Genomic DNA, 229,003 nt, shown 5'->3' on the forward strand with positions numbered 1-229,003 from the left:
CAGGGCCGCGCAGTTGAGGCTGATGAGCGGTTTGTCGGCGCGCGGTGACGCGGCGTGGATCGCCTGCGCCACCAGCTCCTTGCCAACGCCGGTTTCGCCGGTGATCAGCACGGTCAGGTCGCTGCCACCGACCAGATTGATTTCCTCCACCAGCCGTTTGTGCGCCTTGCTCTGGCCGATCATTTCGCGCTGCTGCTGACCGCTGGCCTGTCGGTAGACCTCGGCGCGTTGGTGTTCATCTTCGGCACGCAGCGCCAGGCGTTCGATACGTTCGGCGGCGTTGACCGTGGCCGAGGCGAGGCTGGCGAAGGCTTGCAGGGTGTCGAGTTCGATCGGTTCGAAACGCTCCGGATCGAGCGCATCAAGGGTGATCAGGCCCCAGAGTTTTTCATCGACGAACAGCGGGCAGCCGAGGCAATCATGCACTTCGAGGTGATCGCCCAGACCATCGACCAAGCCGTCGTAAGGATCGGGCAAGTCGCTGTCGGCGGCGAACCGTGTCGGCCCGGCGCCGTCCAGCAGGATCTCGAAACGGGGATGTTCGCTGACCTTGAAGCGCCGGCCGAGGGTGTCGGTGCTCAAACCATCCACCGCCAGCGGCACCAGCCATTCGCCGTCCAGGCGCAGCAACGCGGCGGCGTCGCACGGCAGCAGGGCGCGCAGGGCTTCGAGCAGGCGCCGATAGCGCTCGCCTTCGGGCAGTTCGCGGGACAGGTCGGAGACCAGCGGCAGTAAAGCGGTGAGCAGGGATTTGGCGGTCATGGTATGTAGTCAAAGAGACTCGATGTGGTCGATATGACTATAAAGTGCTTCGTGTCCAAATGACTACGTAAAAATTAAGCTATTGATTTATAACGATAAAATATCTGGCATGAAAGCTGATAAGCCTAAGGCAATTCTCAAAAAAGCTCTGGAGTCACTTTTATGCTTAGCGTTCAGGATCGTGTCATTGTCAAATCTACTGTGCCTCTGCTGGAAAGCGGCGGTGAAGCGCTGATCACCCACTTCTACCGCATGATGCTCTCCGAATACCCTGAGGTGCGCCCGTTGTTCAACCAGGCGCATCAGGCCAGCGGCGACCAGCCACGTGCCTTGGCCAATGGCGTGTTGATGTACGCCCGGCACATCGATCAGCTCGACCAGTTGGGCGATCTGGTGGTGAAGATCATCAACAAGCACGTCGCCCTGCAAATCCTCCCGGAGCATTACCCGATTGTCGGCACCTGCCTGCTGCGCGCCATTTCCGAAGTGCTCGGCGACGAAATCGCTACGCCGGAAGTGATGAGCGCGTGGGGCGCGGCGTACGGGCAATTGGCCGAGATTCTGATCGGCGCCGAAGCGGCGATCTACGACCAGAAAGAACAAGCGGTCGGCGGCTGGCGCGGGGCGCGGGAGTTCATTGTGGTAGACAAGGTCGAAGAGAGTGCGGAGATCACTTCGTTCTACTTCGAGCCGGCGGACAAAGGTCCGATCCTTGCCGCAGAGCCGGGTCAGTACATCGGCATGCAGCTGATCCTCGATGGTGAAGAAATCCGCCGTAATTACTCGCTGTCGGCACTGGCCAATAAAGGTCAGTACCGCATCAGCGTCAAACGCGAACCGGGTGGTCGTGCGTCCAACCATTTGCACGATCAACTGCACGTCGGCGCGAGCATTCAACTGTTCCCGCCATCGGGCGAGTTCACCCTGACTGCCAGCGACAAACCGTTGGTGCTGATCAGCGGCGGTGTCGGCATTACCCCGACCCTGGCGATGCTTGAAGCGGCGTTGCAAACCGAGCGCCCGGTGCACTTTATCCACTGCGCGCGCAACGGCAGCGTGCATGCGTTCCGCGACTGGATCGACGGGCTGGCGGCGCGCCATCCGCAGCTCAAGCGCTTCTATTGCTACGCCGAAGACGACGGCGTGAGCCCGGCGGCGGACAAGGTCGGGATCCTCAGTCAGGAACAGCTGGGTGAGTGGCTGCCGGCGCAACGCGATGTAGACGCTTATTTCCTCGGGCCGAAGGGCTTCATGGGCGCGATCAAGCGGCATTTGAAGGCGCTGGGTGTGCCGGAGCAGCAGAGCCGTTATGAGTTCTTCGGGCCGGCGGCGGCTTTGGAGTGATCTGAAACCGGGTTGTCTTCATTCGCGAGCAGGCTCGCTCCCACAGGATTTGTGTTCAACGCAGATCCAATGTGGGAGCGAGCCTGCTCGCGAAGGCCGTTACGCGGTCTCGATTCTTAAATTCTGTTTAAAGGTTAATCGTTTCTTAACCGGTTTATCGTTTATTCCCCGATGCTGATGATAGGCGCTCGTTCGTTTAACTGATCAGGATCGCCCCATGTCGCACATCATCTTCTCCTCTCGTTCGAGCCTGGCAATGCTTGGTCTGTCGGCTGCTTTGCTGGCCAGTCCGTTTGCTTCGGCCGAATCGGCATTGATCGCGCCACAGACCCTGGTCGTCGATCAGAGCCTGCCCAAGGCTCAGCGCGACGCAATGGAATTGGCGGCGCGGCGTTACGGCAGTTTCTGGAACAGCGGGGAAGAGGCCCTGGCCACAGCAGCCTTGTCGCCGCAGTTTGTCGACAAGACCCCGCCCGAAGGTCGGGTGCAGGGCCCGAGCGGGCCGTTGCTGGCGTCGAAGTTCTTTCGCACGGCGGTGCCAGACCTGAGCTGCGAGATCGAGCAAATGATCATTGCCGGTGACCGCGTGGTGGTGCATCTGCACTTTCGCGGCCACTTCAGCGGTACGTTCAAGGCTCTCAAAGGGCAGGGCCAGCGTGTAGACTTCCGGGCAACCGATATCTATCAGATCGACAACGGTCGCATCGCGGCCAATTGGCATATCGAAGACAACATCAGTCTGATGGCGCAACTGCAAGCGCAGCCGCCAGCCAGCTGAACCATGGACATACAAGGGAAACGCGATGAGCGAGGAAACGATTCGACTGGGACGTGAGCGGCGCTTTCTGGTGCTGCTGGGCATCATCTGCCTGGCACTGATCGGTGGTGCGCTGTACATGCAGATCGTGCTGGGCGAGGCGCCATGCCCGTTGTGCATCCTGCAGCGTTATGCATTGCTGCTGATTGCGCTGTTCGCGTTTATCGGCGCGGCGATGCGCACCCGCCGCAGCATCACGGTGTTTGAGGTGCTGGTGGTGATCTGCGCGGTCGCCGGCGCCGGTGTCGCCGGGCATCATGTCTACACCCAGTTCTATCCGGCGGTGAGCTGCGGCATCGATGTGCTGCAGCCGATTGTCGATGACCTGCCGCTGGCGAAGATCTTCCCGCTGGGCTTCCAGGTCGACGGTTTCTGCTCGACGCCGTACCCGCCGATCCTCGGCCTGTCGCTGGCGCAATGGGCGCTGGTGGCGTTCGTGCTGGTGGTGATCCTGGTGCCGCTGCTGACCTCGCGTAACCGAAAAGCACTGCGCTGAATCAACTCTTCGGCAGATTGGCCGATACAGAAAACGCCCCGATTTGCGGATCAGCCGCTCGGGGCGTTTTGCATTTCAGAGAGTTTGTGAAATCACCGTGACGAACGGCAATGGAGCGTGCGACAGGTGTGCGACATGTTGTCACACACGCCGTGTCGCAGGGCGTTTCAGCAACCCGGATTGGCGTAATGTTACAAAAAAGGATTGGTCTGTTTCGGCATTTTTCTGGTTTTGCACGCAGGTGCCAGATCAGGCAGTTTTAACAGGCTCTGGCAGATGGCCAGAGGCCTTTGAATATCGGGCTTTGCGCCAATTCGGTGTCGGGAAAAAGCCTTCGGAGCTGTCTGAACTGAGGTGTATAGGCCTACATTTTTTGGTGTTTTTGTTGAGAATCGATTTCGATAACATGCGGAACTTTTGCAAAAACGGTGATGGATTGTTGCTCTGAGCGATAAAAATTATTTCGGGATAAGACATGGTGTATAGGGCGCTACCTATCTACAATCGCCCGCACTGAATTCCCGGCACTGTTCAACCTTTATTAAGGAACTGGACAGGAAGTCGGGTGTCGAGCAGGCCGAAAGGCTTTCGAGACACCCAGGTGTCGGTGCCTTCCAACTTTCCGCACCAAATGGAATTGGTCTGTAACAAGGCCTTTGACCACGAATTCGAATAAGAACTGACCGCTGTCCCAAGGTTTTGTCGAGCGTCTGACGCGCGACGGGCGGCCCTTATTCAATCCAAAGAAAATGCCAACCCTTGGCAGGGTGAAGTGTTGGCGATCAAAACCCAACTGCATTGCGCAAGCTGCTTTAGAGGTCGTGAGATGAGTAAAAACAGGTACCCCAGATTACTAGGCCTAGTGCCGCTGCTCGGCACGTTGTTGCTGGGAGGCTGCAACATGACCCTGCTCAATCCAACGGGCCAGGTCGGCCTGGAACAGCGCAACCTGATCATCACCGCCACGCTGCTGATGCTGTTGGTCGTTGTGCCGGTTATCGTCATGACCTTCCTGTTCGCCTGGAAGTACCGCGCGTCCAACAAGGATGCCGTCTACACCCCGAAATGGTCGCACTCGACCAAAATCGAAGTGGCGGTCTGGACCATCCCGGTTCTGATCATCATCGCCCTGGGTTACATCACCTACATTTCGACCCACAAACTGGACCCGTACCGTCCGATTGAATCCGACGTCAAGCCGGTGACCATCGAAGTCGTTGCGCTGGACTGGAAGTGGCTGTTCATCTACCCGGAACAAGGCATTGCCACGGTCAACAAGATCGTGTTCCCGGCGCATACCCCGGTCAACTTCCGGATCACCTCCGACGCCGTGATGAACTCGTTCTTCATCCCGGGCCTGGGCGGCCAGATCTACGCGATGGCGGGCATGACCACCAAGCTGCACCTGATCGCTGACCGCAACGCTGAAATGGACGGTATCTCCGCCAACTACAGCGGCGCTGGTTTCACCGGTATGAAATTCAAAGCGATCGCAACTTCTCAGGAAGATTTCGACGCCTGGGTAAGTGAAGTCAAAAAGGCACCTAAACAGCTTGAACAAGCTGAATACGCAGCCCTTGCCAAGCCAAGCCAGAACAATCCAGTCGAGCTCTACTCCTCGGTCACGCCGAACCTGTTCCAGACCATCGTCGACAAGTACGAAGGCATGAAACCGGGCAAGCCGCTGAAGCACGAGAAGAAAGAGAAAGAAGTGGCGGCAACGGACATGGACTCGAATTCGCATTCAGCTGCCGGGGCAGAGGAGTAAACGATGTTTGGTAAATTAAGTTGGGAAGCGATCCCTTTCCACGAGCCGATCGTGATGGTCACCATCTCGATGATCGCGCTCGGTGGTCTGGCGTTGTTCGCTGCAATCACCTACTTCAAGAAGTGGACCTACTTGTGGACCGAGTGGCTGACGTCGGTCGACCACAAGAAAATCGGCGTGATGTACATCATCGTTGCCATGGTCATGCTGCTGCGTGGCTTTGCCGATGCCATCATGATGCGTACCCAGCTGGCCATGGCCACCGAGGGTTCGCCTGGCTACCTGCCGCCTGAACACTATGACCAGATCTTCACCGCTCACGGTGTGATCATGATCATCTTCATGGCGATGCCATTTTTCACCGGCCTGATGAACCTTGCAGTGCCGCTGCAGATCGGCGCGCGTGACGTTGCCTTCCCGTTCCTGAACTCCCTGAGCTTCTGGCTGCTGGTGTCCGGCGTTGTGCTGATCAACCTGTCCCTGGGCGTCGGCGAATTCGCCAAGACCGGCTGGGTTGCCTATCCGCCGCTGTCGGGTCTGCAATACAGCCCTGGCGTGGGGATGGACTACTACATCTGGGCGCTACAGCTATCCGGGTTGGGTACGACGCTGACGGGGGTCAACTTCCTCGCCACCGTGCTGAAAATGCGTACCCCTGGCATGAAACTGATGGACATGCCGATCTTCACCTGGACCTGCACCTGGGCTAACGTCCTGATCGTGGCTTCGTTCCCGATCCTGACCGCTACCCTGGCACTGCTGACCCTCGACCGTTACATGGATTTCCACATTTTCACCAATGAACTTGGTGGCAATCCGATGATGTACGTCAACCTGTTCTGGGCCTGGGGCCACCCTGAGGTTTACATCCTGATCCTGCCGGCATTCGGCATCTTCTCGGAAGTGATCTCGGCGTTCACCGGCAAGAAACTGTTCGGCCACCACTCGATGATCTACGCTTCGGGCGCGATCTCGGTACTGGGCTTCATGGTTTGGCTGCACCACTTCTTCACCATGGGTTCGGGTGCGAGCGTCAACGCCTTCTTCGGTCTGGCGACGATGCTGATTTCCATCCCGACGGGTGTGAAACTGTTCAACTGGCTGTTCACCATCTACCAGGGCCGTCTGCGCTTCACCAGCCAGGTCATGTGGACCCTGGGCTTCATGGTGACCTTCGCCATCGGCGGCATGACCGGCGTACTGCTGGCCATTCCGGGTGCTGACTTCGTTCTGCACAACAGCCTGTTCGTGATCGCGCACTTCCACAACGTGATCATCGGCGGCGCGGTATTCGGCTACATCGCAGGTTTCGGCTTCTACTTCCCGAAAGCGTTCGGCTTCAAGCTGCACGAAGGCTGGGGTAAAGCAGCGTTCTGGTTCTGGATCTCGGGCTTCTTCGTCGCGTTCATGCCGCTCTATGCACTGGGCTTCATGGGCATGACCCGTCGTCTGAACGCCACCACCAACCCTGAGTGGGTACCGTACCTGTACGTGGCCATGTTCGGTGCGATCCTGATCGCCGTGGGCATCGCCTGCCAGCTGATCCAGCTGTACGTCAGTGTGCGTGACCGCAACAAGCCAGAGAACATGTGCGAACACGGTGACCCGTGGAATGCCCACACTCTGGAATGGTCGACCTCGTCGCCACCTCCGTTCTACAACTTCGCTGTGCTGCCTAAGGCTGACTGCATCGACCCGTTCACCGAAGCCAAGGAAAACGGTACTGCGTACCAGGCTCCGGCCAAGTACGAGCCGATCCACATGCCAAACAACACCGCCACTGGCGTGGTGATGGGCGCACTGCTGACCGTCTTCGGTTTCGCGATGATCTGGCACATCTGGTGGTTGGCGATCGCCAGCCTGGCCGGCACTGTCATCTACTTCGTGATCCACGCGGCACGTGACGACCAGGGCTACATGGTTCCGGTTGAAACGATCGAGCGCATCGAAGCCGAGCAGCACAAGCGTCTGGTCGCGGCAGGGAAAATCCCGGCCAATGCCACCCGTGTAACCTCGTTGGAACAGGCTTAAACCATGTCGAACTTAGTGACCAATGTTGGACACGCCCATGGTGACCATGGGCACGATGACCATCACCACGACTCGGGCGAGATGACCGTATACGGTTTCTGGCTCTACCTGATGACCGACTGCATTCTGTTTGCGTCGATCTTCGCGGTGTACGCAGTACTGGTAAACAACGTTGCCGGTGGCCCGTCGGGCCACGACATCTTCGAACTGCCATACGTGCTGGGCGAAACCGCTCTGCTGTTGTTCAGTTCGATCACCTACGGCTTCGCCATGCTGGCGTTGTACAAAGGCAAGAAGCAGCAGGTTCTGGGCTGGTTGTTCATGACCTTCCTGCTCGGCGCAGGCTTCATCGCCATGGAGATCAACGAGTTCCACCTGCTGATCTCCGAGGGCTTCGGTCCTAGCCGTTCCGGCTTCCTGTCGGCGTTCTTCACCCTGGTCGGTACCCACGGTCTGCACGTATCTGCGGGTCTGATCTGGATGGGCATCATGATGTACCAGGTCAACAAGCACGGCCTGACGGCGACCAACAAGACCCGTCTGAGCTGCCTGAGCCTGTTCTGGCACTTCCTGGACGTGGTGTGGATCTGCGTATTCACCGTTGTTTACCTGATGGGGACCCTGTAATGGCTAATGCACACTCCCATGACAGCCATGATGCTGGCCACGGCAGCGTAAAGTCGTACGCCATCGGCTTCATCCTGTCGGTGATCCTGACCGTCATCCCGTTCGGCCTGGTGATGTACCCGACCTTGCCGAAGTCCACGACGCTGGCAATCGTCCTGCTGTTCGCGGTAATCCAGGTGATCGTTCACCTGTACTACTTCCTGCACCTGGACCGTTCGATTGCACAACGTAACAACGTGATCGCGTTTGTCTTTACGGCCATCGTGATCCTGCTGCTGGTTGGCCTGTCGCTGTGGATCATGTTCAGCATCCACACGTACATGATGGCGAAGTGAGGTAGACCCGATGTCGCTCAAGCACTTTATCCAAATCACCAAACCGGGGATCATTTTCGGTAACGTGCTTTCTGTGGCAGGCGGGTTCTTCCTGGCCTCGAAAGGGCATGTAGATCTGGCGGTGTTCCTGGCCGCCATGATCGGCACTTCCCTGGTTGTGGCCTCCGGTTGCGTGTTCAACAACTGCATCGACCGCGACATCGACCTGAAGATGGAACGCACCAAGAACCGGGTGCTGGTGCAGGGCTTGATCTCCCTGAAACTGGCCCTGGTCTACGCGACCATCCTGGGTGTTCTCGGCGTTGCCTTGTTGTACAAGGTGGCCAACCCGTTGGCCGCCCTGTTCGCGGTAATCGGCTTCATCATCTACGTCGGCTTCTACAGCCTGTACCTCAAGCGCAAGTCGGTGCACGGCACGCTGGTGGGCAGTCTGTCGGGCGCCATGCCGCCAGTAATCGGTTACGTTGCCGTGACCAACAGCTTCGACATGGCCGCACTGACCCTGCTGGTGATGTTCAGCCTGTGGCAGATGCCGCATTCCTACGCCATCGCGATCTTCCGTTTCAACGACTACCTGGCCGCATCGATTCCGGTGCTGCCAGTCAAGCGCGGAATCGAAGTGGCCAAGAAGCACATCCTGCTCTACATCCTGGCGTTCCTCGTGGCGACCTTGATGCTGACCTTCAGCGGTTACGCCGGCATGAGCTACCTCGCCGTTGCCGCGGCCATGGGCATGTACTGGTTGTACATGGCCTGGACCGGCTACAAGGCGGTGGATGACACGGTCTGGGCACGCAAGCTGTTCGTGTTCTCGATCTTCACCATCACCGCCCTGAGCGTCATGATGTCCCTGGACTTCAAGGTGCCCGCCGAGCTGCTGCTGACGTACGCGCCGTAAGGCTGGATGGCTTCACGAAAAACCCCGCACATTGAGAGATGTGCGGGGTTTTTTGTTGGGGGAATTATGCTGAATCGAGGTGACACCATCGCGAGCAGGCTCGCTCCCACAGGGGATTTGTGAACAATGCCAATCAAATGTGGGAGCGAGCCTGCTCGCGATGGCGTGCGCCACTGATTTCGAAGGTTGCGCAGTGCTGGCAAACCACCTAGATTTGGATCCAGTCTTCAGTGATAGCGCCATGCCACTCTCTCGGCGCTCAACTGTTCCACTCCGCGATTTTTTCATGCATCAATCAAAAGGCTGGGCGAAATGACTGAGAGGATGACCTGCGACGAACGCTTCATTGCCCTGGCACAAGAGCTGAACTACGACATCTATGGCGAGAACACCGCCGGCGGCAATTACGCGCCGCTGATCCGTCATCGCGATGAGTTGTACATCAGCGGCATGGTGCCGCGGGTCAATGGCAGGATTCTGTATCCCGGTCGCGTGGGGTTGGAGTTGACGCTCAAGGATGCCCAGGCAGCCGCAAGCATCAGTGCCATGCGCTGCCTGGCACTGATCGTCGATGCGGTCGGTTCGCTGGACAAGATCCGGGCGTTGTTGCGGGTCACGGTGTATGTGAAGTCGACCCCGGACTTCGTTGACCTGAGTGAAGTGGCCAACGGTGCATCGGACGTGTTCAGCCATGTGCTTGGTGATGCCGGCCGGCACACCCGCACCACGGTCGGGGTGTATCAGTTGCCGAAGAACGCCGCGATTGAAGTCGACATGATCGCGGCGGTGCAGCCTGAAGTCTGACCGCGCCGCCCAACAAAAAAGCCCCGCCTGAATCTCAGAGCGGGGCTTTTTGTCGGCGCCGGATTTACTGTGCGGCGATGCTGTAACCATCGAACGCGGTCTGCTGTTGCAGGGCGGTGATGATGTTCTTGCGGTTGATTGCGTGTTCGGTGCCGGCGTTGTCGAGGAAGGTTTCGCCTTCCAGCTCGGCTTCTTCGCCTTCACCGACGAAGGTGAAACCGAGGAATTCCAGCGCTTCGCGGTCAACGCTCAGGCGCGAGCGCGGCGTGCGCAGCGGCAGGGTCACGCTGCTGCCGTCCTTGCTGATGGTGAAGATTTCCAGTTCTTTCTTCTTGGCAGCCTTGCCCTTGCCGCCACTCGGGTTGCTGATCGCCTGGTGGGTCTGGTTCAGCACCTTGAGGGCCAGGCCGTAGACGATTTCCTGGAACGCCGGATCGTCCTTGAAGCAGGACAGGATGCGGCCGATCGAGAACTTGCTGCTCAGGTCTTCTAGGGCGGCGAGGTCGGCGGCCTCGGCGTCTTTCAGCGCCTTGAGCTGGCCCATCAGCTCGTAGGCCTTGTCGTCATCGAAGCTGTCGTGCGCCTGACGGATCGCGGCGCGCAGTTCGCGGATCTGGTCGCTTTCGCGAGTCGACTGGAAAGCATCCAGCACCATCTCGCTGATGATTTTGGCTTGTGGAAGGTGTTGTGAAAGATTGATGGAGTTTTCGTATTCCGCTTTGGACGATTCGGTGACTACGGATTCAGCGGTGTTGAAATCGGACATTGAAATTTCACTACTTTTTTAACTTGAGTGGAAACGAGAAAGCGCGAGGTCTTTTTCAGGCCGGTTAATTTAGGGGAGCGGGGCGGCGTTGTCACGGAACAACAGTCCGGTGGTGCGGATTATTTGTCCGGCGTGTTCAGGTTCATCGAGCGCACCATCCACTGTTCAGCGGTTTGCTGATCGGTCGGCAGCGTGAAGCGGAAAGTCGCCCCGCGCCCGGCGACATCGATCAAATGAATCTCACGCCCGTGCAGTTGCAGGATGCGGTGGACGATGCGCAGACCCAGTCCACCGTCACGTCGCGCCCCACCAATATTGAACGGACGCAGGAACAGACCTTCGCGCAGCTCCGGAGCGATGCCGGGGCCGGTGTCGCTGACCGTGACTTCCACCAGTGCGCCCTGGGGTTTCAAATCCAGCTCGATTTCACCGCCCGCAGGCGTGTAGCGCAAAGCGTTATCCACCAGGTTGGTCAGCACTCGTTCGATCAACCCGAGGTCGGCGCAGACCGTTGGCAGGTTGGGCACGAAGCTGGCCTTGAGTTCGACATGGCGGGCTTCGGCGGCCAGTTCGAATTTCTGGAAGATGTCCTGCAGCAGATCGATCAGCGAAAAGCGTTCCAGTACCGGTTGCACGAAACCGTGTTCCAGACGCACCAGCTCCAGCAGCGATTGCGCCAACCCGCCGACCTTGCGGCTCTGATCCAGTGCGATGCCCAGATAGCGGCGGCGTTCTTCGGCGGTGAGCGTAGCGTCCTTGAGTGACAGGGTTTCCAGATAACCGTGCAGCGAGGCCAGTGGCGTGCGCAGGTCGTGGGAGATATTCGCCACCAGTTCGCGTCGCTCCTGATCCTGGCGGGTCAATGAGCGCCACTGCTCACCGAGGCGTTTTTGCATTTGGCGGAAGGCGCCATCAAGCACGGCGATCTCATCCGGGTCAGCGCTTTTATCCACAGCTGCTGACGGAGCGGGCAGCGGTTGCGGCGTGCCATCAATGTCGAAGCGGCTGACGGTTTCGGTCAACCGGCGCAAGGGTCGGGTAATCAGGTTGAACGCCGTGAGACCCGCGATCAGGCACAACAGCGCCACCAGCCCGATCGACAGCAACGCCGTATTGAGTGCGGCACTGGTCGCGCCCCGTTCAGCGAAGCGATCGTGTTCTTCGCTGAGCAACACCACGTACAGATAACCAGCGGGCTTGCCGTTGACCTTCAATGGCGCAGCGCTGAACACCTTGCGCCCGTCGGCACTGCGCGGGTCATCACCGAGGATCGGCAGCGGCTGGTCATTGAGCAGACTGCGGATCGGCGCCAGATCGACGGTTTCCCGGCGCAGATGGCCTTCCGGCGCCGCGTTGCCGACAATCCGCCCCTCGCTGTCGAGCAGGTACACCTCGACACTCGGGTTGACCAGCATCAGCTTGCTGAACAGTTCGCGCACGGCGCCGGGCATCAGGCCATTGCTGTCCATCAGCACCGTGTCATGGGCGATGTGCTGCGCCAGGTCCCGCGACAGGCCTTGCACCACTTCCAGTTCATGCATCTTGCTGGAGCGCACTTGCAGCCATGCCGAAGTGCCGCAGTACACCAGCAGCAAAACGGCGAACACCAGCGACAGGCGCTGCGACAGGTTGAGTCTCATGGTTGTTCCGTGCCGAATTTATAGCCGCGACCCCACACGGTGAGGATGCGGGTCGGTTGCGCCGGATCGCTTTCGATCTTCGCCCGCAGGCGATTGATGTGGGTGTTGACCGTGTGCTCGTAACCTTCATGACTGTAGCCCCACACCGCGTTCAGCAGGTCCATGCGTGAGAAGACCTTGCCCGGTTGTCGGGCGAAGAAATACAGCAGGTCGAACTCTCGCGGGGTGAGGTCCAGACGCGCGCCATTGAGGGTGACATCGCGGGTAATCGGGTCGATGTTCAGGCCATCGAGGCTGAGGCTGCCGGCGTCCATTTTCAGGTTGCGTGCCATGGCGTCGACTCGGCGCAGCAAGGCTTTGACCCGGGCCACCAGCTCCAGCATCGAGAATGGTTTGGCGAGGTAATCGTCGGCCCCCAGTTCCAGACCCAGAATGCGGTGCAGTTCGCTGGAGCGCGCGCTGGTGATGATGATCGGCGTATAGCGCGCCATCGCCCGGGCGCGGCGGCAGATTTCCAAGCCGTCGACGCCCGGCAACATCAGGTCGAGGATCAGCGCATCCCATTGCCCCTGCTGCAACAGGCGCATGCCTTCATCGCCGTTGGCGCTGTGCACGATGTCGTAATGCTCGTCGCGCAGGTGCAGGCAAATCAGGTCAGCGATGTGTTGATCATCCTCGACCACGAGGATGCGTCTGGTCGGTTCCATCAAGCTCAATCCTTCGGTGCAATGAGTGCATTGTGCGGGTTTTCCTGGGGGTGAGTTATCACGAATTCGTTAACTTCCCGTGAGGATTTGGCGATCAACCCAAGCCTAGGCTGTGTTCCATGACAGGCACCTGGAATTTTTGGAGACGGCCATGTTTTCACGGCGACAGATTCTCGTAGCGAGCGGCGGGCTGGGGCTCGCAGCCCTGGTGGCGGGTGTATTGCCAAAATTGTCCCCGGGCACCGCGCTGGTCGAGCAGGCGCAAGCCGATGAGGCGTTTGAGGTGACCCATAGCGACAGCGAATGGCACTCGCTGCTCTCGGATGAGCAATACGCCATCTTGCGCGAAGAAGGCACTGAACGGGCCTATACCAGCCCGCTCAACAACGAACATCGCAGCGGCACATTCGCCTGCGCGGGCTGTGACCTGGCGCTGTTTTCATCGGCAACCAAGTTCGACAGCCACACGGGCTGGCCGAGTTTCTGGGCACCGCTGGAACAGGCGGTGGCCACGCGTCAGGACCGTTCCTTCGGCATGGTCCGCAATGAAGTGCACTGCCGGCGCTGCGGCGGGCACTTGGGGCATGTCTTTGATGACGGCCCGAAACCCACCGGCCTGCGCTATTGCATGAATGGCCTGGCGATGACGTTCAAACCCGTGGCGGCATGAGCCATGGCACTTTTCCGACCTTCATTTTCTACAGGACGACACCATGTGGCTCTTGGTTCTCGCTTATCTGGGCGGTGTGCTGACGATCGTCAGTCCGTGCATCCTGCCTGTTCTGCCTTTTGTCTTCGCTCGCAGCGGGCAGCCGTTTATCAAGAGTGGCTTGCCGCTCTTGGCCGGGATGGCGCTGACCTTCGCCCTCGTCGCCACGCTGGCGGCGGTGGGCGGCGGTTGGGTGGTGCAAGTCAATCAGTACGGGCGCTGGCTCGCGTTGCTGTTCGTTGCACTGTTCGGGCTGACGCTGCTGCTGCCGCGCCTTGCCGAGCGCCTGACGCGGCCGCTGGTGTCGGCCGGCAGTCGGCTGTCCGAAGCCGCGGGCCAGGACAATCGTCCGCGTCCCGGCGCCTCGTTTCTGATCGGCGTTGCCACGGGGCTGCTCTGGGCGCCATGCGCCGGGCCTATTCTCGGCTTGATTCTGACCGGTGCCGCGCTGCAAGGGGCAAGCATCGCCACCACGCTGTTGTTGCTCGCCTACGCGGCGGGCGCCGCGACTTCACTGGCGGCGGCGCTGCTGCTGGGCGGTAAGGTCTTTGCGTTGATGAAGCGCTCGATTGGCACCGGTGAATGGATCCGGCGCGGGTTGGGGGCGGCGATGCTCGCGGGCGTCGCAGCGATTGCGCTGGGCCTCGATACCGGCATTCTGGCGCGGATTTCGACGGCGTCCACGGGCGGGATTGAACAGGCCTTGGTCGGCAAGTTTTCCGGCAAATCGCCGACGGGCAGCGGCACCATGATGGCGCAGATTCCTGCTGCCGGCGGGGCGATGAAAATCGCCGACAAAACCCCGGGAACATTGCCAGTCGAAGGCCAGTTGCCGACGCTCAACGGCGCCGTGCAATGGCTCAATTCGCCACCGCTGGACGCTCAGGCATTAAAGGGCAAAGTGGTGCTGGTGGATTTCTGGACCTACTCCTGCATCAACTGCCTGCGCACGCTGCCGTACGTCAAAGCGTGGGCCGAGAAGTACCGCGATCAGGGTCTGGTGGTGATCGGCGTGCATGCTCCGGAGTTCGCCTTCGAACGCGATGTGGGCAACGTCAGCAAAGCCATGAAAGAGTTGGGTATCAACTATCCGGTGGCGATCGATAACGACTACAAGATCTGGCGCGCCTTCAATAATGAGTACTGGCCGGCGCACTACTTTGCCGACGCCCAAGGGCGGATTCGTTACCACCATTTTGGCGAAGGCGACTACGCCGAATCGGAACGCGTGATCCAGCAGTTGCTGCGTGAGGCCGGGGCGAAAACTGTCGCCGACGGCTTGATCAACGCCGATGCCCAAGGCGTGCAACAGGCGCCGGACATGAATCAGGTGCTATCACCGGAAACCTATGTCGGCTACCAGCGTGCGGAACATTTCGTACCGGAAACCGGCCTGGTGCCTGACAAGGTGGCAACCTATAACCCACCGGCCAACCTGACCCTGAATGACTGGAGCCTTGGCGGCCAGTGGGCCGTCGGTGCCGAGCGAGCTACCGCCAGCGCGCCGGCCAGCCGCATCGTCTACCGCTTCCATGCCCGCGACCTGCATCTGGTGCTGGGCCCGGGCACGGATGGCAAACCGGTGCGTTTCAAAGTCTCGATTGACGGTCAGGCGCCGGGTGCCGCCCATGGTGTGGATGTCGCGGCGGATGGCAGCGGTCGCGTGACCGAACAGCGCCTGTACCAATTGGTGCGGCAAACCGATGCGGTGATGGATCGGACCTTCACCATCGAATTTCTTGACCCGGGCGTATCGGCTTACGCCTTCACCTTCGGCTGATCGGGAGTGCGCAACATGAAAGCTCAAAACAACTGGCGCCGTGCGTTGCTCGGTGTCGCCATGGCGGGTGTGATCGGCCAATGCTCGGCGTTCTCTTTCGGTGCAGAGGACGCGGTGGTCATCCCGCCGCCAGCCCTCGACGAAACCACTCAGGCGCACAGCGAAACGGCGGTATTCGCCGGTGGTTGCTTCTGGGGCGTACAAGGGGTTTTCCAGCACGTCAAAGGCGTGCAGAAAGCCGTCTCCGGTTATGCCGGCGGCGCGGCGAATACGGCGCAATATGAACGGGTCAGCGAAGGCGACACCGGTCATGCCGAGTCAGTGCAAGTCACCTTCGATCCGACGCAAGTCAGCTACGGCAGCCTGCTGCAGATCTACTTCTCGGTGGCCCACAACCCGACCGAACTCAACCGCCAAGGGCCGGACAGCGGCACGCAATATCGCTCGGCGCTGTTCCCGGTCAACGCCGACCAACAACGGGTGGCCCAGGCCTACATCGCCCAACTCGACGCGGCGCATGCCTACAACAAACCCATCGTTACGAAACTGGAAACCTACAACGGTTTCTACCCGGCGGAGGACTACCACCAGGACTTCCTGACCGAACATCCGACTTATCCGTACATCGTGATCAACGACATGCCCAAGGTCGCGCAGTTGAAGCAGTTGTTCGCGCAGCGCTATCAGGAGAAGCCGGTGTTGGTGAAAAGCGGGAGTTGATTCTCACGTGTTACTTGAGCCTTGGGCGCTCCATGGCAATCACTGATGTTTCAAACCCCAAACTGGCAAAAAACGCCTCCGCACCTTCGCGCCCGGCGCGCAGGACCCAAGTGATCTCGTAGTTGTCCCCCATGACATGCTCGACCAGTGCGCGCCCGACACCGGCGCGCCGATGCTGGCCATCAACCACGACCATCGACAGATAACCGTTGGACAAACCATCGGTGATGCCTCGGGCGAAACCGATGATCTGCTCGCCGCTCAGTGCGACGGCAGTGCGTTGCGAGTTCTCGATGAGTTGAGCGAAGTAGTCGCTGGAGCCTGTTCGGTGGCTCCAGCCATTTTGCCCAAGAAACAGCCGAACTGGCTCCACTTCGTCGGGCAACAGATCGCGTACGGTAAGGTCGTTTTTCATCGATAGCAGCATCCTTGTCGGCAATCATCGGAGCGTAGTCGATAGCAACCGGGTCAGGATTTGCCCCAGGTCTTCATCGCAAATTCGACAAACCGACGCAGCTTGGGCAAACGATAACGATCCGGCGCGTACAGCAGATGCAACGGGCGGCTCGGGGGCTGGTAATCGGGGATCACCGTCACCAGTTTGCCGTCGCGCAGGTCTTGTTCCACCAGCGCGTCCGGCAGCATGACGATGCCCATGCCGGTGCGCGCTGCCTGATGCAGGCCGGCCGAGGTGTTCATCAGCATCGGGCCGCTGACGTCGACCAGAATCTCGCCGTGCGGGCCGCTGAGGCGCCAGCGTTTTTCCACCGATTGCCAGTCGTCGCCGGCAGGGTAGGCGAACGACAGGCAGTCGTGTTGTTGCAGGTCTTGCGGGGTGATCGGCATGCCGCGCCGGGCGACATAGGCCGGCGAGGCGCAGACGGTGAGGGTGTAGTCGATCAGCGGCCGGGCGATCAGGTTCGACTGCTCGAAATGCCCCAGCCGAAATGCCACGTCGAGGCCACTTTCCAGCAGGTCCGGTCGGCTGTTGGTCAGCACCACATCCATTTTCACCTGCGGGTATTGCAGGGAAAACTCGCTGAGTGCCGGGGCCAGACGTTCGACGCCAAAGGTCAGCGGCGCGGTGATGCGCAGCAGGCCACGGGGTTCATCAAGGGCCTGTTCGGCGAGGCGTTCGGAGTCGGCCACCAGACCCAGAACGTCGAGGCAGCGCTGATAGTAAACGCTGCCGAATTCGGTCAGCCGCTGGCGGCGGGTAGTGCGCTGCAGCAGTTGCACGCCGAGCCGTTGCTCCAGGGCGCGCAGGTGATTTCCGACCATGGTCGTGGACATTTCGCACTGCAACGCAGCCGCCGTCATGCTTCCGGCTTCCACGACCTTCACGTAGACGCTCATCGCCTGCAACAGGTCCATTATCAAGCTCTGCTGTTAAATGATTGAAGTTTTGCCGAGTTTATCCAGTTCTGGTGGCTAACCATACTGCAAAGACACCGATCTTCACTGGAGTTTGAAGTCATGACCGCCGCCCTGATGAACACCTACCAACCGCTGGCCTTGAGTTTCACCAGAGGCCTGGGCACTCGCCTGTGGGATCAGGCCGGTCGTGAATACCTGGATGCCGTCGCAGGCGTCGCGGTGACCAATGTCGGGCACTCGCATCCGCGCATCGTCGCTGCCATCAGCGAACAGGCCGCAATGCTGCTGCACACCTCCAACCTGTACAGCATCGACTGGCAGCAACAACTGGCGCGCAAACTCACGCAGCTGTCGGGAATGGAGCGGGCGTTCTTCAACAACTCCGGCGCCGAGGCCAATGAAACTGCGCTGAAACTGGCGCGGTTATACGGCTGGCGCAAAGGTATCGAACAGCCGCTGGTGGTGGTCATGGCCAACGCGTTTCATGGCCGCACGTTAGGCACTTTGTCGGCCAGCGATGGCCCGGCAGTGCGGTTGGGTTTCAATGATCTGCCGGGGGATTTCGCCAAAGTGCCCTTTGGTGATCTGGCGGCGCTGGATCAGCTCCAGCAAAAGCACGGCGCGCGTATCGTGGCGATTCTGGTCGAGCCGATCCAGGGCGAAAGCGGTGTGCAACTGGCGCCGCCCGGCTACCTCAAAGCCCTGCGCGAAATGTGCAATCGGCACGCCTGGCTGCTGATGCTTGACGAGATCCAGACCGGCATCGGCCGCACCGGCCAGTGGTTTGCGTTCCAGCATGAAGGCATCGTGCCGGACGTCATGACCCTGGCCAAAGGCCTCGGCAACGGCGTGCCGATTGGCGCTTGTCTGGCACGGGGCAGAGCGGCGGACCTGTTCACCCCCGGCAGCCATGGCAGCACCTTCGGCGGCAACCCGCTGGCCTGCCGAGTCGGCTGCACGGTGCTGGACATCATCGAAGAGCAAGGCTTGCTGGAAAATGTCCGGGTGCAGGGCGAGCGCCTGTTGACCCGCCTGCGCGCTGAACTGGCAGACAACCCCAACGTGCTGGCGATTCGTGGGCAGGGCTTGATGATCGGCATCGAGTTGAAACAGCCGATCCGCGATCTGACGTTGATTGCGGCGCGGGATCATGGGCTGCTGATCAACGTGACACGGGGCAAGACGATACGGCTGCTGCCGCCGCTGACGATTGATGAGCGGGAGGTGGGGATGATTGTCAGAGGAGTTGGACGGATTGTTTCCGCGAATTAATGGATATCCGATAACCCTGTGAGAGCGAGCTTGCTCGCGAAGGCGTCGTCACAGTCGACAGTAATGTTGAATGCTCGACCGCATTCGCGAGCAAGCTCGCTCCCACACGGGAAGCCTCTAGTCCGGATAATCCCCCAACTCCGGCGCCAGCATCCGCGTCTTCACCGCCCCGTTCGAATTGTGCTGAATGATCTCGCTCGGCTGTCCCTGTGCATTGAAAAACACCTGGCCGATCCCCGCTGAATTCCACAGCCGCTCCCCCGCTTCGGCATGTTCCGGGGTATAGGGCACGATGCGCATGCGCCGGCGTTTGGTGAACCAGTTCAACGGCGAGCGCGGTGAGTATAGCCAGCGGTTGAGGCGGTCGAACCATTCGAGCAGGGTTTTCGGAAACTCGTTCTTGATCCCGCTGCTGGTGATCTGCCAGATCCGTGGCCCGGCCTTGCGGTGTCGGATAAGCACTTCGTAGACGAAGGAGTAATGCACATCGCCCGACAGCACAACGTAGTTTCCGGGTGTGCGGGTGTGTCGGAAAATGTTCAGGATCACCTGCGCCGCACCGCGATGGGCCATCCAGTTTTCCGCGTCGACCAGCAGCGGATAGCCGCACCAGCTGAAAACCTTCTGCACGGTTTCGATCAGCTTCACGCCGAAGATCGGCGCGGGGGACACGATGATTGCTGACGGATGGTCGAGCAGTTCCTGTTGCAGTTCGCTCAGCGCTTCCCAGTCCAGCAAACCGGAGGGTTGCTTGAGTGCCATCTCGCTGCGCCAGCGCCGGGTACGGGTGTCGAGCACCACCAGCGCCGGGCTGCTCGGCAGCACGAAATGCCAATGCTGAAAGCGCAGCAAGTCGTCGATCAGCGCGTCCTGCACCGGGCTGTCGAGATAACGATCATCACCGCTGGCGCTCAGGCGTCGGGTGTCATCCAGCAAATCCTTGAACGCATCCGGATTGTTACCCCAGCCCTGGCACAACATGTACGCGATCAAGGCGTTGCCGATGATGCGTTTGGAGAACGGATGGCCGTAGGCGGTTTCCTCCCATTGCGCGGAAAGATTCCAGTCATCGGTGATGTCGTGGTCATCGAAAATCATCAGGCTCGGCAGGTGCGCCAGCGCCCGGGCAACGTTGGCCAACCCGGCCTTGAAACCATCGATTCGGGTCTGCTCCAGGGTGTAGCGCTGCAAGCGTTCAGGCGTCAGCGATGGAGCAGCAGGATTGATCAGCGTCCACGCAACGGGTGACCATACCAGCAAGTACATCGCCATCACTTCGGCGAAGGTCACCAGGTGATTGTCGGCGCTGCTGCTGGTGAAAATCGGCTTACGCGCACCGCCGAAAAATCGCTCGCGCAATGTCTCGTTGCTCTCCAGCGCCGGTAACAGATCCGCACGGTGGTAGTAACTGGCCGGGTGTTGGTAGAGCTTGGCGCTGTCGCTGACCACCGCGCCTTCGAGGTGTTCGTCGAACAGGCCGAGGCGCGCGATCAATGCATGAATCGCCCGCAGCATCGGGCCGGCAACGTCGTCTGCGTAAATCTGGTCGCCGCTCATCATCAACAGGGCGGGGCGTTGTTGTGGATCGGTTTCGCCAGAAAGCAGTTGGTCAACGCACAGCAGACCGTCTGCCGCCGGATGATGCGGCTTGCGGCAGGAACCGTGCAGCAACTGATCGATCCGCGAACGCGCGACGAGGTTCGGACAACCAGCGTTGCCGTACAGCAGGTGCGGCGCCCATTCGGCGATGGGCGAGTGGCCGTCGATCAACAGGTCGTAGTCGATGCGCGTGTCGCAGGGCAGGGCGCTGTCGAGTACAACGTCGATCAGATGGACAAACGCGTGACGGCCGACGGGGATGACCGTGCATTTCCCGGCATCGAGAGGTATGTCTCCTACACCTTGCAGGCGCAGGGTCAGCGCCAGTGCGCGGGTGCCGACCAGCCACAGAACGATTCGCGTCGGTTCCAACCGGCGCAGCAGCGGGCCGGCCAAGACAGGAGGCAGCGGATTCAGGTCAGCAGGTATTGAGGACATTCGCAGGCAAAGCTCAAGGCGCACAGGCTGGCGATGATAGCGCAGCCGGCGCCTTGAACCCTTAAACGAGGCTTAAGCGTCAGCCTTCTGCAGCTTCAGCGCCAGCAGTCGCCATTCGGTGGCAGCGGGTTGCTCCTGCACCGAGCACTCGAAGCGATAAGTGACGTCATCGCCATTCATGTTGCGCGCGGTGACCTTGTTGCTGAGGGTGTAGACCTGGCCCTTGAAGCGTTGGGTGACCACGGCGGTGCTGTCAGCGAAGCGCGCCGACGCAGGGAAGCGCAAGGCACCGGTCACGTAAGGGCTGCACATGACATACGCGAGCATCGATTTGTCGCTGTCGGCATTCTGAGCAAGCTTGTCGCGCAGCGCGCTGAACGCTTTGCGGCCCTGCGCGTCGCTCTGATCCAGAACGGTTTTTTCCGCCATCGATTTCGGTGCCCGGTTGGCGTAGTTCGGCAGCAGTGCGGAGTCGGGCGGCGAAGGCTGATTGTCTGGCTCGATAGCGGCAAACCCCGGAGCATTTTCCAATGCCACGGGCGTCGAATCCGATTCGGCTTCCGGCAGCAGACTGGTGGTCACTTCGTTCTGGGTAATCACCTCATCGGTGGGCGCCCGTTTGGGCTTATGCGCCGACGGGAACAACGACAGGAAGATCGACAGCACCACCAGACCGACGATAAAACCGCCCGCCGCGCCAACGATGTTGCCGTAAAACAGATTCCAACTGCCGCGGTTTTTCACCACCCAGCGCCACATGAAACCCCACGCCGCAACAAATGCCAGAAAACTCAGAAACTCCATTCGATCCTTTCCTTAACCCTTCAATAGCCTGCCAAACAGCACTCACTGGCCGTGAATGCTGAGATTGGGCGGCAAGATATCAAAATAGAGGTATGACGCCACGAAGACATTCACATGCCGAGATTGGGCGGATTGATCTGAACAAAAAACATGATCGCCGTGATGCCGGCCACAACGCCGCAAAGGCCGGCCAGCAGCTGACGCGCTACGGGATGTTCGACTTGCGAGCGACGGGCCACCAGCATCCATACGCCACTCAGCGCCGCAGCGGTTGCGAGCATTTCCAGAATCGATCCCATGACCCCCGGGACCGGTGGCCGGCTAGAGCCGAACAGACCGACACAAAGCTGCGAAACCACCAGGCCGACAATCATGCCGCTGGTCGCGCCCAACACATTGGCGAGTAGCAGATTCCACGCACCACGCTGCCTGACGACCCAGACCCACATGCCTATCCAGGCGATAAAGAAAAACACAACATCCATCGTATCCATCCTTCGAAACCAGTCGCAGTACAAACGCTCGGCAGCTTGCCGACAGTGGACGGCAAGATAGCAAAATAGTAGCTTCGCGCCACTTTCTTCAAACACGTAACGGACTACGCATGCCGAATGTTTCTTTTATACCGCGCCTGCTCGGCGCGTTCCTTCTCGCCATCGTAATGACCCCGGCGCTTGCCGACTGGGATGAAACCCCGGAGGTCGCCTGGAAGGAGTACCTCGCCGATTGCGAGCGTTTTCAGCAAGTAGTGAACAACGTTCAAAAAGGGGTCATGACTACCAGGCAAGCGATGGACCGCGTCGACAGTCTGAATCGCACTGTTTATGTCCATCGCGATCACCTCTCCCAGGAAAGCCTTACCTCTCCCGAATATGCCCGTTGTGAAAACGTCATTGCTCAAGCGTTCGTGATCCGGAACAAGGAAGAGGAGGTACTGGTCGCGGAGCTTCAACAGCAATACTTCAAGGCTCAGGCCGAGCACGAGAAGTCCCCGGAATACAAGCGCGCCCTCGATCTAGGCTTTAGCGACGTCGGCGGAATTGGCAAGCTCAAGGAACTTGCCGAGGAATCGGAAACGGATGGCGAAGCGTATCTGAAGACGTTGATGATCACGGTCGATTGGGGCTGCGGCCGACATTTCCGCGCCGTGAGATACGTCAAACCCTATGTGATCTACACCGCCCATCCCGATGAGGGCAACTGCGCCGTCTATAAAGAGGTCGCGGTGCTTGGCGGAGAGATGGTGGAGAGGGGCGAGACCATCGATCAGGAAGCGATTTTTCAATACGTGGGATGGAAGAAGCTGGAAGGGCCAGGTGGGTTTCCCGTCGACATTCGAGTAGTAAAAGTGCGGCACTAATCCGCAGGACAGTTTCTACAGATTGCGCGTCTGATTACAGAATGTCTTTCAAATAACCCTTGAGCGCGAGGAGCGGCTGATCAAGCTGCTCCAGCGACTGCGCCTGACGGAAATCGGCTGACAGCTTGTGCAGCTCCCGCCCCAACGGTTTCTCGACCCCGCCCAACGCATCCATCGCCAAGCCCAGGCACTCGTTCATTTTGAACTGGATGGTCTCGACATCCCCGCGGCGCACCAGCAGTTCGAACACGTCTTTCTGATAGTCACCCATGACCATGTCATCCCGCAGAATCGGGCTCAGGCCCTCCTCCTCGTAAGCGAGTTTGAGGGAGAACAGGGCGACGGTTTCCAGTGACGTTTCCATGGGGGGGGCTTGGAGGTCCTTGAGCATGAGTCTTGAAGTTCGGTACGACCAACGAAAGCCGCAACGGGCGGCAGACCGCGTGCGGGCGGGCGTGATTATACTGAGCGGACGCATCAGGTGCAGTCCTTAGGCAAAACAGGTTGCACGGACAGCGCCGAGACATTCAATGACCTAAGCAACAGAACGAGTTTCTCAGGATGGGCAGCGAGTATGAGGTGCCAGACAAACTCAACGTTAATTCAGGCACATGAGCGGAGCGACGATCATGGAATACGATGAGAAGTTGATTGAAGAGGCTGTGCTTGCCCTGTTGGCCGCGTTCAGTTCCGACGACGGCAATGCATGGAAAGGCTTCGATTTTGAAGTCATGAACCGATTGCATGAGCAGGGTCTCATCAGTAATCCGGTAAACAGGAACAAATCGATCTGGTTGACGGAGGAGGGCCGGGAACGAGGTCGTCAGATAGCTGAGCGTTTGTTTGGGGGAGGTGTTCAAGCCCAGCGTGCGCCTGACCCGGATATCTGAGGTCCTGGTTTGGCTAATCACTTTATTCGGGCCGCGCCAGCGCAACGCAACTGGAGGAGTTTCTCCGTTGGAGCATTTTCTAACTGAGCCACAACTGACAATAGTGAGAGCTGCTCTTTCTGAGCCATTCAACGATTTTCCCGTCGAATATGACTATGTGGCGAATCAGGTAAGAGGCGTCACCCCTGAAACCCTTTACGAAATTCTCTATTCAGAGGTTGCGCCGGTGTGCTTTATCAATCTCGTTGCAGCTGTGCCGCCGATTTGGACTGGGTTCGACCCCGACAAGCTCAGAAAGTCGATAGAAGAAAGGCTGGCAGCCAGAGAGCGCAACTGGTTTCGTAGGCAGTTCGATAAAGTGCTGGTGCGTTGGCTGAAATACAACTACGCCTACATCTGGAAGGAAATAGCCAGTAGGCTTTGAACCCAAGCGTTCAATGGACCAGGTGACCATGACAAGGAGTAGCTGCAGATTCTCCTGCATATTGCTGTGATGAATCGCCCATCGTTTAGCCCACATTTCTCGTAGCACGGTTACGCAAAAATAATTGCCCAACTTTTCAGCAGACGAAAAAAAAGGCCTTGCTAAGCAAGACCTTTCTTAATTTTGGTGCCCCGAGGGAGACTCGAGTGTTCCATAAGAGATGTGGTCTGCAGAGCTTTTTTGAGCGAAGGGATACAAGTAGGGATACAAAATGCTTGGTTCTGCATAAGGACTTGCCCCTCGCCACCTTGCATATACTACGTGAGCTTCGCATCAGCACGGCTCGTTTCTGCTCTGCGACACTACTTTTTCACTGGGGAGCGATTCGATGACGGGCGAGGAATATGGTAAGCAGAAGCTGGAGGATGAGCCGCAACTTCCTCCAACTCACGAGTATCAGGCAGCACTGGACGCGGTGGAGAAATTGATGGCTCCTAACCGCAAGTATCAGGCAGCGCTAGATGCCTATGAGAAAGCGATGGCTCCTACACGAAAGTATCAGGCAGCACTGGACGCGATGGAGAAATTGATGGCTCCTAACCGCAAGTATCAGGCAGCGCTCGATGCCTATGAAAAAGCGATGGCTCCTACACGAAAGTATCAGGCAGCACTGGACTCGATGGAAAAGTTGATGGCTCCTAACCGCAAGTATCAGGCAGCGCTCGATGCCTATGAGAAAGCGATGGCTCCTACACGAAAGTATCAGGCAGCACTGGACGCGATGGAGAAGTTGATGGCTCCTAATCGCAAGTATCAGGCAGCGCTCGATGCCTATGAGAAAGCGATGGCTCCTACACGCAAGTACCAGGCAGCACTGGACGCGATGGAGAAGTTGATGGCTCCTAATCGCAAGTATCAGGCAGCGCTCGATGCCTATGAGAAAGCGATGGCTCCTACACGCAAGTATCAGGCAGCACTGGACGCGATGGAGAAGTTGATGGCTCCTAACCGCAAGTATCAGGCAGCGCTCGATGCCTATGAGAAAGCGATTGCTCCTACACGAAAGTATCAGGCAGCAATGACAGCTATAGAGAGAATGCTACAACCGTCGGATTCGCTAAAAGCGATGATGGCGATGGTAAATACAAACCACTCTTCTCTCTCTTCGAGGTCAATTTTAGGGAGCTTTGAGACCCTCCAGGCTTCTCCAATTTTCAATTTACTGGTAGCAACTGACCCGAAAAAAATTGAATCCCTGATTGATGAGTGTGAGGGCGAAGGTACAACCACATTCGATGGTCTCGGCCAAGCGGAATATGCCGGAGCTCTTTCAGCCTCAAAGGACGTTGAGGCTGAAATTGTTCAGTCGCTGCAGAACGAAGGTAGTAATCAAAAACTTACCGTCCAAGCAATGGCATTTTTGATTTTGTTTCTAGCTGCCCTACATACCTTCTATACCGAAATGGCAAAGTGGAATGACTTTCGCGAATCAGTTTGCGATGTGCAGGAACGGCTCCAAACCTTCGAGTCATTAGCGCAGGCGCGCAAGGTAGTGCGTAGTGCGATGTGCGATATGCCTGCAGACTTGAAGCGCAGCTTTCGTCTGACAAAGGTAAAAGGGGTAAATCTCCGCGAGGAGCCCGGCATGAAAGCCGATGTAATTTTAACCCTTCCGAAGTTTGCTGCTCTTGAGGTAATCGATTCAACTAACCGGGACTGGTTGCTCGTTACCTACAAGCATGAAGGGCTAGAGATCGAGGGGTGGGTCTCAAGGAAATTTGTCCGGCCGGCCTCCAGGTGATGTGCCGGAACGCATGGAAAAAACCACTGGGGACCCTGTGGTTATCTATCACTCACGGGGTCGGAAACCCGCGGGTCTGTGGTAGCGGGAGATGCTGGAGCTTACTGAAATTTCAACGTTGAAATTGAAAGGATCTTGAAGAAAAAAGGACATCGTTACCGTACCGGTAATGATGACCTTGGATCGATTGTTTTGTAGTGCAGATGCACAGGTGAACAGGCAGTTCACCGGGTTCACCTGTTCACTAAGCTGGGAGTTCTCCCGCTAACAAGGTCCGGCGGGTTTCCGACCCCGTGTCTCGAAGAAAACCTCAGGGGCCCCGGCACACTGCGGGAGATACACCTGATGTTCGCTGGTGGGATTGATGCTTACGGGGTGTGGGGGTATGTACCGCTCAAAAATGCGGTGTAACTCGTGTAACTGGTGTAGCGATGCTTTGTAAGTAGCTGTATTTATTGAATATTTCTGATGTTACATCGGCTTCGTACACAAACATTTAGGCGTGTAACTCTGCCATCTGGTGTAACGCTCCGATGCTTGAAAGAGGGACGGAGGAGGTCATGTCCATGCGCAGGAGACCAGGTACTTCCCCACTCCCAGTCCGCCCAATAGATGCGATTAACGGGCTGTAATCATCAGTTTGGCCGTTCTGCCAGCGATCAGTCAGCAGTCGTAACGGGCCGCTTTCGGCCAAAAGCGGACAATTGCAAGCGCTCACTAATCGCGAAAGGCAGCTGACAGCTCTCAGAGGCCGTTGGCACCAAAAGACTATACTCAACAGTCGTTTACGGAGTTTAGGACAAACCGCTCCCACTACCATTCCATCGCGGCTATGGGAGCTTTTTTGAGTTCTTACTGGCTTACCCTGATACGGAATTTTGTGTTAAAAGGCTAGTAAGTGGCCATTGGCTAGCGATCACAAATGCAATGAATACCCTAAATGGGAAAAGGAATAACCCTTGAAGATTATTACGTTGTACAACCATAAAGGTGGTGTATCTAAAACCACGACCACTTTCAATATTGCGACATACTTGGCCAACTCTGGCAAGAAAGTTCTTATGGTTGATGCTGACCCACAGTGCAACCTAACCGAAATTGCATTGGCTCGAACGATACAAAGTCTTGATGCAGCGGCAGCTAAATCCGCAAATCATAAAGTAAGCGAATTACCCGGCACCAGTATCCTTGATGCTTTAAATCAAAGGATAAAGGGTGATGCTGCATTTATTGATATTGAAAAAGTTAAGACAGTGAAGGTTCATGAGAACTTATATTTAATTAGAGGTGCGGTAGATTTAAGTTCAATTGAGGATGATTTAGCAGAAGCACATGTTCAAAGGATGAGCATGAGAACAAACCTCATGCGGACATACGTCGCCATTGGCGATTTCCTAATCCGACTAGCAGAGAAAGAAAAGCTTGACTACATTTTCATTGACGTTGGTCCAAGCTCAGGTGCTTTAACTAGGGCTTTTTTTCTTGTATGTGATGGTTTCTTTATACCCGTTGCGCCAGATCGCTTTAACGTGCAAGCGATCGGCACCCTTTCGCACGTCTTGCAACGTTGGATGAAGGAACATCAACAAGTAGTTCCGCAATATGAATCACTAAACATGCCGATTCGAACAGGAAAGCCCGCATTTCTTGGAGCTGTCGTACAGGCTTTTAAAAAGTATGCAGGTGAAGCCAAACCAGGCTTCAAGCTTTGGATGCAGCGGCTTCCAATAGAAATTGATGAAAAACTGAAACCTATTTATTTTGAGGATTCTGCCAGCGAGGACTTGTATTTGCCTACGCAAGAAGTGAAGTCTGCGGATTATTCAATCTCAGTTGAAATACCTGACTTCAACCAACTTGCTCCGCTTATGCAAGAGGTTGGAAAGGCTGTCTTTAATATAGATCAAGCCGATACTGCACTTATAACAAAAAGCCTTAAGCCTTGGAAAGGAAACAACTGGAGCGGTGCTCAGAAACGGATGGTCACCTATAAGGCTCTCTTTGGATCAATCTCAGACATTATCAACAAGTTTGACGCTAAAGCCCCATGAGTACAACTATGAAGATCCACTTCGTAGCTTTTCTTGATATTCTTGGATTTAAATCTTTGGTAGATAAGGAGGTGCGTTCAGGCTCGGGGGAGTATCTTGAAAAACTTTTGCGTTGCCATCAAAAGTGCGCGGAAATATTCAAGCCAGACCCAACTCTGAGCATCATACAGTTCTCAGACTCTATAGTTATTTCTTGCCCATATGATGCATCACGGTTTATACCGTTCATTACAAGCATTGCTGAATACCAGAGATATTTGCTAGATGAGCAGCTGCTATGCAGAGGAGGTGTAGCGGTCAATCAACACTTCACAAATGGAACATTTACATTTAGTGCAGGGCTTATCGATGCGTATCATGTAGAGAGTAAATCAGCACGTTACCCTAGAGTGGTTATAGCCCCCGATGTAATTGATCTTATATATCCCAGCACCCCGACTTCCGTTGAGGTAGTAAAAGAAGATGATGGTTTATATTTTATAGATTACATTGGTATAACCAAGAATAGACAGCCACGCTTGCTTAAAAATTCAGTCCGTGACGTTGTTAATTCATTGAAAACTAGTGATGTGCCCTCCATAAGGGAGAAGGGTATTTGGCTCGCTAACTATTCTGACGCAATTCTGAGAACTAACCACACTCCTCCAAAATTTGAAGGAGGGCGAGTCCAATAGATCCTAATTTTAAAAGCGGAAAATTACTAACCGTCGATGAATCCACATGTACTTAAAAGTGTCGATCACGATAATTTTAGACACTATCACTCGTCGACATTTGGCGGCAAGTCGATAGGGCGCGATCACCTATAATGGTTGATTACGCCCTAAGGCGACCGTACATGAGTGAATGTCGCTATAGAATGGTTATCGGCATTGGCTAGTTCCTCAACTCAATGTGGTTGTATATTTTTTTGCAAAGCTCGACTAAATTATTGGAAAGATCCCATTCAATGTCATTCATTACCTGTACAGCTTGCTGGCAAAATTTCACCTTGTCATTGATCGTTCCACTTTCATCAGCAAAAACTCTGCGCTCTTTACCTTTTCCTTTAAGTCCAAGTGTTTTATCTAGATGATAGCCAATGCCGTGAGTGGAACTGGCTAAATCTACACCAAGAATAGCTTCTAGCTTGTCAGAGTCCAAACCTTCTTTTGTTTTGGCTAGCTTTCTGCTAAATATTTTTTTCGCACTTTCCAGCACTACGACTGGTGGTAATAAGTTCTCGATTTCCTTACCAGGGAGTAGATAAAAGCGGTCTTGCAATTCTGCCGATAATGTTTGGGCTCGTTCAGACTTACCAACTATGTCGCCATCGGCGAGCAGAAATGCATCTGCGCACAATCGTGATGCATTTAAACGTTCAGTAGTGTCGTCGTCGTCGTCAAATCCCCAATGACCCAGCGTACCACCTTGATATTCAACGAATGCATAATGATAGTTTTCAAGGTAGCCTTCGAACAAGGTTTTTTTAGGGCTCTCCTCAAGAGAGTTGAGGTACTTCCTCATTATGACCTTTAAGTAGAGTCGGTCTGTTATACCTTCGACCCAAATTGTAGAATTAGCAAGATATACAGAAGATGCTCGTACTCCCAAGTCGGCCAGAATTTCCCGGTCCTTCGTGCATTCTTGTATAAAAAAACCATTGCCGTCTTGATTGTTCTTTTTGCTAACTCTATGAATTATGACTTCGCTATGGCTTTCAGCCAAATCAAGTAGATGATTGGAGTGAGTAGTCGCAACATATTGATGATTAGTATGATTCAGTAAAAAAAGCGCCAGTTTTCTAAGCAATCCTGGGTGGAGGCATGCCTCTGGTTCTTCGATAAAAAATATTGAATTTTCCTGTTCAAGAAAAGCAGCAGATGTGATTATAATTACCTGCTGAAGACCATCCCCGAGATCATATATTGAAAATTGTGCATCATTACCAATTTTTACTGCAACAGTGTCTTGGCCATATTGAGGAATAAGCGTAACTTCGGCACCGCCAAAAAATTCATTTCCTAGTATTTTTTCGTAGCTACGAACTCTTTCCCGCTCGTCTGGTTGTCCAAGTAAGAACCGTGCTAGCAAATTATAAAGATCAAACCCAGTAACCACATTAAGTTCGTCAGGAGTCGGGAAGTAATCTCGCAGTGTCCTTTCGAGAAAGAGATCTTTCCCATCACCCAGAGGCCTCATACCCCTTAATATCGGTATGTAATGTTTTTTAATGTTTAATACTTCTGAACTTAAGCGTTCGAGACGATTTAGCGCTTCCTCAAGATTTTCTCCCGGTAGGTGGCGACGCATAAGATTGAACTCATTTACAGTGCTGCCTTGAGCCCTAAAATTCTGGTTTTTTGCATAGTTCATCGTCCTTATTAGCTGTTGAAGATTACCTGCCACCGCATTAACTTCTTTGCAATCTCCTTCATAGATGCCATTAAACTCATTGCAGTCAAAATCGAGTATTTGGTCGCAATCATTAATGACATTGACAAGTTTTTCTAGACCCCTACAAGCATGCTTGACGGCGTTATCGATACTAACTATTAGCTTGTCTGGCTTGGTTGAAAATAACGCTCTTAATAAACGGCTCTTGCCACTATTATTCGGCCCTATAAGAAGGTTCAATTTTCGTAACTTTATCCACTTTTCGTCCGGTGATATACTTGAGTAGCCAACGAGATTATTGGACCATATTTTTTGGACCTGCATTAAATGCTCCCCAGTGGTTGTCTGATCTATTTTTTCTAAGGTTACCATGTGCTTTAGAGATTATGTCGCCAGCGGTGCCCTCGCAAGTCACAAGCAACCACCACTCCAATGTATTAGCGTTTGCTGGCTTCGTCCTTCATCCCCTCTCCTTTATGAGCAATATACCTTCACATCGAGCTGAAGCTGTCCTATCCCTATCAGTTGGTCGTAAATTGTCAACTTCCCCTGTTTTTGTTGGAAGTTATTTCACAAACATGAGCGGAATTCTCCGCAATTCCACATAAGTACATTAGGAAAATTTAGTCGCGAAGGGTTATGGTACTGACGAGTGATATGGACAGCAGAGCTCAGTGTGTGACGTCCGCTATTGGCCGACAGTGGTCGCTTGCCGATGTCCGCTTCTGGCCGAAAGCAGACGTCCGTGAGCGGCGGCTAGTGGGCAGACGAGGTCGTTAAGAAAAAATCGTGGAGGGCAGCCAGGAGCAGCTCGTTTCTAGCGGTTGGGAGGGCCAAGTAATAGTTCGCGGAAGGCTTCATCACCCGTGAGGAGCGCAGAGTGATGATCGAGAAGGCTGCAGCGAACTACAGCAAAGCAGTCGAGGGCGTAGGGCAAGGCACCTAGCATTAGCCCAGATGGGTTGAGCTGCGAGAGATGATCATCTCTTCGAGGATCTCGCGGAGCAGGCGGTTAATTCCCGCTTCGCCGTGGTACCTGGAGCGATCAATGTTGGCAATCGTGAATTGTCGCTGGTCGGGGCCGATCACTTCGATGGACAAGCTACGGTCGGCATTTATCGAGCAGGCGATGGTGCATTGGGGAAGGCGCCGGGACAACAGGTCGCCAATTTCACGTCTGCTCAATGTGTCCACAATGTTGACTCCTTTTGCTGACGGTAGGGATTTTAGAGGGAGAGCTCGCAGACGCGAAGAGCGTGATCAACAAAAAAAGGCCTCTGAGAGGCCTTTTATTCAAGCTGCGTTATTTGCGAACCCAGCTTTCCACTTCGTCGGAACCGTGCTTGGTTTTCCACTCTTTGAGCGTCTTGTGGTTACCGCCTTTGGTTTCAACCACTTCACCGGTATGCGGATTCTTGTAGGCCTTCAGAGCGCGAGGCTTACGCTTGCCAGGTGCCGCCGCTGGTGTTGAAGCGCGCTTCGTGCTTTGCGGATCCAGCAGGTTGATGATGTGCTTGAGGCTGAAGCCGTATTGGTTGAGCAACTCGCGCAGCTTGGTTTCGAACTCGATCTCCTTTTTCAACCCGCCATCGCTCTTCAGTGCTTCCAAAGCCTGAAGCTGTTCGGCGAGGTGCTTTTCGAGCTGGCGGTATTCGGCAAGTTTGGACATGTTTGATTCCTACATTTGTTTGATGACAGTTTGAATGTTCGTGCGGCTCACAAGTTCAGCGCTATTCTGACAGTTTAAGATACTCTCGGATGCTGATGATCTCGGCTTTTATCAATTTTACGGTGAGAATCTCGACTTTCGTTTTTATGCGGGGTTTGTCCACGAATTCCAGCATTTCCTTTAAGGAGACTATTCGTGCTTTCAGTACGTCTTTCCAGTTGGGGGTGTTTCTAAGGTCAAATTGAATGATCATTTTGTAGCCTGTGTGGGTTAAACAGCCTACCCGCGCAGGCTGTTTCGGTGGTTCAGCGCGTTACAGCGAGAGAATGTCTTGAACGTTGTAATTGCCGGATCGATCCGACAACTCACGCCAGGTCCAGTTGTAGAAGTCTTCGCCTTTGGTTGGAATCACCAGCTTCATCAACGTGAGGTGTTCCCCACCAAGCATTCCTTCGGCTGCCCACAGCTTGGCGCCCTTATCCATAAGCGCTTGTGCTTGTTCGTTCCACTGTTCTTCCAGCACTGTTCGGGCGAGCGATATCGCGGTTTTTTTGATCGAACTGTATTCCCTCTGCGCCTCGTCGATATGTCGATCCACGATAACGAGCTCCTGCTCCAGCGCGGCAATGATCAAAAGTTGCCGGCGATGGTGCTCACTCGCAGTCGCCAGATTCTTTGCAGCTTTCTGGGCATCGGCATTGGCGGTCTTCTCACCTTCGGTGTCGCCCCAGGCCACGGCTTGTGCATAGGCGGTCGCGGCATCGGTTTCGGCTTGCCGGGCCTTGGCCATGTCCTCTTCCGCCTGCTGCTGGATCTGCGCCAAGCGGGTGCTGAGACTTTCGCGTTTCTCGTTGAGCTCTTGTTCGTCGGCTTTCCAGTTATCCATCGACTCGGTGTAACCCGCCATTAGGGTTTCGTGATTAACCAGTTTCTCACGCCGTTGAATCCGAGCCTCTGCGTTACCCGCGCGTGTCTTGCAGGAGTCGTATGGAATTTTGAGGGTGTTGTACTGTTTGCGAGTTTCGTACAACCGATCTGCGTCGAGTTCTTCCTCGTTTTCCAAGAGCGCTTCCAATGGTTCTATATGAACGTAGTGCTCTGCTGCCTCCCTCAAGAGGCTATCGCGACGGATCTTCAGGTCTGCGATTTCGTCCAGCAATACCTGCTTCTTCTCGCATATGCTGATCTCTTCGCCGGTGGTTGCTACGGGCATTGAAAGCCCTGTCCCATGGCTATCTGGATCGCTGGCCAGCAATTCGTGTTGTTCGGTGGAGGCTTGGAATTCGTTCATCTGTCTTGTTCCTTCAAAAATTGAGTTTGGGTTGAATGAGCGGCTGGCGAGGCCGGGAATCAGCCGGCGCTACCTCGAATAGCGGGGATGCCCTCAAGCAGCCCGAGCCTCGCTGTCATCCGTTCCCGGAATCGCCTTCACGATGTAGCAGCGTTGCTGACCCAGGCCGGGTAACCGCACCAGACTCGACGCCTTCCCGTCGCTGCTCGGTTCCAGCACGCCACGCTGCAACAGCTCCTTGTTCACTGCGTTGATGTTCATGCCCCGGAAAATCTCGGAGCGCCACGCCTCGGGCAGCACGTAGTAGGTGTTGGTGGTATGCATGGTGTCGCCCATGCCGTGCTCCAACGTCTTGCGAAAGCCGAGACGGTCAATGGTGCGTGGGCCGTGTTCGTCGATCTTCGCCGCCGCCGATTCCCAGCGGGTGAAACGGCTTTCACCAAAACGCTCGATGACCTGGCGCAGCCGCGCCAAAATCGCATCACCTTCGAAGTTTCCGGCACCGCCGCGCTCGTGGAGCCAGGCGTTCAAGCACACCCGAGCGGCGGTGGTGGCCGTGCCGTCCGGCCAGCCGGTGATGCCCATCGCGGTAGCCAGCTCGCCGGCGGCAGCTGCAAGGCCGAAGCGCGCCGCTGCACGGTGTGCCTGTCCACTGGCAGAGGTGGGGAGTGCTTGGGCAATAAAGCCTTCCAGCGTGCGGCGCAAGATCGCTGCCCAGCCGTGGCGCTTGCCGGGTTCGCACAGTGCGGTCAGGAACGCGGTAAGCGGCGTGCCGTAGTAGTTCGCAACCCGCGCCTTCAACGCATCCGACAGCCCTGCCGCATCTTCGAAACCGTTGAGCGTGTCGAACATGCCAAGGCCTTTGCTGGCATCGGCCGGGACGGCGAGCATCCTCACCTCCATACCGGCTTTCAGTTCCTTGTTGGCCTCGGCCATGTGCTGGGCCAAGGTCTTCTCGCCGGTGGAGAGAAACAGCAAGCGCCATTCCTGCACCTGCCGGCCCGCTTGGCCACGATCATTGGCGCGGGCTTTGCCGGTGCCGTTGCCGAGCATGTACACCGTCTCGCCGATGATCCGGGCATCACACATGCCGATTTCATCGAGCACCAGAAGCCCGTCGGAGTGAGCGGCAGCGATCGACTCCAGTGCGTTGTCGGTCGAGCGCCACGAACGCACCAGACGCGGTCCGCCGTAGATCGACGCGGCAACTTGCAGGTGCGTGGTTTTACCGCCGGAGCTGTCGCCGTACAGGTGGAAGCCGCCCGATTCGTGGCCGAGCATGTGCAGCAGGGGACCGGCGAAGGCCACGCCGACGACAAACGCCAAGCGATGGTTGCCGATGCACAGCGCGCCGATCTGCTGTTGCCATTGCTCCAACGTGCCCGCTTCGCTGATCGGCGGAAGTTGCGCGCCGGCCTCATAAAAGTGCAGGTGTTCCGCGTGCATGCCGACCTGCTGCTCGGGCAACAGAAAGGCGTTGTCATGCCAACCCAGACGGGTGACCAGACGCGCCCGTTGCGCGCTGTCAAAGCCGCCCAGGTAACTCTGCAGATCGTTGCGAGCGTTGCGCCCCGAACGACTGCCGGCCAGACGCAGCCCCATGTCCACCAGCGGGCCGAGCACGTCCTTACCGAAGTCGCCGGTCATGGTGCGCGCCGGGATGTTCCAGCGTTTCTTGGTCCCGTCGGGGTCGTCGAACTCGACCAGCAAGCCCCAGTTGTGGCCCTTCTCGTCACGGGTACGCGCAAGGATTGCCAGCGGTGAACACACCGGGCGTGCCTCACCGTCGTCGCCTGCGTAGAACACTCCTTCGGGCGTCAGGCGAAAGCCTCCCGGCATCAGGTCGTTTTTCGATTTTGCCGGGCGCTTGACTGCTGCTTTGGGTTTCGCTTCCGGCTCTGGTTCCGGCGTGGGTTCTACCGGGGCAACTACCGGTTTTTCTTCGATCACGCCGAACAGCTCGCCGCTGCTTTCCAGCTTGGTAAAATGCGCAGCGGTCCAGCCTTTGCCGAGCGCATCGGCGGCATCGTCGCCGTCATCCCATTGACCACCTTTGGCGAACGCGGCGCGGTCGTTCTTCAGCGTCGGCTTTCGTTTGAACACCTCCAGCGCAATGACCCGGACCGAGGCCGCGCCGATTTCGCGCAGCTTTTCGGTAACGGTGGCCATGCAGGCTTTACCGCTGTCGTCGTTGTCCGGCCACAACAACACGTCGCGTCCCTTGAGCGGCGTCAGGTCGGCTTTGTGCCAGGATTTGGAGCCGTTCGGCCAGCAGGTGGCCACGTAGGTCGGCAACAGCTCGGCGGCGGCATCGGCCGCTTTCTCGCCTTCGCACAGAACCACTGGTGCGTCAGCACTCTGGGCCAGTTCATCAAGGCGTAGGAGCGGACGCGGATCCGGCAGACCCTGCCAGCGCCATTGTGTGGTTTGACCATCGGAGCGCTGACACCATGTCAGAGGCGCAAAGACCTTCTTCGGCTTGCCGTCTTCATCGGGGCCGAGGTCGAAGCGATACAGCGCCATGAGCGGCTGACCCTGCGCATCGCGATAGATCCAGACCTTGGACGGCACACCATGATCACGGTGCTTGGCCGGGCACTTGCTCATGGCCTCGGTCGGGATTGGCTGGATGGCGTTCCACGTCGGTGCCTTGGGCTTGCTAGGTGCCGCTTTCGTCTGAGCAGCGCCGGGCGTAACGTTCAGCCAGCCCGCTAGTTTGTGGCAGGCTTCAACGTCGGTGCCGCCGTCCAGATAGCGCACCAGATCGATCAGGTCGCCGCCTTTGTCGCCGGTGGCAAAATCCGCCCAGGTGCCCTTGCTCAAATTGACCTTGAGTGAACCGGCGCGCTTGTCACTGCGTGTTGGATTTGGAGCGGTGTATTCCTTGCCGCCATCCACGCGTTTTCCGTTGGGCAGCCAGTGCGACAAGACACGATCAATGTCCTTGAACGCGGCGGCTTTCACGTCGGCGAAGCTTGGACGTTTCGCGGTACTGTTCGGGCGTTGGCTCATGTGTCAGCCCTCGGCAGAAACAGCGCGTCGTTGATGTCGTCGATCAGCGCTTTCGCCATCTCGCCCAGGTACAGGGCGGGCCAACTGAAACGCTCGCCGTGGTCACTCATTGCAGCGTCGAAATTGAGCTGGTTTGCGTGATGCTGCAGCAGCGACACCATCTCCAGTGCGTCTTCGACGGGTACCCCGGCATTCACCCGAAACAGCTTCAGGTCGGTGGCATTAACGCGAGAAAAGGTGGCGTGGCCCGGTGTGGTGGAAATGCTCATAGCGCACCGCCTTTCTGCATCGCAGGGGCCGAAGTGTTGTCACCGTGCATGGCCAGCGTTTTGATCAAACCGAGGGTGCCGCGTACGTCCCAGAGGACGGCGGCGATGACGTGATTGGCAAGGCGTGAGGATTCGTTTTCGAAGTGATCTTCCAGCAGCGTGAGTACCGAGTCAGCGCGGTCGATTGCGCAGGTGATGGCGTCGATAGGTACGCCGGCTTCGGCGGTTGGATTCACACAGAGCAGGTCTTCGGGCAGGGAAAAACTCAGGGCGTTATTCATTGGGCACCCCCTGCGGTTTCGAGCGCGCGGGCTTTGGCCATGTGAGTGTTGTAGCGGGAGAGGCGTGTAGCGAGGCTGGAGTTGGCGTGTAAAGCGGCGAGAGCCATTGCACGGTGTGCAGCGGCGCGAATTTTGGACGGATTGAGGGCGTGCATTGGTGAAGCTCCTGTATGTGAGGAGCTGCCACTGATCGTCGCCAAACGATGTAAGGGTGGCAGCTGTGCGCGGGTTGGCGAACCGGGCATACAGGACCCCGGCAGACCCGAAGGTCTCCCACGCACAGCCGCCATAAAGCAGGAATGCGGGCACAAAAAAAGCGCCTGCAATCGGTATGGGGGCGCCTGTGCGCCTGTATGAGCTCGGGTCGCCAAACCCGGTCGCTGAATTTGCAGCGACGGCCAGAGAGTAACGTCCGTGTTTCGAAAGTGCAACTGCGCTGATAGCTTGCGGATTTTTCAGGTGCGGCATAAATTGTTCGGGCATGTAGATTGACCTCAACGCCTCCGGATCGCCCCCGGAGGCGTTTTCGTTTCAGGCAAGGGCTTCCCAGCGCAGGGAAAGAAGAGGCAGGAAGCCGCCGCTGAGCATGGAGCGGGCGTCTTCGTAAGCGTCGACCTGCTGGCCTTCGTCGACGACAACAGCCCCGGTCTTTTCGCAATGGAGGGATAGGGCGCACCAAGTGCCGTCGGCCCAGCTGAGCACGCTGACCACGCGACCTAATTTGTCCTGCTTGCTGCGATAGCGCTCGAGACGCTGCATAAGGCGAGGTGAAAAACCGATTTGACGCAGCACTGAAAACGGATGCATCAAAGCTTTCTCTGCGATTTTGCGATTCATGCGGCCACCTGATCACGCGCCTCAATGCGGCTGCGTGCCCATGCTTGGATTTCGGAAAGAACCCACGCCACTGGCGCTCCGCGTGCGGTGCTTGTGCTCAGTTTTACCGGTCGTGGAAAGCCACTCTTTGGGCACTGCATTAGCTTGTAAATAGTGGGGCGTGCCAAGCCAACGATAGCCATGACTTCGGATATTCTGATCAAGGTTGTCGCGGGGTCGCGATAAGGAATTTGGTTGATTGTTGACGTGCGGGAGTTAGACATAGTCGTGCCTGTAAGGTGAGAGACAGGCGCAGACTAAAAGACGAAAAAAAAGCAAACATGGTTTGCTTTTCGTCGGTACAGCGAAATTTTATCTAGGGAGAAATTTACCTTTTCTCAGGTATTTTCTAACGGTCGGGGCTGATGCCTTGCCCAGGTCGACTAGCGCTTTGACTAATTCAGTTTCCGTTATGTTGGGGTTGGAAGAGATTTGGCTTTTTGCCGCTTTGCTTATGTCGTCAAAAAGCTTCTTGGTGTTCTCTTGTTTGATTGTGCCTGGCTTGGCGTTAGCCTTTCCGGCCGCTTTGCCCTTTTCCGACGCTTTTGCGGCAAAAGCCTTTTCCAGCGCTCTTCGCAGAAAACCTGATGCGCTAAAGTCATTGCGCGAAATGTCAGCCCAGTCCGCTTGTTGATAAAGTGAAGCAAGCATCAAAATCTTGGAGGCCTCGCCATTGAAATCAGCAAACTCCTCTCGTGCCTCGATTTCGAAGTCGCTCTTTCGCTTTCGTTCTCTCTGAATGAGGAGGAGGTATTGTTTGGGGTCGGTCTGTCTGATCTGCTCCACCAGATCTAGATCCAGATCGTAGAGGGAGCGTTCTAGATCGAATAGCCAGTTCGCAAGGACTTCAACCGCCTGCACAGCTTGAATAAGCGCATAGGTCGCTACGAGTTGCGTGTCGCTTGCGGGATGATCAATGCCAAGGAAGCGGCGAACGACTCTGGGCAGTGAGGTTGGTTCGGAAAAGTAGAAATGCTCTTCAATAGGGTCGCGAAGTCGAAACATTGTCTTTGTCGCTGATTCAGCACAGTCAGCGTATTGGCCGTCCTCGAGCCAGAAAGATGTTGCATTGTGGATGCAGGTAAACGCATCACGGAAGTGCTCGGAGAATTGGCTGTATAGCGCCAACTCACGGACAGCGAGTTCGACCTCATCAAGATCCCAAAGCAGGCAGCCAACGTCTACCCCGGCAATCTCAAGCTCTAAAGCTTCGGTGCCAAGATTCCTGTTCATTAAGATACCCCTCGCCCCGTACTGTGCGTACTGCCCCAGCGAGGTGTATCTGGCAAAACAGCTGCCAGCAGGGGGCTTGTGGTTCGTTGACGGTTACACACGTCAGCAGCGTTACACGCGGAGTTTGTCGAGCTCGGATCCGGTGTAACTTTAAGAAAGTCTAATGTTTTCAACATGTTGGGTTGGATCGTTACACGAGTAACACCCGTTACACCTGTTTTAGAGATAGTCTGGGTAAGTGATCTCATACCGCCTTTCCAAACTGGGCTTGCACTACATTGCCAGCTGCGAGTCCATCAAGATGATCGGCATACCACTGCATCATCGTTACGCGTTGCTCAAGGTATTGGGCCTTGTTGTATACCCCTGAGATGCCTTCCTCTTTATGAGCCAGCTGCGCTTCAACATGCTCCTTCGGCCAGCCATGTTCTCGAAGCAACGTGCTTGCGGTGTGCCGAGTACCGTGTCCAACAAGGCGACCCTTGTAGCCGATGGTTGCAAATACTTTGTTGATTGTGTTTTCACTAATAGTTGGGTTCTTGGCTCCTACGCCGGGGAAAAGCCAGCGACTCCGTCCTGTTAAGCAGTGCAGATCCTTCAGAGCGGTAACAGCTTGATGGGGAAGGGGGCATACAAAATCCCGACGCATCTTCATCTTGGCAGCGGGTGTCGTCCAAATAGCTTTCTCAAGGTCGAACTCTTTCCACTCAGCCAAGCGGACCATGCCAGGGCGCGATGCTGTCCAGACACAAAGCCAAGCGGCGGTGCGGGCTGTCAGTCTGCTTGGTGTGTTTTTGAGTGCGTGGAGGAATTCAGCCAGCTCAGGTTCCAGCAGGTGTGGATGCTGCTGAGTCTTGGGGGCTTGGGCTGCAATGTCACGGAGGCGACTACCCGGATCGTTTTCGGTGAGCCCTAAGCCGATGGCTCGGCCGAAGATCTGATTGATCCAGGTGCGACACTTTTCCGCCACGTTGTGTGCGTTTCGCGCTTCGAGGGACGCCTGGAGGTCTGCGCAGTCGGTACGGGTGATTTCGTCGAGGGGCTTATCTCCCAATGCCGGGAGGATGTCCTTATCGAGGTAAGTGCGGATTTTGTTAAGAGTGGAGGGAGCGAGGCCCTTTTCTTCTTTGGCCTTAAGCCAAGCTTCCGCAGCAGCTCGGAAGGTCCTAGTCCTAGCAGCGTCAATGGCAGCTTTGGCAGAGCGTTTCTGTTCGAGAGGATCGGCCCCGCTGCTAACTACCTTGCGTAGTTCGGCAGCTTTGTCCCGCGCCAACGCACCACTCACTTCCGGGTAACCCCCTAGCCCCATCCAAGCCCAATTGCCCGCCGGACGCTTGTAGCGGAGCTGCCAGGATTTACCACCATCAGGTTTAACCCTGAAGTAGAGGCCGTTTCCGTCCAGCTCCCGGTATTCCTTTGATTCCGGCTCCAATCCCGCAAGTGTCGTGTCAGCGAGAGGGCGGCGCTTGATGTCTGCGCGCTTCATCCTTGTATCCCAAAGTTAGGTATTTTTCTCAGGATACAAGCAGGGATACAGGGATACAACGGATAAGGGGAGACAGGGGTAGTCAGGCAGGCACAAAAAAACCGGCCAAGTGGCCGGTTTCTTTGGGTCTGAGAGGCTGGTAGAGACTCTCAGATACTGCTATATGGTGCCCCGAGGGAGACTCGAACTCCCACTCCTTTCGAAAACGGATTTTGAATCCGCCGCGTCTACCAATTCCGCCATCAGGGCTCAATGGCGGCGAAGTATAGAGAGGTGATTACCGTTGGTCAATCACGTTTCATGGTCAATTTTTGATAATTCCGCTAGACTTTCCGGCCCTGCTAGACGAACCCCATCATGCGCGTTGCTGACTTTACCTTCGAGCTTCCTGATTCGCTGATTGCCCGCCACCCTCTGGCCGAGCGTCGCGGTAGTCGCCTGCTGACCCTTGATGGGCCGAGCGGCGCCCTTGCACACCGTCAATTCACTGATTTGCTTGAGCATTTGCGCCCGGGCGATTTGATGGTATTCAACAATACCCGGGTGATTCCGGCGCGGTTGTTCGGGCAGAAAGCCTCGGGCGGCAAGCTGGAAATCCTCATCGAACGCGTGCTCGATTCGCACCGCGTGCTGGCCCATGTGCGCTCCAGCAAGTCGCCGAAGCCGGGGTCGAAGATCCTTATCGATGGCGGTGGCGAAGCCGAGATGCTCGCGCGCCATGATGCGTTGTTCGAGCTGGGCTTCGCTGAAGAAGTGCTGCCGCTGCTCGATCGCGTCGGGCACATGCCGTTGCCTCCTTATATAGACCGCCCGGACGAAGGTTCGGATCGCGAGCGCTATCAGACCGTGTACGCCCAGCGCCTCGGCGCAGTGGCGGCGCCTACGGCGGGGCTGCATTTCGATCAGCCGCTGATGGAGGCGATTGCCGCCAAAGGCGTCGAGACCGCGTTCGTCACGCTGCACGTCGGTGCGGGGACGTTCCAGCCGGTACGCGTCGACAAGATCGAAGATCACCACATGCACAGCGAGTGGCTGGAAGTCGGCCAGGACGTGGTCGACGCCGTTGCCGCGTGCCGTGAGCGTGGCGGGCGGGTGATTGCCGTGGGCACCACCAGCGTGCGTTCGCTGGAAAGTGCCGCGCGCGATGGTGTGCTCAAGCCGTTCAGCGGTGACACCGACATCTTCATCTACCCGGGCCGGCCGTTCCATGTGGTCGACGCCTTGGTCACCAACTTCCATTTGCCGGAATCCACGCTGTTGATGCTGGTTTCGGCGTTCGCCGGTTATCCCGAAACCATGGCCGCCTATAAAGCCGCCGTCGACAACGGGTACCGCTTTTTCAGCTACGGTGATGCGATGTTCATCACCCGTAATCCCGCCCCGACTGCCCCTGAACACACAGGCCCAGAGGAAACAGAATGAGTCGCGAATGTCGCATGTCCTTTGAACTGCTTGCCACCGATGGCAAGGCTCGTCGTGGTCGGCTGACCTTCCCGCGTGGCACCGTCGAGACCCCGGCCTTCATGCCGGTGGGCACCTACGGCACGGTCAAGGGCATGTTGCCGCGTGACATCGTCGCCACCGGCGCGGAAATCATTCTGGGCAACACCTTCCACCTGTGGCTGCGCCCGGGCACCGAGGTGATCAAGGAGCACGGCGACCTGCACGATTTCATGCAGTGGAAAGGCCCGATCCTCACCGACTCCGGCGGTTTCCAGGTGTTCAGCCTGGGCGCGATGCGCAAGATCAAGGAGGAGGGTGTGACCTTCGCCTCCCCGGTCGACGGCTCGAAAGTGTTCATGGGCCCGGAAGAATCGATGCAGGTGCAGCGCGATCTCGGTTCCGACATCGTGATGATCTTCGACGAATGCACGCCGTACCCGGCCGACGAAGATGTCGCTCGCGTATCGATGGAGCTGTCGCTGCGTTGGGCCCAGCGCTCGAAAAATGCGCATGGCGACAACACCGCGGCGCTGTTCGGTATCGTTCAGGGCGGCATGCATCAGGATCTGCGCATGCGCTCGCTGGAAGGGCTGGACAAGATCGGCTTTGACGGCCTGGCCATCGGCGGTCTGTCGGTGGGCGAGCCCAAGCACGAGATGATCAAGGTGCTGGATTATCTGCCGGGCATGATGCCCGCTGACAAACCTCGTTACCTTATGGGCGTTGGCAAACCGGAAGATCTGGTTGAGGGTGTGCGCCGCGGTGTGGACATGTTCGATTGCGTGATGCCAACCCGTAATGCCCGCAATGGGCATCTGTTCATTGATACAGGCGTGCTGAAGATCCGTAACGCGTTCCATCGCCATGATGATTCGCCGCTGGATCCGACCTGCGATTGCTATACCTGCCAGAACTTCTCCCGCGCTTATCTGCATCACCTGGACAAGTGCGGCGAAATGCTCGGCAGCATGCTCAATACCATCCATAACTTGCGCCATTATCAGGTGCTGATGGCTGGTTTGCGCGAGGCTATTCAACAGGGTACATTGGCCGCCTTTGTCGATGCCTTCTACGCCAAACGCGGGCTCCCCGTTCCGCCTTTGGACTGAGTTTTCTGACCCCAAGATTCAACATTTGCAACTGGAGTGCTAAATGAGCTTTTTTATCTCTAATGCCATGGCTGACGCGGCTGCACCGGCTGCTGCGCCTATGGGCGGCGGCTTCGAGTGGATTTTCCTGGTCGGCTTCCTGGTCATCTTTTACCTGATGATCTGGCGTCCACAGGCCAAGCGCGCCAAAGAGCAGAAGAACCTGCTGAGCAGCCTGCAGAAGGGCGACGAAGTGGTCACCACCGGCGGCATTGCCGGCAAGATCACCAAAGTGGCCGATGACTTCGTGGTTCTGGAAGTTTCCGACACCGTGGAAATGAAGTTCCAGAAGGGCGCCATCGCCGCCACGCTGCCAAAAGGCACGCTGAAAGCGATCTAAGGTTCCAACTTCTACTCAATCGACGGGGCGCGCAAGGCGCCCCGCGTTCATAACGGGCGGCGTGATGCTGAACAAATATCCTCTGTGGAAATACATTCTGATCCTGGCGGTGCTGGCGATCGGTCTGATTTATTCCGCTCCCAATCTATACCCCGATGACCCGGCCATTCAGATCAGCGGCGCCAGCACGGCTCTGCAGGTCAATCAGGCCGATCTGGATCGCGTCAGCACCGCGCTGCGTGAATCCGGGATCAACGTCAAGGCAGCTTCGCTGGCCGCCAACGGCAAGGGCGGCCTGATCCGTCTGACCAAGGCTGAAGACCAGCTGCCGGCCAAAGACGTTGTGCGCAAGGCATTGGGTGATGACTACGTCGTCGCATTGAACCTGGCACAGACCACCCCGCAATGGCTGCGCAACCTCGGCGCGCACCCGATGAAGCTGGGTCTGGACTTGTCCGGTGGTGTGCACTTCCTGCTGGAAGTGGACATGGACAAAGCCCTCGACGCCCGCCTGAAAGTCTACGAAGGCGACGTCAAGAGCCTGCTGCGCAAAGAAAAACTGCGCTATCGCAGCCTGCCGCAACTGGGCGGCGCCATTCAGCTGGGCTTCAGCGATGCTGACTCCCGCGAACAGGCCCGTGCGCTGATCCGCAAGAACTTCAACGATTTCGACATTGTTCCGGCCGACCTCAACGGTCAACCGGTGCTGCGTCTGGCGATGACCCCGGCCAAGCTGGCGGAAATCCGTGAATACTCCATCAAGCAGAACTTGACCACGGTACGTAACCGCGTCAACGAGCTGGGTGTTGCCGAACCGATCGTTCAGCGTCAGGGCGCCAACCGCATCGTGGTTGAGCTGCCGGGCGTGCAGGACACTGCCGAAGCCAAGCGTATTCTCGGCAAGACCGCCAACCTCGAGTTCCGTCTGGCTGCAGAGCCGGGTGCTTCGAAAGCCACTTCCGAAACCTTCGAGTTCCGTGAGGGCAAGCGTCCTCCTGCGCAGATCGAGCGTGGCCTGATCATCACCGGTGACCAGGTGACTGACGCCAAGGCCGGTTTCGGCGAGCACGGCACGCCTGAAGTGAACATTCGTCTGGACGGTCACGGTGGCGAGCTGATGAGCCGCGCGACCCGTTCGAACGTCGGTCGCAGCATGGCGGTGATCTTCATCGAACAGCGTCCGGTGACCACTTACACCAAGCAGGTTGTCGACGGCGTCGAGAAAGACGTGCCAGTACAGACCTTCAAGGAAGAGAAGAAGATCATCAGCCTGGCGACCATTCAGTCGCCGCTGGGTGCGCAGTTCCGTATCACCGGCCTGAACGGCCAGGGCGAATCGTCCGAACTGGCGCTGTTGCTGCGTGCCGGTGGTCTGGCCGCTCCGATGTACTTCGCTGAAGAGCGCACAATCGGCCCGAGCCTGGGTGCTGACAACATCACCAAAGGTATTGATGCGTCGCTGTGGGGCATGCTGTTCGTCTCGCTGTTCATCATCGCCATCTACCGCTTCTTCGGCCTGATCGCCACCGTTGCGCTGGCGGTGAACATGGTGCTGCTGCTGGCGCTGATGTCGCTGCTGGGGGCAACGCTGACCCTGCCGGGTATCGCCGGTATCGTCTTGACCATGGGTATGGCGGTCGACGCCAACGTGCTGATCTTCTCGCGGATCCGTGAAGAGATCGCCGCCGGCATGACCGTGCAGCGTGCAATCAACGAAGGCTTCGGCCGGGCATTCACTGCGATTCTCGACGCCAACCTGACCACTCTGCTGGTCGGCGGCATCCTCTTCGCCATGGGCACCGGCCCGGTGAAGGGTTTCGCAGTGACCATGTCCCTCGGGATCTTTACCTCGATGTTCACGGCCATCATGGTGACCCGCGCAATGGTCAACCTGATCTTTGGCGGACGTGACTTCAAGAAGTTGTGGATTTAAGGGGCTGCCATGTTACGTACAATCAACTTCATGGGCGTTCGCAACTTCGCGTTCGGCGTCACAGTGTTTCTCACGTTGCTGGCTATTTTCAGCGTCGTCCACAAGGGCATGAACTGGGGCCTGGACTTCACCGGCGGTACGCTCATCGAGCTGACCTACGAGCGTCCGGCTGACGTCACCAAAGTGCGTGAGCAGTTGGCGACTTCGGGTTACCACGAAGCCATCGTGCAGAACTTCGGTGCGACCACCGACCTGCTGGTGCGCATGCCGGGTGAAGACCCGCAGCTGGGCCATCAGGTAGCAGACGCGTTGCAGAAAGTCGGCGGCGACAACCCGGCGACGGTCAAGCGCGTCGAGTTCGTCGGCCCGCAGGTCGGTGAAGAACTGCGCGACCAGGGCGGCCTCGGCATGCTGCTGGCGCTCGGCGGCATCCTGATCTACCTGGCTTTCCGCTTTCAGTGGAAATTCGCGGTCGGCGCCATCGTTTCGCTGATCCACGACGTGATCGTGACCATCGGTATCCTGTCGTTTTTCCAGATCACCTTCGACCTGACGGTGCTGGCGGCGGTACTGGCGATCATCGGTTACTCGCTGAACGACACCATTGTGGTATTCGACCGGGTTCGCGAGAACTTCCGTGTGCTGCGCAAGGCTTCGCTGATCGAGAACATCAACATCTCGACCACTCAGACCCTGCTGCGGACCATGGCAACGTCGATCTCCACCTTGCTGGCGATCGCTGCGCTGCTGTTCTTCGGTGGCGATAACCTGTTCGGCTTCTCCATCGCCTTGTTCATCGGTGTGCTGGCGGGTACCTACTCGTCGATCTACATCGCGAACGTGGTGCTGATCTGGCTGAACCTGAGCACCGAGGATCTGATTCCTCCGGCCAATACCGAGAAGGAAGTCGACGACCGTCCATAACGGCCATCCTTTCTCCGGCTGTCAGCCCAGAAAAGGCGCGAGTTGAACTCGCGCCTTTTTTTATGCTCCAAGGCTGGGAGAAGCGCGGGCGCGTCCCGCATGTGATGGTCAGGAGGTTCATGTGAACAAGTCGTTGCTGGTTGGTGCGGTATTGGGTGCTGTCGGTGTGACTGCCGGGGGTGCTGTTGCCACCTACAGCCTGGTTAAAAGCGGCCCTGAGTATGCGCAAGTACTGGCTGTAGAACCGGTCAAAACACAGATCAAGACTCCACGTGAAGTGTGCAAGGATGTTGCTGTAACCCGCCAGGCGCCGGTCAAGGATCAACACCAGATCCTCGGTACCGCGATTGGTGCGGTAGCGGGTGGTTTGCTGGGTAACCAGATCGGCGGCGGTACCGGCAAGAAGATTGCGACGGTTGCTGGCGCGGTCGGCGGTGGTTATGCCGGTAACAAGGTGCAGGAAGGCATGCAGAACCGTGACACCTACACCACCACCCAGACTCGCTGTAACACGGTGAATGACATCAGCGACAAGGTCGTCGGTTACGACGTGCGTTATTCGCTGGATGGCAAGGAAGGCAAAGTGCGGATGGATCGTGATCCGGGCAACCAGATTCCGGTCGACAAGGAAGGCAAGTTGATTCTGTCGCAGAATCAGCCGGGTCAGTAAGCACTACTGTTTAACAAGAAGCACCCTGCGGGGTGCTTTTTTGTGCTCGCAATTTTTGGCCGCGCCGTGCCCCTTTGTGGGAGCGAGCCTGCTCGCGAATGCATTCTGACAATCAACGTTGATGTCGGTTGAAACACCGCATTCGCGAGCAGGCTCGCTCCCACATGAAGATTTTGGTGATCTGAAGATCAAGTTACAGGCACAAAAAAAGCACCCCGAAGGGTGCTTTTTGCGTTTCGCAGGAAGCTTAGCGCTTCAGCGAAGCCGGCAGGTGCGGCTGGATCGCCGTCAGTACTGCCTTGAAGCATTTGGTGTTGCCGGCAACGATGTGGCCTTTTTCAAGGAAATCGTGACCGCCGGTGAAGTCGCTCACCAGGCCGCCGGCTTCTTGAATCAGCAGGGCGCCTGCAGCCATGTCCCACTCGGACAGGCCCGATTCCCAGAACGCATCGAAACGACCGGCAGCCACGTAGGCCAGGTCCAGGCTGGCGGAACCGGCGCGGCGGATACCGGCAGTCTGGCCAACCAAGGCACGGAACATGCCCAGGTAGTTGTCGAGGTTGTCCATCTGGTCGTCACGGAACGGGAAGCCAGTGCCCAGCAGGGCGCCTTCGAGGCTGGTGCGACCGCTGACGCGCAGACGACGACCGTTCAGTTGAGCGCCGCGACCACGGCTGGCGGTGAATTCTTCCTGGCGAACCGGATCCAGAACCACAGCGTGTTCCAGGCGACCACGGTATTTGCAGGCAATGCTGACAGCAAAGTGAGGAATGCCGCGCAGGAAGTTGGTGGTGCCGTCCAGTGGATCGATGATCCACAGGTACTCTTCGCCTTCGATGCCGTTACCGACGTGCATGCCGGTCTCTTCACCCTGGATCGAGTGATTCGGGTAAGCCTTGCGCAGAGCATCGATGATTTTCTGTTCGGCGGCGCGATCGACCTCGGATACATAATCCTTGGCGTCTTTTTCGTCGACCTTGATGGTATCCAGGCGCTCGATGGAGCGGAAGATCAGTTCACTGGCGCTGCGGGCGGCGCGCAGCGCGATATTCAGCATGGGCTGCATGGATGTGTCACCTAAGGTTGTTAAAGAAAGCCGCGCATTCTATCAGAACTTTTCTTCAGGTGAAGGTCGCTGTTCGCTTTCATAGCTTAACGGTAGGCTGTTCTGTAAGATTTGCACCCCTTTCCTGTGTCCGAGAGCGCCTCCCTTGCTGCAGAACATTCGTGTCGTCCTGGTCAATACCAGCCACCCCGGCAACATCGGCGGGGCCGCGCGCGCCATGAAAAACATGGGTCTGTCGCGGCTGGTGCTGGTCGAGCCGCGCCTGTTTCCGCATCACGAAGCCGATGCACGAGCTTCCGGTGCCGGTGACATCCTTGAAAATGCGCAGGTCGTCGCCACCTTGGAAGATGCCCTGGTCGGCTGCAATCTGGTGCTCGGCACCAGCGCCCGTGACCGGCGCATTCCCTGGCCGCTGCTCGATCCACGCGAATGCGGGAGCAAAGTGGTCGAGGAGGCCGGGCAGGGTGCGCAGATCGCGTTGGTGTTCGGTCGTGAAGACTCCGGCCTGACCAACGAGGAGCTGCAGCGATGTCACTTTCACGTACACATCCCCTCCGATCCTGAGTTCAGCTCGTTGAACCTCGGGGCGGCGGTGCAGGTGTTGAGCTACGAAGTGCGCATGGCCTGGCTGGCCGCTCAAGGGCAGCCGACCAAGATCGAGAAAGAAGAAGTGGCCTCGGTGAAAAGTGCCGAGCTCGCGACGATGGATGAGCTGGAGCGCTTTTATGAGCATCTGGAGCAGACGCTGGTTGCCATCGAGTTTCTTGATCCGGAAAAGCCGCGGCACTTGATGGCGCGCCTGCGCCGGTTGTACGGACGCAGCTCGGTCAGCCGGGCGGAAATGAATATTTTGCGTGGCATCCTCACGGAAACCCAGAAAGCGGCCCGTGGTGAGCTTCTTAAGCGGAAGGACTGAATGATGTTTGAGCGTTTGCGTGAAGATATCCAGAGCGTATTCCATCGAGACCCGGCGGCGCGTAACGCTTTTGAAGTCCTGACCTGCTACCCCGGCATGCATGCGATCTGGATTCATCGGCTGGCCGGGATGCTGTGGCGCCACGAGCTGAAATGGCTGGCGCGACTGGTGTCGAACTTCGGGCGCTGGCTGACCGGGATCGAGATTCATCCGGGGGCCAAGGTCGGTCGGCGCTTCTTTATTGATCACGGCATGGGCATCGTCATCGGTGAAACCGCCGAGATCGGCGATGACGTGACCATTTATCAGGGCGTGACCCTCGGTGGCACCAGCTGGAACAAGGGCAAGCGCCACCCGACGCTGGGTGACGGCGTTGTAGTGGGCGCCGGCGCCAAAGTGCTCGGGCCGTTCACGGTAGGGGCTGGCGCGAAAGTCGGCTCCAATGCAGTGGTCACCAAGGAAGTGCCGCCGGGCGCCACGGTGGTGGGGATTCCGGGGCGGATCATCGTCAAAACCGATGAAGAGCAGGACGCCAAGCGTAAGGCGATGGCGGAGAAGATCGGTTTTGACGCCTATGGCGTCAGCGAGGACATGCCTGACCCGGTGGCGCGTGCCATTGGTCAGTTGCTCGATCACCTGCAAGCGGTGGACGGACGACTGGAGGGCATGTGCGGCGCGCTGAAGGATCTGGGCAGTAATTACTGTGCGAAAGATCTGCCCGAGCTGCGCGAAGAAGATTTTGCCTGCGTCAAAGGCAAGGACGAATCCAAAGCGGGCTGACACGTCTATGTAGGAGCTGCCGAAGGCTGCGATCTTTTGATCTGATTAACAGCAAATCAAAAGATCGCAGCCTTCGGCAGCTCCTACACAGGCATGCGGCAACCGGTGTGCCATTAAGCCGCAGACCCTGCTATCATGCGCGCGCTCTTTTGCGGGTAAACCCGACTAAAGCACTAGGTCTTATAGTTGACTTAAATGCTCGGGAATTGCATACTCCCGCCAATTCCGAACTCCGTGGTAATTGTCCATGCGACTGACTACAAAAGGCCGATACGCCGTGACCGCCATGCTTGACCTGGCGTTGCACGCGCAGCACGGGCCGGTGTCCCTGGCCGATATCTCCGAGCGCCAAGGCATCTCCCTGTCCTATCTCGAACAGCTTTTCGCCAAGCTGCGCCGCAGTAACCTGGTTTCCAGTGTTCGCGGTCCTGGCGGTGGCTATCAGCTGTCGCGCGACATGCAGGGCATCCAGGTGGCGCAGGTGATCGATGCGGTCAACGAATCGGTTGATGCTACCAAGTGCCAGGGCCAAGGCGATTGCCATTCCGGCGACACCTGCCTGACCCATCACCTGTGGTGCGACCTGAGCCTGCAGATTCACGAATTTCTAAGTGGTATCAGCTTGGCTGATCTTGTAACTCGCCGTGAGGTGCAAGAGGTAGCCCAGCGTCAGGACCAGCGCCGTTGCAACAGCAAGGCGCCACGCCTGGACAAGATTGAAGCGTCCGCCGTCGAATGACAGCCGAAGAGCTAGCGGAACGCCAGCCCTGATTTAGGAGATAGTCCATGAAATTGCCGATTTACCTTGATTACTCTGCGACCACCCCGGTCGATCCGCGCGTTGCGCAAAAGATGAGTGAATGCCTGCTGGTCGACGGAAACTTCGGTAATCCGGCGTCCCGTTCCCACGTGTTCGGCTGGAAAGCTGAAGAGTCCGTCGAAAACGCCCGTCGTCAGGTGGCCGATCTGGTCAACGCCGACCCGCGTGAAATCGTCTGGACCTCTGGCGCTACCGAGTCCGATAACCTGGCTATCAAGGGTGCGGCACATTTCTACGCTTCCAAGGGCAAGCACCTGATCACCAGCAAGATCGAGCACAAGGCTGTTCTCGACACCATGCGCCAACTGGAGCGTGAAGGTTTCGAAGTCACCTACCTCGAGCCGACCGAAGACGGTCTGATCACTCCGGCGATGATCGAAGCGGCACTGCGCGAAGACACCATTCTGGTGTCGGTGATGCACGTGAACAACGAAATCGGCACCATCAACGACATCGCTGCCATTGGCGAACTGCTTCGTTCGAAGGGCGTCCTGTTCCACGTCGACGCGGCTCAGTCCACCGGCAAGGTCGAGATCGACCTGCAGAAGCTGAAAGTCGACATGATGTCGTTCTCCGCCCACAAAACCTACGGCCCTAAAGGCATCGGCGCGCTGTACGTCAGCCGCAAGCCGCGTGTGCGCATCGAAGCGACCATGCACGGCGGTGGTCATGAGCGTGGCATGCGTTCCGGCACCCTGGCGACCCACCAGATCGTCGGCATGGGCGAAGCGTTCCGTGTAGCCAAGGAAGACATGGCTGCCGAAAACGTGCGCATCAAAGCCCTGAGCGACCGCTTCTACAAGCAGGTCGAACATCTGGAAGAGCTGTACGTCAACGGCAGCCTGACCGCCCGCGTTCCGCACAACCTGAACCTGAGCTTCAACTACGTTGAAGGCGAGTCGCTGATCATGGCGCTCAAGGATCTGGCGGTATCGTCCGGTTCGGCCTGCACCTCGGCGTCCCTTGAGCCTTCGTACGTTCTGCGCGCCCTGGGCCGCAACGACGAACTGGCACACAGCTCGATCCGTTTCACCTTCGGCCGTTTCACCACCGAAGAAGAAATCGACTATGCCGCGCAGAAAGTCTGCGAGGCCGTTACCAAGCTGCGCGCCCTGTCGCCGCTGTGGGACATGTACAAAGACGGTGTCGACATTTCGAAAATCGAGTGGGCGGCACACTGATTTCAAGTCGCCGCGAACCGACCCTGCGGCCCAAGGTTGCAGGGTTTAAAGAGCGACTCTCTGATGAGTGAGGATTAAGCACCATGGCTTACAGTGAAAAGGTCATCGACCACTACGAAAACCCGCGCAACGTCGGCAAGATGAACGCGAAAGATCCGGATGTCGGCACCGGCATGGTCGGCGCTCCGGCGTGCGGCGACGTGATGCGTCTGCAGATCAAGGTCAACGATCAGGGCGTTATCGAAGACGCCAAGTTCAAGACCTACGGCTGCGGTTCGGCAATCGCTTCCAGCTCCCTGGCCACCGAGTGGATGAAGGGCAAGACGCTGGACGAAGCCGAGACCATCAAGAACACTCAGCTGGCCGAAGAACTGGCCCTGCCGCCAGTGAAAATCCACTGCTCGGTACTCGCTGAAGACGCTATCAAAGCGGCTGTTCGCGATTACAAGCAGAAGAAAGGCTTGATCTAAGCATTGCGCGACGAGTAAGGAGTCAACGATGGCTATCAGCATGACAGAAGCGGCTGCTCGACACGTGCGACGCTCCCTCGACGGGCGCGGCAAAGGTGAAGGGATTCGTCTGGGTGTTCGCACCACAGGCTGTTCCGGCCTTGCCTACGTGCTGGAGTTTGTCGACGAGGTGGTTGCCGAGGATCAGGTGTTCGAAAGTCACGGCGAGAAAGTGATCATCGACCCGAAAAGCCTGGCCTACCTGGACGGCACCGAGCTCGATTTCGTCAAGGAAGGGTTGAACGAAGGCTTCAAGTTCAACAATCCCAACGTACGCGGTGAATGTGGCTGCGGCGAAAGCTTCAACATCTGAGGCTTGTCGTGGGTATTCCTTGTCATTTCGCTTTATTCGAGCTGCAACCGAGCTTCCGCCTGGATCTCGAGCAGTTGGCCACGCGCTATCGTGAGTTGGCGCGCGGTGTTCATCCTGACCGCTTTGCCGACGCTTCCGAGCGCGAGCAGCGGTCGGCGCTCGAGCAGTCTGCGCGGCTCAATGATGCCTACCAGACGCTCAAGAGTCCTGCCCAGCGTGCACGTTACCTGCTGACCATCAGTGGGCATGAAGTGCCGATGGAAGTCACGGTGCATGATCCCGAGTTTCTCTTGCAGCAGATGCAGTGGCGCGAAGAGCTCGAAGACCTCCAGGACAGCGCCGACCTCGACGGTGTCGCGGTATTCAAGCGTCGCTTGAAAGTCGCTCAGGAACAGTTGAACGAAAGCTTCGCAGCCTGTTGGGATGATGCAGCGCAACGCGAACAGGCCGAACGCCTGATGCGGCGCATGCAGTTCCTCGACAAGCTCACCTACGAAGTGCGCCAGTTAGAAGAGCGCCTCGACGATTAACCCAGTGCCGCTCCGGTCGCACGCCTGATATACAGATAAGTCCTGATCACGATGGCCCTACTGCAGATCGCCGAACCCGGCCAAAGTCCTCAACCGCACCAGCGTCGTCTGGCTGTGGGGATCGACTTGGGCACTACCAATTCGCTGGTCGCTGCGTTGCGCAGTGGTCTTTCCGAACCACTGGCCGACGCTGACGGGCAGGTCATCCTGCCGTCCGCCGTGCGTTATCACGCCGACCGCGTCGAGGTTGGCGAGTCGGCCAAGCTGGCCGCATCCTCCGATCCCTTGAACACTGTGCTGTCGGTCAAGCGCCTGATGGGCCGTGGTCTGTCCGACGTCAAACAATTGGGCGAGCAACTGCCGTACCGCTTTGTCGGTGGCGAATCGCACATGCCGTTCATCGACACCGTGCAAGGCCCGAAAAGCCCGGTCGAAGTCTCCGCCGACATCCTCAAGGTGCTGCGTCAGCGTGCTGAAGCGACCCTGGGTGGCGAACTGGTCGGTGCGGTGATTACTGTTCCGGCGTATTTCGACGATGCTCAGCGTCAGGCCACCAAGGATGCGGCGAAACTCGCCGGTCTGAACGTGCTGCGCCTGCTCAACGAGCCGACCGCTGCCGCCGTGGCGTATGGTCTTGATCAGCATGCCGAAGGTCTGGTCGCAATCTACGACCTGGGCGGCGGAACCTTCGATATTTCGATTCTGCGTTTGACTGGCGGTGTATTCGAAGTGCTGGCCACCGGCGGCGACAGCGCGCTGGGCGGCGACGACTTCGATCACGCTATTGCTGGCTGGATCATCGAGAGCGCCGGCTTGTCCGCCGATCTCGACCCGGGCGCGCAACGCAATCTGCTGCAAACCGCCTGCGCGGCCAAAGAGGCCCTGACTGATGCGGCCAGCGTCGAAGTTGCCTACGGTGACTGGAAAGCGCAACTGACCCGCGAAGCCTTCGATGCGCTGATCGAGCCAATGGTTGCCCGCAGCCTGAAAGCCTGCCGCCGCGCCGTGCGTGATTCCGGTGTCGAACTGGAAGACGTGCATGCCGTGGTCATGGTCGGCGGTTCGACCCGCGTTCCACGTGTACGTGAAGCCGTTGCTGAAGCCTTCGGGCGTCAGCCATTGACCGAAATCGACCCGGATCAAGTGGTGGCCATCGGGGCTGCGATCCAGGCGGATACATTGGCTGGCAACAAGCGTGATGGTGGCGAACTGTTGCTGCTCGACGTGATTCCACTGTCCCTGGGGCTGGAAACCATGGGCGGGCTGATGGAGAAGGTGATTCCGCGCAACACCACCATTCCGGTGGCCCGCGCGCAGGACTTCACTACGTATAAAGACGGTCAGTCGGCCATGGCGATCCATGTGCTGCAGGGTGAGCGCGAGCTGATCAGCGACTGCCGCTCCCTGGCACGCTTCGAGTTGCGCGGCATTCCGGCGATGGTGGCTGGTGCGGCGAAGATTCGCGTGACCTTTCAGGTCGATGCCGATGGCCTGCTCAGCGTGTCTGCCCGCGAACTGGGTTCGGGCGTTGAGGCGAGCATTCAGGTCAAGCCGTCCTACGGTCTGACCGACGGTGAAATCGCCAAGATGCTCAAGGACTCGTTCCAGCACGCCAACGACGACAAGGTCGCCCGTGTCCTGCGCGAGCAGCAAGTCGATGCCCAGCGTCTGATCGAGGCGGTGCAGGGCGCTCTGGAGGCCGATGGCGAGCGCTTGCTCGACGCCGAAGAGCGCATGGTCATCGAGTTGCAGATGCAGGAACTGGCCGAACTGATGAAAGGCACCGATGGTTACGCCATCGAGCAACAGACCAAGCGTCTGTCGCAAGTGACCGATGCTTTTGCTGCCCGCCGCATGGATCTGACGGTGAAAGCCGCTCTGTCGGGGCGCAATCTGAATGAAATCGAGGATATCTGATGCCGCAGGTCATTTTTCTGCCCCACGAGAAGTTCTGCCCTGAAGGGATGGTCGTCGAGGCTGAGCCTGGCACTTCGATTCTCGAGCTGGCTCACGAGCACCACATCGAGATGGAAAGTGCCTGTGGCGGCGTCTGCGCCTGCACCACTTGCCACTGCATCATCCGCGAGGGTTTCGACTCGCTGGAAGAGGCCGACGAACTGGAAGAAGACTTCCTCGATCGCGCCTGGGGTCTGGAAGCGCAATCGCGCCTGGCCTGTCAGGCTATCGTTGGTGAAGAAGATCTCACCGTCGAGATCCCGAAATATTCGCTTAACCATGCGGCCGAAGCGCCGCACTGACTGGTAAGACTGTCATGAGCTACGGTTGGAATGATGTTCAACGCATTGCAGAAGAATTGGCCGAAGCCAAGCCGGGTGTAGACCCGTTCTCTGTCAATTTCGTCGATCTGCAGCAATGGATCAAAGAGCTGCCGGATTTTGACAACACCTCTGGCCGGGTCGGCGAGAAAGTGTTGGAAGCGGTTCAGACGCTCTGGGCTGAAGAATTGGACTGATCGTCCTCGCAGGTTAGGCAATACCCAAGAACCCGCGTATAATTCGCGGGTTTAATTTTTCGCAAATTACTGTTTCTGGAGTTACACCATGGCTGTTCAACGTACTTTCTCCATCATCAAGCCTGACGCCGTTGCTAAAGGCGCTGCCGGCGAAATCGTTACCCGTTTCGAAAAGGCTGGTCTGAAAGTGGTTGCTTCGAAAATGAAGCAGCTGTCCAAAGCCGAAGCTGAAGGCTTCTACGCTGAGCACAAAGAGCGCGGTTTCTTCGGTGACCTGGTTGCTTTCATGATCTCCGGTCCAGTGGTTGTCCAGGTTCTGGAAGGCGAAAACGCTATCGCTCGCAACCGTGAGCTGATGGGCGCTACCAACCCTAAAGAAGCGGCTGCCGGCACCATCCGTGCTGACTTCGCCGAGTCGATCGACGCCAACGCGGTTCACGGTTCGGACTCCGAAGCCGCTGCTGCTCGCGAAATCTCGTACTTCTTCGCAGCTACTGAAGTAACCACTCGCTAAGCATTGCTTAAAGAGTGAAGGTGAATCCATGACGACATCGACTGTGAAAACAAACCTGCTGGGTCTGACCCAGCCGGAAATGGAAAAATTCTTCGACTCAATCGGGGAGAAGCGTTTCCGTGCCGGTCAGGTAATGAAATGGATTCACCATTTTGGCGTCGATGATTTCGACGCCATGACGAACGTCAGCAAGGCCTTGCGCGAAAAGCTCAAGGCTGTTGCTGAGGTCCGTGGTCCCGAAGTGGTCAGCGAGGACATTTCCAGCGACGGCACCCGCAAGTGGGTGGTGCGCGTGGCGTCCGGCAGCTGTGTCGAGACCGTGTACATTCCCCAGGGCAAACGCGGCACTCTGTGCGTTTCGTCCCAGGCAGGCTGTGCCCTGGACTGCAGTTTCTGCTCCACCGGCAAGCAAGGCTTCAACAGCAACCTCACCGCCGCCGAAGTCATCGGTCAGGTGTGGATTGCCAACAAATCCTTCGGCAGTGTTCCGGCTACCATCGACCGCGCCATCACCAACGTGGTGATGATGGGCATGGGCGAACCGCTGCTGAACTTCGACAACGTCGTGGCCGCCATGCATCTGATGATGGATGACCTGGGCTACGGGATCTCCAAGCGCCGCGTGACCCTGTCCACTTCGGGCGTGGTGCCGATGATCGATGAGCTGGCCAAGCACATCGACGTCTCCCTGGCGTTGTCCCTGCACGCACCGAATGACGCATTGCGTAACCAATTGGTGCCGATCAACAAGAAATATCCGCTTAAGATGCTGCTCGAGTCGTGCCAGCGCTACATGTCCGCCCTGGGCGAGAAACGTGTGCTGACCATCGAGTACACCTTGCTCAAGGACGTCAATGACAAGCTTGAGCACGCGGTGGAAATGATCGAGTTGCTCAAAGACATTCCGTGCAAGATCAACCTGATTCCGTTCAACCCGTTCCCGCACTCCGGTTACGAGCGGCCGAGCAACAATGCCATTCGTCGGTTCCAGGATCAGTTGCATCAGGCCGGCTTTAACGTCACTGTCCGCACCACCCGTGGTGAAGACATCGACGCCGCATGTGGTCAATTGGTAGGGCAGGTGCTGGATCGCACCCGTCGCAGCGAACGTTACATCGCCGTGCGCGAGTTGAGCGCCGACAGCGATATGGCACAGAACGCCGCGAACACTAACTAAGAGAGGATCTCTATGTCCCTGCGCTTTGCGCTGCTGTTGCTGATGGCCAGCCTGTGTGCTGGTTGTGTCCTGTCGGGTGACTACAACCCGATGAAGACCAGCAAGGGCCGCGACGAAGCGCGTGCCGCCTACGTGCAGCTGGGACTGGGATACTTGCAGCAAGGGATGACCGAGCGCGCCAAGGTGCCGCTGAAGAAGGCGCTGGAGCTGGACGGCTCCGATCCTGATGCCAATGCTGCCCTCGGGCTGGTGTTTCAGGCCGAAATGGAGCCGAAACTGGCCGATGAGCATTTCCGCAAAGCCCTGTCCTCGCGTCCCGCCGATGCACGTATCCTCAATAACTACGGCAGTTTTCTCTACGAAGAACAGCGTTACAAGGAAGCCTACGAGCGATTTGAGCAGGCAGCCGCCGATACCCTGTATCCTGAGCGTTCGCGGGTTTTCGAGAACCTCGGCATGACCGCCTCGAAGCTCGGGCAGCGGGATCTGGCGCAGCAGCAACTGGAAAAAGCCCTGCGGCTGAACCGTCAACAACCGCGCGCTTTGCTGGAAATGGCTGAGTTGTCCTTCGAAGACAGGCATTATGTGCCCGCGCGTGACTATTACGACCGTTTCAGCCTGCTAACCGAGCAAAATGCACGTAGTCTATTGCTCGGCGTTCGGCTGGCAAAAGTGTTTGAAGATCGCGACAAGGCCGCCAGTTACGGCCTGCAATTAAAACGACTCTATCCCGGTACGCCGGAATATCAGCAATACCTGTCGGAGCAATGATGAAAGCGGCGCATCCCGAAGTTGTAGCAGCGACTCGCGTTAATCCCGGTGAGACCTTGCGCCAGGCACGCGAAAGCAATGGCTGGTCGCTGGCCGAAGTGGCCCTCAAGCTCAACCTCACCGTGACTTCCCTGAGCAATCTTGAGGCTGGCGCTTTCGACAAGCTGCCGGGGCATACTTTCGCTCGTGGCTACATTCGCGCTTATGCCAAATTGCTCGGCATGGACCAGACCGTTCTGGTCCAGCAGTTCGACCAGTCCACCGGCACTGACTCACAAGGCAGCAATGTGCATGCACTGGGTCGTATTGAAGAGCCGGTGCGGGTATCCCACACCATTTTGCGGATCGTCAGCCTGCTGTTGCTGATTGCGGTCATCGGCGGCGGTTTCGTCTGGTGGCAGGATCAGACCTCGCTGCGCACCAAGGATTTGACCAGCCTCGCCCCGGAGCACGTTGAAGTCGAAGGCGCCGACGGCACCACGCAGATTCACCCGATCGACGAGCCGGAAGACCAGGCCGTGGCCGAAGGTCAGTCCGAGGGCGCGACCGCTCTGGCGCTGCCACAGTCGGAAACCACCGCTGAATCGACCGGTGCCGAGCCTGCCGCTCCGGCCGCGGCTCCAGCAGCACCGGCCGTAACGCCAGCCGCCCCGACTCATACTCCGGCCCCGGTGGTCGCCACTCCGGCTACACCTGCACCGAACGTTCCGGCTGCTCCGGCACCGACCGTGACTGCGCCAGTGGTTGCGGCCACTCCAGCGCCAACCGCAGAAGCGGCTGCTCCGGCGGCCGGCGATGGCCAGGTACAATTGCAGTTCACCGCCGATTGCTGGGCACAGGTCACCGACGGTCGCGGCAAGGTGCTGTTCAGCGGTCTGAAACACAAAGGCGACAGCGTCTCGGTTTCCGGCAAGCCGCCACTGGCGGTACGCCTGGGTGTGGCTCGTGCCGCACAGGTCAGCTACAACGGCCAACCGGTCGATATCGCTCCGTTCACCAGTGGCGAGACTGCTCGCCTGAAGTTGGGTCAATAAGTCATGCACGGCGAATCTCCAATCAAACGTCGCGTTTCGCGCAAGATCTGGGTCGGTAACGTGCCTGTTGGCGGCGATGCGCCCATCGCTGTGCAGAGCATGACCAACAGCGACACCAATGATGTGGCGGCCACCGTTGCCCAGATCAATCGTCTGGAAGCGGCTGGCGTCGACATCGTCCGCGTTTCGGTGCCGGACATGGACGCCGCCGAGGCGTTTGGCAAGATCAAGCAACTGGTCAAGGTGCCGCTGGTTGCCGACATCCACTTCGACTACAAGATCGCGCTGCGCGTCGCCGAACTGGGTGTTGACTGCCTGCGCATCAACCCGGGCAACATCGGTCGTGAAGACCGTGTGCGCGCGGTGGTCGATGCCGCCCGTGACCGCGGGATTCCAATCCGCATCGGCGTCAACGCCGGTTCCCTGGAAAAAGACCTGCAGAAGAAATACGGCGAACCGACTCCGGCTGCACTGGTCGAGTCCGCGCTGCGTCACGTCGAGCACCTCGAACGCCTGAATTTCCAGGATTTCAAGGTCAGCGTGAAAGCCTCCGACGTGTTCATGGCCGTTGAAGCCTACCGTCTGCTGGCCAAGGAAATCGTCCAGCCGCTGCACCTGGGCATTACTGAAGCCGGTGGTTTGCGTTCGGGCACAGTGAAATCCGCCGTGGGCCTAGGTATGCTGCTCGCCGAGGGGATTGGCGATACTATCCGCATCTCGCTGGCGGCTGATCCGGTCGAGGAAGTGAAGGTCGGTTACGACATTCTCAAGTCTCTGCATCTGCGTTCCCGTGGCATCAACTTCATCGCCTGCCCGAGCTGCTCGCGGCAGAACTTCGATGTGGTCAAGACCATGAACGAGCTGGAAGGGCGCCTTGAAGACCTGCTGGTGCCGCTGGATGTCGCGGTGATCGGTTGCGTGGTCAACGGCCCCGGCGAAGCCAAGGAAGCCCATATCGGCTTGACCGGCGGCACGCCAAACCTGATTTACATCGACGGCAAGCCGTCGCAGAAACTGACGAATGACAATCTGGTGGACGAGCTGGAAAAGCTGATCCGCGAGAAAGCGGCCGAGAAGGTCGAAGCTGACGCAGCGGTCATCGCGCGCGGCTGACCTGACTGAAGTGCCGAACGAATTTAAGGATTTAAAGTGAGCAAGTCTCTGCAAGCCATTCGTGGCATGAACGACATCCTGCCCGAACAGACCCCGCTGTGGCGTTATTTCGAGGGTACAGTCGCGCGTCTGCTGGATAACTACGGTTACAAGCAGATCCGCATGCCAATCGTTGAATTCACCGAGCTGTTCAAGCGCTCGATCGGTGAAGTGACCGACATCGTCGAAAAAGAGATGTACACCTTCGAAGATCGCAACGGCGACTCCCTGACCCTGCGTCCGGAAGGCACCGCAGCGTGTGTGCGTGCGGTGCTCGAGCACGGCATCACCGGCGGTGGCCAGGTGCAGAAACTCTGGTACATCGGCCCGATGTTCCGTCACGAGCGTCCGCAGAAAGGCCGTTATCGCCAGTTCCACCAGATCGGTCTGGAAGTGTTCAACCTCGACGGCCCGGACATCGATGCCGAGCTGATCATCATGACCTGGCGCCTGTGGGGCGAGCTGGGTATCCGTGATGCGGTCAAGCTCGAACTCAACAGCCTGGGCACCAGCGAGTCCCGTGGTCGCTATCGTGAAGCGCTGGTCGAGTACCTCTCGGCGCACCACGACAAGCTCGACGAAGACAGCCAGCGTCGCCTGAAAACCAACCCGCTGCGCGTGCTCGACACCAAAAATGCCGACACTCAGGCGGTATTGGTCGATGCGCCGAAAATGGCCGACTACCTGGACGACGAGTCCCGTGCGCACTTCGAAGGTCTGAAGGCGCGTCTGGACGCGGTTGGCATCCCGTACGTGCTCAACCCGAAACTGGTGCGCGGCCTCGATTACTACAGCAAAACCGTATTCGAATGGGTCACCGACAAGCTCGGCGCCCAGGGCACTGTCTGCGCGGGCGGTCGTTACGACGGTCTGGTCGAGCAGATGGGCGGCAAGCCGACCGCTGGCGTCGGTTTTGCCATGGGCATCGAGCGTCTGGTGTTGATGCTCGAAACCCTGGAGCAGATCCCGGAAGAAATCTCCCGTCAGGTCGACGTCTACCTCTGCGCCTTTGGCGAGCAGGCCGAACTGGCCGGTCTGGCCCTGGCCGAGCGGGTGCGTGACCAGCTTCCAAACCTGCGTCTGCAAGTCAATGCCGGCGCCGGCAGCTTCAAAAGCCAGTTCAAGAAAGCCGACAAGAGCGGTGCGCTGTATGCACTGATCCTGGGTGACGACGAAATGGCCCAGCAAGTGGTAGGTTTCAAACCCCTGCGTGGCCAGGGCGAACAACAAAGCATTGCCTGGGATGCGCTTGCCGCTCACCTGGCCACCTGCGTCGTGCAGGGTTGAAGCTGTCCAAACAGCCGATTTAGCGATTAAGGAGTATTGGGGTGTCGAGTACCGAAGACGAACAGTTGGCGGATTTGAAGGACTGGTGGACACGCAACGGCAAACCTCTGGTCACCGGCGGCCTGTTGGCGCTGGTCATCGTGTTCGGCTGGCAGGCTTATCACAAGTATCAGAGCAACCAGTCGCAAGGCGCCTCGGTGCTCTATCAGCAACTGCTGGAAACCACGCTGACCCCGGATGGCAAGCCTGACGCTGCACGCGTTGCGGACCTGGCCGGCAAGCTCAACAGCGAATTCGGCGGCACCGCGTACGCGCAGTACGGCAGCCTGTTCGTGGCCAAGGTAGCGGTCGACAGCGGCAAGCTGGACGACGCCGCCACCGAGCTCAAGGCCATCGTTGCCAAACCGGCCAACCCGGCGCTGGGCGAAATCGCCCGTCAACGTCTGGCTCAGGTGCTGGGTGCGCAGAACAAGGCTGATGAAGCTCTGAAGCTGCTCGACGGCGATGCCGATAAGGCGTTCCTGGCCACTCGCGAAGAACTCAAGGGTGACTTGCTGGTTCAGTTGGGTCGTACCGACGAGGCGAACACCGCGTATCAAAAAGCCAAGGCGGCACTGTCGGATGAAGCGGCAGTCGGTGGCCTTCAAATAAAGCTCGACGACCTGGCCAAAGGGGATGCGTGACGTGATCCGTTGGAAGCATGCAGCATTGCTGGCTCTGGCCATTCTGGCCGCGGGTTGCAGCAGCAACAGCAAAAAAGAACTGCCACCGGCCGAGCTGACCGACTTCAAAGAAGAAGTGGTTCTGCAAAAGCAGTGGAGCCGTTCGATCGGTGACGGTCAGGGCGAAACCTACAACATGCTGGTTCCGGCGATCGATGGTGACACCATCTACGCGGCCGATGTGACCGGCATTGTTATGGCCATGGATCGCGGCAATGGCGACGTGAAGTGGAAAAAAGATCTTGAACTGCCTGTTTCCGGCGCCGTTGGCGTGGGTTACGGTCTGGTCACGATCGGTACCCTCAAGGGTGAAATCGTTGCCCTCGACGCCATCAACGGCGAAGAGAAGTGGCGCGCCCGGGTTTCCAGCGAAGTCCTCGCGCCGCCGGCCAACAACGGTGACGTTGTCGTGGTGCAGACTCAGGACGATCGTCTGATCGGCCTGGACGCTGCCACTGGCAACCGTCGCTGGACCTATGACAGCACTCCTGCGGTATTGACCCTGCGCGGCACCAGCGCACCCGTCGTGACCAATCGCCTCGCGGTGGCTGGCCTGTCGACCGGTAAAGTGGTTGCCCTGGACATTTCCAACGGCGTGCCGGTCTGGGAGCAGCGCGTTGCGATTCCAACCGGTCGTTCGGAACTGGAACGCGTGGTCGATATCGACGGCGGTCTGCTGCTGTCCGGTGAAACCCTTTACGTCGCCAGCTATCAGGGCCGCGTCGCGGCACTCGATCTGCAAAGTGGCCGTCAACTCTGGCAGCGCGATGCATCGAGCTACGCCGGTGTTGCCCAGGGTTTCGGCAACGTTTACGTGAGCCTGTCTTCGGGCACCGTTGAAGGCGTTGACGAGCGTTCGACCACTGCACTGTGGAGCAACGACTCGCTGGCTCGCCGCCAGCTGTCGGCTCCGGAAGTGTTCTCCAGTTACGTAGCCGTCGGTGACCTGGAAGGTTACCTGCACCTGTTGAGCCAGGTGGACGGTCGTTTTGTGGGTCGTGAGCGCATCGACAGTGACGGCCTGCGTGCCCGTCCGCTGGTGGTGGGCAACACGATCTATGTGTATGGCAACAGCGGCAAACTGGAAGCCCTGACCATCAAGTAACAACTATGCTTGGGGTTAACCCCCAAGCGGCCCCGGATTTCCGGGGCTTGCAGCGCTAACCGGCGTTGCCCCGAGCACCAGCCGCTGCCTCGCAGCGGCTTTTGTATTTTCTGAAATAACGAAGTGGAGAGCCGCATGGTTCCCGTAATCGCCCTGGTGGGCCGACCGAACGTCGGCAAATCCACCTTGTTCAACCGCCTGACCAGGACTCGCGACGCCATCGTCGGCGACTTGTCCGGTCTGACCCGTGATCGCCAGTACGGTGAGGCCAAGTGGCAAGGGCGTTCCTACATTCTGATCGACACCGGCGGTATCTCCGGTGACGAACACGGTATGGACGAAAAAATGGCCGAGCAGTCGCTGCTGGCCATTGAAGAAGCGGATGTTGTGCTGTTCCTGGTAGATGCCAAGGCCGGTTTTACCGCCGCCGACCAGATGATCGCCGAACACTTGCGCAAGCGTAACAAGCGTTCCCACGTGGTCGCCAACAAGGTCGACAACATCGACCCGGAAATGGCCCGCGCTGAATTCGCCCCGCTGGGCATGGGCCACGCGATCCCGATCGCCGGTGCTCACGGCCGTGGTATCACTCAACTGCTGGAAGCGGCACTGAGCGATTTCCCGCGTGACGAAGACGAGCCGCAGGAAGGCGAAGAAGAGATCGTCGCCGAAGGTGAGGAAGCCAAGCGCATTCCTGGCCCGAGCGAAAAAGACGGGATCAAGATCGCCATCATCGGCCGTCCGAACGTCGGCAAGTCGACTCTGGTCAACCGCATGCTCGGTGAAGACCGCGTCATCGTCTACGACCAGCCCGGCACCACCCGCGACAGTATCTACATCCCGTTCGAGCGTAACGACGAGAAGTACACGCTGATCGACACCGCCGGTGTGCGCAAGCGCGGCAAGATCCACGAAGAAGTCGAAAAATTCTCCGTGGTCAAAACCCTGCAGGCGATCAAAGACGCCAACGTGGTGATCTTCGTGATGGACGCCCGCGAAGGTGTGGTCGATCACGACCTCAACCTGCTGGGCTTTGCCCTTGAAGCCGGTCGTGCGCTGGTGATCGCGATCAACAAATGGGACGGCATGACCCCGAGCGAGCGCGACTTTGTGAAGGTCGAGCTGCAACGTCGGCTGTTCTTCGTCGACTTCGCCGACATTCACTTCATCTCGGCGCTGCACGGTACTGGCGTGGGCAACCTCTACGCCTCGGTGCAGAACTCGTTCAAGTCCGCGGTTACCCGCTGGCCGACCAGCCGCCTGACGCAGATTCTCGAAGACGCGGTCAGCGAGCACCAGCCGCCGATGGTCAACAGCCGCCGGATCAAGCTGCGTTACGCTCACCTGGGTGGTGCGAACCCGCCGATCATCGTGATCCACGGTAACCAGATCGAGAAAGTGCCGAAGTCGTATGTGCGCTATCTGGAGAATACTTACCGCCGTGTGCTGAAGCTGGTCGGTACGCCGATCCGCATCGAGTTCAAGGGCGGCGAGAACCCGTACGAAGGCAACAAGAACACGCTGACCGACCGCCAGGTCAACAAGAAGCGTCGTTTGATGTCGCACAACAAGAAAGCCAGCAAGAAACGCCGCGACAAGAAGTGATCAAGTTGATTGTTCCCACAATTGTGTGGGAATGCTCAACCGCTTGTGTAGGAGCTGGCGAAGCCTGCGATCTTTTGACTTTGCTTTGAAGGCAAGATCAAAAGATCGCAGCCTGCGGCAGCTCCTACAGGGTTCGGCGATAAGAAGGGTGCTCAGTTGAGCGCCCTTTTTTTATGGGCGCCGGATGGGCTATTCTCGGGCTCTCCCGCGCCGCCGTCAGAGCCGGGTGTAGAGCAGGGAACCCCTCGATGATCACCAGTAAGTTGCCGAACGTCGGCATCACTATTTTCACGCAGATGTCTCAGCTCGCGGCGCAGACCGGAGCGATCAACCTGTCCCAGGGTTTTCCTGATTTCGACGGCCCGCAGTCCCTGCGTGACGCGGTCGGTCGGCATATCGCCAGCGGCCACAACCAATATTCACCGATGACCGGCCTGCCGGCGCTGCGCGAGCAGATCGCGGCGAAAATCGCGCGCAGCTATGGCGTGAAAGTCGATGCCGACAGCGAAGTGACCGTCACGCCGGGTGCGACCCAAGCGATCTTCTGTGCGATTCAGGCGGTTATCCACAGCGGCGACGAAGTCATCGTGTTCGACCCGTGCTACGACAGCTATGAGCCGGCGACGCAGTTGGCGGGTGGTCGCTGCGTGCATGTGCAACTGAACCCGGTCGACTTTTCCATCGATTTTGACAAGCTCGCCGCGGCCCTCAGCCCGCGCACGAAAATGATCGTCATCAATACCCCGCATAACCCGAGCGGTGCACTGATCAGCCGTGCCGAGCTGGATCAACTGGCAGAGTTGATCCGTGGTCGGGACATCTACCTGATCAGCGATGAAGTCTACGAACACCTGATGTTCGACGGCGTGCCGCATGTCAGCGTGTTAGCCCACGAAGAGCTGTATCAGCGTGCGTTTGTGGTCAGTTCGTTCGGCAAGACCTATCACGTCACCGGCTGGAAAACCGGCTACGTGGTTGCGCCCCCGGCGCTGACCGCCGAGCTGCGCAAGGTGCACCAGTACGTCAGTTTCTGCGGCGTGACGCCGCTGCAATACGCCTTGGCCGATTACATGGCCGAGCACCCGGAACACGTTGAAGAGCTGCCGGGCTTCTATCAGGCCAAGCGCGACCTGTTTTGCGATTTGCTGGCGCCGTCGCGCTTCACCTTCACCCGCGTTACCGGCACGTATTTCCAGCTGGTCGACTACTCGCAGATTCGCCCCGATTTGAACGACGTCGACATGGCGATCTGGATGACCCGCGAACATGGCGTGGCGAGCATTCCGGTGTCGGTGTTCTACCAGAATGCACCGCAAGGCCAGCGCCTGGTGCGCCTGTGCTTTGCCAAACGCGAGGAGACGCTGCGCGAGGCAGCGGCAAAACTATGCGTGATCTGAGTGCGTTGCCCGATCTCAATCTGGCGCTGATCCAGACCAGCCTCGCCTGGCATGACCGTCAGGCCAACCTTGAGCACTTCGACGTGCTGTTGGAGCAGGCCCGAGGCGCGGATCTGATCATCCTGCCGGAGATGTTCACCACCGGTTTCTCCATGGCATCGGAGACCCTCGCCGAAGCCGAGCATGGCCCGACCCGCAAATGGATGAAGGCGCAGGCCGCGAAGCTCAATGCAGTGATCACCGGCAGCGTGATCATTCAGGCGGCGGATGGCAGCCATCGCAACCGCCTGCTGTGGGCACGCCCGGACGGCGAAGTCTGGCATTACGACAAGCGCCACCTGTTCCGTATGGCGGGTGAGCACAATCACTACACGCCCGGCGAGCGTCAGGTGCAGTTCGAGCTCAAGGGCTGGCGGATTCGGCCGCTGATTTGCTACGACCTGCGTTTCCCGGTGTGGAGTCGCGATGCGCAGGACACCGATCTGCTGCTGTACACCGCCAATTGGCCGGGCGCACGGCGTCTGCACTGGAACCGCTTGCTGCCGGCGCGGGCGATCGAAAACCTGTGCTACGTGGCGGCGGTGAACCGGATCGGCACCGACGGCAAGGGCTTTGCCTATACCGGCGACAGTCAGGTGCTGGATTTCCAGGGCGAGACCTTGCTGGCGGCGGGGGAGGCGGACGGCGTGTTCAAAGCAGTGCTGGAAGCGGCACCTCTGGCGGCGTATCGCGAGCGCTTTCCGGCGAATCTGGATGCGGATACCTTCGAGTTCACTTGATACTCGCAGCGCCTGTCAGGACGCCTTCGCGAGCAAGCTCGCTCCCACAGGGAAATGCATTCCAAATGTGGGAGCGAGCCTGCTCGCGAAGGCGCCATAAAAGTCAGTAAAAAAGCATCAGGCAAAAAAAGGCCCCGGCGTTCACACTCCGGGGCCTTTTGCATGTCAGCGAAGGCTTAAGCTGCTTTCGCCTCAGGTTGGCTCAGCGAGCGGTTCAGGGCACTGAACAGCGCCTTGAAGCTGGCGGTGGTAATGTTTTCATCAATGCCCACACCGTGCACCGCACGTTCACCGTTCACGCGCAGCTCGATGTAAGCCGCTGCCTTGGCGTTGGTGCCCGCGCCGATCGCGTGTTCGTTGTAGTCCATGATTTCCACCGGGATCGGCAGGCCGGCCACCAAGGCTTCCAGCGCACCGTTGCCCTTGCCGCGCCAGTGCAGGTTGGTTTCGCCCTGACCCTTGCTCGCCACTTCCACTTCGACGGCACTGTTGCCGTTTTCTTCCTGCAGGCGATGGCTGACCAGCGCGTACGGGGTGTTGGCTTGCAGGTATTCGCTGATCAACAGCGAGTGGATCTGCTTGGCGGTCATCTCCAGGCCGAGGCGGTCGGTTTCACGCTGCACCACCTGGCTGAACTCGATCTGCATGCGACGTGGCAGGCTGATGCCGTATTCCTGCTCCAGCAAGTAGGCGATGCCGCCCTTGCCCGACTGGCTGTTGACGCGAATCACCGCCTCGTAGCTGCGGCCGATGTCGGCCGGGTCGATCGGCAGGTACGGCACTTCCCACAGGGTGTCCGGTTTCTGCTGGGCGAAGCCCTTGCGGATCGCGTCCTGGTGCGAGCCGGAGAAGGCGGTGTGGACCAGGTCGCCGACGTACGGATGACGCGGGTGCACCTGAATCTGGTTGCACTCTTCGACGACTTTGCGCACGCCGTCGATGTCGGAGAAGTCCAGCTCAGGGTCAACGCCCTGGGTGTACATGTTCAGTGCGACAGTAACGAGGTCGACGTTACCGGTGCGCTCGCCGTTGCCGAACAGGCAGCCTTCGACGCGATCCGCGCCGGCCATCAGGCCCAGCTCGGTGGCGGCGACGCCGGTGCCACGGTCGTTGTGGGTGTGCAGGCTGATGATCACGCTGTCACGACGGTTGATGTTGCGGCCGAACCATTCGATCTGGTCGGCATAGACGTTCGGCGTCGCGCATTCAACAGTGGCTGGCAGGTTGAGGATCATCTTGTGCTCAGGCGTCGGATTCCAGACCTCGATCACTGCGTCACAGACTTCCTTGGCGAATTCCAGCTCGGTGGCGCTGAAGGTTTCCGGCGAGTATTCGAAGGTCCACTCGGTGTCCGGCTGCATGGCTGCGTATTTGACGAACAGCTTGGCGGCGTTGACCGCGATGGCCTTGATGCCGTCCTTGTCCTGGTTGAAGACGATGCGACGGAAGGACGGCGAGGTGGCGTTGTACAGGTGAACGATGGCTTTCTTCGCCCCGCGCAGGGATTCGAAGGTGCGCTCGATCAAGTCTTCACGGCCCTGGGTCAGCACCTGAATGGTGGTGTCGTCCGGGATGTGGCCTTCTTCGATCAGGGTACGCACGAAGTCGAAGTCGGTCTGCGAAGCGGCCGGGAACGAGGCCTCGATTTCCTTCACGCCGACCTGCACGAGGGTTTTCCAGAAGCGCAGCTTTTTCACCGCGTCCATTGGCTCGATCAGCGACTGGTTGCCGTCACGCAGGTCGGAGCTGCACCAGATCGGCGCGGCGTCGATGGTTTTCGACGGCCAGGTGCGATCCGGCAAGTTGATGACGGGAAACGCGCGGTATTTCGAAGACGGGTCTTTGAGCATGCTCATCGGGAAAATCCTTATTGTCTGGGCCGAAAAGAGGCGGCCTGCCGGTGGAACGAATGTTCGGGAAAACGCTTGGGACGAGGCGCAGCGATTCAGCCCGGCAGTCGTGCGCTGACGAGGCACAGACTGCGGTGCTGGCGAAGCTGAATAAGGGTGTGAGAGGTTTTCATGCCTTCAACCCTAACCGCGAGGGGAGAGGATGGCAAGCAGTCGAAAAAAATTGAGAGGAATACTCGAAAAGCGGGGTTATGCAGGATTTTATTGCGCCTAAGGCGGTGGATCTTATTGATGTTTGCGTGAGGTTAGATTGGGGCGCAATTGTTTTTTTGAAGATTCATTGAGTATGGCGGTGTTTTGTAAGCCGCCTTCGCGAGCAGGCTCGCTCCCACAGGGATCTTTGTTGTGAATAAGATCCAGTGTGGGAGCGAGCCTGCTCGCGAAGTGGCCGGTCGCCTCAACACATATTTAAGGTTGGAATGCACCAATGAAAATCGCCGGATCCACCCGCGCATCGTTCAGGCTGATGTTCCAGTGCATGTGCGGCCCGGTCGCCCGCCCGGTCGAGCCGACCTTGCCAACCACTGCACCACGGGCCAGTTGATCGCCGACCTTCACATCGATTTTCGACATGTGGCAGAACATGCTGATAAAGCCCTGCCCGTGATCGACAAACACCGTGTTGCCGTTGAAGAAGTAGTTGCCGGTGAGGATCACTTTGCCCGCCGCCGGGGTCTTGATCGGCGTGCCCGCCGGCACCGCAAAGTCGAGGCCAGCGTGCGGGTTGCGCTCTTCGCCATTGAAGAAGCGGCGCACGCCGAACTTGCTCGACAGCGGCCCGTTGACCGGTTTGTCCAGCAACAGGTTGCTCGGGGTGTTCGGGCTGAAACTGCGGTAAGCCTTGATCTGCTCGGCCAGCTCACCCTCGATGCGCTTGAGATTGGCCGGATTCGGATTGACCTGCTGAGTGTTCTTCAGGGTGATGTGCTGTTCCGGGTATTTCTTGTTGCCGACGGTGAACGGCAGATTGCGCCCGCCACTGCTGATCTGCTGGCTGCCGGGTTTGACCGTCAGCGGTACGCCGACAATCGCCAGCCAGTTGTTCTGTTCCTTGACCACCAGCACCGGTTTGCCTTGATAGGTGGCTTTCGGTGCCTGCGCGGCGTTGCCCAGATCAACCACCGCCACGCCGCCCGGCACCGGTTTGTTCAGCAGACGGGTGATGTAGCTGTCGGCGTGGGCATTGAAAGCGGTCAGGCACAGCAGCAATAACGGAGCGAAAAAACGCGGCATGGATCAGTCCAGTAAAGAGAGGGTGACAGGCGTCAGGTGATTGTCCTCGACGCGCACTTGCAGTTCGCCTTCGCCCAGTCTGGCTTTCAGACGCTGGCCGGTGTGGGTTTGCGCGGCGTTGCGAATCGCGTGGCCGCGTTCATCCAGCAGAATGCTGTAACCACGGCCCAGAGTCGCCAGCGGACTGACCACATGCAGCGTCTGCATCTGGCTGTGCAATTGCAGACGACGGCTTTTCAGGCCTTCGCGCATGGCTCGCGGCAGGCGTTCGGCGAGGCTGTCGAGGCGCTGGCGCAGCATTGCCAGTTGGCGTCCCGGGTGTTGCCCGGCGAGGCGGGTTTCCAGGCGGATCAGGCGTTCGCGGCGGGTATTGAGCTGGCGCTCGAAGGCGCGGCGCATGCGCATGTCCAGGTCATCCAGGCGTTGCGCTTGCTGACGCAGACGTTCGCCGGGATGACGCAAGCGACGGGCCATGCCTTCCAGGCGCAGACGATCGCGCATCAAACGGTCGCGCATGCGCATCACCAGACGTCGGTGCAGGCTTTCGACCTGACGGATCAGGTGACTCGAATCCGGGGCCAGCAGCTCGGCGGCAGCGGAGGGCGTTGGAGCGCGCACATCGGCCACGAAGTCACTGATCGACACGTCGGTTTCATGCCCGACGGCGCTGACAATCGGCGTCACGCAGGCATCGACCGCGCGGGCCACGGCTTCTTCGTTGAAGCACCAGAGGTCTTCCAGCGAACCGCCGCCACGGGCGAGGATCAGCGCGTCGAATCCACGGGCATCGGCCAGTTTCAGCGCGCGGACGATTTGCGCGGTGGCTTCGCGGCCCTGCACGGCAGTCGGGATCAACGTCAGTTGCACCTGCGGCGCCCGGCGGCGGAATACGCTGATGATGTCGCGAATCACCGCGCCGGTCGGCGAACTGATGATGCCGATGCGTTGCGGATGTGCCGGCAGCGGCACTTTGCGTTCAGCACTGAACAGGCCTTCGGCGCTGAGTTTTTCCTTCAGCGCATCGAAGGCCAGGCGCAGCGCGCCGTCACCAGCCGGTTCCACGGTGTCGAGAATCAGCTGATAGTCGCCACGGCCTTCGAATAGCGAGACCTTGCCGCGCACCTTCACGGCCAGGCCGTCCTTCAGCGCCTGACGCACCCGCGCCGCGTTATTGCGAAACAGCGCGCAACGCACCTGCGCACCGCTGTCCTTGAGGGTGAAGTACACGTGGCCGGACGCCGGGCGGGCGAGGTTGGAGATTTCGCCTTCGACCCAGATGTTGCTGAACACGTCTTCGAGCAACACCCGTGCGCGGCCGTTGAGCTGGCTGACGGTCAGGACTTCTCGGTCAAGGCCGAGCCTTGCAAAGGGATCTTTAATCATGGGCCGCAGTTTAAAGCTAATTTCCGACGCAATACACGAATCCCTGTAGGAGCTGCCGAAGGCTGCGATCTTTTGATCTTTTTTTGGAGGGCAAGATCGAAAGATCGCAGCCTCGTTTCACTCGTCAGCTCCTACAGGGGATTTGTGAAGGTCTGGATGAAGTGTTGAACCAGTGGCGTGGGATTCTGGCGATAGGCGAGGGCGACGGTGCTCTGGCAATCGGGATCGCTCAGCGGCAGAAATCGTACGCCAACTGGAGCAATGTCCTGCATCGATTCGGGTAGCAGAGCGATGCCGAATCCAGCCTGGATCAACTGCAACTGCGTCGTCTTGCGTGACATCACCCGCGCCGCTTTGGGAAAAAAGCCCTGACGCATGCACAGGTCGGCACATAGATAACTGAGTCCGCCACGTTGCGGATGCGGGATCGAGATAAACGGCTCGTCTTTCAGTTGCGCCAGTTCAACAGCGGGTGAGTCAGCCAATCGATGTTCATTCGGTACCGCCAATAGCAGGCGTTCGGTGAATAAAGGCACCATGTGAATGCCCTCACGCTGACGCAACACCGGCAAGCGCAACAAACCAATGTCCAGACGTCCTTCAGCGAGTTCCTCAAGCTGCGCCTCGGAGGACAGTTTGCCGATGTCCAGCGACACGCCATTCTGCTGATCGAGATAAGTGCTGATCCGACGCAATAAACGCCCGCTGATCGACACCGTGCTGGAATGACTCAGACGCAGCGTGCCCAATTGTCCGTTACCGACTTCGGTCGCCATTGCGCTGGCTTTGCTCAGCTCATTGAGCAGATTTCTCGCCCGTGGCAGAAACGCCTCGCCCGCTGCGGTGAGTCTTGGCTGACGCGCGGTGCGTTCGAACAGCGGCGTTTGCAGGCGGCTTTCCATGTCCTTGATTTGCCGGCTCAGCGCCGATTGCGCAACGAACAAGCGTTCAGCCGCTGCACTGAAGCTGCCACAGTCGGCGATTTCTACGAAGTAGCGCAGTTGACGGGTTGAAAGCACCAGGTATGCCTTTTCGAGATGGGTGAGCGACTTTGATCATATTAGTCGCAAGGCTTGGCGCTGGCTAAAGTCATCACAGGCTTATATAGGAAGCGAATGATGAGCGTGGTGGGGTTGTTGAGCGAATGGACATGGGGCGCAGACGGCTGGGTGGTGATCGGTTTGGGGATCGCGCTGGCTTATATCGTGTTCGGGATTGCCGGGTTTGGTACGGCGCTGGTCGCGGGGCCGATTCTGATTCTGTTCATGCCGTTGTCGAAAATCGTGCCGCTGCTGGTGCTGCTGGATTTTGTCGCGGCGTTCGGCAATCTGCTGCCCTCGCGCCGGGATGTGGCGAAACCCGAGTTGCTACGGCTGCTGCCGTGCATGGCGGTGGGGTGCACGTTGGGGGTGATTTTCCTGCTTAACCTCAAATCCGACCTGTTGCTGCTGTTGATGGGGCTGTTCATCAGCACTTATGCGGTTTACAGCCTGTGGGTGAAAACCCGGCCGACGCAGTTGTCTGCCGCATGGGCACTGCCGATGGGCACGGTCGGCGGATTGTTTGGGGCGTTGTTTGGCAGTGGTGGCTTTTTATATGCGATCTATCTCAACAGTCGCCTGCCGAAAGACGCGGCGCGGGCCACGCAAAGTGCGCTGATCAGCTGCAGCACCGTGGTGCGTTTGAGCCTGTTTGCCCTCGCCGGGGTGTATGCCGAGCTACCCTTGTTGATGCTGGCGGTTTGTCTGTTGCCGGCCATGGCGCTGGGCCTGTGGATCGGGCGGCGCTTGACCATGCGGTTGTCGCGTGAAGCGTTTGTACGATTGGTGACCTGGCTGGTGCTGGCCAGCGGGATTGCATTGATCGGGCGCTATTTCAGTACTTGACCGGATTTCGTCAGGGATTAAGCTGCCGGCCTTTAGGGCCTCTTCGCGGGCAAGCCCGCTCCCACATTGGAATGCATATCCCTGTGGGAGCGGGCTTGCCCGCGAAGGCGTCAGAAGCCATACCGCAGGACTTTCCATGAATTCGCAAAGCATCATCGTCCCGAAAATCTCCACCCTGCCGGTCCACGAACCTAGGGCGCGGGCGATCCTGCGTTGGCTGGTTCGCAAGAATATTGTCAAGGAAGAACTGAGTACTTGCGGCCGCACCGGCAATCGCATGGCGTACGCGATCGCCGATGGCGCGCGCGCCGTAGTACTGCACCCGCAGGCTTTGCCCTTCGGTGAACCCATCAACGGCCTGGAAATCGTTACCAAGCGCTGCATCTACACCCCAGCCAAAGGTTTTCTCGAAGAAGCCGGGTGCGCCGAGTGCCGCCGCGAAGTTGGCGAAGCGCTGTTCGAAAGCCTGGAAGACTGGTTTCCAGGCCGCACCGACAACTTCACCTGCCCGGAATGCGGGCATGAAGACGACATCAACGGTTTTCTGTACTTGCAGGAATGCGCGTTTTCCAACCTGGGGTTCATCTTCAACAACTGGCTGGAAGCGGGGTTCAAGCAGAGCTTTATCGATGAGTTCGCCGATTGGCTCGATCAACCTGTCAGCTGGGTAAAAGTCGAACTTTGAAATTGTAGGAGCTGCCGCAGGCTGCGATCTTTTGACGTTGTTTTTTATAGCCAAGATCAAAAGATCGCAGCCTGCGGCAGCTCCTACGGAAAACAGCAGGCCCCGTACATCAATTAAGCTGAGTTTTACATTGAACAGCAGGGGGTGTCTGACTATAATGGCGCGCTTCCATTTTCCCGCTCGGGAGCCCCCGCGATGCTGCGTATCAGCCAAGAAGCTCTGACATTCGACGACATTCTCCTAGTGCCTGGTTATTCCGAGGTGCTTCCTAACGAAGTCAGTCTCAAGACCCGCCTTACCCGTGGCATCGAGCTGAATATTCCTCTGGTTTCTGCCGCCATGGACACCGTCACTGAAGCCCGTCTGGCAATCGCCATGGCTCAGGAAGGTGGTATCGGTATCATCCACAAGAACATGACCATCGAGCAGCAAGCTGCCGAAGTGCGCAAGGTCAAGAAGTTCGAAGCCGGCGTCGTGAAAGATCCGATCACCATCGAGGCAGATGCCACGGTGCGTGACCTGTTCGAACTGACCCGTCTGCACAACATTTCCGGCGTTCCGGTGCTGCATGATGGCGACCTGGTCGGCATCGTCACGTCTCGTGACGTACGCTTCGAAACCCGTCTGGAAGCCACCGTACGTGAAGTGATGACGCCTAAAGAGCGTCTGGTCACCGTGCGTGAAGGCGCCGACAAGAACGAAGTCCGCGAGTTGCTGCACAAGCACCGCCTGGAAAAAGTCCTGATCGTCGACGACAAGTTTGCCCTCAAAGGCATGATGACCGTCAAAGACATCGAAAAAGCCAAGGCTTACCCGCTGGCCAGCAAGGACGATCAAGGTCGTCTGCGCGTGGGCGCTGCCGTCGGTACCGGTAAAGACACCGGTGACCGCGTTGCTGCGCTGGTCAACGCCGGTGTGGACGTGGTGGTAGTCGACACCGCGCACGGTCACTCCAAGGGCGTGATCGACCGCGTTCGCTGGGTCAAAGAGAATTTCCCTGAAGTGCAGGTGATCGGCGGCAACATCGCCACCGGCGCAGCCGCCAAGGCCCTGGCCGAAGCGGGCGCCGATGCGGTCAAGGTCGGTATCGGCCCTGGCTCGATCTGCACCACCCGTATCGTCGCCGGTGTCGGCGTACCGCAAATCAGTGCCATCGCCAACGTCGCCGCTGCCCTTGAAGGCACAGGCGTGCCGTTGATCGCCGACGGCGGCATCCGTTTCTCCGGTGACCTGTCCAAGGCCATCGTCGCTGGTGCGTCCTGCGTGATGATGGGTTCGATGTTTGCCGGTACTGAAGAAGCCCCGGGCGAGATCGAACTGTTCCAGGGTCGTTCGTACAAGGCGTATCGCGGCATGGGTTCGCTGGGCGCCATGTCCCAGGCGCAAGGTTCTTCCGACCGTTACTTCCAGGATTCCTCGGCAGGCGCCGAGAAGCTCGTTCCGGAAGGGATCGAAGGCCGCGTGCCGTACAAAGGTACTCTGACGGCGATCATCCACCAGTTGATGGGCGGTCTGCGTTCCTCGATGGGTTACACCGGCAGCGCCAACATCGAAGAAATGCGCACCAAGCCTGAGTTTGTGCGGATCACCGGTGCCGGCATGGCCGAATCCCACGTTCACGACGTGCAGATCACCAAAGAAGCGCCAAACTACCGCGTAGGTTGAGGCTTCAAGCAAATCATCAAGCAACCGGGGCTGTTTTATTCAGCCCCGAGTTGTTTCTGAATCACGACTGTTTCTGAATTACTTAAGACGAGACTGAATCATGGCCCTCGACATTCACGCTCACCGCATCCTGATCCTCGACTTCGGTTCGCAATACACCCAACTGATCGCCCGCCGCGTGCGTGAGATCGGCGTGTACTGCGAGCTGCACCCGTTCGACATGGACGAAGATGCGATCCGCGAATTCGCGCCTAAAGGCGTCATCCTCGCCGGCGGCCCCGAGTCCGTACACGAAGCCAACAGCCCGCGCTGCCCGCAGGCGGTATTTGACCTGGGCGTGCCGGTCTTCGGTATCTGCTACGGCATGCAGACCATGGCCGAGCAACTGGGCGGCAAGGTTGAAGGTTCCGAACTGCGTGAGTTCGGTTACGCCCGCGTTGACGTGGTCGGCAAGAGCCGCCTGCTCGACGGCATCGAAGACCACATCGACGCCGACGGCCTGTTCGGCCTCGACGTGTGGATGAGCCACGGTGACAAGGTCACCAAGATGCCGGAAGACTTCCACATCCTGGCCAGCACCCCGAGCTGCCCGATCGCTGGCATGTTCAACGACGAGCGCGCTTACTACGGCGTGCAGTTCCACCCGGAAGTGACCCACACCAAGCAGGGCGGCCGCATCCTGTCGCGCTTCGTACTGGACATCTGCGGCTGTGAAGCCCTGTGGACGCCGTCGAAGATCGCTGAAGACGCCATTGCCAACATCCGCGCACAGGTCGGCACCGACAACGTGCTGCTGGGTCTGTCCGGCGGCGTTGACTCCTCGGTGGTTGCGGCGCTGCTGCACAAGGCCATCGGCGATCAGCTGACCTGCGTCTTCGTCGACAACGGCCTGCTGCGTCTGCACGAAGGCGAGCAAGTGATGGCCATGTTCGCCGAGAACATGGGCGTCAAGGTGATCCGCGCCAACGCCGAAGAACAGTTCCTCAACAATCTGGCCGGCGAAGCCGATCCAGAGAAGAAGCGCAAGATCATCGGCCGTACCTTCATCGACGTGTTCGATGCCGAATCCTGCAAGCTGGACAACATCAAGTACCTGGCGCAGGGCACCATCTACCCGGACGTGATCGAGTCGGCTGGCGCGAAAAGCGGCAAGGCCCACGTGATCAAGTCGCACCACAACGTGGGCGGCCTGCCGGAAGAGATGAACCTGAAACTGGTCGAGCCCCTGCGCGAACTGTTCAAGGACGAAGTCCGTCGTCTGGGTCTGGAACTGGGCCTGCCGTACGACATGGTCTACCGTCACCCGTTCCCGGGCCCGGGGCTGGGCGTACGCATCCTCGGTGAAGTGAAGAAGGAATACGCCGACCTGCTGCGTCGTGCCGACCACATCTTCATCGAAGAACTGCGCAAGGCCGACTGGTACCACAAGGTCAGCCAGGCTTTCGTGGTGTTCCAGCCAGTGAAATCGGTTGGTGTGGTTGGCGATGGCCGTCGTTACGCCTGGGTCGTGGCCCTGCGTGCCGTGGAAACCATCGACTTCATGACCGCACGTTGGGCACACCTGCCTTACGAACTGCTGGAAACCGTCTCCGGCCGCATCATCAATGAAATCGAAGGCATTTCGCGCGTTACCTACGACGTGTCGAGCAAGCCGCCGGCGACCATTGAGTGGGAGTGATCCCGCACCAAGTCTGATGGCTTGAACGCTGGCACTTCAAAAGCCGTGTGAAATCATTTCACACGGCTTTTTTGTTTGCCGATTAAAGCGGTTTCGACCAACCCGCTAACCTCAGCCCCATATCGTTCAGTCCCTGTAACAGTTCTCTGATACTGCCGTAGCGTTTCCCGCTCACCGAGGGCCAGTTCGGGCGCTCGATATAAAAACGGTCTCCATCGGTCTCGATCAGCGTGCGGACCAGTTCTTTGCTGCGGCTGCGATGTACCAGAAAAATCATGCGCGGTTGTTGTTTTAATGAGTACATGCCGTAACGAGGCAACAGCGTTTCGAACTCTGCCATGGTCTGGGCAGACCACGGCGTTTCCATCTGCAGGCGAAAGTCTCCCCGAACCAGTGCGCTACGGCCCTTCAGGCTATCGCCGGCCAGCAGGATTTTTCCAGGGTCGATTTCGATTCCGCCAGAGGTGCCTTCGGCGACATCTTCAACGCGAATACCGATGGCTTCCTCCAGCTCGCTCACCCCGGCCACGCCTTCGAAGGTATTGGAGTGAGAATTACCCATCAGTGCCACCCATTTGTGTGCACCTCGCGCGGTCTGGTCGGTACGAATGATCGTCCTGGCAAAGTAGTTCATCATTTTTTGCCGCACGTTTTCGTCAACGAAGTGTTCTTCGCCCGCGATGGGCGTCATGCCGTTGAGCCTATAGCTCGCCATGCAATCGATCGCCTGCACATGGATTCGCTGTTTTGCTGCCGCCTTGACCACTTCAAGAAACGTATAACGTTCAAGGGGATCGGTCATTTGTCCGATATCAAGCACCTTCAGGTAGCTTTCCAGCGACTTTGGCATGAGTCCGGTCTGCAGGTAGGAATCCAGCGCGGCCTGATGGAAGTCGGTCAACAAGTGTTCCATGTAGAGCGTCTTCACGTTGTGGCTGGCCAGCACCTCCATGTTTTCGATCAGCCATTGTTTAGCGCCGATCTCACTGTGAGACTCACCGATAACCAGTCCTCGGGCATGTTCGAGAAGCTTTTCGACGATCTCTGCGGCGCTGGCATCGTGACTCAGTACGGGTGTGGGCGGGCGTCGGGGAAGCTCGAGTTCGCGATAGAAGCGCAAGGCATCTCGATAGAGGCGTTTTCTGACAGCTTTGAAGTCCCGGTAAGGATCGGACTCTCTCAGGCTGTCGTATGCATCTCGCAGTGCGTCGGTGTCAGTTCCGGCGGCGCCATTTTGCAGCGCCGATTTCAGCTGCGGCGGCATATCGTATTGCGATACCGGTAGCGGCGTCGTGACACGCTCGGTCATGCCGGTCGAGCTCGCCCCTTGGGTCGGGGGTGTTTTGCCACCGCCCTTGAGTCCGCCGCGAGGCATCGTCTCCCATTCTCCCTCGGCGTTCAGACGCACAGGGATCGAATTTGAAAAGCTCTCGGGATTCGCCGGATCGATGATCGACCAATGCCCGCCGCCGTTGATATCGGCTTCGTAACGCACGTAATACGCAGTGTCGTTGAGCATGATGGCGGCGGACGGGTTGGCGTTGAGGCGGTAGATACCCTGAAATTTTCCGGGTTCACTGCCGGGCGCATTGCCTTCCAGCAGTTCATTGGCTTGCCAGTGCTCGGGTGGAGTCGGTCGTTGAATTTCGGGACGCACTTGCGCAAGGTTCTCCAGCACCGAAGTCACGCCTTCTGCTTCGCCAGCGACTTCAGGCCAGCCCATTGGCTGCAGGCCTTTTTCGATCAATGCCTGTTTCAGTTCAGCGAGGTTATCCACCGTCATGGAATCGTGGATTGGCCCGAGCGGAGTGTCCAGATTCATCCTGCCGCCCGGAGTCATTCTGATCACGCTGTCCGCCATTTGATGGTTGGCGTTGCGATAAACCACGAGGATGCTGCTTCTGTACCGTTGAAAGGTGAACATTCCCGGTTCCGGCAACAGCGCACGAAGATCTTGTGGCGATCGGTAGGCCCACGGGGTTTGCATTTGTACACGCCAGTCGCCTTTGATGCTGTCTCGGATATGGTCGAAGCCGGTGATATCCGACCCTTCTTCCTCGACAGGCGAGTCCGGATAGTCTGCGTATTCCACCGCTAATCCGGGATCGGAGCCGATGGGCTGTGCCTGACCGGGTGGCACGTCATTGATGCGTACGCTCATGGCGTCGGTCTGTTCGCTGATACCCTGATAGCCTCTGAAACTTGTCATGTGTTCCTGATCAACCAAGGCAATCCATTTGGCCGGCCCTTTTGATTCTTCATTGAACCGGATGACTTCGCTGGCAAAAAACTTCCTCATCATCAAGCTGTCTGGATTTCGGGTAAGGATGTCTTCATTGATGTTGTAGGTCGTTGTCATGTCGATGGCTTGAACGCGGATGCGCTGGGCATTGGCAGACTTGACCAAGGCCAGCAGATTGAATTTGCCCTCGGGATCGTTACCGGCCTTGATGTCGAGTTTTCTCAGATAGTTTTCCAGCTCTTCGGGCATTTCGCCGGTTCTGGCAAAGGTGTCGAGGTCGAGCTGATTGACGTTGGCCAGCAGTTCCTGCAAGTACAGTGTCTTCACGCCACGGTGAGCCAGGGCGGACATGTTTTCGATCAGGAACTGTTTGCTGCCGATACTGCCGCGATTCTCGCCAACGATCAGTCCCGGCTTTTCCGCAAAGGCAATGTCGAGCAGGTCGGTTGTCGTATTGATCACCCGTGCAGGTGCCGCGAGGCGAGGCGTCGGTGGATTGAGCTCGTAGTAGGCTCGCGCATCGCTGATTAGTGTGTTTCGGGGCTCTTCCTGATCCAGTTCGAATTCACTCAAGGACTCCGTGAGCTCGTCGGTAGGGGACATCATCACACTGCGGTTGCCAACGGCATTTTCATCGATGCCGACGACACTGCGTACGTCGATGTCGCCGAGGGTCCATATGCGTCTGTACAGATTGCGCACATCGGGGCCGCCAAGTGCCCAAGACCTCATTTGCGGGTCTTCGAGGCCGAGCACATGAATGCCCGGTGTTCGTGCCCATTCTTCGACGGCGGGCTCACTGGTTGCGGCCGCACCGGGAGCGGACGGCAGGATCATGCCGCCCTTCAGCCCAAGTCGCGGAACGATTTCCCATTTGCCCGCAGGGCTCAATCGCACTGGAATGGAGCTGGAAAACGCATCGGGATTGGCCGGATCGATGATCGCCCAATGACCTCGGCCATTTAAATTGGCTTCGTAACGCACGTAGTACGCACTGTCGTTGAGCTTGATCGCGGATGAAGGGTTGGAAGAAAGCCGGTAGGTACCCTGAAATTTTCCCGGTTCGCGAATCAGTGTGTTTTCGCTCAGTGGCACATCGATTTTGAAGCTTTGCGGCACCTTCACCGTCGATTCGGGACTGGCCGGCGTTTCAACGCTGGCTTCGCTCTGTGTCGGCCCGGAAGCTTTGGCCCGTTGTGTCGTCTCCTTCAGATCAGACATTTCTTTCGCTTCGGCGGCATCGATTTCGGGGCCGACTTCTTCGAGCGAACCAGGGCCTTTGAGGACGAGCAAGTTGAACAGAATGTCGATACCGCTCAGTACCGCGCCGAGGATGCCCGCCTTGCGCTCTTCGGCGGTCCTGGCGTTGACGGCCTGATCAATGTTCAACCCCAGATTGGCGATGCTGGCGCCGATCACCGGCAGTGCAATGGGCCAGCCGACGACTGCCATCGGGCCAAGTACTTTCACACCGGCGCTGAGGTAACCGATCCACAGTTTTTTTCGTAGATTGCCATTGGAGGTCAGTGACAGTGCGGCCTCGGCGAACATCGCGCTTTGGGTCGAGTCTCGCAGCCAGCTGAAAACGTCGCCGCGAATGATCCGGTTTTCCTGGTTGATCAAATGATGGTCGTATTTGCCCCAGGTGCTGACCAGGCGATTCATCAGACCGGTAATGTCCTCTGCAATACGTTGTCGATCAGCAAGGCAGAAATGCGACATGAACACCTGACGCGTTGCGTCCTTGTTCATCCGCTGCAACATCCAGAAGTGCATGTCGGTGGCCGTTTCCAGCGTCTGGAAGGCATCGGTTTCGCCGGGCAGATAGACGATTTGCCGGCCTTTGGGCGCGATAAAACGAAGGACGTTGGTGGCCACGTAGCCGGCGACATCCAGTGTACGAACACAGTCAGTGCCCGGGGACTGTGTTTGCAACAATTGCAGACTGACCGGCCAGGTGATCGGGCCAATGGCCGCTTCGGTGACGAACTGGAAATCCTCATCGCTCAACTGGCGCTTGTCCCTTGCCCGAAGGGCGCTGATGAGGAAGTTGCACTTGGCCAGGGTGCGGAAGTCGGTGCCGGAATCGTCCCAGAACGTCGTCAGCCGTTCGTTGTACAGCGAGCTGAAGTCAATGCTCCAGAAGTCCCGCAACACCTCGTTACCGTGCAGGCGCACTTCGTTGCGTTCGTCGAACGTACCTGGATTGGGACCTGCGGTATAGAAACCGGCATACACGTCGAGCAGATCGGCATTGTCCTGATCGGCGACGCGAAAGCGGTGAATGACCAACTGGGTCAGCGTCATGGAGGACGTTGGCGTTGCATGGACATGCTCCCATCCCGTAAAGGCTTTCGAACTGCTTTGGGCCTCGGCGAAGCGATGAAAATACACCTGGTCCGGATCAAGGCCGGTGATGCCGTATTTTTTCAGCAAGTCAGACGCAACGTCATGAGCGGTGTCTTGCAGGCTGGGGCACGTCTGGATAAGGCGGGTGGCGATGGCTTTGAGGGCAGCCTTGTCGGCGGCATTGGGCTGCGGGCGGTGTTGGTTCGGATTCATACACTCTCACTCCTTGAGAAACGGGCAGTGAGCATGAGCCGTTCGCTCGGGGGAGGTGCACTACATAGTTATATGCATGAGCGATCCGGCGTGCGTCTCTGCGTCGCCCTTACTGTTTCGCAGTTGCAGGTGTATCGTATTCGCCTTTTCCAGGCCGCTGGCCTGTCGTTGACTTGTGAGGTAGTTGAGTTCATGTCCTTTACCCGTCGCCAAATCCTCGGTGGCCTGGCCGGTCTTGTTGTCGTTGGTGTCGGAGCGGGAGGCGCGTCGCGTTACTGGCTGGGCAAGATGGCCGACGCCGACGCGGGGCATGACTATGAACTGATCGCGGCACCGCTGGACGTCGAGCTGGTGCCGGGGCACAAGACCGAGGCGTGGGCGTTCGGCCCGTCGGCGCCGGGCACCGAGTTGCGCGTGCGTCAGGGCGAGTGGCTGCGGGTACGGTTCATCAACCACCTGCCGGTGGCGACCACCATTCACTGGCACGGCATCCGTTTGCCGCTGGAGATGGACGGTGTGCCGTACGTCTCGCAATTGCCGGTGCTGCCCGGTGAATACTTCGATTACAAATTCCGCGTGCCGGATGCCGGCAGCTACTGGTATCACCCGCATGTCAGCAGCAGCGAAGAGCTGGGGCGCGGGCTGGTCGGGCCGTTGATCGTCGAAGAGCGCGAGCCGACCGGTTTCAAGTACGAAAAGACTTTGAGCCTGAAGAACTGGCACATCGACGAGCAGGGCAATTTCGTCGAATTCAGCATCCCCCGTGAAGCGGCCCGTGGCGGTACGGCAGGGCGCTTGTCGACCATCAACGGTGTGCCAACGCCGGTGATCGAGTTGCCGGCCGGGCAGATCACCCGGGTGCGCTTGCTCAACCTCGACAACACCCTGACGTATCGCATCAACATCCCCGGCGTCGAAGCGCAGATCTATGCGCTGGACGGCAACCCGATCGAGCCGCGGCCGCTGGGCAAGGAATACTGGTTGGGGCCGGGCATGCGTATCTGCCTGGCGATCAAGGCGCCGCCGGCCGGTGAAGAGTTGTCGCTGCGCAACGGCCCGGTGCGACTGGGAACCTTGCGCTCGGTGGCCAATAACGATGCGCCGACCGCTTGGCCGAAAGCCTTGCCCGCCAACCCGGTGGCCGAGCCGGATCTGGCGAATGCCGAGAAACTCAACTTCAATTTCGAATGGGTCGGTTCGGTGTCGGTGAATGTCGACAACGGCAAGCCGCCGAGCCTGTGGCAGATCAACGGCAAGGCCTGGGACATCACGGACAAGACCTGCGCCGATCGGCCGATTGCCAGCCTGAAGCTGGGCCAGAGTTACATCTTCGAACTGAAGAACATGACCCAGTATCAGCACCCGATTCACCTGCACGGCATGAGCTTCAAGGTGATTGCGTCGAACCGGCACAAAATCACTCCGTACTTCACCGACACTTATCTGCTGGGCAAGAACGAGCGTGCGCAAGTGGCGCTGGTGGCGGATAACCCGGGGGTGTGGATGTTCCATTGCCACGTGATCGACCACATGGAAACCGGCCTGATGGCCGCCATCGAGGTGAAGTGATGCGCCAGATTCGCCCCGCCGCGATCATCGACCGCAGCCGTGACCGCGATTTCATGCGCGAAGCCCTGGCGCTGGCGGCACAAGGTGCGGCCCTCGGCGAAGTGCCGGTGGGCGCGGTGCTGGTGCAGGACGGCGAGATCATCGGGCGTGGCTACAACTGCCCGATCACCACCAACGACCCGAGTGCCCACGCGGAAATGGTCGCGATCCGCGCCGCCGCGCAAGCAGTGGATAACTATCGTCTGCCGGGCAGCACGCTGTACGTGACGCTGGAGCCGTGCAGCATGTGCGCCGGGCTGATCGTGCATTCGCGGGTTGCTCGCGTGGTGTATGGCGCACTGGAGCCCAAGGCCGGGATTGTGCAGAGTCAGGGGCAGTTCTTTACCCAAGGCTTTTTGAATCACCGGGTGCTGTATGAAGGCGGGGTGTTGGCGGAGGAGTGTGGGGCGGTGCTGACCGAATTCTTCCGGGCGCGGCGGGCAAACCGGGATTAAGATCAAAAGATCGCAGCCTTCGGCAGCTCCTACATGGATCGATGTAGGAGCTGCCGAAGGCTGCGATCTTTAGATTCTGCTTTATTTTCGAGCGACAATCACCGCCCGCATCGGCGCCGGCAGCCCTTCGATGGTCTTGCTGTGATCTTCGGGATCGAGGAAGTCGCTCAGCGACTGATACTTCATCCACTCGGTACCGCGCTGTTCTTCAACCGTCGTGGTGCTGACGTCCACGCAGCGGATGTCGGTGAAGCCTGCCCGGCGCAGCCATAACTCCAGCGCTGGCACCGACGGCAGGAACCACACGTTGCGCATCTGTGCGTAGCGGTCTTCCGGCACCAGCACCTGATGTTTGTCGCCTTCAACCACCAGCGTTTCCAGCACCAGTTCACCGCCCTTGACCAGGCAATCCTTCAGCGCCAGCAAATGCTCGATCGGCGAGCGTCGGTGGTAGAACACGCCCATCGAGAAAACCGTGTCGAAGCCTTCCAGGTTCGGCGGCAGGTCTTCGAACGGGAACGGCAAGTGCCAGGCATTCGGCTCTGACAGATAACGCTGCACCGCTTGGAACTGGCAGAAAAACAGCCAGTTCGGGTCGACGCCGATCACGCTGTCGGCACCGGCGCCGAGCATGCGCCACATGTAATAGCCGTTGCCGCAACCGACGTCGAGGATGCGTTTGCCCTTCAGGTCCAGATGCGGGGCGACCCGCGACCACTTCCAGTCCGAGCGCCACTCGGTGTCGACGTGTACGCCGAACAGGTCGAACGGCCCCTTGCGCCACGGCGACAGGCCCATCAGCGCGGTGCGCATCTGGGCGCGGGTTTCGTCGGCGCAGTCGGTGTCGAGTTTCAGGCCGTTGAGCAGATCGACTTCAGTCGGCTCCAGTTTCGGCAACGCGTCCAGCGCACTCTGCCAGCGCTCCAGATCGCCGTGACCTTTCTCCATTTTCTTGTCGAGTTGCACTTGCAGGGTGTTGGCCCAGTCGGCCAGCGGTGTGCCGGCCAGACGGCGGGCGAGAGGGGACAGATCAATCATGGCAAGGCAATCAACGAGGCAAAGTTAAGACACTGGAACCACGGCACGACTTTCGAGAACCCGGCGGCCAGCAGGCGTTCGCGGTTTTCTTCGAGGCTGTCGGGCTTCATGACGTTTTCGATGGCGCTGCGCTTCTGGGCAATTTCCAGTTCGCTGTAGCCGTTGGCGCGTTTGAACGCGACATGCAGGTCGGTCAGCAGCGCGTGCTCTTCGGCATCGTTGAAGCGCAGTTTCTCCGACAGAATCAACGCGCCGCCGGGCAGCAGCGATTGACGGATGCGCGACAGTAACGCCGTGCGCTGATCCGGGGCGATGAATTGCAAGGTGAAGTTCAGCGCCACCACCGAAGCCGGTTTGAATTCGAGGGCGAGAATGTCGCCTTCGATCACCTCGACCGGGAGCAGCTCCTGGAACATCGAATCCTGACCATTGAGGTATTCACGGCAACGCGCGACCATCGCCGCCGAGTTATCCACCGCGATCACCCGACAACCGTCGGTGCGCACGTGACGGCGCAGCGCTTGTGTGACAGCGCCGAGCGAGGCTCCCAGATCATACAGCACGCTGTTTGGTTGGGCGAATTGCGCCGCGAGCACGCCGAGGTTTTCGACGATGGTCGGGTAACCCGGCACCGAGCGCTTGATCATGTCCGGGAACACCCGCACTACGTCCTCGTTGAAGGCGAAGTCAGGCACCTGGGCCATCGGCTGGGCGAAAATGCGATCGGGTTCTTTGCTCACGGCGGTTCCGGCGGTGTCGGTGGAAAAGGCCGGCATTTTAGCCAAAGTGGCGCTGGGATGCTTGGGTTGTCCGACGTGGCGAGGGGATTTATCCCCGATGGGCTGCGAAGCAGCCCCAAAACCTGTGGCTGCGGTCTGTCTGACATAACTGAATGACAACTTTCGGGGCCGCTGCGCAGCCCATCGGGGATAAATCCCCTCACTACAAAATTAGCGGTGTTTCACGGAAAACGCCGAAGCGGCGATCCCCCACTGCCCCAGCCAGTAACTGAGGATGATCACGTACGGCGCCGCGTGGAATGGCGATACGAAACGATCAATACCAATCACACTGTCTGAAAACACGAACGCCAGCGCACCCGCCGCCGCCAGCAGCGCCGAGCGCTTGGGCACGTCGGTGCCGAGGCGGGCAAGGGCGCGCCAGAGCATGGCGCTGATCGCGGTGCCATAGACGACCACCGGCACCAGCAACGGCCCCAGGCCACTGGAAATCAGCATCCCCAGCAGCGCTGCGCCAACGCCGAGCGCCAGCACCAGCGGCAACAGCGCCAGTCGTTTGCAATCGCTGAGGTAAGCCTTGAGGTACGCCAGATGCGCCACCAGAAACGCACCGAGGCCAAACACAAACAGATCCCCCGGCCACGCCAGCAACACGTCACCGAGCACAGAGAAAATCAGCCCCAGACTGATCCAGCGCCGATAGTCGCTGGGTGGTGCATCGTGCAGCCAGCCGAGCAGCGCCAGCACCGGCAACGGTTTGACCAACAGGCACAGCAGCGCCGCATGGGTGCTGACGCCGTAGAGAAATGTCGCCGCGCCCATCAGTGCCAGAATCAGCCAGCCCACGATCAGTTCACCGAAATCGCGCAGTCGAAGGTTTCTGCCGGTTCAACTTCCGGTTCCCAAGGTTGCTGCGAGGTCAGGCGCAGGCGCCCGGTGCCGGTGGCGAAGGCCTGAAAGCGCCAGGTGGAGAATCCGCCCGCACCGACCATCCCCGAGTCTTTCGGACTGCTGTAGACCTCGGGGCTTAGCGCGCGCAGCACACCACCGGCCGAGTCTTGAATCGCCCAGCGGTAGCCGGTGGTGGGATTGCTCGGCAGCATCACAATCAGGTGTTGTCCGTTGGTGAGACGCACGGGGCAGTCGCTCTGTTTTTCCACGGTCACGTTCTGTTTCGGTTGCGTGGCGCAGGCTGCCAGCAGAGAAAGGGCGAGGGGGATAAACAGGCGAGTGGGGGACATAGGCTCAGTGGCTCCGGCGTTGACGACGAACGGCGAGCATAACTGAGAATGAGACAAAGTGTGACAGTCAGGAGTTGAGGTGTCTGGACGGACGCCTTCGCGAGCAAGCTCGCTCCCACAGTGGCCGGCAGTGTTCACAAATCCTGTGTCCACCCTAAAACCTGTGGGAGCGAGCTTGCTCGCGAAAGCGGCATATCAGGGCACTACATGATGATCAGAACAGCACCTTCGCCACATCCGCAAAGCGCTTGGCGAAGTGCACGGTAAGCCCTTCCTTCAGATAATCCGGCAATTCCTCGAAGTTGCCCCGGTTCGGCTCCGGCAGGATCAGTTCGAAGATCTTCTGCCGCCGCGCCGCGATGACCTTTTCACGCACCCCGCCAATCGGCAGTACATGACCGGTCAGGGTCAGTTCACCGGTCATCGCCACGCCTTTTTTCGGCGGCTGATTGCGGGCGAGCGAGAGCAGGGCGCTGGCCATGGTCACGCCGGCGCTCGGGCCGTCCTTTGGTGTGGCACCTTCCGGCACGTGCAGGTGGACGAAGGCTTCGTCGAAGAATTTCGGATCGCCGCCGAACGACTTCAGGTGCGAGCTGACGTAGCTGTAGGCGATTTCCGCCGACTCTTTCATTACATCGCCCAGTTGCCCGGTGAGTTTGAAACCGCGATTGAGCGTGTGAATGCGTGTGGCTTCGATCGGCAGGGTGGCGCCGCCCATGCTGGTCCAGGCCAGACCGGTGATCACACCGGTGCCGGACAGCACTTGTTCGTTGCGGAACACCGGATGACCCAGCGAGGCTTCGAGGTCTTTCGGCCCGAGCTTGATCACCGCTTTCGGGTCCTCAATCAGCTTCATCACCGCTTTGCGCACCAGTTTGCCCATCTGTTTTTCCAACTGGCGCACCCCGGCTTCACGGGCGTAACCGTCGATCAAGGCTTTGAGCGCGCTGTCGCTGATGCTCAGGCTGCCTTTGGATACACCGGCCTTTTCCAGCAGTTTCGGCCACAGGTGACGCTTGGCGATGGCGACTTTTTCTTCGGTGATGTAGCCCGACAGGCGAATCACTTCCATGCGGTCCAGCAACGGCCCGGGGATCGAATCCAGGGTGTTGGCGGTGCACACGAACAGGACTTTGGACAGGTCCATGCGCAGGTCAAGATAGTGGTCGAGGAATTCGACGTTCTGTTCCGGGTCGAGGGTTTCCAGCAGCGCCGAGGCCGGGTCGCCCTGGTAGCTCTGGCCCATCTTGTCGATCTCGTCGAGCATGATCACCGGGTTCATCACTTCGACGTCTTTCAGCGCCTGCACCAATTTGCCCGGCTGCGCGCCGATGTAGGTGCGGCGGTGGCCCTTGATCTCGGCTTCGTCACGCATGCCGCCGAGGCTGAAGCGGTAGAACGGTCGGCCAAGGGATTCGGCGATGGATTTGCCGACGCTGGTTTTACCCACGCCCGGCGGGCCGACCAGCAGCACGATCGAGCCACTGATTTCGCCCTTGTAGGCACCGACGGCGAGGAATTCGAGGATGCGGTCCTTGATGTCGTCGAGGCCGGCGTGGTGTTTGTCGAGCACCTTGCGCGCGTGTTTGAGGTCGAGTTTGTCCTCGCCGTACACGCCCCACGGCACCGAGGTCGCCCAGTCGAGATAGTTGCGGGTGACCGCGTATTCCGGCGATCCGGTTTCGAGGATCGACAGTTTGTTCATTTCTTCTTCAAGGCGCTTTTGCACCTGCGCCGGCAGGACTTTGCCCTCCAGGCGTTGTTCGAACTGTTCAAGGTCGGCGCTGCGGTCGTCCTTGGTCAGGCCGAGTTCCTGCTGGATCACCTTGAGTTGTTCTTTGAGGAAGAACTCGCGCTGGTGCTCGCCGATCTTGCGGTTAACTTCCGCCGAGATCTCTTTCTGCAGGCGCGCGACTTCGACTTCCTTGCGCAGCATCGGCAGGACTTTTTCCATGCGCTTGAGCATCGGCACGCAGTCGAGCACTTCCTGCAGCTCATTGCCTGTCGCCGACGTGAGGGCGGCGGCGAAGTCGGTCAGCGGCGACGGATCATTGGGGCTGAAGCGATTGAGGTAGTTCTTCAGCTCTTCGCTGTACAGCGGGTTGAGCGGCAGCAGTTCCTTGATCGCGTTGATCAGCGCCATGCCGTAGGCCTTGACCTCGTCAGTCGGCTCGGTCGGCTGGTGCGGGTATTCGACTTCAACGAGATACGGCGGGCGGTGGTGCTTGAGCCAGGTCTTGATGCGCACGCGGCTCAGGCCCTGGGCGACGAACTGCAGTTTGCCGTTTTCGCGGCTGGCGTGGTGCACCTTCACCAGCGTGCCGTATTCCGGCAGGGCTTTGGTGTTGAAGTGGCGCGGGTCTTCCTGGGGCGTGTCCATGAAGAACAGGGCCAGGGAGTGGTGTTCGGATTTACTGACCAGATCGAGGGTTTCGGCCCAGGGTTCTTCGTTGACGATGACCGGCAGCACTTGGGCCGGGAAGAACGGGCGGTTGTGGATCGGGATGACGTAGACCTTGTCCGGCAGGTTCTGGCCGGGCAGGGCGAGGCCTTTGCCGGTGGAATGGTGTTCGATGTGTTCGGCTTCGGTGTAGTCGTCGGGGTTGTCCGGGAATTCTTGCTGGTCGCTCATTGGGGCACCTGCGCAATGGGGTATGGGTCTTAGATGGGGCAGGCTTGGGGTGGTTTCAATGGGGGGCGGTGTTTCTGCTTGTGTGTTCAGGGTTTTGACAGGCGTCACGCTTTGGGCTTGGCGGCCTTTGGGCCGACCAGGTTCTTGGGGTTTTGGGGGTATATCCGTTTTTTTGGTAACGGCGACTTAGGGTTTCGCCCTTACGGCGACTCACTTTTTTGACAAACGCCTCAAAAAAGTAAGCAAAAAAAGGCTTGCTCCTGCGTTCGGCCCGCTCGCTGGGGCTCGGGGTCCCTTCGCTCCGGGATTGATCCGGGGGCAGCGCCTACGGTTTGCTTCGCTGCACCTCCTCTCGCTGTGTTTGGCTGCGCCAAACGGTCGCTGCGCTCCCACGCCCGGATCAATCCCTCCGCTCAGCCTTCCGACGTCGCCCGTGGATCAAGATCAAGATCAAGAGCTGCAGCCGAGCTAACGCTCATCCTGGAGTGGGCCGGCTGCGCCGCATGGGGCATGCACAAATCAAAACTGTGGGAGCTGGCTTGCCAGCGATGGCGGCCTGACAGCCGACCATGTTCTGGCTGAATGCACCCAATTTACCTGTGGGAGCGAGCCTGCTCGCGAAAGCGGTGGGTCAGGCACCTTAAATATTGAATGTGCTGGCGCCTTCGCGAGCGGGCTCGCTCCCACAGGGGATTAGTTGTGTGTTGGAGATTGCGAGATTTCGTGGTTATCCAGCACTCGGTTCACCGCCAGTTCGGCGAGCATGATGATTTGCTGAATGGCCAGAATCGTCCGGCGCTGCGGGATGTCGATGTACGCGGCGATGTCGCTGGTCATGAGGCTGGCTTGGGCCAGTGATTCGCAGGCGTGGACCAGCAGGCTTTCGTTGTCCATGTCCGGGGCGACCTGGAACAGGCTGCTGGGTTTGTGGAATCTCACCGCGGCGGCGGAGGGTTTCAGGTAGTGATCCAGCGCACGCTCGGCGGCGTCGTGGAGTTTTTTTGAATCGAGGGATTCGTAGGGGGAGGTTTCGGGGGGATTGGGTGTGGGTTTGATCATGGTGAAGCTCCGAATGAGAAGTGGGGCTGTCACTCTCAATCGCCGCGACGCGACTGAGGGTGGCAGCTGTACGCGGGTTCGCGGACCGAGCCATTCGGCAATCTCGGCATACCCGAAGGTATCCCGCGCACAGCCACCATCAAACCAAACACAGAGCACCTGAGCGCTCCCGTTTGGGCTGGCGATTATGCATCAAATCGAATGGATTGCTCGGGCCGCGACGCCCGGCCGCTGAATTTCCAGCGACCACCAGAGCCTATCCAGCCAACTTCCGAGGCACAACCGACGCGACCTGTCGGAAAACTCCGCGCAATCACCAGCATTTGTAGGACGAACACATTTCCCATAGACCAGCACATTTTCCTGTAGGAGCTGCCGAAGGCTGCGATCTTTTGATCTGGCTTTTAAAAATCAAAGTCAAAAGATCGCAGCCTTCGGCAGCTCCTACAGGGATATTGGGTGGGCACAAAAAAGGCGATGTCCCTCACGGAGCATCGCCTTTCTATTACCGCCGCTAAAACTTATTCCGGCAGTTTGTAGGCAATCACGTAGTCACCCATCTTGGTGCCCAGCGAGCCGTGACCGCCCACAACGAGCAGCACGTATTGCTTGCCGTCCTTGCCGGTGTAGGTCATCGGAGTCGCTTGGCCGCCAGCCGGCAGACGCGATTTCCACAGTTCTTTACCGGTGTTCACGTCGTAGGCGCGCAGGTACTGGTCCAGGGTGCCGCTGAGGAAGCCGACGCCGCCGGCAGTCACCATCGAGCCGCCCATGCTTGGCACGCCCAGGGTGAAACCGATCGGGATTGGCGAGCTGTCGCGGCTGGTGCCGTTTTTGCGTTTCCACACGACTTTGCCAGTGGTCAGGTCGATACCGGCAACGTAGCCCCAGGCCGGGGCCTGGCACGGTACGCCCAGTGGCGACATGAACGGGTGCATGATCACCGCGTAGGGCGCGCCGGTGTTTGGCTGCACGCCAGCGGTTTCGCTTTCGCGTTTGCTGCCGGCGGCGACTTTCTCGCGTGGCACCATTTTCGAGACGAAGGCCATGTAGTTCGGGCTGGTGAACAGCATCTGGCGAACCGGATCGACCGAGACGCCGCCCCAGTTGAACACGCCGACGTTACCCGGGTAGATCAGGCTGCCCTGTTCCGACGGAGGCGTGTATTGGCCTTCGTAGCGCAGTTCCTTGAACTGGATGCGGCACAGCATCTGGTCGAACGGGCTGGCGCCCCACATGGCTTTTTCGGTCAGTTCCGGGGCCAGCAGGTTGAGGTCCGAACGGGCCTGGGTCGGTGCGGTGTGGTCGCCTTTCACGGCGCCTTGCGGTACCGGGATTTCCTTGATCGGGATGATCGGCGTGCCGTCACGACGGTCGAGGACGTACAGGCTGCCCTGTTTGGTCGGGGCGATCAGCGCCGGTTTCACGCCGTCGGCGGTTTTCATGTCGAGCAGGGTCGGCTGGCTGCCAACGTCCATGTCCCACAGGTCGTGGTGGGTGAACTGGTAGTTCCAGCGCACTTTACCGGTGGCCAGGTCGAGGGCGACGATGCCGGCGCTGAATTTCTCGGCGCCTGGGGTGCGGTCGGCGCCCCACTGGTCTGGAGTCTGGTTGCCCAGCGGCAGGTAAACCATGCCGAGTTTTTCGTCGACGCTGGCCAGCGACCACATGTTGGCCGAGTTGCGGCTGTAGATTTCGCCCGGGGCCAATGGCTCGGTGGCGTCGGGCTTGTCGCTGTCCCAGTTCCACACCAGGTGACCGTCGCGCACGTCGAAAGCGCGGATCACGCCGGATGGCTCGTTGGTCGATTCGTTGTCGGTGACGTGACCGCCCATGATCACCAGATCACGGGTAATCGCCGCCGGCGAGGTGGAGTAGTAGCCACCGGCGGTGAACGGGCCGATGCCTTGGGTCAGATCGACCACGCCGTTGTTGCCGAAGCCTTCGCAGATCTTGCCGGTGTCGGCGTTCAGCGCGATCAGACGCGCATCGGCGGTTGGCAGGTACAGGCGACGCGGGCAGGCCTGAGCAATGGCTTTGCCGGCTTCGGAGATAACGGCCGAGGCAGCGTTCTCAGACTTGGCGTAAGCGGCTTCGTCGTAGTACGACACGCCACGGCAGGTCATGTGGGCAAAGCCCTTGAAGCCCACCGGGCTCTTGATCTGCGGGTCGAAGCGCCAGATTTCCTTGCCGGTGTCCGGGTCCAGCGCCAGCACTTTGCTGTGCGCGGTGCACGCATAGAGCATGCCGTTGGCTTTGAGCGGGGTGTTTTCGTTGGTCAGCTCGACCGGGTCATCGGCCGTCGGCAGGTCGCCGGTCTGGATGCGCCAGGCTTCTTGCAGCTTGCCGACGTTGGCCGGGGTGATCTGCTTCAGCGGCGAGTAACGGTCACCGAATTCGGTACGGCCGTAGGCCTGCCAGTCGCCGTCAGGCATCTGCGGTGCGGTGCTGGTCATGTCCGCGGTGTCGCGGCCCAGTTCACCAAAGGTTTCACCCGGGTGAGTGAACAGGCTGGCCAGGGCAGTGACACCGGCCAGAACCACGGCCACGGTCAGGCCACCGGTGCCCATCGGCGCCGGGCCATTGAGCAGCAGCGGACGACGGAACCACGGCAGCAACATCACGATGCCTAGGACGAACCACAGGGCCAGGCGCGGCACCAGTTGCCACCAGTCCAGACCGACTTCCCACAGCGCCCAGACCGTGCTGGCGAACAGCACGATGGCGTACAGGCCCAGCGCTGCACGACGGCGCAGCAGCAACAGAATGCCGGACAGGGCGATGCCGATGCCGGCCAGCAGGTAGTACAGCGAGCCGCCGAGCATGCTCAGCTTGACCCCTCCGGCCAGCATGGCCAGGCCCATCAGTAGAAGCAGAATGCCGAGCAGGCTCGGTAGCAGACGGCCCCGACTCGAAGCACTTTCGGTGCTCATAGTGTGATTCTCCGTGACGTTTATGTAGTCCCGCGCTGTAGTCACTTTAGATGACGATTGGGCGCAGGTATGGTTCAGATAAAAACTTGTCTAGCTAACGAATTTCATGTGGGAGCGAGCCTGCTCGCGAAAGCGGTGTGTCCGAAGGCTGCTGTGCTGACTGATACGACGCCTTCGCGAGCAGGCTCGCTCCCACATTGAGTATTTCGGTGTGCTTTAGAACGACGACTGGATCTTGATCCCCGCGATCAGCGCGTCATCGACGTCGTTCACGCCGCCCGGATGGCGGATGTATTGCAGGTTCGGGCGCACGGTCAGCCAGTTGGCAAGGTGCACGCCGTAATACAGTTCGGCGCTGTATTCGGTGTCCTGCGGTGGCAGGAAGGACGGGTCGTCGTAGTCATAGACCGCCTGCGCCTGATTGCTCGCTTCGGCGTTTTTGCGGAAGGCCGGGTTGACGTGCACGCGGGCCAGGGCGAAACCGATGTCATCCTTGGCGCGGGCATCGAACGGGCCTTTGTAGACGACGCCGGCCTGCACGTAGTTGTCGATCACGTTGGTTTTCTTGTCATGCATCGTCGCGTTGGCGAACACGCTCAAGCCGCGCGAATGATCGTTGGCAATGCTGGTGACTTGCTGCTGCGCGCCGAACCACACGCCGTGTTTGCTCGACGCGCTGCGGTAGGCTTCGCCGCTCAGCGCGGCAGGCTGGCCGTTCTGGTCTTTATAGACGTCAGAGGCCTTGGCGCTGCTGTAGTAGTAACCGGCGCGGTATTCGCCCGGCAGGCCATTGAGCTTCGGGGTCCACACCAGCTCCACCGGCAGCACGGCGCCCTGGGTGCCGCTGCCGCTGAGTTTGAAACCGTTGCCGCGATCGAGGTTCGACGGGTTCTGCTCGTAAGCGCCGACCTGCGCGTACAACTCTGGGGTCAGGTGATATTTGACCCGCAGCGCCCACTGGCTGACTGGCCAGTTGTACCAGATGCCGCCGACCCAGTTGCCGACCTGCGAGCCGCAGAACGCCAGGTTCTGGAAGTCGCACGGGAAGCTGTTGAAGTCTTCGCCTTCACCGAAACGGCCGACCTTGATGTCGAGCTTCTGATCGAAGAATTTCTGCTGGTACCACATCTGCGTCAGGCGTGTGGTCTGGCCACGGCCCCAGACTTCCTGGGCCGAAGTGAAGCCGCCCACGCGGGGATCGTTGATCCGGTCGTTGCTGATGTTGTTGCCGCTGCGCTTGGTGAGGGTCAACTGAAATTCGGCATCGTCCCAGCCGAGGATTTTTTGCAGGTCCAGGTGTGTGCCCAGACCGAACTGATCGCTGTAACGCGCGGTGCGATCGTGGTCGTAGCCGCCGTGCAGGTTGCTGCCCATTTCGCCGGTGTAATCGAGTTTGAAGTCGTAGCCTTTTTCCGCGAGTTCGCTACGGGTGCCGTTCCAGTCACCGAGCATCCACGGTGAGTCGCTGTCGAAGGCGGGAGCCGCCAGGGCACAGGTGGCGAAGCCGAGCGCGGTGCAGCCGCCGAGCAGGCGCAGGGCTGAGATAGCGCTGTCTCGGGAGAAGGAAAAATCAGGCATGGATCAGTCTTTTTTGGATGTTTTCTGGGGGTAAACCGAGCGCTTCAATTTGACGCAGGCAGTGAAGCGATTCAGCTGAAGGGCGGCAGGATAATGATCTGTAACAAAAAGACAAAGGGCTTTTGCAGACATGCAGCGTTTCTGATTCGGTAACAGTGCGGCAAACGGGCGCATTGTGGCGATGGCTGCAGGCTGCGATCTTCTCGGGTTGGCCTACATTTGATCCAAGGCCTTCCACCTGACCGGCCCCTCGGCTAAGGTGCGCGGCTTGTGCATTTTCACTCCGTCCAAAGGCTTGGCATGAACGACCACTCTCCTGATCCGCTGCATGGCGTCACCCTCGAACAGATCCTCAATGCGCTGGTGGCGCACTACGAGTGGTCGGGGTTGGCCGAGCGTATCGATATCCGCTGCTTCAAGAGCGATCCGAGCATCAAGTCGAGCCTGACGTTCCTGCGCAAAACGCCTTGGGCACGGGAGAAGGTCGAGCGCTTGTACGTGAAGCTGATGCGCACCAAGCGACCGCTCTGAGATGGACGCCGTTATGCGGCGACGCCTGATCACGGTCATCGCCAGCCTCGGTTGGGCCGGGCTGAGCATTCAGCTGTACCTGATTTTCCTCGCACGGCTGAGTGTCGACGCCAGTCTGCTGGGCGGGCTGGTGAGCTTCTTCAGTTACTTCACTGTATTGACCAATACCTTGGTGGCGAGCGTGCTGACCTGTGCGGTTACCCGGCGTGAATCCGCTGCGCAACGCTGGTTTCTGCAGCCGTGGGTCAGCAGCGGGATTGCCGTGAGCATCGCCGTGGTCGGTCTCGCCTACAGCATTCTGCTGCGGCATTTGTGGCATCCGCAGGGCTGGCAGTTTATCGCTGACGAACTGCTGCACGACGTGATGCCGCTGCTGTTTCTCGGCTACTGGTGGTTTTGCGTACCCAAAGGCACGTTGCGCCTGTGGCACCTGCCGCTGTGGCTGATTTACCCGTTGGTGTATTTCATTTACGCGTTGCTGCGCGGGCATCTGCTCGGTGCGTATGCGTATCCGTTCATTGATGTGGCGCTGCTGGGTTATGCACAGGTGTTCATCAATGCCGGAGGGATATTGGTGGGGTTTGTGCTGATTGGCTTGCTGGTGCTCGGCCTGGATCGCTGGCGTGAGGCTGAAAAATAGCGTGTAAACCTGTGGCGAGGGAGCTTGCTCCCGCTGGGTTGCGAAGCAACCCTGAACCCGGACAACAAGTTGCGTCAGGCACATCGCGATCACAAGTTTTGCGACTGCTTCGCAGCCGAGCGGGAGCAAGCTCCCTCGCCACAAAGGTGTTCATCTTCACAGTGAAGTGAACGTCACTCTTCTTGGGGTGTGCCCTCGGCCCGCCAGTAGCCCACGGCTTTGACGAACTGTTCATTGAGCCCATGCTCATCCAGCAGCACCCGACGGATCTGCCGCGAGACTTTGGTCTCGGTCGCCACCCACGCATACAGATTGCCCTTGGGCACCTGCAACTGTTTGACGGTGGTCAGCAGGTTGTCCTTGCCACCCTCGCGCAGCACCCAGATCACGTTGACCTGCGCCGCGCTCTCCAGCACCTGTTGCTCGGCACCGTTCTCCACTTCGATCACCACCAGCGCCTTGCGATTGGCCGCCAGACCTTCGAGGCGCCGGGCGATGGCGGGCAGGGCGGTTTCGTCGCCGATCAGCAGGTAGCTGTCGAAGATGTCCGGCACGATCATCGAGCCGCGCGGGCCGCCGATGTGCAGGAATTGCCCAGGCTGGGCCTGTTCGGCCCAAGTCGAGGCAGGGCCATCGCCGTGCAGGACGAAGTCGATGTCCAGCTCGAGTTTTTCCAGGTCATAGCGACGCGGGGTGTAGTCGCGCATCTCGGGCATCGGGCCATTGTCCTTGCCCGCGCCGAGCACCATGGTCTCCAGCGCAGCAGCCTGTTCGGCGTTCTGCGGGAACAGCAGTTTGACGTGATCGTCGGTGCCCAGGCTGATGAACCCGGCCAGCTCCGGGCCGCCGAGGGTGATGCGGCGCATGCGCGGGGTCAGGTCGACCACGCGCAGCACTTCGAGCTTGCGGCGTTTGATGTTGTGCATCACGCGGTGAATGGTTTGGGTATCGACTGCAGTCATTCGGCTTTCTCCGGGGCAGATTGAACGGCGGGGCCGTCGACGATGGCTTTGGCGGTGTCGTTGAGCAGGTCTCGCACACGCAGGATTTCTTCGGCGCTCCAGCGCCCGTGGTGCATTTGCAGGGCATGGCGCAGGTTGTGCACGGCCTCGTGGATTTCCGGCGGCCGGTCATGGCCGCGCAACGAACGTTTGCTGACGTCGATGCGCATGCGCACACCGTCCAGTGCGACGGCTTGCTCGCTTAACGACAGACGACCGGTGTCGGTCACGCTGTAGCGTTTTTTGCCGGCCTCGGCGTCGCCACTGATCAGGTCGCTTTCTTCGAGGAAAGTCAGGGTCGGGTAGATCACCCCGGGGCTTGGGCTGTAGGCGCCGTCGAACATGCCTTCGATCTGGCGGATCAGGTCGTAGCCGTGGCAGGGCTGTTCGGCGATCAGCGCCAGCAGTAACAATTTCAGGTCGCCCGGGGCGAACACCCGTGGGCCGCGTCCGCCGCGTTCACGGCCGGGGCGTTTTTCGAAGCCGTCACGGCCGTCGCCGTGTTCGCGGTGGTGATGGGGGGCATGATGGTCTCTCATTTTCCTTCTCTCTCGTCGTGTTTAGATACAACTTAAGATATATCTTATTGCTCATGCAAGGGGGCCTGACCAACGGTGCACACCTGATCGATCGAATCTGCGGCCAAAAAAAACCGGAAAATGATCAAGAAAACGCAGTATTAAATCCCCCGACAAAGGCGCAGATTAGTGCTGAGTCTCTAATGTTCTGTTTCGCCCTTTATTTCCGGCAAAGTGTCGTACATGTCTGACGGAAGTTGCTGAAAAGTTGTGGCGCGTACAGTCACTCGGGTGGCGCGCTGTAGCCTGTATCTTACAGTCGTACAGGAACTTTCCTGAATTTCGTGGTTTTTTCTTTCTCATCTAATGGCGTCCAGGCTACAAGGTCGCAGGACGTTGCCTGCTTACTTTGAAGATAAATTGGTTGAACATGCTTCGGCGTTGAAAGTTAACGGTGAATACGGACTGCTCGTGACTGTTCTGTTCGCCTTGACGGGTCGACGACTCAACTAATTTATATAAGACAGGTATTCAATGATGTTCAAGAAACTCGCCTTTGCCGCCCCTCTGACTGTATTGGCCATGAGCGCCTCGATGGCGTTTGCCGCGACCGAAGCCAAGCACTCGATCAGCATCGTGGCGCACGTTCCGGCTGACGACTTCTATGCGGTGCCGGTGGATGCCGATCTGGTCAACAAGGATCAGGACATGAGCTACAACCCGGCGACCGCTTCGATGCGCGAAGTCAACGGCCACTTCGATGTGCTGCATACCGCAGGCAAGGTTCATGCGCGTCTGGAAGGCGTGCCGAAGCTCATCGCCGGCAACCAGACCATCGATCTGAAGGTTGAACTCAACGGCAAGACACTGACCACCACTTCGCAGGAAGTGGTGGGTGATACCGAGTCCAATACCCGTTATCGCGCACCGTTCAAGATCAGCGCCACCGGTGCCAAACCGGCCGCTGGCGACTACACCGGTGTGGTCATGCTGGTCGTCGAACCTTCGGTGTAAGTAATAACGGCAATACCTGACGTTACTTGTTCAAGTGGCGTAACCGGTCGGCGATTTGCAACTTGCAAGTTGCCCGGCCGGGCTTTTACTTTCGGTAATCAGAGTATTAATTCATGTATCCGATGACGCCCATCGCGGCTGCGCTTGCGTTGCTTTTGAGCAGCAGCGTACTGGCGGCGCCGCCTCCAGTCGATAATACCCCGCGAAGTTTGCTGGCTCAGGCGAAAGGTCTACCTGCGGACTTCGAAGAGCATTTCTTTGATGTGCCTTTGGCGGTTCGTGTCGAACTTGATCAACAACCGCTGGGCGAGGCAATGATTGTGTTGTCGCGCGATGATCGCATTACCTTGCTCGACTTCACCGACACCAGTGACAGCCGTTTCAGCGCGATCGAACAGCAAACGTGGGCCAGCATTCTCAAACCCGGTGTGGCCCTCGGCAAATGCAGCGGACAGTGCCCCGAGCAATTGCTGGAGTTGCACTACAACCTGCAAAACTCGCTGCTGTCGATCGCCACTGCAAACGCCGAGCGCGATCTGCAGGTCCAGCGTTTTCATGATCAGCCGGAAGGTGGCAGCCACGGCTTGATGTTGCGCAATCAGCTGAACCTCAACGGCGGCCAGGATCAGGATCTGGGCGGACGTTTCGGTCTGGAAGCCAGTGCCAGTCTCGGCAACTGGAGCCAGTCCTTCAATATGCAACTGGCGCGCCTCGGCGGGCCGGACACCAAGACCTATCACGCGGTGCACGAGCTCTACACCCAGCGCGAACTGCAGGGCAGCTTTTTCCGTCTGGGCTATTTCACCCCCAATTCCGAAGGCCTGACCCGCCAGCCCCGTTCGTTCGGCACCAGCCCGGACACGGCGGTCGGCGTGATGTATGGCAGCTCCGACAGTCTGGCGGTCGAAAGCCCGCGGCCCAGCGTCTACCCGATTTTCGTCACGGCCAATCGCCAGGCATCGGTGGAGATCTATCGCGATGGACTGTTGATCAACACCCAGTCAGTCACTGCCGGTCTGCAGACCCTCGACACCCGGCCGCTGCCCGGTGGCATTTATGAGGTGGAAGTGCGTCTGATCGAGGATGGCCAGACCACCTCGACCACTCAGGAGCTGGTCTACAAACCGGTCAACTGGCAAAACCTCGACGAGCGCTGGCGCTACAACGTGTTCGCCGGGCAGGAAAGCAAACTGCTGAGCAATTGGGAGCAACAGCAAAGCGGCGATCTCACCGCCGGCGCCGCGCTCAACTATTTGTTGCATCCGCGAGTGATCCTCGGCCTGTCGGCGCGTCAGGTCCGCGACACGTTGCAGTACGGCAGCTCGATCGATTGGAGCCTGGCGGACAGCATCAGCCTCTACGCCAACCTTTACCAGACCGAAGATCACGGCACCGGCGCCGATGTGCAGGGCTTGTACAACTACGGCGCCGGCAGCCTGGTGGTCAGCCACAACCGCAGCTGGCTCGACACCCGCAACACCTACGACACGCTGCCCGATGGCACCCGCGTACGCCAGCGCAACGTGTTCACCGGCGAAACCAGCAACTCGTCGCTGGCACTCAACCACCGCATCAGTCGCAAGAATTCTCTGAGTGCGCGGGTCTCGCACAGCGAAGGTAACGTCGAAGGCGTGGGCATGGACCTGGGCTGGACGCAACGCACCGAACTGTTTGGCAGCGACGCCAATTGGCGCCTGTCGCTGTTCGATCGGCCGGGCAGTTACAGCAGCGGCGATGCACGCAATCGCGGGATCGACCTGAGTATCAACATGGCGCTGGGCGGGCCGAGCCAGCAATTGTCCGCCAGTATCGGCAGCCGTACCGCCCGTGATGGCAGCCGCGACAACAACGGCTCGTTCGGCTATCGCAAAGACCTGCAGGACCATGTACTGCAAAGCGTGTCGGTCACCGCGCTGACCGACACGTACGGTGTCGGCCTGGCGAGTCTGGCCAACTTTCGCACCGATCAGGTCAATGGCGACGGCTTTCTTCAGCGCTCGTCCTACAACGGCAACTTCACTGGCGGCCTCAATCTCGACAGCACGATTGTCATGGGAGGCCAGCAACTGGTCATGACCAGCCAGCATCTGGGGCGTGGCGCCGGGATGATCGTCGATGTCGAGTCAGACATCGACGACATTGCCTTGCGTGCCGACGATCTCGGCGCAGGCAGCGCGGCGTTGCGGGTGGGGCGCAATTTCATCCCGTTGACCGCCTACAAGAACAGCTCGGTGAGCTTTGACTTCGAAGGCAATCACGCCCCCGCCGCGAATATCGAACCGGCACGCACCCGCTACCACCTGAACAAGGGCGGCGTGGAGTACCGCAAGGTGCGCGTGATGAAAACCGTGACCGTGCTTGGACGCTTGCTCGATCCGCAGGGCCGGCCGCTCAAGGGCCACCACGTGATCAACCACGCCAGCCGTGGGGTGAGCGAGGTCGACGGGTTCTTTTCGATGGAAATGCATGTTGGCTCACCGACCCTGGAAGTGCGCTACGCCGACCAGTTGTTGTGCCAGTTCCGGCTCGATACCGACAAACACCGCAGTGAAAGCAACGTGCTGATGATCGGCGATCTGCGCTGCTCACCCGACACATTGGCCGACGTCTCGTTCATACGACAGGAGGCCAGTTGAATGGTCAGCTTCAAAAAATGCGCGTCGGGCTGGCTGCGCCGTGGCCAGTGGTTGTGTCTGCTGGGGTTGTTGGCGGCACCGCCCGTTGAGGCGGCGTCACTGGAAATCAGAGCGTTGTTCAAACCCGATCCGGCCAACCCGCAGAAAAACGAGTTCATCAACCAGACACCTTCAACCGGGTACTGCGAGTATTACCCGCAAATCTGCCGCGACAGCAATACCTTCAGCCTGCGGCTGATGACTCAGGTGCAGTCCAGTCAGCCCATTCAGGCCAATGCCAGCCAGCGCAACAGTGCGATGTTCAAAGTGCCGGGGGCATGGCGCACCTTGACCGTCAGCCATACCGAAACCGGCGAAACCCGCAATCTGGAAGTGCGTATCTCAGGTGTGGGGTCCAACTATGTGCTGAGTCATTCAGCGGCCAGTCTGACGGGCTCCTCAAGCGCAAGTGAGGGGCACAACCGCCTGTGGCACGGCTACGGCTGGGTCAATCCGGCGCCTCCCTGTGGCACCACCGGAGTGGGCTTTCTCGGGGCGTCAACCTACGCTTTTTTCTGGAAGGTTCCCGATGAACGTTCCTGCGTCAAAATTGCTCAGTTCAACATCCCCGGAATGACTTACGGCTACCTCGATTTTGCCTACGAATTACGGACACCCGACCCGCTGAAAATGTCGTCCGGCAATTACACCGGTACGTTGAGATACAGCATGGGACCAAGAGGCGATTTCGATTTCGGCGACGTGATGATTCCTGATGACACCGAGCTGACGCTGGATTTCAACCTGGAAGTTCAGCACACCTTGAAAGTCGACATTCCGCCGGGCGGCGAAAAAATTCGCCTGGTGCCTGCCGGTGGCTGGCAAAGCTGGTTGCAGGCCGGACGCAAACCGGTGCGACTGTTTCGCGATCAGCCTTTTCATATTTCGGCCTCATCGCGTTTCAAGATGCACCTGGAATGCGACTCCCGCGGGCTGCTCGAATGTGTGATTCAAAACCCGGCTTCGGCAGACAACTACATCGAAGTACGGGTCAGCGTCACGTTGCCCAATGGGTTGACTGACCTTTCCGGCCAACCGGTCAACCGCCGTCGTCTGCGTGTCGGCCAAGCCAGCGCGCAACAGTTCCAGCCCGGTTTTTATGTGGATAGAGGCGCCGGCGTCCTGCACTTTGAAATCCCGGAATATGTTCTGCCGATCATATTGATACCCGGGGTGGGTGGCACCTACGTCGGCAATATCACGGTGATCTGGGATTCGGACATTTGATGGGCCGTAGATCGATGAGGCGTGCCAGCGCCATGTTCAACTTCACGAGGTTCAAAGGTATGAAAGGTCTATGGGTTTTACTGGGGTTGAGCCTGTGTTGCGCAGGTGTTCAGGCCGGGCCACAAATCAATGTCGGAACGGTCTACGACTACCTCGACAGCGACAAGAGCACCTATCTCAAGCGGGTATTCAACAGCGGCGACGGCACCGCATTCGTCAAGGTCAACATTCTCGAGATCATTTACGACGCTGATGGCAGTCACCGCGAAGTCCCGGTCAGGCAGCAAGCCGATGGCAGCAGCCGTGATGGACTGATGGCCAGTCCGGCGCGGTTGATTGTGCCGGCCAATGGCATGCAGGCCACCCGTCTGGTGCTGATGGGCAAGCGCGATACCGAGCGCTATTTCCGGGTGCGCTTTGTGCCGGTGGTCCCGGAAAAGGAAGACCAGTTCGCCGTGTCCAGCGAAGAGCGCGAGGCTTACAAGGAAAACCTCTCGGCCGGCGTCAATGTCATGACCGGGTTTGGCACGGTGTTCTTTGTCCGGCCAAATAACGCTCGATTCGACACGGTCATCGATGACAGTGCCGGGGTTTATCGGCTGCGTAACAACGGCAATACGGTGGTGATCGATGAGTTTCGCAACTGCTCACAAAAGAAAGAGACCGAATGCGAACCGACAACCAAGCACCACCTTCTGGCCGGCAAGTCGTTCGAATTCGAGAAGAAACCGGGCCGGGAATACCGTTTCAACCTGGTCGAAGGTGCAGCCAGAAAAACGCTGCGCGTCGCCAGCCAGTAACCCGCGGCGGCAAAAGAGGGATTCGCCCTGCCGCTTTTTCGACGCAACAGGTAGCTGACATGATCAAGCAATCGACCATCGCTTTGTGCAGCGTTATGGCGCTGGCAAGTGCGCAAGCGTTCGCGGCCAGGGAAGCGCACACGTTCGAGGTGTCGGTGGATATACCGACTCTGGACTTCTATGTGCTTCCCGCCGAAGCCAATTGGATTCACCTGCAACAGACGCTGCCGTGGAATATTCATACCTCGACCTTGCAGGGGCTGCGCAAGAATTTCGATGTCAAACACAGCACCAGCGCAATCGAAGCGCGGCTGGACGCCGAGCCCTATCTGTTCAACGGGCGGGACGCTATCTTTTTGCAGGTCAGTTTCAATGGTCAGCCGTTGAGCCATGACCCCACCCCCCGGGAAGTGGTTTCGGCGGCTCAGGCCAGTAAAGGCGGGCGCTTTGCACTGGAGATCCAGCCGAAGGTACCCGCCGATGGCTATAAACCCGGGACGTACCATGGCACCGTACAACTGATCTTCAGTGCCACGCCTCCCTCGGGTGTCTAAGACCGCCATTGCGCTTTTTCCGGTGGCAGACTGGCTGACAGCCGTTCTGCCACCGGACTACGCTGGCCCGGTGGGCCGGCGGCGCACGCCTGCGATAGGGCCAGCGCGGTGTACCGTTACAGACCGGCGCGTCTCATGGCATCACGAGTCAAACGTCTGGCCAGACCCTTTTCCTCATCCACCAAATCGATCAGCACACGGTTATAGGTCGCTTCGCTGATCGGTGTATCAGCGAACAGCACGGTGTCGGGGATCGGCAGATCGGCAGCGAGTTCGCGCAGTCGGCTGCGCCGCTCGGCGCGCTGTTGATCCGTGTTCGAATCCAGCCATTCCTGCTGCACTTCGCGCAAGGTTTCCAGTTGTTCGAACAGCTTCATATAGCGATGCTTGTTCGAGGCCAGGCGCGCTGGAAACTGTTCTTGCAGGTAGTTCTGCCAGAAGTCCTGTTCGAGCATCTTGTCCACCAGACCATCGCCTTCACCCAGTGCCAGTACCGTGTCGTACGCCGTATCAATCATCGCGTCAGTCACGCCCGACACCGGTCGGAACAACATGGATTCGGTCTGCCAGGGCAGGCCCAGGCGTCTGGCCAGGCCGGTCTGATACGCCAGATAGACTTCGACATCGTCAGGATTGCCGCCTCGGCTGTCGACGTCCGCACGGGCAATGTCGTTCACCTGTTCCAGGCGCGCCGTGCCCTGGGCCAGGGTGACCAGTCTGTTTTCCAGTTCCCGGGGGCCGATCGCGTAGGCATAGGCCTCGGAAGCCAGCACGTTGATGCCCATGTGGTTGAACAATTGAGCGCCGGCGTCCGCGCAGTCCACCGGAGCGACCACCATGGTGAAGAGTTTTTCCCGCAGCCGACTGTCGTGGTGCACGGCATCAAGCATGCGCCACACACGCTGCATCAATTGCTGGCGCAGTTCACCGCCGGCGCGGTAGTCGGCGAATTCGCGTACACCGAGCAGCGTCGCCATGAACGGTTGCGCAGCCGGTTCCTCCACCAGCTCCGACCAAGGCGTTTCCCGGTTGATGCCCCAACCGGGCACGTCACTCCAATAATCGGCGCCAAACGCGGAAATGATCGAGAAGTTGCGTACCGGGTCGGCCGGCAGAAGCGTTTCCTCGGGCAGGCCCACCGCGCGTCGGTGAGTCTGATAGATCACCTGATTGACCTCAGACAGGCTGACCACGTCCAGGCGCGTACGTGCCACCAGCCACTGTGCCTCGGAGCCGCTGACCACCTCGGGAATTGTCGTCAGCGGATTGCCGCGCAGGTCAAGTAATAAGCCACGGGGACGAGGTCTGGCCAGAATGCCTTCAGGCCAGGCGGTCAGCCCGGTGTTCTTCAGGCCCACCACCTTGAGCCTGGGCATGCGTGACAGGTTCGGCGACAGCCCCAGCGGGTTGTCATCGAGTTTCAGCACTTCCAGGTACGTCAGGCTGCGTAAACGCTCGACGGCGGCGGCATCCAGCACAATCTTGTTATCGCTCAGACGCAAACGTTCGAGGCGGCGCAAGGACGTGCCGATGCGCTCTGGCAAACGGGGCAGGTCGCAGCCTTTGGCGCTCAGTTCGATCAGGTGCGGGAAGTCCTTGAGCAAGCCGCTGGAATCAGTGGCAAAGCGTGTGTTATCGAGTTTGAGCACGGTGACCTTGTCGAGGAATTTTTTCAGTTCCGGACGTTTGGCCCACCAGGTTTCCAGGTTCAGGGGAAGCATTTCGCGCGACAGATCCAGCGCGTAAGAGGATGGATCGCTGCGTTGTCCCAAGTGTTCGGTCTTGCGTTCAAAACAAGCCAGCAGACGGTTGTGGATGTGTAATCCGCCGCCATCGCGAAAGGCATGGCTGCCCGGTCCCCAGGTGTCCGGTTGCTGATAGCGCCAGCGATTGACCGTTTCACGCAGTTCATCCAGATCGTTCTCCATCGCCTCGATGGCTTTGAGCGGTTCGCCCTGTTCGGTCAAGGCCTGGGCGAAGGCATCGACCTCGCGCGCAGTGAAGTGCGGATGCAGATCTTCGATGCGTTCGTGCAGGCTCGCGCCGTCTCGGCTCAAACCGCCTCCGCGCACCAACAGTTGGGTGTCGAATTGAACAACGGGGCGGATCGGCGGTTCGGCCAGCACCGTGCGCCGTTCGCTTGGAGCGGTGGTTTTGGCAATGATCCATTGCTTGAGCTGCTCGGCTTCGCCGGTGCTGTAACCCAGTACGCTTCGGCCCTGATGTTCGCTCGCGTAGAGAATCGCTTCATACAGACCGCAAGCCCGGCGCAGCAGTAGATTCGAGCCATCGCGCACCTGATAAAGGTTCTCGCCAGTGCGCACCAGCACCCGGACGCGCTCGGCCGACTCGGCGCCGGCACTGCTGCGCAGGGGGCCGTCGAATGTTCCGTCACGGATGTCGATCCGCAGCGCGCCAAAGGCATCGCTGTGATGACGCAACGCGCCCAAGGCCAGGCGTTCGCTCTCGACCGTGATCAGCGCTTCGCGTTGCAGCCCTTGCGCCGCTCGAACCGACTGCACCTCAAACTCCAGCTCGCGGGCCAGGGTTTTCAGACGCAGCGGCACCTGCCGCCGCTGGGTGATCCGCTGCATTTCCAGAGGACGGGCCTGGCTAATAACACGTTCGGCCAGCACCGGCGTCAGTTGCGGACAGTCGCGCAGTACCCGGGCGGCCGGGGCAGAAAGAGCCGGCGCCGCGTCCTCCGGTGCCGGGTGGCTTGCCAGGCGCAGCAGGGTATCGGCCAGCAGAGGCGGGGGCGGCGCGTTTTCCACATGCATGCGCCGCAGGATGTTCTCGTCGGTGCCAGTCAACTGGCGAATCTGTTCCAGTTGCGCATCGCTGAATCCATCGGTGGCATGGCCGATTCGGCGCATCAACTGCGGGCCTTGCCACTGGCGCGGGTTTTCCGATTCACAGACCCATGCGCCATGGCGGTTGTGCCTGAGTGTCGGCGCATAGGCGTCGGGGCGGCGAGGATGACGAATCCGGTGTTCACCGCTCAGCGGATCCCGGATCACCTCGAACACCTGCTGATCCAGCTTCACCACGTGCTTGCTGCCCAGCGGGTGCAAGCCTTGCGCATCGGGACGGGTGGTGGCGGGCAGCATCTGGTCGGTTACGCGATACGGAGTGAGGTCGGGGTTCCAGAGGCGCGTCTGGCCGTCGCTCAGTTTTACCGGCTTCAGGCTTTCAAAAAACGGCGAGAGCCTGACCAGTGCCGCGCTGCCCAGCTTGGCACCCGCAGCGAAAATCCCCAGTTGCACGATACTTTCCAGCACACCGATGGCTTGAGCACCGGCTTGGGCCAAGTGACCTTCGGCCAGGTCGACGATACCCTCGACAATCTGATCGGTGACCTGATACGCGGTATAGGCCAGCATCAATACGCCCAGCTCGGGAACGAAGGGCACGGCCACCAGCATCGCCAGATTGAGCATGTCCGTCAGGATTTTTTCCAGGTTGTCCCACCATGCCCAGCGGGCCATACGGTCGGCGTATTCGGTGGCTATCGCAATCTCCCGGGCATCGTTGAGCATCTTGTTGAGTTTCTGCTGGTAGAGGTACTGCCACAGGTCACCGGTAAAGCGTGTTTCGCGATCCTGTTGAACCGGCGCCACGCGAAATTGCAGGTTGGGATGATCCACAGGCGTATCGCGCCAGCTGGGCAAGTTCGACCCGGAGGGCGTCGCCTGCCATGTCACATGGCTGAGGCGCTCGTTCAGTCGGGCGAAGAAATAGCCTCGCTGGCGCTGCGGGACAAACTGACTGAAAAACTGCTGGTAAGACGAGGACGGTGAGGTGTCGCGCAACTGGCGGGTCAGCTCGGCCATGAACGCCAGTGAATCGGGATATTGCTTGAGTGGGTGTTCCGGGTCGTGGGGCACATAGGCCAGAACCGGCACGGGCCGTGCGGCGGCAAGCGGGTCGGCACTGATCAGTACAATGCCTGTCAGTGGTGTGTCCATCATCGTCAGCGTGTGATAGCGCACAGCCTTGCCGTGCCACAGTACTTGTGCACGGTCTTCGAGCATGCCTTGCACCACTTCAAATGCCTGACGGTCGATGTCGCCCTTGAGCAGGGCCATGCGCGCGGCGACTCGCAGTGTCTGTTTCTGGCAGTGCGTCACCTTGAGCTGCAGGTATTGACGGGCCACCTGGTTTTTCGAAAGCACGAACTCGTGCAAGTGGGTCTGGTAGCGCGCGCCGATATCCAGCTCGCGACACAATGCCTTGAATTGCTCGATGCTGATCTTGTGCGTGAGTGCCTTGACCGAGAACTGCCCGAGCGCATCGGGACGGGTGATAAAGCAGGAGTCGGCAGTGAACGTTTCGTCGCTGGAAAAGTTATGCAATGCCGCGTCCAGCAGCGACACCGTGCGACTCTGCGTGCCGTTGGCAAAGTCATGCGCCCACCAGGACGTTTTGACTGGCATGTACAGCCGCACCCAGGTGTCCTCGACATCGTCCTCGACACCGAAGCGCGTCTTCAAGGCCTGTTGCAGCAAGGGTCTGGCGAAGGTGCGCGCATCTTGCAGCTTGCTCAGTGCGCGATCGATGTTGTTCTGCGCGGTCCATGCCTGGCGCATTTCATCCTTGAGCCGTTGATGCTCGCTGGCCGCAGCGCTGCGATGCCATGCAGGCATGGTCAAGGTGACGTTTTTCAATGATTCGACCCGTGCTGCCGAAGCCTTGTACAGCCAGTCGGGAAGGGCATCTTTAACCAGATCGTGATGGACACTTTTATGACCTTGGGCAGAAGGCGTCTGCTGCGATCGATACAGTGTCGGAGAAAGGTTGGGCATGGCCTGATCGTCCGTTGATCAAAATGGAGCGATCAGACTAAGAAATGACCCGGCGCGAAAAAAGCGCAAAAACAGGTTGGAAGCGCGGCGTGTTTACGCCGCGAAACAGCGGAAATTCAACGGCAAAAAATACTCCGTTACCACCCAGGCGCGAGCCTAACGTGCTGCGGTCATCGGGTCGGGCTGGCACAGGGTATGCGTACCCGGCTGCAGATACGGCGAAAGGATCGGTGCCATGCCCTTGAGCACCTGCACCGGCAGCGCCGAGGTGAACTTGAAGTTCTCCGCCGAACGCCCGGGGACGAACGCGGTAAGCGTGCCGAAGTGGTTGTTGCCGATGTAGAACACGAAGGTCGCGGTGCGGTTGATCGACTTGGAACTGAGGATCCGCCCGCCGGAGCCGATGGCTTCGATGCGGTTGTCGCCGGTGCCGGTCTTGCCACCCATCACCAACGGCGTGCCGTCGGCGGTCTTGAAACTGCCGGAAACGCGTTTCGCCGTGCCCGAGTCCACCACTTGCGAAAGGGCTTCGCGCATCGCCGTCGCGACCTCTGACGGCATCACCCGTTTACCGACATGCGGGTCGTTGGTCAGGCGCGTTTCATAGGGTGTACCGGCGGCAAAGTGCAGGCTGTCGATGCGCAGGGTCGGCATGCGCACGCCGTCGTTGAGGATGGTGCCGATCAGCTCGGCCAGCGCGGCAGGGCGATCGCCGGAGCTGCCAATGGCGGTGGCCAGCGACGGCACCAGATGGTCGAACGGATAGCCGACTTTCTGCCAGCGCTGGTGAATCTCGAGGAACGCTTCGATTTCGAGCATGGTGCGGATGCGGCTGTCACGGGCGCCCTTGTGCTTGCTCTTGAACAGCCAGCTGTAGACTTCCTGACGCTCGAACTGGCTGGCCTTGACGACCTGGCTGAAGGTGGCATCCGGGTTGTGCAGCAGGTAGCCCATCAACCACAGGTCCAGCGGGTGCACCTTGGCGATGAAGCCCTGATCCGGCAGATCGTAGGTGCCCGGGCCGTAGGCGTCGTACAGCCGGATCAGACGATCGTCGGTGAGTTTTTCGGTGAGCTTGGCGCCTTTGAGGTGCGCGCGCACGAAGCTGTTGAAGTCTTCCTGACTGGCATTGGGCAGCAGGTAACGATGCACGGCGGCCATGCGGATCGGCGTCGGGCGCATGCTGTCGAGGAAGGTGTCGAGGCGCGCCTGGGTGTCCTTGTTCTTGTACTTCTTCCAGAACTTGAGCAGGAACGAGGTGCCTTCGCGGTCAGCGAAACTGGCCAGGTATTCCTGCCGCCGCGGATCGCGGTCGTCCTTGAGCAATTCGGCGCTGCTGTTGGGGCCGGAGTAGGTGACGTAGCGCACCACATCGCGCATCAGGCGAATGAACGGCAGGTTGATCGATTCGCGCAGGGCGTCGCGCAAGGTCGGCAGGCGGCCGTTGTCTTCCTTGCGAAAGTTATGGAACACATGCAGGCCGCCACCGGTGAAAAACGCCTCGCCGGGGCTGGCGGAGTATTTGCGGTCGAGCGCGGCACCGAGCATTTTCGACAGGTCGTGATCCTTGTTCTGGATCAGGTAATCGATCACCCACTGGCTGAGACGATCTTGATCCGGCACCTCGACTTTCTTCAGTTCCGGCACGCTCATGGCGCCGTACTTGTCGTGCAGTTCGGAGATGATCTGCAAGTAAGTGGTGAGCACGCGCATTTTCGCCGTCGAGCCGAGCTCCAGTTTGCTGCCCTCGTTAATGTCGAACGGCTGATCGGTGCTGTCAGTCTGCACGCGTACCCGCGAGCCGTCCGGGGTCAGTTCGAACAGGGTGAAGCTGTAGCGCACCTGGGTGGTGCTGGTGGGGGTGAGCAGGCGTTCGCCAATCAGACCGATCTGCCCGGCGAACGCGGGATCGGCGAGTTTTTTCAGGTAGTCGGTGGCCTGGGTTTGCAGATCGCCCTGCAAGGTGCTGGTGGCTGACAGGTCGAGCCGATCGAGGTCGTACAGCGGGCGATTGAGCATCGTCGCCAGACGGCTGCGGGCAACGCTGATGCCCTTGTTGGTTTCGATCGGCTGGAGGGTCGGCTGGGTCTGCCAGTCGCGGTAAGTGACCTTGCTCGCCAGTGCGGCATCGGCCAGCGCGCTGTCGATCACGCCGTTCTGCCTGAGCAGGCGCAAGTGGCTGTCGGTGAGGTCGGCGAGTTCTTCACGGCCCTTGGTCAGGTAATGCGAAGGACGGCGCTGGGCGATCATCAGCGAGAGCATTTCGCGCAGGGCCAGGCCTTTGTCGGCCATGGTTTTCGGGTCGGTGGCCGGGCTGTTCAGCTGTGCATTGGCCTGGTTGAAATCGCTGCCGTACCAGACCCGCAAACCTTCGGCCATGCCATGGACTTCACCATGCCCCGGCACGGCGGAGAGGGGCACGCTGTTGAGATAATCGCGGATGATGTTCTGCCGCGCGCCGAGGGTTTGCGGCCCGGGTTGATAGGCGCGCACGCTGGCGGAAATCATCTGACGGATCTTCTCCGCACCGGACACCGTCAGGCCATCGGGCGAGTGCCGGTACTTCTCCAGTTGCGTCGCCAAAGTGCTGCCGCCCGCCGATTGCCCCGGCAGGTGCAGCAGCTTCGCCACCTGCGACCAGGCGGCCATGCCGAAGCGCGGCCAGTCCACCGCCGGGTTGGCCAGCGGTTGTTTGGGGTCGAGCAGAAAGCGGTTTTCGATGAACAGCAAACTGCTGACCACCACCGGCGGAATGGCTGCAAAACTCGAATACAGCTGCTGCGGGTACTTGTACTGATACAACGGCGCGGCGCGGCAATCGGTGATCGACAATCCGGCCTGGATCTTTTCCGAATAGGGCACGAACAGGCCTTTGTCGGTGTAGCTCAGCAGCGCCGGAGAAAACCGCGTCTGCTCGGTGATCACGTAGTCGCGCTTGAGCAGACGCGGCAAAAATTCATCGAGAGAGCTGTAACCCAGACGCAGATCGAACGGCCCATTGCCCGGATAGCGGATCGCTTCGCTGGGGCCCGGTTCCAGCTGATATTTGAGCGAGGCGGCGTACTGGCTCAGCTCCCGGGACTGAAAACGCGAGGTGCGCATCTCCTTGCTCGCGGCCAGACCCACGACGATGGCAATAATCAGCAGCAATAACCAGAACGCCTTCCAGCCATGCCGGTTGCGGCGTTTTTTGGGGGGGACAGGCGCTTCATCCACACGTTCAGTCGGAACCACGGCTTTACTCGAATCGGTTTGCCACAAAGCACCCATAGTCGATTGATCCATTCACGCAGATTGATCGGACTTGACTGAAGCTTAGACGGTGGTTGGTGATGGGGAAAAAAATGTGCGGGGAAGTCATCTGAATAAAACTGAAGTCGGTGGCTGTTTTGAGTGGAGGTTATCTGTGGTGAGGGGATAAATCCCCTCACCACATTCAAATCTCCAAACACAGATAAATCCCCTTACCTCGGATAAATCACCATGATCGGGCTTCGGTAACGGACCTAGAGCCAGCAGGCGTCCCAAAGCGGGTAATCGCCAATCCGCTCCACCAATCCTGCTCGTAGCGGATTGGCAATGATGTAACGGGCGAACGGTTTCAAGTCTTCGCCGTCACGAATCGCCCGGTCGTGGAAACCGGTTTGCCACAATCGGCCGCGACGACCGGTTTTCCTGTTAACGGTTTGGGTGCAACGCGCCTTAACCGCGCCAACAACAGCGCCCAGACTGCCGCTGCTCAACTGCATCAGCCAGTGAAAGTGATCAGGCATGATCACCCACGCAATGGATTCTATTAAGCCTTGTTCATGGGCATGGCGAAACTCTGCAACCAATAAACGGCCTGTGCGCCAGTCGGAAAATATCGGCTGGCGGTCATACACAACTGAAGTGACGAAATAGGCTCGGCCTGTTTCGGAATGTCGACCTAAACGAAGACGGTAGGTATTTGGTTTGACTGGCATGTTCGCTCCCTGCGTTCAGTAATCAAGGTCTGAAGGCTAGCGGCGGATTGCTCTTGGGAGATCTGTAAATGCCGTAGGAGTTTTCGTTTTTCAGGTGGGGGTGGGAAAATTGAAGTCACCTGTGGCGAGGGGATTTATCCCCGATGGGTCGCGAAGCGGCCCTTTCCTGGGGTGACCAGATTTTGAATAGCTTGGGCCTGCTGCGCAGGCCCTCGGGGATGAATCCCCTCACCACAAGGGCATGACGGTGCACCAACGCTGTGCAATACTCGCTGGCCTTTTTAGTGGGGAAAAATCCTACGGAGTCCAGGTAATGCCTCTCCGTAAACCGGCGGAATGCCGAGATTTCCCGCTGAATGTTGTTGCTTATAGAGTGAAAAGCCCTGTCACAAGCTTTTTATACTGCACGCCCCGCTGATCTTGCAGGTCGGGACCTGCGAGACGCGTTTGCCCACGAGGCCGGCGCGGTTTCGGGAAGTTCAGGCCTATCGGTCGACGCTTCGCCACTCGGCGGTCATATCCAATAACAAGACGAGGTTGTATCCCTATGCCAGTCGGCAATCACCTGCCCCATGGCGAGACCGCTCACGGCGGCTCGCTCAAACGCGAACTCGGTGAACGGCATATCCGCCTGATGGCGCTCGGCGCCTGTATCGGTGTCGGCCTGTTCCTGGGTTCGGCCAAAGCCATTGAAATGGCCGGTCCGGCGATCATGCTCTCCTACATTCTCGGCGGCCTGGCGATCCTGGTGATCATGCGCGCCCTCGGCGAGATGGCCGTGCACAACCCGGTGGCCGGTTCGTTCAGCCGCTATGCCCAGGACTACCTCGGCCCGCTGGCGGGCTTTCTCACCGGCTGGAACTACTGGTTCCTGTGGCTAGTGACTTGCGTCGCGGAAATCACCGCCGTCGCCGTGTACATGGGCATCTGGTTCCCCGATGTACCGCGCTGGATCTGGGCCCTGGCGGCGCTGGTCAGCATGGGCTCGATCAACCTGATCGCGGTAAAGGCCTTCGGTGAATTCGAGTTCTGGTTCGCCCTGATCAAGATCGTCACCATCATCGCCATGGTCATCGGCGGCGTCGGCATCATTGCCTTCGGGTTCGGCAACGACGGCGTGGCGCTGGGGATTTCCAACCTGTGGGTTCACGGCGGCTTCATGCCCAACGGTGTGACCGGGGTGCTGATGTCCCTGCAAATGGTCATGTTCGCCTACCTCGGTGTCGAGATGATCGGCCTGACCGCCGGTGAAGCGAAGAACCCGCAGAAGACCATTCCCGATGCGATCGGCTCGGTGTTCTGGCGCATTCTGCTGTTCTACGTGGGCGCACTGTTCGTGATCCTGTCGATCTACCCGTGGAACGAAATCGGCACTCAAGGCAGCCCGTTCGTGATGACCTTCGAACGTCTGGGCATCAAGACCGCCGCCGGGATCATCAACTTCGTGGTGATCACGGCGGCACTGTCGTCATGCAACGGCGGTATCTTCAGCACCGGGCGCATGCTCTACAGCCTGGCGCAGAACGGCCAGGCCCCCGCCGGATTCGCCAAGACCTCCAACGGCGTGCCACGCCGGGCGTTGCTGCTGTCGATTTTCGCCTTGTTGATCGGTGTGCTGCTCAACTACCTGGTGCCGGAGAAAGTCTTCGTCTGGGTGACGTCGATTGCCACCTTCGGCGCGATCTGGACCTGGGTCATGATCCTGCTGGCGCAACTGAAATTCCGCAAAGGTTTGAGCGCCAGCGAACGTGCCGGCCTGAAATACAAGATGTGGCTGTACCCGGTCAGTTCTTACTTCGCGCTGGCGTTCCTGGTGCTGGTGGTCGGCCTGATGGCGTACTTCCCGGACACCCGCGTGGCGCTGTATGTCGGGCCGGCGTTCCTGGTGTTACTGACGGTGTTGTTCTACGTGTTCAAGTTGCAACCGAGCGGTGAAACGCAGGGCGCGGTGCGTTCGGCCACTTGATGTAGTCGATAGCAAAAGCAAAAGATCGCAGCCTGCGGCAGCTCCTACAGGGTTGATACATTTCCTGTGTAGGAGCTGCCGCAGGCTGCGATCTTTTGCCGTGTTACCGCCGGTCTGAAAGAGCGATACAAAGCGGCCGATCAGGCTCAAACCTGTATCTCTTTGCAATCCCGCGCGGCAGTAACCGAGGCGCAGACATGAGGGCGAGCGCATTTCTCGAGCGAGAGCTCAGTCAGCGGCAAGTCGCGCTGTTCTTCCTGCTTGCCACTGCGTTGTACGCCCTGCCGCTGATCCTCGCCGACTTCCCCTACATTGACGACAACTGGCGCACGCTGGCCGCCGCGAATGCCTGGGCCGGGCAGGGCCGATTGTTTGCCGACTGGTTTTATCAGGCACTGACGTTCACCGGGGCGGCACCGAACATCTATCCGTTACCCCTGTTGCTCGCGGTCGTGGCGATGAGTCTGGCGCTGGCTCGGCTGACCGTTCACTACTTTGTCGAACCGACGCTGGCCTGTTGCCTGGTCGCGTTGCCGCTCTGCTACAACCCGTTTCTGCTGCAGAACCTGTCCTATCAATACGACGGCCCGATCATGGCCTTGAGCATGGTCGCGGTGATTTACGCCATCACGTTCGACGCTTCATCGCGGGTACAGCGCTGGCTGGTACCGGCGGCGTTGCTGGCGCTGGCGATCGGGCTGTATCAGATCAGCCTCAATGTGTTTCTCGGTCTGTGTGGTGTCGAGTTGATCAGGGCTGTTCAGCGGCAAACGCAGTGGCCGCAGATCCTGCGGATACTGGGCTGGAAGCTCGCACAAGCGGGCCTCGGCATCCTGATCTATAGCATCACGGCTTATCCGTTCATGGAGACGTTGCGAAGAACGGATCTGTTGAACCTGGACACCCACCCGCTGTTGCAGATCGGCATCAATTTCTCTCGGGTGCTGCAGAATGTTGCGCTGCTGTTTCACGGCGGCTACTCGTGGGTTTTCGCTGCACTGGTGTTGTGTGCATTCGCGGGCTGTCTGCGTCTGGTTCGGGGCCGCCAACGCCGTTGGCCAAGCCTGCTGCTGTGTTTGCTCACGCTGCCCGTTCTGGTCTTGCTGGTGCCCGGAATCACCCTGCTGTTTCGGGATTTCAATGAAGGCGCGCGGACCCTGATGGGGTTCGGCGTGTTACTGCTGGGGCTGTTCTATCTGGCGCACGTTGCGCTGGCGTCCGGGCACCGCCGCTTGCCCTTGCTGCTGATCATCCCGCTGCTGGCGACACTCTCGCTGTCCTTCGCCTATGGCCGGGTGCTGAGCCTGCAGAAAACCTTTGCCAACAGCGCGCTGTACAGCCTGAGCCACGACATCGCCGCCCATCGTGAACTACGTGAAGCGAAACGGATTTACCTCTCGGTCAGCTACTCCGATCGCTGGCTGGCCAGTACGGCCGGTTCATTCGAACAGCTGCCGGTGTTGCACTATCTGCTCAACGTCGACTACTTCATCCTCGCGGAAAATCTGCCGTCGGCGGGCATCACCAACGTGGTCGCCGAACGCGAAAGGCGCAACGCCACCCACGTTGGTTATCAGGGTTTTCCTGCGTTGGTGGACAGCCTGTATTACCGGATTTACCTGATTGGCGATTACGGTTTCATCGTCATGAAGGAACCGCCTCACGGCAGGTTGCTGCAGTGGTAACCCTGACCGTCCGTCGCAATCCACCCCGCACCTGTAATTTCTGACAGTAGACCACTCAAGCGCCTTGCCCTAGCTTCGAAAGTCAGCCGGACCAAGCCATGGCAAGGAACCGTAATGAAAGGATTTCCTGCGCTGACAGTGATTGGTATCGCCGATGCACTTATCCACTGGCAGATTTTTTTCGTCCTGTGCAGCGCCATCGGGTTGACCCAGGCAGCCAGTAACTTCGCCGCATTCTGCGTGGCGGCGGCGTTCTCGTTTTACGTGAACCTGCTTTACACCTTTGACAGCAAAACCTCGGTATTGGGCTATTTGCTGTTTATGGGGCTGATGGCGGGAGCGAGCTTCGGTATAGGCGCGATTGCCGATACGCATGGCTGGCATGGATTGCTGACGGTGACGGTGTTTAGCGTGCTGAACCTGACGTTGGGGTACTGCTTTTTCCGGTATGTGCTGTTTCGTGGACAACGGACATGAAACCTTGGGTAGCCGCACCTTTTTTCAAGGACGCGAATGTTTCAGTGCGGGCCGATCAGCTGGCTCTGGCGGCAGTTCTGATTATTGCGCTGTTCGTGCGGTTCTACTCCATTACAGTCCCCGTAATCTGGTATGACGAGGCCTACAGCCTGCTGCTGGCTCGAGAAACGCCGGCGCGCATCTGGGCGTTGACCGAACTGGATGTGCATCCGCCGCTGTATTACGTGTTGCTGCATTACTGGGGCATGGCCTGGGGCGATTCTGCCGGGGCGGCACGGGGCTTGAGCGTGTTGGCGGACGTTGGCAGCGTGTTACTCGGCATCCAGTTGATGCGTCTGGTGGCCACGCGGCGGGCGACCTGGATGGCGGCACTGTTGCTGGCGCTGCTGCCCGTTTCGGTGCGCTACAGCCAGGAAGTGCGGATGTACACCCTGCTCGGATTCTGGCTGATGGCCGCGACCGTGGCGCTGGTCTGCTGGGCGCGGACACCCGGGCAAAAACGCTGGCCGTGCCTGTACGTGTTGCTGATGAGCGCGGCGTTTTACACGCATTATTTCGCCGCGGGCTGCGTGCTGGTGCACTGGCTGTTCTGGTGGCGGGCGCGAGCGGATCACGCCGCGAGCCTTTCACCCCGCGCGTGGTGCCTGGCCAACGCGGCGATTGTGCTGTTGTTTGTGCCGTGGCTGCCGAATCTGCTTGAACAATTGTCCGCCGGTGTCGCGGCGTGGATCGAGCCTGTGACCGTGCAGGCTGCACTGGGGCTGCCCTGGCAATTCATGTTGATGGAGCCGCGCGTGGCACCCGCGTCGTGGTGGCGGCTGGCGCCTTTGCTGCTGATCGTGCTCTGCGCAGTGCTGATCGTGGCGCAAGGCACCGGCGAGCGGCGTTACCGGCCGTTGCTGCTCGGCTATTTTTTTGTTCCGACGATCTCGCTGTTTGTCCTGGCGCTGTTCATGCCGCTGTTTCTTACGCGCTATCTGGTGTTCGCGGCCCCCGGCATCCCCCTGCTTATCGCCGTGGCACTGGACTCGTTGGCACGCCGATACCCGCGCCCGGCCATGGCGCTGTTCGTGCTGGTGGTCGTCGGACAATGCTACGGCCTGGCGATGGTCTATCGCCAGACCGATGGCATGAATGGCACCGAGATGCGCCGGGACTACCGGTTGGATGGGCTGGCCAGCCAGATCGAACGCGAGGCCCAGCCCGGCGATGACATCGTCCTCGACTCGCTGATTTCGTACTTGCCGTTTCTCTACTACAACACCAGCGCCATTGAGCCGCGGTTTCATGTGCGCACGGCGTTCCCGGCGTTCCTCGCCTCCTCGGTTCGCGGTGGCTACGCGCTGATCCCGCTCGCCAGGCGCTGGATCTATTTCCATGACCCGGCGCTGGTGCAATGCCGCCAGCACCGAGTCTGGTGGATACCGCTGGAATCGCCCGATCACTTCCGCACCCTGTTCAGCGGCGATTGGCAAACGCGGCAGACGTTGTGGAGCGGCTCGGCGGCGGCCTACCTGTTCAGCGTCAACACCGCGTCAGTCGCGACCGGTGGCCTTAAGCCGCGGCCACCTCCTGCGGCTCGAAACTGTCAGCCCGGGCCATCTGCCACATCCGCGAGTAGAACTCGCCATTGACCTCGCCCGTGAGCAACTCACCTGGCTTGAGGAACACATGCAGCTGCGAGAACAGCTTGATCTCGGTCGCCGACATGCGCCGCACCAGGTGCTTGGCCGACAGTTGCGACGGATGTTCCAGCCCTGCAGCGGCAAGCATTTCCGCCAGTGCCTTGAGCGTGTTGCGGTGGAAGTTGTAGACCCGCTGGGCCTTGTCCGGGACGACGAGGGCGCGCTGGCGCAGGGCGTCTTGCGTAGCAACGCCGGTCGGGCATTTGTTGGTGTGGCAGCTTTGCGACTGGATGCAGCCGATGGCGAACATGAAGCCGCGCGCGGAGTTGGCCCAGTCGGCGCCGATGGCCAGCACGCTGGCGATGTCGAACGCGCTGACGATCTTGCCGCTGGCGCCGAGCTTGATCTTGTCGCGCAGGTTCAGGCCGACCAGCGTGTTATGCACAAACAGCAGGCCTTCGCGCATCGGCACGCCGATGTGGTCGGTGAACTCCACCGGTGCGGCGCCGGTGCCGCCTTCCTTGCCGTCGACCACGATGAAGTCCGGCAGGATGCCGGTTTCCAGCATGGCTTTGGCGATACCCATGAACTCCCACGGATGCCCGAGGCAGAACTTGAAACCCACCGGTTTGCCGCCGGACAGCTCACGCAGTTGCTGGATGAACTGCATCATTTCGATCGGCGTGGAAAACGCGCTGTGGCGAGACGGCGAGATGCAGTCTTCGCCCATCAGGATGCCGCGGGTGTCGGCGATTTCCTGGGTAACTTTGTGCTTGGGCAGGATCCCGCCGTGGCCGGGTTTGGCGCCCTGGCTCATCTTGATTTCGATCATTCGCACCTGCGGATTCTGCGCCTGGGCGGCAAAGCGTTCCGGGTCGAAACGGCCATCGCTGGTACGGCAGCCGAAATAACCGCTGCCCAATTCCCAGGTCAGGTCGCCGCCGTGTTCGCGGTGATACGGGCTGATGCTGCCTTCGCCGGTGTCGTGGGCGAAGTTGCCGAGTTTGGCGCCCTGGTTCAACGCGCGGATGGCGTTGGCGCTGAGCGAACCGAAGCTCATGGCCGAAATGTTGAACACCGAGGCCGAATACGGCTGCGTGCATTGCGGGCCGCCGACGGTGACGCGGAAACTGCTCGGGTCGCTCAATGGCGCCGGGCGCATCGAGTGGCCGATGAATTCGAAGCCCGATTGATAGACGTCGATCAGCGTGCCGAAGGGTTTGTCGGCGGTTTCGTTCTTCGCCCGCGAATAGACCAGCGAGCGCTGGGCGCGGGAGAAGGGCAGGGCGTCGCTGTCGGATTCAAGCAGGTACTGACGGATCTCCGGGCGGATGCCTTCGACCAGATAGCGGATGTTGCCCAGGATCGGGTAGTTGCGGCGCACCGCGTGCGGGCTCTGCAGCAGGTCGAACAGACCGAGCAGGCTCAGCACGCCGGTGACGGCGGTGATCGGCCACAGCCAGTCGTGTTCGAGAAAGGGCAGGCTGGCGAGGGTGAAGATCACGCAGACGGCAAAGAAGGCGTAGCGGCTCAGGAGTGACAGGCTCATACGGTTTCCTTGGTTCGGACTCAATGGTTTGCAAACCTGTGGCAGCAGGCGGGCCTGTTGATGAGATTTATTGTGGTGAGGGGATTTATCCCCGATGGGTGGCGAAGCCGCCCCAAAACCATTCACTGCGGTTTAACTGAAAGACCGCATGCATAGACTTGGGGCTGCTGCGCAGCCCATCGGGGATGAATCCCCTCACCACAGCAAATCAACTCCCACAGGTAAGCATTTCCACGCGTTATCAGGCGTTCTGCGCCTGGAGAAAAATCGAAAACAGCTCGGACTGGGATTTGATCCCCAGCTTGCTGTACATGTGTTTCTTATGGACTTTCACGGTTTCTACGGAGATTTCCAGCTTACGGGCGATTTCTTTACTGGAGCAACCGCTGAGCATCAGACGCCCGACATCCAGTTCCCGGGCAGTCAGTTGCGCACCCTTGAGTTGCTGCACCGACGCTTCCAGTTGCACCCGCCAGTCGGCCGGTGCAGGCGCGGCAGCGAGGGCCACGGTTTCGTTGATTTCGTACGGCAGGCGCTGGCGCAACAGACCCAGCACCCACGGCTGGATCAATGACAGCAAAGCAATCTGTTCGCCAGTGAAACGTTGTTCACTGCCCAGCGACAGGCACAAGGTGCGCTCGCCTTCGAGCTGACAATTGAACTGGATTTCGTCGGCGACCACATTCAGACGAAAGTATCGCTGGTAATACTCGGTCAGCTCGAAATGCTCCGGTGCCACCTCCGACAGGCGATACAGCCCGGTGCGTGACTGCTCGCGGCAGGCGATGTAGAACGGATCGAGCAAATACAACCCGCGCAGATAATCCTGAAACAACGGGTCAGGGCTGCCGTCCTCAGCGGGGCATTCGGCGAACACTTGCGGGTGCTGATCGGCGCTGAACAGCAACACCACCCAGCTATCGAACGCCACGTACTGGTCGAGCAGACGCACCAGTTGTGCCCAGAAATTCGGCTTGTCCAGCGCATCGATCAACTGCCCGACGGCGCGGTGCCAAGTGATGTCATCAAACGAAACGGTCATGAATCTACCCCTATCGGGTTACCCCGGCCGCGTGATTCCCTGCCGGTTGCTTGCTGCGCATACTGGCCCACAGACAGCCACCGGGCAATCTTTCAGCGCCCGGCCCTGACCACAAGGACTCGCAATGAAAGTCGAACTCGCCCAACTGGCGGGCCGTGACAATGGCACCGCATACAACCTCGAACGCGCCCTCGCGGCGATTGCCGCGTGCGGTGCCGACACGCAACTGATCGTATTCCCGGAAACCCACTTGATGGGCTTCCCGACGGCCGACACCGTGGCACAGATCGCCGAGCCGCTGGATGGCCCGACCGTCCGCGCGGTGCTGGCCGCTGCCCGCGAGCGCAACATCGCCGTGGTGATCGGCATGGCCGAGAACGACAACGGTCGCTTCTACAACACCACGCTGCTGATCACCCCCGAAGGCATCGCCCTCAAATACCGCAAGACCCACCTTTGGGCGTCGGATCGCGGCGTGTTCGAGGCCGGCGACCGCTACGCCACCTGCGAGTGGAACGGTGTGCGCGTCGGCCTGCTGATCTGCTACGACATCGAGTTCCCGGAGTCCGCCCGCGCGTTGGCGCAACTGGGCGCCGAGTTGCTGATCGTGACCAACGGCAACATGGACCCGTACGCCCCGACTCACCGCACCGCGATCATGGCCCGTGCTCAGGAAAACCAGGCGTTTGCGCTGATGGTCAATCGCGTTGAGGCCGGGGATGACGGCTTGATGTTTGCCGGCGGCAGTGCGCTGGTCGATCCGCTGGGGACGTTGCTGTTCGAGGCGGGGCGCGAGGAAGGGACGTTCAGCGTCGAGCTGGATTTCGACCGGTTGCAGGTCGCGCGCCAGGATTACCGCTATCTGGATGATCAGCGGTTGAAGCTGCCGGGGGAGGTGGTAGAGCACGCGTGCGGATTGCGTGAGTTGCTGATTCCTGCGCGCTGAAGATCAAAAGATCGCAGCCTTCGGCAGCTCCTACACCATTGCACTGCGTACTCCTGTAGGAGCTGCCGAAGGCTGCGATCTTTTATCGATTCATCTGACTCACCCAAAAAAACAAAGCCACACCCGAAACATTCGCCGAACTCGGCTCTGCCATAAATCCAATAACATTCGGAGTAAGTCGCCCATGGCTCGTTTGCAACGCACCCTGTCATTAGGGTCGGTGGTGCTGTTCGGCATCGCCTACATGACGCCGATCATTGTCCTCGGCACCTTTGGCATCCTCGCGCAATCCACCGCCGGCATGGTCCCGGCCGCGTACCTGGCAGCACTGGTGGCGATGTTCTTCACCGCCATGAGTTACGGGCGCATGGCCGCCGCGTTCCCGGTTGCCGGTTCCGCCTACAGCTACGTGCGCAAAGCGATCAGCCCCAGGCTCGGCTTCATCGCCGGTTGGGCGGTGTTGCTCGATTACCTGTTTCTGCCGATGGCGATCTGGCTGATCGGCGCGGCGTACCTTGCTTCGGCATTCCCGTCGATCCCGCAGTGGATCTGGGTACTGGCGTTCATCGGCATCACCAGCGCGATCAACATCGTTGGCCTGAAGCTGGCCAATGGCATCAACGCCTTGCTGATGCTGGTGCAATTTCTGGTGCTGATCGCCTTCGTCGCGCTGTGTGTGCACTACGTCGGCGGTGATGCGCGCACGCCGTTGTGGTCGATCAAACCGTTCTTCAACGGTGACATGCAAATGCCGCTGATCATGAGCGGCGCGGCGATTGCCTGTTATTCGTTTCTCGGCTTCGACGCGGTCAGTACGCTGACCGAAGAAACCCGCGACCCACGCCGCACCATTCCACAGGCGATCATGTTGATCACCTTGATCGGCGGGCTGATCTTCGTCGGCGTGTCGTACTTCGTGCAGATCGCCCACCCGTCATTCCAGTTCGACAGCGTCGACTCGGCGGCCTATGAAATCGCACGCAACATCGGCGGCGACCTGTTCGTCTCGATCTTCCTCATCGGCCTGATCGTCGGCCAGTTCGCTTCGGGGCTGTCGGCCCAGGCCAGCGGTTCGCGCTTGCTGTTTGCCATGGGGCGCGATGGCGTGTTGCCCAAGTCGTTTTTCGGCACCTTGCATGCGCGCTTCGGCACGCCGGTCAACAGCATCCTGCTGTGTGCGGCTGTGGCGTTGCTGGCACTGAAACTCGATGTGACCACCTCAACCTCGTTCATCAACTTCGGTGCGTTCCTGGCGTTCAGCCTGGTCAACCTGTCGGTGATTTTTCATTACTGGATCGGTGGCGAGAAAAAAGGCCCGCGTGAGCTGGTGCTGTTTCTGGTCTTCCCGTTCATCGGGCTGCTGGCGGACGTGTGGCTGATGGTCAGCCTTGATCACCTGGCGGTGTATCTGGGCTTGAGCTGGCTGGCGATTGGCGTGGTGTATCTGGCGGTGCTCACTGGCGGCTTTCGGCGGCAGCCGCCGGAGATGGATTTTCAGGAAGCGACCTGAGGCGCCTCAGGCCGCGGGCCGGCTCTGACGCATCGGCAACTCGACGCGGAAGGTCGTGCCCACCCCCGGTTCGCTGCGGACCGAAATGTCGCCACCGTGTTTTTTGACAATGCCGTAGGACAGGGACAGGCCCAGCCCGGTGCCCTGGCCGACCGGTTTGGTGGTGAAAAACGGATCGAAGATTTTCTGCAGGATGTCCGGCGCAATCCCGGCGCCGGTGTCCGCGACTTCCACCCAGGCCGTGTCTTGCTGCTGCCCGGTGCGCAAGGTGATGGTGCCGCGCTCGGGGCCCATGGCCTGAGCCGCGTTGACCACCAGGTTCATGATCACCTGATTGATTTGTGACGGCAGGCACTCGATGTCCGGCAGCGGCTGATATTCCTTGATCAGGTCAGCCTTGTACTTGAGTTCGCTGGCGACAATGTTCAGGGTCGATTCGATGCCTTGCTGCAGATTCGCCCACTGCCATTGCTGATGGGTATCGACCCGGGAGAAATCTTTCAGATCCTTGACGATCTGTCCGACCCGGCCAATGCCTTCCTTGGATTCGCGGATCAGTACCGGAATGTCTTCGAGCAGAAAATCCAGATCGGCGTCTTTGCGCAGTTGCTCAAGCCGGGCCACGGATTCGCTGTCTGGCGTGGCGCCCAGCGTTTGCCAGGCATCGAGTACGCTGAGCAACTGATTGAAGTAGCCGTCAAGGGTGCCGAGGTTGGAGGAGATGAAACCGATCGGGTTGTTGATTTCATGGGCCACGCCAGCCGCCATTTGCCCCAGTGAAGCGAGCTTTTCCGACTGCACCAGCTGACTTTCCAGTTGCTTGCGTTCATCGATTTCGCGCTGCAGAGCTTCGCTGGCCTGCTTGAACTGGGCGGTGCGCTGATCGACCAGATGTTCCAGGTGATGCATCTGCAAGGAGGCGCGTTCGGTCATCTGCCATTTGGTCAGCAGGGTGTTGGCCATTTGTTGCACTTCAATGTTGTCGAACGGCTTTTTCAGAATCAGTAATCGGTCATGCGCCTGCAGCCGGTCGAGCAGTTCATCCCAGGAGTAATCCGAGTAGGCCGTACAGACCACCACCTGCAACAGCGGATCCTGTTGCCAAAGGTGTTCGATGGTTTTCGCGCCGTCCCAGCCGTCGGGCATGCGCATGTCGACGAAAGCCAGTGCGTAGGGACGTTGTTCGTGCAAGGCCTGCATCAGTTTGCCCAGGCCTTCCTCGCCGCCGTAGGCCGAGTCCAGCTCGAACGGCGGACGTTCGGCGCGCACCTGTGCACCAAACAATGCCGCCTCCATCTCGTCCAGTTCCACTGACTGCGCCGCCGGTGGCGCGAGAATCTTGCGGAAGTCTTCATGAATCGACGGCATGTCGTCGATCAGCAGAATACGGCGGTTCGACAGCTCGCTCATGCGTTCTCCGTGACGCTGATCAGGGGAATCTGCAAGGTGAACAGCGCACCCTTGCCCGGTCCGTCGCTGTGCGCGGTGAGGTGCCCGTTCATCTCGATGGCCGCCAGGGCGCAGCTGTGCAGACCGAAGCCGTGGCCTTCCTTGCGGGTGGTGAAACCGTGGGCAAAGATCCGCGTCATGTTTTCCGGCGCAATCCCTTCGCCATCGTCCTTGACGCTGATTTCGAGGAAGCTGTCATCGACGATTTTTACCGCCAGCGTCATGGTGCGAGGGCGGTTGCTGAGGTCGGACATGGCGTATTTGGCGTTGCTGATGAGGTTGATCAGGATCAGCAGCAAACGGTGTTTATCGCCCATCACCTGCGGCACCTCGGCGTACTCCCTGACCACCGTGACGTGGTGTCGGGTCAGCGCTCCGGCGTTCATGCGCAAGGCGTCTTCGAGCAATTCATTGATGAACAGCGGTTCAGTCATGCTGTTGGCGCCGGCATAGGACTGCTGGGTGGCGACGATGTCCTTGATGTGATCGACGCTTTTGTTCATCTGGTTCAGTTCGTCGACCATTTCCTGCTGTTCCTGGGCAATCGCACCCACCAGCTGGTTGAGGTAACCGGGGAGCAATCTGCCCTTGGGGTCTTCACACAGAAAAGCGCCGAGGTCATGCGGGTGTTCGTTGATCAGCTGCATGGCCTTGCCCAGGCCCTGGGTCTTGCTGTTGCGCAGCTTGCGCGTGATCAGGTCGCTGGAGATGTTCACGCTGTTGAGCACGTTGCCGACGTTGTGCAGCACGTTGGTGGCGATTTCCGCCATGCCGGCCTGACGCGCCGCGTCGAGCAGTTCGCTCTGGGCGTCCCTGAGTTCGCGGGTGCGTTCCTCGACCCGTTGCTCCAGGGCATCGTTGGCCGTTTGCAGGGCCGTGTTGACCCGATTGATCTCGGCGAAACTGCCGATCAGGCGGATCGCCAGCCACACCAGCGAGAGCATCAGCAACACCGAAAACAGCAGCAGGTAGAAGTGGTATTGGCGGTCGACCCGGTCGGCGCGCTGTTGATCGCGATCGAGCAGAGTGGTGAGGGTATCCAGGCGCTCGGCCACGGGAATGTTTTCGATGCTTTCGAGCAACTGATTGACCAGCGGCTGCTCGCGCGCGATCAGGCTGATGTGGTTGCTCATGATTTTGATCGGGGTTTCAAACGCAGGCGGCAGCCGTTGCGCATTGACCTTCAGTTTGTTCAGGCCGACCTCGATGTCGGCGGCCCTGTCGTCGGAAGTGACCTGGGCGAACTCCAGGGCACTGAGCAGCAGGTCGTAAGTGTCGGTGGTGATGTTTTGCAGCTGTAATTTATCCAGGTCCGACAGGTTGGCGAGTTGCTCCTGAATGTCGTCTTCGGCGGTGGGCAAAAAGGCCAGGGAATTGCGCAACAGAGCGTTGTGCGATTTGAACTGTTCGACCAGGCGGATCTTCTCCTGCATCGCCTGCAGAAAACCCTCGTGGGCGTCGTTCCATTGCGCCGAGTCGTTGCGACCATGCCCGGCCTCGATCGCGTCGAAGCGCGCCCAGAGCCGGTTCATCTCGGTCATGGGTGACACCAGCGGATCGTAATTGTGGGTGAGCGCCACTCGCGCCTTGAGGATCTCGTTTTCCCACAGCGAATTCTGCTGTTTGATCTGCCGGATCAGATCCCGCGACTCGGTATAGGTCATGGTCTGGTCGGAGCTGGACTTGAAGTACAGAAACAGCAGAATCGACGCCAGCACCAGAGCGACCAGCGTGAGCAACAGCAGACTGCGCCGACGGGAGATGTTGATCATGGCTTGCCTTCCCTTTGGCCGGTCAGGGTCTCGAGAAATAGAATGATCAGCCGTTTGTCCTCTTCGGTCGGCGTGCGTCCCAACTGATACTGGAACATCACATCCACCGCCTTTTCGAGGGTGTCCGCCGAACCGTCGTGAAAGTAGGGCGCCGTCAGCGCGACGTTGCGCAGGCTCGGCACTTTGAAAAATTCACGATCCGCTTCGTCCCGGGTCACGTTGAAGCGGCCCTGATCAGCCACGGTCGGGTTGCCGCGATCGGCAATGTAATCGCCAAACACGCCAAACTTCTGGAACATGTTGCCGCCGATGTTCACCCCTTGATGGCAGGCGATGCAGCCGTATTCCTTGAAGCGCTGGTAACCGTACTTTTCCTCGAGGGTGAGGATGTCGGTGTTGCCCAGCAGGTATTGATCGAAGCGCGAACCGGGCGTCAGCAAAGTACGTTCGAAACTGGCCAGCGCCTGCTGGACATTGGCCTGGGTCACGCCGTCCGGGTAGGTGGCGGCAAAATCGCGACGGTAGTCGGGGTCGTTCGAGATCCGCTCGATTACCGTGCGCCAGTCGCTGCCCATTTCATGGGGACTGGTGATGACGACGTTGCTTTGTTCCTCCAGCGTTTCGACACGGCCATCCCAGAACTGGCGGAAATTGAGGGCGGCGTTGAACACGGTCGGCGTGTTGACCGCCACCGGTTTACCGTCGAAGCCCAGCGACAGGGCGCGGGTGTCGGCACCGTTCTTGTCCAGTTGGTGGCAGCTGGCACAGGACAGCGTGTTGTTGATCGATAACCGTGGTTCATGGAACAGGCGCCGACCCAGTTCCACGCGGCGGACGTCCTGCTGCGGCACCGCGGGCAACGGTTTGAGCGGCTCGTCCAGCGGCTCGGCACCGGCCCCGGCGCAGAGCCCGCACAGCAGCAACATGATGGCGTGGTGGAAAAGACTCATCGGCAATCGTCTCCCTGACTCAGGACCGTTTTCAGCGTGTTGATCAAATCGTCCACGGCATGGGTTCGCTGCCGGCCAGCAAGCGTGCAAACGCGTCTGCCGGCAGGGCCTTGCTGAAAAAGTAGCCCTGGCCTTCCTCGCAGTGATGCGCCTTGAGAAAGGCCAGTTGTTCGGCGGTTTCAATACCCTCGGCAATGACGTTCAGCCCCAGACTCTTGCCCAGATGGATGATGGCGCTCACCAGTGCGGCATCGTTGGGGTCGTTGCACAGGTTGCGAATGAACGACTGGTCGATCTTCAGCACATCGATGGGAAACCGCCGCAGGTAACTCAGGCTGGAATAGCCGGTGCCGAAGTCATCGATGGCCAGGCGCGTGCCCAGCGTTGTCAGGCGCTTGAGCGCGGTCATCGTCGCCTCGACGTTTTGCATCAGCACGCCTTCGGTGATTTCCAGCTCCAGGCAGTCCGGGGCCAGGCCCGTCTGCTCAAGCACGCGCTCGATGCCGGCGACGAAGTCACGCTGGCGAAAATCGATCGGCGAAGTGTTGACCGACATGCGGATCGGCGGCAGTCCGGCGACTTGCCAGTCGCGGGTCTGACGGCAGGCCTCAGCCAGCACCCATTTGCTCAGCGGCACGATCAGACCGCTGTCCTCGGCCACCGGGATGAAGTCCGACGGATAGACCCAGCCGTGTCCCGGTTTCTGCCAGCGTATCAGCGCTTCGGCACCGACCACTGTGGCCGTGCGCAGGTCGATTTTCGGTTGGTAGTGCAAGACGAATTCGTGCTCATGCAGCGCGCGGCGGATGCCTGATTCGATGCTGTGCTGTTCCCGGGCGTGCTGGTTCATGGCTTCGATGAAGAAGCCAATGCTGTCAGGGCCGTGCTCCTTGACGTTGCGCATCGCCGTCTCGGCTTTCTTGATCAACTCGATGGCTTCGAGGCCATCTTCGGGATAGACGCTGATGCCAACGCTGGCGGTGACGCTGACGTCATGCCCGGCAATCGCTTGTGGCAGGCGAATGGCGGCCAGGAGTTTTTCCGCGAGGCCGTGGGTTTGCTGGGGATGGTTGATGTCGCCAAGGATCACCACGAACTCGTCCGAGCCATAACGAAACACCGAGTCGGAATCACGTACGCAGGACAACAATTGCCGGGCGACCCGTTTGAGCATCTCGTCGCCCGCCGGATGGCCCAGTGCATTGTTGATGCGCTTGAAGCGATCCAGACCGAGGAACATCACCACCAGTTGCTTGTCATGGCGCCGGCATACGGCGATGGCCTGGCTCAGGCGATCGCCCAGCAGGGTGCTGTTGGGCAGCTCCGTGAGGCTGTCGTATTGCAGCAGATGCGAGACTTTGAGCAATTCGTGCACCCGCGCCTCGATGGTCTGCTCAAGGCTGAGCATTTTCAGGGCCGCGTCCTGCGCCAACTGCCACTTCCAGGTCAAGGCGTTGGCCATCTGGCGGATTTCCAGGCTGTCGAACGGTTTTTTCAGGATCAGCAACTGGTCGCCGAACTCCAGCCGTTCGGCCATCGCCTCCCAGCTGTAGTCGCTGTACGCGGTGCACAAGGCAATCTGCAGGTTCGGATCGACCCGCCATAATTGTTCGATGGTCTCCAGGCCATCCCAGCCGGGCGGCATGCGCATGTCGATGAAGGCGAGGGCATACGGGTTGCCGCTGACCAGCGATTGTTTGACCAGAGCCAGAGCTTCCTGGCCCTGATAAGCGGAATCGAGCTGGAAGCTCAGGTGCGGCGTCTGCTGGGTGCCGAACAGCGTCTGTTCCAGTTGATTCAGATCGACGGCGTCCTGAACCTGTGGGGCAAGGATCTTGCGAAAGTCGTCGTGAATCGCCGGCGTGTCGTCGATGATCAGGATGCGCCGGTTGGTCTGGGGGAACGGCGTTTTCATCACTCGTCCTCCTTCGGTGCCGGGTGAGCACTGTCCTTGAGCAATCGCCCGGCCTGTTCGGCGCTGACCGCCGCGCTGAAATACAGCCCGCGCGCGCTGGGCAGCGGGGCTGCGGCAGGTGGCGCGCACGGCTGATCCGGCGACGGCTGGCATTCAGCGATGATGCCGATGTCCAGGTCCCGGGCGAAGTTGACGATGGCGCGCAAGGCGTTGGCGCCGGCCACATCGTGAGCGGCATTGTCGATGACGCTCTGGGCCAGTTTGAGCTGATTGACCCGGTAGGTTTTCAGGTAATCGAACGAGGAATATTCGGTGCCGAAATCATCGATGGCGATGGTCACGCCCAGTTCACGCAGGCGCGGCAACGCGTCGTTGTGCGTCCACTTGGTCTGGGCCAGCGTGGCCTCGGTGACATCGAAGCGCAGGTCCCAGGGGGCGAGCTCCCAGCGGGCGGTGGTGCGCAGCACGGTGTAGATCAGTTCCGGGCCGCTTTTGAGTTGCGCCAGGGAAATCTTGATCGCCATCACGGGCGGCGCCACCCCTTGATTACGCCACAGATGCATCTGATGGCAGGCGTGATCCAGCACCCAGCGTCCGAGCGGAATGATTGCGCCGGTTTTCTCCGCGATCGGCACAAAGTCCGCTGCCGGCAGCAGGCCGCGCCGGGGATGCTGCCAGAGGACTTGTGCCTCCATACCCAGAATCCTGCCGCTGTGCAGATCAACTTCCGGTGCGTAATGCAGCCGCAGTTGATTGCCTTCAAGGGCGGTCATCAATTCGCTGACCAGGGTCATGCGCTCGGCCACTTCCCGAGAGATGTCCTCGGAGTGGAAGTGATACTGGTTGCGGCCCATTTCCTTGGCGCGGTACAGCGCCATGTCGGCCTGCCCGAGCAGGCTGTCGGCGTCGAGACTGAGCTCGCTGTAACTGCTGATGCCAATGCTCACCGAAATGTGCAGTGCATTGCCGGCCAGGTTATACGGCGCCAGCAACGCGTCGCGGATGTTGGCGGCCATCGCCGCCGACTGGGTCGGGTCACTGACGTCCAGTTGCAGGATCGCGAATTCATCGCCACCCAGACGCGCCACCACGTCGCTTTCGCGGACACCGGACTTGATGCGCCGGGCGACCTCCTGCAGCAGCAGATCGCCAACCGGGTGGCCCAGCGTGTCATTGATCCGCTTGAAGTGGTCCAGATCCAGGTAAAACACCGCAAACGGCATTGCGCCGCGTCGCGCAGCGGCAAACGCCTGGTGCAGGCGTTCGATCAGTGTGGCGCGATTGGCCAGGCCCGTCAGGCCATCGGAGCGGGCGAGCAAGGCCAGTTTGTCCTCGGCCTGGCGACGTTCAGTGATGTCGAGGATGATGCCTTCGACTTCCAGCAGACGGCCGTCCTGATCGCGTACCGGGATGTAGCGGTTCTCCACCCAGCGCCAAGTGCCCTGGCCGGTGCGCATGCGGAATTCGATGGACGCGCCCGACGCATGCCGATCCAGTACCCGGGCCATTGCCGCGTCGACGCTGGCCTGATCGTCCGGGTGAATCAGGACCTTCGCCCAGTCGGGCGAACCCACCAGGTCGGCGGCGACATGGCCGTAGCGGGTGATGTTGTGGGAGATGTACATCAACGCGAACGAGGGCTCACCACGCAAGCGGTAAAGGATGGTCGGGCTGTTCTGCACGATCACGTTGGCGTCCGACAGCTCCCGGGTCCGCTCCTGCACCGCGTGCTCCAGCAGGCTCATTTTCAGCTCGGCGTCTTCGGTCATTTGCCATTTGACCGTGAGGGCGCTGGCCATCTGCCGAATCTCGATTGCGTCGAAAGGCTTTTTCAGAATCAGGAGCCGGTCGTTCAGTGCCAGGCGTTGGTCGATGTCTTCCCAGGAGTAGTCGGAATAAGCCGTGCACAGTGCGACTTGCAGTTTGGGGTCGACTTGCCACAGCCGTTCGATGGTCTCCAGGCCATCCCAGCCTGGCGGCATGCGCATGTCGATGAAGGCCATGGCGTAGGGGCGGTTTTCAGCCAGCGCGGCTTCGAGTTTTTCCAGGGCTTCGTGGCCCTGAAAGGCCGAATCCAGCTCGAAGTGTGGGGTGTGCCGGACAGACGGGGTGCCGAACAACAGGTTCTCGGTTTCGCCCAGGCCATCGTCGCCGGGAACGACGGGGCTGAGAATCTTGGCAAAGTCGTCATGGATCGCCGGACTGTCGTCGACAATGAGCACGCGGCGATTGATCGGCGCGGTGGGCGGGTTCATGCCGCGCCCTCCTCGGGAAGGCGTGTTGTGATCATCCGGGGCATCCTTTTCCCTCGCCATTGCCTGTTTTGTAAGCCGATGGAGTTCTTTGCCGTGTACAGCATAGTCGGCCCCTCGGTACTGCGCTGGCGACGCCGGACGAAGATTTACGTGAATGCACTGAAAAATCATCTAGCCTTGGACTCAGGCGCGGGCCAGTGGGGCGGTCGGTCGGTGTGTCGTTAACTCTGTTTCGCGTGAGGCCATGCCATGCAAGAGCAATCCGCGCCGATGCCGTCGCATCGCCCCACGGTGCTGCTGGTCGATGATGAGGAATCGATCCTCAACAGCCTGCGCCGCCTGTTGCGGGGGCAACCTTATGACGTCCTGTTGGCGACCAGCGGTGCCCAGGCGCTGGAGATGCTGGAGCAGCAGCCAGTGGATCTGGTGATGAGCGATGCGCGCATGCCGAACATGGATGGCGCCTCGTTACTGGCGCATGTCCGTCAACGCTATCCGGCGACCGTGCGCATCATGCTGACCGGCTATGCCGACCCATCGGCCATCATCAAGGCGATCAACGACGGGCAGATTCATCGCTACATCAGCAAACCGTGGAATGACGAGGAGTTGCTGCTGATCCTGCGCCAAGCGCTCGACCATCAGCATTCCGAGCAGGAGCGTCAGCGTCTGGAGCGCCTGACCCAGGTGCAGAACGACCAGCTCAAACTGCTCAACAGCACCCTGGAAAAGCATGTCGCGGCGCGTACCGCCGAACTGCAGCAGACCGCCGACATGCTCGATCTGGCGTACGAAGAGCTCAAACACAGTTACGTCACCGGCACCGAAGTGTTTTCGCTGCTGGCCAATCTGCGTCTGCCGCCTGCCAAGCAGACCAATCGGCAGATCATCGAACTGGTGCGCAGCTACTGCAAACAGCATGCTCTGGACGAGGCCACCAGCCGCGACCTGACCATGGCCGCCGCGCTGTACAACGTCGGCAAACTGAGCTGGACCGACGGCATGATGACCACGCCTTCGGATCTGCTGCGTCACACCGATCGCGAGCGTTATCGCAGCTACCCCAAGCAGAGCGAATCGCTGCTGATGACGCTGGACCCGATGAAGGACGCGGCCCGCCTGATCCTGCATCACCAGGAACGCTGGGACGGCAGCGGCTTTCCCGACCGGCTCAAGGGCGAGGCCATTCCGTTCGGTTCGCGCCTGCTGAAACTGGCGGTGGATTTCGTCGAATTGCAGCGCGGTCTGATCCTCGAACGGCATTTGAACAGTGACGAAGCGCTGCTGTACCTGCGGCAGTACGCCGGGCGTTTGTATGACCCGCAACTGATCGAAGATTTCATTCAGGTGTGCGCGGCATTTCTGGGCGACATCACCCTGGCCGACCCGACGGTCAAGGTCCTGACCACCCGGGACCTGGCGGCGGGGATGATTCTGGCGCGCAATCTCAATGCCGATAACGGCATGTTGCTGCTCAACGCCGGCAAAGTGCTCAGCGCGCTGTTGGTGGAAAAGCTGATTGCCTTTGAAGCCATGGAGGGCGGCAAGTACCAGATTTTCGTCAAGCTGCCGGAGGCGGATGAAACTGCGCTCAAGGCGTTGGGAGAGTGACCTGTGAGGTGACGTGATCAGCCCGGGCATGGGATCCTTGCGCTTTTTCCAGGCCGGTGGCTGACCCATGACCTCTGCATCCGTTGTCGCTCCAAACCTCATTCGTATTGCCGCTGCGCTGTTGCTCAACCCCCAAGGCCAGACCCTGCTGGTGCGCAAGCGTGGCACCACGGCGTTCATGCAACCGGGCGGCAAGATCGAGGCGCATGAGTGGCCGGTGCACGCGCTGGCCCGCGAGCTGGAAGAAGAGCTGGGGCTGACGATCGATCCGGCGCAGGCGTCTTTTCTCGGCCAGTTCTCGGCGCCCGCCGCCAACGAGCCGGGGTTTGTGGTGCAGGCGGAGATCTTTCAACTGACCATCGATGCCGATGTGACGCCCGCTGCCGAAATCGAGGAAGTAATCTGGATCGATCCGGTCAGTGATCCTGCTGTCGTTCTGGCGCCATTGACACGCGACCTGATCCTGCCGTTTTATCGCCACTCGCTGACCGCGATCGCCTGATCCCCCACGCACAGGATGTCCACCATGATCCCGCTTCAAGACCTGTTGATCTTCGCCGCCGCCGCGTTGTTGATGGTACTGACGCCGGGGCCGAACATGATTTACCTGATCTCGCGTTCGATCTGTCAGGGACGCAAGGCCGGGGTCACCTCGTTGCTCGGTGTGGTGGGTGGCTTCTTCGTGCATATGTTTGCCGCGGCTGCCGGTTTGAGCGCGGTGTTTCTGGCGGTGCCGATGGCCTACGAGGTACTGAAGTGGGCCGGTGCGCTGTATTTGCTGTGGCTGGCCTGGCAAGCGCTCAAACCCGGTGCGCGTTCGCCGTTCGAGGCGCAGCAATTGCCCCCGGACTCGTCGCGCAAACTGATCACCATGGGCTTTCTCACCAGTGCGTTGAACCCGAAGATTGCGGTGTTCTACCTCTCGGTGTTTCCACAATTCATCAGCCCCGAACACGGCTCGGTATTCACCCAGAGCATCCTCCTCGGCCTGACCCAGATCAGCGTCAGTTTCAGCGTCAATCTGCTGATCGCGCTGTTCGCGGCACACATTGCTTCCTGGTTCGTGCGCAACCCGACATGGCTGGCGCTGCAGCGTTACTTCATGGGGTTTGTACTCGCCGGTCTGGCGGTGCGCCTGATGCTTGAACAACGCAGGACCGCCTGAGCATGTGGATCGAACGCCTCGACGCCAGTCATGCGCTGGCTTACCGCGAGCTGATGCTCGAAGCCTACGACCGCCATCCGCAGGCCTTCACCTCCAGCGTGCGCGAGCGCGCGGTGATGCCGCTGAGCTGGTGGGAAGCGCGGCTGACCAGCAAGCTGGATGTGGTGCTCGGTGCGTTCGAGGCAGGCACACTGGCCGGCATCGTCGGCCTGGCGTTCGAACCGCGAGAGAAGGCCCGCCACAAGTCGACCTTGTTCGGCCTGTACGTCTCAGCCGATTTTCGCCAGCACGGCCTGGGCCATCAGTTGGCCGAGGCTGCCATCGCTGAAGCCCAAACCCATCCCGAACTGAAAGTCATCCAGCTCACCGTCACCGCCGGCAACGACGCCGCGTTCAACCTGTACCAGCGTTGCGGCTTCATCCAGTTCGGCCTTGAGCCATTGGCGGTGCGGGTGGGTGAAGACTACTTCGACAAGATTCACATGTGGCGCGAACTCTGATGCCACACTGAACCGGCTTCCACAAGAGGATGTGAATCAACGCACCGCGCTAACACCATCCAGCGTCGAGAACGAGGTGTCCTTGGCGGTCAGCAGGAAATCGCGCATGTACGGTGCATCCAGCATGTCCGCACGGATCGCGGCGTACAGTGTGGCAAACAGGCCTTTTTCGCCCAGGCGCTTGGCTTTTACATAGCCGCGCGAGCTGTATTCGTGCAGTGCCCAGTGCGGCATGCCGCACACGCCACGGCCGCTGGCGACCAGTTGCATCATCATCACCGACAGCTCAGAGGTGCGAACCTGCGCCGGTTCGATGTCGGCCGGTTCGAGGAAGCGGGTGAAGATGTCCAGCCGGTCGCGCTCCACCGGGTAGGTGATCAGCGTTTCAGTCAGCAGGTCCTCGGGGACGATGTACGGTTTGCTCGCCAGTGGATGCTGGTTCGCCACTGCGAGCATCGCTTCGTAAGTGAACAGCGGCACGTAGGTGATGCCGGCGATGTCCAGCGGATCGGAAGTCACCACCAGATCCAGGTCACCGCGGGCCAGCGCCGGCAGCGGGGCAAAGGCGAAACCCGAGGCGAGGTCGAGTTCGACTTCCGGCCAGGCGTCACGGAACTGGTCGATGGTCGGCATCAGCCACTGGAAACAGCTGTGGCATTCGATCGCCATGTGCAGGCGTCCAGCGGTACCGCCGGCCAGACGACTGATGTCGCGCTCGGCGGCGCGCAACAGCGGCAGGGTCGCGTCGGCCAGTTGCAACAGGCGCAGGCCGGCGCTGGTGAAACGCACCGGTTTGGTTTTACGCACGAACAACGGCATACCCATGCGCTCCTCCAGTTCCTTGAACTGGTGCGACAGCGCCGATTGGGTCAGGTGCAGGCGGTCGGCGGCATCGACCAGACTGTCGGCCTCGCGCAGGGCATGCAGGGTTTTCAAATGACGGATTTCAAGCACGGCTGGCCCCATGAGGAAAACTTGTGACAAATTCGAAGACGGTGAGTTTGTCTCATGTTGACAGTGCTGTCGACCACTCGAGCAGAAGCGGGGCATCGCCATGCCCCGCTTCTTTTCGCCCTAGAGGTCTGCGAAATGCCGGATACCCAGCGGTTTACCGATATCGCCGCGCCAGATCGCCTCGACCTGTGCACCGCTGGCGGCCTGAACCTGCTGCCATTGCAGGCCGAGGTTGCGTTGCTCCGGCAATTTCAGGTGCGCCTTGACGAAGTCAGCAAACGGCACCTTGTCCGAGGTGTAGTGAAAATGCGCGTACCACAGCGTGCGCGGCGGCGTGGAGGTGAGGTCGCGCACGGCGTATTCCTGAAGGAAATCCTTGCGTCCATCAGCCCTTTTGCCCAGTGCCCGCAGCGGACCTTCGCGGCGGATATCCACCACTTGCTGTTGCAGCAGATAATCCAGATAGCCTTCAGTGGGCGTCTTGCTGCGCAGTGACTGATCAATGCGCAGCGTACGCCCGGTACGGCGCAGTTCGCGGGCCTTGTCGTGCAGTTGCAGCACCACCGGTTCGGTCGGCGACAGTCGCTCGATGGCCTGGGCACGGGTGCTCAGTTCGGTCGCTTCGCTGCTGAGCATGTGTTCCAGATCCACCGGCAGCATGTCCTGGCGGGCATAGCCCTGCACCTTGTTGCTGTAAGCCGGAACAGCTGCCAGACGTTTGCGCGCTTCGACCAGCAGTGGCTGAACATCAGTTGGCAACGTTGCTGGCGTGGGGGCGGTGCGCACTTGCAGATGGTATTTGCCACTGGAGCGCGGCAGCCAGGTTTCGCGGAATCCGTCGATGCCTTCAATGGTGATGCGTTTTTCCCGGGTGCCGGCGTCGATGCTTTCCGTGCCGATCAGCAACTGGTTGTCCTCGGTTTCGAACAGTTGCTTGCCGCCAGGCTCTTTCGGCTTGATTGGCGCACGTTGTCTGATCGCATGCCGCGCCTGCGCTTCGACCTGGGTCAGCCCCTCGAGGAACAGCCCGACCTGTTCCAGATCCAGATGCTGTGCATAACCCAGTGTCCAGGCGTTCAGCTGACGACGGAAATCGGCATAGATCTGCAGGCAGTCCTCAAGGACCCGATTGCGCTGGACCAGGCTGGCGCTGACCTCTGGCAGGTGATGCTGGGTCAGCAATGCGCGCCCGACCTTGGTCCGGGCGTCTTTGAACTGGGTATGGAAATACGCCCAGGACAGGTCAGTGACCGCATCGTAGCGGGCAATGATTTCCAGCAGATGCGCAGTTCTCAGGTAGTGATGCGTGTGGTCTCCCAGGTCGCGGTTGATAGCGGCCATGTCTTTCGCCATCCGGGCTTTCTGCGCGCGGTTGCTGATGCGGTTGTTCCACAGTCTGGCCTGCTCGGTGATCGCATGCAGTTGATCGAACTCCTTGAGGAAATCCTCGCGCGCCCGCTTGCGCCGAGCCATGAGTGTGATATGGACGCTGGTGTGGTCGAAGGGCACGGCATCGGACTCGGCGACCAGTGCGTCGATCCGGTTCAGGTGTTCCAGCAAGCGGTCGCGGGCGACGGTGACGCGCTGCACGGCGCGGTCGACCACGATCCAGGCGCAGCGGCTCTGGATGGCTTCAATCTGCAGACGTTTGCGGCCGTGGCTCAGGGGCAGCAATTCGACAAGGTTGTCGTATTGGGCGATCGCGACGTCGATGTCATTCAGGCATGCTGCGTCAACGGCTGTCTGCAGGGGCCTGCGCTGGGCAATATCGAGGTTCTGATAGTTTTCCAGCAACTGGTTGGTGGCGCGGGTCTGAGCATCGAGGCGCCGGGTGTAGTTGTCGGCGGTGTTGGTCAGGGTCATTTGCCGGCGCAATTGCCGATCGGTCCACCAGCGCGGTAGCCACTGGCGGATCGGCGCAGGCCATAGCGGATCCAGGCCGTCGACCAGATGTCCGAGCACTGCGCCGCCGCCAGGACCGCCACCGTCCATTACCGTGCCGTGCACCGCATAGTGGGTGTTCCACTGGCCGCTGTCGTCGAGGGCGATCGGTTGTTTGTAGCCGCGCATCCATGTGCCGTAAAGCCTCCAGCCACGCGGTGCATCGCTGAGCTGAACCCGATAAATGCGGCCCTGACGAACGATGAAATCGCCATCGGCGTGACGGTAGACGTTGCGATAGACACCGTGGGTGGCCGGATGCAGGCCGGCCAGGGAAATGTCGAATTCGTACTCGTAACCCTTGAAGCGGTCGAGCGACTGCCGGGCCCGTTGCCAGGACGACGACATGGTGGCGAATCCGCCCAGGGCCGCGCGTTGCCGCTGACGGGTGGCCAGACGTGCTGCTGCGGGGGCCGAGACGGTTCCGGGCAGCACATCCATTGCCGCGTCGATCAGTGACAGCAGCACTGCCTCCACCTCCGCCAGACCATGCCCGAGCTCGCCGCGCAAGAACGCCGCGACGGCCAGATTGGCGCTGTTCCAGGCGTCATACAGGGCCACTGCCGCCCCCACGAACGGCACCATGCCGATGGCCATTTTCAGATAGTTGAACAACGCCCCGGATTTCAGTGCACAGCGTTCCAGATACAACGCATCGTTGGAACGCGAACTGCTGCGATGGGCTTCCAGCAATCGACCCATGTGCACGTTCAATAGATGAATGGCCAGCGATGTGGTCGCCGGCCAGGCCATTCCGACGCCGATCAGAGCGTCGAAATTGCGCAATTGCGCCTGATTGATACGGCTGACATGGCTGGCAAAATCGCCGCCCACGGCGCGTCCGGCCAGGTAATTGAACATTTTGCTGTCCATACAACGCCTGAACAGATCCATTCGCGCCTGTTCCAGCGTCGGGTACTGCCGCAGGAAGATGGCGTCGGTGCTGTCGGGCAGGTAGAGCAGGGTCAGGCCACTGTTCTGTTCGACAATGAACGTCAGCCCGGCGAGCGTGCTCGGTCCCTGATGCGCGGTGTCCTCTCCACCAACCGTCAGGTGCACCGGCAGCAGCGCGATGCGCTTCCCATCAACGGCATACGCCTGGGGTGAAGTCGCATCGATGGCGACCTTCAGTACGGCATGGCCGGCACTGTCGATGTGCCGTTGCAGCAGGGCGAATTCACCTTGCAACCTGAGCATCAGCCGCCACGGCTCGCTCAGGCATTCGCGGCGCCAGGCCTGCTGAAACGCAGGCTCTGCCGGCGCGCCGAAAAACACCTGGCGAATCTGTTCTTCGTAACGTCCGGGCAGATCCAGCTCTGTCACCAGTTTGCGCAAGTAGTCCGGGTTGAGCCCGGCTTCGACGCGCTGCCGATCGGTTTCGTCCTCGGCACGGATCCTGGCCTGCATGAATGACAGGCGCCACCACATGGCCTGATCGATGTTGTGCTGTGCCAGTTGTTCGAGGGCGAGAACGCTGCGCTTGTCGCTCGGTGTCAGGACATTGCGTTGCGGCGTGCCAGGCGCAGCCCCTTCCATCACGGTTTTTTGCCAGACCGTCGAATCGGGCAGATCGAGGCCCACGCTCACGCTTTGTTTGAGTGCGAAGTCCGCGCGCAAGCGGGCTTCGATGCGTTTTTCGGCGAACGCCTGACGCGACGGCAGCTCCCGTTCGAGCAGCGCATGGGCGCGATGCATGGCGCCGAGGTAGTGGCTGATCAGCGCTTTGATCGTGGTACGACGCGCCGCGTCGAGGTTGTCGAACCACTCGGGCAGGCTGCCGGCCAGCGCGGCACTGCGGTCTTGCGTCTGGCGTTCGGCAAATGCCTGTTCGCGAGCCTGCGCGATCGGCACGGTCAGGCGTGGCAAGTGTTGTTCGCGCAACTTTTCCATCTCGGCCTGGCGCTCGCCGGCTCGGCCGGGCAGCGGGTTGTCGCGCAGGATCTGCGCGGCCTGTTGTTCGCATTGATAGAGCTGCTGATCGAGTGACCAGGCGAGCGGGTCATCGGTCAGTGGTGTCAGGTGCAGGGTCAGTCCGCCGTCCTGGGGCGAGCGTTTGAACACGTTCTGCTCCAGTGCCGCACGCGAAGCAAAACGTTGCAGGCCGCCAAACTCGCCGGGCCAGTAAAGCAGCAGGCTGTCGGTGGAGCCGGGGGCCAGCGCTGCGGGGGGGGCGATGATCAGTACACCTGGCAGCTCCTCGACGACGGTGATGTTGTCGTCTGTCGTTGCCAAGGATATGCAGGCGATGACCCCGTCCGTTGGCGGCAGGTGGTGTCCCGGTGCGTCCAGCATTGCGATGACTCGCCGATGTTCGGCGACGGACAGTTGCTCCAGCGTCCGTTGCAGTTCGACCTCCGCGCGCAGCCCTGCGATACGCGCCTGCAGCAGGGCCTGGTAATGCTCGTTTGAGCGGCGGCGTAACTCGAGCATGGTCAGCGGATTGTGGCTGTCGAGCAGGGCCGATGCCGCGTCATGACTGGCCTGCTGAGCCTCGCTCAAGGCGACGAGTCGTTGTGCCAGTTGTTGACGTTGCGGACTGTTCGGCTCGGCGTCACCAAACAAGCGGTCAAGCGCGCGCTGTTCAAGCGCCAGCGTCTGCCGGCGCAGATCCAGGGGAATGTCGGCCATCAGCAAACCGAAGGGCGCGACCTCATCGACGCTTGGCCCGGCACTTTGCGACAGAGCGGGCGTGATCGGGAAAAACTTGTCGAGTGCGATCCCGTTGTCGCCAGTGACGGGCGAACTCGACAGCAGCGGTTCAACGCCGCGCTTGAGCGGATCACTGCCGAATTCGATGAAGTCCAGCGAGGAGACTTGCAGTCGCTCCGGTTGCTGATCCGTCAGCCAGCGCTCAAGGTCGGCCTGTTTTTCGAAGCGGAGCAACGGTTGTGGGTGTGCGGGCAGGTAAAGCAGCAGCGTTTCCTCCAGCTGGAGCAGCAACGTGCCGTACAGGCGCAGCCGACGGTTATCGAGACGATTGAGTACCGGTTGCGCGACCCGCAGATCCGCCGCGACCTGGCTCGACGGGGTGAGAAGCTGCTCAAGCCTGTGGCGTTGTGAGGTGTCGAGCTTGCCTTCGGCAGCCGCCCATTGAAGCGCGGCCTCAAAGTGCTGCTGATAGAGACTCAAGGCATGCTCGCGTCGTGACAGCGCAGTGCCGGGCGCGCGGGCATCCCACCAGGCGCTTTCGGGTTGCCCGGGATGCTGGGCCATGAGGTCCAGCCATTGCTGGTGACAGTGGTTCAGACGAGCCGTGGCCAACAGGTGCAGATGTTGATCCACGTTGGGCTGTAGCCGCTGATCAAGGCCGAAGTCGGCTGTTACAAGGGGAGGCGAATGGGTCATGCGACAGGGCTCCAGAGGGCATGCAGACCGGGTGATTCCGGTTTTCATGCCTATTAGAGGCGCGCTGTCACAAGCCCATGCGGTACATGGTTATCGCTGGGTCGTGGTTTTGTTGCAGAGGATGTACAGACCGTTCCGGCCTGATTCGTTGTCGGAGAATGACCGCTCGGCAAACTTCATCAAACTGTCACGCAACTGTGGCAGCGCGCTTGAACAAACTTCATCAGACTCGCGCTCTACTGGGGTTCTGCGTTTCGGTGTTTTTTCATGCGTTTATTTTTTCTGTTGGCCGCGCTGTTGTTCGGCCTGCCGTCGATGGCGGCTTCGCGTTGCGACGTCAATGTACCGACCGAACGAGTCGATCTGGCCCAGGTGAGCCTGGCGTACCAGAGCATCGGCCGTGCTTCGGATCCGGCGTTGTTGCTGGTCATGGGTTTGGGCGGCCAGTTGATTCACTGGCCGGACGAGGTGGTGGTTGCGCTGTGTCAGCAGGGTTTTCGGGTGATCCGCTATGACAACCGCGATGTCGGTCTGTCGACCTGGCGGCAGGCCCCGGCCGACGCCAACCTGACCTTTGAAGTGCTGCGCTACAAGCTAGGCTTGCCGGTGTCGGCGCCGTACTCGCTGACCGACATGGCCGACGATGCGCTGGGGTTGATGGACGCGCTGCACATCGACCAGTTTCACGTACTGGGCGCCAGCATGGGCGGGATGATCGCCCAGCATCTGGCGGCGATGGCTCCGCAAAGGGTGGAGAGTCTGACGCTGATCATGACCAGTTCCGGCGCCGAAGGTTTGCCGGCGCCGAGTGCGGCGCTGGTGCAATTGCTGGCACGGCGCGGCGCACCGAATCGCGAAGTGGCGCTGGAGCAACAGGCCGATCTGCTGGCGGCGCTCGGTAGCCCGGCGGTTGCTGATGACCGGCAGGCGTTGCTGCATCAGGCAGCGGTGGCCTACGACCGGGCGTTCAACCCGGAAGGTGTGAAGCGCCAGATCATGGCGATCCTCGCCGAGCCGAGCCGGGTCACCTTGCTCAATCAACTGCGGGTGCCGACCCTGGTGGTGCACGGCACGGCCGATCCGCTGTTGCCGGTGATGCACGGCGTGCACCTGGCGGCGCACATCCGTGGCAGTCAGTTGAAGCTGATTCCGGGGCTGGCCCACCGTTTTCAAGAGGCGTTCAAGGCGCCGTTGCTGGCGGCGGTGTTGCCGTATTTGCAAGCGCATCGTGAAGACGCGTCGCACTGGGCGCAGATCGAGCCGGTGGCAAGCGGCAACCTCCTGTAGCTGAGGTTTTAAGGGGGTTGATTCGGGCCTCTTCGCGAGCAAGCCCGCTTCCACATTTGCTATGCGGTTTCCTTGTGGGCGCGGGCTGTGATCAGCTATGCACGCGTACCCACACCGAGACCAGCACGGTCGCCGCGATCAACCACGCGACCACCGCCACCGCCAGTGACGTCTCCAGGCGCATGCGGTCAACCATCACGTACAGCGTCGCCAGATAGATGAAGTACGGAATGATCGACCACATGCCGAAGACGATGGTCGCCTTCAGATCATCGACCGAACGGCCCTTGCCGACGATGTAGTGGGCAATCAGCGCGAAGGTCGGAAACAGCGGCACCAGACCGGCGATGTAATAGTTTCGGGTCTTCGACAGCGCGGCGAGAATCACCACCACTGCTGCGCCGAGGGCGGCTTTGAGAATCAGATCCATCAGTGGCTCAACCCGTATTTTTTCACTTTGTCGAACAGTGTGGTCTTGGCCATGCCCAGCTCCAGACTGGCTTGAGTCAGGTTGCCGCCGCTGCGTTGCAAGGCATCGTTGAGCAGGTTGCGCTCGAAGGCTTCCACCGCTTCGGCGAACGCCAGCCCCTGACCGCCGCTGCTGGCGCCGGACTTCTTGAACGCCGGCAGGCCGAGGGCAAAGCGCTCGGCGACGTTACGCAGTTCGCGCACGTTGCCCGGCCAGTCGTGGCTCATCAGGTTCGACAGGGTCTGGTTGTCCAGCTCGGGCAACGTGCGGTCGAAACGCAGCGCCGACTGCTGGGTGAAGTGTTCGAACAGTTGCAGGATGTCCTCACGGCGCTCGCGCAGCGGCGGCAGTTCCAGCGTCACCACGTTGAGGCGGTAGTACAAGTCGCTGCGAAACTCGCCGGCCTTGCTCGCTTCGTCGAGGTCGGATTTGGTCGCGGCGATCACCCGGCAATCCACCGCCACGCTCTGGTTCGAGCCGAGGCGTTCGAGGGTGCGTTCCTGCAATACACGCAGCAGTTTGATCTGCAACGGCAGCGGCATGCTTTCCACTTCATCGAGGAACAGCGTGCCGCCGTCGGCGTGTTCGATCTTGCCGATACGCCGTTTGCCGGCACCGGTGAAGGCGTTGGCCTCGTGGCCGAAGATCTCGCTTTCGAACAGGTTCTCCGGCAGGCCGCCACAGTTCAGCGCGACGAATTGCTTGGTGTGGCGGCGGCTGAAATCGTGCAGGCAGCGCGCGACCAGTTCCTTGCCGGTGCCGGTCTCACCTTCGATCAGCACGTTGGCCGAGGTGTCGGCGACGTTGGCGATCAGTTCACGCAGGTTCTGCATCGCGGGGGAACGACCGATGATCCGGCCTTCGAGGGAGTCGCGTTCGGCCAGTTGCCGACGCAGCGACGAGACTTCGCGGGCGAGGCTGCGTTGCTCCAGTGCGCGGCGGGCGACGTCGACCAGACGCTCCGGCGAGAACGGTTTCTCCATGAAATCGTAGGCGCCTTTCTGCATCGCACCGACCGCCATTGAGATGTCACCATGACCGGTGATCAGCACCACCGGCAGACTGCGGTCGCGTTGCTTGAGGCGGGTCAGCAGTTCCAGGCCATCGATGCCCGGCAGGCGGATGTCGCTGATGACGATGCCGGCGAAGTTGTCGCCAACCTGCTCCAGTGCTTCTTCGGCACTGCCGACACCGATGCAGGGAATGTCTTCCAGGGTCAGTGCCTGCTGGCAGCCGAGCAGCACATGGGGGTCGTCTTCGACGATCAGCACACTAAGGTCGTTGTTCATATTGGCTCGGCAGGAGTAGGGCTTACCAACGGTAAACTGAGGACGAAGGTGGTGCCACCGCTGGCCGGATGTTCGACACCCAGGTGCCCGCCGGTGGCGGCAGCGAGGCTGGCGGAGAGGGTCAGGCCGAGGCCCAGGCCCTGTTCGCCGGGTTTGGTGGTGAAGAACGGCTCGAACAGATGCTTGCGCGCCTCGGCATCGACGCCGTGGCCGTTGTCGCGCACCCGCAGACGATATTTGCCGTTGAACTCTTCACCCTCCAGCCACAGTTCCGGCTGCGGCTGCGCCTGCATGGCGTCGAGGGCATTGCCGACCAGGTTGACCAGAATCTGTTCGAGGCGGGTCTGGTCGATCTGCACTTGCACGTCGATGAATTGCCGATGCAGTTGCAGTGACGCGCTCTCGACCCTGGCACCCAGCACCTGCAGCGCGGCGTCCACCGCTTTGCCGAGACTGGCCTGGCCCTTGTCGTCCCCGCGTCGGGCGAACGAGCGCAAACTGGCAGTGATCCGGCCCATGCGGTCGATCAGGTCATTGATGGTCTTGAGGTTGGTGCTGGCGACGTCGAGCTGGCCGCGTTCGAGGAACCGAATGGTGTTGCCGGACAGGGTGCGCATCGCCGCCAGCGGCTGGTTCAATTCGTGGGCGATGCTGGTCGACATCTGGCCGATGGCCGCGAGTTTGCCGGCCTGCACCAGTTCGTCCTGAGCGCGGCGCAGGGTTTCTTCGGCTTGCCGTCGTTCGCGGATCTGGCTCTTGAGGCGCTCGTTGCTGGCGCGCAGGTCGCCGGTGCGTTCGGTGATCCGCCGTTCGAGTTGACTGTTGGCTTCCTGCAAGGCTTCGCGGGCGGCGAGGCGGGTGGCGATGACCTTGCGCCGCTCGTTCCAGGCAATCAGCAGAAACGCCACCAGAGCGAACGCCACGGCCACCAGAATGCCTTGGTTGATCGCTTCGCGGCGCAGGTCCTGCAACGGCGTGAGCAAAGTGAAATTCCACGGTGTGTCGCTCAGTGGCCGGGTCTGGGCCAGATAGCTGATGCTGTCGTCATCGGCGCTCACTTCGCTGTTGGCAGGGAAGGTCAGTTTCTCCACGCCTTCGGCCAGGGTTTCGCGGGCCAGTGGTTGCAATTCGTTGAGCGGGAACCAGTAATATTGCAGGCTGCGGGCGAGCTTCTCTTTGGTTTCATCGCTCAGCGGAACCACCGATTTCAGGCGCCGCGCCGGATCGCTGGAAAGAATGATGATGCCGTTCTCGTCGCTGACGAAGGCTTCCAGACGGGCGCGCTGCCAGCGTTCTTCCAGGGCTTCGAGACGCACTTTGACCACGGCGACGCCAATGATCTTGCCGTGCTCTTCCAAGCCGTGGGCCAGGTAATAACCGGGTTCGCCGCTGGTGCTGCCGATGCCGTAGAAACGTCCGGGCTCGCCGCGCACGGCTTTCTGGAAATAGGCGCGGAACGACAGGTCTTCACCGAGGTAGCTGTCGACGTCGCGCCAGTTGCTGGTGGCCATCACGCGGCCGGTGGTGTCCATGACATAGATGGCCCGACTGCGGCTGCGCCGGTTCAGGCCTTCAAGGTAAGCATTGACCGTTTGCCGGTGTTCCGGGGTCGGGTCGGCCAGCAATTGCGGGACGCTGGTTTCCAGTTCCAGCAGGCTGGGCAGGTAGGTGTATTTGCTGATCTCGCTTTCGACGGTGCGCGCGTGCAGTTCAAGCTGACGCTGGCCGTTTTCGCTGAGGCTGCGGATGCCGAAATGTTCACTGGTCCAGAAACCGGCGTAACCCAGTCCGATCATCAGCACGATGATCAGCGGCGGCAGAAACAGATGGCGAATCAGACGAGGCTTCACGGCAAGTGATGGCGGCGCTGCGCGATAGAGATTGGGGTCGCATTTCATCACAGTTGCCTTGGGTCAACCAGCATGGCTAACAGCATCCTGGTTTGTTCGAGCGCGGAACCTGTGGCGAGGGGATTTATCCCCGATCGGCTGCAAAGCAGTCGTCAAACCGGCAGATGCGGTTTGATTTTGAAATGCTGGGGTCGCTTCGCGGCCCATCGGGGATAAATCCCCTCGCCACAAAGCTCCCTCGCCACAGCGTTCAGTGTGTTGCTTTTAGTGCTGCAGGATTTTCTCGAGGAAATGCTGCGCGCGTTCGGAGCGGGCGCTGATGTCGCCGAAGAACTCCTCTTTCGGGCAGTCTTCGATGATCTTGCCGGCGTCCATGAAGATCACCCGGTCAGCCACTTTGCGGGCGAAACCCATTTCGTGGGTTACGCACATCATGGTCATGCCTTCCTGGGCCAGTTGCACCATCACGTCGAGCACTTCGTTGACCATTTCCGGATCGAGCGCCGAGGTCGGTTCGTCGAACAGCATGACGATCGGGTCCATCGCCAGCGCGCGGGCGATCGCCACACGCTGCTGCTGACCGCCGGACAGTTGCCCCGGGTGCTTGTGGGCATGCGCCGACAGGCCAACGCGTTCCAGCAGTTGCAGACCTTTTTTGGTCGCTTCTTCCTTGCTGCGGCCCAATACCTTGATCTGCGCAATGGTCAGGTTTTCGGTGATGGTCAGGTGCGGGAACAGTTCGAAATGCTGGAACACCATGCCGACGCGCGAGCGCAGTTTCGGCAGGTTGGTCTTCGGGTCGGCAATCGAGGTGCCATCGACGACGATGTCGCCCTTCTGGAACGGCTCCAGCGCGTTGACGCATTTGATCAGGGTCGACTTGCCCGAGCCCGATGGGCCGCAGACCACGATCACTTCGCCTTTCTTGACCTCGGTGCTGCAATCAGTCAGCACCTGGAAGTCGCCATACCACTTGTTGATGTTCTTGATGGAGATCATACGGCAAACCTTTTTTGCAGACGCTTGACCAGCAGCGAGGCGGAAAAGCTGATGATGAAGTAAACGACACCGGCAAAGATCAGGAACTCGTTGGAACGACCGATGATGTCGCCGCTGGAGCGGGCGGAGTTGAGGAAATCCACCAGGCCCACGGTGTAGACCAGCGAGGTGTCCTGGAACAGGATGATCGACTGTTGCAGCAGCAACGGGGTCATCTTGCGGAACGCCTGGGGCAGGATGATCAGACGCATGGTCTGGCCATAGGTCATGCCCATCGCCTGCGCGGCGGCCATCTGGCCTTTGGGGATCGACTGCACGCCGGCACGGACGATTTCACAGAAGTACGCGGCTTCGAACATCATGAAGGCCACGACGCAGGACGTGAACGCGCCGATCGGGGTGTCTTCGCCGGTGATCCAGCGCAGCACGAACGGTACCGCCAGGTAGAACCAGGTGATCACCAGCAGCAGCGGGATCGAGCGGAAATAGTTCACATAGGCGCCGGCCACGCGGGACAGCAGTTTGCTGGACGACAGGCGCATCAGCGCGAGGATCGTACCGAGCACGATGCCGCCGACCACGCCCATGACCATCAGCTTCAAGGTCATGAGCATGCCGTTCCACAGGCCCGGGATCGCGGGGATGATGCCGCTGAAATCGAAGTCCATTATTTACCCCCCACGGAGATCAGGCCGGGCACCGCGACTTTCTTCTCGACCATGCGCATCAGCAGCATCAGGCTCATGTTCAGGGTGAAGTAGATCAGCGTGGCCAGGGTGAACGCTTCAAACAGGTTGGCCGAGAATTCGGCGGTCTGTTTGGTTTGCGCCAGCAGTTCCATCAGGCCGATCAGGGACGCCACGGAGGAGTTCTTGAAGACGTTGAGGAATTCCGAGGTCAGCGGCGGAATGATGATGCGGTAGGCCTGGGGCAGCAGCACGTTCCAGTAGATCTGCGGCAGCTTGAAACCCATGGCGCGGGCGGCGGATTCCTGGCCCCGTGGCAGCGCCTGGATACCGGTGCGCACTTGCTCGCAGACCCGGGCGGCGGTGAACAGGCCCAGGCACACGACGACGCTCAGGTAGGCCGAGGTGGTCGGGTTCAGATCCTGTTTGTACCAGTCCTGCAGGTTTTGCGGCAGCAGGTCGGGCACCAGGAAGTACCAGATGAACAGCTGAACCAGCAGCGGCACGTTGCGAAACAGCTCGACGTAGCACGTCGCGATGCCCGACACGAGACGGCTCGGCACGGTGCGCATGACCCCCAGAATGGAGCCCAGCAGCAAAGCGATGATCCAGGCCACGACGGCGATGGCGATGGTCCAGCCCAGACCGGAGATGAACCAGTCGAGATACGTCTCGCTGCCCACGCCGGTGGACTTGAAGAACACGCCCCAGTCCCAGTTGTAATTCATTAGGGTCTCCCCTCGAAATCGATCGATGTACAAGCACCCGCTTGGGGAAGATCCTTTCCCGTCCGACGTTGAACGTCGGGCACACGCGATCGGCTCGGAAACCGCCTGGTCGAGTGTTCCACAGTAAAGCCAGCAGGTAGTAACAGACGTCTGAGGGAAGTTGCTCCCTCAGACGACAGGTTAGTCAGGAATCAGATTTTTACGTCAGGCGCAGGCTTGTCGCTCGGATTGGCGATCAGCTCTTTCACCTTGTCGCTCATCGGGAAGTTAAGGTTCAGGCCTTTTGGTGGAATCGGGCTCTCGAACCACTTGCTGTAGATCTTGTTGATCTCGCCGGACTTGAACAGGCCGACGATGGCGTCATCCACAGCCTTCTTGAAGGCCGGGTCGTCCTTGCGAACCATGCATGCGTAGGCTTCGAACGACTGCGGCGTACCGGTGATGATCCAGTCGGCCGGCTTCTTGGCCTTGGCTTCTTCACCGGCCAGCAGGGCGTCGTCCATCATGAAGGCAACGGCGCGGCCGCTTTCCAGCATGTTGAAGGATTCACCGTGGTCCTTGGCGGAGATGATGTTCATGCCCATCTGCTTGTCGGCGTTCATCGCTTTGATGATGCGCTCGGACGTGGTGCCAGCGGTGGTCACGACGTTTTTGCCCTTGAGGTCGGCGAAGTCTTTGTAGGACGGGTTGCCGTCCTTGTCTTTCTTGACCAGCAGACGGGTGCCGATTTCGAAGATGTTGACGGTGAAGTCGACCTGTTGGGCGCGTTCGGCGTTGTTGGTGGTCGAGCCGCACTCGATATCCGCGGTGCCGTTCTGGATCAGCGGGATACGGGTTTGCGAGGTCACCAGGTTGTACTTGACCTGCAGGTCTGGCTTGTTCAGGTCTTTTTTCAGGGCTTCAACGATGGCCACTTGAATGTCGTGGGAGTAGCCCACTGGCTTGCCGGAAGCATCCGCGATGTAGGAAAACGGGATGGAGCTGTCGCGGTGAGCGAGGGTGATGGTGCCGGAATCGTTGATTTTCTTCAGGGTGCCGGTGAGTTCGGCGGCGAAAACTGGTGTGCTGATCAGAGCGGCCGCAATGGCTGCGCCCAGGATAGGGGGAACGATGCGCATCAAATTTTCCTCGAATTGTTTTTTTTATGGAGCCAGTTCGTCGGCCCTTTTGTGCTTCGAATGCCTGACGGCTCCTGAAGTGTTGGCACGGCAGGCATTCGTCGAGAGAGTGTAGAGCATGAGTCGTGCCAGACCAGTTGCGGTGGATCAACTGATTGATTAATAAGGAAATTAAAGTTTTTGGGTGGTGTTTTTTGCTGGAATTGATCCGGTTATCCGAATCGACCGGGAGGTCGCGTTCGGAAAGCCGAACGATCTATCGTCGGTTGTTTTCGGCAGCGCGACCTTTGTGGCGAGGGAGCTTGCTCCCGCTGGACTGCGCAGCAGGCCCGCTTTTATGAATGGGGCCGCTACGCGACCCAGCGGGAGCAAGCTCCCTCGCCACAGGTAAAGTGGCCGGCCCGGATAAACAAAAAAGCCCCTGAATCGTGAGATTCAGGGGCTTCGTTTCAAGCGCTGTAAACGTCAGGCCGCTTCAGTCTTGCGGTTCTGCTCGACCTTGCCCAGGTAGGCCGCCAGTTTCTCCTGCTCGGCCGGGGTGGTGAACAGGCCCAGTTTGCTGCGACGCCACAGAATGTCGTGCGCCGTGGTCGCCCATTCTTCGCTGCACAGGTAGTCAACCTCACGGGTATAGAGCCCGCCGCCGAGGTGTTCGCCCATGTCGGCCAGCGTTTCCACGCCTTCGAGCATGCGCCAGGTGCGGCTGCCATAGGTGGTGGCCCAGCGGCGAGCGATTTCGCTCGGGACGAAGTCGAACTTGTCGCGGACCTGTGCGCTCAAGGCTTGTGGGGTGGTCATGTCTTCACCGCCGGGCAGGGTCGCGGTAGCGGTCCAGCTCGGGCGCATCTGGGTGAAGTACGGCATCAACTGGGCCATTGCCGACTCGGCGAGTTTGCGGTAGGTGGTCAGCTTGCCGCCGAACACCGACAGCAGCGGTGCCTCTTCGCCACCGCCAGACAGGGCCAGGGTGTAATCGCGGGTCACGGCCGACGGGTTATCGGATTCGTCATTGCACAGCGGGCGCACACCCGAGTAGCTGTGCTGAATGTCGTCGCGGCTGATCTGCTTCTTGAAGTGGGCGTTGACCACTTTCAGCAGGTAATCGGTTTCGCCGTCGGTGATTGCCACTTTCGCCGGATCGCCGGTGTATTCACGGTCGGTGGTGCCGATCAGAGTGAAGTGGTTCAGGTAAGGAATGGTGAAAACAATGCGCTGATCTTCGTTTTGCAGGATGTGTGCGTGATCGCCTTCGTACAGTTTCGGCACGATGATGTGGCTGCCCTGAATCAGGCGAATGCCGTACGGCGACTCCATCTTCAGGTCGTCACGGATGAACTTGGCGACCCATGGGCCGGCGGCGTTCACCAGCGCTTTGGCGGTGATCGAAAACAGGCTGCCATCGGCGCGTTCCAGGTTCAGGTGCCACAGCCCCTTGGCGCGGCGGGCGCTGACGCAACGGGTCTGGGTGTGAATGTGCGCGCCGTGTTCACGTGCAGCCATCGCATTCAACACAACGAGGCGGGCGTCATCGACCCAGCAGTCGGAGTATTCGAAGCCTTTCTTGATTTCGCTTTTCAGTGCGCTGTCGGCGCCGAACTTCAGGCTTTTCGAACCTGGCAGCTTTTCGCGCTTGCCGAGGTTGTCATAAAGGAACAGGCCCGCGCGGATCATCCACGCCGGACGCAGGTGCGGGCGGTGCGGCAGCACGAAACGCATTGGTTTGACGATGTGCGGCGCCTTGGCCAGCAGCACTTCGCGCTCGGCCAGCGCTTCACGCACCAGACGAAATTCGTAATGTTCGAGGTAGCGCAGGCCACCGTGGATCAGCTTGCTGCTGGCCGACGAAGTGTGGCTGGCCAAGTCATCCTTTTCGCAAAGGAACACCGAAAGACCGCGACCGGCGGCATCCGCTGCAATCCCCACGCCATTGATCCCGCCGCCAATCACGGCAACATCGTAGATCTCGGCAATCGGGGGCGTACGCAAGGTAGAGGTGGACATCGGCTGGCCTCGGGCTTTTTTGATTTTCTGTCTTGGAAATCGAACATAAATGTTCATTTGCGAAAATGGTAGCCCATAAAGACGCGCGCAGCCAGTCGCCTTCGATTGAAAAAACTCATCGAAGGGCGGCTAAAAGAAAATATTCGAACATTATTGAGGCAGGGATGCTCTCTGTGGCGAGGGGATTTATCCCCGATGGGCCGCGTAGCGGCCCCTCAATGTTGGATATCAGGCACACCGCATTGGGTGGTTTTGGGACTGCTTCGCAGCCCATCGGGGATAAATCCCCTCGCCACAGGGGAATGTCGACGGGGTTAAACGACTTCCAGGCGAATCTTGTGCTGGCTCAGCAATTGCGCCAGTGCCGGCACCGGCTGCTGATCGGTCACCAGGCAGTCGATCAGGCTGATCGGACCGAGGCGGATCATCGCGTTACGCCCGAACTTGCTGGAGTCCGCCGCCAGAATCACCTGCCGCGCGTTGGCGATGATCGCCTGCGACACGCGCACTTCCTGATAATCGAAGTCGAGCAGGCTGCCGTCTTCGTCGATGCCGCTGATACCCACCAGCGCGAAATCGACCTTGAACTGGTTGATGAAGTCCACGCTCGCCTGACCCACCACACCGCCGTCACGGCGCACGTTGCCGCCAGTCAGCAACACATCGAAATCATCCTTGGCACTGAGCATCGAGGCGACGTGCAGGTTGTTGGTGATGATTTTCAGATGGTTGTGATTGAGCAGGGCGCGGGCAATCGATTCGGTGGTGGTGCCGATGTTGATGAACAGCGAGGCGTGATCGGGGATCTGCGCGGCGATGGCTTCGCCGATGCGTTGTTTTTCGTCGCGCATCTGGTCGGCGCGCATCGCGTAGGCGGTGTTTTCGACGCTGGAATCATAGGCCGCGCCGCCATGGTAGCGACGCAACAGATTGGCTTCCGCGAGCTGATTGATGTCGCGGCGGATGGTTTGCGGGGTCACAACGAACAGCGTGGCCATTTCCTCGATGCTCACATAGCCGCGTTCGCGGACCAGCTCGAGGATTTGCTGCTGACGGGGAGGCAGATTCATGGGGCTTCCTTTGGGCTGCCGTGCAAAATTTGCCCATGATGACGCAGGAATCTCCTCCCGACCAGTTTCCAAACAACGTGAAAGCTAATGCGCTCGGCAATCCTGCGTTAAAAACAGGCTCGGACTGCTCATTTACAAACCCGTAAACTCCGCGTCCTCGCCTGTTTTTGCCTTGTCTTGCCTTCGCTCGCTACGCTTTCACGCTGTTTGGACAGCTTAAGTCAGTCCTCAGACTGGCTTATTCAGCGTCTTCACGCGCCCAGTCACGGGTGCGGCTGACGGCTTTTTTCCAGCCTTTGTACAGTTTCTCTTTCTCGACTTCGTCCAGGCTCGGTTCGAACTCGCGCTCGATTACCGCTTTGCCGCGCAGTTCTTCCAGGCTGCCCCAGAAACCGCACGCCAGACCGGCCAGATACGCCGCGCCCAGTGCAGTGGTTTCGCGCATTTGCGGGCGCTCGACCTGGGTGCCGAGGATGTCGGCCTGGAACTGCATGAGGAAGTTGTTGGCGACCGCGCCGCCGTCCACGCGCAAGGCCTTGAGGCGTTCGCCGGAGTCCTGTTGCATGGCGTCGAGCACGTCGCGGGTCTGGTAGGCGATCGATTCCAGCGCGGCACGGATGATGTGATCCACGCGCACGCCGCGCGTCAGGCCGAACAGTGCGCCACGGGCATACGGGTCCCAGTACGGAGCGCCCAGACCGGTGAACGCCGGTACCAGGTACACGCCGTTGCTGTCCTTCACTTTGTTGGCGAAGTATTCGGTGTCGTGAGCGTCGTTGACGATCTTCAGTTCATCGCGCAGCCACTGCACGGTCGAGCCACCGTTGAACACCGCGCCTTCCAGGGCGTAAGCCACTTCGCCACGTGGGCCGCAAGCGATGGTGGTGAGCATGCCGTGCTGCGACTTCACCGCTTTGTCACCGGTGTTCATCAGCAGGAAGCAGCCAGTGCCGTAGGTGTTTTTTGCCTGGCCTGGCTCGACGCACATCTGGCCGAACAGTGCCGCTTGCTGGTCACCGGCGATACCGCCGATGGCGATGCCGCTCTTGGTGCGACCGTAGATTTCCGAAGAGGCCTTCACTTCCGGAAGCATCTCACGCGGGATGTCGAGGATTTCCAGCATCTTCGAATCCCACTCCAGCGAGTGGATGTTGAAGAGCATGGTGCGCGAGGCGTTGGTGTAGTCGGTGACGTGCACTTTGCCGCCGGTGAATTTCCAGATCAGCCAGCTGTCGACGGTGCCGAACAGCAGTTCGCCGTTGCGCGCACGTTCGCGGCTGCCTTCGACGTTGTCGAGGATCCACTTCAGCTTGGTACCGGAGAAGTACGGGTCGGTGACCAGACCGGTGTTGTCGCGGATGTACTCTTCATGGCCATCGCGCTTGAGCTGCTGGCAGATCTCGGTGCTGCGGCGGCACTGCCAGACGATGGCGTTGTACACCGGACGACCGGTGGTCTTGTCCCAGACCACCGTGGTTTCGCGCTGGTTGGTGATACCGATGGCGGCGACCTGATCGTGATGCAGACCGGCTTGGGCCAGCGCTTCGACCATTACCGCGCTCTGGGTGGCAAAGATTTCCATCGGATCGTGTTCGACCCAACCGGCTTGCGGGTAATGCTGGGCGAATTCGCGCTGGGCGGTGCAGACCACGTTCGCGTCGCGGTCGAAGATGATCGCGCGGGAGCTGGTCGTACCCTGATCGAGGGCAATGATGTAGTTCTTCTTATTCTGAATGTCGGTCATGTCGATTGCCTTGGACGAAATAAGGGAGAGTGGGCCGTGGCGCGGGTTCTAAATGGGCAGGAACCCGCGCCGACTGTTTCAAGAAGTTCTTGGTTTGCCGTCAATGGCCGGTTCTGCATCCTTTGTAGCAGGTGTGGCGCCGGTCAGGTGACGGGCAATGAGCCCGCGATACCCGGCAGCGCCGAGGCAGGCACCGACAATCGGTGCAAAAATCGGAATCAGGAAGTACGGAATATCGCGGCCGCCAGTGAAGGAAATTTCACCCCAGCCGGCGAAGAAAGTCATCAGTTTCGGACCGAAGTCACGCGCCGGGTTCATCGCAAAACCGGTCAGCGGGCCCATCGAGCTGCCGATCACGGCAATCAGCAAACCGATCAGCAGCGGAGCCATCTGGCCTTTCGGCAGGCCGTTGTTGTCATCGGTCAGGGCCATGATCACGCCCATCAGGATCGCGGTGATGATCATCTCGACCAGGAATGCCTGGGCGGTGGACAGCACCGGATTGGGGAACGTCGAGAATACCGAGGCCAACTCAAGGCTGGCGGCGGTGCCACGCATCATGTGGTGGGTTTGTTCGTAATCGAAGAACAGGTTGCTGTACAGCGTGTAAACCAACAGCGCGCCGCAGAAGGCGCCAGCGATCTGCGACAGGATATAGAACGGCAGTTTGCGCTTTTCGAAGTCGGCGAAAATGCTCAGGGCGATACTCACGGCAGGGTTCAGGTGCGCGCCGGAAACACCGGCGGTCAGGTAGATCGCCATGCTCACGCCGACGCCCCAGATGATGCTGATTTCCCACAGACCGAAGCTGGCGCCCGCGACTTTGAGCGCGGCGACACAGCCGGTGCCGAAAAAGATCAGAAGTGCAGTCCCCAGAAACTCGGCCAGGCATTGGCCGGAAAGCGATGGTTGCTGTAAAGCAGTTGTCATTGAAAACCTCGGTTTTTGTTGTTGTCTGGCGCGTTTGCCGTCAGGGCAAGGCGCGATTTTCCCCGGGGCAGGATCCCCATCCTGTTCCCGGTTTACTGCTGGGTGCTGCAGTGACGATAATTCTTACATTATTCAGATTCGAAAAAATATAGACAAGAAACAAACCTGTCAAAGGTCGAAAGTGAACCGTCGGTCACAATTCAACTATCAACCTGCTGAATGGTCCTGCCGATGGCGGCGGCGATAGCCTGGCGACTCACACGCAAAGCCCGGAAAACGGGGCTTGCGCTAGAGCCTTTTGCGCTGTGATGACCTAGAATCCGGCGCAGGATTTTTCTGTTGATGCCGAGCCTGGAGCTGCCATGACCCCTGCGTTGGACTTGTTGAAAAAAGTTCGTGCCGAACATCGCGTGCACAGTTACGAACATGACCCGAAGGCCGCGTCCTACGGGCTGGAGGCCGCAGAGAAACTGGCGCTGGAGCCGGCTCAGGTGTTCAAGACGTTGCTCGCTGCCAGCGAAAAAGGTGAATTGCTGGTGGCGGTGGTACCGGTCGTCGGAAGCCTTGATCTCAAGGGGCTGGCACACGCGGCGGGCGTGAAGAAAGTCGAAATGGCTGACCCGGCGGCGGCGCAACGCTCCACCGGTTACCTGCTGGGCGGGATCAGTCCGCTGGGGCAGAAGAAGCGTCTGCGCACCTTCATCGATAACTCGGCTCAGGGTTTTGCGACTATTTATGTCAGTGCTGGCCGGCGCGGCCTGGAGGTCGAGTTGGCGCCCGCCGTACTCGCCGAGCACACCCAGGGCAAATTTGCCGACATCGGTCGGGTGTAACGCTGAATTCTGTATGAAGAAAATTGGCCGGTTCTGTCACTGGCGCTGAACCGGCCCGCGCCGCATGCTCTGCCCACGGACTTAGGGAGAAGGTTATGCAGCTTGAGTTTCATCAGGTCGACGCGTTCAGCGACCGACCGTTCAGTGGCAATCCGGCGATGGTGTATCGGCTCGACGCATGGCTTGCGGATGAGTTGATGCAGAAGATTGCCGCCGAACACAATCTGGCAGAAACCGCGTTCGTGGTGCGCGAAGGCGCCGCGTGGCACATCCGCTGGTTCACTCCGACCACCGAAGTGCCGTTGTGCGGGCATGCGACGCTGGCCAGTGCCTACGTGTTGTTCGAGGTCTACCAGGAAAACGCCGAGCGTCTGGACTTCACCTGCAAGTCCGGGCCGTTGAGTGTCAGTCGCGAAGGCGATCGCCTGTGGCTGGATTTCCCTTCAATTGTGCCGTCAGAGATTGGCGTGACGCTGGATGTCGAGCGTGCGCTGGGTGTCGAGGCGGTGGATGTGCTCGGTTCCAACGAGTTGTTCGTGGTGCTGGAGTCGGAGCAGGCAGTGCTCGACTGCACACCGGACATGGTCGCGCTGGCGAAACTGCCTTGGCTCGGCGCCATCGTGACGGCGCGCGGCAATCAGCATGATTTCGTCTCGCGCTACTTCGCCCCGGCGATCGGCATCAATGAAGATCCGGTCACTGGATCGACGCATTGCAGCCTGATTCCGTATTGGTCGAAACGTCTGGGCAAATCCAGTTTGACCGCGTGCCAGCGCTCGGCGCGGGGCGGGGAGTTGTTCTGTCGGCTGGAGGGGGAGCGGGTGAAGATTGGCGGCAATGCGACGCTGGTTGCCAGCGGCACGCTGATCCTCGGTTAACGCAAAACTTTGTTGGAGTGAGCCTTTGTAGTGAGGGGATTTATCCCCGATGGGCTGAGCAGCAGCCCCAAACCATTACTTGCACAGTGCCAGGCACTCCGCGGTGCAGGTTAAAGGGCCGCTTCGCGCCCCATCGGGGATAAATCCCCTCACCACAAAAAACCTCCACACTCCGATGTTCTGTTTGATCAGAGGGCGGTGCTGTAGCGGCGGACGCCGTTTTCCACTGCCGGGATTTGCGCGGCGGTGCTGCCCGATGCCTGGAACAGGACCAGGTGTTCTGCAGCAACCCGAATCCCGACATCCGCACCCACCTGATGGTCGGCATGGCTGGGGAAGATCGATTCCAGCTGCGCACCGGTCGGCAGTTGCAGGCGATACAGGGTCGAGGCACCGAGGAAGGTCTTGCCGACGATGCGTGCTTTCAACGCGCTGTCCGGCGCATAAACGATGTCATCCGGACGCAGCAACACATCCACCGCGCCGCCCACCGGCCAGGTATAGGCCCGGTTGCCGCGCAGTTCGCCGAGTTCGGTCTGCACCGATTCCGGGCTGCCGAGCTGACCGCGAATGAAATAACCCTGACCAATGAAACTGGCCACAAACGGCGTCGCCGGCTCGTGGTAGAGATTGTAGGGTGTGTCCCACTGCTCCAGCCGACCTTCCTTGAATACGCCAACGTGATCGCTCACGGCGAAGGCTTCTTCCTGGTCGTGGGTCACCAGAATCGCACTGGTGCCACGGGCCTTGAGGATGTCACGCACTTCGTGACTGAGCTTGCGCCGCAGTTCGCCATCGAGGTTGGAGAACGGTTCGTCGAGCAGCAGCAGTTGCGGTTCCGGCGCCAGGGCGCGGGCGAGGGCGACGCGTTGTTGCTGGCCGCCGGAGAGCTCGTGCGGGAAGCGTTTGCCGAGGTTCTTCAGGTTGACCAGCTCCAGCAGCTCTTCGGTAACGCGCGCCTTGTTCGGGTGCTTGCGGATGCCGAAGGCGATGTTGTCCGCGACGCTGAGGTGCGGGAACAGTGCGTAGTCCTGGAACACCATGCCGATCCGGCGTTTCTCCGGGGCCAGAGTGAAACCGGCGCTGGAAATGGTTTCGCCGCCCAGCGTGATTTCCCCTTCGTGCACCGGTTCAAAACCGGCAATCGCGCGCAGGGTGGTGGTCTTGCCGCAGCCGGACGAGCCGAGCAGGCAGCCGATGTCGCCGGCGTTGAGGTGCAGATTGAGATTCTGCACCACGCGTTGATCTTGGTAGCCGCAAGCGAGGTTGCGCAGGTTCAGCAGTAATTCATGACTCATGCGTGGTGATATGCCGGTTCGACGAGGAACTCAAGCAGGGCCTTCTGTGCGTGGAGACGGTTTTCTGCCTGATCCCAGGCAACGGAGCGCGGGTCATCGAGCAGGTCGAGGCTGATTTCTTCACCGCGGTGCGCCGGCAGGCAGTGCATGAACAGCACATCTTCAGCCGCCAGATCGAGCAGGGCGCGGGTCACCTGGAACGGTGCGAACAGCTTCAGGCGCTTGGCAGTTTCCTCTTCCTGACCCATCGAAGTCCAGACGTCAGTGCTCACCAGGTGCGCACCGCGCACGGCGTCTTGCGGATCACGGACGATGGTCACGCGATCGCCGGCGCGGGCGACGAACTCAGGATTGGGCTCGTAGCCTTGCGGGCAGGCAACGCGCAACTGGAAGTCGAACTGGATCGCCGCTTCTATATAGCTGTTGCACATGTTATTGCCGTCGCCGATCCACGCCACGGTCTTGCCCTGAATCGAGCCACGGTGTTCGAGGAAGGTCTGCATGTCGGCCAGCAACTGGCACGGGTGCAGGTCATCGGACAGGCCATTGATCACCGGCACGCGCGAGTTGGCGGCGAATTCGGTCAGGGTGCTGTGGGCAAAGGTACGGATCATCACCGCGTCGAGCATGCTCGACATGACGATGGCGCAGTCACCGATCGGTTCGCCACGGCCCAGTTGCGTGTCACGCGGCGACAGGAAGATCGCCTGGCCACCGAGCTGGATCATGCCGGCCTCGAAGGAGATCCGGGTACGGGTCGAGGATTTCTCGAAGATCATCCCCAGGACGCGGTTTTTCAGCGGCTCGAACAGTACGCCGCGGTTACGCAGGTCCTTGAGCTCAACGCCGCGACGGATCACGCTGACCAGCTCTTCGGGCGTGCAATCCATCAGGGAGAGAAAGTGCCTTGCGCTCATCATTGACTACCTTTTTGTTACAAACCGCAGATGCTCAAAGCCTTGTTTAACGGAACAACGGGCGAGACCTGCGGCGTAAGCCGCACGGGGCGACGAAATAGGGGAAGGCGCGATATTGACACTAAATGTCGCGTTACGCCAATAGGCTACGGATTTTGCGGGATTCGGAGGGTGTATCGGATCTTGCTGTCGGACACATGAAGCCCAGTTCAAGGCCGCCACGAGCCTCTTTGTACACTGGCCTTGCAGGGCTTGGCAATTCAGCGTGGCGGGGATCGAGTCGCCTGGGTCGGTTTGCGACCGTGGCTCCATGCCATCACTTGGTCGGATGCTCGGACTGAAACATTTGCTAAAGCAAAGTGCTGGGTTATAAATAAGTTTCGAGCGACGCAGGAAGCCTCCGCATGGAATCGAAAGAAAAACTGTTAATGGAACTGCTGGGTCACACGGCTCGCTCATTGACCCATCTCACCGCGTCGGTGACCTCAATGTCCTTCGAACTGCTGCGCAGCGAAGACGAAGTGGTCAAGACCGCCGGCCGTCACATGATCGATCGCATGGCGACCATCAGTGCCGGGCTCGACGAGCACTGGCGGCTGATCGGCGAACTCACCGGCGTGCATGTCGCCCACGAGCAGATCGAAACCATTCAGGAAATCCAGTTGCAGGCGCCGCCGCAGTTGCCGTCCAACTGAACCTGACAGGCTATCGGCTCGCCTGATAACCGTCGATTCACAAGACGAACATCGCTGGCATCGCTTCCTTGCACGGGCCATAGTTTTGTTCCCGCAGGCATGCCCGTTGCCTGCCCAGAACAAGACAGAGACTGGCCATGACCAAGACTCTCCATCACCGTGCCTGCCACCTGTGCGAAGCCATCTGCGGCCTGACCATCGAGACCACCGAAACCGATGGCAACGTCGCGATCACCTCGATCAAGGGCGATGCCCTCGACACCTTCAGTCGCGGGCACATCTGCCCCAAGGCCGTGGCCCTGCAAGACATCCAGAATGATCCCGATCGCCTGCGTCAGCCGATGCGCCGGGTCGGCAGCGAATGGCTGCCAATCGAATGGGACGAGGCCTTTGCACTGGTCGCCGAGCGTCTGGCGGCGATTCAAGAGCGTCACGGGCAGAATGCAGTGGCGGTCTACCAGGGCAACCCGAGCGTGCATAACTACGGGCTGATGACCCACAGCAATTACTTTCTTGGCCTGCTGAAGACGCGCAATCGCTTCTCGGCGACTTCGGTCGATCAGTTGCCGCATCACCTGAGCAGTTACCTGATGTACGGCCATGGCTTGCTGCTGCCGATCCCGGACATCGATCACACCGATTTCATGCTGATCCTCGGCGGCAACCCGCTGGCGTCCAACGGCAGCATCATGACCGTGCCGGATGTCGAGAAACGCCTGAAGGCGATTCAGGCGCGCGGCGGCAAAGTGGTGGTGGTCGATCCACGGCGCAGCGAAACGGCGGCCATCGCCGATCAGCACCTGTTCGTGCGGCCCGGTGGCGACGCGGCGTTGTTGTTCGGGGTGCTCAACACCTTGTTCAGCGAAGGCCTGACCCGTGACAGCCACTTGCCGGTTGATGGCCTTGATGAAGTGCGCGCAGCCGTCGCAACCTTCACTGCCGAAGCCATGAGTCCGCTGTGTGCGGTGCCGGCCGAGCAGATCCGCCAACTGGCGCGGGATTTCGCTGCGGCACCGAGCGCGGTGTGCTACGGGCGCATGGGCGTTTCAACGCAGGCGTTCGGCACCCTGTGCCACTGGCTGGTGCAGTTGATCAATCTGGTCACCGGCAACCTTGACCGGGTGGGCGGCGCGTTGTGCACCGAGCCGGCGGTGGATCTGGTGGCGTCGACCTCGGGCGGGCATTTCAACAAGTGGCAGAGCCGGGTATCCGGACGGCCCGAGTACGGCGGCGAGCTGCCGGTCTCGGCGCTGGCCGAAGAGATGCTCACTGAAGGCGAAGGGCAGATTCGCGCGCTGATCACGGTGGCTGGCAATCCGGTGTTGTCGACGCCCAACGGCCGGCAACTGGAGCAGGCGCTGGACGGTCTGGAGTTCATGCTCAGCATCGACCTGTACATCAACGAAACCACGCGTTACGCCGATTTGATCCTGCCGTCGACCTCGGCGCTGGAGAACGATCACTACGACACTACGTTCAACCTGTTCGCGGTGCGCAACGTCACTCGCTTCAACCGGGCGATTCTCGCCAAACCAGAAGGGGCGTTGCACGATTGGGAGATCTTCGTCGGCCTGGCCAAAGCCTTTGCCGAAAAGACCGGCAAGGAACTGAAACCGACCTTGCCGCCGGCGAAGATGATCGACATGGGCCTGCGCATGGGGCTGTATGGCGATACGTCCGATCAGAAACTCTCGTTGGCGACATTGTTCGATCATCCGCACGGGATTGATCTTGGGGCGTTGAAACCGAATCTTGCCGCTCGCCTCAAGACGCCAGATCAACGGGTGCAGGCTGCGCCGCCTGAGATCCTCGCTGATCTCGCACGCTTTGCGGCCTTGCAGGCACCGGCAGCCGATGAGCTGCTGATGATCGGCCGGCGCCATGTGCGCAGCAACAATTCGTGGATGCACAATTACCATCGGCTAGTGAAGGGCAAACCGCGTCATCAATTGCTGATGCACCCGGACGATCTGGCCAGTCGGGGGCTCGACGACGGGCAATTGGTGCGCGTCAGTTCGCGGGTCGGACAGATCGAAGTGGAGGTGCTCGGCAGCCTGGATATGATGAAAGGCGTGGTCAGCCTGCCCCATGGCTGGGGGCACGCGCGCCCGGGCGTGCAGATGGCGATCGCCAGTGGCCAGCCGGGGTCGAGTGCTAACGACCTGACCGATGAATGCCAGCTCGACGAGCTGTCGGGCAACGCGGCGCTCAATGGCGTGCCGGTGACGGTGGTGGCGGCTTGAATATGCCTGTCGGGGAGACCGAGCAGTGCGCTCGGGATTCCGTTACAATGCGTCACCGTGCCGACCCATGAGTCGGAAAGTTCAGCCGAGGTGCTCCATGGATATCATCGAAACGATTAAAGAGCAGATTGCCAACAACACCATTCTGCTTTACATGAAAGGCTCGCCGAATGCCCCACAGTGTGGCTTTTCCGCGAAAGCTGCGCAGGCTGTAATGGGCTGTGGCGAGAAGTTCGCCTACGTCGACATCCTGCAGAACCCGGAAATCCGCGCCAACCTGCCAAAGTACGCCAACTGGCCGACTTTCCCGCAGCTGTGGGTTGGTGGTGAACTGGTCGGCGGCAGCGACATCATGGCTGAAATGTTCGCCAACGGTGAGCTGCAGACTCTGGTCAAGGAAGCATCGGCCAAGGCAGCTGCGGCCAAGTCCGAAGCCTGATCCGGCTTTCACTCGGCACATGCTTCTGCTGTAGGAGCTGTCGAGTGAAACGAGGCTGCGATCTTTTGATCTTCAGCCAATAAAAAGCCCCGCACCTCGAAAGAGGGCGGGGCTTTTTAGTGCGCTGGAAAAGTTAACGCGAGTTGCCGGTGCAATCTGAAAAGATCGCAGCCTGCGGCAGCTCCTACTCCTCGCCCATCTGCGATTGCAGATAGTTCTCGAGACCGACTTTATCGATCAGGCCCAGTTGGGTTTCCAGCCAGTCGATATGCTCTTCTTCGGATTCGAGAATGTCTTCAAGCAGTTCACGGCTGCCGAAGTCGCCAACCGATTCGCAATGGGCGATGGCGGCTTTCAGGTCGGCGTGGCCGGTCTTCTCGATGCGCAGGTCACACTCAAGCATTTCCCGGGTGTGCTCGCCGATGTGCAACTTGCCCAGATCCTGCACGTTCGGCAGGCCTTCCAGGAACAGGATGCGCTTGATCAGCTTGTCCGCGTGTTTCATCTCGTCGATGGATTCGTGGTACTCGTGCTTGCCCAGCTTGTTCAGGCCCCAATCTTCATACATGCGGGCATGCAGGAAGTACTGATTGATCGCGACCAGCTCATTGGCAAGGATCTTGTTGAGATGCTGGATGACTGTAATGTCGCCTTTCATGATGGGAGTCCTGCCCTGTAATAGCCGTATATAAGGCGGAGTTTGAGCCGGGTACTTATAAGTGTCAAACCTAAGTTATTGAATAATAAATGAAATTAAATCTGAATAAGAATGTTTGTGTTCCGCGTCTGGCACCTAAGCACTTGATTTGCGGACATAAAAAAACCGGACATAAGTCCGGTTCTTCGAAATCTGGGTAATTACGCAGCCGTAAATTCTACCGGATAGGGGATCGCGGCCTGAGCGGTTTGCAGCTTGGTCAGGGTTTCGCGAACCACTTCCTTGGCCAGGCAGGCACATTTGCCGCACTGGCTGGCGACGCCAGTGGCCTGGCGGACTTCTTTGTAGCTGCAGCAACCTTCATAGATCGCTTCGCGGATCTGTCCGTCGGTGACGCCAGTGCAGAGGCAAACATACATAAGTGAGAACCGTCGCTGGTTGTGACTCAATTGCGATGGATCTTAATGTTAACGAGAATGATTGTCAAAGTGCTTTCTGAATGGTTTTCGATCGAAAGGCGGGTCACTGACGAACGGTGATTAATGGCGAATGGCCTGGCCCCGAAAATGCGGGTCCGTTATCGGCCTTGGGCAAAAAACCGTTAAGGACAGGCGAAAAACGCAGTGTATGATGGTCGGCCCTTGCGAAGAGGGTTCGTGTCACAGGGCTGTCGCCTGAGGGTGGCAGGCTGGCCCGGACCCTGAACTTCAAAGTTATTCACCAGGAGATATCCATGAGCGTACTCGTAGGCAAACAAGCCCCTGACTTCACCGTCCCGGCCGTACTCGGCAATGGCGAGATCGTTGACAGCTTCACTCTGTCCTCGGCCATCAAAGGCAAATACGGCCTGGTGTTCTTCTACCCGCTGGACTTCACCTTCGTCTGCCCGTCCGAGCTGATCGCTCTGGACAACCGCATGGCTGACTTCAAGGCGCGCAATGTGGAAGTGGTCGCCGTGTCGATCGACTCGCACTTCACCCACAACGCCTGGCGCAACACCCCGGTCAACAACGGCGGCATCGGCCAAGTGAAATACACCATGGCTGCCGACATGAAGCACGAAATCGCCAAGGCCTACGACGTTGAGTCCGAAGGCGGCGTGGCTTTCCGTGGCGCGTTCCTGATCGACGACAAGGGCGTCGTCCGTTCGCAGATCATCAACGACCTGCCACTGGGTCGTAACATGGAAGAGCTGATCCGTCTGGTCGACGCTCTGCAATTCCACGAAGAGCACGGCGAAGTTTGCCCTGCCAACTGGAAGAAAGGCGACAAAGGCATGAACGCTTCGCCAGAAGGCGTCGCGGCTTACCTGACCGAGAACGCTGCTGCCCTGTAAGGCTCAACGTCGAGGTACAAAAAAACCGGCCCAAGTGGCCGGTTTTTTCATGCGCAGGAAATACCCGACGAGGATCAGTCGTCGAAGTCTTCCCAGCCGCCCATCTGTTTCCAGCGGTTGACGATGCCGCAGAACAGCTCGGCGGTCTTCTCGGTGTCGTAACGCGCCGAATGCGCTTCACGGCCATCGAAGTCGATGTCGGCGGCCTGACAGGCTTTCGCCAGAACGGTTTGACCGTAAGCCAGGCCGGCCAGCGTCGCGGTGTCGAAGCTGGAGAACGGATGAAACGGATTGCGCTTCATGTCCAGACGCGCCACGGCGGCATTCAGGAAGCCAAGGTCGAAACTGCTGTTGTGCCCGACCAGGATCGCGCGCTTGCAGCCATTGGCCTTCAGCGCCTTGCGCACGCCACGGAAGATGTCGGTCAGCGCGGTTTCTTCGCTGACCGCCATGCGCAGCGGGTGATCGAGCTTGATCCCGGTGAATTCCAGCGCTGCCGCTTCAATGTTCGCGCCTTCGAATGGCTCGACGCGGAAGAAGTAGGTGTGGTCCGGGTAAACGAAACCCTTTTCATCCATGGCGATGGTGGTCGCGGCAATCTCCAGCAGAGCGTCGGTGGCCGAGTTGAAGCCACCGGTCTCTACGTCGACGACAACCGGCAGGTAGCCGCGAAAACGCGCTGCCATTGGATGGCGGGAACCGCCGCCGCCACCTTGACCGTCCAGTTCGTCGTCGAAATGGTCTTCACTCACGCGTGTTCCTCCAGCAGGCGCCAGCGCAGTTTTTCACCGGCGCGCAGCGGGATAACGTTCAGCTCGCCGAATGGCAGGCTGGTCGGGGCGGTCCATTCTTCACGAACCAGGGTGATGCGATCGGTGTTGGCCGGCAGACCATAGAAGCGCGGGCCGTTGAGGCTGGCAAACGCTTCGAGCTTGTCCAGCGCATTGCGCTGTTCGAACGCTTCGGCATACAGCTCGATGGCGGCGTACGCGGTGTAGCAGCCGGCGCAGCCGCAGGAGGCTTCCTTGGCGTGCTGGGCGTGCGGCGCCGAGTCGGTGCCGAGGAAGAACTTCGCGCTGCCGCTGGTGGCCGCGTCGAGCAGGGCTTCCTGATGGGTATTGCGCTTGAGGATCGGCAGGCAGTAGAAGTGCGGGCGGATCCCGCCCACCAGCATGTGGTTGCGGTTGTACAGCAGGTGATGCGCGGTGATGGTCGCGCCAACGTTGGCCGAGGCTTCGTTGACAAACTGCACGGCGTCGCCGGTGGTGATGTGTTCGAACACCACTTTGAGCGTCGGGAAACGCTCGACCACACGGCGCATGTGTTCATCGATGAAAATCTTTTCGCGGTCGAAGACATCGACATCGCCACGGGTGACTTCGCCGTGGATCAGCAGCGGCATGCCGACTTCGGCCATGGCTTCCAGCGCCGGGAAGATCTTGTCGATGCTGGTGACTCCGGAATCGGAGTTGGTGGTGGCGCCAGCCGGGTACAGCTTGGCGGCGTGCACGAAACCGCCGGCCTTGGCCTCACGAATTTCTTCGGGCTGGGTGCGGTCGGTGAGGTACAGCACCATCAGCGGTTCGAAACGACTGCCGGCCGGGCGGGCAGCGAGAATCCGCTGGCGATAGCCATCGGCTTCAGCGGCGTTGCGCACCGGTGGTACCAGGTTGGGCATGATGATGGCGCGGCCAAAGGTGCGCGCCACATCGGCAACGGTATTGGTCAACACGGCACCATCGCGAAGATGAATGTGCCAGTCGTCGGGACGCAGCAGGGTCAGGCGGTCGGACATGAGGGGATTCCAGGCGGGTCAAACTGAGGGGAATGCTACCGGAAAAGACTCTTGCAGGCACTCGCTATCAAGTTTTGCCGGAACCTTCCGATAGCCCGTAGGTATGCCGTAAACATAGTGTGAATCGGTCTTTGTGTTACAGAAGCCAATGGAGCCTCCCGTGCGCCAGCGATATTTAGCCTTGCTCAGTGTGTTTGCCAGCCTCCCCGCGATGGCGCTCACCTACCAGACGCGTCTGGAGAACATTGAGTGGACGGTCGAGGGTGACAAGTTCGAGTGCCGTCTGACCCAGCCGATCACCGATTTCGGCTCGGGCCAGTTCGTGCGCAAGGCCGGCGAGCAGGCGATATTCCGCCTCAATGCCTATAACGCCATGCTCGGCGGCGGTTCGGCGACGTTGCTCGCGGCGGCTGCGCCCTGGCAGCCGGGGCGCAACGACATCAATTTGGGCAGCGTGAGGATCGGCACCGGCAACGTGCTGTTCAACAGTTCGCAATCCCAGGCCGGCGGGCTGATCAGCGGTTTGCTGGACGGTCGCAGTCCGGTGGTGCGCCGTGCGTCCGGCGATGGCCGGGTTTCTGAAGTGCGTCTGTTGCCGGTCAAGTTCAGCAAGGCATTCAACGAATACCAGACATGCGTGGCGAAGCTGCTGCCGCAGAATTTTGATCAAGTCAAACACTCGCAGATAGGCTTTCCTGGCGAAGGCACCGATCTGGATGCCGACGCCAAGGCCAGGCTGCAGGTGATGCTCGAGTTCATGAAGGCCGACCCGACGGTCAATCACATCGAACTGGATGGCTATTCCGACAACAGCGGTAATCGTCTGACCAATCGTGAACTGTCGCGCCGGCGCGCGCTGGCGGTGGTCGACTTCTTCAAGGCCAACGGCATCGCCGAATCGCAGATCACCGTGCGTTTCCACGGCGAGCAATACCCGCTGGTGCCGAACAACAATGCAGCTAACCGGGCGAAGAATCGCCGGGTCAGCGTGAAGCTGGCGCGAGTGGCGCCGACCACCGCGCCAGCCCCGCAAGCCAGTACGCCTGCCAATGCTGCAGCGACTTCCTGACCCACCGGTCATCGTCGCGCTCTCGACAGATTCTGTCGCTTTGTCGTCTTAAGCTGTCGCGCCTCTGTAAATTATCGGATTTGAGCGGTAGACTCCTCGGCTTTCCGTAGAACCCCGTGGAGTGATGGCATGGCGGACGTAAACAAGGTCGTTCTGGCGTATTCCGGCGGCCTGGACACTTCGGTGATCCTCAAGTGGCTGCAGGATACTTATAACTGTGAAGTGGTGACTTTCACCGCTGACCTGGGTCAGGGCGAAGAGGTCGAGCCGGCTCGCGCCAAGGCTCAGGCCATGGGCGTCAAAGAAATCTACATTGACGACCTGCGCGAAGAATTCGTGCGTGACTTCGTGTTCCCGATGTTCCGCGCCAACACCGTTTACGAAGGCGAGTACCTGCTGGGTACTTCCATCGCACGTCCGCTGATTGCCAAGCGCCTGATCGAAATCGCCAACGAAACCGGCGCCGACGCCATTTCCCATGGCGCCACCGGCAAGGGTAACGATCAGGTACGTTTCGAACTGGGTGCCTACGCGCTCAAGCCAGGCGTGAAAGTGATCGCGCCATGGCGTGAGTGGGACCTGCTGTCGCGCGAGAAGCTGATGGACTACGCCGAGAAGCACGCGATCCCGATCGAGCGTCACGGCAAGAAGAAGTCCCCGTACTCGATGGACGCCAACCTGCTGCACATCTCCTATGAAGGCGGCGTGCTGGAAGACACCTGGACCGAGCACGAAGAAGACATGTGGCGCTGGACCGTCTCTCCGGAGAAGGCTCCCGACACCCCGCAATACCTGGAACTGACCTACCGCAACGGCGACATCGTTGCCCTGGACGGCGTCGAAATGACTCCGGCCACCGTACTGGCGACGCTGAACAAGATCGGTGGTGCTCACGGCATCGGCCGTCTCGACATCGTGGAAAACCGCTATGTCGGCATGAAGTCCCGTGGTTGCTACGAAACCCCGGGCGGCACCATCATGCTGCGTGCACACCGCGCCATCGAATCGATCACTCTGGACCGCGAAGTCGCTCACCTCAAAGACGAGTTGATGCCGAAATACGCCAGCCTGATCTACACCGGTTACTGGTGGAGCCCGGAGCGTCTGATGCTGCAACAGATGATCGACGCTTCGCAGGTCAACGTGAACGGTGTGGTTCGTCTGAAGCTGTACAAAGGCAACGTGATCGTTACCGGCCGCAAGTCCGACGATTCGTTGTTCGACGCCAATATCGCGACCTTCGAAGAAGACGGTGGCGCTTACAACCAGGCTGACGCGGCGGGCTTCATCAAGCTTAACGCGCTGCGCATGCGCATTGCAGCCAACAAGGGCCGCAAGCTGTTTTAAGTCACGCAGGGCTGTATGAAAAATGGCGGCTTGTCCCTGGACAATGCCGCCATTTTTTTATGCTCGTCTGACGCTCTCCTGGATTGTCTGTCGCTACGGCCCATTCCGGGGTTTTCTTGAATACCCATTTCAGGCATCTGCCTTGCGTTTCATAGTTCTCTCAGAACCGTAGTGCTTTGTGTACTCACGTTATAGGCGACAAAGAGTTTCGCGCCGCCGCCTTTCTTCGACTGTCTGATAAGGCTGAGCGTCATTTGCTTGAGCAAAACCTCGGATGCGGGATCAGTCAAAAAAAGCACTGCCTTGGCCGATTGTTTGCCCAGGCGTGGAAAGTGTTCGACCAGCGTATTGAACGCCTGTGAGTTGTTCATCGGACGAACATCTATGGCACGCAACGTGCCCATGGGTTTGGGTAACTCAATGTTGTGTTCGATCCAAGGCTTATTCGCGAAGGCTATCTCAGCAGGCTGATGGCATGGCCTCTGTTCAGTATCGTGTGTTGGTAGCGTTGGTTCTTGTTTATTCGAATTTGATTTCTTGCCGGTTGCAATGGAAGTGTCTGTCGGAGACAAATCCGGGTTGCTCTCGGAGGTCTTGAGTTCCTCAAAGGTTTTTAGAAAACTGTCATCTTTCTCGAAATCCGAGGGGGCGTACAGAGAGCGGTAGTTGAAGTTCAGTGTTAGAAAAAACAGCAGCAACAAGTAAAACGGGAAGCTGATCAGAAACCAGACATAGACCTCCCTTTCGTTGTTATCTAAAAAAGGCAAGGAAATGGCGGCTGATGATTCGGAAATAAATGCAAATATCGCAATTATAGTCATGGGGTTGGTTATCTTTTTTCTGACTTTTATCATGGGGCGTGCTCATTAAATGTGTGTTTCCAATAGGTGGAGTGGTTGGGTGTGGGTTGAAGTTTATACTTGAGGCTATTTTTATATTAAAGAAAATCAGTTGGGTAGAAGTATCTTGTTTCAGACATTGATTGTTAAAGTGCTTTGAATGGTTTGTATGTTGTTTTTTACAATTGGTCATCTGCCAAGTGCCGATCGCGGATGAGTCATAGGTATTCATTGAACAGCAATATGCTGTCTGCATTCGATAAGCAACTTGCTCTGAAAGCGAGTGCGCAAGGGCTTCAGGGCGTAGTATTTTTCACGTCGGTGCAGGGGGCGGAAAAACAGTCGTGTCATGGAAATAGTGCGTAAGTGGGTTTTTTTGTAGGAATAGTCTTTATTTGTTGTAGGGAATGTCTTTCGCTGGGAGTGCGATGGAACTCTCTTGTGCCATGTCGGAAGTGACTGGGCTATTGTGCGTGTTCTAAAAATTCGAACAGCGAAACTGGACTTGCCCATGAATAAAGTGCTGATCGTGGATGATCATCCCGTCATTCGTCTTGCTGTGCGTATGCTGATGGAGCGTCATGGCTACGAAGTCATTGCAGAAACGGATAACGGTGTAGATGCCTTGCAACTTGCGCGTGAACAGATGCCGGACATTGTTATCCTGGATATTGGAATACCGAAGCTCGATGGTCTTGAAGTTATTGCGCGTCTGAACTCGACACCGATGCCCTTGAAAGTGTTGGTGTTGACTTCCCAGGCCCCAGGGCATTTTTCAATGCGCTGCATGCAATCGGGGGCGGCAGGGTATGTTTGTAAGCAGCAGGATCTGACGGAGCTGCTCAGTGCGATCAAAGCCGTACTGTCCGGATACAGTTATTTTCCCAATCAGGCCCTGCATACCGTACGTACCAGCCTCGGTAATGCCAGCGAGGCCGATATGGTAGACCGCCTGTCCGGGCGGGAAATGATGGTGTTGCAGCAATTGGCGCGAGGTAAAACGAACAAGGAAATTGCCGATGGCATGTTCCTCAGCAACAAGACGGTCAGCACTTACAAGACCCGTCTGCTATTGAAACTCAATGCCCGGTCGTTGGTGGATCTGATTGAACTGGCGCAACGCAACGGGCTTGTCTGATGCTCCTGAAACCCGAGGCAACGTGGGCCGCGCCGTGTCAGATGCTGCAGAAAGTAAAAAGCCTCCGGTGAGGGAGGCTTTCAAGTGTCAAAGATCAAAATCGTAATCGGCCAATTGCTTTTGCAGTCGGCGCTCCTCAAGCAGGTTGTCGATGGTGCGGCGTTTGCTCAGATTGGTCTTGGCGACTTCAACCACCGGTTCGGCGTCGTCAGTTTCTACAGCGGTGAAATCGTCATCTACATCCAGTTGTTCTTTGCTGTCAGTCATAAGGTGAACTCCAGGCTAAGACTGCCTTTGGCGCTCCTTATATCGATATTCCTGCTGCGGGTAAAAAAGATTTTTTCAATCGATAAATCAATTATTCCAATAGCCAATCAATCGTCCGAGGTTTTGTGTTTGTACTCGCACAAATCCTCGATCCGGCAGCTGCCACAGCGTGGCTTGCGCGCCAGACACACATAGCGACCGTGCAGAATCAGCCAGTGGTGAGAGTCCAGCAGGTAGTCTTTTGGCACAAATTTCATCAGCTTCTTTTCAACTTCAACAACATTTTTACCCGGGGCAATACCGGTGCGGTTGCTCACACGAAAAATGTGCGTGTCGACCGCCATGGTCAACTGACGGAAAGCGGTATTCAGGACCACGTTGGCCGTCTTGCGGCCGACGCCGGGCAGCGCTTCCAGTTCTTCGCGCGTCTGCGGGACTTCGCCATTGTGCAGTTCGACCAGCATGCGGCAGGTCTCGATCACGTTTTTCGCTTTGCTGTTATAGAGACCGATGGTTTTGATGTATTCGGACAGCCCTTCGACGCCCAGTGCGTGGATCGCAGCGGGGGTGTTAGCCACCGGGAACAGTTTGGCCGTGGCCTTGTTGACGCCGACGTCGGTTGATTGCGCCGAAAGAATGACCGCGATCAACAACTCGAACGGCGAGGAATAGGCCAGTTCGGTCTTCGGCTCGGGATTGTCTTCGTGAAGTCTGCGGAAGATTTCCAGACGTTTTGCGGCATTCATGGATGATGTGTTTCCTTGGAGAGAGCGTTCGAGCGCGTCCAGGCCTGGCGGGCGGCGAGCAGAAGCCCAAGCACGATAAAGGCGCCGGGAACCAGGGTGAACAGGTGCAGCCCTTCGTTAAACAGCACCAGGCCTTGCCAGTGCTCAGACAGGCCACGGCCGATGTGGCCCTGACCAAACAGTTCACGCAGTCCAGCCAGTGCGATCAGCAACCCGCTCGACAGGCCAAAAAACTTCAGGCGCAGGCCAAATGCCTGAGCAAAGAATCCATTGTATTCCAGCACCACGCATTGCAAGGCGATCAGCCCGGTATAGATTCCGAGTGACTGTTGCCACTGCAACGCCCAGCGTTGCGCGAGGATATTGGCGCAACTGGTCAGGGTGGCGGCCAGCAGCAGACTGGCCAGCATCCGGTCGCTGTCAGACAGTCGCGAGCGCAATGCGCCGAAACAGACACCGTAAACCGCCACGACGACGCCCGACATCAGCAGCATGCCCAGTGCGCTAGCCAATGTTGTACTGGTGCCAAGCAGCACAACCAGCATCAAAGCATTCGTCAGGTTCGTCGGCCGGTTCATGATCCGATCCCCAGCAAGGTTGCTCGGTGCTCATCAAAGTAGCGCAAGGCGTCGTGAATGGCATTGACGGTGGCCCGGGAGGTGATGGTTGCGCCCGCCAGTTGATCGAACTGTCCCTGATCCTTTTTCAGCGCCCAGCCTGCGTCGTCAGGCGCGTGACGCGATTGCCCGGCAAATGTCGCCAGCCAGTGGTTCGGCCAGTCGCCAATAAGTCCGCCGAGCGCAGGCGTTTCGTTGTGCCGCAGGGTTTTTATCCCCAGCAGTCTGCCGTTGGCATCGATGGCGATCAGCAGTTCGATAACGCCGGCATAGCCCTCGGTCTGCGTGCGCAACAGCACCGCCACCGGCTGCCCGGCTTTGCTGGCGCGGTAACCCGCCAGCAGTTTGCTGTGGCTCAACGTCGCATCAGTCAACGCCAGTGGCTGCTCCAGCGGCTGATTGTCGTATGCATCGGCCGCGAGCACATCGAGCAGCTTGCGGCTGTCGAGCAGGGCCTGCTCGCTGGCAATCTGCGGCGCACTGGCGCGTTGCACCACATAAGTCAGGCCGAGCCCCGCGCCGGCCAGCAGCACGAGCGTCACGACAGAAACCGTGCGGCTCATGGTTGCACCTGCGTCTGGCGGGCGGCGGCAAAACGTTCCAGCGCTGGCACGCAGAGATTCATCAGCAACACCGCAAACGCGACACCGTCCGGGTAGCCGCCCCAGGTGCGAATCAGGTAGGTGAGCAAGCCGACGCCAACGCCGAACAGCAGCCGGGCCAGCGGACTTTTGGCGCCCGACACCGGTTCGGTGATGATGAAAAAGGCACCGAGCATGGTTGCCCCGCTCAACAGATGAAACAGCGGTGAGCCGTGGGAATCGGAACCCGAACCGTTCCAGCAGAGCAGGCTGACGACAAACAGGCTGGCCAGCATGCCGACCGGCGCTTGCCAGGCGATTACCCGGCGCTGCAACAGCCACAGCCCGCCGGCGAGAAACGCCAGATTGATCCACTCCACGCCGCGTCCGCCGAAGCGGCCGAACGCCGGGTTGGCGGCGAACAACTCATCCATGGTCAGGCTCTTGTTGATGCGCAGGCTGTCCAGCGCAGTGGCCTGCACCCAGGCGTCCGGGGCCTGGCCCAGATTCAGGACTTGGGCAAAAGCGGCCTGCAGATTCATGCCGTGCGCCGGCCAGTGGGTCATCGGTTGTGGGAACAGCACCATCGCCAGGGCGAAACCGAGCATGGCGGGGTTGAACGGATTTTTGCCGACTCCACCGTACAAGTGCTTGCCGAACAGAAGGCCCGAAGCCACCGCGGTCACGGTCAGCCACCACGGACAGTAAGGCGTCAGGGCAGCGGCCAGCAGTGTCGCGCTGACCAGCGCGCTGCCATCGCTGAGCGTCGGTTGCAAAGGTTGGCGCCGCAGGCGGGTGACGCCGGCTTCGATCAGCAGCGCGGTGCTCGCCGCCAGAATCAAATTGATCAGCACGCCCCAGCCGTAACACCAGAACAGTGCCAACAATCCCGGCAGCGTGGCCAGCAGCACCTGCTTCATCGCCTGTTGCAGGCGATCATCCGGTGCCTCACGGGGCGACATGGTCTTGCACCTGACGCTCGGCGGCCAGCAGGCGAGCGCGGGCCTTGTCGAGGATGTCATTCGGTGTGTCGGCGCGGCGTTCGAGTTTGCTCAGGTCGGCGCGGGCGTAGGCCAATTCGGTTTTCAACTGGCGGAGCTGGTTGTCGATTGGGCGCTTTTCCACCCGGACCAGATCAGGCACAGGCTGCTCACTGGCCGCCTCGGCCACATGCAGGGCTTGCTCGGCATCACGCAGTGCCTGTTCCAGCGTGGCAATCTGCTGCGCGGGTGCTTCGGCGGTCTGAGCCTTTTTCAGTTCGGCGCGACGCATGGCCAACTGGATTTTTGCCCGTTTCAGATCCGCGTCTTTCGCTGGAGCCGGAGCCGCAGCGGCTGGAACGGCGGTGCTGCTTTCGAGTTTTGCCAGCGCCTGTTCTGCCGCTTCGAACTGCTGTTGCAGCACGATCAGTTGCGATTGCTGTTCGAAGGTCGGTGGATGGCCGAAGGCTTTCAGCGATTTGTGCAATTGCGCGCGGCTCATGGCGACATCGATCTTGGCTTTCTTCAGTGCTGCATCGGCGGTCGCGGCTTTCTGCGCGCGCACCCGTTCCAGAGCTGCCTGCACCGGATCGAGAGTGGCCGTCGCCGGTTGCGCAGCCCGTTGCGCGCGGGCTTCGCGCTCAGCCTGTTTGTGCTGTTCTTCGCGTTGCAGGCGGGCGTTGCGGCGTTCGAAACGCTGGCGCGCATGATCGCGTTTGGCCGTGCGTGCGCGCAGCTCTTCAAGGCTGGTCGCCAGACCACCGACCACCGGCAAGGTGCCGAGCGGCAGCGGGTGCATCTCGATGCAATCCACCGGACACGGTGCCACGCACAGGTCGCAACCGGTGCATTCGTCGATCAGCACGGTGTGCATCAGTTTCGCTGCGCCGACGATGGCGTCGATCGGGCAGGCTTGGATGCACTTGGTGCAGCCGATGCACTCGGCTTCGCGGATGTAGGCCACTTGTGGCGGTGCCGCGCCGCGGCTGACGTCCAGTTCCAGCACCGGTACTTTCAACAGTTCAGCCAGGGCGGCGATGGTTTCGTCGCCGCCGGGCGGGCACTTGTTGATCGGTTCGCCGTCGACGATGCCTTGCGCATAGGGCTTGCACCCGGGGTGGCCGCATTTGCCGCATTGAGTCTGCGGCAGGAGGGCATCGATGAGTTGAATCAGACTCATGTTTTGATCAGTCCACTGAATCCGAGAAAAATCACTGCGATCAGTCCGGCGCCGATCAGGTCGATCGGCAAGCCGCGAAAGGGCAGGGGAATGTCGTTGTCCGCCGTGCGTTCACGCAAGTCGCTGAACAGGCTCAGCACCAGCCAGAAACCCAGCCCGGCGCCCAGGCTCAACGCTGTTGCCTGCAGCAGGCCACGATCATTTTGTGCATTGATCAAGGCCAGCCCCAGCACGCCGGCGTTGCCCAGCAACAATGGCCATAGCCCATCGAAGGGCCAGTCAGGCAGCGCACGGGTCAGCAGTTTCAATACCGGCGCGATCAGCAGCACGTTGAGTGGCAAGAACACGAACAGCTGCAGGGCTTGCAGTTGCAGCGGTACCAGCAGCCAGTGCCAGATTGCGTAACCGAAGATGCCGACGCTCAGCATCAGGCACGCCGTTGCCAGCCCCAACGCATGCACCTGACGCCGACTGCCGGCCAGCAACGGATCGACGCCCAGCGGCCAATGCAACACGAAGTTGTTGAGCAGGGCGGCACTGATCAGCGTAAGCGCAAGTTCGGTCATGGTTCTGCCGGCAGCAACGGGCGGGTGTCACTTAAGGTTAGGCATTATCCGGCACCCGCGAAGGGTGGGCCAGATATGAAAAATCCCACAGGCCTGCAGAACATGCCTGTGGGATCGTTTTACCGCTGGGTCTTACTTGATGCGTTGACCCGGCTTGGCGCCGCTGTCCGGGCTCAGCAGGTAGATTTCTTCACCGCCAGGGCCGGCGGCCATCACCATGCCTTCGGACATGCCGAACTTCATTTTGCGGGGCTTGAGGTTGGCGATCATCATGGTCAGGCGACCGTCGAGTTTCGACGGATCCGGGTAGGCGCTCTTGATTCCGGAGAACACGTTGCGCTGCTCGTCACCGATGTCCAGGGTCAGGCGCAACAGCTTGTCGGCACCTTCCACATGTTCAGCCTTGACGATCAAAGCCACGCGCAGGTCGACGGCGGCAAAGGTGTCGAAGTCGATTTCCGGCGACAGCGGATCCTTGGCCAGTTCGCCATTGCCCGCAGGTGCGGCAGCACCGGTGTCGGTCTGGCTGGCGGTCAGGTCTTCTTTCGAGGCGTCGGTCATGGCTTGCACTTTTACCGGGTCGATGCGGGTCATCAACGGTTTGAATTCGTTCAACTGATGGTTGGCCAGCAGGGTGGTGTGGTCGTTCCAGGTCAGCGGGGCGACATTGAGGAATGCCTCGGCATCGGCGGCCAGCAGCGGCAGCACCGGTTTGAGGAAGATCACCAGTTGGCGGAACAGGTTGATGCCGGTGGCGCAGATCGCCTGGACTTCATCCTGCTTGCCTTCCTGCTTGTTCAACGACCATGGCGCCTTGTCGGCGATCCAGGCGTTGGCGCGGTCGGCCAGGGCCATGGTTTCACGCATGGCGCGGGCAAAGTCGCGGGCTTCATAAGCGTCGGCAATGCTTGGCGCCGCGGCAAGGAAGGCTTCGGTCAGTTCTGGCGCAGCATTGTTGTCGACCAGCAGGCCGCCGTTGCCCTTGTGGATGAAACCGGCGCAACGGCTGGCGATGTTGACCACTTTGCCGACCAGGTCGGAGTTGACCTTCTGCACGAAGTCTTCGAGGTTCAGGTCGAGGTCATCGACGCCACGGCCCAGTTTGGCCGCGTAGTAATAACGCAGGTATTCCGGCGACAGGTGATCCAGGTAGGTGCGCGCCTTGATGAACGTGCCACGGGACTTGGACATCTTCTGGCCGTTGACGGTCAGGTAGCCGTGCACGTTGATCCCGGTCGGTTTGCGGAAACCGGCGCCTTCGAGCATGGCAGGCCAGAACAGGGCGTGGAAGTTGACGATGTCCTTGCCGATGAAGTGGTACAGCTCGGCGGTGGAGTCCTTGCCCCAGAACGCGTCGAAGTCCAGCTCCGGCGTGCGGTTGCAGAGGTTCTTGAAGCTAGCCATGTAGCCGATCGGCGCGTCCAGCCACACATAGAAATATTTGCCCGGCTCGTCCGGAATCTCGAAACCGAAGTACGGCGCATCGCGGGAGATGTCCCACTGCTGCAGGCCGGCGTCCAGCCACTCGGCGATCTTGTTGGCCACGGCGTCCTGCAGGGTGCCGCTGCGGGTCCAGGTCTGCAGCATCTGCTGGAAGTCTGGCAGCTTGAAGAAGAAGTGCTGGGAATCCTTGAGCACCGGAGTCGCGCCGGAGATGGCCGACTTCGGATCCTTCAGGTCGGTCGGGGCGTAGGTCGCACCGCATTTTTCGCAGTTGTCGCCGTACTGGTCTTCAGTGCCGCATTTCGGGCAGGTGCCCTTGATGAAGCGGTCGGCCAGGAACATTTTCTTTTCCGGGTCGAAATACTGGGTAATCGAGCGCTGGGCAATGTGCCCGGCATCGCGCAGTTTCAGGTAGATCTGGCTCGACAGCTCACGGTTTTCTTCGGCGTGAGTGGAGTGGAAGTTGTCGAAGTCGACCAGGAACTCGGCAAAGTCGGCGCTGTGTTCAGCCTGCACATTGGCGATCAGTTGTTCCGGGGTGATGCCTTCCTTTTCCGCGCGCAGCATGATCGCCGAACCGTGGGCGTCGTCGGCGCAGACATAAATGCATTGATTGCCGCGATGCTTCTGGAAGCGCACCCACATATCGGTCTGGATGTATTCCAGCATATGGCCAAGGTGGATCGAACCGTTGGCGTAGGGCAGGGCGCTGGTGACGAGTATCTTGCGTGGTTCGGACATGTGGGGCTTCGCTACTTGATGAAACGGAGGTCGGCCACTATAAAGCGCTGGCGCATATTTTTCACCCTGTGCACCTGTTTCATTGGATGAGCAGACAGAAAAGATCGCAGCCTGCGGCAGCTCCTACAGTTGTACGCCGATCTCCTGTAGGAGCTGCCGAAGGCTGCGATCTTTTCAGGTACGATACTCATCATTTTTCCCAGTCTTGTTATCGGAGTTGCCCATGAGTGCCGTCACTCGCGCAGCGGTGGAAGCCGTCCTCAGCCAATACACCGACCCCTACCTGAACCAGGACCCGGTCAGCGCCGGTTGTGTGAAGCACATCGAGATCGATGGCGACCGCGTCAAGGTTCAGCTGGAAATCGGCTACGCCGCCGGCCTGTTCAAGAGCGGCTGGGCGCAGTTGCTGCAACTGGCCATCGAAAACCTCGATGGGGTGACGATCGCCAGGGTCGAGGTCAACAGCGTGATCGCCGCGCACAAGGCTCAGGCGCAGATTCCGGGGCTGGCCAACGTCAAGAATGTGGTCGCTGTGGCTTCCGGCAAGGGTGGCGTAGGCAAGTCGACCACCGCGGCCAACCTCGCGCTGGCACTGGCCCGCGAAGGCGCCAAAGTGGGGATTCTCGACGCTGACATTTATGGCCCGAGCCAGGGCATCATGTTCGGCATCCCCGAGCGCACCCGTCCCGAGGTCAAGGATCAGAAGTGGTTTGTGCCGCTCAAGGCCCACGGTGTCGAAGTCATGTCGATGGCGTTCCTGACCGACGACAACACGCCGATGGTCTGGCGCGGGCCGATGGTCTCCGGCGCGCTGCTGCAACTGGTTACGCAAACCGCGTGGGGCGATCTGGATTATCTGGTCATCGACATGCCGCCAGGCACTGGCGACATCCAACTGACCCTGGCGCAGAAAGTCCCGGTGGCTGGCGCCGTGATCGTCACCACCCCGCAGGATCTGGCGCTGCTGGACGCACGCAAAGGCGTGGAAATGTTCCGCAAGGTCAATATCCCGGTGCTGGGCGTGGTGGAAAACATGGCGGTGCATATCTGCTCGAACTGCGGACATGCCGAGCATCTGTTCGGTGAGGGCGGTGGCGAGAAGCTGGCGACCCAATATGGCGTTGAACTGCTGGCTTCGCTGCCGCTGTCGATGCTGATCCGCGAGCAGGCCGATGGCGGCAAGCCAACGGTGATCGCCGAACCGGACAGCCAGATCGCCATGGTCTATCAGGAACTGGCCCGCCACGTCGGCGCGCGCATTGTGTTGCAGGAAGCGGCGACGCCGGCGATGCCGAATATCAGCATCAGTGACGATTGATAAGCAGAAACACAATCTAATGTGGGAGCGAGCCTGCTCGCGAATTCGGCGTGTCATTCAACCGATGAGTTGTCTGATCCACCGCTTTCGCGAGCAGGCTCGCTCCCACATTGGTTTCTGTATTGGCTGTTAGATGCGCAACCCGCCATCCATCTCCAGAATCCGCCCGGTGTAGTAGTCGTTCTCGAAGATGTACGCTGCCGAATGGGCAATCTCTTCCGGCTTGCCCATGCGCTTGAGCGGAATCCCCGAGGTCATCTTCTCCAGCGCTTCCGGCTTCATACCCAGGGTCATCTCGGTTTCGATGAAGCCCGGCGCAATGCCCGCCACACGAATGCCGTAACGCGCCAGTTCCTTGGCCCAGGTCACAGTGGCTGCGGCCACGCCAGCCTTGGCGGCGGAATAGTTGGTCTGGCCGACGTTACCGGCGCGGGAGATCGATGAGATGTTGATGATCGCGCCGCTGGTCTTCAGCTCGACCATTTTCGCCGCCACTTCACGGGTGCACAGGAACACGCCGGTCAAGTTGACGTCGATCACCGCCTGCCACTGGGCCAGGCTCATTTTGCTCATTTCGCCATCTTTGACCTTGAGCAGCAGGCCATCGCGCAGGATCCCGGCGTTGTTGATCAGGCCGTGGATCGCGCCGAAGTCTTCGGCAACCTGCGCGACCATGTGCTCAACCTGTTCTTCATTGGCCACGTTGCACAGATAGCTGCGCGCCTCGACACCCTTGGCTTTGCAGGCTGCCACCGCGTCATCGAGTTTTTCCTGATTGAGGTCGACCAGTGCGAGCCTGGCGCCTTTGCCGGCGAAATACTCGGCCATGGAGCGGCCCAAACCCTGGCAACCGCCGGTGATAATGATTACTTTGTCGTTGAGTTGCATGCGCATGCCCCGATAGCCGGTCTGAGTGGTTTTTGTTATTGGCGACGCTCGATCTGTACCGGTATGGCCAGATTGCACATGAGCATTGCCCGATGGCGTTACAGGGACTTATCCCCCGGCGCCTGTCCGTTTTTTCGACGGATTCTATTTAAGGAGTCATAAATTGAGCGTTGAAGCGGCCAAGAATGCCCGAGAATTGCTTCTCAAGGAATACCGTGGCGTATTGTCGACCCACTCCAAATCGATGCCCGGTTTCCCGTTCGGCTCAGTGGTGCCGTATTGTCTGGACGAGCAAGGCCGGCCGCTGATCCTGATCAGCCGCATCGCCCAGCACACTCACAACCTGCAGAAAGACCCGAAGTGTTCGCTGCTGGTGGGGGAACGCGAGGCCGACGACGTGCAGGCCGTTGGTCGCCTGACCTATCTGGCCGAGGCGCAAAAGCTCGAAGAGCCGGCGGCTATCGAAGCCGCCGCCGAGCGTTACTACCGGTATTTCCCCGATTCGCAGAATTACCACAAGGCTCACGATTTTGATTTCTGGGTGCTCAACCCGGTACGTCACCGCTACATCGGCGGTTTCGGCGCGATTCACTGGGTCGATCAGTTGACCCTGGCCAACCCGTTTGCCGGCAAGGCGGAAATCAGCATGGTCGAGCATATGAACAGCGATCACGCCCAAGCCATCGCGCATTACGTGGAACTCAGCGGATTGCCGCAAACCGTGCCGGCGCAACTGGCCGGGATCGACAGCGAAGGCATGCACCTGCGCATCGGTCAGGCACTGTATTGGCTGCCGTTTCCAGCGCCTTGTCATACGCCGATACAAGTGCGCGAGGCCTTGGTTTCTCTGGCTCACGCCGAGGTCTGGCCAAAAAATGCAGTGGCCGACGCTTGAATTCACGAAAGGGCGACGTCATCTAAGGCTTACTGCAAGGCATTTCTTGCGTTGAGGAATCTTTGATGCGCCCTTTTTTGTTGCTCTTTCTGCTGTTTCCGGTGCTGGAGCTGTTCGTATTCGTCAAAGTGGCAGGGGCGATCGGGTTTTTCCCGGCCCTGCTGCTGATCATTCTCGGCTCGATGTTCGGCGTGTTCGTGCTGCGCGTCGCCGGTCTGGCCACGGCACTGCGTGCCCGTGAAAGCCTGAATCGCGGTGAACTGCCCGCGCAGACCATGCTTGAAGGCCTGATGCTGGCACTGGCCGGTGGCCTGCTGATCCTGCCGGGTTTCGTCAGTGACGTGGTCGGTCTGGTGATGTTGTTGCCGTTCACTCGTCGCCTGCTGGCGAACAAGATGCGCCAGCGCGCCGAAGAACAGGCGATCCGTCAGCGTGCTTTCGCCGATGACCTGCAACCCCGTGGTGGTCCTGCACCGCGTCAGCCTCTGGGTCGCGAGGGTGATGTGATCGAAGGCGAGTTCGAACATCGCGACAGCCAGTAACCCCTGCATCGACACGGCACCTTCGGGTGCCGTTTCTTTATGCGCGGCATTCAAGGGGCACATGATGAAAAATTTTCTGTCCCCGCCCTTGTAATAAGCTTATGCGCCCTTATGTATCGGTCACCGAAAGGTTTCCGGCATTCAAGCCGGACAGACTTCCGCGGTTCGCTCGACGAACCGCAACCGGCGCAGGCCGGATTTGTTAAACCCGCCGGGACTACACCGGCCGATGAAAACCACAATTAGGAGAGATCGACAATGAAGCTTCGTCCTCTGCATGACCGCGTCGTCATCCGTCGCAGCGAAGAAGAAAAGAAAACCGCTGGCGGTATCGTCCTGCCAGGTTCGGCTGCTGAAAAAGCCAACCACGGTGTGATCGTCGCTGCAGGCCCAGGCAAGACTCTGGAAAACGGTGAAGTGCGTGCGCTGGCCGTTAAAGTCGGCGACAAGGTTGTGTTCGGTCCTTACTCCGGCAGCAACACTGTGAAAGTCGACGGCGAAGACCTGCTGGTAATGGCTGAGAACGAGATTCTCGCTGTACTGGAAGGCTGATTTCCCCGCTCATTTTCCCGTTACTACAAAGTATTTAAGGAATATCGATCATGGCTGCTAAAGAAGTTAAGTTCGGCGATGCCGCCCGCTCCAAGATGCTCAAAGGCGTCAACGTTCTGGCTGACGCGGTAAAAGCGACCCTGGGCCCGAAAGGCCGTAACGTGATCCTCGAGAAGAGCTTCGGCGCTCCGACCATCACCAAGGACGGCGTATCCGTCGCCAAGGAAATCGAACTCGAAGATCGTTTCGAAAACATGGGCGCGCAGCTGGTCAAAGACGTTGCCTCCCGTGCCAACGATGACGCTGGTGACGGTACTACCACTGCGACCGTTCTGGCTCAGTCGATCGTCAACGAAGGCCTGAAAGCCGTCGCTGCCGGCATGAACCCGATGGACCTGAAACGCGGTATCGACAAAGCGACCATCGCCATCGTCAAAGAGCTGAAAGCCCTGTCCAAGCCATGCGCTGACACCAAGGCGATCGCTCAGGTCGGCACCATCTCCGCCAACTCCGACAACTCCATCGGCGACATCATTGCCGAAGCCATGGAAAAAGTCGGTAAAGAAGGCGTGATCACCGTTGAAGAAGGCTCGGGCCTGGAAAACGAACTGTCGGTTGTAGAAGGCATGCAGTTCGACCGCGGCTACCTGTCCCCGTACTTCGTCAACAAGCCGGACACCATGGTGGCCGAGCTCGACGGCCCGCTGATCCTGCTGGTCGACAAGAAGATCTCGAACATCCGCGAAATGCTGCCAGTGCTGGAAGCCGTTGCCAAAGCCGGCCGTCCACTGCTGATCGTTGCCGAAGACGTTGAAGGCGAAGCCCTGGCGACTCTGGTTGTGAACAACATGCGTGGCATCGTCAAGGTTGCAGCCGTCAAGGCTCCAGGCTTCGGCGACCGTCGCAAGGCCATGCTGCAGGACATCGCCGTTCTGACCGGCGGTACCGTAATCTCCGAAGAGATCGGCCTGAGCCTGGAAAGCACCACCCTGGAGCACCTGGGTAACGCCAAGCGTGTGACCCTGTCCAAGGAAAACACCATCATCGTTGACGGTGCTGGCGTTGAAGCCGACATCCAGGCGCGTATCGCTCAGATCCGTGCTCAGGTTGCCGAAACTTCCTCGGACTACGACCGTGAAAAACTGCAAGAGCGTCTGGCCAAACTGTCCGGCGGCGTTGCAGTGATCAAGGTTGGCGCTGGTTCCGAAGTTGAAATGAAAGAGAAGAAGGCCCGCGTTGAAGACGCCCTGCACGCAACCCGTGCAGCCGTTGAAGAAGGCGTGGTACCTGGCGGTGGCGTTGCGCTGATCCGTGCTCTGGAAGCCCTGACCGAACTGACCGGCGACAACGCTGACCAGAACGTCGGTATCGCTGTGCTGCGTCGCGCTGTTGAAGCGCCGCTGCGTCAGATCGCTGCCAACTCCGGTGACGAGCCAAGCGTAGTGGTCAACGAAGTGAAGAACGGCAAAGGTAACTTCGGTTACAACGCTGCTTCCGGCGAATACGGCGACATGATCGAAATGGGCATTCTGGACCCAACCAAGGTCACCCGTTCCGCTCTGCAAGCTGCAGCCTCGATCGGCGGTCTGATCCTGACCACCGAAGCAGCTGTTGCTGATGCACCGAAGAAAGAAGGCTCGGCTGGCGGCGGTATGCCAGACATGGGCGGCATGGGTGGCATGGGCGGCATGATGTAAGCCAGCCTTACCCCTGTAACGAAAAACCCCGCCTGCGATGAGCAGGCGGGGTTTTTTATTGCCGGGATTTCAAGCTTCACACCGTCCCCTGTGGGAGCGAGCCTGCTCGCGAAAGCAATCACACCGTCACTACATCTGTGACTGATACAGCGCATTCGCGAGCAGGCTCGCTCCCACATTGGGATCTGCATTTCCTGTGATAACCGGTTGCGCAAAAAAAGCCCCGGTGCATCAGCCCGGGGCGTTTCTATTGACGGTTACTGTTCGCTGACTTGGACAGTGCTGTCCTTCACAGGCTTCCAGCTCAGCAACTGCTGTTTGAAGCCATAACTGGCGGTCTGGTAATAGGTGATCGTGCGTGTAATCAGCGGATCGTCGCTGCTGACCCGCGACTCGCGGCTTTCGGTCAACGCATCGTCATGCCGGCGCAAGCCCTGGCGCGGACTGAGGATCGCCAGATCCTTGCCATCGAACAGGCCCAGATGTTGATAGTTGCCTACCACCACGCGCGGTGGCAGCGGGTTGTCCTGCAACAGGTTGCGGCCGAAGAACGTCGAGGTGTAATCCAGGTTGAGCAAGCCCAGCAGCGTTGGGGCCAGATCGATCTGGCTGGCCAGTTGCGCGCTTTCGCGAGCCTCGATCATTTTCGGCGCATAGATGAACAGCGGGATCTGATAGTTGGTGATCGGCAAGTCTTCTTTACCGGCACTGCCTGCAGTGTGGTCAGCGACGAAAATGAAGATCGTATTGTCGAACCACGGTTTCTGCCGCGCCTGCTCGAGGAACTGGCCAATCGCATAGTCGGTGTACTTCACCGCGCCATCGCGGCCGTTACCGGACTTGATGTCGATGCGGTTGTCCGGGTAGGTATAAGGACGGTGGTTGGAGGTGGTCATCAGTTGCAGCAGAAACGGTTGTTGCCTGGCGTAGTCGGCGTCCGCCAGCTTCAGGGTCTGGCGATACAGGTCCTCGTCAGCCATACCCCAGGCGTTTTTGAAGTGGATTTCGGCTTCATCGACGCTGCTCTGATCGACGACGCGATAGCCGTTGCCGCTGAAGAACGCGTTCATGTTGTCGAAGTAACCGCGTCCGCCGTAGACGAACACGCTGTCGTAACCTACGGCGCTGAGCTGTTGGCCAAGGCTGGCGAAACCGCTCTCACGACCGATGCGCTTGACGATCGAGCGGCCCGGCGTTGGCGGGATGGCCAGGGTGATGGCTTCCAGACCGCGGTCGGTACGGGTGCCGGTGGCGTAGAAGTTATTGAAGTACAGACTCTGCTTGCGCAGGGCGTCGAGGTTCGGCGTCAGGTTGCGACCGTCGCCGTTGCTGCCCAGGTACTTGGCGCTCAGGCTTTCGATGGTCACCAGCACGATGTTCGGCTTGCGCGGGGTGCCCGGGTTGTCGATCACCCGGCGAATGTCCTGTGGATCTTTGCCAATGAAGCGCGCGTCGCTCTCACTCAGCTCGGAACGGATCTGGCTGGCGACTTTTTCCGCCGGCAGGCTTTTGTAGAACTGGGTGTAGTCCAGTTCATTGTTACGGAACGCGGCGAAGAACTGATACGGACCGTTGCTGGCCAGTTCGTTCTGGTAGGCGTTGCCGCCTTGGGCACGTGGGGCGTCCTGACTGAGCAGTTGCAGGCTCAGACCCGCGACGATCAGCAGGCCCAGTGCACTGAGCAGGCGTCCGCGCAGCGCTGGCAGCGGGGCATTCATGGCGGCATTGAACGGCTTGCGCAAAGCGAAACTGATGACCACGGCCAATACGGCGAGGAGGCTCAGCAGTTTGCCGATCGGGTAGGATTCGAGGACGTTGTTCAGCACTTCGTCGGAGTACACCAGGTAATCGACAGCGATGAAGTTGAAGCGCACGCCGAACTCGTCCCAGAACAGCCATTCGGCCACCGCCACGAACAACATGGCGAACAGGCTGATCGTCAGCAGGGCGCGCAGGAATCCGCGATGTCCGCGACGGCGCCACAGGCCCGGCGGGCAGAGCAACAGGTACAGGCCCATTGGCACTGCCGCGTAGGCAAGAAACCCCAGGTCATACAGCGCGCCGATGCCGAACGCGGAAAGGGCGAAGCCACCGGCCTCATCCAGGTGAGTCAGCAACAGAACCGTGCGCGTCAGGAGAAAAATCACCAGCCAGGCACCGGTGATCAGCAGCAGAAGGCGCACGGGCGCTGTCTTGAAAGAGTCCATCGTCTCGTTTTCCTCATAGCAATGGCGCGCGAGTGTCGCGATGCCACTGTGATCAGGTTGTGAATCGATAGTGAAAACCTTGTTAATGAATTAATTTGCCTGGGCAAATGGACTTGCGCGCGTGCCGGCCCTAGCCCTGAACCGGCGTAGGCCTTAAGCTGCGCGGGCCAAGACGGCCGTCACCGTGTACGGAGGAAATGCCAATGCGAATTCTATTGGTCGAAGACAACCGCGACATCCTGGCCAATCTGGCCGATTACCTGGGGCTCAAAGGCTATACCGTCGATTGTGCCCAGGACGGTTTGTCAGGCTTGCATCTGGCGGCCACCGAGCATTACGACCTGATCGTGCTCGACATCATGCTGCCGGGAATCGACGGCTACACCCTGTGCAAGCGTCTGCGTGAAGACGCGCGGCGCGACACGCCGGTGATCATGCTCACCGCCCGCGATCAACTGGATGATCGTCTGGAGGGCTTCAAGTCCGGGGCCGACGATTACCTGGTCAAGCCGTTTGCCCTGTCCGAACTGGCGGCGCGCGTCGAGGCCGTCATGCGCCGGACCCAGGGTGGCGGACGCCGTGCGTTGCAGGTCGGTGACCTGAGCTACGACCTCGACACCCTGGAAGTGACCCGCGAGGGCAAGCTGCTCAAGCTCAACCCGGTCGGCCTCAAACTGCTGGCGGTGTTGATGCAGAAGAGCCCTCACGTCCTGCGGCGGGAAATTCTCGAAGAAGCGCTGTGGGGCGATGACTGCCCGGACAGCGACAGCCTGCGCAGCCATGTCCATCAATTGCGTCAGGTGATCGACAAGCCTTTCGCCAAGCCGTTGCTGCAAACCGTGCACGGCGTGGGCTACCGCCTGGCCGAGGGGCGTGATGGAGTTTAAGCAAAGCCTTTCCCAGCGGATCATCATCGCCTTTGCGCTGATGAGTGCGCTGGTGGCCGGGGCCTTCGCCATGGGCATTGTGGCGACCGTGCACCTGGTGGAGGAAAAACTGATTTCGGCGGGGCTGGGCGGCGACCTGCAACGTCTGTTGCTGATGGACAACGTCTCGGACTGGAGCCATCGCCCGGAACCGGATCAGTTGTTCTATTTCAGCGGCGGGCCAGGCGATTTCGAGCTGCCCAAGGATCTGCGTCACCTTGATGCGGGCTTCCACGAAGTGTTCCGCGAGCAGTTGTCTTATCACGCGATGGTCGAGATCGTCGACGGCCGTCGTTATGTCCTGCTGCAGGATCAAAGCGATTTCGAAGAGCGTGAACGCGTGCTGTTTGCCGTGGTGCTGGTGGGTTTTGTGCTCAGTCTGGCGCTGGCGGTGTTTCTCGGCTGGGTGCTGGCGCGCAAGGTCATGGCGCCAGTGGTGCGCCTGGCGCGGCAAGTGCGCCACCGCGATCAACTGTTGGGGCTGGCGCCACCCTTGGCACCGGATTATGCGGCTGACGAAGTCGGCGAACTCGCGGTGGCGTTCGATGCCACGCTCGGGCGTCTACGGCAGGCACTGACCCGCGAGCGGCTGTTCACCAGCGATGTCAGCCACGAACTGCGTACGCCGCTGATGGTGTTGGCCAGTTCCTGCGAGCTGCTTCTGGAAAACCCGGGGCTGGATCAGCGCGGTCGGGCTCAGGTCGAGCGAATTGCCCGAGCCAGCGAGGAAATGCGCGAACTGGTGCAGACCTTCCTGATGCTCGCCCGCGCTCAGCGGGAGGACGCCGGTTCTGCGCCGCAACAGACCCTTGCCCAGGTGGCCGACGGTCTGCTGGGTATCTGGCGTGAACCGATCGAGTCGAAAGGGCTGCGACTGATGTACGAGTCGGGCAACCCGCCGGACACGTGCTTCAATGCCACCCTGCTCAGCGCAGTCATGGGCAATCTGCTGCGCAATGCCTGTCACTACACCGAACATGGATTCATTCGCCTGACACTCAACGACAACGGTTTCGTCGTCGAAGACTCGGGTGTGGGCATTCCCGAGGAAAAACGCGAAGCCATGTTCCAGCCCTTCGTGCGTGGCAATGAAAAGCGCGGTGAAGGCTTGGGGCTGGGCTTGTCACTGGTGCAGCGAATCTGTGAAAACCAGGGCTGGGAGGTGACGTTGAGCACCATGGAGCCTAATGGTTGCCGCTTCGAGGTCACGCTGGGCAAGCGCTGAAGACCGTTGATGGCCCCGCGCTATTGCTTTTCGCGTGTAAAACCCTGTAATAATTTGCCGGTTTACCTGACGTAATTTTCACATAGGGACGACCTGACGCTGACATGCCACTACCTATGGTAAGGGTATCAGTCAATCAGGAGCCCCCATGATGAGCAGACCGATCAAGCTCGATTTTTCCGAAAAGTATGATGACCAGCATGCACAAAAATATTTGCGCAAGCATCAGGACGGTCTAGGTCGTCGGTTGTCTCACTGGCGGGACGAGCAGTTGGCCCGCAAGGCGTTGACGCTGGCCGGCGAGCCGGGGCTGGTTCTGGATCTGCCGTGCGGTGCAGGGCGTTTCTGGCCGTTGCTGGCGGAAAAGCCCAACCGGGTGATCATTGGTGCGGACAATTCCGAGTCGATGATCAAGACCGCGATGCAATCGCAACCGGCTGACGTCGTGAAACGGGTACAACCTTTGCACACGTCAGCGTTCGACATTGCTTTGCCCGATAACGCCGTCGACAGCATTTTCTGCATGCGGTTGCTGCATCACATCGGTGAAGCCGAGCACCGGCGGGCGATTCTGCGCGAGTTCGAGCGCGTCACCCGTGATAGCGTCATCATTTCGTTGTGGGTGGACGGTAATTTCAAGGCCTGGAAACGCAAGCGCGCCGAGCGGCGTCGCGGGCAGGAAGGTTACCAGAACCGGTTTGTGTTACCGGCTGTGACAGTTGAAAAAGAATTCGAAGAAGCAGGTTTTCGCATTCAGGAACAACTCGATTTTATCCCGCTCTATGCCATGTGGCGGGTTTACGTATTACGCAAGAGGTAACAGGATGGTGGTGCAAATAGCAGCAGAAACGGAAGTCGCTCCCCAGGATCGCTTCGATTACTACTGGAACCAGCGCGGTGAATGGGTGGAAGAGCCCAACGTACGCCGTGGCGGGGAAAGTGGTGTGCAACGGGTCGTGGGCCGTGACGGCCAGTTACTGTATGCCAAGCGCCAGACCGGACATATCTATCGCAGCTGGTTGCATCCTTTCGGCCGTCCGACGGTCTTGCGCGAGCTGGACGCGCTGACCGGCGTCAGCCGTCTCGGCGTCCGCGTACCGCAAATCGTCTTCTGCGGCGCGCAGCCCGATCCGCAATACAAGTGGCGTGCGCTGTTGGTGACCAAGTCACTGGACGGCTTCGACGAACTTGAAAAGTGGGAAGCCGCCGGTGGTCGTGCGCAATACGGCGAAGCCGTCTACGAGCGCGTGCTCAAGGACCTTGCAGAAAACCTGGCGCGCATGCACAAGGGCCGCTGGCAGCACAGCTGTATCTACATCAAACACGTATTTGTACGGGTGACCGGTGAGGGCGACGCGGCACAGGTCGAAGTGGCATTGATCGATCTGGAAAAATGCCGCCAGCGTCTGACCGCTTATCGCGCGGCCTCCCATGACATGAAGCAATTGCGTCGCCATTCGTCGTTCAGCGACACGGACTGGAAAAAACTCGTCTACTTTTATGAGACGGCGTTTGGCAGCGCTATCAAAGGTTTATAGCGATGAAACTCGAAATTGCACGAGGTTTGTTTTTGGTTGGAGCCTTGGCAGTTGCTTCATTGGCGGTGGCGGCCTGGGAGCAGCCCCGCATGCAGGTGATCGGTGCCACTACCGGTGATGCTCACTGCGCAGTACCACGGGTGGCGAAAGCCACCGTGGCGACTAAACCCGACCATGATCTGTTGTTGTTCATGTTCGGACTTTCTCAAGGGATGAGGCCACAGAGTTGAACCGATTGAAGCCAAAATGAAAGGCCTCGCAGATGCGAGGCCTTTTTTATTCATGAATGAAAATCCCCTGTGTAGGAGCTGCCGAAGGCTGCGATCTTTTGATTTTGTTTTTAAAAGCCAAGATCAAGATCAAAAGATCGCAGCCTGCGGCAGCTCCTACAGGGGCCAGGTCATGGCTTTGGATCAGGTTTGGCCAACAGGGTGTAGATGCACGGCAGCACAAACAGGGTAAACAAGGTGCCGATCGACATCCCCGTGGCAATCACCATGCCGATATCAAACCGGCTCACCGCACCGGCACCGGTCGCCAGAATCAACGGCACCATGCCGAACACCATCGCCGCCGTGGTCATCAACACCGGGCGCAAGCGGATTGCCGCCGCTTCCTCGACCGCTTCGCGCGGGGTCAGGCCTTTGTCCTTGCGTAACTGGTTGGCGAATTCGACGATCAGAATCCCGTGCTTGCTGATCAACCCGATCAATGTCACCAGACCGACTTGGGTGTAGATGTTCATGCTCGACCAGCCAAGGAACAGCGGAATCAATGCACCACAGATCGACAGCGGCACCGTCACCAGAATCACCAACGGGTCGCGGAAGCTTTCGAACTGCGCCGCCAGCACCAGGAAAATAATCGCCAACGCGAGGGCGAAGGTGACCCACAGGGCGCTGCCTTCCTGCACGTACTGGCGCGAGGCGCCACCATAGTCGAAAGCGAAACCCGCCGGCGCTTCTTCCCGGGCGATCTGCAGCACGGTGTCGATGGCTTCGCCCATGCTGACCAGCGGGAACCCGGAGATCTTCGCCGCGTTGAGTTGCTGGAACTGGTTGAGCTGGCGCGGTCGTGCCCGGTCGCTGACCTTGATCAGGGTCGACAGCGGCAGCAGCTCGCCCTGAGTGTTTTTCACGTAGTAATTGTTCAGCCAGCCAGGGTTTTCGCGGTACGGTCGTTCGACCTGGGCAATCACCTTGTAACTGCGGCCTTCGATGGTGAAACGGTTGATTTCCGCCTCGCCCAGCAGCGTCGCCAGTGTTCCACCGAGGTCCTGCATCGACACGCCCATCTGCGCGGCTTTGGCGCGGTCGATGTCGACCACCACTTCCGGCTTGTCGAACGCCAGATCGAGGTCGACGAAGGCGAACTTGCCGGACTCCATGGCGCGTTTCTTGATCCGGTCAGCGACTTGCAACAGCAACTCGTAGTCGTTGGCCGTGTTGACCACAAACTCGAACGGCAGGCCTTCGCCGGTGCCGGGCAGGGAGGGCAGGTTGAAACCGAAAATCTGCAGGCCGGGGATGCTCGCCAGTTTGCCTTGCACCTCGGGCAGGATCTGCATCTGGGTGCGGCTGCGCTCGTTCCATGGCTTGAGCAGGAAGCCGCCGATGCCCGCTTGCACACCGTTGTAGCCGTTGATCTGGAACGAGGAGTAGTACTCCGGAAACTCCTTGAAGATCTTGATGAACTCGTCGGTGTAAGTGCTCAGGTAGTCGAGGTTGGTCGGCTGGGGGGCCGTGGCCATCATGAAGATGATGCCCTGATCCTCATCCGGTGCCAGTTCCGACTTGGTGAACTTGAGAAACACCGGGATCAGGCACAGCACGATCACTGCGAACACCAGCACCACCGGCCGTGTGTTCAAGGTGCCGTGGAGCATGCTCTGGTAGCGGCGTTTGAGGCTGTCGAAAATACGGTCGAGGCGGTGCGCCAGGCCACTGGGGTTTTCTTCGTGGCGCAACAGCAGGGCGCACATCATCGGCGACAGGGTCAGGGCGACAATCCCGGAAATCACCACGGCACCGGCCAGGGTCAGGGCGAACTCCTTGAACAAGGCCCCGGTCAGTCCGGTGAGGAAGCCGATTGGCGCATACACCGCCGCCAGGGTGATGGTCATCGACACCACCGGCATGGCGATTTCCCGTGCGCCTTCCAGTGCGGCCTCCAGCGGCGTCTTGCCTTCCTCGATATGCCGGTGGATGTTCTCCACCACGACAATCGCGTCGTCCACCACCAGACCGATGGCCAGCACCATTGCCAGCAGGGTCAGCAGGTTGATCGAATAGCCCATCATCTGCATGAAGAACATCACGCCGATCATCGACAGCGGGATGGTCACCACCGGGATCACCACCGAGCGCAGCGCGCCAAGGAACAGGAACACCACCACGATCACGATCAGCACCGCTTCGAACAGGGTTTTCACCACTTCATCGATCGAGGCCTGGATGAACAGGGTGGCGTCGTAGGCGATCTCGCTCTTGAGGTTGGGCGGCAGCTGCGCTTCCAGCTCCGGCATCAGCTTGCGCACTTCCTTGATCACGTCCAGCGGGTTGGCGCCGGGTGTGGCCTTGATGCCGATGTACACCGACGGCGTGCCGCCGAACGAGCTGATCGAATCGTAGTTTTCCGCGCCCATCTCGACCCGCGCGACATCGCTGAGCAGCACGCGGCTGTCGCCACTGACCTTGAGCGGAATCGCCGCGAAGGCTTCGGCGGATTTCAGTTCGGTGTTGGCGTTGATGCTGGTGACCACGTATTCGCCCTTCACCTCGCCGGCGGCGGAGAGGAAGTTGTACTGGCGCACGGCGTTGGTCACATCGCTGGCGCTGAGGCCGAAACCGGCGAGCTTCACCGGGTCGAGCCACAGGCGCATGGCGAACACCTGATTGCCGAGAATCTCCGCTTCAGCCATGCCCGGCAGGGTCGCCAGTTTCGGCTGGATCACCCGCGACAGGTAGTCGGTGATCTGCGGGTTACTCAAGTCCTTGCTGAAGAAACTGATGTACATCAGCGCCGAGGCGTCGGCCGATTCCTTGCTCAGTACCGGGTCTTCGGCGTCCTGCGGCAGTTTGTTCTTCACCTCGTTGGCCTTGGCCAGCAGTTCGGTGAACAAACGGTCGGTGTTGGAACCGATGCGTGCGTAGATCGAGATCACCGAGAAGTTCTGGCGACTGACCGAGGTCATGTAGTCGATGCCTTCGGCGCTGGCCAGGCTTTGCTGCATCGGTTGGGTGATGTAGCCCTGAATGGTCTCGGCGTTGGCCCCGGGGTAGGCGGTGGTCACCGTGATCAGGGCGTTTTCCATTTGCGGGTATTGGCGCAGCGGCAGTTTGCTCCAGGCCTGGAAACCCAGCAGCACAATCAGCAGGCTGACCACGGTGGCGAGCACCGGGCGGCGGATGAACGGATCGGTAAAAGCCATGGGAATTCCTTGATCAGTCGGCGCGGGGCGGACTGTTCTGCTCGCCGAGGGTCTTGTCGTCGCTGATGGCAATGTGTGCGCCGTTGTCCAGTTTGATCTGGCCGGCGGTCACCACTTGTTCGCCGCTCTGCACGCCCTTGTTGATCATCACCAGGCCATCGCGGCGTTCACCGGTCTCGATGAAACGGCGTTCGGCGATCAGCACCGGCTGGCCCTGGTCGTCCTTGACCACACTGCCATCCTCGGCCTTCTGTTGCCCGACCACGTACAGCGAGTTGCCGTAGAGGGTGTAGGTGATCGCGCTTTCCGGCACCACGATGTGTTGCTGTGGATCGGGCAGCAGCACGTCGAGGCTGGCAAACATGCCCGGCAGCAATTTGCCGTCGGGGTTGGCCAGGGTCGCGCGCACCAGAATATTGCGCGTGGTGCTCTCGACAATCGGGTTGATCGCGCTGATGGCGCCGGGGAAGGTCTGTCCGGGATAGGCCGCAACTGCGATCTGCACCGGTTGGCCGATGGCCAGTTTTGGCACCGATTGCTCCGGCACATAGAAGTCGGCGTAGAGGCTGCTCAAATCCTGCAGGGTAGCGATTTTAGTGCCGCTGGCGAGGTAGTCGCCGATGTCGACCTGACGAATCCCGATGGTGCCGCTGAACGGCGCGACGATGCGCTTTTTCGCCAGTGCTGCATTGAGCTGATTGACCGTGGCCCGCTCCTTTTGCAGCACCGCCGAGAGCCGGTCGTATTCACCTTTGGAGATGGCCCGGCTGTCGATCAACTGGCTGCCACGGCCGAAATCCAGTTGCGCCAGGCCCAAGTCAGCCTTGGCGGTTTCCAGCAGGGCGGCTTCGACGGCACTGTCGAGCTGCAGCAGTGGTTGCCCGGCCTTGACCTTTTGTCCGGATTCGAATTTGAGTTCAGTGACGGTGCCGGCGACTTCCAGACTCAGCTCGACGCCTTGCAAGGCCTTGAGCGAGCCGACGGTGGGCAAACGCATCTGCCACGGCTGTTCGGTAGCGCGGGCCACGGCGACGCTGATCGGCGGTTTCGGTTTGGCAAAGCCCTGGATCATGGTGTAGATCGAAAAGGCTTTGTACCCGCCCAATACCAGGACGACCAGCAAGACAACACCCAACATGATCAGCATGCGGCGACGCAGCATTTTTCCAGTTCCTTGGATAAATCAGGTGAGACAGGCGGGCACATTACCCCGAGTCAGGTGGGGATTCCAACTGCCAGTTATTACAGGGGAGGACGGAGTGAAGAAGTCTGAACACTGAACCTGTGGTGAGGGGATTCATCCCCGATGGGTGGCGAAGCCGCCCCAAAACCTGACACCGCGGTCTGTCAATTGAACCGTGTGCGATGGTTTTGCGACTGCTGCGCAGCCGATCGGGGATAAATCCCCTCGCCACAGGTTATGAGTCGTACTCAGAGCAGGTGGATTATGCGATCAAGTGCAGATGGTTATCCCAGAGCCCCGCCGGCAGTTCCAGCGGTTTGGCGAGCAGTTGATCCTGGCGGCAATCGTAGTAACGGCAACGGCCCTGACCCGAGGTCACGACGAAGCCGTCCTGCACCGCACCGACGCCGGCGCAATCGGGCAGCGGCGCGTCGAGGCGCACTTCGCCGCTGTCCAGGTCCCAGATGAAGAAGCGGTTGCCGCGCGGTGCGGTCAACGCCACCAGCCGCAGTTCACTGTGCACCGCAACGCTGGCGGTGTAATGCCCCATCGACTGCAACTGATGCTCCGGCACCGGGAACGCCACGAAGGGCTGGCCCGGACGCTTGATCGCCAACAGTTCGGAACGCTCATGCGAGGCGCCCATGAACTGCTGGCCGGCGACGATGGTGCCGTCGCTGGCGATGCCCAGGTGACGCACGCTGTTCATCTGCTGCGCAAGGGTTTCCTTGCTCAGCAGGGTACCGTTGCGCTGCATCAGCACCAGGCTCGGTTCCATGGCGTTGAGGTTCATGTCGACGCGGCTTTCGGCCTCGGTGCGGATCCCGCCGTTGGCCACCACCAGAGTTTCGCCATCGGGCATCCACGACACCTGATGCGGGCCGAGGCCATGGGTGGAAATCTCGCCGCTGTGCACCAGCCGCTCGCCTTCGAACCTGTACACCCCGAGCAGGCCACGTCCCGGATCAGTGGTGTCGTTCTCGGTGGCGTACAGGTATTCGCCGTCCTTGTGCACCACGGCGTGGCCGTAGAAGTGCCGGTTCGGCTGCGAAGTCACGGTTTGCAGCAAGGTCCCGTCGCGCAGGTCGATCAGGTAGCTCTCGGTGCCCGGGCGGCGGGCGACGAACAGCGCAATCGGCAGCGTCGGGTGGTTGATGATGTCGTGACAACGCTGGCCGACTTCGGTGGCGAACACCCGAGTACCGTCCAGCCGATAACCGACGGCGTAATGCTTGCCGTCGGTGTCATCGCGCGCCGAGAGCAACAGCGGGCTCTGATCCTTGCGCTTGAACAGCGTCCAGCCGCCCAGTGTCACTGCTCCCAGCAGCAAACTACCTAAAGTCAGAGCCTGGCGTCGCAGCATGGCACTTGCCCTCATCAGTCACCGTCGTTGGCGTTGAAGCCCAGTTGGATGCCCAGCGCCTTGGCCAGTTCGCCTTCGTGCAGGCGATGGACGACGTTGAGGCTGTCGTAGAGATCGTTGAGTTGTTGACGACCGGCGTCGTCCTGAAGCATTTCGGTCAGCGAGCGTTGCGTGCTGCCGAACAGCTCCAGCGACGCGGCGTAAGCGGCGTCGATTTTGTCTGCCAACGGTTTCTGCTCGGCCGGCAACAGACCGCGCAGGCCCTTGTTGTCGACGCCTTCCCAGACGGTTTTGGCCGCTGCCAGACTGGCTTCCAGCGCGGTCAGCGATGACTGGCTACGCCATGCATCGGCCTGGAACGGTTGCGGCACACCCTTGCTCTGACGGCCCATTGGCGTGCCGAGTTTTTTCTTCAGGGTATCGAGGGCGGTGACCTGCACACGCAGCAGATCGGCGATCGCTTCGTGGGAGTCGGCGTAGCGCTGGTTGGGGAATTTGCTCATCTGCGCGAGCATGCCGTCGGTGTTGTTCCAGCTCTGCAGAATCTCTTCGGCCAGTTGCTTCTGGCGCTCGCCGATGGCGATCAGCAACGGGCAGTATTTGGCTTTTTGCTCGGCGTTGGCGACGTCCGGTTTTTCATCGAACAGGATGTATTCGTAAGCCGACAGGCCCTGTACCACCACGCTGGATTTGGCCAGTGCGGCGGCGTCGATCTGCGGCTGGGCGACCACCAGTTGCTCGACCTGACGACCAACGAGGTTCTTCTTGTCCGGCCAGAATTGCACCTGCCACGAACGGTTGCCCTCGGCCAGTGGCCCGATCAGCAACGGTTGCAGCTCGGCCCAGGCTTTCTGCGCGTGCAGGAAGTCGGCGCGGGCGGTTTCCAGGGTTTCCTTGCCTTGGCAGTAGGCGAGGGCGCTGACCGCCAGTTGCTTGTCGGCTTCGACCCAACGGGTGTAGGTCGGCAGGATCACCGATTTGGCGATGGCCGCCGACGTGACTGCTTGCGGGTCCTGCGGCGAGCAGGCGCCAAGAGCAAGTGCGGCAAGGCTGGTGAACAACAACTTGGGACGGAACATGTCGGGCTCCCGATTCTTTTAAGTGTTTAAAGTGAGTTCAAGAACGCCAGCAGCGCGGCACGCTGTTCGGCGTTGAAAGACAAAACCTGTTGCTGCGCCTGCTGCGCTTCGCCGCCATGCCAGAGCACGGCTTCGAGCAGGTTGCGAGCGCGGCCGTCATGCAAAAACTGAGTGTGGCCGCTGACTGCCTGCGTCAGGCCGATCCCCCACAACGGCGGGGTGCGCCAGTCGCGGCCGGAGGCCTGGAATTCGCTGCGGTGGTCGGCCAGGCCGTCGCCCATATCGTGCAGCAGCAGATCGCTGTACGGGCGAATCACTTGATTGGCCAGTTCAGGTTCGGCGGCGTTGGCGGCGGTGGTGTATTTCGGGGTGTGGCAGGACTGGCAACCGGCCTGGAAGAACAGGTTCTTGCCGGCCAGCACTTGCTCGTCGTTGACGCCACGGCGCGCCGGCACCGCCAGGTTGCGGGTGTAGAACAGCACCAGACGCAGGATGTTGTCGCTGACTTCCGGCTCACCGTCCGGGGCATTGCCGTTCGGCGCCTGCTTGCACGCGGTTTGCGCGTCGGTGCAGTCATCGAAGGGGCGCAGGCTGGTCGTGAGGCCCATGTCTCCGGAAAACGCGTGGACATTCTGCTGATTGAGATTGGGTTGCCCGGCTTTCCAGCCGAATCGACCCATGACGGTCTTTTGCTGCGCGTCATCCCAGACCCGATTCGCTCGGCCCTTGATGCCGTTGTTCTCTTTGGCTTGCGCGGCGGCGTTGGCGAGTATCGCGTCCTCGGGAATCGCTTCGAGCAAGCCGAGGCCGATCATCGGCGGCGCAACCCGGGCCGAGAAACGCGTGTCCGGGTGCATCGGGCCGTAGCCCAACTGAGCGAATTGCAGCACCGGTTTGCGCAGCTCGACTTCGGTGCCGTCCTTGAAACGGACCGGTACCGGGGTGTACTCGACGCGCACCTTGCCTTCAGGCGTGACACCGGGCACGGCCATGTCCTGGAACTGGCCGCCGTAGACCGGCTCCGGCACCACGCCGAGTTGCTCGATGACGTTGGCATAGGCCGGCGAATCGGGAATCGACAGGCGCACCAGCATCGACACCGCGTTCGCCGCATCCGGCGCTGGCGGGTGTCCGCGGCCGTCCTTGATGTGGCAGTTCTGGCAAGCGTTGGTGTTGAACAGCGGGCCGAGGCCATCGCGGGCGGTGGTGGTCGACGGGGCGATCACCCACGGACTGCGGAAGAAACTGTTGCCGACACTGAAGTCGACCCGACGCGACGGCGGCAGATTGGCCGAAGGCAGCGAGAACGCATTCTGATCGGTCTTGCGCACGGTCGTCGCCCCGCCCGAACGCGCTTCACCGGGCTCAGCCTTGGTAAAGCGCGGGGCGTCATCGCAGGCACTCAGGCCCAGGGCCAGAAACAGTGCGGACAAGCGAAGCAGCAGCGAGGGCATCAGACTTCCTGCGGACGGGCGAAAACAAAGGCGCAAAGTCTAACAGGGCGAGTGAGTTTGAATAAGAGGAATTATCGTTTGCTTGATGTGGCGCAACTCTTGAAGCTCATGCAAACCCTGTGGGAGCGAGCCTGCTCGCGAAAGCGGTGTCCGCCGCGCTGACGATGTTGTACCCGGTGACGCCTTCGCGAGCAGGCTCGCTCCCACAGGGATTGGTGGTGTACCTGATATCCAACACACCATGGAGCAGGGTTTTGTGTACGGCTGGCATGAAAAAGGCGACCCGAAGGTCGCCTTTTTTGACGCAGACGCGCGTGATCAGAACTCGTGATCAGCGTTGTCCGGGTTCAGGTCGCTGATGCCCAGCTTGCCGGCAGCGGCTTCGATCGAACCGGTCTGCTTGACCAGCGCGGCGATGGCGTCACGCACGATCTGATTGCCGGCGGTGTTGCCGGCTGCGATCAACTGGTCGTAGTGCTCACCCTTGTTGGCGTGATCGACCATGACCTGGATCTTGGCTTCGGTAGCGGCCAGATCGGCTTTCAGCGCGGTGTCGGCAGCCGGGTCAGCCTTGGCCACCAGCGACGACAGGCTGGCGCCGGTCATCTTGGTCCCGTCAACCCGGGTGTACTCGCCCAGGTACACGTTACGAATGCCTTTGGCATCGTAGAAGTGCGAGTTGTGGGTGTTGTCGCTGAAGCAATCCTGTTCGTCTTCCGGCGAGTTGGCTTCCAGCGAAACCTTCATGCGCTCGCCCGCCAGTTCACCCAGGGACAGGCTGCCCATGCCGAACAGCATTTTGCGCAGACCGCTTTCAGCCGGCTCGGCTTCCAGGGTGGCGCGGTAGTTGTCCGCCACGTTCGGCTTCCAGTTGCCGACCATTTCTTCCAGGTCGCTGACCAGCAGTTGGGTCACGGCTTTGAGGTAGGCACGGCGACGATCGTTGTGACCGCCGGTGGCGCCTGCGCCTTCCAGGTAGTCCGACGCCGGACGGTTGCCGGCGCCCGGGCCGGTGCCGTTCAGGTCCTGGCCCCAGAGCAGGAATTCGATCGCATGGTAGCCTGTGGCGACGTTGGCCTCGGAGCCGCCCAGCTCGTTGAGGCTGGCGAGTTTTTCCGGGGTGATGTCCTTCACGTCGACCTTGTCTTCGCCGACCTGCACTTCAGTGTTGGCGATGATGTTGGCGGTGGCACCCGGGTTGCCCAGTGCGTGTTCGTAGGACTTGTCGACGTAGTCGATCAGGCCTTCGTCCAGCGGCCAGGCGTTCACCTGACCTTCCCAGTCGTCGATGATGGTGTTGCCGAAGCGGAACACTTCGCTCTGCAGGTAAGGCACGCGCGCAGCGACCCAGGCTGCCCGAGCGGCTTTCAGGGTGTCGGCGTTCGGCTTGGCGAGGAACGCGTCGACCGCGGTTTGCAGGGTTTTCGCAGTGGATTCGGCATCGCTGTAGACGGCGAAGACCATGTCGGCGTAGTGCGCAACCACAGCCTTGGCGGCGGCTTCATCGACTTTACCGGCAGCGGCGGGGGCCGGTGCAGCGGCGGTGCTGGCGGCCGGCGTCGGCGCGGCCGGGGCGGCAGCCTTGTCTTTGCCTTCGCCGCAACCGGCGAGGGAAATAGCGATGGCCAGCAGACTGGCGGTAGCCAGAGGCATACGAATCATGGCGAACATCCTGCTTCGGTAATGGAATGGACAGGGCGCGGGGGTGCGCAAAGCTGCGACATAATGCAAATCTTTCGCATTATGTGTAAAGGGTTGTGGCTGGAAATATTTCTTGTTTACGCCGGTGTGATGGCGCAGATCAAAAGATCGCAGCCTCGTTTCACTCGACAGCTCCTACAGGGGAATGCGATCCCTGTAGGAGCTGCCGCAGGCTGCGATCTTTTGACTTTATAAAATAGCCGCGTTGCTGCGTTGGGCTTGCTTGAGGTAGGCCGTCAGCTCCCGGGCCGGCAGCGGCTTGCTGTAGTGGTAACCCTGACCTTCGTGACAGCCTTCGGAGATGATGTAGGACTCTTGCTCGGCGGTTTCCACGCCTTCGGCGATCACCTGCATGCCCAGGCTCTTGCCCAGCTGGATGATGGCGCGAACGATGGTCGCATCGTCGTCGTCATCCAGCAGATCCTGGACGAAGCTCTTGTCGATCTTGATCTTGTCCAGCGGCAGACTTTTCAGGTAACTCAGCGATGAGTAGCCGGTGCCGAAGTCGTCGATGGCGATCAGCGCGCCGGAGCGGCGCAGGCTCAGCAGATGCTGGGCGGCGGTGCTGATGTCTTCCATCAGGCCGGTTTCGGTGACTTCCAGCTCCAGGCTGCGCGGCGGCAGGCGGTAAATCTGCAGCAGGTTGTTGACCACCCGCGGCAGCTCGGCGTGGTGCAGTTGCACGGTGGACAGGTTGACCGCCATGCGCAGGTCGACGAAGCCCTGATCGTGCCATTCCCGAAGTTGCTTGCAGGCCTGATCCAGCACCCACTCGCCGATGGCGATGATCGTACCGTTCTGTTCGGCCAGCGGAATGAACAGGTCCGGCGGCACCAGACCGTGTTCCGGATGCTGCCAGCGAATCAGCGCTTCGACCCCGACCACGCGGTGATCGCGGTAGCTGATCTGCGGCTGATAGACGAGGTAGAACTGGTTGCGAATCAGTGCGTCGCGCAGGTCTTTTTCCAGCTCGCGACGGCGACGCATCTCGCTGTCGACACTGGCGATGTAGAACTGATAGCGATTGCGCGAGCGGGTCTTGGCCAGCGTCATGGTCTGCTCGGCCTTCTGCAACAGCTTCTCGGTGCTGTCGCCGTCTTCGGGGAACAGGGTAATGCCGATGGTCGCGCGCAGTCGGATCTGCTGATGATCGAGGTCAAACGCCGCTTCCAGATCATCGAGGATGCTTTGCGCCAGTTCTGCCGCCTCGTAAGGCTGCTCGATATCGGCCTGCACCAGCGCAAACTGGTCGCCACCCAGTCGGGCGAGGGCGCCGAGGCGACCGCTGTGGGCGCGCAGGCGGTCGGCCAGCGCCAGCAGCAACTGGTCGCCGGTCTGGTAGCTGAACTGCTCGTTGATCCCTTTGAAATCATCCAGCCCCACGCACAACACTGCGACCCGGCGTTGCAGCTTGCCGGCGTCGACCAGAATCTTGTCCAGTTGCTGCTGCAATTGCTGGCGGTTCGGCAGGCCGGTGAGGAAGTCATACTGGGCCATGCGCAGCAGGCTGTTTTCCGCTTCGTGGCGCAGGTGGGTGTTGCGTTCGATGGATTCGAGCAACTGGTTGGCGGTGTTGATCCAGATCCCCAGTTCGTTTTTCTCATGGCCCTTGAGCTGCGGAATCTTGTGCTCGCTGGGGCGATCGGGATTGATTTCGGTGAGGTGCTCGATGATCCGCGACAGCGGCTTGGTCAGCAGCCAGTGGTAGACCAGATACAGCACCAGGCCCATGGCCAGGGCGCGCAATACGCCGGAAATGAAAATAATCACCGAACTGACGATGAAACTCTCGCCATAGGTGGCGGTGTCGAGGGTGATGCTCAGGTCGCCGTAATACTCGCTGTACGGGCCGCGACCGACCAATTGGGTGGTGAAGGTGCGTTCCTGACCAAGGATCAGATCGGTCAGCCAACGGCTGTTGGAGTGCTGCAACTCACGGGACTTTTGCGCGAGCATCGCTTCGTTGGGATGGCCGATGGAGGCCTGGCGCACGGCGTCGTCCTGGAACAGACCTTCGATCACCTGCATGCCCATTTCCCGGTCCAGGCTGTAGACGGCCTGCGTCGAGGGATCACGGAACATGTCGAGGATGCGCTGCGCGTCGCCGGCCACCGCCTGGCGGGTTTTATAGGCATCGAAAACAATCTGGGCGCAGCTCAAGACCACGCCGACGATCAATGCCGAAAGGAGCACGACCCGGAGCAACTTCACCGACAAGCTGTTCTTGAGTTCCAGCTTCAAAGGGTTATTCCTTGTTCCGTGCGGGTAGCGTCAAGTTGCCATGAGTATTGGCAATCCCGTGTTGGCAGTCAAAGGGACAATCAAGCCCAGGGATATTTGCCTGTGGCGTTGGCCGAAATGCAGCTGCCTGGAGTGTCTGCTCTATTTGTACTGTGTCGGTAGTTTTGGCCCTCAACTTGAGCAGGCTGGAACAAATTTTCGCTGATTTGATGGTAGCCCGCTGTGCTGCACCGGCAAGTGGCCGGAGACAGCGTTCATCGTGAGATACACGCAGGCATAAAAAACCCGGCAATAGCCGGGTTTTTTGACTGGCGCGCAGCTTAAGCGGTGAAGGTTTTGCCTTCGAACTGCTCGGCAACGAACTTCCAGTTGACCAGGTTCCAGAACGCTTCAACGTACTTCGGACGCAGGTTGCGGTAGTCGATGTAGTAAGCGTGTTCCCAGACGTCGCAGGTCAGCAGCGGGGTGTCGCCGCTGGTCAGCGGGTTGCCGGCGCCGATGGTGCTGGCCAGGGCCAGGGAACCGTCAGCCTTTTTCACCAGCCAGCCCCAGCCGGAACCGAAGGTGCCGATCGAGGTTTTGCTGAACTCTTCCTTGAACTTGTCGAACGAACCGAACGCTGCGTTGATGGCTTCAGCCAGTGCGCCGGTTGGTTGACCGCCGGCGTTTGGCGCCAGGCAGTTCCAGTAGAATGTGTGGTTCCAGACCTGAGCGGCGTTGTTGAAGATGCCGCCCGAGGAAGTCTTGACGATCTCTTCCAGGGTCTTGCCTTCGAACTCGGTGCCTGGCACCAGGTTGTTCAGGTTCACGACATAGGTGTTGTGGTGCTTGTCGTGGTGAAATTCCAGGGTTTCCTTGGAAATGTGCGGCTGCAGGGCATCGTGTGCGTAAGGCAGCGGCGGCAATTCGAAAGCCATGATGATTCTCCTAATCAGGTCTGTTGCGGTGAGCGCAAGGCCGATCACGGGCGGCCAGAAATGCACCGACGAGTTTTTACTCTTTGCGGCGCAGGGTTCGGATCATAGCACCGGGGTCAAGGCTTAACCACGCAACAACTGTGTGGGATAGAGGTTCCAGAGCTGTTTGGAATAAATCACTGCGCCAATATCAATTGCCCGGCGACCGTGAACATCATCAACGCCACCACCAGATCGAGAATCCGCCAGGTACTCGGCCTTGCCAGCCACGGCGCGAGCCATGCGGCACCGAGGGCAAGGGTGAAAAACCACAGCAGCGAAGCACTCGCCGCGCCCACGACATAAGCGCCCGGCACCGACTGCTGCGCGCCGAGAGAGCCGATCAGCAATACCGTATCCAGATAAACGTGCGGGTTGAGCAACGTCACTGCCAATGCGCTGAGCATTACCGCGCGCAACGAGCGTACGGTGTGGTTTTCGCCCTGATCCAGACTCTGTTTCGAGAACGCCCGGCGCAGCGCCTGGCTGCCGTACCAGATCAGAAAGACCGCGCCGCCCCAGCGGGCCACCGCGAGCAACGTCGGGTTCTGCGCCAACACAGTGGCCAGACCAAATACCCCGGCCGCCACCAGCAGCGCATCGCACGCCACACACAGCGCCGCCACCGGCAGGTGATGTTCGCGGCGCAGGCTCTGAGCCAATACGAAAGCATTCTGGGTGCCGATCGCCATGATCAGCCCCAAGGCCACCAATAGCCCGTTCACATAGCTTTGCCACATCAATAATTACTCCGCATTGGCTGCGAGATCGCGCAGCACGTGCATGGCGCGTTCGGCGTCAGCCTGACCGACAAACAAATGGTCGTGGTAATAACCGGCGATCACGTTGCAACTGATCCCGGCCTTTCCCAGTGCACTGGCGAACGCAGCAGTGAGGCCGACTGCTTCCAGTGCCGAATGCACGTTGAGGGTGATCCACGCCGCGACATAATCGAAAGCGAACCCGGCGTGTTCAGCCTGGGAGCGCTCGAGAATCACGGTCAGGCCTTCCTGCTCGCGGAAGCTGCCGACAATCTCCACACCGCTCGGCAACTGGCCGTCACGCAGGGTGCAGAACACGTATTCGCCGGCATTGAGCTGCGGGCTCATGCTGCGCAGCAGCGTCGTGAGAGAGGTTTCGCCAGCCATTGCCGTGTTCCTTGATAAAGAGTGCTTGCTGGCTATTCTCCGGTCGAAAGCGGTATAAGAAAAACCAATAGTGCTGATCGCTCATTAGGAAAACTGATGTTCGACTACAAATTGCTTTCCGCGCTGGCCGCCGTGGTCGAGCAGGCCGGATTCGAACGCGCCGCGCAGGTCCTGGGCTTGTCGCAATCGGCGATCTCGCAGCGGATCAAACTGCTGGAAGCGCGGGTTGGCCAACCGGTGCTGGTGCGCGGTACGCCGCCGTCGCCGACCGAGATTGGCCGACGCCTGCTCAACCATGTGCAGCAGGTGCGCCTGCTTGAGCGTGACTTGCAGACCCTGGTCCCCGCACTCGACGAGGAGGGCCTGCCGGAGCGTCTGCGCATCGCCCTCAACGCCGACAGCCTCGCCACCTGGTGGGCCGAAGCCGTGGGCGATTTTTGCGCCGAGCAGCATTTATTGCTGGATCTGGTGGTGGAGGATCAGACCGTCGGCCTCAAGCGCATGCGGGCCGGGGAAGTGGCGGCGTGTGTCTGCGCCAGCGAACGCCCGGTGGCCGGTGCGCGCAGCGTGTTGCTCGGGGCGATGCGCTATCGAGCGCTGGCCAGTCCGGCATTCATCGAGCGGCATTTCCCCGACGGGGTGCGCGCCGAACAGTTGCCGCGCACCCCGGCGCTGGTGTTCGGCCCGGACGATTTCCTCCAGCATCGCTATCTCGCATCGCTGGGTGTCGATGGCGGATTCGAGCACCATTTGTGTCCGTCCTCCGAAGGATTTGTGCGCCTGACCGAAGCCGGATTCGGCTGGGGACTGGTGCCGGAACTGCAAGTGCGCGAGCAACTGCAACGCGGTGTATTGCGCGAACTGTTGCCAGATAAACCGATCGATGTGCCGTTGTACTGGCATCATTGGCGCAATGGCGGTCAGCTGCTGGCCTTGCTGACCGAACAATTGCTACGTTCTTCATCGCGCTGGCTGGTGCCCTTGGGCTGACGATCAGCGTCAAGACAGACGTATCAGGTAAACGAAAGACATCGGAGCGTTACATGAAAATTCTGGTCACCGGCGCAAGCGGCTTCATCGGCGGACGCTTTGCGCGTTTCGCCCTGGAGCAGGGCCTGGACGTGCGGGTCAACGGTCGCCGGGCCGAAAGCGTCGAGCATCTGGTGCGCCGTGGCGCCGAGTTCGTCCCGGGCGATCTCACCGATGCGGATCTGGTGCGCGAACTCTGCGCCGACGTCGAAGCCGTGGTGCACTGCGCCGGTGCCGTCGGCTTGTGGGGGCGCTATCAGGACTTTCATCAAGGCAACGTGCAGGTCACTGAAAACGTCGTCGAAGCCTGTCTAAAGCAACGCGTGCGGCGGCTGGTGCACCTGTCGTCGCCGTCGATCTACTTTGATGGCCGCGATCACCTCGGTCTGACCGAAGAACAAGTGCCCAAGCGTTTCAAACATCACTACGCGGCCACCAAATACCTGGCCGAACAAAAGGTCTTCGGTGCGCAGGAATTCGGTCTGGAAACCATCGCCCTGCGTCCGCGCTTTGTCACGGGTGCCGGCGACATGAGCATCTTCCCGCGCCTGCTGAACATGCAGCGCAAGGGCCGTCTGGCGATCATTGGCGACGGTCTGAACAAAGTCGATTTCACCAGTGTGCAGAACCTCAACGAAGCGCTGCTCAGCAGTCTGCTGGCGGCCGGTTCCGCACTGGGCAAGGCCTACAACATCAGCAATGGCGCGCCGGTGCCGTTGTGGGATGTGGTCAATTACGTGATGCGCAAGATGGAAGTGCCGCAGGTCACCAAATACCGTTCGTATGGCCTGGCCTACAGCGTTGCGGCGCTCAACGAAGGCGTGTGCAAACTCTGGCCGGGCCGCCCGGAGCCGACCCTGTCGCGGCTGGGCATGCAGGTCATGAAGAAAAATTTCACCCTCGACATCAGCCGCGCCCGGCATTATCTGGACTACGATCCGAAAGTCAGCCTGTGGTCGGCCCTCGACGAGTTCTGTGGCTGGTGGAAAGCCCAGGACATCCGTTGATACAAGTCGCCCGGCCAGCACTGAACCGCACTGCCGCTTGAGGGTCAATCCCTGCGGCTGCGGCGGTTATACTTCGCAGCATTTAGCCATCACCGCGTTCCACAAAGGTTGCCTCAATGTCCATGCGTAACGATGCCAACGACGATTTCGACGATGTACCGAGCCTGCGGGCCGACACCTTTGACGACGATGACATTCCGCCCAGCGCCCGCACCTCGGTGCACTCGCGCACGCCGCCGGTGGTCAAGGTCAAGGCTGCGAGCACCGGGCCGTTGTGGGCACTGGTCGGCGCGCTGTTCTTCGCCTTCATCGGTCTGGCCTGGTGGAGTTTCCAGCAGATTTCGCTGATGGAGCAGCAGTTGGTGGCGACTCAGGAAAGCTTTGCGCGCATCAGCGAGGAAGCGGCGGGGCGGTTGCAAGACATTTCCGGCAAGGTGGTGGCCAGCCAGAGCAACGTCAACAGCGACAGCGAAGCGTTGAAGCTGCAGATCAAACAGCTGGAAACCCAGTTGCTGGATCAAAGCAAACAGCAGCAAGGCGTGGTCGGTCAGGCCAGCGATCTGGACAAGCGTCTGGCGCAAATGACCGCGCAGACCACCGAACAACAGAACGCCAATACCCAGTTGCAGGCTCAGGTCAAAGCCTTGAGCGCGGAACTGGCCACTCTGAAAAGCGCCCCGGCCGACACCGGCAAGGTCGACGCCCAGCTCAAGAGTTATGACGCCCAGCTGAAAAGCCTCGGCGCTGATATCACGGCGCTGAAGAAGCAGGGCAATTCGAACGCGGCGATCGAGCGTCTGGAGCAGGAAATCGTCGTCCTCAAAAGCGAACAGGACAACCGTCCGGCCGCTGCGCAGGGTGGTGGCAATACCGCCGAGTTCGACGCATTTCGTGGCCAGATGACCCGCAACCTCAACACCCTGCAGGCGCAGATCCAGAACCTGCAGCAGCAGATCAATGCCCGGCCGTAGGGCCTGATGAACTGTAGCCAGGGACCTATGTGGTGAGGGGATTCATCCCCGATGGGGCTGCGCAGCAGCTCCCAAACCATTAGCTCGGTGTGTCAGAAAATATGTGTTCTCTCCATCAGGGCTGCTGCGCAGCCCCATCGGGGATAAATCCCCTCGCTACAGGATGTGGCGCCCCGTCCGAGCCCAAGCCGTCTACGCTCTTGAAACACCAACAAGAACGAGGGATGCGTTATGGGGTTTCTGCATAAAGTGGCGTGGCTCGGGGTGATGCTTATTGTGGGGGCAGGGCAGGTCAACGCCGCCACACAAAAGGACGACAGCAAGGCCGCCATCGCTTTGCTGGAAAAGGCCCTGGCCTATTACCACGACAACGGTGACAAGGCCTTCGCCGCGTTCAGCCGTCAGGGCGAGTTCGTCGACAAGGATCGCTACGTGTTCGTGGTCGACACCAAGGGCGTGATGCTCGCCAGCGGCGGGCCCTCTTCAGCCTTGATCGGCCGTGACGTCAGCGAGGTGCTCGCGCCGGATTTGCAGAAAGCCTTCAAGGACGCTCTGCTGGTGCCGGAAGGCAACGGCATTCAACAGGCCGAATACCGCTGGCAGAACTGGGCCGACGGCAAGGTCGAGCGCAAACATGTCTACTACCAGCGAATCGGTCAGCGGATTCTGGCAGTCGGTTATTACCTGCCGCGTGCATCAGCCGAGCAGGCCAAGGCACTTCTCGACAAGGCTGCAACCGATCTGGGGAAAAACGAGAAGGGCACCCTGACCGCCATCAACTCGCTCAAAGGTGGTTATCTGCAGGATGACTTGTATGTGTTCGTGGTCGATCTGCAGACCCAACGCTACGTTGCCCACGGCACCAACCTGCGCCTGATCAACACCGACTTCAGCAAGATCAAGGATCCGGAAGGCAAACCGGTGGGCGAGCCGATGCTGGCGCTGATCGCCAATCAGGATGAGGGTGAATACGAATACCGCTGGAAAAACCCGGTGACCGGCAAGGTCGAGGACAAGCATGCGTACCTGAAGAAGGTCGGGCATTTTCTGGTGGCGGTGGGTTACTACAGCCCCTGAAAACACCATTGCCCCCCTGTGGGAGCAAGCCTGCTCGCGAAGGCATAGTGTCAGCTGACATCACAGTTGAATGACACACCGCTTTCGCGAGCAGGCTCGCTCCCACAGGTTTTCGTGGCGCTGGTGCCTATTTGGCGCCGTGCTCGCGCCCGCGCAGCAGGTTGTTCGGCATCGCAATCGCCGCCGCCAGCCCCAGCAACGACACCGCCGTACTCACCCACAGCAAATGGCGGAACGTCACCGAAAGCTCGGCACGCAAGGCGTTCTGCGCATCGCCCGGTGCGGCGTTCAAACCGTCGAGCAGCACGTTGCCCGAATGCCCTTCGCTGAGCAGCGAGTTGCTCGCCAGATGGGCGAAACTCGAATCCTGCAACAACGCCAGCAACAACGCCGACATCAAGGCCACACCCACCGCGCCGCCCAGCGAGCGGAACAGGTTGGTGGTGCTGGTGGCGACGCCAATGTCGCGCTGTTCCACCGAGTTCTGTGTGCCCACCAATGAAGTCGGGAACTGCATGCCGCCGGCAATCCCGCTGAGCAGCATGAACAGACTGCTGACCAGCGTCGCATCCGGTGGGCTGAACGCCATGCCGAGAATTGAAATCGGCATCAGGATCGCACCCGTCAGAATCTGGGGTTTGTAACGACCGGTCACCGAGGTGCGGCGTCCGGCAAAATAGGCGCCTATCGGCAGGCCCATCGCCAGCGGCAGCAAGTGCAACGCCGCCGCGTCGGCCCCGGCGCCGGTGACGCTCTGAAAGCGCAGCGGCATCAGCACGATCAGCGAGATCGCCTGAAAACTGGTGAAGAAAATCGTGCACCAGCACAGCAACGCGTTGCGGTTGGTGAACAGGTGCATCGGCAGCAGCGGCTCGCGCGCCCGGCGTTCATGCCAGACGAACACCGCCAGCACCAGCACCGCACAGGCGAACAAACCAAGCACTTCGCTGCTGCGCCACGAATGGCCCTGACCGACCTGAGTGATGGCCAGCAGCAACGCGGTCAAACCGATGATCATCAGCAGCGTGCCGAGGTAGTCGATGATCGGTTTGCGCTGCGGAATCGGTAGCCCGCGCAGGTTGCGATTGGCCACCCACCAGGCGCCCAGCCCCAGTGGCAGATTGATCAGAAACACCCAGCGCCACGACAGGTATTCGGTCATGTAGCCGCCGAGCACTGGCCCGGCGACGCTGGCCACCGCGTACATGCTGCTGAAGTAACCCTGATAGCGCCCACGTTCGCGGGGCGGGACGATGTCGCCGATGATCGCCTGACTGACCGAGATCATTCCGCCGGCGCCGATGCCCTGGAGAATCCGCGCCAGCACCAGTTGTTCCATGCTTTGCGCCATGCCGCAAAACAGCGAGGCGAGGGTGAACAGGCCCATGCCGAACAGCATCAGTTTGCGCCGTCCGTACAAATCGCCGAGCTTGCCGTAGATCGGCACGGCCACGGTCATCGCCACCATGTACCCGGAAATCACCCAGGCCAGCAGGCTGACGTCCTTGAACTGTGCGGAGATGGCGGGCATCGAGACGGCGACGATGGTCTGGTCCAATGCCCCGAGAAAGATCGCCAGCATCAGCGCGACCAGCACGCTGCGAATGGCCGGTTTGGGTGTTTCAGGCTGGTGAAGATTGGTCACGGGCGGAACCTGCGGGCAGTGAGAATCCCGCAGGCCATCGGGCGAGCGGGGATGCTCGCCAGTGTAAGTCGGTAGGAAGCTATTCGATAGCCTCATAAGGAAGCCCGACGTAATTTTCTGCAATGGTTCTTCGACCGGCTTCTGAACTGACGAAGTAGTCCAGTTCCGAGGCGCTGATCCGTTGGCTGAAAGCATCATGCTCGTCGAAACGGTGCAGCATCGAGGTCATCCACCAGGAAAACCGTTCGGCTTTCCAGACCCGGCGCAGGCAGATTTCCGAGTATTTCTCCAGCAGATCCGTGCGCCCTTCGCGATAAACCTTCAGCAGGATATTGAACAGCGTACTGACATCGCTGGCGGCCAGGTTCAGGCCCTTGGCGCCGGTGGGCGGCACAATGTGCGCGGCATCGCCGAGCAGAAACATCCGTCCGTACTGCATCGGCTCAACGACAAAGCTGCGCAGCGGCGCGATACTTTTTTCAATCGACGGGCCGGTGACCAGTTTTTCGGCAAGCGCGGCGGGCAGACGGGTTTTCAGCTCAGCCCAAAAACGCTCATCGGACCAGTCGGCAACGTTCTCCTCGGCCGGCACTTGCAGGTAATAACGGGTACGGGTGGCCGAACGCATGCTGCACAGGGCGAAGCCGCGTTCGTGACGGGCGTAGACCAGTTCTTCGTGCACCGGCGGAGTGTCGGCGAGAATTCCCAGCCAGCCGAACGGGTAGACCCGTTCGAAAATCTTCAGGCAGTCTTCGGGAATCGACTGCCGGGCCACGCCATGAAAGCCATCGCAACCGGCGATGTAATCGCAATCGACGCGCCAGGTTTCGCCGTCCTTTTCGAAGGTGACAAAGGCCTCGTCGCTTTTCATGCCGTGAGGAACGACATGGCTCGCCTCGTAAATCGTCGACGCACCGGCCTCCCGACGAGCGGCCATCAGGTCGCGCGTGACCTCGGTCTGGCCGTAGACCATCACGGTTTTGCCACCGGTCAGACCCTGCAGATCGATGTGGGCCAGACGCCCATCCAGGGCCAGATCGAAACCGCCGTGCACCAGTCCTTCGGCGTCCATGCGCTGGCCGACTCCGGCCTGGCGCAACAGCTCTACCATGCCTTGTTCGAGCACGCCGGCGCGAATCCGCCCGAGGACATAGTCGGGCGTCTGGCGTTCAAGAATCAGGGTGTCGATGCCGGCGTTGTGCAGCAACTGACCGAGGAGCAATCCGGAGGGACCGGCGCCAATGATGGCGACTTGGGTTTTCAGCGTTTTCATTGTTTTTATGACTCGCAAGCTTCACGCGACGTGAGTCGGTGAATGATTTTTATGGATCGAGTGCTTGCATTTTTCCCTTGCGGGTCTGTCAATTGAAGGTGAAAACTGAGCCGATACCTGTACATTCTGCCAATCGGTGCGATTATCGCCCGCAAACCTCGAGGCCTGGATTGAAGTGATGAACAAGCCTGACCTGCCTTCGATTCCGGTGTTCAAGCTCTACGGTGAAAGCCTGGACTGGCCGACCCCTGACTTGCTGCACTGTGAAACCATTTCCAAACGCAGCCGCGAACATCAATGGGAAATCAAACCCCACCGCCATGCCGATTTGTGCCAGTTACTCTTCGTTTTCAAAGGTCAGGCAGAGCTTGAAATCGAAGGTCAACGCACGCAGCTCAACGAACCCGCGATTCAAGTCCTGCCCCCGTTGTCGGTGCATGGCTTTCGTTTTTCCGAGGACGTCGAAGGTTTCGTCGTTACCCTCGCCAATCCGTTGATCAACCACCTGCAGGCGCAACTGGGCAATTCGGTGCATGCCCTGGCGCAGGCCGAGCACTATCCGGCGGGCAAGGATGCGCAGTACCTGCACAGTCTGTTTTCAGCATTGCAGGCCGAGTACAACGGCCATCAACCCGCGCGGGAAATGCTCATGCATTCGCTGGTCAGCGTGATCATGGTCTGGGTCAGCCGTCAGGCGATCGTGCGTCATAACGCCAGTCAGCGCCCACAACGCCAGCGCGAATACCTCAACGGTTTCATTCAATTGGTCGAGGAGACATACCGCCAGCATGTGAAGGTCGAAGACCTCGCCCATCGCCTGGGGATTTCGGTGTCGCACCTAAACGGTACTTGCCGGGAACTGGCAGGGCAGCCAGCCCTGCAGATCATGCACGAACGCCAGTTACTGGAAGCCAAACGTTTGCTGACGTACACCAGCATGACCATTTACGAGATGTCGGAATTGTTGGGATTTTCCGATCCGACCAACTTCACGCGCCTGTTCCGGCGCAGGGTGGGGATTTCGCCAAAGGCGTTTCGCGACCGGCTGAAGGCCGAGCAGTAAATCTGTTGCCACCACAAATCCCTGTGGGAGCGAGCCTGCTCGCGAAGGCGGTTTTTCATTCAGCATCGTTGTTGGCTGACACACCGCTTTCGCGAGCAGGCTCGCTCCCACAGGACCGCATTCCAGCTCAGGTCAATCAGCGCAACGCGTTCAGCGTCGCATTGTGCGGAATGCAGCGCTCGAAATTGCAGCTCGCATAATCGCGGGGCAGTTGTCGCAGTTGCTCGACCCGCCAGGCCGCAGTGCCGTACAGCGCCAGCGTAGCGGCGCAGGTGATGAAGATCGCGAAGTACCTTCTTGTTCTGATGTTCATGGCGTAGACCTCTGAACGCATACCCTGCGGTATTACTTTCAGCATAGAACAAGATCAAAAGATCGCAGCCTGCGGCAGCTCCTACATTTGGAATGCATTTCCTCTGTAGGAGCTGCCGAAGGCTGCGATCTTTTGCTTTTCTACAACCCCACATCCCACTCTGGATTCTCGGGAAACCGTTGCACCAGAAAATCCAGCATGCTGCGCAACGCCGCCGGCATGTGCTTGCGCGAGGCGTACACCGCGTAGATGTTCATCTGCCGTGGTTCGGCATCCGGCAGCAGACGCACCAGTTCTCCGGCATGCACATGCACCCCGGCCTGATAGGTCGGCAACATCGCCACGCCGGCACCGGCCAGGGTCGCGCGCAACAGGGTGCTGGCTTCGTTGGCGCTGATGTTGCCTTGTACCGGCACTGACACCGGTTCGCCGTCCTCTTCGAAATGCCACAGGCTCTTGCCGAAATACGAATGCGTCAGGCAGTTGTGCCGGCTCAGGTCCTCGACCCGCTGCGGTGGCGGATTGTCGCGCAAGTAGGCGGGCGCGGCGCAGACCACCGAACGACACACCGTCAGGCGCCGGGCGATCAGGTTCGGGTCCAGGTCATTGCTGGTGCGGATCGCCAGATCGATGCGTTCATCCACCAGGTTCACCGTGCGGTCGAGCATCTGCAGGTCGATGCTGACCCCGGGGTAGCGCTTGACGTACGCCGCCATCGCGTCGGCCAGTTGTGCCTGGCCAAACGAGGTGCTGACACTGATGCGCAGCAGTCCGCGCGGCGCATCGTGGGGTTCGCTGACAGCGGCCTGCATATCGCTTGAGAGTTCGAGCATCTGTCGGCAGCGCGGCAGGATTTCGCTGCCGGCGGCGGTCAGGCTCAATTTGCGCGTGGTGCGGTGCATCAGACGCGCGCCGACCCAGTCTTCCAGCTCCGCCAGATAGCGCGACACCACCGGCCGTGACAGGTCCAGATGATCGGCGGCTGCCGACTGGCTGCCCAGATCCACCACCGTGACAAACACGCGCATTGCTTGAAGACGATCCATGATTTGCCCGCTTTCAGAAACAAACTATGTTCAAGCATCGCATTTTTTGTACCGAGTCAGGCAACTAAGCTCTGTCCCATCGCCAAACACGGCATTCGGATCACGGAGCAACAGATGATCGGCTTCACCACCCTCAAGCGCGTTTTGCTGGCCACCGCCACCCTCGGTTTTGCGGCCCACGCCGCTGCCGCCAACCTGACCCTGGACGTTTATAACCCCGGCACCAACGCAATCTTCCCGGTGACCTCGGTGCTGGTCAGCGGCGAGAAAGACGCGATCCTGGTCGACGCGCAATTCGGCAAGGCCCAGGCCGAGCAGGTGGTAGAAAAGATCCGCGCCAGCGGCAAGCACCTGACCACCATTTACATCAGCCACGGTGACCCGGATTACTACTTCGGCCTCGACACCCTGACCCAGGCTTTCCCCGACGCGAAGGTACTGGCCTCGCAGCCGACCGTAGATCACATCAACAAAACCGTCGCCGGAAAACTCGCCTTCTGGGGCCCGAAAATGGGTAACGACGTACCGGCCAAAACCATCGTGCCGGGCGTGCTCAAGGGTGACAGCCTGATGCTCGAAGGGCAGAAACTGCAGGTGGTCGGCCTTGAAGGCAAACAACCGGATCGCAGCTTCGTGTGGATTCCGTCGCTCAAGGCTGTGGTCGGTGGTGTTGTGGTCGCAGAGAACATTCATGTGTGGATGGCTGATACCCAGACCGCGCAATCCCACGCCGACTGGCTGCAAACCCTGCACTCGATCGAAACCCTGAAGCCGAAAACCGTGGTGCCCGGTCACTTTCTGGGCGAGAGCAGCCGCTCGCTGGCCAGCGTGAAATTCACCGCCGACTACATTAAGGCTTTCGACGAAGAAACCGTCAAGGTCAAGGATTCCGCCGCACTGATCAAGGCCATGCAAAAGCGCTACCCGACACTCGGCGAAGAAAGCTCGCTGGAGCTGAGCGCCAAAGTCGCCAAGGGCGAAATGCAGTGGTAAGCCGATTGATCTGAAACACAGGTCGAGAGGACTTTTGTGGCGAGGGAGCTTGCTCCCGCTCGCCTGCGCAGCAGGCGTAAAACCTGCCAATGCGTTGTAGCTGAAACAGGCGGGGAGTGCTTCGCCCTCCAGCGGGAGCAAGCTCCCTCGCCACCGGGAATACCGCTTCAAGATTAGATTTATGCCGTCGTTGAAACTCTCAAGCCAACTGGAGAATGTCATGAGCAAGATCGCAATCATTGGTGCCACCGGTCGTGCCGGTAGCCAACTGCTGGAAGAATCCCTGCGTCGTGGCCACAGTGTCACCGCCATCGCCCGCGACACCTCGAAGATCGGCGCACGTGCCGGTGTGGTCAGCAAGAATGTCGATGTGCTGGACTCGGCGGCGCTGCAAGCCGCCGTCGCCGGTCACGACGTGGTGATCAGCGCCGCGCATTTCGCCACCGTACCGGCCAGTGCCGTGGTTGGCCCGGTGAAGCAGGCGGGCGTGAAACGTCTGCTGGTGGTCGGTGGTGCCGGTTCGCTACTGCTGCCGGATGACACCCGAGTGATCGACAGCGCCGGTTTCCCGGCCGAGTACAAAGCCGAGGCCAGCGCCGGGGCAGCGTTTCTCGATGCCTTGCGTCAGGAGAAGGAACTGGACTGGACCTTCCTCTCGCCATCGGCCGAGTTTGTCGAAGGTGAGCGCACCGGCAGCTTCCGCGTCGGCAAGGATCACTTGCTGGTGAGTGCCGAAGGTCGCAGCTGGATCACCTTCGCCGACTACGCGATTGCGCTGCTCGACGAAGTGGAAACGCCGAAGCATTCGCGTCAGCGGTTTACCGTCGGCTACTGACCTGCAACGCAATCCCTGTAGGAGCTGCCGCAGGCTGCGATCTTTTGACTTTGATTTTAAAAACAAGATCAAAAGATCGCAGCCTGCGGCGGCTCCTACAGGGGAATGTGGTGTTTCAGCGGGTATGCGCCTGCTCCACCAGCCAGATCATCAGTTCTTCCAGCTGCGGCGATGCCCCTGCACCCTGCGGCATCACCACGTAGTAACCCAGCCCCGTTTTCACCTTCAGCTCAAACGGCATCACCAGCCGCCCGGCGCGCAGGTCGTCGCCGATCAACGACCAGTCGCCAATCGCCACACCCGTCCCGTGGGACGCCATCGACATCGCCTGATCCAGCGTCTCGAAATGCTGGCCCGTGTTGACGTTGTTCAACTGCAATTCGGCCGCCGTCAGCCACACCGTCCAATCCTGCGTATCGCGGGTCGGATGCAATAGCAGATGCTGTTGCAGATCGGCCGGTTCGCTCAGCGCCGGTGGGCCTTTCAATAACGCAGGCGAACAGACCGGCGTCAGTTGCTCATCGAACAGATGCAGGGCAGTGGATGAGTTGTCCGGCGGCGTGCCGTAGATCACCGCCGCATCAAACTGCTCGCGCTGGAAGTCGACACCGTGGGCCAGTGTGGTGGTCAGTTTGACCGGCACGTCCGGGCGTTCCTTTTGCCATTGCAGCAGGCGCGGCACCAGCCAGCGCATCACGCAGCTGGGCGCCTTGAGTTGCAGGGTCTGACGCTTGCGCCCGATCTGCTCGCTGGCCTCGCTGATCAACCCGAAGATCTTTTCCACCCGCGGCAGCCATTCGCGCCCTTCGGCGGTCAGCTCCAGGCCTCGGGCCAGACGGATGAACAGCTCATACCCCAGATGATCTTCCAGCCCGGCGATCTGCCGGCTCACGGCGCCTTGGGTGATGTGCAACTGCTCGGCCGCCCGGGTGAAGTTGCAGCACTGCGCAGTGATCAGAAATGTGTGCAGGGCGGGCAGGGGAGGCAGTCGTTTCATGTGGATCCAAGGTATGACGTGAGGACATGGCTAGTATGACTTTTAATCGATTGTTGCCGCTACCTGCCGCCCGTTCAATGAGCCCATGTTCAGATCATGTGGGAGCGAGCCTGCTCGCGAAGGCTGTTTCACATTCAGCATTGATGTTGGCTGATCCAGCGCTTTCGCGAGCAGGCTCGCTCCCACACGGGATCTGTGTTTTTAGCTGACAGAAGGGCAATCGACATGGCGACGTGTGGCGAAGTACTGGTCAAGTTACTCGAGGATTACGGGGTCGAGCAGGTGTTCGGCATTCCCGGGGTGCACACCGTGGAGCTGTATCGCGGGCTGGCCCGTTCGAGCATCAACCATGTCACCCCACGGCATGAACAGGGCGCCGGTTTCATGGCCGACGGCTACGCGCGCACCAGCGGCAAACCGGGGGTGTGCTTCATCATCACCGGTCCGGGCATGACCAACATCACCACCGCGATGGGCCAGGCTTACGCCGACTCGATCCCGATGCTGGTGATCTCCAGCGTGCAGACCCGCAGCCAGTTGGGCGGCGGTCGCGGCAAGCTCCACGAGTTGCCGAACCAGAGCGCGCTGGTCGGCGGCGTGGCGGCGTTCTCCCACACTTTGATGTCGGCGGCAGAATTGCCGGCCGTGCTGGCCCGTGCCTTCGCGCTGTTCCAGGCCGGGCGTCCGCGTCCGGTGCACATCGAGATTCCGCTGGATGTGTTGGTGGAAGAGGCCGACGAACTGCTCGCCAGCGTCCCGGTCAATATCGACCGCGCCGGGGCTGCACCGGCTGCCGTTCGGCGCATGAGCGAACTGCTGGCCGGCGCTCAGCGTCCGCTGATTCTCGCCGGTGGCGGTTCCATCGATGCCGCCGCCGAACTCACCGAACTGGCCGAGTTGCTCGACGCCCCGGTGGCGCTGACCATCAACGCCAAAGGCATGTTGCCGACCAGCCATCCGCTGCTGATCGGCTCGACGCAAAGCCTGGTCGCCACTCGCGCACTGGTCGCCGATGCCGACGTGGTGTTGGCAATCGGCACCGAACTGGCCGAAACCGATTACGACGTGACCTTCGCCGGCGGCTTCGAGATTCCCGGCAAGTTGCTGCGCATCGACATCGACGCCGATCAGACCGTGCGCAACTATCCGCCGCATGTGGCGTTGGTCGCCGACTCGCGCAACGCTGCGCAAGCGCTGCTCGGGGCGCTGTCGCAGCAGGCGCTGGCCGAGCGGCGCAACGATTGGGGCCAGGTGCGGGCAGCGCGTCTGCGCGATGAGCTGGCCGCGACCTGGGATGCGCCAACCCTGGCCCAGACCCGTTTTCTGGAAACCGTGCTGCACGAGTTGCCGGACGCGGTGTTCGTCGGCGACTCCACGCAACCGGTGTACACCGGCAACCTTACCTTCAACCCGGAACGACCACGGCGCTGGTTCAACTCGTCCACTGGTTACGGCACCCTCGGTTATGCCTTGCCGGCGGCGATTGGCGCGTGGCTCGGTGGCGGCATTGAGGGTGGCGCTCGTCCGCCAGTGGTGTGCCTGATCGGCGACGGCGGCTTGCAGTTCACCCTGCCGGAACTGGCCAGCGCAGTTGAAGCGCGCACGCCAGTTATCGTGCTGCTGTGGAATAACCAGGGTTACGAAGAGATCAAGAAGTACATGGTCAACCGCGCCATCGAACCGGTCGGCGTCGACATCTACACCCCGGATTTCATCGGTGTGGCCAAGGCTCTGGGTTGCGCCGCTGAAGCGATCAGCTCGGTTGAGCAATTGCGTGGCGCGCTGCGTGCGGCGACTGACCGCCAAGGCCCGACCGTGATCGAAATCGACCAGACCCAATGGATGCAGGCGGTGGCCCAATGATCAACTTCCCAACCACCCTCGATGGTCTGTACATCAATGGTCAATGGTCCGCCGGGCGTGAGCACCTGCGGGTGATCAACCCGGCCACCGAAGCACTGCTGACCACGGTCAATGGCGGCGATGAACGCGCGGTTGATCTGGCCGTCAGCGCGGCCACTGCAGCGTTCAAGCGCTGGTCGAAAACCACTGGCGCCGAACGCGGCGCGATCCTGCGCAACATTGCCAACGGTGTGCGCAACGGTCGCGATCACCTGATGAAGTTGCAGTCGAGCAACAACGGCAAGCCACAGTTCGAAGCAGCCATCGATGTCGATGATGTGATCGCCACCTTCGAGTATTACGCCGGTTTGGCCGAAGGCCTCGACGCCCAACTCGACAGCAACGTGGCGCTGCCCAGCGACGATTTCAGCGCGCGTCTGCGTCGTGAACCGTGCGGTGTGGTCGGGCTGATCGTGCCGTGGAATTTTCCGATGGTCACCACTGCGTGGAAGCTCGCACCGGCCTTGGCCGCCGGTTGCTGCGTGGTGCTCAAACCCTCGGAAGTCACGCCGCTGCCGGAGCTGGAACTGGCGGCGATCATTGCTGAATCCGGTCTGCCCGAGGGCGTGTTCAACCTGGTCTGCGGCACCGGTCTGGCGGTGGGTGCGCCGCTGTCGGCGGATCCGCGCATCGCGAAAATTTCCTTCACCGGCAGCAACGCTGTCGGCGTGCAAGTGATGCAGCGTGCCGCCGAAACCGTGAAGGGCGTGAGCCTGGAGCTGGGTGGCAAATCTTCGCTGCTGGTGCTCGAAGATGCCGATCTGGAACTGGCCGTGGAACTGGCTTGCGGCGGCGGTTTCTTCAATGCCGGGCAGATGTGCTCAGCCACCAGTCGCGTGCTGGTCGCCGATGAGCTGGCCGATGAATTTCTTGAGCGTCTGCAAAAGCGCGCGCTAGCGATTCGCGTGGCCGACCCGTTCGACCCGGACGTGGAGATGGGCGCACTGGTCAATCAGGCGCAATACCAGCGCGTGCTCGGCCACATCGATCGCGGTTTGAGTGCCGGGGCGAAGCTGGTGTGCGGCGGCAATCGTCCGGCGCATCTGCCGCGCGGTTATTTTTTGCAGCCGACGGTGTTCACCGACGTGCCCCTCGACAGTGCGTTGTGGTGTGAAGAGATTTTTGGCCCGGTGCTCTGTGTGCGCCGTTTCGGCAGCGAAGCCGAGGCGATTGCCTTGGCCAACGACAGCCAGTTCGGGCTGGTCGCCAGTGTGGTGACGCGTAACGCCGAGACTGCCGACCGCGTCGCCAACGCCCTGCAGGCGGGGCTTGTATGGCTCAACGCGCCGCAAGTGATCTTCCCGCAGACGGCGTGGGGCGGCTACAAGCAGAGCAGCATCGGCCGTGAATTGGGGCCGTGGGGCCTGGCTGCGTTTCAGGAAATCAAACACGTGATCCGGGCGCTCTGAACGCCCGAAAAAGGTGAGCGCATGCCTCGCAACGAGGCATGCGTCGGTGTCATGGCTTCGATGAGTTTTTATCGATAGTCAGGTGTATTGCACGACCTCAGGATGAACCCGTCGGCTGCGCTGCAGGCCTTTGAATACAAGGCCTGCAGCGGATCCGGCCGCGCGGATGCAACGGTTGCGACCAACCTCATACTTAAAAGAACAAAGGGAGTCCTTCATGGGCGAGCATGATCTGAACAGGCGTCAATTCATTAAAACCGTCGGCGTCGCCTCGGTAGCGGCGGCGGCCCTGAGCATGCCCTTCATCCGGGCCAGCGCCAGCGACACGCGGTTTGCCGGCAAGACCCTGCGTTTGCTGACCTGGTCGGATGACACCGGCCTCGCCGCACTGCGCAACATTGCCGCCACCTTCGAGGCCAAGACCGGCGCCAAGGTCATCGCCGACCGCACTGGCAGCACCTCGGAAATGGTCGCCAAACTCAAGGCCGGAGGTGACCGTCCGCAGTACGACATCATCACCCTGGCCGGGGTCGGCGCTGAAGGTCTGGCCGCCGCCGGGCTGCTGGAAAAACCCGACCTCAACCGTATTCCCAACCTGATCGACGTACCGGAAAAATACCGCACCGGCGCCAACGGGCATGGCATCGGTTACCTGCTGTGGTGCAACAGTCTGGTCTACAGCACCCGGACCCTCAAACAGGCACCGGACAGTTACGCCGCGCTGTGGGATGCCGATCTGGCGCCGAACATTTTCCTGCCGCCGCCGAACTGGACCGAGGCGATGGACCTGATCATCATCGCCGCGAAACTGGCCGGCGGTGACGAACACAACATCGAGCCGGGCTTCAAGAAACTCGCCGAGCTGAAGGATCGCGTGGTCACCCTCGGCGAGAACCCGAACCAGATCGCCGAGCTGTTCCGCACCGGTTCCCTGGACATGGGTGGTTTGTACGCCCCGGCGTTTTTCCCCAAGCAGATCCGTGACCCGAACTACGGCCTCGGTGCCACGTTTGGCATGAAGGAAGGTTTCTACACCGACCTGATGCTCTCGGTGATGCCGAAGAACCGTCCGGGCGACACCGATCTGGCGTATGCCTTCATCGACCACTCTCTCGACCCGCTGGTGCAGGGCAAGATGGCCGAAGACATCTTCAACGGCCCGGTCAACGCCAAGGCGATCATCTCCGCGGAAGCGCGCAAGAGCCCGTACATCCTCACGCCGGAGCAGATTGCCGAGAAGGCGATCATGCACGACAACGCCTTCCTGGCGACTGTGCATGACCAATGGATTCGTCGTTATACGGAAATTTTTTCTTCCTGACCCTAACACCTCCTGTAGGAGCTGCCGAAGGCTGCGATCTTTTGCCTTTGATCTTCTTTGCGCAGATGAGGATCAACAGCAAGATCAAAAGATCGCAGCCTTCGGCAGCTCCTACAGGGATGTGTTGTTTGGCTTTCCATTGACGAGATCATTGCTATGGAACATCAATCCCTGACCCAACCGGTCGACGCAGGTGACGTGCGCCCGGCGCGCGGTGTTTCGCCGACCGCCCGGGCGTGGTTTTTCCTCACGCCGTCGATGCTGTTTCTCGGTGTGCTGATCGCCGCCAGCCTGCTGGTGCTGCGCATGAGCGTCGGCACTAAAGGCGCGGAATGGAGCGGGTTCAGCCTCGCCAGCTACGCGCAATTGCTCGAACCCTATTACCTGAAATCCCTGCTGCTGACCCTGCGTCTGGCGCTGATCAGTGCGGTGATCGCCGTGCTGCTGGCGATCCCGGTGGCGTACACCATGTCACGCCTGACCTCGCCGTTCGTGCGGCGGATTTTTCTCGCGGCGGTGCTGTTGCCGTTGCTGGTCAACTTGTTGCTGCAAAGCTACGGCTGGCTGGTGATTCTCGGCCCGGGCGGGATGCTCAACCAGACGCTGATGGGCCTGGGCCTGATCAAACGCCCGATCATGTTGCTGTACAACCAGAACGGCGTGCTGATGGGCCTGGTGCAGACCGCGTTCCCATTGGCCGTGCTGCCGATTGCCAGCGCCATGCGCGGTGTTGCGCGTACCTACGAAGAGGCCGCCGCGACACTGGGCGCCAGCCGTTTTCAGGTGTTCCGTCAGGTGGTGTTGCCGATGAGTCTGCCGGGAATCATCACCGGGGCGACGCTGGTGTTCGCCTACAACGCCAGCAGTTTTGTCGTGCCGTTGCTGCTCGGTGGCCGCCGTGTGCCGATGCTCGCGGTGATGGTGCATGACCAGATCGCGCCGCTGATGAACTGGCCCGCGGCATCCGCGGCCGGGGTGGTGCTGATCGTCACCACGCTGGCGATCATGACCCTGTCCGAATACATCACCGGCCGTCGTCGGCGCCTGCTGGAGGCTTCGCAATGAGTTCCCTGACCAACAAGCGCATGGCGCTGCTGCCCGGCGACACCGGCAAGTTCGCCGGGATCCTTTCCGGGGTCATTCTGCTGCTGGCGGTGTTGCCGATCCTGACCATGATCGTCATGTCGTTCAGCGGTGCGTCGAACCTCGACTTCCCGCCGAGCAGCTACAGCCTGCAATGGTACAAGGCGGCCTGGCACACCTTCGTTTCGCCGGACGCCAGCGACGTGCTGAGCCTCGGCCAGGCCATGGCCACCAGCCTGCTGGTGTCGTGCCTGACCATGGTTTTCGCCACGCTGATCGCGGTGCCCGCCGCCTATGCGCTGACCCGCTGCGAGTTCCGTGGCAAAGCCGTGGCGCTGCAACTGATGTCGCTGCCGCTGGTGTTTCCGATGGTGGTGTTGGGCCTGGCCTTGCTGCTGGTGTTCGACAGCCTGCCGTTCCACCTGACCACCTCGCGGCTGGTGATTGCCCACGTGATTCTGGCGCTGCCGTTCGTGGTGAAAAACTGCACCGCCGCGATGCTCTCCATCGGCAACGAAGTCGAAGAGGCGGCGCGGATGCTCGGCGCCTCACCGCTGCGGGCGATTGTCGATGTGGTGGTGCCGTTGATGAAGTCGGGGATTCTGGCGGGGATGCTGCTGGCGTTCATCGTCTCGTTCAACGAATTCACCGTGACCTATTTCCTCTACACCATCGACGTCATGACCGTGCCGATCTGGATGTACAGCCGCACCGTGTCATCGCTCGACCCTACCGTGTTCTCGTTTGCCGTGCTGATCGTACTGATCGACTTCGTCCTGATCTGGGCGCTGGAGAAGCTGGTGGGCGAGGGCGGCGTTTCCTTTTGATTTGAGGTGCAACATGACTGGTCTGATTCTGGAAAACGTCGAGAAATTCTACGGCTCGGCGTGCGCGGTACAGGACGTCAATCTGCATTTGCCGGAAGGCCAACTGGTGTGTTTTCTCGGCCCGTCGGGCTGTGGCAAAACCACCTTGCTGCGGATGATCGCCGGGCTGGAAACCCTCACCGGCGGCGAGATTCGCCTCGAAGGCGAGGACATCGGTCGCACCCCGGCGCACCTGCGCAACTTCGGCATGGTGTTCCAGTCGCTGGCGCTGTTCCCGCACATGACCGTCGGCGAGAACATCGCCTACCCGCTGAAACTGCGCGGCGTGAGCAAGGCCGAGCAGCAGGCGCGGGTGGTGGAGTTGCTGGAGCTGATCCAGTTGCAAGCGATGATCGACCGACCCGTGGCGAAACTTTCCGGCGGGCAACGACAGCGGGTGGCGATTGCCCGGGCCATCGCCTCGCGGCCGAAAATCCTTCTGCTCGACGAACCGCTGTCGGCGCTGGACGCCAAGCTCCGCGAGTCGATGCAGGTGGAAATCCGCCAGTTGCAGCAGCGCTTGAACATCACCACGATCATGGTCACCCATGATCAGCGCGAAGCCATGACCATGGCCGACATCGTCGTGGTGCTGGGCGAACACAAGGTGCAGCAAGTGGGCACGCCGATCGAAATCTATCGGCATCCGGCCAACGAGTTCGTCGCCGACTTCATCGGTTCGGGCAACATCTTTCCGGCCACTGCGCTGGGCGACGGCAAAGTCAGCCTGCCGGGCGGTGATGCGCTGCAAGTGCCGATCTGCAGCAGCATCGAGGCGGGGCAGAAGGTAAAGATGCTGATTCGTCCGGAAGACCTGCAACTGTCCGCGCCACAGGCAACGGCGGGCAATCGCTTGCTCGGCAAGGTGACGTTTGTGCGTGATATTGGCGCGACCATCGAGACCACGGTGGAGTGTTCCGGGGTGAGTTTCACCGCGTTGAGCACGCCGTGTCAGGGGATCGGTTTGGGGATCGGGCATCCGGTGTCGGTGACGTTGCCGAGCGAGGCGTGTCGGGTGTTGGGGGCTTGATCCGGACTTGATGCTGGCTTCACTGGCCTCTTCGCGAGCAGGCTCGCTCCCACATTTGCAAAAGCGTTCCTCTGTGGGAGCGAGCCTGCTCGCGAAAGCGCCAGATGCAGCAACGCCAAGTCCGGATCAGACCGACTGCCGCAACCGCGCCAGATCCCGCAACGGCGGTGCACCAAACAAGCGGCTGTACTCGCGGCTGAACTGCGACGGGCTTTCATAGCCCACGCGATAGCCCGCCGCCGACGCTTCCAGCCCTTCGGCCAGCATCAGGCGCCGCGCTTCCTGCAGGCGCAATTGCTTCTGATATTGCAGCGGACTCATCGCCGTCATCGCCTTGAAACGGTGATGCAGGGTCGAGACGCTGAGGTTCACTTCTTTCGCCAGATCATCAATGCGCAGCGGTTGTTCGAAGTTGCCGTTGAGCCATTTGATCGCCTGGCTGATGCGATGGCTCTGACTGTTGGCAATCGCAATCTCATACAAACGGTGGCCCTGCGGACTGCGCAGCAGGCGATAGAGAATCTCTCGGCGAATCAGTGGCGCGAGCATGGCGATGTCTTTCGGCGCATCCAGCAGTCGCGCCAGACGCAACACCGCGTCGAGCATCGCGCTGTCGATCTTCTCCACATACAGGCCGCGCCCGGTCGGCCGGGTCGGCACGCCCATGGGGCCGGCGTCGGCGATCAGTGCGGTGATTTCCGCCGGGTCGATGTCCAGGCGCACGGCGAGGATCGGCTCCTCCGGCGAGACATTCACCACCCGCCCGCTCAGCGGCATCGAGACCGAGACCACCAGGTAATTCAGCGGGTCGTAATTGAAGAACTCATCGGCCAGGCGCACCTCTTTGCGGCCCTGGGCCATGATGCACAGCGCCGGTTGCGCGAGCACCGGGGCGAAGTCATGGGATTTTGTGTGGCGCGACATGAACAGTGAGCCGATGGCGGTCTGGTAACTGCCGTCGTCGGTGGTGTTGCGGCGGATGATCGCCGCGAGTTCTGCGCGCTGTTTTTCCATGTCGGCATCGGGCGGAGACTGGAAACGATCGAATGACGTCATGCGCGGCATCCTCGGCAAGGAATCTGGAATGGAGCAGAGCCTATATTTGTGCAAGCGCAAGCGGTAGACACATCCTGTCAAATGCTTGCCTGATTCTGCATCGGCTGGTTTTGTGCCACCGCCATCAACCTGCACCCGACGCATAGCGACCTGCAGTCGAATCCCCCTGTAGGAGCTGCCGAAGGCTGCGATCTTTTGATTTTAAAAACAAAAGTCAAAAGATCGCAGCCTTCGGCAGCTCCTACACAAAAGCGTTGTGACAGCGGTGTGACAGGTTTCTACCCGTCGACATCGGGCGTTTGTGCAGTCTCGCAGGATTGTGCAACGCAGCGGCAGGAATCGACTAACGGCACCTTGCGCGCGGCCCTTAATCTTGGATCCTGTCGCAGCCCGTCCCCCGGCTGCCACGCGACTCCCTGGGAGGGTTGAACATGTCCAAGCAGATTCCCGTCAGTCATATGGCCTTCGTTCGAGCGCGCGCCGGACGCTCCGCCGAACTGGGTGTACGCCTCAGTGCCTTGATCGAACCGTCACGCAACGCCCCCGGTTGCCTGAACTTTGCCCTGCAGCAGTCGCAATGCGATCCGGACCTGTGGCTGGTCTCCGGTTTCTGGAGCCATCAACAGGCAATGACCGCGTATTTCAACAGCCCGTCGATGCAGATCTTTGCCGAATTGGTTCAGGATCTGGTGGTCAACAGCCTGGATTTCCACACCTTCAAAGAAGTGTCAGCGGTGCAGGCGCTGGGACAATGCCCGGCACCGATACACAAACTCGCCGGTTGAGGGTTTAATGTCCGGCTTATTGGTCTGAGCCAGGATGTGTGCCATGGCACGTAAAGAGTTCGAACACTTCGAAGCAGTCTCCGCAGTCGTCCCCGTCGAGTTGGGCGGCAACAAGGGTTATCACGCGGCAATCGCGGTCAAGGCCCTGGTCGATGGCGGTGCGCCACGCTTTCACAAACTGCTGGGTGATCAGGTGTTCCCCGGCGCCATCGCTGCCGATGAGGCTGCCATCAATGAGCTGGACCGCCTCAAGGGTGTCACTGATGACGCCGAGTTGATCTGGTAGTTATTTGACCGCCCCCGGGCGCCACATCTTGAACAGGGCTTCAGGCCCCAACTGGAAATAATCCGCCGGCCCGCCGCCGCGCAGAATCGGTTCTGCCGCGGCGGTGTCGTAGATCCCGTCCTTCAACAGCCACTTGGCGATATGCACGGCAACCACTTCGCCGAGAATCAGCCAGCTCGGCACGGTTTCGCCATCGGCGCGCTGCAACTGAATGATCTGCGTGACCTTGCATTCGAAGGACACCGGGCTTTCGGCAACCCGTGGCACGGCAATCACCTTCGACGCTACGGGCGTCAGTCCGGCCAGTTCAAACTCGTTGACCTGCGGCGCGACCATCGCGCAGCTTTGGTTCATCTGCTCGGCCAGCGGGCGGGTGGCGAGGTTCCAGGCGAACTCGCCGGTCTGCTCGATGTTGTTCAGGCTGTCTTTGCGCCCGACGCTGGAAAAACCAATGATCGGCGGAATGTAGTTGAACGCGTTGAAGAAGCTGTAAGGCGCCAGGTTCAACTGCCCATTGGCATCCTGCGAAGAAATCCAGCCGATGGGGCGTGGGCCGACGATGGCGTTGAACGGATCGTGGGGCAGGCCGTGGCCGTGGGCGGGTTCGTAGAAGTGGATGTCATCGGACATGGACGGGGTTCCTCAAAAGGGCAATCTGAAAGACGCCATAGTGTAAGAGCGCACCGCGTATTTCCAGTCGAACGCTGATCCCACTGTAGGAGCTGCCGAAGGCTGCGATCTTTTGATCTTGATCTTAAAAACAAAATCAAAAGATCGCAGCCTTCGGCAGCTCCTACAGGGGATTTGTATGGATTTCAGAAATTGTAATGCTTCAGAAATGACTAAGCCCGGCCGAAGCCGGGCTGTGGAAGAGCTGCTGATATTCAGCTGATGGCTGCAGCAGTACCGGTCTTGTCGAAGCCATCGGCGGCCACGCTTTTGCCGATGTTGGTTTTATCGAAACCGTCAGCGGCGTAAGTGCCCGAGTGGCTGGTTTCGATGGCGGCGCTGGCGCCGGAAATGAAGTCGGCCGATTTGGTTTTGTCCGAACCATCGGCAGCGAAAGTGTTGGCGGCCAATACGGACAGGGTCAGGGCGAGGATCAGTTTGGTTTTCATGTCAGTTACTCCAGATGCGTTGGCGATGTGTCTTGCTTGGATCTAATGCTACGCCAACTAAATTGATTAAAAAGCGCAAATAAATGCTAAAAACAATCGATTAACTTGATATTAAGGGCGGCGCATTCAATTCGCTTTCGTCGTTAGAGCGAGCGCCGCGCAGGTCATCGATCAGGCAGGTGCAGGATGCGGGAGATGCATTAACCGCTAATTAATGGCCTCCTTCGGGCTGTGTGACAGATTTTTCATACATTCCCGACCGGTTTTTCACCGGCAGAACGCCAGTCTGCCCACGGCCAGAAAACCAAGAACCGGGCCTGGCGCCTGAGCGGCGATTCGCTGAACGTCAGCAAGGTGCAAACCTTTCGGGGCGAGATGTTCTACTGGATGGCGATTCTGTTTTCCAACACCCTGGGGACCGCACTCGGCGACTACCTGGCCGATGATTCGGGCCTGGGTTTTGCCGGTGGCGCGCTGCTGATCGGCTCGACCATTGCCGTGGTGGTTGCGCTCAAATACTTCACCAGGATTTCGACCGTGGTCTTGTTCTGGGTGGCGTTC

General features: G+C 59.7%; 199 protein-coding genes, 1 tRNA gene and 1 pseudogene (2 of these 201 cut by a window edge). 105 read left to right on the forward strand and 96 right to left on the reverse strand.

From position 1 onward, the window contains the following. Positions 1-762 carry the start of a nitric oxide reductase transcriptional regulator NorR gene (gene norR, locus ACM6HV_RS16765; protein WP_414904793.1) on the reverse strand. Its footprint begins 792 nt before the window's first position, so 762 of the gene's 1,554 nt are visible here — the first part of the coding sequence; the start codon lies at positions 760-762; the stop codon falls past the left edge of the window. A 162-nt stretch (positions 763-924) separates the two neighbouring features. Here norR and hmpA point away from each other — a divergent pair, with 162 nt between their 5' ends. The 9 genes from hmpA to ACM6HV_RS16810 all read left to right on the forward strand — a co-directional run bounded on the left by hmpA (position 925) and on the right by ACM6HV_RS16810 (position 9,882). Then, on the forward strand, positions 925-2,106 hold the full coding sequence (hmpA, locus tag ACM6HV_RS16770; protein ID WP_414904794.1) for an NO-inducible flavohemoprotein: 1,182 nt from the start codon (positions 925-927) through the stop codon (positions 2,104-2,106). 217 nt (positions 2,107-2,323) lie between these two features. Continuing rightward, entirely contained in the window at positions 2,324-2,884 is a 561-nt protein-coding gene (locus ACM6HV_RS16775) for an ester cyclase (protein ID WP_414904795.1), read from the forward strand. 25 nt (positions 2,885-2,909) lie between these two features. Next, positions 2,910-3,419 carry a disulfide bond formation protein B gene (locus ACM6HV_RS16780; protein WP_414904796.1) on the forward strand — a complete coding sequence of 170 codons (510 nt, stop codon included), beginning with the start codon at positions 2,910-2,912 and terminating at the stop codon, positions 3,417-3,419. Between the two features lie 826 nt (positions 3,420-4,245). Beyond that, positions 4,246-5,187, forward strand: a complete 942-nt coding sequence (gene cyoA / locus ACM6HV_RS16785) for a ubiquinol oxidase subunit II (protein ID WP_027612162.1) — start codon at positions 4,246-4,248, stop codon at positions 5,185-5,187. 3 nt (positions 5,188-5,190) lie between these two features. After that, positions 5,191-7,218, forward strand: a complete 2,028-nt coding sequence (cyoB, locus tag ACM6HV_RS16790) for a cytochrome o ubiquinol oxidase subunit I (protein WP_047296376.1) — start codon at positions 5,191-5,193, stop codon at positions 7,216-7,218. A gap of 3 nt (positions 7,219-7,221) precedes the next feature. Then, a complete protein-coding gene (gene cyoC, locus ACM6HV_RS16795; RefSeq protein ID WP_003227982.1) occupies positions 7,222-7,845 on the forward strand; it encodes a cytochrome o ubiquinol oxidase subunit III in 624 nt (207 codons plus the stop codon). Then, positions 7,845-8,180 (forward strand): cytochrome o ubiquinol oxidase subunit IV, encoded by a 336-nt coding sequence (gene cyoD / locus ACM6HV_RS16800; RefSeq protein ID WP_041071757.1) that lies wholly within the window; start codon positions 7,845-7,847, stop codon positions 8,178-8,180. Before cyoC ends, cyoD begins: the two co-directional genes overlap by 1 nt. Before the next feature lie 10 nt (positions 8,181-8,190). Continuing rightward, the gene (gene cyoE, locus ACM6HV_RS16805) at positions 8,191-9,078 is read left to right on the forward strand and encodes a heme o synthase (protein ID WP_003227980.1); all 888 of its coding nucleotides are present in this window, start codon (positions 8,191-8,193) and stop codon (positions 9,076-9,078) included. Between the two features lie 312 nt (positions 9,079-9,390). Further along, positions 9,391-9,882: a RidA family protein gene (locus ACM6HV_RS16810; protein WP_202369001.1), complete on the forward strand. Its 492-nt coding sequence runs from the start codon at positions 9,391-9,393 to the stop codon at positions 9,880-9,882. Positions 9,883-9,946: 64 nt separating this feature from the next. On the opposite strand, the gene ACM6HV_RS16815 is transcribed toward ACM6HV_RS16810, so the two are convergent. The 3 genes from ACM6HV_RS16815 to ACM6HV_RS16825 form a co-directional block, all read right to left on the reverse strand. Beyond that, positions 9,947-10,648: a hypothetical protein gene (locus ACM6HV_RS16815; RefSeq protein WP_414904797.1), complete on the reverse strand. Its 702-nt coding sequence runs from the start codon at positions 10,646-10,648 to the stop codon at positions 9,947-9,949. Between the two features lie 119 nt (positions 10,649-10,767). After that, positions 10,768-12,288 (reverse strand): ATP-binding protein, encoded by a 1,521-nt coding sequence (locus tag ACM6HV_RS16820; RefSeq protein ID WP_414904798.1) that lies wholly within the window; start codon positions 12,286-12,288, stop codon positions 10,768-10,770. Continuing rightward, positions 12,285-12,995, reverse strand: coding sequence for a response regulator transcription factor (locus ACM6HV_RS16825; protein WP_145593199.1), 711 nt, complete (start codon positions 12,993-12,995; stop codon positions 12,285-12,287). The genes ACM6HV_RS16820 and ACM6HV_RS16825 overlap by 4 nt, the downstream gene beginning before the upstream one ends. Before the next feature lie 151 nt (positions 12,996-13,146). Here ACM6HV_RS16825 and msrB point away from each other — a divergent pair, with 151 nt between their 5' ends. From msrB to msrA, 3 genes are read left to right on the forward strand one after another with little or no spacing between them, the layout of a single operon-like run. Continuing rightward, entirely contained in the window at positions 13,147-13,665 is a 519-nt protein-coding gene (gene msrB / locus ACM6HV_RS16830) for a peptide-methionine (R)-S-oxide reductase MsrB (protein WP_086791664.1), read from the forward strand. A 43-nt stretch (positions 13,666-13,708) separates the two neighbouring features. Next, a complete protein-coding gene (locus tag ACM6HV_RS16835) occupies positions 13,709-15,484 on the forward strand; it encodes a cytochrome c biogenesis protein DipZ (RefSeq protein WP_414904799.1) in 1,776 nt (591 codons plus the stop codon). Positions 15,485-15,499: 15 nt separating this feature from the next. Next, complete coding sequence (gene msrA / locus ACM6HV_RS16840; protein ID WP_414904800.1) at positions 15,500-16,204, forward strand: peptide-methionine (S)-S-oxide reductase MsrA; 705 nt, start codon at positions 15,500-15,502, stop codon at positions 16,202-16,204. 10 nt (positions 16,205-16,214) lie between these two features. Here the strand turns inward: msrA and ACM6HV_RS16845 are convergent, their stop codons facing one another. Beyond that, entirely contained in the window at positions 16,215-16,619 is a 405-nt protein-coding gene (locus tag ACM6HV_RS16845; protein ID WP_414904801.1) for a GNAT family N-acetyltransferase, read from the reverse strand. Positions 16,620-16,672: 53 nt separating this feature from the next. Continuing rightward, on the reverse strand, positions 16,673-17,578 hold the full coding sequence (locus ACM6HV_RS16850) for a LysR family transcriptional regulator (RefSeq protein WP_414904802.1): 906 nt from the start codon (positions 17,576-17,578) through the stop codon (positions 16,673-16,675). Between the two features lie 102 nt (positions 17,579-17,680). On the opposite strand from ACM6HV_RS16850, the gene ACM6HV_RS16855 reads away from it, so the two are divergent. Further along, a complete protein-coding gene (locus tag ACM6HV_RS16855; RefSeq protein ID WP_145593203.1) occupies positions 17,681-18,853 on the forward strand; it encodes an aspartate aminotransferase family protein in 1,173 nt (390 codons plus the stop codon). A gap of 117 nt (positions 18,854-18,970) precedes the next feature. On the opposite strand, the gene ACM6HV_RS16860 is transcribed toward ACM6HV_RS16855, so the two are convergent. The 3 genes from ACM6HV_RS16860 to ACM6HV_RS16870 form a co-directional block, all read right to left on the reverse strand. Further along, on the reverse strand, positions 18,971-20,890 hold the full coding sequence (locus ACM6HV_RS16860) for an alkaline phosphatase D family protein (protein WP_414904803.1): 1,920 nt from the start codon (positions 20,888-20,890) through the stop codon (positions 18,971-18,973). 72 nt (positions 20,891-20,962) lie between these two features. Then, positions 20,963-21,694, reverse strand: coding sequence for a hypothetical protein (locus ACM6HV_RS16865; RefSeq protein WP_414904804.1), 732 nt, complete (start codon positions 21,692-21,694; stop codon positions 20,963-20,965). Between the two features lie 110 nt (positions 21,695-21,804). Further along, positions 21,805-22,179, reverse strand: coding sequence for a hypothetical protein (locus tag ACM6HV_RS16870; RefSeq protein WP_414904805.1), 375 nt, complete (start codon positions 22,177-22,179; stop codon positions 21,805-21,807). A 119-nt stretch (positions 22,180-22,298) separates the two neighbouring features. Here ACM6HV_RS16870 and ACM6HV_RS16875 point away from each other — a divergent pair, with 119 nt between their 5' ends. Further along, positions 22,299-23,054, forward strand: a complete 756-nt coding sequence (locus tag ACM6HV_RS16875; RefSeq protein WP_414904806.1) for a hypothetical protein — start codon at positions 22,299-22,301, stop codon at positions 23,052-23,054. 34 nt (positions 23,055-23,088) lie between these two features. On the opposite strand, the gene ACM6HV_RS16880 is transcribed toward ACM6HV_RS16875, so the two are convergent. Continuing rightward, positions 23,089-23,418, reverse strand: coding sequence for a hypothetical protein (locus tag ACM6HV_RS16880; protein WP_103369541.1), 330 nt, complete (start codon positions 23,416-23,418; stop codon positions 23,089-23,091). Between the two features lie 265 nt (positions 23,419-23,683). Here ACM6HV_RS16880 and ACM6HV_RS16885 point away from each other — a divergent pair, with 265 nt between their 5' ends. The 5 genes from ACM6HV_RS16885 to ACM6HV_RS16905 all read left to right on the forward strand — a co-directional run bounded on the left by ACM6HV_RS16885 (position 23,684) and on the right by ACM6HV_RS16905 (position 28,894). Then, a complete protein-coding gene (locus ACM6HV_RS16885) occupies positions 23,684-23,944 on the forward strand; it encodes a DUF6429 family protein (protein ID WP_222018449.1) in 261 nt (86 codons plus the stop codon). Between the two features lie 67 nt (positions 23,945-24,011). Then, entirely contained in the window at positions 24,012-24,368 is a 357-nt protein-coding gene (locus ACM6HV_RS16890) for a hypothetical protein (protein WP_414904807.1), read from the forward strand. 388 nt (positions 24,369-24,756) lie between these two features. Then, the gene (locus ACM6HV_RS16895) at positions 24,757-26,169 is read left to right on the forward strand and encodes an SH3 domain-containing protein (protein ID WP_414904808.1); all 1,413 of its coding nucleotides are present in this window, start codon (positions 24,757-24,759) and stop codon (positions 26,167-26,169) included. Positions 26,170-27,128: 959 nt separating this feature from the next. Then, complete coding sequence (locus tag ACM6HV_RS16900) at positions 27,129-28,220, forward strand: ParA family protein (protein ID WP_414904809.1); 1,092 nt, start codon at positions 27,129-27,131, stop codon at positions 28,218-28,220. A gap of 8 nt (positions 28,221-28,228) precedes the next feature. Continuing rightward, positions 28,229-28,894: a hypothetical protein gene (locus tag ACM6HV_RS16905; protein ID WP_414904810.1), complete on the forward strand. Its 666-nt coding sequence runs from the start codon at positions 28,229-28,231 to the stop codon at positions 28,892-28,894. Positions 28,895-29,096: 202 nt separating this feature from the next. Here the strand turns inward: ACM6HV_RS16905 and ACM6HV_RS16910 are convergent, their stop codons facing one another. The 12 genes from ACM6HV_RS16910 to ACM6HV_RS16965 form a co-directional block, all read right to left on the reverse strand. Beyond that, positions 29,097-30,920 (reverse strand): ATP-dependent nuclease, encoded by a 1,824-nt coding sequence (locus ACM6HV_RS16910; protein ID WP_414904811.1) that lies wholly within the window; start codon positions 30,918-30,920, stop codon positions 29,097-29,099. A gap of 624 nt (positions 30,921-31,544) precedes the next feature. Further along, complete coding sequence (locus tag ACM6HV_RS16915; protein WP_414904812.1) at positions 31,545-31,790, reverse strand: hypothetical protein; 246 nt, start codon at positions 31,788-31,790, stop codon at positions 31,545-31,547. A gap of 109 nt (positions 31,791-31,899) precedes the next feature. Further along, positions 31,900-32,265: a histone-like nucleoid-structuring protein, MvaT/MvaU family gene (locus ACM6HV_RS16920; RefSeq protein ID WP_414904813.1), complete on the reverse strand. Its 366-nt coding sequence runs from the start codon at positions 32,263-32,265 to the stop codon at positions 31,900-31,902. 313 nt (positions 32,266-32,578) lie between these two features. Further along, the gene (locus ACM6HV_RS16925; protein ID WP_414904994.1) at positions 32,579-33,421 is read right to left on the reverse strand and encodes a chromosome segregation protein SMC; all 843 of its coding nucleotides are present in this window, start codon (positions 33,419-33,421) and stop codon (positions 32,579-32,581) included. Between the two features lie 228 nt (positions 33,422-33,649). Further along, a complete protein-coding gene (locus tag ACM6HV_RS16930; protein WP_414904814.1) occupies positions 33,650-36,568 on the reverse strand; it encodes a DUF927 domain-containing protein in 2,919 nt (972 codons plus the stop codon). Then, positions 36,565-36,837 (reverse strand): DUF3077 domain-containing protein, encoded by a 273-nt coding sequence (locus ACM6HV_RS16935; RefSeq protein ID WP_085655302.1) that lies wholly within the window; start codon positions 36,835-36,837, stop codon positions 36,565-36,567. The genes ACM6HV_RS16930 and ACM6HV_RS16935 overlap by 4 nt, the downstream gene beginning before the upstream one ends. Then, positions 36,834-37,118, reverse strand: a complete 285-nt coding sequence (locus tag ACM6HV_RS16940; protein WP_414904815.1) for a hypothetical protein — start codon at positions 37,116-37,118, stop codon at positions 36,834-36,836. Before ACM6HV_RS16940 ends, ACM6HV_RS16935 begins: the two co-directional genes overlap by 4 nt. 531 nt (positions 37,119-37,649) lie before the next feature. Next, entirely contained in the window at positions 37,650-37,955 is a 306-nt protein-coding gene (locus ACM6HV_RS16945; RefSeq protein ID WP_264365736.1) for a hypothetical protein, read from the reverse strand. Beyond that, positions 37,952-38,218 carry a helix-turn-helix transcriptional regulator gene (locus ACM6HV_RS16950; RefSeq protein ID WP_414904816.1) on the reverse strand — a complete coding sequence of 89 codons (267 nt, stop codon included), beginning with the start codon at positions 38,216-38,218 and terminating at the stop codon, positions 37,952-37,954. The genes ACM6HV_RS16945 and ACM6HV_RS16950 overlap by 4 nt, the downstream gene beginning before the upstream one ends. 88 nt (positions 38,219-38,306) lie before the next feature. After that, the gene (locus tag ACM6HV_RS16955) at positions 38,307-39,227 is read right to left on the reverse strand and encodes a hypothetical protein (RefSeq protein WP_414904817.1); all 921 of its coding nucleotides are present in this window, start codon (positions 39,225-39,227) and stop codon (positions 38,307-38,309) included. A gap of 244 nt (positions 39,228-39,471) precedes the next feature. After that, positions 39,472-40,713 carry a tyrosine-type recombinase/integrase gene (locus tag ACM6HV_RS16960; RefSeq protein WP_414904818.1) on the reverse strand — a complete coding sequence of 414 codons (1,242 nt, stop codon included), beginning with the start codon at positions 40,711-40,713 and terminating at the stop codon, positions 39,472-39,474. 164 nt (positions 40,714-40,877) lie between these two features. Beyond that, a tRNA-Leu gene (locus ACM6HV_RS16965) sits at positions 40,878-40,962 on the reverse strand. Positions 40,963-41,070: 108 nt separating this feature from the next. Between ACM6HV_RS16965 and queA the strand changes: the two genes are divergently transcribed. The 6 genes from queA to ACM6HV_RS16995 all read left to right on the forward strand — a co-directional run bounded on the left by queA (position 41,071) and on the right by ACM6HV_RS16995 (position 47,171). Then, the gene (queA, locus tag ACM6HV_RS16970) at positions 41,071-42,135 is read left to right on the forward strand and encodes a tRNA preQ1(34) S-adenosylmethionine ribosyltransferase-isomerase QueA (RefSeq protein WP_007964414.1); all 1,065 of its coding nucleotides are present in this window, start codon (positions 41,071-41,073) and stop codon (positions 42,133-42,135) included. Between the two features lie 14 nt (positions 42,136-42,149). Further along, a complete protein-coding gene (gene tgt, locus ACM6HV_RS16975) occupies positions 42,150-43,265 on the forward strand; it encodes a tRNA guanosine(34) transglycosylase Tgt (RefSeq protein ID WP_161794909.1) in 1,116 nt (371 codons plus the stop codon). 43 nt (positions 43,266-43,308) lie between these two features. Continuing rightward, positions 43,309-43,644: a preprotein translocase subunit YajC gene (gene yajC / locus ACM6HV_RS16980; RefSeq protein WP_007956696.1), complete on the forward strand. Its 336-nt coding sequence runs from the start codon at positions 43,309-43,311 to the stop codon at positions 43,642-43,644. A 64-nt stretch (positions 43,645-43,708) separates the two neighbouring features. After that, positions 43,709-45,577 carry a protein translocase subunit SecD gene (gene secD / locus ACM6HV_RS16985; protein ID WP_041071804.1) on the forward strand — a complete coding sequence of 623 codons (1,869 nt, stop codon included), beginning with the start codon at positions 43,709-43,711 and terminating at the stop codon, positions 45,575-45,577. Between the two features lie 9 nt (positions 45,578-45,586). Continuing rightward, the gene (secF, locus tag ACM6HV_RS16990) at positions 45,587-46,501 is read left to right on the forward strand and encodes a protein translocase subunit SecF (RefSeq protein ID WP_086791704.1); all 915 of its coding nucleotides are present in this window, start codon (positions 45,587-45,589) and stop codon (positions 46,499-46,501) included. Positions 46,502-46,622: 121 nt separating this feature from the next. Then, positions 46,623-47,171 carry a glycine zipper 2TM domain-containing protein gene (locus ACM6HV_RS16995; protein WP_041071808.1) on the forward strand — a complete coding sequence of 183 codons (549 nt, stop codon included), beginning with the start codon at positions 46,623-46,625 and terminating at the stop codon, positions 47,169-47,171. Between the two features lie 247 nt (positions 47,172-47,418). On the opposite strand, the gene suhB is transcribed toward ACM6HV_RS16995, so the two are convergent. Continuing rightward, entirely contained in the window at positions 47,419-48,237 is an 819-nt protein-coding gene (gene suhB / locus ACM6HV_RS17000; protein ID WP_007964419.1) for an inositol-phosphate phosphatase, read from the reverse strand. 145 nt (positions 48,238-48,382) lie between these two features. Between suhB and trmJ the strand changes: the two genes are divergently transcribed. The 21 genes from trmJ (at position 48,383) to ACM6HV_RS17105 (ending at position 67,302) form a co-directional block, all read left to right on the forward strand. Then, complete coding sequence (trmJ, locus tag ACM6HV_RS17005; RefSeq protein WP_027612138.1) at positions 48,383-49,153, forward strand: tRNA (cytosine(32)/uridine(32)-2'-O)-methyltransferase TrmJ; 771 nt, start codon at positions 48,383-48,385, stop codon at positions 49,151-49,153. Between the two features lie 3 nt (positions 49,154-49,156). Continuing rightward, entirely contained in the window at positions 49,157-49,933 is a 777-nt protein-coding gene (cysE, locus tag ACM6HV_RS17010; RefSeq protein ID WP_145594833.1) for a serine O-acetyltransferase, read from the forward strand. A 247-nt stretch (positions 49,934-50,180) separates the two neighbouring features. After that, positions 50,181-50,672 (forward strand): Fe-S cluster assembly transcriptional regulator IscR, encoded by a 492-nt coding sequence (gene iscR / locus ACM6HV_RS17015; protein WP_003227911.1) that lies wholly within the window; start codon positions 50,181-50,183, stop codon positions 50,670-50,672. A gap of 47 nt (positions 50,673-50,719) precedes the next feature. Next, complete coding sequence (locus ACM6HV_RS17020; RefSeq protein WP_041071812.1) at positions 50,720-51,934, forward strand: IscS subfamily cysteine desulfurase; 1,215 nt, start codon at positions 50,720-50,722, stop codon at positions 51,932-51,934. Positions 51,935-52,017: 83 nt separating this feature from the next. Next, positions 52,018-52,404, forward strand: a complete 387-nt coding sequence (gene iscU, locus ACM6HV_RS17025) for a Fe-S cluster assembly scaffold IscU (RefSeq protein ID WP_414904819.1) — start codon at positions 52,018-52,020, stop codon at positions 52,402-52,404. Positions 52,405-52,432: 28 nt separating this feature from the next. Then, the gene (gene iscA / locus ACM6HV_RS17030) at positions 52,433-52,756 is read left to right on the forward strand and encodes an iron-sulfur cluster assembly protein IscA (protein WP_003227904.1); all 324 of its coding nucleotides are present in this window, start codon (positions 52,433-52,435) and stop codon (positions 52,754-52,756) included. Positions 52,757-52,764: 8 nt separating this feature from the next. Beyond that, the gene (hscB, locus tag ACM6HV_RS17035; protein WP_003227901.1) at positions 52,765-53,286 is read left to right on the forward strand and encodes a co-chaperone HscB; all 522 of its coding nucleotides are present in this window, start codon (positions 52,765-52,767) and stop codon (positions 53,284-53,286) included. A 51-nt stretch (positions 53,287-53,337) separates the two neighbouring features. Beyond that, entirely contained in the window at positions 53,338-55,203 is a 1,866-nt protein-coding gene (gene hscA, locus ACM6HV_RS17040) for a Fe-S protein assembly chaperone HscA (protein ID WP_414904820.1), read from the forward strand. After that, positions 55,203-55,544 (forward strand): ISC system 2Fe-2S type ferredoxin, encoded by a 342-nt coding sequence (gene fdx / locus ACM6HV_RS17045; protein ID WP_041071821.1) that lies wholly within the window; start codon positions 55,203-55,205, stop codon positions 55,542-55,544. The genes hscA and fdx overlap by 1 nt, the downstream gene beginning before the upstream one ends. Before the next feature lie 14 nt (positions 55,545-55,558). Next, the gene (gene iscX / locus ACM6HV_RS17050) at positions 55,559-55,759 is read left to right on the forward strand and encodes a Fe-S cluster assembly protein IscX (protein ID WP_008084655.1); all 201 of its coding nucleotides are present in this window, start codon (positions 55,559-55,561) and stop codon (positions 55,757-55,759) included. Between the two features lie 88 nt (positions 55,760-55,847). After that, positions 55,848-56,273 carry a nucleoside-diphosphate kinase gene (gene ndk / locus ACM6HV_RS17055; protein ID WP_003227894.1) on the forward strand — a complete coding sequence of 142 codons (426 nt, stop codon included), beginning with the start codon at positions 55,848-55,850 and terminating at the stop codon, positions 56,271-56,273. 28 nt (positions 56,274-56,301) lie between these two features. Further along, on the forward strand, positions 56,302-57,450 hold the full coding sequence (gene rlmN, locus ACM6HV_RS17060; RefSeq protein WP_086791708.1) for a 23S rRNA (adenine(2503)-C(2))-methyltransferase RlmN: 1,149 nt from the start codon (positions 56,302-56,304) through the stop codon (positions 57,448-57,450). A gap of 12 nt (positions 57,451-57,462) precedes the next feature. Continuing rightward, positions 57,463-58,221, forward strand: a complete 759-nt coding sequence (gene pilW, locus ACM6HV_RS17065; RefSeq protein ID WP_086791709.1) for a type IV pilus biogenesis/stability protein PilW — start codon at positions 57,463-57,465, stop codon at positions 58,219-58,221. Further along, positions 58,221-59,255, forward strand: a complete 1,035-nt coding sequence (locus tag ACM6HV_RS17070; protein WP_414904821.1) for a RodZ domain-containing protein — start codon at positions 58,221-58,223, stop codon at positions 59,253-59,255. Before pilW ends, ACM6HV_RS17070 begins: the two co-directional genes overlap by 1 nt. A gap of 3 nt (positions 59,256-59,258) precedes the next feature. Next, a complete protein-coding gene (gene ispG / locus ACM6HV_RS17075; protein ID WP_025109215.1) occupies positions 59,259-60,368 on the forward strand; it encodes a flavodoxin-dependent (E)-4-hydroxy-3-methylbut-2-enyl-diphosphate synthase in 1,110 nt (369 codons plus the stop codon). Between the two features lie 36 nt (positions 60,369-60,404). Beyond that, positions 60,405-61,694 (forward strand): histidine--tRNA ligase, encoded by a 1,290-nt coding sequence (gene hisS, locus ACM6HV_RS17080; RefSeq protein ID WP_003227887.1) that lies wholly within the window; start codon positions 60,405-60,407, stop codon positions 61,692-61,694. Between the two features lie 41 nt (positions 61,695-61,735). After that, positions 61,736-62,377, forward strand: coding sequence for a tetratricopeptide repeat protein (locus tag ACM6HV_RS17085; RefSeq protein WP_003227886.1), 642 nt, complete (start codon positions 61,736-61,738; stop codon positions 62,375-62,377). Beyond that, positions 62,370-63,521 (forward strand): outer membrane protein assembly factor BamB, encoded by a 1,152-nt coding sequence (gene bamB, locus ACM6HV_RS17090; RefSeq protein ID WP_198759831.1) that lies wholly within the window; start codon positions 62,370-62,372, stop codon positions 63,519-63,521. Before ACM6HV_RS17085 ends, bamB begins: the two co-directional genes overlap by 8 nt. 135 nt (positions 63,522-63,656) lie before the next feature. Next, on the forward strand, positions 63,657-65,126 hold the full coding sequence (gene der / locus ACM6HV_RS17095) for a ribosome biogenesis GTPase Der (protein WP_414904822.1): 1,470 nt from the start codon (positions 63,657-63,659) through the stop codon (positions 65,124-65,126). 248 nt (positions 65,127-65,374) lie between these two features. Next, complete coding sequence (locus ACM6HV_RS17100; RefSeq protein WP_414904823.1) at positions 65,375-66,523, forward strand: pyridoxal phosphate-dependent aminotransferase; 1,149 nt, start codon at positions 65,375-65,377, stop codon at positions 66,521-66,523. Then, positions 66,511-67,302, forward strand: coding sequence for an amidohydrolase (locus tag ACM6HV_RS17105; protein WP_047296332.1), 792 nt, complete (start codon positions 66,511-66,513; stop codon positions 67,300-67,302). The genes ACM6HV_RS17100 and ACM6HV_RS17105 overlap by 13 nt, the downstream gene beginning before the upstream one ends. Before the next feature lie 176 nt (positions 67,303-67,478). Here the strand turns inward: ACM6HV_RS17105 and leuA are convergent, their stop codons facing one another. From leuA to ACM6HV_RS17125, 4 genes are all read right to left on the reverse strand, one after another. Further along, the gene (gene leuA / locus ACM6HV_RS17110; RefSeq protein ID WP_027612129.1) at positions 67,479-69,158 is read right to left on the reverse strand and encodes a 2-isopropylmalate synthase; all 1,680 of its coding nucleotides are present in this window, start codon (positions 69,156-69,158) and stop codon (positions 67,479-67,481) included. A gap of 462 nt (positions 69,159-69,620) precedes the next feature. Then, positions 69,621-70,445, reverse strand: a complete 825-nt coding sequence (locus ACM6HV_RS17115) for a peptidoglycan DD-metalloendopeptidase family protein (protein ID WP_145594780.1) — start codon at positions 70,443-70,445, stop codon at positions 69,621-69,623. 3 nt (positions 70,446-70,448) lie between these two features. Then, complete coding sequence (gene xseA / locus ACM6HV_RS17120; protein ID WP_103367345.1) at positions 70,449-71,828, reverse strand: exodeoxyribonuclease VII large subunit; 1,380 nt, start codon at positions 71,826-71,828, stop codon at positions 70,449-70,451. A 131-nt stretch (positions 71,829-71,959) separates the two neighbouring features. Then, positions 71,960-72,847, reverse strand: coding sequence for a LysR family transcriptional regulator (locus tag ACM6HV_RS17125; protein ID WP_414904824.1), 888 nt, complete (start codon positions 72,845-72,847; stop codon positions 71,960-71,962). Between the two features lie 99 nt (positions 72,848-72,946). Here ACM6HV_RS17125 and ACM6HV_RS17130 point away from each other — a divergent pair, with 99 nt between their 5' ends. The 4 genes from ACM6HV_RS17130 (at position 72,947) to guaA (ending at position 77,742) form a co-directional block, all read left to right on the forward strand. Further along, the gene (locus tag ACM6HV_RS17130) at positions 72,947-73,714 is read left to right on the forward strand and encodes a sulfite exporter TauE/SafE family protein (RefSeq protein ID WP_414904995.1); all 768 of its coding nucleotides are present in this window, start codon (positions 72,947-72,949) and stop codon (positions 73,712-73,714) included. Positions 73,715-73,850: 136 nt separating this feature from the next. Further along, a complete protein-coding gene (locus tag ACM6HV_RS17135; protein WP_108590387.1) occupies positions 73,851-74,399 on the forward strand; it encodes a sugar ABC transporter ATPase in 549 nt (182 codons plus the stop codon). 195 nt (positions 74,400-74,594) lie between these two features. Continuing rightward, positions 74,595-76,064, forward strand: coding sequence for an IMP dehydrogenase (gene guaB / locus ACM6HV_RS17140; protein WP_041071849.1), 1,470 nt, complete (start codon positions 74,595-74,597; stop codon positions 76,062-76,064). A 100-nt stretch (positions 76,065-76,164) separates the two neighbouring features. Beyond that, positions 76,165-77,742, forward strand: a complete 1,578-nt coding sequence (guaA, locus tag ACM6HV_RS17145) for a glutamine-hydrolyzing GMP synthase (protein WP_041071851.1) — start codon at positions 76,165-76,167, stop codon at positions 77,740-77,742. An 82-nt stretch (positions 77,743-77,824) separates the two neighbouring features. Here the strand turns inward: guaA and ACM6HV_RS17150 are convergent, their stop codons facing one another. After that, positions 77,825-82,546, reverse strand: coding sequence for a membrane-targeted effector domain-containing toxin (locus tag ACM6HV_RS17150; RefSeq protein ID WP_414904825.1), 4,722 nt, complete (start codon positions 82,544-82,546; stop codon positions 77,825-77,827). Between the two features lie 192 nt (positions 82,547-82,738). On the opposite strand from ACM6HV_RS17150, the gene ACM6HV_RS17155 reads away from it, so the two are divergent. Both ACM6HV_RS17155 and tadA read left to right on the forward strand, forming a co-directional pair. Beyond that, positions 82,739-84,115 (forward strand): multicopper oxidase family protein, encoded by a 1,377-nt coding sequence (locus tag ACM6HV_RS17155; RefSeq protein WP_047296321.1) that lies wholly within the window; start codon positions 82,739-82,741, stop codon positions 84,113-84,115. Continuing rightward, a complete protein-coding gene (gene tadA, locus ACM6HV_RS17160; RefSeq protein WP_414904826.1) occupies positions 84,115-84,609 on the forward strand; it encodes a tRNA adenosine(34) deaminase TadA in 495 nt (164 codons plus the stop codon). Before ACM6HV_RS17155 ends, tadA begins: the two co-directional genes overlap by 1 nt. Positions 84,610-84,690: 81 nt before the next feature. On the opposite strand, the gene cmoB is transcribed toward tadA, so the two are convergent. The 8 genes from cmoB to ACM6HV_RS17200 all read right to left on the reverse strand — a co-directional run bounded on the left by cmoB (position 84,691) and on the right by ACM6HV_RS17200 (position 95,830). Continuing rightward, positions 84,691-85,647 (reverse strand): tRNA 5-methoxyuridine(34)/uridine 5-oxyacetic acid(34) synthase CmoB, encoded by a 957-nt coding sequence (gene cmoB, locus ACM6HV_RS17165; protein WP_145594769.1) that lies wholly within the window; start codon positions 85,645-85,647, stop codon positions 84,691-84,693. Continuing rightward, positions 85,644-86,423, reverse strand: coding sequence for a carboxy-S-adenosyl-L-methionine synthase CmoA (gene cmoA / locus ACM6HV_RS17170; protein ID WP_414904827.1), 780 nt, complete (start codon positions 86,421-86,423; stop codon positions 85,644-85,646). The genes cmoB and cmoA overlap by 4 nt, the downstream gene beginning before the upstream one ends. A gap of 174 nt (positions 86,424-86,597) precedes the next feature. Further along, positions 86,598-87,233 (reverse strand): lysoplasmalogenase, encoded by a 636-nt coding sequence (locus tag ACM6HV_RS17175; RefSeq protein WP_414904828.1) that lies wholly within the window; start codon positions 87,231-87,233, stop codon positions 86,598-86,600. A gap of 2 nt (positions 87,234-87,235) precedes the next feature. After that, positions 87,236-87,628 (reverse strand): protease inhibitor I42 family protein, encoded by a 393-nt coding sequence (locus tag ACM6HV_RS17180; protein ID WP_414904829.1) that lies wholly within the window; start codon positions 87,626-87,628, stop codon positions 87,236-87,238. Positions 87,629-87,842: 214 nt separating this feature from the next. Continuing rightward, positions 87,843-90,260 carry an endopeptidase La gene (gene lon / locus ACM6HV_RS17185; protein ID WP_041071865.1) on the reverse strand — a complete coding sequence of 806 codons (2,418 nt, stop codon included), beginning with the start codon at positions 90,258-90,260 and terminating at the stop codon, positions 87,843-87,845. Positions 90,261-90,953: 693 nt separating this feature from the next. After that, positions 90,954-91,319 (reverse strand): DUF6124 family protein, encoded by a 366-nt coding sequence (locus ACM6HV_RS17190; protein ID WP_414904830.1) that lies wholly within the window; start codon positions 91,317-91,319, stop codon positions 90,954-90,956. A 521-nt stretch (positions 91,320-91,840) separates the two neighbouring features. After that, entirely contained in the window at positions 91,841-94,252 is a 2,412-nt protein-coding gene (locus ACM6HV_RS17195) for a glucose/quinate/shikimate family membrane-bound PQQ-dependent dehydrogenase (RefSeq protein ID WP_414904831.1), read from the reverse strand. Between the two features lie 216 nt (positions 94,253-94,468). Beyond that, on the reverse strand, positions 94,469-95,830 hold the full coding sequence (locus ACM6HV_RS17200; RefSeq protein WP_414904832.1) for a carbohydrate porin: 1,362 nt from the start codon (positions 95,828-95,830) through the stop codon (positions 94,469-94,471). A 300-nt stretch (positions 95,831-96,130) separates the two neighbouring features. Between ACM6HV_RS17200 and ACM6HV_RS17205 the strand changes: the two genes are divergently transcribed. Both ACM6HV_RS17205 and ACM6HV_RS17210 read left to right on the forward strand, forming a co-directional pair. Beyond that, the gene (locus ACM6HV_RS17205; protein ID WP_041068262.1) at positions 96,131-96,361 is read left to right on the forward strand and encodes a VF530 family DNA-binding protein; all 231 of its coding nucleotides are present in this window, start codon (positions 96,131-96,133) and stop codon (positions 96,359-96,361) included. A 1-nt stretch (position 96,362) separates the two neighbouring features. Beyond that, entirely contained in the window at positions 96,363-97,001 is a 639-nt protein-coding gene (locus tag ACM6HV_RS17210; protein WP_414904833.1) for a Pr6Pr family membrane protein, read from the forward strand. Between the two features lie 173 nt (positions 97,002-97,174). On the opposite strand, the gene ACM6HV_RS17215 is transcribed toward ACM6HV_RS17210, so the two are convergent. Beyond that, on the reverse strand, positions 97,175-97,963 hold the full coding sequence (locus tag ACM6HV_RS17215; protein ID WP_414904834.1) for a siderophore-interacting protein: 789 nt from the start codon (positions 97,961-97,963) through the stop codon (positions 97,175-97,177). Beyond that, positions 97,960-98,541 (reverse strand): PadR family transcriptional regulator, encoded by a 582-nt coding sequence (locus tag ACM6HV_RS17220; RefSeq protein ID WP_041068268.1) that lies wholly within the window; start codon positions 98,539-98,541, stop codon positions 97,960-97,962. The genes ACM6HV_RS17215 and ACM6HV_RS17220 overlap by 4 nt, the downstream gene beginning before the upstream one ends. Positions 98,542-99,057: 516 nt before the next feature. Between ACM6HV_RS17220 and ACM6HV_RS17225 the strand changes: the two genes are divergently transcribed. The 5 genes from ACM6HV_RS17225 (at position 99,058) to ACM6HV_RS17245 (ending at position 104,790) form a co-directional block, all read left to right on the forward strand. Then, on the forward strand, positions 99,058-99,534 hold the full coding sequence (locus ACM6HV_RS17225) for a CS1 type fimbrial major subunit (protein ID WP_174376817.1): 477 nt from the start codon (positions 99,058-99,060) through the stop codon (positions 99,532-99,534). A gap of 113 nt (positions 99,535-99,647) precedes the next feature. Further along, positions 99,648-102,170, forward strand: a complete 2,523-nt coding sequence (locus tag ACM6HV_RS17230; protein WP_414904835.1) for a CS1-pili formation C-terminal domain-containing protein — start codon at positions 99,648-99,650, stop codon at positions 102,168-102,170. Then, positions 102,171-103,436, forward strand: coding sequence for a hypothetical protein (locus ACM6HV_RS17235; RefSeq protein ID WP_414904836.1), 1,266 nt, complete (start codon positions 102,171-102,173; stop codon positions 103,434-103,436). Between the two features lie 59 nt (positions 103,437-103,495). Next, positions 103,496-104,236, forward strand: a complete 741-nt coding sequence (locus ACM6HV_RS17240; protein ID WP_414904837.1) for a molecular chaperone — start codon at positions 103,496-103,498, stop codon at positions 104,234-104,236. A gap of 59 nt (positions 104,237-104,295) precedes the next feature. After that, positions 104,296-104,790: a CS1 type fimbrial major subunit gene (locus ACM6HV_RS17245; protein ID WP_414904838.1), complete on the forward strand. Its 495-nt coding sequence runs from the start codon at positions 104,296-104,298 to the stop codon at positions 104,788-104,790. A gap of 116 nt (positions 104,791-104,906) precedes the next feature. Here the strand turns inward: ACM6HV_RS17245 and ACM6HV_RS17250 are convergent, their stop codons facing one another. From ACM6HV_RS17250 to ACM6HV_RS17260, 3 genes are all read right to left on the reverse strand, one after another. Next, positions 104,907-109,595 carry a dermonecrotic toxin domain-containing protein gene (locus tag ACM6HV_RS17250; RefSeq protein ID WP_414904839.1) on the reverse strand — a complete coding sequence of 1,563 codons (4,689 nt, stop codon included), beginning with the start codon at positions 109,593-109,595 and terminating at the stop codon, positions 104,907-104,909. Between the two features lie 156 nt (positions 109,596-109,751). Continuing rightward, entirely contained in the window at positions 109,752-112,865 is a 3,114-nt protein-coding gene (locus ACM6HV_RS17255) for a transglycosylase domain-containing protein (RefSeq protein ID WP_414904840.1), read from the reverse strand. Between the two features lie 236 nt (positions 112,866-113,101). Then, positions 113,102-113,560: an REP-associated tyrosine transposase gene (locus tag ACM6HV_RS17260; RefSeq protein WP_222018484.1), complete on the reverse strand. Its 459-nt coding sequence runs from the start codon at positions 113,558-113,560 to the stop codon at positions 113,102-113,104. A 547-nt stretch (positions 113,561-114,107) separates the two neighbouring features. Between ACM6HV_RS17260 and ACM6HV_RS17265 the strand changes: the two genes are divergently transcribed. The 4 genes from ACM6HV_RS17265 (at position 114,108) to ACM6HV_RS17280 (ending at position 119,322) form a co-directional block, all read left to right on the forward strand. After that, a complete protein-coding gene (locus tag ACM6HV_RS17265; protein WP_414904841.1) occupies positions 114,108-115,526 on the forward strand; it encodes an amino acid permease in 1,419 nt (472 codons plus the stop codon). Positions 115,527-115,723: 197 nt separating this feature from the next. Then, positions 115,724-117,211 (forward strand): glucosyltransferase domain-containing protein, encoded by a 1,488-nt coding sequence (locus tag ACM6HV_RS17270; protein ID WP_414904842.1) that lies wholly within the window; start codon positions 115,724-115,726, stop codon positions 117,209-117,211. A gap of 114 nt (positions 117,212-117,325) precedes the next feature. Further along, the gene (locus tag ACM6HV_RS17275) at positions 117,326-117,688 is read left to right on the forward strand and encodes a GtrA family protein (RefSeq protein ID WP_145594729.1); all 363 of its coding nucleotides are present in this window, start codon (positions 117,326-117,328) and stop codon (positions 117,686-117,688) included. Next, complete coding sequence (locus ACM6HV_RS17280) at positions 117,685-119,322, forward strand: glycosyltransferase family 39 protein (RefSeq protein WP_414904843.1); 1,638 nt, start codon at positions 117,685-117,687, stop codon at positions 119,320-119,322. Before ACM6HV_RS17275 ends, ACM6HV_RS17280 begins: the two co-directional genes overlap by 4 nt. Here the strand turns inward: ACM6HV_RS17280 and ACM6HV_RS17285 are convergent. Both ACM6HV_RS17285 and ACM6HV_RS17290 read right to left on the reverse strand, forming a co-directional pair. Further along, the gene (locus tag ACM6HV_RS17285) at positions 119,243-120,862 is read right to left on the reverse strand and encodes an FMN-binding glutamate synthase family protein (RefSeq protein WP_145594724.1); all 1,620 of its coding nucleotides are present in this window, start codon (positions 120,860-120,862) and stop codon (positions 119,243-119,245) included. The genes ACM6HV_RS17280 and ACM6HV_RS17285 overlap by 80 nt on opposite strands. A gap of 241 nt (positions 120,863-121,103) precedes the next feature. Then, positions 121,104-121,904 (reverse strand): helix-turn-helix transcriptional regulator, encoded by an 801-nt coding sequence (locus tag ACM6HV_RS17290; RefSeq protein ID WP_041068300.1) that lies wholly within the window; start codon positions 121,902-121,904, stop codon positions 121,104-121,106. A gap of 124 nt (positions 121,905-122,028) precedes the next feature. On the opposite strand from ACM6HV_RS17290, the gene ACM6HV_RS17295 reads away from it, so the two are divergent. Both ACM6HV_RS17295 and ACM6HV_RS17300 read left to right on the forward strand, forming a co-directional pair. Continuing rightward, complete coding sequence (locus ACM6HV_RS17295) at positions 122,029-122,850, forward strand: carbon-nitrogen hydrolase family protein (protein ID WP_145594723.1); 822 nt, start codon at positions 122,029-122,031, stop codon at positions 122,848-122,850. A gap of 184 nt (positions 122,851-123,034) precedes the next feature. Continuing rightward, complete coding sequence (locus ACM6HV_RS17300; protein WP_414904844.1) at positions 123,035-124,360, forward strand: APC family permease; 1,326 nt, start codon at positions 123,035-123,037, stop codon at positions 124,358-124,360. A 6-nt stretch (positions 124,361-124,366) separates the two neighbouring features. Here ACM6HV_RS17300 and ACM6HV_RS17305 read toward each other — a convergent pair whose 3' ends face one another. The 5 genes from ACM6HV_RS17305 to ACM6HV_RS17325 are packed head-to-tail and all read right to left on the reverse strand — an operon-like array spanning position 124,367 to position 132,701. Further along, a complete protein-coding gene (locus ACM6HV_RS17305) occupies positions 124,367-125,770 on the reverse strand; it encodes an ATP-binding protein (protein WP_095668402.1) in 1,404 nt (467 codons plus the stop codon). Next, entirely contained in the window at positions 125,767-127,581 is a 1,815-nt protein-coding gene (locus ACM6HV_RS17310) for a DAHL domain-containing protein (protein ID WP_414904845.1), read from the reverse strand. Before ACM6HV_RS17310 ends, ACM6HV_RS17305 begins: the two co-directional genes overlap by 4 nt. Further along, positions 127,578-128,531: a cytochrome-c peroxidase gene (locus ACM6HV_RS17315; RefSeq protein ID WP_414904846.1), complete on the reverse strand. Its 954-nt coding sequence runs from the start codon at positions 128,529-128,531 to the stop codon at positions 127,578-127,580. The genes ACM6HV_RS17310 and ACM6HV_RS17315 overlap by 4 nt, the downstream gene beginning before the upstream one ends. 43 nt (positions 128,532-128,574) lie before the next feature. Continuing rightward, the gene (locus ACM6HV_RS17320) at positions 128,575-130,446 is read right to left on the reverse strand and encodes an EAL domain-containing protein (RefSeq protein WP_145594716.1); all 1,872 of its coding nucleotides are present in this window, start codon (positions 130,444-130,446) and stop codon (positions 128,575-128,577) included. Then, positions 130,446-132,701, reverse strand: coding sequence for an EAL domain-containing protein (locus ACM6HV_RS17325; RefSeq protein ID WP_414904847.1), 2,256 nt, complete (start codon positions 132,699-132,701; stop codon positions 130,446-130,448). The genes ACM6HV_RS17320 and ACM6HV_RS17325 overlap by 1 nt, the downstream gene beginning before the upstream one ends. A gap of 249 nt (positions 132,702-132,950) precedes the next feature. On the opposite strand from ACM6HV_RS17325, the gene ACM6HV_RS17330 reads away from it, so the two are divergent. The 4 genes from ACM6HV_RS17330 (at position 132,951) to ACM6HV_RS17345 (ending at position 135,977) form a co-directional block, all read left to right on the forward strand. Further along, complete coding sequence (locus ACM6HV_RS17330) at positions 132,951-134,312, forward strand: HD domain-containing phosphohydrolase (RefSeq protein WP_145594712.1); 1,362 nt, start codon at positions 132,951-132,953, stop codon at positions 134,310-134,312. A 67-nt stretch (positions 134,313-134,379) separates the two neighbouring features. Continuing rightward, entirely contained in the window at positions 134,380-134,814 is a 435-nt protein-coding gene (locus ACM6HV_RS17335) for an NUDIX hydrolase (protein WP_145594710.1), read from the forward strand. Positions 134,815-134,838: 24 nt separating this feature from the next. After that, positions 134,839-135,477, forward strand: a complete 639-nt coding sequence (locus ACM6HV_RS17340) for a LysE family translocator (protein ID WP_414904848.1) — start codon at positions 134,839-134,841, stop codon at positions 135,475-135,477. A gap of 2 nt (positions 135,478-135,479) precedes the next feature. Continuing rightward, complete coding sequence (locus tag ACM6HV_RS17345; protein ID WP_414904849.1) at positions 135,480-135,977, forward strand: GNAT family N-acetyltransferase; 498 nt, start codon at positions 135,480-135,482, stop codon at positions 135,975-135,977. Positions 135,978-136,013: 36 nt separating this feature from the next. Here the strand turns inward: ACM6HV_RS17345 and metR are convergent, their stop codons facing one another. Together metR and ACM6HV_RS17355 are read right to left on the reverse strand one after the other, a co-directional pair. Beyond that, on the reverse strand, positions 136,014-136,931 hold the full coding sequence (gene metR, locus ACM6HV_RS17350) for a transcriptional regulator MetR (RefSeq protein WP_047296309.1): 918 nt from the start codon (positions 136,929-136,931) through the stop codon (positions 136,014-136,016). Between the two features lie 120 nt (positions 136,932-137,051). Further along, on the reverse strand, positions 137,052-142,217 hold the full coding sequence (locus tag ACM6HV_RS17355) for a dermonecrotic toxin domain-containing protein (RefSeq protein WP_414904850.1): 5,166 nt from the start codon (positions 142,215-142,217) through the stop codon (positions 137,052-137,054). A gap of 267 nt (positions 142,218-142,484) precedes the next feature. On the opposite strand from ACM6HV_RS17355, the gene ACM6HV_RS17360 reads away from it, so the two are divergent. Further along, complete coding sequence (locus tag ACM6HV_RS17360) at positions 142,485-143,504, forward strand: alpha/beta fold hydrolase (protein ID WP_414904851.1); 1,020 nt, start codon at positions 142,485-142,487, stop codon at positions 143,502-143,504. Between the two features lie 91 nt (positions 143,505-143,595). Here ACM6HV_RS17360 and ACM6HV_RS17365 read toward each other — a convergent pair whose 3' ends face one another. The 11 genes from ACM6HV_RS17365 to ACM6HV_RS17415 all read right to left on the reverse strand — a co-directional run bounded on the left by ACM6HV_RS17365 (position 143,596) and on the right by ACM6HV_RS17415 (position 156,388). Continuing rightward, complete coding sequence (locus ACM6HV_RS17365; RefSeq protein ID WP_414904996.1) at positions 143,596-143,925, reverse strand: GlpM family protein; 330 nt, start codon at positions 143,923-143,925, stop codon at positions 143,596-143,598. An 8-nt stretch (positions 143,926-143,933) separates the two neighbouring features. Continuing rightward, on the reverse strand, positions 143,934-145,262 hold the full coding sequence (locus tag ACM6HV_RS17370; RefSeq protein ID WP_145594698.1) for a sigma-54-dependent transcriptional regulator: 1,329 nt from the start codon (positions 145,260-145,262) through the stop codon (positions 143,934-143,936). Further along, a complete protein-coding gene (locus ACM6HV_RS17375; protein ID WP_414904852.1) occupies positions 145,259-147,160 on the reverse strand; it encodes a sensor histidine kinase in 1,902 nt (633 codons plus the stop codon). The genes ACM6HV_RS17370 and ACM6HV_RS17375 overlap by 4 nt, the downstream gene beginning before the upstream one ends. A gap of 216 nt (positions 147,161-147,376) precedes the next feature. Continuing rightward, a complete protein-coding gene (locus ACM6HV_RS17380; protein WP_042560754.1) occupies positions 147,377-148,111 on the reverse strand; it encodes an amino acid ABC transporter ATP-binding protein in 735 nt (244 codons plus the stop codon). Further along, on the reverse strand, positions 148,108-148,779 hold the full coding sequence (locus tag ACM6HV_RS17385) for an amino acid ABC transporter permease (protein ID WP_041068335.1): 672 nt from the start codon (positions 148,777-148,779) through the stop codon (positions 148,108-148,110). Before ACM6HV_RS17385 ends, ACM6HV_RS17380 begins: the two co-directional genes overlap by 4 nt. Then, complete coding sequence (locus ACM6HV_RS17390; RefSeq protein ID WP_041068336.1) at positions 148,779-149,525, reverse strand: amino acid ABC transporter permease; 747 nt, start codon at positions 149,523-149,525, stop codon at positions 148,779-148,781. The genes ACM6HV_RS17385 and ACM6HV_RS17390 overlap by 1 nt, the downstream gene beginning before the upstream one ends. A gap of 191 nt (positions 149,526-149,716) precedes the next feature. After that, positions 149,717-150,643 carry a glutamate/aspartate ABC transporter substrate-binding protein gene (locus ACM6HV_RS17395; protein ID WP_145594695.1) on the reverse strand — a complete coding sequence of 309 codons (927 nt, stop codon included), beginning with the start codon at positions 150,641-150,643 and terminating at the stop codon, positions 149,717-149,719. Positions 150,644-151,108: 465 nt separating this feature from the next. Continuing rightward, positions 151,109-152,644 (reverse strand): glycerol-3-phosphate dehydrogenase, encoded by a 1,536-nt coding sequence (glpD, locus tag ACM6HV_RS17400; protein ID WP_414904853.1) that lies wholly within the window; start codon positions 152,642-152,644, stop codon positions 151,109-151,111. 314 nt (positions 152,645-152,958) lie between these two features. Next, on the reverse strand, positions 152,959-153,714 hold the full coding sequence (locus tag ACM6HV_RS17405; protein WP_007916700.1) for a DeoR/GlpR family transcriptional regulator: 756 nt from the start codon (positions 153,712-153,714) through the stop codon (positions 152,959-152,961). 238 nt (positions 153,715-153,952) lie between these two features. Then, the gene (gene glpK / locus ACM6HV_RS17410) at positions 153,953-155,458 is read right to left on the reverse strand and encodes a glycerol kinase GlpK (protein ID WP_414904854.1); all 1,506 of its coding nucleotides are present in this window, start codon (positions 155,456-155,458) and stop codon (positions 153,953-153,955) included. 78 nt (positions 155,459-155,536) lie between these two features. Then, positions 155,537-156,388: an MIP/aquaporin family protein gene (locus tag ACM6HV_RS17415; RefSeq protein WP_414904855.1), complete on the reverse strand. Its 852-nt coding sequence runs from the start codon at positions 156,386-156,388 to the stop codon at positions 155,537-155,539. Between the two features lie 362 nt (positions 156,389-156,750). Here ACM6HV_RS17415 and ybaK point away from each other — a divergent pair, with 362 nt between their 5' ends. Next, positions 156,751-157,221 carry a Cys-tRNA(Pro) deacylase gene (gene ybaK / locus ACM6HV_RS17420; protein ID WP_047296209.1) on the forward strand — a complete coding sequence of 157 codons (471 nt, stop codon included), beginning with the start codon at positions 156,751-156,753 and terminating at the stop codon, positions 157,219-157,221. A gap of 95 nt (positions 157,222-157,316) precedes the next feature. After that, positions 157,317-158,099, forward strand: a complete 783-nt coding sequence (locus tag ACM6HV_RS17425; protein WP_414904856.1) for a PhzF family phenazine biosynthesis protein — start codon at positions 157,317-157,319, stop codon at positions 158,097-158,099. 188 nt (positions 158,100-158,287) lie between these two features. Here the strand turns inward: ACM6HV_RS17425 and ACM6HV_RS17430 are convergent, their stop codons facing one another. Together ACM6HV_RS17430 and argF are read right to left on the reverse strand one after the other, a co-directional pair. After that, a complete protein-coding gene (locus ACM6HV_RS17430; RefSeq protein WP_108183676.1) occupies positions 158,288-159,397 on the reverse strand; it encodes an ABC transporter ATP-binding protein in 1,110 nt (369 codons plus the stop codon). Then, positions 159,394-160,314 carry an ornithine carbamoyltransferase gene (gene argF, locus ACM6HV_RS17435; protein ID WP_047296204.1) on the reverse strand — a complete coding sequence of 307 codons (921 nt, stop codon included), beginning with the start codon at positions 160,312-160,314 and terminating at the stop codon, positions 159,394-159,396. Before argF ends, ACM6HV_RS17430 begins: the two co-directional genes overlap by 4 nt. A gap of 404 nt (positions 160,315-160,718) precedes the next feature. On the opposite strand from argF, the gene ACM6HV_RS17440 reads away from it, so the two are divergent. The 3 genes from ACM6HV_RS17440 to grxD all read left to right on the forward strand — a co-directional run bounded on the left by ACM6HV_RS17440 (position 160,719) and on the right by grxD (position 163,691). Continuing rightward, positions 160,719-161,009 (forward strand): hypothetical protein, encoded by a 291-nt coding sequence (locus tag ACM6HV_RS17440; RefSeq protein WP_102354941.1) that lies wholly within the window; start codon positions 160,719-160,721, stop codon positions 161,007-161,009. A 137-nt stretch (positions 161,010-161,146) separates the two neighbouring features. Beyond that, positions 161,147-163,252 (forward strand): molybdopterin oxidoreductase family protein, encoded by a 2,106-nt coding sequence (locus tag ACM6HV_RS17445; protein WP_414904857.1) that lies wholly within the window; start codon positions 161,147-161,149, stop codon positions 163,250-163,252. Between the two features lie 97 nt (positions 163,253-163,349). Next, complete coding sequence (grxD, locus tag ACM6HV_RS17450; RefSeq protein ID WP_003227729.1) at positions 163,350-163,691, forward strand: Grx4 family monothiol glutaredoxin; 342 nt, start codon at positions 163,350-163,352, stop codon at positions 163,689-163,691. A gap of 184 nt (positions 163,692-163,875) precedes the next feature. Here grxD and bfr read toward each other — a convergent pair whose 3' ends face one another. Together bfr and ACM6HV_RS17460 are read right to left on the reverse strand one after the other, a co-directional pair. Then, positions 163,876-164,349, reverse strand: coding sequence for a bacterioferritin (gene bfr / locus ACM6HV_RS17455; RefSeq protein WP_007963971.1), 474 nt, complete (start codon positions 164,347-164,349; stop codon positions 163,876-163,878). 200 nt (positions 164,350-164,549) lie between these two features. Further along, positions 164,550-164,768 (reverse strand): bacterioferritin-associated ferredoxin, encoded by a 219-nt coding sequence (locus ACM6HV_RS17460; protein ID WP_003227725.1) that lies wholly within the window; start codon positions 164,766-164,768, stop codon positions 164,550-164,552. Positions 164,769-165,082: 314 nt separating this feature from the next. Here ACM6HV_RS17460 and ACM6HV_RS17465 point away from each other — a divergent pair, with 314 nt between their 5' ends. Further along, positions 165,083-165,685: a peroxiredoxin gene (locus ACM6HV_RS17465; protein WP_007963972.1), complete on the forward strand. Its 603-nt coding sequence runs from the start codon at positions 165,083-165,085 to the stop codon at positions 165,683-165,685. A gap of 74 nt (positions 165,686-165,759) precedes the next feature. On the opposite strand, the gene rnt is transcribed toward ACM6HV_RS17465, so the two are convergent. Then, entirely contained in the window at positions 165,760-166,437 is a 678-nt protein-coding gene (gene rnt / locus ACM6HV_RS17470) for a ribonuclease T (RefSeq protein ID WP_003227721.1), read from the reverse strand. After that, complete coding sequence (gene pyrC, locus ACM6HV_RS17475; protein ID WP_414904858.1) at positions 166,434-167,480, reverse strand: dihydroorotase; 1,047 nt, start codon at positions 167,478-167,480, stop codon at positions 166,434-166,436. The genes rnt and pyrC overlap by 4 nt, the downstream gene beginning before the upstream one ends. Positions 167,481-167,640: 160 nt before the next feature. Here pyrC and ACM6HV_RS17480 point away from each other — a divergent pair, with 160 nt between their 5' ends. Next, on the forward strand, positions 167,641-168,549 hold the full coding sequence (locus ACM6HV_RS17480) for a flagellar protein MotY (protein WP_086791774.1): 909 nt from the start codon (positions 167,641-167,643) through the stop codon (positions 168,547-168,549). A gap of 129 nt (positions 168,550-168,678) precedes the next feature. Further along, positions 168,679-169,896, forward strand: a complete 1,218-nt coding sequence (locus tag ACM6HV_RS17485) for an argininosuccinate synthase (RefSeq protein ID WP_027612065.1) — start codon at positions 168,679-168,681, stop codon at positions 169,894-169,896. A gap of 149 nt (positions 169,897-170,045) precedes the next feature. Here the strand turns inward: ACM6HV_RS17485 and ACM6HV_RS17490 are convergent, their stop codons facing one another. Then, a complete protein-coding gene (locus ACM6HV_RS17490; protein WP_414904859.1) occupies positions 170,046-170,750 on the reverse strand; it encodes a hypothetical protein in 705 nt (234 codons plus the stop codon). A 496-nt stretch (positions 170,751-171,246) separates the two neighbouring features. Here ACM6HV_RS17490 and ACM6HV_RS17495 point away from each other — a divergent pair, with 496 nt between their 5' ends. Continuing rightward, positions 171,247-171,873 (forward strand): response regulator transcription factor, encoded by a 627-nt coding sequence (locus tag ACM6HV_RS17495; protein WP_003227711.1) that lies wholly within the window; start codon positions 171,247-171,249, stop codon positions 171,871-171,873. Between the two features lie 87 nt (positions 171,874-171,960). On the opposite strand, the gene ACM6HV_RS17500 is transcribed toward ACM6HV_RS17495, so the two are convergent. The 8 genes from ACM6HV_RS17500 to metG all read right to left on the reverse strand — a co-directional run bounded on the left by ACM6HV_RS17500 (position 171,961) and on the right by metG (position 178,994). Further along, the gene (locus ACM6HV_RS17500; protein WP_041068377.1) at positions 171,961-172,140 is read right to left on the reverse strand and encodes a PA3496 family putative envelope integrity protein; all 180 of its coding nucleotides are present in this window, start codon (positions 172,138-172,140) and stop codon (positions 171,961-171,963) included. Positions 172,141-172,247: 107 nt separating this feature from the next. Further along, positions 172,248-172,886, reverse strand: coding sequence for an endonuclease III (gene nth, locus ACM6HV_RS17505; protein WP_003227707.1), 639 nt, complete (start codon positions 172,884-172,886; stop codon positions 172,248-172,250). Continuing rightward, positions 172,883-173,464, reverse strand: coding sequence for an Rnf-Nqr domain containing protein (locus ACM6HV_RS17510; protein WP_414904860.1), 582 nt, complete (start codon positions 173,462-173,464; stop codon positions 172,883-172,885). The genes nth and ACM6HV_RS17510 overlap by 4 nt, the downstream gene beginning before the upstream one ends. After that, a complete protein-coding gene (locus ACM6HV_RS17515; RefSeq protein WP_414904861.1) occupies positions 173,461-174,066 on the reverse strand; it encodes an RnfABCDGE type electron transport complex subunit G in 606 nt (201 codons plus the stop codon). Before ACM6HV_RS17515 ends, ACM6HV_RS17510 begins: the two co-directional genes overlap by 4 nt. Next, entirely contained in the window at positions 174,063-175,046 is a 984-nt protein-coding gene (locus ACM6HV_RS17520; RefSeq protein WP_414904862.1) for an RnfABCDGE type electron transport complex subunit D, read from the reverse strand. Before ACM6HV_RS17520 ends, ACM6HV_RS17515 begins: the two co-directional genes overlap by 4 nt. Beyond that, a complete protein-coding gene (gene rsxB / locus ACM6HV_RS17525; RefSeq protein ID WP_145594681.1) occupies positions 175,033-176,244 on the reverse strand; it encodes an electron transport complex subunit RsxB in 1,212 nt (403 codons plus the stop codon). Before rsxB ends, ACM6HV_RS17520 begins: the two co-directional genes overlap by 14 nt. Continuing rightward, on the reverse strand, positions 176,241-176,810 hold the full coding sequence (locus tag ACM6HV_RS17530) for an electron transport complex protein RnfA (RefSeq protein WP_414904863.1): 570 nt from the start codon (positions 176,808-176,810) through the stop codon (positions 176,241-176,243). Before ACM6HV_RS17530 ends, rsxB begins: the two co-directional genes overlap by 4 nt. Before the next feature lie 132 nt (positions 176,811-176,942). Then, positions 176,943-178,994: a methionine--tRNA ligase gene (gene metG, locus ACM6HV_RS17535; RefSeq protein WP_047296182.1), complete on the reverse strand. Its 2,052-nt coding sequence runs from the start codon at positions 178,992-178,994 to the stop codon at positions 176,943-176,945. Between the two features lie 223 nt (positions 178,995-179,217). On the opposite strand from metG, the gene apbC reads away from it, so the two are divergent. Next, positions 179,218-180,312, forward strand: coding sequence for an iron-sulfur cluster carrier protein ApbC (apbC, locus tag ACM6HV_RS17540; protein WP_145594670.1), 1,095 nt, complete (start codon positions 179,218-179,220; stop codon positions 180,310-180,312). A gap of 129 nt (positions 180,313-180,441) precedes the next feature. Here apbC and ACM6HV_RS17545 read toward each other — a convergent pair whose 3' ends face one another. After that, positions 180,442-181,200, reverse strand: coding sequence for an SDR family oxidoreductase (locus ACM6HV_RS17545; RefSeq protein WP_047296308.1), 759 nt, complete (start codon positions 181,198-181,200; stop codon positions 180,442-180,444). Between the two features lie 163 nt (positions 181,201-181,363). On the opposite strand from ACM6HV_RS17545, the gene ACM6HV_RS17550 reads away from it, so the two are divergent. From ACM6HV_RS17550 to groL, 4 genes are all read left to right on the forward strand, one after another. Then, complete coding sequence (locus tag ACM6HV_RS17550; protein ID WP_108183664.1) at positions 181,364-182,095, forward strand: HugZ family protein; 732 nt, start codon at positions 181,364-181,366, stop codon at positions 182,093-182,095. A gap of 65 nt (positions 182,096-182,160) precedes the next feature. Then, on the forward strand, positions 182,161-182,637 hold the full coding sequence (locus ACM6HV_RS17555) for an FxsA family protein (protein ID WP_145594668.1): 477 nt from the start codon (positions 182,161-182,163) through the stop codon (positions 182,635-182,637). A gap of 258 nt (positions 182,638-182,895) precedes the next feature. Then, complete coding sequence (locus ACM6HV_RS17560; protein ID WP_003227685.1) at positions 182,896-183,189, forward strand: co-chaperone GroES; 294 nt, start codon at positions 182,896-182,898, stop codon at positions 183,187-183,189. Positions 183,190-183,239: 50 nt separating this feature from the next. Further along, entirely contained in the window at positions 183,240-184,886 is a 1,647-nt protein-coding gene (gene groL, locus ACM6HV_RS17565) for a chaperonin GroEL (RefSeq protein ID WP_041068396.1), read from the forward strand. Between the two features lie 257 nt (positions 184,887-185,143). On the opposite strand, the gene ACM6HV_RS17570 is transcribed toward groL, so the two are convergent. After that, positions 185,144-187,093, reverse strand: a complete 1,950-nt coding sequence (locus tag ACM6HV_RS17570) for an LTA synthase family protein (protein ID WP_414904864.1) — start codon at positions 187,091-187,093, stop codon at positions 185,144-185,146. 203 nt (positions 187,094-187,296) lie between these two features. On the opposite strand from ACM6HV_RS17570, the gene ACM6HV_RS17575 reads away from it, so the two are divergent. The 5 genes from ACM6HV_RS17575 (at position 187,297) to ACM6HV_RS17595 (ending at position 191,012) form a co-directional block, all read left to right on the forward strand. After that, on the forward strand, positions 187,297-187,980 hold the full coding sequence (locus ACM6HV_RS17575; protein ID WP_047296172.1) for a response regulator transcription factor: 684 nt from the start codon (positions 187,297-187,299) through the stop codon (positions 187,978-187,980). Continuing rightward, positions 187,970-189,244 carry a sensor histidine kinase gene (locus ACM6HV_RS17580; RefSeq protein WP_041068403.1) on the forward strand — a complete coding sequence of 425 codons (1,275 nt, stop codon included), beginning with the start codon at positions 187,970-187,972 and terminating at the stop codon, positions 189,242-189,244. The genes ACM6HV_RS17575 and ACM6HV_RS17580 overlap by 11 nt, the downstream gene beginning before the upstream one ends. Positions 189,245-189,395: 151 nt before the next feature. Further along, positions 189,396-190,064, forward strand: a complete 669-nt coding sequence (locus tag ACM6HV_RS17585) for a class I SAM-dependent methyltransferase (protein WP_041068703.1) — start codon at positions 189,396-189,398, stop codon at positions 190,062-190,064. A gap of 4 nt (positions 190,065-190,068) precedes the next feature. Beyond that, positions 190,069-190,782: a lipopolysaccharide kinase InaA family protein gene (locus ACM6HV_RS17590; protein WP_041068405.1), complete on the forward strand. Its 714-nt coding sequence runs from the start codon at positions 190,069-190,071 to the stop codon at positions 190,780-190,782. A gap of 2 nt (positions 190,783-190,784) precedes the next feature. Beyond that, entirely contained in the window at positions 190,785-191,012 is a 228-nt protein-coding gene (locus ACM6HV_RS17595; protein WP_041068407.1) for a hypothetical protein, read from the forward strand. Between the two features lie 170 nt (positions 191,013-191,182). Here ACM6HV_RS17595 and ACM6HV_RS17600 read toward each other — a convergent pair whose 3' ends face one another. The 10 genes from ACM6HV_RS17600 to ACM6HV_RS17645 all read right to left on the reverse strand — a co-directional run bounded on the left by ACM6HV_RS17600 (position 191,183) and on the right by ACM6HV_RS17645 (position 205,337). Next, positions 191,183-194,212: a multidrug efflux RND transporter permease subunit gene (locus tag ACM6HV_RS17600; RefSeq protein ID WP_414904865.1), complete on the reverse strand. Its 3,030-nt coding sequence runs from the start codon at positions 194,210-194,212 to the stop codon at positions 191,183-191,185. 13 nt (positions 194,213-194,225) lie between these two features. Next, on the reverse strand, positions 194,226-195,374 hold the full coding sequence (locus tag ACM6HV_RS17605; protein WP_145594662.1) for an efflux RND transporter periplasmic adaptor subunit: 1,149 nt from the start codon (positions 195,372-195,374) through the stop codon (positions 194,226-194,228). 283 nt (positions 195,375-195,657) lie between these two features. After that, positions 195,658-196,758, reverse strand: coding sequence for a DUF1513 domain-containing protein (locus tag ACM6HV_RS17610; RefSeq protein WP_414904866.1), 1,101 nt, complete (start codon positions 196,756-196,758; stop codon positions 195,658-195,660). A 14-nt stretch (positions 196,759-196,772) separates the two neighbouring features. Further along, the gene (locus ACM6HV_RS17615; protein ID WP_414904867.1) at positions 196,773-197,837 is read right to left on the reverse strand and encodes an imelysin family protein; all 1,065 of its coding nucleotides are present in this window, start codon (positions 197,835-197,837) and stop codon (positions 196,773-196,775) included. Positions 197,838-197,863: 26 nt separating this feature from the next. Beyond that, entirely contained in the window at positions 197,864-199,291 is a 1,428-nt protein-coding gene (locus ACM6HV_RS17620; RefSeq protein WP_414904868.1) for a di-heme oxidoredictase family protein, read from the reverse strand. A 318-nt stretch (positions 199,292-199,609) separates the two neighbouring features. Next, positions 199,610-200,953 carry an imelysin family protein gene (locus tag ACM6HV_RS17625; protein ID WP_108183656.1) on the reverse strand — a complete coding sequence of 448 codons (1,344 nt, stop codon included), beginning with the start codon at positions 200,951-200,953 and terminating at the stop codon, positions 199,610-199,612. A gap of 228 nt (positions 200,954-201,181) precedes the next feature. Next, positions 201,182-203,233 carry a putative bifunctional diguanylate cyclase/phosphodiesterase gene (locus ACM6HV_RS17630; RefSeq protein ID WP_414904869.1) on the reverse strand — a complete coding sequence of 684 codons (2,052 nt, stop codon included), beginning with the start codon at positions 203,231-203,233 and terminating at the stop codon, positions 201,182-201,184. 320 nt (positions 203,234-203,553) lie between these two features. Beyond that, on the reverse strand, positions 203,554-204,150 hold the full coding sequence (locus ACM6HV_RS17635) for a superoxide dismutase (RefSeq protein ID WP_003227660.1): 597 nt from the start codon (positions 204,148-204,150) through the stop codon (positions 203,554-203,556). Between the two features lie 176 nt (positions 204,151-204,326). Beyond that, positions 204,327-204,929, reverse strand: a complete 603-nt coding sequence (locus ACM6HV_RS17640) for a LysE/ArgO family amino acid transporter (protein ID WP_086791803.1) — start codon at positions 204,927-204,929, stop codon at positions 204,327-204,329. A 6-nt stretch (positions 204,930-204,935) separates the two neighbouring features. After that, positions 204,936-205,337, reverse strand: coding sequence for an ACT domain-containing protein (locus tag ACM6HV_RS17645; RefSeq protein ID WP_098965335.1), 402 nt, complete (start codon positions 205,335-205,337; stop codon positions 204,936-204,938). Between the two features lie 96 nt (positions 205,338-205,433). On the opposite strand from ACM6HV_RS17645, the gene ACM6HV_RS17650 reads away from it, so the two are divergent. The 4 genes from ACM6HV_RS17650 (at position 205,434) to ACM6HV_RS17665 (ending at position 209,421) form a co-directional block, all read left to right on the forward strand. Continuing rightward, on the forward strand, positions 205,434-206,327 hold the full coding sequence (locus tag ACM6HV_RS17650; RefSeq protein ID WP_041068427.1) for a LysR family transcriptional regulator ArgP: 894 nt from the start codon (positions 205,434-205,436) through the stop codon (positions 206,325-206,327). Positions 206,328-206,380: 53 nt separating this feature from the next. Next, positions 206,381-207,373 carry an NAD-dependent epimerase/dehydratase family protein gene (locus ACM6HV_RS17655; protein ID WP_047296149.1) on the forward strand — a complete coding sequence of 331 codons (993 nt, stop codon included), beginning with the start codon at positions 206,381-206,383 and terminating at the stop codon, positions 207,371-207,373. Positions 207,374-207,489: 116 nt separating this feature from the next. Then, a complete protein-coding gene (locus ACM6HV_RS17660; RefSeq protein ID WP_239777999.1) occupies positions 207,490-208,344 on the forward strand; it encodes an ATPase in 855 nt (284 codons plus the stop codon). Between the two features lie 231 nt (positions 208,345-208,575). Then, positions 208,576-209,421, forward strand: coding sequence for a cache domain-containing protein (locus ACM6HV_RS17665; protein ID WP_414904870.1), 846 nt, complete (start codon positions 208,576-208,578; stop codon positions 209,419-209,421). A 127-nt stretch (positions 209,422-209,548) separates the two neighbouring features. Here ACM6HV_RS17665 and ACM6HV_RS17670 read toward each other — a convergent pair whose 3' ends face one another. Beyond that, on the reverse strand, positions 209,549-211,066 hold the full coding sequence (locus ACM6HV_RS17670; RefSeq protein ID WP_086791809.1) for an MDR family MFS transporter: 1,518 nt from the start codon (positions 211,064-211,066) through the stop codon (positions 209,549-209,551). A gap of 79 nt (positions 211,067-211,145) precedes the next feature. Beyond that, positions 211,146-212,330: a 4-hydroxybenzoate 3-monooxygenase gene (gene pobA, locus ACM6HV_RS17675; protein ID WP_414904997.1), complete on the reverse strand. Its 1,185-nt coding sequence runs from the start codon at positions 212,328-212,330 to the stop codon at positions 211,146-211,148. A gap of 187 nt (positions 212,331-212,517) precedes the next feature. Here pobA and ACM6HV_RS17680 point away from each other — a divergent pair, with 187 nt between their 5' ends. Beyond that, positions 212,518-213,402 (forward strand): helix-turn-helix domain-containing protein, encoded by an 885-nt coding sequence (locus tag ACM6HV_RS17680; RefSeq protein ID WP_095668431.1) that lies wholly within the window; start codon positions 212,518-212,520, stop codon positions 213,400-213,402. A gap of 136 nt (positions 213,403-213,538) precedes the next feature. Here the strand turns inward: ACM6HV_RS17680 and ACM6HV_RS17685 are convergent, their stop codons facing one another. After that, positions 213,539-213,715 (reverse strand): hypothetical protein, encoded by a 177-nt coding sequence (locus ACM6HV_RS17685; protein WP_174376820.1) that lies wholly within the window; start codon positions 213,713-213,715, stop codon positions 213,539-213,541. A 140-nt stretch (positions 213,716-213,855) separates the two neighbouring features. Beyond that, positions 213,856-214,761, reverse strand: a complete 906-nt coding sequence (locus tag ACM6HV_RS17690) for a LysR family transcriptional regulator (RefSeq protein WP_414904871.1) — start codon at positions 214,759-214,761, stop codon at positions 213,856-213,858. Positions 214,762-214,875: 114 nt separating this feature from the next. Here ACM6HV_RS17690 and ACM6HV_RS17695 point away from each other — a divergent pair, with 114 nt between their 5' ends. Continuing rightward, on the forward strand, positions 214,876-215,754 hold the full coding sequence (locus tag ACM6HV_RS17695; RefSeq protein WP_414904872.1) for an MBL fold metallo-hydrolase: 879 nt from the start codon (positions 214,876-214,878) through the stop codon (positions 215,752-215,754). Between the two features lie 220 nt (positions 215,755-215,974). Beyond that, complete coding sequence (locus tag ACM6HV_RS17700) at positions 215,975-216,589, forward strand: NAD(P)-dependent oxidoreductase (RefSeq protein ID WP_414904873.1); 615 nt, start codon at positions 215,975-215,977, stop codon at positions 216,587-216,589. Between the two features lie 115 nt (positions 216,590-216,704). On the opposite strand, the gene ACM6HV_RS17705 is transcribed toward ACM6HV_RS17700, so the two are convergent. Continuing rightward, the gene (locus tag ACM6HV_RS17705) at positions 216,705-217,586 is read right to left on the reverse strand and encodes a LysR substrate-binding domain-containing protein (protein WP_414904874.1); all 882 of its coding nucleotides are present in this window, start codon (positions 217,584-217,586) and stop codon (positions 216,705-216,707) included. 225 nt (positions 217,587-217,811) lie between these two features. Between ACM6HV_RS17705 and ACM6HV_RS17710 the strand changes: the two genes are divergently transcribed. The 6 genes from ACM6HV_RS17710 to ACM6HV_RS17735 all read left to right on the forward strand — a co-directional run bounded on the left by ACM6HV_RS17710 (position 217,812) and on the right by ACM6HV_RS17735 (position 225,197). Then, entirely contained in the window at positions 217,812-219,449 is a 1,638-nt protein-coding gene (locus tag ACM6HV_RS17710) for a 5-guanidino-2-oxopentanoate decarboxylase (RefSeq protein ID WP_414904875.1), read from the forward strand. Further along, positions 219,446-220,897, forward strand: coding sequence for an aldehyde dehydrogenase family protein (locus ACM6HV_RS17715; protein WP_414904876.1), 1,452 nt, complete (start codon positions 219,446-219,448; stop codon positions 220,895-220,897). The genes ACM6HV_RS17710 and ACM6HV_RS17715 overlap by 4 nt, the downstream gene beginning before the upstream one ends. A 217-nt stretch (positions 220,898-221,114) precedes the next feature. After that, entirely contained in the window at positions 221,115-222,218 is a 1,104-nt protein-coding gene (locus ACM6HV_RS17720) for an ABC transporter substrate-binding protein (protein WP_027612490.1), read from the forward strand. Between the two features lie 156 nt (positions 222,219-222,374). Beyond that, positions 222,375-223,283, forward strand: a complete 909-nt coding sequence (locus ACM6HV_RS17725) for an ABC transporter permease (RefSeq protein ID WP_414904877.1) — start codon at positions 222,375-222,377, stop codon at positions 223,281-223,283. Further along, positions 223,280-224,128 carry an ABC transporter permease gene (locus ACM6HV_RS17730; protein ID WP_414904878.1) on the forward strand — a complete coding sequence of 283 codons (849 nt, stop codon included), beginning with the start codon at positions 223,280-223,282 and terminating at the stop codon, positions 224,126-224,128. The genes ACM6HV_RS17725 and ACM6HV_RS17730 overlap by 4 nt, the downstream gene beginning before the upstream one ends. A 13-nt stretch (positions 224,129-224,141) precedes the next feature. Beyond that, positions 224,142-225,197 (forward strand): ABC transporter ATP-binding protein, encoded by a 1,056-nt coding sequence (locus ACM6HV_RS17735; RefSeq protein ID WP_414904879.1) that lies wholly within the window; start codon positions 224,142-224,144, stop codon positions 225,195-225,197. Between the two features lie 126 nt (positions 225,198-225,323). On the opposite strand, the gene ACM6HV_RS17740 is transcribed toward ACM6HV_RS17735, so the two are convergent. After that, entirely contained in the window at positions 225,324-226,253 is a 930-nt protein-coding gene (locus ACM6HV_RS17740) for an AraC family transcriptional regulator (protein ID WP_047296122.1), read from the reverse strand. A 431-nt stretch (positions 226,254-226,684) separates the two neighbouring features. Here ACM6HV_RS17740 and ACM6HV_RS17745 point away from each other — a divergent pair, with 431 nt between their 5' ends. Both ACM6HV_RS17745 and ACM6HV_RS17750 read left to right on the forward strand, forming a co-directional pair. Further along, positions 226,685-227,038 (forward strand): antibiotic biosynthesis monooxygenase family protein, encoded by a 354-nt coding sequence (locus ACM6HV_RS17745; RefSeq protein ID WP_414904880.1) that lies wholly within the window; start codon positions 226,685-226,687, stop codon positions 227,036-227,038. Between the two features lie 43 nt (positions 227,039-227,081). Next, positions 227,082-227,324: a hypothetical protein gene (locus tag ACM6HV_RS17750; protein WP_007965872.1), complete on the forward strand. Its 243-nt coding sequence runs from the start codon at positions 227,082-227,084 to the stop codon at positions 227,322-227,324. On the opposite strand, the gene ACM6HV_RS17755 is transcribed toward ACM6HV_RS17750, so the two are convergent. Together ACM6HV_RS17755 and ACM6HV_RS17760 are read right to left on the reverse strand one after the other, a co-directional pair. Next, positions 227,325-227,954, reverse strand: a complete 630-nt coding sequence (locus ACM6HV_RS17755; RefSeq protein WP_041068463.1) for a flavin reductase family protein — start codon at positions 227,952-227,954, stop codon at positions 227,325-227,327. 254 nt (positions 227,955-228,208) lie between these two features. Then, on the reverse strand, positions 228,209-228,442 hold the full coding sequence (locus ACM6HV_RS17760; protein WP_414904881.1) for a hypothetical protein: 234 nt from the start codon (positions 228,440-228,442) through the stop codon (positions 228,209-228,211). A 318-nt stretch (positions 228,443-228,760) separates the two neighbouring features. Between ACM6HV_RS17760 and ACM6HV_RS17765 the strand changes: the two are divergent. Next, positions 228,761-229,003, forward strand: a pseudogene (locus ACM6HV_RS17765) (hypothetical protein); its annotated part runs 186 nt beyond the window's last position; the annotation flags it as partial.

This window comes from Pseudomonas sp. IT-P260 (assembly GCF_949768395.1).
GTDB lineage: Bacteria > Pseudomonadota > Gammaproteobacteria > Pseudomonadales > Pseudomonadaceae > Aquipseudomonas > Aquipseudomonas parakoreensis.

Bases quoted from the DNA above. Each gene is read 5' to 3' on its own strand.
- hmpA (WP_414904794.1), top strand. From the start codon at position 925: ATGCTTAGCGTTCAGGATCGTGTCATTGTCAAATCTACTGTGCCTCTG.
- ACM6HV_RS16775 (WP_414904795.1), top strand. From the start codon at position 2,324: ATGTCGCACATCATCTTCTCCTCTCGTTCGAGCCTGGCAATGCTTGGT.
- ACM6HV_RS16780 (WP_414904796.1), top strand. From the start codon at position 2,910: ATGAGCGAGGAAACGATTCGACTGGGACGTGAGCGGCGCTTTCTGGTG.
- cyoA (WP_027612162.1), top strand. From the start codon at position 4,246: ATGAGTAAAAACAGGTACCCCAGATTACTAGGCCTAGTGCCGCTGCTC.
- cyoB (WP_047296376.1), top strand. From the start codon at position 5,191: ATGTTTGGTAAATTAAGTTGGGAAGCGATCCCTTTCCACGAGCCGATC.
- cyoC (WP_003227982.1), top strand. From the start codon at position 7,222: ATGTCGAACTTAGTGACCAATGTTGGACACGCCCATGGTGACCATGGG.
- cyoD (WP_041071757.1), top strand. From the start codon at position 7,845: ATGGCTAATGCACACTCCCATGACAGCCATGATGCTGGCCACGGCAGC.
- cyoE (WP_003227980.1), top strand. From the start codon at position 8,191: ATGTCGCTCAAGCACTTTATCCAAATCACCAAACCGGGGATCATTTTC.
- ACM6HV_RS16810 (WP_202369001.1), top strand. From the start codon at position 9,391: ATGACTGAGAGGATGACCTGCGACGAACGCTTCATTGCCCTGGCACAA.
- ACM6HV_RS16815 (WP_414904797.1), bottom strand. From the start codon at position 10,648: ATGTCCGATTTCAACACCGCTGAATCCGTAGTCACCGAATCGTCCAAA.
- ACM6HV_RS16820 (WP_414904798.1), bottom strand. From the start codon at position 12,288: ATGAGACTCAACCTGTCGCAGCGCCTGTCGCTGGTGTTCGCCGTTTTG.
- ACM6HV_RS16825 (WP_145593199.1), bottom strand. From the start codon at position 12,995: ATGGAACCGACCAGACGCATCCTCGTGGTCGAGGATGATCAACACATC.
- msrB (WP_086791664.1), top strand. From the start codon at position 13,147: ATGTTTTCACGGCGACAGATTCTCGTAGCGAGCGGCGGGCTGGGGCTC.
- ACM6HV_RS16835 (WP_414904799.1), top strand. From the start codon at position 13,709: ATGTGGCTCTTGGTTCTCGCTTATCTGGGCGGTGTGCTGACGATCGTC.
- msrA (WP_414904800.1), top strand. From the start codon at position 15,500: ATGAAAGCTCAAAACAACTGGCGCCGTGCGTTGCTCGGTGTCGCCATG.
- ACM6HV_RS16845 (WP_414904801.1), bottom strand. From the start codon at position 16,619: ATGAAAAACGACCTTACCGTACGCGATCTGTTGCCCGACGAAGTGGAG.
- ACM6HV_RS16850 (WP_414904802.1), bottom strand. From the start codon at position 17,578: ATGGACCTGTTGCAGGCGATGAGCGTCTACGTGAAGGTCGTGGAAGCC.
- ACM6HV_RS16855 (WP_145593203.1), top strand. From the start codon at position 17,681: ATGACCGCCGCCCTGATGAACACCTACCAACCGCTGGCCTTGAGTTTC.
- ACM6HV_RS16860 (WP_414904803.1), bottom strand. From the start codon at position 20,890: ATGTCCTCAATACCTGCTGACCTGAATCCGCTGCCTCCTGTCTTGGCC.
- ACM6HV_RS16865 (WP_414904804.1), bottom strand. From the start codon at position 21,694: ATGGAGTTTCTGAGTTTTCTGGCATTTGTTGCGGCGTGGGGTTTCATG.
- ACM6HV_RS16870 (WP_414904805.1), bottom strand. From the start codon at position 22,179: ATGGATGTTGTGTTTTTCTTTATCGCCTGGATAGGCATGTGGGTCTGG.
- ACM6HV_RS16875 (WP_414904806.1), top strand. From the start codon at position 22,299: ATGCCGAATGTTTCTTTTATACCGCGCCTGCTCGGCGCGTTCCTTCTC.
- ACM6HV_RS16880 (WP_103369541.1), bottom strand. From the start codon at position 23,418: ATGGAAACGTCACTGGAAACCGTCGCCCTGTTCTCCCTCAAACTCGCT.
- ACM6HV_RS16885 (WP_222018449.1), top strand. From the start codon at position 23,684: ATGGAATACGATGAGAAGTTGATTGAAGAGGCTGTGCTTGCCCTGTTG.
- ACM6HV_RS16895 (WP_414904808.1), top strand. From the start codon at position 24,757: ATGACGGGCGAGGAATATGGTAAGCAGAAGCTGGAGGATGAGCCGCAA.
- ACM6HV_RS16905 (WP_414904810.1), top strand. From the start codon at position 28,229: ATGAAGATCCACTTCGTAGCTTTTCTTGATATTCTTGGATTTAAATCT.
- ACM6HV_RS16910 (WP_414904811.1), bottom strand. From the start codon at position 30,920: ATGCAGGTCCAAAAAATATGGTCCAATAATCTCGTTGGCTACTCAAGT.
- ACM6HV_RS16920 (WP_414904813.1), bottom strand. From the start codon at position 32,265: ATGTCCAAACTTGCCGAATACCGCCAGCTCGAAAAGCACCTCGCCGAA.
- ACM6HV_RS16930 (WP_414904814.1), bottom strand. From the start codon at position 36,568: ATGAGCCAACGCCCGAACAGTACCGCGAAACGTCCAAGCTTCGCCGAC.
- ACM6HV_RS16935 (WP_085655302.1), bottom strand. From the start codon at position 36,837: ATGAGCATTTCCACCACACCGGGCCACGCCACCTTTTCTCGCGTTAAT.
- ACM6HV_RS16940 (WP_414904815.1), bottom strand. From the start codon at position 37,118: ATGAATAACGCCCTGAGTTTTTCCCTGCCCGAAGACCTGCTCTGTGTG.
- ACM6HV_RS16945 (WP_264365736.1), bottom strand. From the start codon at position 37,955: ATGAATCGCAAAATCGCAGAGAAAGCTTTGATGCATCCGTTTTCAGTG.
- ACM6HV_RS16950 (WP_414904816.1), bottom strand. From the start codon at position 38,218: ATGTCTAACTCCCGCACGTCAACAATCAACCAAATTCCTTATCGCGAC.
- ACM6HV_RS16955 (WP_414904817.1), bottom strand. From the start codon at position 39,227: ATGAACAGGAATCTTGGCACCGAAGCTTTAGAGCTTGAGATTGCCGGG.
- ACM6HV_RS16960 (WP_414904818.1), bottom strand. From the start codon at position 40,713: ATGAAGCGCGCAGACATCAAGCGCCGCCCTCTCGCTGACACGACACTT.
- queA (WP_007964414.1), top strand. From the start codon at position 41,071: ATGCGCGTTGCTGACTTTACCTTCGAGCTTCCTGATTCGCTGATTGCC.
- tgt (WP_161794909.1), top strand. From the start codon at position 42,150: ATGTCCTTTGAACTGCTTGCCACCGATGGCAAGGCTCGTCGTGGTCGG.
- yajC (WP_007956696.1), top strand. From the start codon at position 43,309: ATGAGCTTTTTTATCTCTAATGCCATGGCTGACGCGGCTGCACCGGCT.
- secD (WP_041071804.1), top strand. From the start codon at position 43,709: ATGCTGAACAAATATCCTCTGTGGAAATACATTCTGATCCTGGCGGTG.
- secF (WP_086791704.1), top strand. From the start codon at position 45,587: ATGTTACGTACAATCAACTTCATGGGCGTTCGCAACTTCGCGTTCGGC.
- suhB (WP_007964419.1), bottom strand. From the start codon at position 48,237: ATGCAGCCCATGCTGAATATCGCGCTGCGCGCCGCCCGCAGCGCCAGT.
- cysE (WP_145594833.1), top strand. From the start codon at position 49,157: ATGTTTGAGCGTTTGCGTGAAGATATCCAGAGCGTATTCCATCGAGAC.
- iscR (WP_003227911.1), top strand. From the start codon at position 50,181: ATGCGACTGACTACAAAAGGCCGATACGCCGTGACCGCCATGCTTGAC.
- ACM6HV_RS17020 (WP_041071812.1), top strand. From the start codon at position 50,720: ATGAAATTGCCGATTTACCTTGATTACTCTGCGACCACCCCGGTCGAT.
- iscU (WP_414904819.1), top strand. From the start codon at position 52,018: ATGGCTTACAGTGAAAAGGTCATCGACCACTACGAAAACCCGCGCAAC.
- iscA (WP_003227904.1), top strand. From the start codon at position 52,433: ATGGCTATCAGCATGACAGAAGCGGCTGCTCGACACGTGCGACGCTCC.
- hscA (WP_414904820.1), top strand. From the start codon at position 53,338: ATGGCCCTACTGCAGATCGCCGAACCCGGCCAAAGTCCTCAACCGCAC.
- fdx (WP_041071821.1), top strand. From the start codon at position 55,203: ATGCCGCAGGTCATTTTTCTGCCCCACGAGAAGTTCTGCCCTGAAGGG.
- iscX (WP_008084655.1), top strand. From the start codon at position 55,559: ATGAGCTACGGTTGGAATGATGTTCAACGCATTGCAGAAGAATTGGCC.
- ndk (WP_003227894.1), top strand. From the start codon at position 55,848: ATGGCTGTTCAACGTACTTTCTCCATCATCAAGCCTGACGCCGTTGCT.
- rlmN (WP_086791708.1), top strand. From the start codon at position 56,302: ATGACGACATCGACTGTGAAAACAAACCTGCTGGGTCTGACCCAGCCG.
- pilW (WP_086791709.1), top strand. From the start codon at position 57,463: ATGTCCCTGCGCTTTGCGCTGCTGTTGCTGATGGCCAGCCTGTGTGCT.
- ACM6HV_RS17070 (WP_414904821.1), top strand. From the start codon at position 58,221: ATGAAAGCGGCGCATCCCGAAGTTGTAGCAGCGACTCGCGTTAATCCC.
- ispG (WP_025109215.1), top strand. From the start codon at position 59,259: ATGCACGGCGAATCTCCAATCAAACGTCGCGTTTCGCGCAAGATCTGG.
- bamB (WP_198759831.1), top strand. From the start codon at position 62,370: ATGCGTGACGTGATCCGTTGGAAGCATGCAGCATTGCTGGCTCTGGCC.
- der (WP_414904822.1), top strand. From the start codon at position 63,657: ATGGTTCCCGTAATCGCCCTGGTGGGCCGACCGAACGTCGGCAAATCC.
- ACM6HV_RS17100 (WP_414904823.1), top strand. From the start codon at position 65,375: ATGATCACCAGTAAGTTGCCGAACGTCGGCATCACTATTTTCACGCAG.
- ACM6HV_RS17105 (WP_047296332.1), top strand. From the start codon at position 66,511: ATGCGTGATCTGAGTGCGTTGCCCGATCTCAATCTGGCGCTGATCCAG.
- leuA (WP_027612129.1), bottom strand. From the start codon at position 69,158: ATGAGCATGCTCAAAGACCCGTCTTCGAAATACCGCGCGTTTCCCGTC.
- ACM6HV_RS17115 (WP_145594780.1), bottom strand. From the start codon at position 70,445: ATGCCGCGTTTTTTCGCTCCGTTATTGCTGCTGTGCCTGACCGCTTTC.
- xseA (WP_103367345.1), bottom strand. From the start codon at position 71,828: ATGATTAAAGATCCCTTTGCAAGGCTCGGCCTTGACCGAGAAGTCCTG.
- ACM6HV_RS17130 (WP_414904995.1), top strand. From the start codon at position 72,947: ATGAGCGTGGTGGGGTTGTTGAGCGAATGGACATGGGGCGCAGACGGC.
- ACM6HV_RS17135 (WP_108590387.1), top strand. From the start codon at position 73,851: ATGAATTCGCAAAGCATCATCGTCCCGAAAATCTCCACCCTGCCGGTC.
- guaB (WP_041071849.1), top strand. From the start codon at position 74,595: ATGCTGCGTATCAGCCAAGAAGCTCTGACATTCGACGACATTCTCCTA.
- guaA (WP_041071851.1), top strand. From the start codon at position 76,165: ATGGCCCTCGACATTCACGCTCACCGCATCCTGATCCTCGACTTCGGT.
- ACM6HV_RS17150 (WP_414904825.1), bottom strand. From the start codon at position 82,546: ATGAATCCGAACCAACACCGCCCGCAGCCCAATGCCGCCGACAAGGCT.
- ACM6HV_RS17155 (WP_047296321.1), top strand. From the start codon at position 82,739: ATGTCCTTTACCCGTCGCCAAATCCTCGGTGGCCTGGCCGGTCTTGTT.
- tadA (WP_414904826.1), top strand. From the start codon at position 84,115: ATGCGCCAGATTCGCCCCGCCGCGATCATCGACCGCAGCCGTGACCGC.
- cmoB (WP_145594769.1), bottom strand. From the start codon at position 85,647: ATGATTGATCTGTCCCCTCTCGCCCGCCGTCTGGCCGGCACACCGCTG.
- cmoA (WP_414904827.1), bottom strand. From the start codon at position 86,423: ATGCCGGCCTTTTCCACCGACACCGCCGGAACCGCCGTGAGCAAAGAA.
- ACM6HV_RS17180 (WP_414904829.1), bottom strand. From the start codon at position 87,628: ATGTCCCCCACTCGCCTGTTTATCCCCCTCGCCCTTTCTCTGCTGGCA.
- lon (WP_041071865.1), bottom strand. From the start codon at position 90,260: ATGAGCGACCAGCAAGAATTCCCGGACAACCCCGACGACTACACCGAA.
- ACM6HV_RS17190 (WP_414904830.1), bottom strand. From the start codon at position 91,319: ATGATCAAACCCACACCCAATCCCCCCGAAACCTCCCCCTACGAATCC.
- ACM6HV_RS17195 (WP_414904831.1), bottom strand. From the start codon at position 94,252: ATGAGCACCGAAAGTGCTTCGAGTCGGGGCCGTCTGCTACCGAGCCTG.
- ACM6HV_RS17200 (WP_414904832.1), bottom strand. From the start codon at position 95,830: ATGCCTGATTTTTCCTTCTCCCGAGACAGCGCTATCTCAGCCCTGCGC.
- ACM6HV_RS17205 (WP_041068262.1), top strand. From the start codon at position 96,131: ATGAACGACCACTCTCCTGATCCGCTGCATGGCGTCACCCTCGAACAG.
- ACM6HV_RS17210 (WP_414904833.1), top strand. From the start codon at position 96,363: ATGGACGCCGTTATGCGGCGACGCCTGATCACGGTCATCGCCAGCCTC.
- ACM6HV_RS17215 (WP_414904834.1), bottom strand. From the start codon at position 97,963: ATGACTGCAGTCGATACCCAAACCATTCACCGCGTGATGCACAACATC.
- ACM6HV_RS17220 (WP_041068268.1), bottom strand. From the start codon at position 98,541: ATGAGAGACCATCATGCCCCCCATCACCACCGCGAACACGGCGACGGC.
- ACM6HV_RS17225 (WP_174376817.1), top strand. From the start codon at position 99,058: ATGTTCAAGAAACTCGCCTTTGCCGCCCCTCTGACTGTATTGGCCATG.
- ACM6HV_RS17230 (WP_414904835.1), top strand. From the start codon at position 99,648: ATGTATCCGATGACGCCCATCGCGGCTGCGCTTGCGTTGCTTTTGAGC.
- ACM6HV_RS17235 (WP_414904836.1), top strand. From the start codon at position 102,171: ATGGTCAGCTTCAAAAAATGCGCGTCGGGCTGGCTGCGCCGTGGCCAG.
- ACM6HV_RS17240 (WP_414904837.1), top strand. From the start codon at position 103,496: ATGAAAGGTCTATGGGTTTTACTGGGGTTGAGCCTGTGTTGCGCAGGT.
- ACM6HV_RS17245 (WP_414904838.1), top strand. From the start codon at position 104,296: ATGATCAAGCAATCGACCATCGCTTTGTGCAGCGTTATGGCGCTGGCA.
- ACM6HV_RS17250 (WP_414904839.1), bottom strand. From the start codon at position 109,595: ATGCCCAACCTTTCTCCGACACTGTATCGATCGCAGCAGACGCCTTCT.
- ACM6HV_RS17255 (WP_414904840.1), bottom strand. From the start codon at position 112,865: ATGGGTGCTTTGTGGCAAACCGATTCGAGTAAAGCCGTGGTTCCGACT.
- ACM6HV_RS17260 (WP_222018484.1), bottom strand. From the start codon at position 113,560: ATGCCAGTCAAACCAAATACCTACCGTCTTCGTTTAGGTCGACATTCC.
- ACM6HV_RS17265 (WP_414904841.1), top strand. From the start codon at position 114,108: ATGCCAGTCGGCAATCACCTGCCCCATGGCGAGACCGCTCACGGCGGC.
- ACM6HV_RS17270 (WP_414904842.1), top strand. From the start codon at position 115,724: ATGAGGGCGAGCGCATTTCTCGAGCGAGAGCTCAGTCAGCGGCAAGTC.
- ACM6HV_RS17275 (WP_145594729.1), top strand. From the start codon at position 117,326: ATGAAAGGATTTCCTGCGCTGACAGTGATTGGTATCGCCGATGCACTT.
- ACM6HV_RS17280 (WP_414904843.1), top strand. From the start codon at position 117,685: ATGAAACCTTGGGTAGCCGCACCTTTTTTCAAGGACGCGAATGTTTCA.
- ACM6HV_RS17285 (WP_145594724.1), bottom strand. From the start codon at position 120,862: ATGAGCCTGTCACTCCTGAGCCGCTACGCCTTCTTTGCCGTCTGCGTG.
- ACM6HV_RS17290 (WP_041068300.1), bottom strand. From the start codon at position 121,904: ATGACCGTTTCGTTTGATGACATCACTTGGCACCGCGCCGTCGGGCAG.
- ACM6HV_RS17295 (WP_145594723.1), top strand. From the start codon at position 122,029: ATGAAAGTCGAACTCGCCCAACTGGCGGGCCGTGACAATGGCACCGCA.
- ACM6HV_RS17300 (WP_414904844.1), top strand. From the start codon at position 123,035: ATGGCTCGTTTGCAACGCACCCTGTCATTAGGGTCGGTGGTGCTGTTC.
- ACM6HV_RS17305 (WP_095668402.1), bottom strand. From the start codon at position 125,770: ATGAGCGAGCTGTCGAACCGCCGTATTCTGCTGATCGACGACATGCCG.
- ACM6HV_RS17310 (WP_414904845.1), bottom strand. From the start codon at position 127,581: ATGATCAACATCTCCCGTCGGCGCAGTCTGCTGTTGCTCACGCTGGTC.
- ACM6HV_RS17315 (WP_414904846.1), bottom strand. From the start codon at position 128,531: ATGAGTCTTTTCCACCACGCCATCATGTTGCTGCTGTGCGGGCTCTGC.
- ACM6HV_RS17320 (WP_145594716.1), bottom strand. From the start codon at position 130,446: ATGAAAACGCCGTTCCCCCAGACCAACCGGCGCATCCTGATCATCGAC.
- ACM6HV_RS17325 (WP_414904847.1), bottom strand. From the start codon at position 132,701: ATGAACCCGCCCACCGCGCCGATCAATCGCCGCGTGCTCATTGTCGAC.
- ACM6HV_RS17330 (WP_145594712.1), top strand. From the start codon at position 132,951: ATGCAAGAGCAATCCGCGCCGATGCCGTCGCATCGCCCCACGGTGCTG.
- ACM6HV_RS17335 (WP_145594710.1), top strand. From the start codon at position 134,380: ATGACCTCTGCATCCGTTGTCGCTCCAAACCTCATTCGTATTGCCGCT.
- ACM6HV_RS17340 (WP_414904848.1), top strand. From the start codon at position 134,839: ATGATCCCGCTTCAAGACCTGTTGATCTTCGCCGCCGCCGCGTTGTTG.
- ACM6HV_RS17345 (WP_414904849.1), top strand. From the start codon at position 135,480: ATGTGGATCGAACGCCTCGACGCCAGTCATGCGCTGGCTTACCGCGAG.
- ACM6HV_RS17355 (WP_414904850.1), bottom strand. From the start codon at position 142,217: ATGACCCATTCGCCTCCCCTTGTAACAGCCGACTTCGGCCTTGATCAG.
- ACM6HV_RS17360 (WP_414904851.1), top strand. From the start codon at position 142,485: ATGCGTTTATTTTTTCTGTTGGCCGCGCTGTTGTTCGGCCTGCCGTCG.
- ACM6HV_RS17370 (WP_145594698.1), bottom strand. From the start codon at position 145,262: ATGAACAACGACCTTAGTGTGCTGATCGTCGAAGACGACCCCCATGTG.
- ACM6HV_RS17375 (WP_414904852.1), bottom strand. From the start codon at position 147,160: ATGAAATGCGACCCCAATCTCTATCGCGCAGCGCCGCCATCACTTGCC.
- ACM6HV_RS17380 (WP_042560754.1), bottom strand. From the start codon at position 148,111: ATGATCTCCATCAAGAACATCAACAAGTGGTATGGCGACTTCCAGGTG.
- ACM6HV_RS17385 (WP_041068335.1), bottom strand. From the start codon at position 148,779: ATGGACTTCGATTTCAGCGGCATCATCCCCGCGATCCCGGGCCTGTGG.
- ACM6HV_RS17390 (WP_041068336.1), bottom strand. From the start codon at position 149,525: ATGAATTACAACTGGGACTGGGGCGTGTTCTTCAAGTCCACCGGCGTG.
- ACM6HV_RS17395 (WP_145594695.1), bottom strand. From the start codon at position 150,643: ATGCGCATCGTTCCCCCTATCCTGGGCGCAGCCATTGCGGCCGCTCTG.
- glpD (WP_414904853.1), bottom strand. From the start codon at position 152,644: ATGTCCACCTCTACCTTGCGTACGCCCCCGATTGCCGAGATCTACGAT.
- ACM6HV_RS17405 (WP_007916700.1), bottom strand. From the start codon at position 153,714: ATGAATCTGCCTCCCCGTCAGCAGCAAATCCTCGAGCTGGTCCGCGAA.
- glpK (WP_414904854.1), bottom strand. From the start codon at position 155,458: ATGACCGACATTCAGAATAAGAAGAACTACATCATTGCCCTCGATCAG.
- ACM6HV_RS17415 (WP_414904855.1), bottom strand. From the start codon at position 156,388: ATGACAACTGCTTTACAGCAACCATCGCTTTCCGGCCAATGCCTGGCC.
- ybaK (WP_047296209.1), top strand. From the start codon at position 156,751: ATGACCCCTGCGTTGGACTTGTTGAAAAAAGTTCGTGCCGAACATCGC.
- ACM6HV_RS17425 (WP_414904856.1), top strand. From the start codon at position 157,317: ATGCAGCTTGAGTTTCATCAGGTCGACGCGTTCAGCGACCGACCGTTC.
- ACM6HV_RS17430 (WP_108183676.1), bottom strand. From the start codon at position 159,397: ATGAGTCATGAATTACTGCTGAACCTGCGCAACCTCGCTTGCGGCTAC.
- argF (WP_047296204.1), bottom strand. From the start codon at position 160,314: ATGAGCGCAAGGCACTTTCTCTCCCTGATGGATTGCACGCCCGAAGAG.
- ACM6HV_RS17440 (WP_102354941.1), top strand. From the start codon at position 160,719: ATGGAATCGAAAGAAAAACTGTTAATGGAACTGCTGGGTCACACGGCT.
- ACM6HV_RS17445 (WP_414904857.1), top strand. From the start codon at position 161,147: ATGACCAAGACTCTCCATCACCGTGCCTGCCACCTGTGCGAAGCCATC.
- grxD (WP_003227729.1), top strand. From the start codon at position 163,350: ATGGATATCATCGAAACGATTAAAGAGCAGATTGCCAACAACACCATT.
- bfr (WP_007963971.1), bottom strand. From the start codon at position 164,349: ATGAAAGGCGACATTACAGTCATCCAGCATCTCAACAAGATCCTTGCC.
- ACM6HV_RS17460 (WP_003227725.1), bottom strand. From the start codon at position 164,768: ATGTATGTTTGCCTCTGCACTGGCGTCACCGACGGACAGATCCGCGAA.
- ACM6HV_RS17465 (WP_007963972.1), top strand. From the start codon at position 165,083: ATGAGCGTACTCGTAGGCAAACAAGCCCCTGACTTCACCGTCCCGGCC.
- pyrC (WP_414904858.1), bottom strand. From the start codon at position 167,480: ATGTCCGACCGCCTGACCCTGCTGCGTCCCGACGACTGGCACATTCAT.
- ACM6HV_RS17485 (WP_027612065.1), top strand. From the start codon at position 168,679: ATGGCGGACGTAAACAAGGTCGTTCTGGCGTATTCCGGCGGCCTGGAC.
- ACM6HV_RS17490 (WP_414904859.1), bottom strand. From the start codon at position 170,750: ATGATAAAAGTCAGAAAAAAGATAACCAACCCCATGACTATAATTGCG.
- ACM6HV_RS17495 (WP_003227711.1), top strand. From the start codon at position 171,247: ATGAATAAAGTGCTGATCGTGGATGATCATCCCGTCATTCGTCTTGCT.
- ACM6HV_RS17500 (WP_041068377.1), bottom strand. From the start codon at position 172,140: ATGACTGACAGCAAAGAACAACTGGATGTAGATGACGATTTCACCGCT.
- nth (WP_003227707.1), bottom strand. From the start codon at position 172,886: ATGAATGCCGCAAAACGTCTGGAAATCTTCCGCAGACTTCACGAAGAC.
- ACM6HV_RS17510 (WP_414904860.1), bottom strand. From the start codon at position 173,464: ATGAACCGGCCGACGAACCTGACGAATGCTTTGATGCTGGTTGTGCTG.
- ACM6HV_RS17515 (WP_414904861.1), bottom strand. From the start codon at position 174,066: ATGAGCCGCACGGTTTCTGTCGTGACGCTCGTGCTGCTGGCCGGCGCG.
- ACM6HV_RS17520 (WP_414904862.1), bottom strand. From the start codon at position 175,046: ATGTCGCCCCGTGAGGCACCGGATGATCGCCTGCAACAGGCGATGAAG.
- rsxB (WP_145594681.1), bottom strand. From the start codon at position 176,244: ATGAGTCTGATTCAACTCATCGATGCCCTCCTGCCGCAGACTCAATGC.
- ACM6HV_RS17530 (WP_414904863.1), bottom strand. From the start codon at position 176,810: ATGACCGAACTTGCGCTTACGCTGATCAGTGCCGCCCTGCTCAACAAC.
- metG (WP_047296182.1), bottom strand. From the start codon at position 178,994: ATGTCCGAACCACGCAAGATACTCGTCACCAGCGCCCTGCCCTACGCC.
- apbC (WP_145594670.1), top strand. From the start codon at position 179,218: ATGAGTGCCGTCACTCGCGCAGCGGTGGAAGCCGTCCTCAGCCAATAC.
- ACM6HV_RS17545 (WP_047296308.1), bottom strand. From the start codon at position 181,200: ATGCAACTCAACGACAAAGTAATCATTATCACCGGCGGTTGCCAGGGT.
- ACM6HV_RS17555 (WP_145594668.1), top strand. From the start codon at position 182,161: ATGCGCCCTTTTTTGTTGCTCTTTCTGCTGTTTCCGGTGCTGGAGCTG.
- ACM6HV_RS17560 (WP_003227685.1), top strand. From the start codon at position 182,896: ATGAAGCTTCGTCCTCTGCATGACCGCGTCGTCATCCGTCGCAGCGAA.
- groL (WP_041068396.1), top strand. From the start codon at position 183,240: ATGGCTGCTAAAGAAGTTAAGTTCGGCGATGCCGCCCGCTCCAAGATG.
- ACM6HV_RS17570 (WP_414904864.1), bottom strand. From the start codon at position 187,093: ATGGACTCTTTCAAGACAGCGCCCGTGCGCCTTCTGCTGCTGATCACC.
- ACM6HV_RS17575 (WP_047296172.1), top strand. From the start codon at position 187,297: ATGCGAATTCTATTGGTCGAAGACAACCGCGACATCCTGGCCAATCTG.
- ACM6HV_RS17580 (WP_041068403.1), top strand. From the start codon at position 187,970: ATGGAGTTTAAGCAAAGCCTTTCCCAGCGGATCATCATCGCCTTTGCG.
- ACM6HV_RS17585 (WP_041068703.1), top strand. From the start codon at position 189,396: ATGAGCAGACCGATCAAGCTCGATTTTTCCGAAAAGTATGATGACCAG.
- ACM6HV_RS17590 (WP_041068405.1), top strand. From the start codon at position 190,069: ATGGTGGTGCAAATAGCAGCAGAAACGGAAGTCGCTCCCCAGGATCGC.
- ACM6HV_RS17595 (WP_041068407.1), top strand. From the start codon at position 190,785: ATGAAACTCGAAATTGCACGAGGTTTGTTTTTGGTTGGAGCCTTGGCA.
- ACM6HV_RS17600 (WP_414904865.1), bottom strand. From the start codon at position 194,212: ATGGCTTTTACCGATCCGTTCATCCGCCGCCCGGTGCTCGCCACCGTG.
- ACM6HV_RS17605 (WP_145594662.1), bottom strand. From the start codon at position 195,374: ATGCTGCGTCGCCGCATGCTGATCATGTTGGGTGTTGTCTTGCTGGTC.
- ACM6HV_RS17610 (WP_414904866.1), bottom strand. From the start codon at position 196,758: ATGCTGCGACGCCAGGCTCTGACTTTAGGTAGTTTGCTGCTGGGAGCA.
- ACM6HV_RS17615 (WP_414904867.1), bottom strand. From the start codon at position 197,837: ATGTTCCGTCCCAAGTTGTTGTTCACCAGCCTTGCCGCACTTGCTCTT.
- ACM6HV_RS17620 (WP_414904868.1), bottom strand. From the start codon at position 199,291: ATGCCCTCGCTGCTGCTTCGCTTGTCCGCACTGTTTCTGGCCCTGGGC.
- ACM6HV_RS17625 (WP_108183656.1), bottom strand. From the start codon at position 200,953: ATGATTCGTATGCCTCTGGCTACCGCCAGTCTGCTGGCCATCGCTATT.
- ACM6HV_RS17635 (WP_003227660.1), bottom strand. From the start codon at position 204,150: ATGGCTTTCGAATTGCCGCCGCTGCCTTACGCACACGATGCCCTGCAG.
- ACM6HV_RS17640 (WP_086791803.1), bottom strand. From the start codon at position 204,929: ATGTGGCAAAGCTATGTGAACGGGCTATTGGTGGCCTTGGGGCTGATC.
- ACM6HV_RS17645 (WP_098965335.1), bottom strand. From the start codon at position 205,337: ATGGCTGGCGAAACCTCTCTCACGACGCTGCTGCGCAGCATGAGCCCG.
- ACM6HV_RS17650 (WP_041068427.1), top strand. From the start codon at position 205,434: ATGTTCGACTACAAATTGCTTTCCGCGCTGGCCGCCGTGGTCGAGCAG.
- ACM6HV_RS17655 (WP_047296149.1), top strand. From the start codon at position 206,381: ATGAAAATTCTGGTCACCGGCGCAAGCGGCTTCATCGGCGGACGCTTT.
- ACM6HV_RS17660 (WP_239777999.1), top strand. From the start codon at position 207,490: ATGTCCATGCGTAACGATGCCAACGACGATTTCGACGATGTACCGAGC.
- ACM6HV_RS17665 (WP_414904870.1), top strand. From the start codon at position 208,576: ATGGGGTTTCTGCATAAAGTGGCGTGGCTCGGGGTGATGCTTATTGTG.
- ACM6HV_RS17680 (WP_095668431.1), top strand. From the start codon at position 212,518: ATGAACAAGCCTGACCTGCCTTCGATTCCGGTGTTCAAGCTCTACGGT.
- ACM6HV_RS17685 (WP_174376820.1), bottom strand. From the start codon at position 213,715: ATGAACATCAGAACAAGAAGGTACTTCGCGATCTTCATCACCTGCGCC.
- ACM6HV_RS17690 (WP_414904871.1), bottom strand. From the start codon at position 214,761: ATGGATCGTCTTCAAGCAATGCGCGTGTTTGTCACGGTGGTGGATCTG.
- ACM6HV_RS17695 (WP_414904872.1), top strand. From the start codon at position 214,876: ATGATCGGCTTCACCACCCTCAAGCGCGTTTTGCTGGCCACCGCCACC.
- ACM6HV_RS17700 (WP_414904873.1), top strand. From the start codon at position 215,975: ATGAGCAAGATCGCAATCATTGGTGCCACCGGTCGTGCCGGTAGCCAA.
- ACM6HV_RS17705 (WP_414904874.1), bottom strand. From the start codon at position 217,586: ATGAAACGACTGCCTCCCCTGCCCGCCCTGCACACATTTCTGATCACT.
- ACM6HV_RS17710 (WP_414904875.1), top strand. From the start codon at position 217,812: ATGGCGACGTGTGGCGAAGTACTGGTCAAGTTACTCGAGGATTACGGG.
- ACM6HV_RS17715 (WP_414904876.1), top strand. From the start codon at position 219,446: ATGATCAACTTCCCAACCACCCTCGATGGTCTGTACATCAATGGTCAA.
- ACM6HV_RS17720 (WP_027612490.1), top strand. From the start codon at position 221,115: ATGGGCGAGCATGATCTGAACAGGCGTCAATTCATTAAAACCGTCGGC.
- ACM6HV_RS17725 (WP_414904877.1), top strand. From the start codon at position 222,375: ATGGAACATCAATCCCTGACCCAACCGGTCGACGCAGGTGACGTGCGC.
- ACM6HV_RS17730 (WP_414904878.1), top strand. From the start codon at position 223,280: ATGAGTTCCCTGACCAACAAGCGCATGGCGCTGCTGCCCGGCGACACC.
- ACM6HV_RS17735 (WP_414904879.1), top strand. From the start codon at position 224,142: ATGACTGGTCTGATTCTGGAAAACGTCGAGAAATTCTACGGCTCGGCG.
- ACM6HV_RS17740 (WP_047296122.1), bottom strand. From the start codon at position 226,253: ATGACGTCATTCGATCGTTTCCAGTCTCCGCCCGATGCCGACATGGAA.
- ACM6HV_RS17745 (WP_414904880.1), top strand. From the start codon at position 226,685: ATGTCCAAGCAGATTCCCGTCAGTCATATGGCCTTCGTTCGAGCGCGC.
- ACM6HV_RS17750 (WP_007965872.1), top strand. From the start codon at position 227,082: ATGGCACGTAAAGAGTTCGAACACTTCGAAGCAGTCTCCGCAGTCGTC.
- ACM6HV_RS17755 (WP_041068463.1), bottom strand. From the start codon at position 227,954: ATGTCCGATGACATCCACTTCTACGAACCCGCCCACGGCCACGGCCTG.
- ACM6HV_RS17760 (WP_414904881.1), bottom strand. From the start codon at position 228,442: ATGAAAACCAAACTGATCCTCGCCCTGACCCTGTCCGTATTGGCCGCC.